This window comes from Candidatus Avelusimicrobium sp., from assembly GCF_050873505.1.
GTDB lineage: Bacteria > Elusimicrobiota > Elusimicrobia > Elusimicrobiales > Elusimicrobiaceae > Avelusimicrobium.
In genome coordinates, this window is sequence record NZ_JBNMIY010000004.1 from 1 (window position 1) to 176667 (window position 176667).

Below are 176667 nucleotides of genomic sequence, written 5' to 3' on the forward strand. Positions count from 1 at the left end.
ACGACAGATCCCGGATAAAAACCTTCCGGGATGACGGCGAAAAACACAACAAAATAAGGGCGTCGTCCTGAACTCGTTTCAGGACCTACCGCTGGGGTAATTAGTCATTGTCGTCATCCTGGAAAGTCGTAGTCCAGGATCTGTCGTGAATAAAAAAGAGGAAAACAACAAATACTGGAACGCTCCGCGCCGGCAAACCTTCCAGTATGACCTTTATTGTTAAAAACAACAAAACAACCCCATCGGTAGATTCTGAAAGCCCTGCGGGCCGCCAGTTCAAGATGACCTCTTGTTTAATAAGTGGTCGTTTTCCCTTGTCATCCCCGAGGAATTTAGTCGGGGATCCGTTGTTATCAAAAAAAGGAACACGACAGATTCCCGACTACAACGCTCGGGAATGACATCAATAACATCAGATCCCGTATAAAGACACTACGGGCTGACGGCACACTGCGGGCCGCACCCGGGCAGGCCGCCAATTCAGAATCCCCCTCTTTAAAAAAATTAAACGGGGCAAGGAAATACAAATCCTTGCCCCGTTATTATTCTTTCAAAAATGTCTTATAAGTAAATTTCTAACGTGTCCAGCAGTTTGCCGTTTTCGTTATAGGCCTTTAAGGTCAGTTTGCGGTCCACCACTTTTACGGAAGCGTAATGCCGCGCCGCCACAAAGCGCGCCGTGGAAGAATCCCCGTGTTCGCGTTTGGTGGGAGCCGGTGCGGCCGTACCCAAGATTACATACGTTACCCCGCGCGCAGACGGTTCTCCGCGGAACATCGGGAAAGTGCGTTCGTAATCCGCATCGCCGCCTTGGATAACCAAATCCACGCGGTAATTTTCAAAAATTTTGCCCCAAGCGGCAAAGACCTCGTTGCGGCTGCCGCGCGCGCCCGTGGAATACGCAGGCGCGTTCATTACCACAATCTTCCACTTTTCCCCCGCCGAAGCCAAGGTGGTTTTCAGCCAATCGGTCTGCGCCGATTTTTCGCCGATTTCCGGCGCCCACACGGCCCCCTCGGCCACATTGGTATCCAAAAATACAAAGCGCACATTGGCCGTATCAAACGAATAATATTTCGGCGTAGCCTTGCTCCAAGTCATATCGTGGAAGCGCGTATAGTTGGTGCGCAGAAAGGCCTTGCTGTCGCGGCTATCGCGGTTGGGGCCGTATTCATTGGGCCCAAGCGCCACAAAAAGCGGATTTTTGGCGAGCACCTCTTTAAACGGAGTGAAAAACTCGCGGTCCGCATCCGCATTTAAGCCGGACGCGGTAATATTGCCCGTGTGAATTAAAAAGTCGCTCTTTTCCTTTACCATTAAATTAGCCAACGCTTCGCGCGCACGGGCGGCTTCGTCCACCGGGTCCGGGTTTTCCTCGGTCGGCTGGGGTTCCGCCGCGCCCGTTTGGCCCAGCACTAAAAAGTTTACCACCTTTCTTTCGGCTGAAAACAACGTGCGGAAAGAACCCTCTATGGGTTCCTGTACGCCGTCGCCCGCCGTGTTGTTTACATACAGGCGGTAGCAAAAATCTTGGTTGGGCACGAGGCCGTACAGCACGGCTTTATGTGCGGTACCCTCGGGGGTAACCGTCATAATTTGGTTACAGCGCGGCGCGGGGCCGTACTCCAACCACGACGGGGTGGCCGTATCCGTCTGCCATTTTAAAATCATTGTGGTTTGGGTGGGGTCCTCAATGTACGGGCCGCGGACCACTTGGGCCGCCTGCACAAAAACGGCGGCAAAAAGAATCAAAAATAAGGGAAAAATTTTCTTCATATTTTTTATTCTACCAAATAAAGCGGCCCCGTATAGTGAAAAAACATACCGCAACTGCTTTAAATTTGGTTAAATGGGAGTATATGAAAAAACTCACTTTATTTATTACCTTGCTGTTGCTTTCTTCCGCCGCTTTACAGGCCCGCACTGTGGATGTGTCGGCCGCGTATATCGGCGCATCACATTTTGACCAAGCCCGCGTAAGCGCGGTGGCCGCGTGGAGTTTAAATGTACTGGCCGGGGTGGAAGCCAAATATGTAAAAGAGGACGGCTTTAAAGACCCGATTTATTCCGTCAGCCTGCCCGTAGGGTTGGATTTTGACTATTTGAAATTAGACTTAAAACCCTTCTACTATTTTAAGAACAAAAGCAAAGACGAAAACTATCAGGATGCTTCCGCCTACGGCGTTTCGGCCCGCCTGATTATGACGTTAGAGGACGACACCGTAAACGACTTATACACACACGCTTATTTGGGCGCTTCGTTTGCCCGCCAAAAAGGCACCTTGGCCTATTCGGACGGCTCTTTGTCTAACGAGGATTACACGCAATTTGCCTATACCTTGGGCCTTACTAAAAATTTCTTCCGCCGTTTTGGCTTTGAAGCCGCCGGAACGGTTTTCCAATATCCAAACGGCATTGACGGCGTAAAAGCCTTCCGCGGCATTATGGACCAGCAGGAATTAGCCTCCACGCAAACCTATGATGTGGTGCACGACTTGGGCAAATATGCCTTGGGTACGCGCCTGACGTGGATGTGGCCGGACCAGCAGTCCTCGCTTTATTTAGGTTACCGCTATGGGGAATTTTACACGGCGGACCCGGAGCACTCTTTTATCGCGGGAAACACCTTTGCCATTACGCGGGATGTACACGCCGATTTGGCCTATAACCACGTCCGCACCGTACATAACGACAACAAACGCGATATTTTATACGTCCGCTTGGTGGCCTCGTTCTAGGGGAAAGATATGAACGAAGAAGAAAATGTATCCATTAACGCGCGTGCGCTGACGTTAATTTCCCATAAATTAAAAACGCCGCTTTCCATTATCAACGGCTATTCGGAGGCTATATTGTCCCAAGCCGGAAAGGAAAAATTTTCCCCCTTTACCTCCAAGGCGTTGGAGGAAATCAATAAGCAGGGCGGGAAAATGTCCCAACTGGTGGATAAATTGCTATCGTTTAACAAAGTAATTACCGCCCAGCACGAGGGGATGGAAAAGCAATCCGTTTTATTAAAGCCGCTTATTAAGGAGTGCGCCGCCAAGGCCATTACGCTGGAAGAGGAACTGGCGTTACCCGTCAGCCCGCAAGAGGACGGCTCCGTCAAGCGCGGCACATTTGTAGAAATTGACTGCCCGGAGCGGTTGAGCGTTACCGCCAACGAAGAAATGCTGCGCCTGTGCGTGCAGGAACTTTTGGCAAACGCCATTAAATTTAACAACAAAATGGAAAAAATTATTAAGGTGCAATGCGCCAACCACGGCGACAGCATTTCCCTTTCCGTGCGCGATTACGGCGCCGGTATCCGCCCGCAGGACGTAAACCGCATTTTTGAACCGTTTTACCAAGTAGATGATTTTTTCACGGGGCAAATCAGCGGTTGGGGGCTGGGGCTGGCTATGGTCAAACGCATTTTGGACCTGCACAACGGGTCTATTAGCGTAGTGTCCGACAGGGGACTAGGCTCTATTTTTACCATTAATTTCCCGGTATTATGACTTGTGAAGAATTATTAACCAACATTTCGCACCAATGCGACCTCTTACGCGACGAAATCGCCGCCGCGGCGCAGGCCTTGCGCGAGTTTAACCGCCGCTTGGAACAAATCTTACAGCAACTGCGCAAAAATATAGACGTACGCGACGGGGACTTTGCCGCCCAGTTTAACGCTTATTGCTTGGATTTCCGCAAGCAATTAGACGACCGGGAACCCTTTTGGACGCAGGCCCGCGCCGCCGCCCGCCAATGCAAGGACAGCGATTGGACCGCCGACTTGGCCTTGGCTGCCAAGGGCTTAAACAGCCGCGCCAAAACGCTTTCCCGCGCGTGCGACGAACTGACAACCGCCTACGATTTATTCGCCAAAAACTACAAAAATTTCACAGCCGCCAAATTAAATGTTTGGCTGCTGACCGCCTGCCAAAGCGATGTAGAAGTTTTGACGGGAAAAATTTTATTTTTGGCGCGGGAAATAGCCAAAAAAACGGAAAAAAACCGGGGGCAAAATGCGTTCTGATAAACCGATTTATTACTATTTAAAAGCCAGCGCCATCTGCCTGACGATTATCGCCGCAGGCGTGGTAACGGCGTTTTTAGTCTATACCAAGGCGCTGTTAATTCCGCTGGTTATTTCGGTTTTTCTCTACACTATTTTGACCCAAATCACGCTTTTTTTAAAGCACAAATTTTCCTTTCCCTCGTGGCTTGCGCTGACGGTTTCCATTGTACTGTGCGCGGCCTTTTTTGCAGGCGTTATTTTGTTTACCGTCAATTCCGTGGGCGGATTTTTAAAGGGGGCGGAAGTCTATCGCCAAAACCTGATTGACACCATTACGGACATTACGTCCCGCCTGCATCAGCACGGCATTACGCTGGACCAAAAATTTATTGAAACCTACCTGCGCGATTTGCCCGTGTTTAACTGGCTGAGAAATTTCGGCAGTAAGGTTTTTAGTTTGGTGTCCAACACCACGCTGATTATTTTGTTTATGACGTTTTTTCTGCTTGGGAGCAAAAAGGCTCCGCCCATTACCAACCCGGCCATTAAAGAAATGCTGTCCAATGTGTCCGTGTATTTGTCGGTTAAGTTGGTGGCTTCTTTGGCTACGGGATTTATTGCGGCGGCCATTTTGTTTGGCTTTCAGGTAAAACTGGCCGCGCTGTTTGCGCTGTTTGTCTTTTTGCTTAACTTTATCCCCAGCGTGGGTTCCATTGTGGCTGTTTTACTGCCTACCCCGGTGCTGTTTTTGCAATACGGGCTGGGGCCGCAGTTCTTTCTGGTGGTGGGATTATTATCGGCCACCGAGTTTGTTATTGGCAACTTGTTAGAGCCGCGCTTTTTGGGCGAGGGGATGGACCTGCATCCGGCGGCTATTGTGGCTTCCCTTATCTTTTGGTCCTTGGTATGGGGCGTGCCCGGGGCGTTTTTGTCCGTACCGATTACGGCCTCCATTAAAATTGTATTAAGCAAAATCAAGCATACGCGCCCCGTAGCCGAGTTTTTAGCAGGCAGGCTGCCCCACTAATCTAAATTGAAAAAACGCTTTAAATAGCCCCGGTTTTATGCCCAGCATAGGCCCGGGGATATTTTATGGGCAAGACCTTTTAAGAGTACACCAAAAAACCGCCCCCAAGTTATAGAGGCGGCTTTTTACAAGATAAGAGGTTACTTATTTAGCGGGGGTGGCCAAATCGCGGCGGACCTTATCAAACAAGTTGCTCTTGGTTGCGCGCTGCAAGAAGGCTTCCCACTCTTCGGGCGTCAGTTCAAAATCGTCCATTACCTGATAGGAGATTTCCTTTGCCGTGTCCTTGGTCGCTTTTTTGGACTGGGCGTATTCGTTTTCCAGTTCCACATAACGGCTGGCAACTGCGTAGTCAATATCCTCTTGGGAATATTCCTCGCCCGCGTTATCCTTTACCAAAGAATTGGTATCGGTAATGCCTTCCACCTTTTGCTCTTTGTTAGCGGACTTATCAAGCGGCTGGTCGCCGGACGGAGTGAACATTTCGCTATGGTCGGCGGTAGCGGCCGGCAAGTCAATGCGCGGCTCGGTATCGGGCGAATTGGTTACGCGGCCCATCATCAGGTTGGAACACGCGCTGGGGTTTACAATAAAGTAAATACTTAAAATAATAAAAACCAAAATGGCTGCTTTGAGAAAAATTTTAATCACAAAGACCTCCTATTCCTTTATAGAATACTAAATTTTCCCCTGTTTTTTCACGTTTTTTTGTAAATCGGCCCCTTGCAACTGCTTTACGCTTTCAATAAATTGCGGGTTAGTAAAGATTTGCTGTACCGTTTTGGCAAATTCGGGGTTCTTCATACTCTCCGCCACCACCTGCCCCACTTGCGGATTTTCCTGCAAAATTTGGGCAAGCCCGTCCCCGCTAAGCACGCCCAAATTGTCCACTTTTCCCTGCGTGGCTTGGGATAAAGCACGGTTAAATTGTTGTAAATTCGGGTCGTCCTTGTAATCGTCCAAAATAGACACAATGGTATCCTGCGCCTGTTGGACTTTTTGCTCCTCGGTTAAAGGCGCGTCCTCCAAATACACATCTTCCGGCGCGGGCTCAAAGGCCACCGGGTAACTGACAGGCTCGGCCTGCGGAGCTGCCAGCGACACGGGCACATTTTGGAAGGAAAACGACGACACCGCCGCCGCTTCCCGCTCGGCTACCTTGCGTTCATACACTTGGTAAACGCGGGCCGCGCCCATATACAGGAGCGCGGCCGCCATTATCGCTATTAAAGCGTAACTGGTTTTGGACATTATTCCATATCCAGTAGTTCAATATCAAATACCAACGCCGAGTTGGCCGGGATTTGACCCACCGGGCGGTTGCCGTAAGCCGTATCTGCGGGGCAGACAACCTTGGCGCGCGCACCGGGCTTCATTTGTTGGACGGATTTCGTCCAGCACGGAATCACATCGGTAAGGCGCGTTTGGAAGGCTTCGCCGCGGTCGCGGGAACTGTCAAATTTCGTACCGTCAATCAAGGTTCCCGTATAGTGGACCTTTACGGTGCTGTCGGCCTTGGGCGTTTTGCCCTTGCCCGCACGGGTGAGTTTAATCATCGCGCCGTTATCCAAGGTCTTAACGCCCTTTTCCTTTTGGAAATTTTCCATATATTCCTGCTGGGCGGCTTGGCGCTTGGCGGAAATGGTTTTGGCGTCGTCTTGGTATTTTTGGATGATTTGCGGTTTGTACTTTTCCAAGTCCGTTTGCGCTTGTTTGTTTAAAAGGCTGTCGCGCATACCTTGGGAAAGGGCTTTATAATCGTCCTCGTTATCCAAGATTAACTGGCGTTTTAAATTATCCCCCAACAAAAACCCGAGCGAGTAAAGCATTTTGTTGCGTTCGGCCGGGTCCTCTACCTTGGCGGTATCGGCCGGTTTATCGGTCTCCGCCTGTTGCGCCAAAGCCAACAACGGCGCACATAATAAAACGAATACTAACAGTTTTTTCATTGTTATCTCCTATTTGGTTTTTAAGTAGGATTCCAGCCTGGCCGTAATCTGTTTGGCCGCCTGTTCCCCTACGCTTTGCATACTTTTGCGTTGGGAATCCGCCGCACGGGAAGTACCCGCCCGTTCGTGTACGTTAAAGCGGGAAAACGTCGCCCCCCGCGCCACATCCACCAAACTGACCGAAGCCCCGCTGGAACACCACACAAGCCCTTGGACTTTTTGGGAGTCGTAACCGTCCACATCCGTGATAATTTTAACGAGCACCGCTTCGCTCCCGTTGGCGGTATCCGCCACGCCCAACCCCATTTGGTTCAGCGCGTCTATCACATAGGTTACCATTACTTCGCTTTCCACTCCTTCCACTTCTACCGCCACCGACACGGCGGCCATTTTTTCTTTGAGTACGTCTTTATAAGCGGAAAATCTTTCAGCCTCGTAGGCTTGTTGTCCGGCGTCTAAAAACTGGTACATATCGTCCAGCGCACTGCGGCGGGAAACAAGCGGTTGCATTTTAAAGGCCACCTTTAAATCGGCAAGCGGCTGGGCTGGCGAAGCAAACTGCGCGGATAACCCCGCCAGTTTGGCATCGGTTTGGTCCAACAGCGGAGCCAGCACCTTGCGCGCCCGTTCACGCGGCAAGACTGCAAGCGCGTAGTAATGCTTGGCAGATACGTCCGCATCGCGCCAGACCTTTTCCACCTCGGCATTGGCCAGTAAATCCGGGACCACACCTTGGTCCGCGGCCGCCGGAGCATTTTGCACCATTTCGCGCTGCATATTGGTAAGCGCGTTTTGGGCGGCCTCGTTTTTGCTCATCCCTTCCCCGGCCACTACATAGTATTTGGCCGAATCGTACTTGGACATTTGATAATTGACCGTATTTTTATTCATACCCGCGCACGCACTTAATAAGAACGCCGCGGCACACATCATAAGCAGTTTCTTCATAATCCCTCTAATAAGCCGTGCGGTAGTGCAAAAACACTCGCCCCCCGCGCGGCACGTTTACATTTTCAAAGGTATGTTCTCCTATTATATTACCATTTCCGTCCCGAAACAACACCCGGATATTTTGATTACCCGGCGCCACAAAAATCCGCGTCATACGCACCTCGGCAGGGAGCGTAAACCATTGGCGTGTGTCGGCCTTTTCCAAGGCGGCCCCCAAGGCGCTGACAAACATCCCGGCCAAGTCGCCCGTTGTGTCGCTGTCCGAAGCCGAAGCGGCCAGTTGGCGCGCCTGTACGGCGGCCACTTCCTTTACCACCGCGCGCGTAGCCGTGCGGAACAAGATACCGGGCATTTTTTCCTCTAAATCCAGTTTGGCAAGCGCGGCAAAATCAGCCGCCTTTTGCGTAGTATATACCTGTCCGCCCGCCAGCACCCACGAGGAAGCCACGCGGTAGGGCTGGTTTTCCAGCACCGGGAACGAAAGCGTAACCGCCGAGCCATACAGCCCGGCCATTAGGGCGTTTTGTACTTCGGGCGATACTTGGTCCGTGGACTCCGTGGGCGAGGAAGCCAGCACCAAGGCCTTGTCCCAAGCCACCTGTAAGGTTTGCGTTTTTTTAAGGGGCAAAAGGCCGTTATAATGCAGGAAAATCACTTCGCCGTAATTATTTGCATTGGCAGGGACGGAAAATTCAGGCATAGAAATTTTTAATTTGCCGCCCAACCGCTCATAGGCGTTTTGGGCATTTTGGCGGCAAATGCGCGCATCGGACCGCTGGCCCACGGACTCAAAAACCAAACTCGCAAAATATTGCACAAAGGGGTCGTCGTTATACCCCGTGCGTTTGGCTCCGCGCAGTTCGTCCAAAAAGAAGACGGCCCGGCGCATTTCCACCGCGGCAGAGGAAATATTCCCCCGCTCCAAAAAATTCATCGCGCGGTAATAATAAGTTAGGGCGCGCTCGTAATTGGCGGCGTAATAAGGGGCGGTTAAATCGTTAATTACAAAACGCCCGACGGAGCCCGTTACGCTTTTGGCGTATAAGGCATCTATAAAATCCTGGGCGGAGGAAAAAAGTTGGTCGCTTTCGGCGGGGTTTCCACCGTCGTGCAACAGGGAGGCGCGGTCCAAATAAAAGAGTGTGGCGTCCTTCTTTTTGTAATATTTATTTTGTTTGGAAAGAATTTGCTCCTCGGCTTGTTTAAACTGGCCCGCGGAAACCAATTTGTTTACGTCGGTTTTAAAACGCAAGGAAGGCGCCGCACAAGCGGAGCAAAACAACACCAGCCCCAAACATAATGCGCGCGCCTTCTTCATAAAAACTACCAAGTTACTTTACTGCGTTTGACGTACTTTTTAATCTGTTTTTGGCCGTTCCAGACAATTTGGTTCGTTTCAATGTTAATCAGTTTCATATTGACCTGATAAAACACCAACGCCTTACTGCCGGATTTGTCCACCACGGAGTTCAAAACGCCGCTTAACATAAAGTCGGCGCCGACTTCCTTGCCAAACGCCTTGCGCGTCTCTTCGGAAGCGAACTCGTCCTGCTCCAAGCGTTCGGTGCGGATTTCGCCCCGTTCCGCGGAAGAGGCCACAAAGTCCACCTTGGCCGAATTGATAAGCGCGCGCTGGATTTCTTCCACAAACACGCCCGTGTTGATGTGTTCCATCGTGTTATTGGTTACCGTACCCACAATTACCACGGGTTCCTTGCCCTTGCGGGTTAAATAGCGGTTATACCAGCCGCCCTGCAAGCAATCGGTAATCATTTCCTGCGCGACCATTTGCGCATCGGTATCGTTCCAGCCACCGCTGACATCCTTTACCAAGTTGGTCTCCACGCGTTTGACGCTGGGAGAGCAGGCAAATACCAGCGGCAAAGCCAAAAATACGAGTAAGAGTTTCTTCATATATTCTCCTTAATTATTAGAACCAGCCAAATCCACCCGGGCGCAAATGTGTTGCCCCACCAAAGAGCCCTCTTCGTGCGAACAGTCAATAGAGCCTTCGTCTATATTAATATCAAACCATTTGGGGTAACTTTTATGCGCCACACGCACCAAATTCCCCTCCGCCAGCGAAAAGGCATAATCACTGCACACCATTTCTATTTTGCCTTCCGTGCGTTCCACCGGGCAAGGCAACGCTTCGCCCAACAATTCAAAATCGGGCGTGTAGGCTTTATAGCGCGCCTTATAGGAAGACTCGGCAAACGCCAAGGATTTGCCAATGTCTAAGGCCTTTTGCGCCGCCACAAGGGTGCGGTGCTTTTCGTACTGCGGCCAGCCAAGCGCCGCGCCGAAGCCAATCAGCATTACCAGCACTAAAACGATTGTATGAATAGAGCCGTTGCGTCCCATAGTTTCTCCTTTTATTTTTTTATATTGTAGCAAAAACCTACTAATGATACGGCACAATATTGGGGTGAATCCCCTTTACTTTGGTAATATACAAAAATTTCCCCGTGCGGTATCCCTTTTCAAGCGCGGGCGACAAGATAACCAGCATTACCGCAAAGATAATCATCACCACGCCCAAGGCCGTCGTATGCGTAAACGGCTCGCCAAACACCAATACGCCTACCGTCATAGCGGTTACCGGCTCCATCGCCCCCAATACAGAAGCAAAGGTGGAGCCAATCGCTTTAATAGCGGCCACCAAGGTAATGTTGGAAACCACCGTCGGGATAACGGCAAGCAGTAATAAATTCATCCAATCCTTTGGCGTGGCTACGCCCTGCAATTTGCCGAGCAGGCCCGTGCCCGCCAACAGAAAAAGTGCCGTAAAAATAAAAACGTAAAAGGTTAATTTGGTGGAACTCATATCCTTTACGCAAGATTTATTAACGGAAATAATGTATATCCCGTAAGAAAAACCGGACAACACCGCCAGCAAAATCCCCGTCCAACTCACGCCGCCGCCCTTGCCGTTCCAAGAAAGCAGGGCCACCCCGCAAACGGCCAGTAAAATAGCCAACATTGTCCAAACGGAATTGCGCTCCTTAAAAACCGTAATCATAATAAGGGCCACAAACACGGGGTACAAAAACATCATCGTGGTGGCAATGCCGCTCGCCAAATAGTGGTAGGACCAAAACAAAAATACCGCAGAGCCGATATACAAAAGGCTGAGCCCGGCCAAAACCAAAAACTCCTTCCGGCTGACCTTAAAGGAGCGGCCCGTAACCGCCATAAACGCCCCCATCAGCAAGGTGGCGATTAAAAAGCGGTAAAACAAAATAGACGGGACGTTCATCCCGCCGGACAGAAGCGGCAGGGTAAACAACGGGATAAGCCCGAAGGTGGCCGAAGTAACCACGCCGCAAATAAATCCTTTCCAGTTGAACATATATATATTGTATCTTTTACAAGGGCAGATAAAAAAGCACCCGGGGCAGGCTAATGCTCCGGGCGCTTTTACAAAAAATTCTTTTTACCGGTTCCAGTTGTGTAAATCCCGGTAGTAAAAATAATTGTTTAAGCGGGTCATTACGTCCAGCGGCCACTCCTTTTGGAGTTCAAAGTTTTCCGGCAAGGAAATCATCCCGTCAAACCCCTTGTTAAACAGGCCGATACTCAGGCGTTCATCAGGCTGGAAAGCCGTGGCCGCGATAATCGTCCCCTTAAAAACTTGGTGGCGTAATTTGGCCGTTAAATAATATCCCCCGCCGCCGGGCACAATTAAATCGGTAATGATGATATCATACTGGGCCCGCCCGTATTGTATATCGTGCAATAACACCTCTGTATCATTATAAGTGGTAATTTCCCAGTTGGGGCAAAAGACGGATTTATGCTTTTCCATAATCGCCGATAGCGCGCTGGTGCGGTCGTTCAGCACCGCCATTTTAATACCGGCAGGCAGTTTGCCCGCGGCTTGGCGCACGCGCAAGGCATAGGGCAAATAATTCTTCAATGAAGTTAGACGCCCCGCTTTCGGCATTTCCATAATAAATTCATCTTGGTTAAATTTGCGGTCCGTTCTTTTTTCCCGCAAGCCTGAATCCAACATACCTACCAAGTTAGGCTCCACCTGTTCCATTGCGTAACGCACATACGCATTGGCCTGCGCGAGCGGCTGGTCCTGCGGAACAACCAAAATATTAAGTGCACGCAACTGACGGTGCATTTTCATAATTTTCGCTACCAGTTGCGCTTTTTCCAAAGTGGGCAAGGTGCGCCGCTCGGACGGTTTGGACTGGTAGTATAAGATGGGATTGATATCGCTTTTAAACTGCTTGAAATTTTCCAAGGTGGCTTGATATTGTTTAATTACCGCCAAACGCTGTTCGTAGGAAGGGTCCACCAGTAAAAGTTGCAGGCGGAACGGGTCCGTCGGCGGCAAGGTTTGCGCCATTAAGCGCTCAGCCAGCAGTGCGTTTTGCGGCATATGCGGCGTGGGGGCGGACGGCAAAACTTTGCCCTGCACCTTACGCACATTAGTTAAAGCAAGCGTGGAAATCGGAATTTGCGTAAGCACATTGGCTTGGCGCACAATACGGGCCTGTTGCTTTATTATCTTGGCAAGTCCTTTTCCTTTGGGGGCTTTCGGCAATTTTTGCGCAAAAGACGGCAGAGCCGTTAAGCAGGCTAAAACAAAAATCAGATATTTTTTCATATTTTTCCCTTTTATATAGGGTACTAATTAGGTAAGCAGTCCACAAGGGCCAAAAGGCCCTGTTTGATTTAGGCCCGGGCCTATAAAACAATCCACAAAATGATAAAGTAACCGCCCATTAACACGAGCCCGGTCGGCACGGCGATAGAGGCCCACTCGCGGCTTTTAATGCCCAACTTTTCAGCCGCCACAATGTTAGGCAGGTTCCCCTGCACCAGCATACTGCCAAACGCCGCCAACCCAATCACCATATAGATAAGGTCGTTCATTGAAATTGTGGGCACAATTTCAATGGCGGCCAAAGTAGCGTTATCAATAATCACGGACACGGCATTGGCTAAAAAGAGGACCTTTCCGCCCAAGTGCGTAATGGTACTTTGGGCCAAGGGACGCAAACCCGCACTAATCAAATTAAGCGCGGCCACGAACATATAGATATGCCACGTCCGGCGCAACATAGAGCCGTATGTTTCTTTGTCCTCGCGGATGTGCATTTGCATCGTAGTACCCGCGTGGCGGGCCGAATACCCCGCCGCCGCCGCCAAAAGCAAAATGGCAGGGGCAATCCACACAAAGAAATGACGCATTAAAAAGAAGAAATCCGCAAAGTGCGGTGCACCGGTAAGGGCGTTATTAATAATCAGCCCCAACGGTTCGGCCAGCGGCGTAAGCACCGCGCCCAAACCAATGGCGTAACAGGCAAAAACAGTAATCCGCACGGTGGAGGAACGCTCCAAATTAACAACCTTTAATACTTCGGCCAATACTAGGGCCGCTACCGTTACGCTAACCAGCGAGGACGTAATCCCCAATAAAAATACCAGCAGGGCAAAACTGTATTGCGGCTCCAATTTGCGGAAGAACGCAAAAAGCACGCGGAAGATATAGCGGGAATAATTGTTAAAAATCACGCTGACAACCAGCACAATAAACGCCACATTAACGGGATATTGCAGGGTTTCGTAAATAAAATCCACACTCCACCCGCCGCTAATGGTTACCGCCGCCGCGCCCACCATTAAAAGGAAGATTTCCAAGTGGCTTTCCACCCAGCGCGACGTAAGCGGCCACACCAGCAAATTGGCCACCACAATACCTAAAAGCGCATTTATCCACCACGGGGTAGAAGCAACTATCGTTTCCATATATATTATTTTATCAAAATTGCGTCCGTTACCAAGGGGAAAAATTAATTAAAAATCGGGCGTTGAGCGGGAAAAACGAATTTTTGTAAAATAAACAAGTAAGATATTTAAATTCCAAAAGGAGAAGCACAATGAAGAAAACCATCTTGTTCGCCCTCGCGCTGACCTTGTCCGCCGCGTGGCCGACTGCCGCCTCCGCCGCCACCGACAACTGCGGTTGCGCCGCTGCGGATGTAACCTGCATTAACGAATGCACGATGTCCAAGGTAACCACGTTGAGAAAGAACCTGGAAACGCAAAAAGCCAACGCCAAATCCAAATTGGAAGCGGCCAAGGCCTCCAACAACTCCGCTGACAGCAAAGCCAAAGCCGCCGAAGCCAAGGCCCAAGCCAAAGCGAAAGCCAAACAGGCCAAGGCCGATGCCAAAGCCAATGCTAAAAAAGCCGAAAAAGATTTAAAGGCCAAAGCCAACACCGCCAAGTCTGACGCTAAGACCAAAGCGGCCAAGGCTAAATCCGACGCCAAGACTAAGGCCGAAACCGCCAAAGCCAACGCTAAAAAAGCCGAAACCGACGCCAAAGCGAAAGCCAAGGCTCAAAAAGATGCTTTGAAACAAGCCAAAGCCGACGCCAAGGCCAAATCCAAAGCGCAAAAAGAAGCCAACGAAGCCAAGAAAGCCGAAGCCAAAAAGGCCGTCAAAGACGCTAAAAAAGCGCTCAAAGACGAAGCCAACTCTTGGAAACAACTGGCCAAATAAGCCTTTTGAGTTCACAAAAAACCGCGCTCTTTACGGGCGCGGTTTTTTTATAGGTAAATGGACATCTTTACAAAGTATAGCGGGTAAAACCACTAAATAAGGGGCTGTTTGTGGGATTCGTTCCGCCCATACTTTTACATACGGTGTTGGCGGTTTGGTCCGAGGTTTGCGCGTGGCAAAAAGTTTTGTGTGCGTCGTTGGCCTGCGGTCCGACGGACATTATGCGTTCGTAGCGCAAGGTACCTTGGCTCCAATGGGAGGAATTGGAACCGTGCACATTGCTAACAGAACCGCCGTGTTTGTAATTGACCGAAAATTTACCGCAATTTACCCAAGTATGGTCGCCTGCGCCACCGTCAAAGGTACACCCCTTGGGGTAGGAAATATCCAAATCGTCCAAGTCGCCCGCAAAGGTTCCGTTTGCCATATAATACACCTCTTGCGCGCGGACAATGGCGTCCACCATTGTAATCTGCTGGACGAGGCGGCTCTTTTCCACCGCCACATTGTATTGCGGCAATGCCACCGCCGCCAAAATACCAATGATGAGAACGACGACGAGAAGTTCTATCAAGGTAAAACCTGCGGTTGTAACGCAAAAAATATTCGCCGTGCGGCCACCCCAAGCAATGTTGTTGTCGTCATCCCCGAGGAATTTAGTCGGGGATCCGTTGTTGCCGTTGCCTTTTTTAAACAACGACAGATTCCCGACTACGACACTCGGGAATGACAAAATAGAAGTATTTACCGTGTGGCCACCCCAGACAGACGTCATTCCATAAGGTTTCTGTACGGAATCTCGCCGTTTCGCAACAACAGATTCTGGACTACAACTTTCCAGAATGACGCCACTAGCACAAGTGGCCGCACGGCAAGTATTCATAAATCCTTTCATTTTTTCTCCTTGTTAAGGCCTTTATATTTGAGCAAAACGGCCTTTTATACGCGTTTTTATACAGCGGATACATCCGGGTACGTCCACCGCGATTTATCAAAATTTTAACAAAAAAAAAAACGAAACAACCCCTTTACAATAAACAGACAAAAAGACAACGACAGATCCCCGACAGAAACACTCGGGGATGACAACAACACACAACAGAAACTATCATATAAAGACAACAAAAGAGAAAAAGCCGTCATTCCCGAGTGTAGTAGTCGGGAATCTGTTTTTGCCGTTGTTGTCCCCCTTACGAGACAACAGATCCCGTATAAAAACACTACGGGATGACGGCACCCTGCGGGCCACTCCCTGACGGGCCGCCAAGCCAAGCGCTCGGCAAACACAATGCCCATAAACAACCGGACCCCGGCTAAAAATAAGCCGGGGCCCGAACACAACTAACTAAAAATTGCTTTACAGAATAATCAGCCGTACCGCCATTACAATTAATACAATCCCGGCGGCCAGTTCCACTTTTTTGCTGGCAATCGTTTTAGAGGACTGGTTGCCCAAGTGGAAGCCGATAAGCGTCATTAAGAAAGTCAGCACAAACAAGATAAGCACTTGCGGGAAGAACGCTTTTTCCATCGTTTCCACGGCGTAGCCCACCAAAAAGGAATTGAGCGCCAGCACGGTGGAAACCTTCATCATTTTGCGGTTATCGTCCGCATCCAAATTGCTGAAACTGGGCGATTTTTCAATGGATTCCAACATAAACTTAATACCCAGCAAGAGCACAAAGGCAAACGCCACCCAATTATGCGCAAAATACGCCCAATTATGAAAGAAAATGGCGCTTATCCCATACCCCAACGCAAAAAACAGCGCGTTAAAGCACGAAAAGAACAACGTCATTTTAATAGAAAACACGCTCTTTTTATCGGGCGACATCTTCATAGCGGACATATTGGCAGACACCATATTATCCACACAAATACACAAAAAAATGATACTCACGGCAATTATGCCCATAGGGAACCTCCCGGTTGAGATACCAGCATTTTACCAAATGCCCAGCCCTTCTAGCAATAATTTAAGGCCAATTAAAATAAGCGCCAGCCCGCCCAAGGCTTCCATCACCTTGCCAAACTTGCGCCCTAAAAACGCTCCCAGATAAAACCCCGCCCAACTGGTAACAAACACGCAAGCCGTCAGCGTGAGCACCGTTACCCAAAAGGGCGCCTCGGTAAACGCGAGCCCAATCCCCACCAAAAGGGCGTCCAAACTCGTCGCCACCGACAAGGCCAGCAAGGTTTTAAAGGAGTGTAATACGCACACATCTTCTTCGTCCTGCGGGTTGCGTGCTTCCTTCACCATACGCACGCCGATAAAGGCCAAAATCGCAAAGGCAATCCAATGGTCCACCGCGCCGATATAACGCCCTACTCCGGCGCCGCCCAGCCAGCCCACGGAAAACATAATAAAATGCGCCACCGCAAACAGTGCGCTCACTTTACCTATATAAGAAAGGGGAATTTTATTTTGGTGGGAACAGCCGGAAGCAATCGTAACGGCCAGGTTATCCATAGATAACCCCAAAGCAACTAACAAAGCGGATAGAATATTCATATAAATTATGATAACATTTTTTATATATTCCCCGTTTAAGGAAGCATTATGCAATCGCTTAAAGAGTTATACAAAATTGGTATGGGGCCTTCCAGCAGCCATACAATGGGGCCGCGCAAGGCGGCCGACGCGTTCAACCGCGCTTATCCGTCCGCCGAGTCTTTTCGGGCGGTACTTTACGGCTCCTTGGCCGCTACCGGCAAGGGGCACTTGACCGATTTCGCCATTAAAGAAGCCTTTTATCCCAAGCCCGTCGCTATTGAGTGGGAGTACAATACCTTTTTACCCAAACACCCCAACGCTATGCGCTTTGAAGCCCTGGATAAAGCCGGGCATATAATGGGGGCGCAAGTGGCGTACAGCATTGGCGGGGGCGACGTCCGCACCGACGAAAACTTTGGGCAGGAAATCAACAACATTTACCCCCATAAATCAATGGCGGAAATTTTGCAGTACACTTCGGACAAGCGTATGCTGTTATGGGAATATGTGGAAGAATTTGAAGGCGCTGACATTTGGCAATATTTAGGCACCATTTGGAAGACGATGCAAACCACAATGAACCGCGGCTTGGAAAAGCGCGGCGTATTGCCCGGCTCCTTAAATTTGGAGCGCAAGGCGCGCCGCTACCTTTACAAGGCGGAAAATTCCCCCCAATACCTGCGCCGTATGAATAACCTGTTTTCTTATGCATTGGCGTGCTCGGAAGAGAACGCCGCCGGCGGTGTGGTGGTTACCGCGCCCACTTGCGGCTCCTGCGGGGTCGTGCCTGCGGTGTGCCGCTTAATCCAAGAAATTTGCGAATTTGAAGACACCACCATTTTGCACGCCTTGGCGACGGCCAGTTTGTTTGGCAATATGGCCAAGGCCAATGCCTCTATTTCCGGCGCCGAAGTCGGCTGTCAGGGCGAGGTCGGCGTGGCGTGCGCAATGGCGGCCGCGGCCACCTGCCAATTAGAAGGCGGCGATAACCGCCGTATCGCCTATGCGGCCGAAATGGGGCTTGAACACCACTTGGGGCTAACGTGCGACCCGGTGGACGGCCTCGTGCAAATCCCGTGCATAGAGCGCAACGCGCTGGCCGCGTCCCGCGCGTTAGACTGCGCCACCTATGCCTTAATGTCCGACGGGGACAACCGCGTTTCGTACGACGACGTTTTAGCCACGATGATGCAAACGGGCCTGGATATGAACAAGGATTACCGCGAAACCGCACGCGGGGGCTTGGCCCGTTTCTTTAAAGAAAAAGTATTGCGGCTTAAAAAAGGGGGTAACAAATGAACGTAATGGAAGGTATTTTCAAGCGGCGCAGTATCCGCCGCTTTACAGATAAACCGATTGAAAAGGGCGACATTACCGCGCTTTTGCGCGCGGCTATGATGGCGCCTACGGCGCGCAACTGCCAAGAGTGGGAGTTTATCGTCGTGCAAGACAAAAACACCTTGCACAAAATTACCACGGTTCACCCGTACGCACAAATGTTAAAGGAAGCCGCCTGCGCCATTTTGGTATGCGGCAATACGCACAAAGAACACGCGCCGGGCTACTGGATTGCCGACTGCGGTGCGGCCACGCAAAATATTTTATTAGCCGCCACCGAACTGGGTTTAGGAAGCGTATGGTTGGGCGTTTATCCCAACGAGGACCGTATGAACGCATTAGCCAAGATGTTCGGCTTGCCGGAGTATGTAAAACCGCTTAACGTAATTGCGCTTGGCTATCCAAACGAACAAAAGCCGGATATTGACCGCTTTGACCCGGATAAAATCCACCTTGAAAAATGGTAAAGTAAAAGAGCCGCATCTTTTGCGGCTCTTTTTTGTGTATAGGGGACAGAAATGACAGAGTCACTTTCTTTTAAAAAAATTTCCGCAATTATTTTGCTTTGTACCGCGGTGTTATCCACAGGTATTTTTTTGTATGTAAACCAAATTGAGCGCACCTTGGAGCGCAACCGTACGATGTACTTGGAGGAAGTCGCACGCCAAACCACAGACGAAGTGGAAACCCAAGTTTTTAACGATTTAGCCCTGCTGCGCTCTATCGCTACGGCGATTGAGTCGCTATCCAAGCCGACGGCCAGCCACATTAACCGCCTGATGCAAAACGAAACCGCTATCAATAATTTCAAGCGTATGGGCTTTGTACGCCCCGACGGTATGGCAATGTTAAGTGATAATTTGTTGTTGGACTTATCCAGCGAGGAACACTTTCAAAAAGCATTGGCTGGCGAAGCAAATGTGTCCGAACGTATTACGGATGCGGCCGACGGGAAAGATATTTTGGTAGAAGCCGTACCCGCCCGTAAAAACGGAAAAATTATCGGCGTTTTGTTTGCCACGCGCTCGGTGGAGGAATTTGCCAAAGAACTAGATACGCAAAGTTTCCGCGGGGAAGGTTACTCCGCCATTGTCCGCGCCAATGGGGACAGCGTGGCCCGCGCCCTGCACAAAAATGCTATCAGCCAAGTGGAAAATATTTTTAATCTGCCCGATGACCCGCAAGGCCAACTGCCGCGCGCGCTTAAAGAGCCGATGCAAAACCGCCAAAGCGGCACCGTAAAATACACATCTGCCGAAAAAGGCGAACTGCACATTAGTTACCAACCTTTAAACATTAACGACTGGTACCTGCTGTCCGTCGTACCCACCGTACAAATGACGCGCCAAATCAATGCGCTGGTGTGGCGGCTTTTGGGCCTGTGTTTGGCCGTGGTGGCCGCGGGTCTCTGCGCGTGGGGATACTTTTATATTCAGCAAAAAAAGGCACGGCAAAAGTTATTTACGACCGCCTTTATGGACCCCGTTACCCAACGCAAAAATTTGGCCGCTATCCGCCCGGAAATGGAACAAATCTTTCGCACGCATACGAACCAATCCTATGCTATCGTGGCAATGGACGTGGGCAAGTTCCAATCGTTTAACGAACGCTACGGCTTTAAAACGGGCGATATACTCTTGAAGCATTTATCCCGTGTAATACAAGAAAGTTTAAAGCAAGATGAACTGTTTACCCGCGTGTATGCGGACCGCTTTGCAATGTTGCTGGAATACGTCTCCGAGGGCGAACTGAAAAACCGCTTGGAACTGCTGGCTGAGCAGATTTCCAACTTTCAAACCGAGGACAAAAAGACCTTTGCCCTAATGTTGGCTTTCGGCGTTTATCCTATTGAGGACCGCCGCGAATCCGCCCAAGAGATGTACAACCGCGCGTGCGTAGCCAAAAAGCGCGTAAAGGGCCGCTACGACGAGATTGTGGCCTTTTATCAAAAACGGTGGCACCAAGAACTCACCGAAGAGGCGCTGATTGAAAGCCGTATGCGCCAAGGCATTGAAAAAAAGGAATTTCGCTTTTTTGTGGAGCCTATCCGCTCCTTAAAGGACGATTCCCTTTTTGCGGCCGAAGCGGTGGCGGACTGGCCAGTACCCGAGCGCCAAGACCCGCTGGAACAGGCAGTTTTCCGCCCGGTGTTTGAAAGGAACGGCTTTATCTATCAGTATGACCGTTATCTGTTGGACGCCGCCTTGGAAACGCTTGCAGGCTGGAAAGCCCAAGGCAAAAAGTTACTGCCAATAGTAGTAAAAGTAGCGGACGAACATCTGACCGCGCCGGGCTTTGCGGAGCGTTTGGCCGCCAAAGCCAAGGAAATGGATGTAGAACCCAAATGGCTGTACTTGGAACTAACGGAAACCAAGCGGCACATTTTAAATGCACGCTTAAAAGCCGCTGGGGAAGAACTAAAACAAAAGGGATTTAATCTCACCGTGCGCTATACGGGGCTGGTGTCGCCCGCCTTTAAAGAAATGCCGATAGACGGCGTGAAAATCGGGCGGCAAATGTGGACGCAAGCCCCCGACCGCAAAAGCAATATGCTGGCGCAATCCTTGGGCCAAGTATGCCAAGAATTAGGCATTTTTCTGGCAGCAGACGATGTGGCCACCCAAGCGGATGCAGACCGTATTAAATCGCTGGGCTTTTCGTACGCGCAAGGGCCGCTCGTAGGGCCCAAGGTCAAGCCCGGGGAATTGCTGTAAGCGGCCAAGGCGTGTGAGTTGGGGACGCGGCTTTTGAGGGTAGATTATAGCGGTTTGCCCGGTAAAAGCCCTAGGCAAAACAAAGTGCAAAAGAATAATTTTGGCACACGCGCCGGAAAATTGGTATAATATAGTACCGATTTATGGTGGATGTAGCTCAGCTGGTTAGAGCGCCGGTCTGTGGAACCGGAGGTCGCGGGTTCAAATCTCGTCATCCACCCCATCTTATATCCCGCTGAACATTTGGCGGGATTTTTTAATGCCTGATTTAGGGTTTTTTCCTCTTTCGTCGTCGGTAAAAAAAGCCTAATTCCCCTGAGATATCAAATAGATAGATTTTCCTTATCCCGTCTTTTCGCCCTTTCAACTACTTTTATGTTATCTTTCTATCTATTTCCCAAAATTTAACACTAAAAACTTAATTTTCCTTTAAGAGTTGGCTAACCCGAGCCGCCGTAAGCCCCAAAGCCCGCGCACACGCGGCTTGGCTAAGGCCGTTTAGGCGCATATATTCGCGAATTTACAGGGCCAAGGGCTGCTTGTACAAGGTTTTATCTACCTTGGGCTGTTTGGTCGCTTTTCGGGCCGCCAATTCGGACCGTTTCCAAGGGCCAGAGTGTGGCTTCACATTGGCACAGAACGAAAATTCGGTTCCACTGCGCAAAACAACCGTAATTTTGCTTTCTTGATATTCATAACCTATACGGCAGATAACAGATTTAAGGGTTTCTTCTTGCTCGTATTCTGATAATTTCTCAAATAGGGTCCTGTTGATAACTCCATTTTTATCCATTTCTGCTACTAACGCTAAGTGAAATTCGCGTTGTCGTACCGTCCGTGTGGGACAAGACTTATAGCCCTCTTCTCGGCACTTCCGGCAAATGTAATAAAAATGTTTCGTATTTTTCTTTTTCCCATAAATAGGAACCATTGGGCTGCCACAGGCTTCGCAAAACAATAAACCACGCAAAATGCCAGGCGTTGCTTTCCTTACCGTTTCATACATTTTTCGTCCATTATTTAACAGTTTTTGCACCGCCTCAAAAGTTTCTATGGACACAATGCCGTCGTGCTCGCCCTCGTAAATTTTCTTTTTGTAAAGCACCTTCCCAATATACAGCGGATTATGAATAATATGATAAAGTTGCGCACGCGAAATAGGGCGTGCCGGTAAAACCCGCCCATTTTTGCATTTCCGCTCCCGAAGAACAATTCCCCGCTTTTCTAGTTGCGCAAGTACCGGGACAACACTTTTTTCTTCCAGTACGCTATTAAAAATGAATCGTACTTCTTCGGCGGTTTCTGGGTGTGGTACCAACTTATGGGCTTTTTCATCTAACTGGTACCCAAATGGAATTCCTCCGCCTAAAAACTTTCCTTTCATACGAGAGGCCGCCATTTTATCCCGCGTGCGTTCGCTAATAATTTCGCGCTCAAATTGAGCAAACGATAACAAGATATTAAGCGTTAGCCGACCCATAGAGGTTTTGGTATTAAAATTCTGCGTGACAGATACAAACGACACTTCGCGCTTATCAAAAAATTCTAGTAACTGGGAGAAATCCAGTAAAGAGCGTGATAATCTATCCACCTTGTACACGACCACGCAATTTACCTTGCCCAGTTTGATGTCCTCTATCAAGCGCTGCAAACCGGGGCGATCGGTATTCGCCCCGGTATAACCACCGTCATCATAAGAGTTTTCTAGCGCCTGCTAGCCTTCCCCACGCTGGCTTTTGATAAAAGCCATACAGGCCTCACGCTGTGCATCTAGCGAGTTGAAGTCCTGTTCCAAACCTTCGCTGGTGGATTTGCGGGTATAAACCGCACAATTCATTGGTTTTATAATGTCACTCATAAGCCAAAGAAATAATACCCGCTTAAATGCTGCCCCGTGATGGCACACGCCACGGCGGACAGGGTTTTGAAATATTTATTATTGTATTCAAAACCGTGTTCCAACACTTTGACCACAACAAGATGCCCTTTGTACTTTTTCTCCAATATAGAGCCGGGCAGCGGGATACGGATATCCCGCAGTTTTTGATTCTTATTGTTGTGTTTTTCGGCCCGTTGCTTATTTTTAGAAATTAATTGGGCCAGCGGATTAATCTGGGTGGCCACTTCTCGCAGTTTGGCTAATTCTGCGAGGGCAGATATGGGTTTGGAGGATTGTAGGTTATTCTCAGTCGGTTTAGCAGTAATCTCGACTTGAGCCTTTTTGTCTCCTTTTCCCACCTGTTGAGTCTTTGCGTCTGATTTATTTACAGCATTTAATGTCGCAGTTTTTTTCTTCATAAAAACTCCCGATAGTTAAGTTTAATGGGCTATCTTTTGCCCATCTCTATTACCGCTTACTATCGGGAGTGAAGTCAAGCAAAAACCCCACCGAAGTGGGGTTTAATAAAGTATTTTTTTCAAAGGAACGATATTGCCTTTTTTGTCTTTGGCTTTCCAAAACTGCAGGCCATTATTTGATGTTTTCCCTGTAATAAATCGGCCCGCCGCTGACGGAGATGAAAAAACATGCTTATTAAGAACCACATTTCCATTAGACAATAACTTAGCCGTGTATTTTTTGTTTTTATAAATTACCTGTAAAGGAATTGTTTTGCGAGAATGAGCCACTTGTTTGCGACCAAACAACAAGGCATCTTGTTCTTGACGATATGTATCAATACGTTTCTTAAAATCATTTTCTAAATTTACGGCTTTTCCACGCGGATGCTGACGATTTCCCTTCGGCTCACAAACTGTAACTAATAAAGATTCTAGGTCGTCAATATGCTTTTCGTTATTTACAATAAATAACGAAAATTTATCCCACTTTTTGTAGTGGCGGTCTTTCAAATGCTGACTAAGGCGACGCTTTAAATTCACGGCCTTACCGAGGTAATATAACTCATCCCCCTTGTATAAGGCATAAATACCAGGCTGTCCGGCAATTAGTTCAGTAAGAAGGAAGGAATAGTTCTCTAATGCCGAAATACCGATATTTTGCAGTTTTTTAGTTATAATGCCCATAGTTTATTGTATCATTTTCACTATACATAGGACCGATTACTTGCGGGAACAAAGTCAGCTGATATATTGTGGATTTGGATTCAAGTCAGCCGCGATTTTTAATTTTATACCTCACAGTATTTGGGATATCCCGACAATGCTATAATGAAATTATTATTAACCACTATGCCAAAGAAATATATTAGCGAAAACGCAGAATTAATGAAAGAATGGAATTGGGAACGGAATAAAGATTTGGACCCCAACCGGCTATCTATGGCTTGCGCTATTAAAGTTTGGTGGAAATGTTCTAAATGTGGTTATGAATGGCAAACAGCTATTAATAAAAGAACTTACAGAAAACATGGGTGTCTGAATTGTAGTGGCCAAGTTGCCTTTCCTGGGGTTAATGACCTCGCAACTTTATATCCAGAAGTAGCAAAAGAATGGCATCCAACTAAGAATGCCCCATTAACGCCTAGAGAAGTCAGACCGAAAAGCAATAAAAAATACTGGTGGAAATGTACCAAATGCGGACACGATTGGCAGGCAAGTGGGAGTAGCCGCATTGGGCATCAGTCAGGATGCCCTGCTTGTGCTGGACGCGTACCTAAAACAGGAATAAATGATTTATTTACCATTTGCCCCCACCTAAAACGTGAATGGGATTTTGAGAAAAATAAGCATTTAAATCCTTCGCTGCTGAGTAAAGGAAGTCATACCAAAGCCTGGTGGAAGTGCACTAAAGGTCATAACTATGAAATGACGATCCAACGAAAATCTGCTGGAGCAGGTTGTCCTTATTGCTCTTCGCACAGAGTCTTAATAGGGTTTAATGATTTTAAAACCGCGTTTCCAAATCTAGCAAAAGAATGGGATATAGAAGGGAATAACGGGAAATCGCCAGATATGTACACGGTACATAGTAATCAGAAAGTATGGTGGCTATGCCCCAAAGGGCACAAATATGAAATGGCCATTACGGCTAGGGCATCTGGTGGAAATTGCCCCTATTGTTCCAACCATAAACTTTTAGTAGGCTATAATGACTTAAAGACTCTATATCCTGAACTTGCTCTGGAATGGAATTACGAAAAAAACGGAATTCTAAAACCTACGGACATTATTCCAAAAACAAAAAAGAAAGTCTGGTGGAAGTGCTCCAAATGTAAGCACATTTGGCAAACCAGTGTTATAGAAAGAGTATATGGCTCAGGATGCCCCCAATGTTTGCCCGAAAGAAAAGAAAAAAATCGTAGGCAAAAAATACAACAACAAGGAATGGGAATAAAGGATCCAACCCTGCTACAAGAATGGGATTATGAGAAAAATAAAAATCTTAGGCCCAAAGAGTGTTCTACCCACAGCAATAAAAAGGTTTGGTGGATATGTCCGGCAGGCCATAATTATCAGGCCACTATAGATAAAAAATCTTCTGGCCAAGGTTGCCCTATTTGCTCCAATCATCAACTTTTAATTGGGTTTAATGATTTACAGACCCGTTTCCCAAACATAGCCAAGGAATGGAATTTTGAGAAAAATGAGAATTTAACGCCATCTCAAGTTATTGCAACAAGTACAAAAAAAGTATGGTGGATCTGTTCTGTTTGTCATAGTGAATGGCAAACTAAAATTTTATTTAGGACAAAGAAAGGAACAGGCTGCCCTGTATGCGGTGCAAAAAAGCGCGCAGAAAGCCACAGAGTTTCCTTTATCCAAAAAAATGGCTGCATTACCGAACCATTGTTGTTAAAAGAATGGAATTTTGAAAAAAATTATCCACTTCAACCCCAGGATTTTCCACCATCTAGTAACAAATTTGCTTGGTGGACTTGCTCCAAATGCGGATATGAGTGGAAGGCAAAAATTGCTAATAGACGTTTTTTGAAAAGAGGTTGTCCTTGTTGTGCTAATCACATAGCAGTTAAGGGGAAAAATGATTTGGCAACCACCCATCCTCAACTTGCCAAAGAGTGGCATCCTACTAAAAACACCTTACGGCCCGATATGGTAGTTTATGGAACAGCTAAAAAGGTTTGGTGGATTTGCCCTAAAGGACATGAATACCAGGCTACTATCTCACACCGTGCACACGGGACAAATTGTCCAGTTTGTAATAGCGGAAGGCAAACCTCTTTTGCGGAACAGGCTGTTTTCTATTATGTTCGGAAAATATTTCCCGATGCAATTAACCGCTACAAAGATATTTTTTCAAACGGAATGGAATTAGATATTTATATTCCATCTATTAAAATCGCTATAGAATACGATGGCATATTTTATCATAAACGGGAAAAATTACAACGTGAAATGAAAAAATATGAAATTTGTAAAAAACATCACATTAAGCTCCTGCGCCTTAAAGAAGCGGATATTACACAAGATAAGGAACAATGCCAAACAGCTGATCGCGTTTTTCATGTTCCTGGTTTAGGAGATACAAAAAAAGCCTTGGATAAAGCCATCCGCCTTTTATTGGCTAATATCACAGCAGAAACGGCCCTATTTCCCTCTTACGTCTATGCACCAATGGACATAAATACCGAACGAGACAAATATGACATTAGGTCATATTTGACAGAACACTTAAAAAATTCCCTAACTTATTTGCGCCCAGATTTGTCCAAGGAGTGGCACCCTACTAAAAACGGCCATTTTAAACCAAGTATGGTTTCTTTACATTCAAACAGAAAAGCCTGGTGGGTCTGTCCCACCTGCGGTAATGAATACGAGACAAGTGTTAGCCACCGGGTAAATGGTACTGGCTGCCCTAAATGTGGAATAGAAAAATCTACACAGGCCAAGCGCAAAGCCGTTGAAATGCTAGATATTAACACAAATGAGGTAATTAGAGGATTTATTTCAATTTCCGATGCGGGAAGGAAGATGCACATCAATTCGTCCAATATAAGTATGGTTTGCAAGGGTCTACGCCCTAATGCGGGTGGATATAAGTGGCGTTATAAAGCCTAATTCGTAATACTCTTTCTCATCAAAAGCCCCGCGCGTAAGCCCGAGGCTGATATGTTTCTTTAATTTTTAAATCTCTCAAAATAGGCAAAATCCTTGTTTAAGGCGACCTCCGTATGAGGGATTAACAAATAAGTCCATAATTTTTCATTGTTTTTAGCCAAAACTGCATTAACGGCCTGCACCCATTTTCGGGCAGCTTTGGCTTTTTCCTGCACTTCGGTTGTTGCTAGTTGGTCTGCCCGTTTTAATTCAACTAAAAAAAGTCCCTGGGCAGTTTCCACTACAAAATCTGGGACATACTTATCTGCTCCATTATTCCAGTAAATATCAAATTGTCTATCTGCCGGGCGCAACCATTTGTTCACAGTTATGTCCTGCTCCAAAATTGCCGCAAAAGTTTTCTCCGTATCGGAATCAAATTTATAGATATCATGCAAAGCCTTTTTAAAACCAGTAAAAACCTTACTGGGTATAGAATTTTTAGGCTCAATCGTATCCATATAGTTGTATATTTTATCCTGTTTCACTTTTTCAAAGTTATGAGGATAAATTCTTTCAAAAGGATGAACTTCGGCTGCGGCAAAATCTGGCTGTACGTAATGAGAGTGTTGCTTCATTTGGGCAAAAATAAACTCTGCTATTTGTTTTCTGTAAGCAATTACCGTATTACGGACTTTTTGTTCATCCATATAGGTGCGCATTTTTTCTACTGCCGTATGTGCCCATTTATAAAGCAAGTCAGCGTAATCATCGTAAGCAATTTCCGGCACATCGCACAAGGCTCCCAGTAAAACATTTTCCGGCTTTTCCTCCGTAATCTGCCCTGATACTTGCCCTTGAACTAAACTTATCCCGCCATCCGCTAATGATTTTAATAAGATATCTTGGTCAGGTTCGGTATAAGTTAAATTAGTGGTATCCAACTCAAAATCTTCAAATTGCAAGTGTCCGTCTCTTCCCGGTTGCACAACTAAACGGGGTATAGGAATAATTCCTTTGGCATATTGATCTACAATTTCGGAAAAATGGGAATCAATTTCAGCAATTTGGTCCGCAGCATACAAACTTGTTGCTTCCAAATGCTTTTTTAATTTCTCTTTGGCCATTTCTTGCACTTCACGGAAATTTAATTCGCCCAAAGTTTTCACTTCTTTTCCCATTTCAGGTAACACCGTATTTTGTAGGAGGCGAACGGTACTTTTGGCTGTTTCAGTTGGCGGTTCCCACATCGGGGAAGAATTTTGCTCCGCTAGTTTCGTAGGGGCCAAAACCAATACCGTTTTCCCTTCTATAATCTCTTTTTGAGGAGCATTTAAATCTTCATCCGACAATTCAATAATATGCTCTTTCTTAATAATACTTCCGGGACGATTCGCCTCTTCAATTAACGCATTAAATTTGTCGTGCGCCACAATAGCCAGCCTATCCACCGCTTCATCGTGCATTATTCGGCCATATGGCAAACGTAAACCGCGTCCAATAGTTTGTTCTGTCAAAGTTTCGGAAGCCGAGGCACGCAAGGGAACAATAGTATAAAGATTCGTTACGTCCCACCCCTCTTTAAGCATATTTACGTGAATAACAATTTCTATCTTGTTTAACGGATTCTCCAAAGAAAGTAACTGGGCAATATTTTCTTCTCTTTCTGTTCCTTTTTGGGCAGAGTGGATTTCTAACACTTTATCCTTATAATGCCCACCATAAAAATCCTCTTGCTGAATCATTGCTTTTATTTTTCCGGCGTGTTCGGTATCTTTGGTAATGATAAGCACAAAAGGCTTTACAATAGGCAAATTATGGTTTCGGGCAAATTTTTCCAGTTCCAAGTGTGTATTTTGGTGGACCCGAATTCCATCCATTACCTTCATTCGGTCTATTTCTTCCGGCGTATAATCTTTGGGGTTAAAATTCTTACGCGTAGCCACATAAGGCTTTTTTACAAAGCCGTCTTGTATAGCGCGAGCCAAGGAATACTCATACACTACATTTTTGAAAGGCACCGCTTTGCTACCCTTTTGCACCTGCGGGGTGGCCGTAACTTCTAACCCCAACACTGGGTTAAGTTCGGTAATCACCTGCATCGCACGTTTGGCACGGTAATGGTGGCTCTCATCCATGAGTAGCACCAGCCGCTCACGAGAAGCCAAATAATCAAAATAACTCTGCCCCAGATATTCCGATAACCGTTTAATAAGAGGCTTATCGCCGTTCCGTTCATCTGCATTAATTTTGGAAATATTAAAAATGTTAATCCGTACGCTGGCTTGTGCTAACTGATACTCCGTCATTTCACGGTAAGTATCCCCGGTAATAACGAGGGGATAATTGGTAGCAAAGTCAGAAATACCCTTAAATACATATTTAGGGTTTGAAAGATTGGAAAAGTCATCAATTAATTTATTATAAATGGTCAGATTGGGAGCTAAAATAAAAAAATCATTTAGCCGGTAGGTTTTGTATAAATAAACAATAAAGGCCCCCATAAGGCGCGTTTTGCCCACCCCTGTGGCCAATGCAAAGCAGATATTTGGAAAATTGCGCTCAAAATCCTTAAAAGTGGGGTATTTGCCCTTAATTTTGGCAATTTCCTCTTGCAAATCATTTTGTTTGGTTAAAGGCAATAGCGTGCAAATATCCGCCAAGATATTTAATGCTTCTTCCTGCGGTTTACGCAAGGAAAGTCTATTTTTAATATACAAAGCCGTTTGGTTCATAAAATTACTCATCAAAAACTTCTAAAGAATTTTTTAATCTCATTTGAAATATTTTAACTTTTTGTTTTTGTTGTTCATTTAATTGACACAATGCAAAAATATCATTAAATCTATCCTTGTTTTCTTTCAAAAAATCAATAAACGGCTTTTGTCCGTTATTAGATACCATTTCTCTTAACAAATAAGTTCTTTTCATTAATTCATTCTTATTGGCATCAGTTTCTATCGTATTTAAATTGTCCAACAACCAATTTACGATATCTAAATAAATAGTTTTTTGCGGTAATTGCAATTTGGAATAATCACACTTCAAATAATTCAAATCGCCTTCCATACAATCTCCTTTTACTCTTCCTCGTCTTCCACCGCGGGCGGATTGATAATGTTTAGGTTGTAATTATCTTTGCCAAACTCACAGCGGCCTAAAATAGCAGCAGGGATTTTTTTAATGGATATATTGGGGAAAACTCCTTCCAATCCTTTGTCAAAACTCTTGCAACAAATAAGCAAACTTTCGCCGTCTTTCATATCGGCTGAAATGGCTGACAAAGCCTGCTCTCCCACATGGCTGGTGGTAGTGTAGATATAATCATTTTCGCTACTTTTGCCTTGTTTCCAAAATTGGTCTTGGTCTGGGGCGTATAAAAACCCTTCGTGCTTGGCCATGGCGGCGGCAAGCATATCAGCATTGTATTCTTTGGATATTACATATTGGCCGTATTTGTCTTTGTTGAGCAAGCTAGGAGCTAAATAGTAGTATTTGAAACCGCCACCGCCTTTCCAACCGACGGCCTTAGAAATACCACCTTGGTCCGTACCGTCAATAACTTTTTGCAAGCGTGGGATACAATGGGTATGGCAATGCTCACCGAGTTCAATGCCGATGTATTTACGACCCATTTTATGCGCCACAGCCGCCGTTGTACCCGAACCTAAGAAGGAATCTAAAACGAGGTCTTCTTTGTTAGAACCGAGCGTTAACACCCGTTCAATTAAGCGTTCCGGCTTAGGAGTATCAAAGGGATTTTTACTTTGAGGAAATAATGCTTTAACCTCTCTTTTGGCTTCTTGGTTATCTCCAATTTCATCTCTAAACCAAAGCGTCATTGCCACAACACCTTGTCTGACTTCCGACAAGAAGCGTTTTAAACGAGGGGTATTATTACCATCAGCGCCAAACCATATGCGATTATCCTTTCTCATCTCTTCAAATCGTTCTTTTGTAAATACCCAACAACGCCCTGCAGGTGGTCGAACAATTCGGCCTGTGGGTGTCATTATGTCATATATCTTTTCCTGAATAACGGGCCCAACAGTTAAGTTGTCTGATTGCCAAGGGCCTCTAATGTCATTATCAGGGTTTTTATAAAGAGAATCTTGTGAAGAAGTTCTTGGCAATTTATTTAATTCATATTTATCTGTTTTATTTTTTGCGTACACCAAAATAATATCATGACTACGAGATAAGGTCTTTTTGAGGTTAATGGGAGCATAAGATCTTTGCCATACCACTTCATCAATGAAATTCTTACGTCCAAAAATCTCATCACACAACACTTTAAGATAGTGACTTTCATCTGCATCAATAGAAATCCAAATACTGCCATCATCCGTCAGTAAATTTTTAAGGATTTCCAAACGCGGTTTCATGAGAGAAAGCCAAGTGGAATGTTCCAAATTGTCGTCATAGTGTTCAAAAGCGGAGCCAGTGTTGTATGGTGGGTCAATATAAATACACTTCACTTTGCCAGCATATTCTTGCTCCAATGCTTTTAAGGCAAGCAAATTATCCCCATAAATAAGCATATTACCCGTGTTTTTATCGCCATAATCTTTTGTTTCATCATGTATCAAAATCCTTGGCTCCACCTTAATAGGAGTATCCTTCCCAATCCACGTCAGTTCCAACTTCTGTTTACTTGTCATCGCTCTTGTCCTTTATAGCTTCTTTAAAATTATATTTGGGGAATAGTTCATCATCCCCTGCGACAAAGGAATCTTCCTTTGGCAGATATTGTTTTAAATTATCAGGAATTGGTTTAATTTGATGGTTCTGATATTGGAACACATTAATTACGCTCTTCCTTGTTACTTTTATTTTACCATCTTTATCCTGCTTTCTTTTAAATTCAAACAAACCAATTAATAAATCATCCTTTTTGCTAGTCTTCGCAGGATAGAATCCAGCTAAAAATTGGCTTCTAAAATTATGATCTTTGAGGTAAAAATTAAGATTTTCATCTGTTTCCCAATCGCTAGCACGCCAAACCTTATCTTCATTTACTATCACGGGGGCTTCTACCCTAACTTTACGTATTTCATGGATAGAAGGGATATTGGTATCATTCAAATCTTCTATATAATTCACAAAATCTTTTCTTTCCACAGAATACAACAAAGGTTTCCCTTGTGTTTTTTTGATTTCAATTTCATGTTTCTGAATGTTTGAATCCGTCAAAAGTCCTTTGTAAAATTTGTTTTTGCGCTTTTTTATGATATCTCCGCAGGCTTTTTTCAGTTGGCTTCCATCTACAATTATTGGATCTTCTGGATTCTTAGCATTGTGCTCTTGGATTTGCTTTTGCATTCCAGTGTAAATATCAATGCAGGTAGCGATTCGATCCGCCGTTGTTGCCTTCCGCGCATCGGCATAACTCATTTGCATAAATAGTGCTGCAATAGATACAATGGCGGTAAGCATAGAACTGGTTACAGCAATAGGAGTTTTGTTAAATTCTTTTTTTACATTTCTAAAAGAAATCCTATCTAGAAAACTCCCTTTTTGTGAAGGTAAATATTCAATTGCAAATTCTAAACCGGGATATAAGGCCGTGGCAATATCGGATAAAAGTTGCGCATAACTGCTAGAGCACTCATCCCGTGTAGCCGCTAATATCGCGTATCCTTGACCATAATAATGTAAGTCTGTTTCAATATCCATATATTACCCTCCTATAACACTTTCCATCCAATAGTAAAAAGAACTTCTTCTGTTACCTTACAATGCAACCGTTGCTCTAAATTATTCAATAAATCATCCTTTTTAGCAGAAATAGCATCTTGTTCATCAAAAAGGCGGGCGCGTTTTTTACGCCGCAAATCCTCTTTTTCCTTTTGCAATTTACCAAGTTCCAGTTTTTTAGCCAAAATAGATTCCTCACGCGATTGCTTTTTGATGGTTTTTATTTCCCTATCCAAGTCTTTTATTTCGCGTTCCAAATCGTTTTTTAAATCCTCTGCCCATTGGTCTAATTTGTCCATTTCTGCATCAAAGTATTGGGCGTTTTCTTCGGAAATTTGATTTAATAATTTTGCCTTTTGTTCCGCATACAACGAAAGCAAGGCCTTATGCGTGGCATTATCTATCTGTATGGGCTCCGCTACTGTTGCTGGCACCGAAAGTAATTTTTGGGCATATTCAGCCGTTAATGGGGTTCCATCAGCCTTTTCCATAGAAAAAAGTAAAAATTCACTTTCTTCTAATGCAGAAACCTTAATTTTGCTTACTTGCAAATAACCTATCTGCCCTTGCAGGCCCCTCACCATAGCAATATTTTTTCCACTATGAGAGTAATCAAAGGTTAATAAATGCTCTTGGCTGGGCAATTCTTCTGCATATTTAAGTAATGCCTGCACCATTGGTAAATTGAAGTGTAATGGACGAGTAGCAACGAGAGATTTCTTCAAACTATATGTTCCGTTCCAATTCTCTTGCCAAAACGGTAGATTGGGCTGCCTAATAGATAAAGTTTGGGTATTAGTATCATACTTACAGTTTTGCCCCAACACTAATTGCATAAAGGTAATCAAATATTGCTCATACTGGTCCAACTCATCCATTGCTTTACCCAACCCTTTAATGCGTCGTTGGACATCTTCATCAAAATTATCAAAAATTTTGCTTTTTGCTTGATTATTGACCTTAGCAATAGTATCGCTTAGTTTATTTTGTAATTCGTCAAAAGCCGCTTGAATTGCAGTTTCTGTACGGCAATTTTGAAAAATTTGGCTAATGGACTTTTCTATATCCACTCCACTTTCCAATGCCCCCAAAACAGGATCGGACGAGCCAAATACGCCATCAAATAAGTTGAGTTTCTCTCCCAGTAACTCCAATACCCGTTGATCGGCCGCGTTTGCGGTATTTAAGAAATTGATTACCACCACATCATATTTTTGTCCGTAGCGGTGGCAGCGCCCAATGCGCTGTTCTACCCGTTGTGGGTTCCAAGGCAAATCATAATTTACCACCACATTGCAAAATTGCATATTCAGGCCTTCCGCCCCGGATTCCGTAGCGAGCAAAATTTCTGCGCGGTCTCTAAATTCTTCCAAAATTGCCGCGCGCACATCTGCCGCGACTATGCCCGAAACTTTACCATCTGATTTATGCCGTTCCTTCCAGGCGGCTAAAATAGACTTACTATCCGCGTCAGTATTGGTCCCATTTAACGTAATTGTTTTAGCCCCATAGGGGGTTTTATCTAGTAAATTTTTTAAATATTGTTGTGTGCGACGGCTTTCTGTAAAAACCAATACTTTGCGTGGAGAATGTAAGTGCGAGGCTTCTTTAAAAGCAGTTTCTATTCCTTGTAAAAGGGCATTTCCTTTGGCGTTTTCGGTAATACTCTGTGCCAAATTGCGATAATCTTCCAACTGATTAATTTCAGCTGAAATTTTCTTATTAAAATATTCCTTCTCCTTAAAAGTGAGGACTTTATCTTTGGGAGGGAAAGGGTAAATACAAGTCGTTTGGTTATTATCCGGCTCGTTCCAATCGTCCTCTAATTCCTCTAATTCTTCAAAATCATCGCTCAAATTAACATCCGGTTCGGGGTATTGCGTTTGCCTGACTTTTTTCAGACGTTCTATTAATTTTTCTAAGGTATCAGCAATAGCAAACGAAGATGATGCTAAAATTTTGCGAATAACCAATACTAAAAGCGCGTTATTTGACGAGGAAACCCCGAAAGAAGGGGTGCGTAAATACTCGGATACTTTTTCGTATAAATCTAATTCGTCTTTAGACGGAGTAAAATTAATAGTATGAGAAGTGCGATTGGTATATTTTACATACTGCTGCACCTGCCTACGAAGAGTGCGATGCGCAACGGGAGCAATCCTTTTGCGAATTTCAGTAAACAAATGCTCCGCCCGAATCTCCGCTGCTGTTTTATTAGAATCTGTATTTGCAAATATACTTTCCGAATCAAAAGAATCTGAGTGTTGGATAAACTGAGCCTTGAAGGATTCCAAATTGCCAAAAATTCGGTTATCCACAAAACTCACAAGTCCGTAAAGTTCCAATAACGAATTTTGCAACGGAGTTGCCGTTAGAAGCAATTTCTTAGATTGTGCCGTGGACCTCTGAATAGAACGGGCAATTTTATTATCACTACGATACACATTACGCAAACGGTGGGCTTCATCGATAACAACTAGGTCCCAATTTACAGCCGCAATTTCGTCTTCCATACGACGAGCATATTGATAAGAACAAATTATCACGCGTTCTTTCTGATCAAAAGGAAAAATATTTCCTTCCTTTTTTGCTGTTTTATAGGTTTTACTATCTAATAAAACGGAATCTATAAAAAATTTTTCAGCCAGTTCCCCTTGCCATTGTTTGCGAATAGAAGCGGGCGTAATGCAAAGGATTTTCCGTTTATTTTCAGCCCATAATTGGCTTATTACCAACCCCGCTTCAATTGTTTTTCCTAAACCTACTTCATCTGCCAGGATTGCCCCTTGGGAAAGTGGGTTTTGAAAAGCAAACAGAGCGGCATCAATTTGGTGCGGAGTTAAATCTATCGTTGAATTGAGGACAGACCGCCCCAATTTGCTAGCGGAATTAGCAGGATTTTTTAATGTTAGCAGATTGGCTAAATACTTAATTTGAGCAAAAGATTTCACGTCTAAAACTTCCTCATTAAAATAGGTTATGGTATTTTTGTATTTTACTATACAAAAGCGCTTTTTACAATAAAATTTTCCGCACCCTTTTTTATTTTACTTCCTATGCACTAGAACCATTGTTTCGTATATGTTTTTTATGTGTTCGGCGGTGGTGGATATACCGTAAAGACTACCCATTATTTGGTTCAAAGATTTTTCTTTTGCGCCGTCTTGGGCGGAGGCTATTTGCTCCTGCAAATCCGCGGCCAATTCCGCTAATAATTGTAAATGATTTGTTAGTATTGTTAATTTATCCATAATTTTTTGCTCCTTTTCTAGGCGGAGCGCCTGTCTGGCTCCGCACTTAGAGTACGCCTTACTAAGGGGGCCAAGTCAAGTGCCCCGGGCTTTTGCCCGGGGAATACTGTACGGTGTCAACTAAATAAAATCAAAGCGTTTTTTAGCCTTAAAATTAAGAAGTTGTGTCAAAGCATCTACTTGGTCATCGTGCTTTGTATTGGGGAAGCCTAAAACTTCGTGCCTAAAATCATCAAACCACTGTTCCTCGGTATCCGGCAATAGGCAATCTCCCTGCTCTAATAAAGGTGTAATATTTAGGCAACGCGTCTTTTTGTCCTCCGTGGGGTGTATAAAATCCACCTTATATCCTAATGGTTTAAGGGCCTGCTGAAAGCCTACTCCACACCCGACATCTTCTACTAGCACCCTAGTTTCCAGCATTTTACCAGGGTACATTATTAACTTGCCCAAGCGTTCCTTCTGCTGGGACATATACTCTTTGGCTGCTTTTACCAAATCCGGCAGTTCCAGTTTCCAACGCTTGATATCTAGTATGTAATACTTATTATGGGAACGCATCGCACAAACACATACACTATAATCATTTGCCACTCCTGTTTTGGTGGCAATATCCCAACTAAACACCAACTGCCAAAGTTCTATTTGCCCCAAACAATGCTTATGGGTTATTTCCTTTAAGTTATAACGGGCAAACCACTCCCAATGAATGATATTTCCTCCTTGGGCCAAAGGGTCCTGTTGGCATTGGCACGCAAAGGCCATTGTGCCCAAAGATTGTTTGGTTTCTTCAATCCTATCCATCCCTTCTCGCACCGGATGTAGCGGTTCGCCCACTTTACGGGTATAATGATGCGTAATGACCTTCTCCCCAAGATATTTGTTCCATTGCCAATGTTCTTCGCGTACCGCAACCAGAGGCATTACTATCTGCTTAAACCCGGCTTTGCTCTCCAATAAATAGCCGGTTAAGTCCTGTTCGTGCGTGCGCTGCATAATAAGCAGGATTTTGCCCTTATTTTTATCATTTAGGCGACTATACAGCGTATTGCCGTACCACTCGTTTACTTTATTACGTAGTAAATCCGAATTGGCATCTGCTGGTTTAATCGGGTCATCAATAATCAGCCAATTACCACCCCGCCCCGTTAGCGTTCCACCCACCGTTGTAGAATAGCGCCCACCACCTTGAGTGGTTTCAAAATCCATCAGTTCGCGGCGATTGGAGGCTAAACGAGTTCCCGGAAACGCCCGCTTATACCAAGGCGTTTCCAAAACACGCCGGCAGTCGGCCGCCAGTTTTTTGGCTAGTTCATCGGCATAACTTACGCATACAACCGTTTCTTTGGGGAATTTCCCCAATATATAGGCAGGAAGCGCTACAGAGCAAATAATGGACTTCATATACCGGGGCGGAATATTAATAATTAGGCGGGTGTTTTCCCCATACAGCATTTTTCCTAATTCCGCACAAATCACATCTATATGCCAATTATCTAGGTATTTCGTCTGCGGACTAACTTCGGCAAATACTTTCCTAACAAACATCTTAAAGTCGTGCCGCAAGAAAGCATCAAAGCGTTGGGTTTCTTTATTTTGTTGTATCATTGGCCTGCCCTTCCGTGTACTCCTTAATGGTTTCTTCTAATAAGGTTCTATCATCTTGTCGCAATACCTCTACTCGCTGCGCGATTTCTTCCTTCAGCCTCTCATTTTTTTCAAAATAGTCCAGCATTGTTTTTTGTGCTTTTGCATTGCCATTGAGCGCATCCATTCCTGTTTTACGAAGGATGGCTTCCGGCACCGGAATACTTTTCTGTTTCCCATTGTGTACGATGCGCACACGCTCATTTTGCAGTTTTTCAACTGCTGTAAATAGGTTTGTGCTTCCCTTAGGGCGGCCCTTTTTATTACCGCTATATCCCGGCTTAAATTGTGTATGTTTGGGCGGTTTTCCGTACCCTACTTCATAATTGCTATTTACTGTATTATTATTTTCCATATTCAATTCCTCCTCTTTTCTTCTCTAAAAGTAATTCTTGATAAGTCTTCCCTGTGGATAGGTGTACGGCATTATGTCCCTTTCCTAGGCTTTCATAGCGCCTAATGGCCGTATCTATATACCGTGGCTCTAACTCTGCCCCATAACAAATACGCCCGGATTTTTCTGCGGCAATTAAGGTACTGCCAGAACCCAAAAAGGTATCTAGTATTATTCCTCCCCGGTTAGAGGCGTCCAATATGGCATCTTTTATCATTTCAACCGGTTTTACAGTAGGGTGCATAGCCCGCTTTTCGGCATTTTCTTCACTAGGTGTATTTACACTGGGATAGCACCACACATTGGTGCGATATCTGCCGTGTACCCCTAGTTCCACATTGTTAATATGTGGCTCCTTGCCGTGTTTGAACATAAAGATAAGTTCGTGCTGGGAACGATAAAAACTACCCATACCGGCGTTATCTTTCCGCCATACGCATAGATTTTTGAATTGGTCATATACTTCAGCAGCCATTATAATTTCTTTAATATGGCGCCAGTCCATACAAATATAGTGCAAAGAACCGTCTTTACTACACTCACAGAGTCGCTCAAAAGCAGTTTGCAAAAACTGAGTAAACTCATCAGAAGTCATTTCCCCTGAGGCAAATTTAAATTCTTGATGTTGTACATTTCCTGCCCCGCAAACGTGTCCGTTTATTTTCACGTTATATGGTGGGTCTGTAAATACCATATCGGCTTTTTTATCTTCCATTAAGACAGATAATGTTTCCTTTTTAAGGGAATTTCCGCAAATTAGCCGGTGTTTGCCTAGTTGCCAAATATCGCCCTCTTGGCTGACAATTTCATTATCCGGTATGAAAGGGATATTATTTGCCTTCGGGTCTATTTTTGTTTCTCTCCCCTCTAAAATAAGGTCAATATCTCCCATATCATATCCCGTAATGGTAAGGGGCATATCTAACTTTAATTCGTCTAAAGCCTTAAACTCCATTTGCAATAGTTCTATGCTCCAAGTGCCCAATTCGGCCAGTTTGTTATCTGCAATACGATAGGCACGCTTTTGCGCCTCGGACAAATGGCCCAAGCGTATAACGGGTACTTCTTCCATATGGGCCAGTTGTGCCGCCTTTAATCGGGCGTGCCCAGCGATTATTTGCCCCTTTTCGTCCACTAAAATAGGATTAATGAACCCAAACGATTCAATAGAGCGTTGGATTTTGATAATTTGCTTGGAATCGTGTTGGCGGGGATTATTGGGATACTCTGCCAAAGTATCCAAGGGTATATAGACGACCGAGAGGTCGCTTGGTTTGTTTTGCTTCATACTACCTCATTAATTTGAATTTGAAGCGGTTTGCTTCAGGTTTTTATACCAGTTGTCCTTGGTTTGTACGGCAGATCGGAGTCCCCGTTCAGGCTGGGGTTAGCCTAGCAGAGTATTCTACCCCTATGCTGGGGGTGCTAGTAGGGTCCAAGAAATTGGCTCCTCCTGTTTCGCCATTAACAGACCCTGGGGAGCAGTTCTACGTGCTCAATTAGGTAGTTATGTTAGCACAAAATTAGCAGATAAGTCAAATGAGTGCTATTTATTTATTATAATAAATAGTATTGAAAAAATAAGGATTTTTACACTTTTACGACTAAAAACTATTAAAAAAATCGCGCTCTAAGGCCTTTTATGCAAGCACTTAAAAATTAGGCTTCAAAAAACACATTTTTTAACAAAATTTCTGGTCTTATGACAAAAAAGGAACAGCAGCAAGAACCCGGAAATACTAACGCTTGGAAAATAGTAATTTTACCTGCGCCCTGGGTTGCTATATTCAAATCCATGTCAATGACGTGCCCAATTATGGTAACATAAATAAAAGGATTTTTCGAGATTTAACTATGCCCAAAGATACTGACATTATCATTTATCAAACCGAAGATGGAAAAACCAAGATAGAAGTTACCTTGGCCGATGAAACTGTATGGCTGACCCAAGCTCAACTGGTAGAGTTATTTCAGTCAAGCAAAGCTAATATTAGTGAGCATATTAAGCATATTTTTGAAGAAGGAGAGTTGGATGAAACGGCAACTGTTCGGAAATTCCGAACAGTTCAAAAAGAGGGCGCTAGACAAATCGAGCGCGAAGTTACTTATTACAATTTGGATGTAATCTTAGCCGTAGGTTATAGGGTGCGGACCGGGCGAGGCACACAATTTCGTATATGGGCTACCCAAGTATTGCGGGAATATCTTGTTAAAGGGTTCGCATTAAACGATGATTTCCTAAAAAATATGGGCGGTGGAAAATATTGGCAAGAGCTTTTGGCCCGTATCCGTGATATCCGCACATCAGAAAAGGTTTTTTACCGCCAAATCTTAGATATTTATGCTACTAGCGTAGATTATGACCCACACTCTACGTTGACTCAAGAATTTTTCCGCGTAGTTCAAAATAAAATGCATTTTGCAGCTCACGGGCATACTGCTGCCGAGATTGAATATTTGCGGGCAGATTCTGAAAAAGATTTTATGGGGCTGACATCCTTTCAGGGTGGGAAACCGCGCAAAGATGAAGTATTGGTGGCTAAAAATTATTTAACAGCTGACGAGTTAAATATTTTAAATCGTATAACAACTGCTTATTTAGAGTTTGCTGAGTTGCAAGCCTTACGACATCACCACATGTATATGAAGGACTGGATAGCGAAACTGGATGATTTTATCAAAATGTCTGGTAGTGAATTATTGCAGCATCCTGGCAAAATAAGTAAGTTGGAAGCAGATAATAAAGCATTAGCGGAGTATGCCAAGTATAAAGAACGCACGAAAACACAATTATCTGCTGTAGAAAAAGATTTCTTGGAAAACTTGGGTAAAATCCAAAAAAAACTGACCCAAAAGAAAAAGAAATAGTTTTTTAGTATGGCTGTATCCCTTAATCCGAAACGGCTCTGGATGGAGTAAACACAACTTTTGGAACCTCTATAAAGATTTAACCGATCAACTGGGTACTGTATTATAACGGGAGATATGATATTGTGCTGGTTGGCAAGCAAGATAAAGGGCAGCAAGTTGAAATCTTAGTAGAAAACCTTTATACTGCATTTGAGAGAAATTTATGACATATTTAACAGCTAAATTAACCCGTATCGCGAGCCGTGCCGTACGCAAGGCACAAGAAGAAAACCGCAAGAATGGGATCCCAAATATGTATGTAATCAACGGCAAACAAGTATGGCGAAGGCCGGATGGATCTTTCTCGGATAAAAATCCCTTCTAACTATTTTTCTATCCCCATAAAAGACCCCGCAAACACGCGGGGCTTTTATGTACATATATAAAATTTCTTGCAGTATTTCTGCAAAGGATTCAACACCAAAATCAATATTAAGATGTTTTTGTAACATAGCACACACAGACAGCCTGCATAACCACACATTTACCAGCTGGGCAATTTTATTTGATATGAATAAACTGTTTGAGGAGTTTGTGCCCCTAGTTTTATCTAAAACATTTCCCGGCCAAGTAAAAATCCAAAATACGCGCCAAATTATCAAAGATATTGGGGCCTTCCCGGTACTAGTTATACCATATGTCTCGATATTTTGTTCCGAGAAGATACAATCATTGATACCAAGTATAAACGTCTTCTTTGCCCCAAGACACACTTTCCGAAGCCGGCATTTACCAAATGCCGGCCTATAACCGTTTCTCCCACAGAAGAAACATCATTTTGTGTCATCCTATGGCAGGAGAATATTGCCCTAGAACCACTATTTTGGAAACGGGAAATTGACACATCAGCCTTGCTACTGTAAACTTACATCAAAAACTAACGGAACAAAATATCAAGAATATATTTTCCATATTATTTTAATCATTTATAAATTCTTCCATGGTAATTATCTAAAATCGTAGTTAAAAAACACTTTAAATTCAAGGGGATTGATTACTGGTGATACTTCGTTTTTCTTATCCAAAAGAAGCCAAGAATTTTTAGAAAGGGAATCTACATATTTTTCTTTGACCCAACTATTATTCCACAGTATTCCTCCTTTTCCCTGAATTAATTGGCATATCTTATGCTTGTATTTGTAAATATGATCTAACCCTAAAGGAATGGCAATACGTTGGAACCATAATTCCAAATACGCATTATTAATCACATATTGAAATTTATTGTATATTTTAGACACAATACATTCTTTGGCATTATCAGGAATGTATTGAAAAATAATTTTGCTAATCACCGCACTACAAATAGGATAAATCCGGGGATTAGATATCATCATATCTACCAATATCGCTAAAACCACTATTGGATCTTGCATATATTTTTTTGTTTCTTGTTGCATATCTAAATCATTATATATATGTTCAAGCGCAGAAATTAAGCGGCCTGAGTTAGGATATCGTTTAGAGAAAACATATAAATTTAACAGTTCTCCCTGATACGATTGAAAATCTTTATTGTAAGATAACCAAGCCAACTTATCCTCTTTTATTGACGAGGAAATAATGCAGTCTGAACAAATTGTTTTCTTGGCATTTAATTTAAATCCAAACTCAGTTAATAATTCATTAAGCAGAACTAAGATTTTTTCACCAGACAAAGGATCGTTCGTAAAAATTTTATAATCATCTCTATATCGTAAAATATGATATTTTCCAACCTCAGTACAATTGAGAATATTACTTAATCGATTGTCAATATAGCCAAGTAATAACTCGGCCATAAAATCCATTAACGCACTACCTTGCGGAATGCCATTTGTTTGCCCATATTGCATCCAACGCAACAATTTATCTATATCATTGCCTAATTGATACCTAGAAGTTTTTTCTATAAATTTTTTTACAAATTCCTTTCCGTGCAAGGCCCAAGCAAATGAATGTGTGTAAATAGAGGGATAACAATTTGTAATATCCGTTTGTAACACATAGGCATATTGTAAGGATAATTTTATGGATTCTTGCTCTATATGTTCCCACCAATTTTTAATTTGTCCTCCTTTATCTTTTCCAGCCGAATTTTCCACTGGCAATCCAATAGCTTTGATAGCAGGATTCCTTTGATATAAGGCAAACCGATGCTTAATAAACTGCCAATTTTCTTCTTTTGTAATTAAATCAACCAAAGCTAGATAGAAAACAGGGTGGATAAATTGAAATTTTCTCCATTCATAGTGTCCATCTTTATTCGTAAACAGTGCATAATTGATATCACTTAAAGTTTCCGGTAGGCATCCTGGGGATTTAATAGCATCTAAAGAAATTTGCCCATGCAAAATGTCGTGAAACAAGTTGCGAACCATTTTTCCAACATCAATATATTCAGGAAGTTCTAAATTACAATAACTTTCTGATTTTAAAAAGAAAGCCCGTGCCTCTTTCCCACTAAAAGACAAAATATTCTTTATTTCTTCCTTTTCCATAACTATTCTAATAATAGAGTTGAATTAGGTTCTAACATTTGATTACAAAAGAGACTCTACTGGCTCACATCCGTGGGCTCAAGTAAAACTCTACTAAACAATAATTATTTTATAATATTAATATAAATATTCACAAAAAGTACTAATGAGACAAAGGAAATACTATGAGTACCATATCATCTGCCGATAAACAGTATTTAAATAACGCACTACGGTTGCAAAACAATGGTTGGATTATCCGCTTTACGGAAGAAGATTTTATTCAACTGTTTGAAGAAGAAGGAATTGATATTAATAACAAAAAATATCTAATCTCGGGCACAAGCAAACAAAATAGATTTGATAAATTTCTAGAAATTGAGGACAACAAAACAGTAGCTATCCTCATTTTAAGGTTAGCATCCCGTTTTAGAAATAGGGAGTTAGCAGGCGTATCCTCTATCAAATTTAGTGAAAGTTTAGAAAAAATTGCGAAAACCCTTCTTATACAGCCTCATAAAATATCTTTCTCAACAGATAATACCGCTGTGTCTGTTGATATTCATCCAGACTTATATAGCCATATAAGTTCATACATTGATGCAGAAGACTACTTTAGCGCTATACAAGAGGCCTATAAATTTGTAAGAGAAAAATTAAAATCAATTACAAGAAAAGAGCGGGCAACAGAGGTTTTTGGGGATAATGGTTTAAGGGATGATTTCCACAAAAGCCTATTTGGGACTGAACCCCTAAAAGGAACACCCCTCTATGATTCTTATCGCGGATATGCACATATTTACTTAGCAATTCAATTTTTGAGAAATGAACAAGCACATTCTCTATCTAAAAAAATTGATAGGCATCTTGCTCTCCATTTTATAACATTGGCAAGTTTGGCCTATACGCTCATTTCAACTAAAAATCCTTAAAATTTATACTTGTAATATATTTTCTATTATTAATTTCCCTGTTATAAACTTAGGGAATTTGAGCAGTATTTAATAGGTCTGGCACTATAACAATGTCGCCCCCTTTCCTTAGTTAATAGCCCCAAAACTGCTAAATTCCCTGTATTTTGCCTGTAAATAGGGAAAATTGAGAGAATGAAACTGTTCTGCCTCCCAAACAAAACGGTCAGCGTGCAAAAGGATACTCAATACCTAAGGGAAACCGCGGTCAAACCGCAGAATATCTACGTGTCTATCCTTATATGCGTCAAAATATACAAATAGGCAAAAAAATTGATGAAATTCGCTATCTTTTTCTCGGAAAAAGGCCACATTAAGAAAATAACATGAAAGTTCGACGAGCAAAGATATGAAAGAGAGAAAATTGGTAGATAGATGGCTTTTTCAAAAATGTATTTTATCATCGGGCAATAGATATCATATAAGGGACTCCCCAGCGCCTTCACCCCATATTAAATGCTTAGAATTTTTGGGGATGTTTCCCTTAATTTCTAAGCATTTTTTCCTTTCGCAAAAAAATCTCCAATCTTTGACCCGGCCCAACTTTCAGCGGGATTGTTATTTAGTTATTGAATAAATAGAAGAAATTAATAAATCATTTTAAGCAATCTGGAGGTCTAACCGGATCTACAGGCATAAATCCCTTAGTTTTTGAAAATTTCATATTACACATAAAATTCTGCATACAATCGGAAGGGTCTATGCAATTTAGATTCAAGGAATCGAATGTCTGTCGGGGTATCCAAGCAGATAAAAAGGTTTGTGGTTCTATGTGCCCGGTAATAGAGTTTAAAGACTTTACAACAAGATTAGCCAATATATAACCAACAGGAATTTTGGCAAAAACGGAACCTACCACACATAATGCACAACTGCATAGATAGTCCTGATAAATCTCAAAACGTCGAGAAATAGACATATTTTTTCGAGATAATTTTCCTGTTGAAGTTAAAGACAAAGAATAAGCAGGAACTGTTGTTATATCTCCCACCGTAATGTTTAGTTGAATATACTTTTGATAATATTCTCCCATAACAAACGAATTCCCTAGATTGTCTTTAAACTTAGGTTTACAAAATTTCTCAAATACTTGTTGATATGCTGAAATATCACCTTTTAATAACCGATCTGATAATGTACTCATTTTGAACCAATCGGCGTACGCTTGCTGGTACAACGCCATCTGCTCATCAAACAAGGCCTTATCCTTAGCCGGAGCCTCTTGGATATTTTGTTTCATCCTTGATACTTTTTTATCTTGCAACCTAAACAACCGCTTCCACCAAGAAGGAGTGTAATTTGCTAATCTGTGTTTAGCTTCTTTCTGATATTTATCAGAAAGAATAGGCTTTTTAGGCAATGGCCTATTATGAATAGCAGTCCAATTTATAGGCTCTAAAATACGCTTATGAAACGAGGTAATATATTCTAAATGATTCGTATATTGTTCAAACTGCTGTCTAGCACTATCCAACTCTTGCTCTTTTAGAGATTGTTTATAATCTCGAAGACGTTGTCTTTCAGCTTGTTTTTGCACACGATCTAACTCTCTAATAAATCCTTTAAATGTAACCATACTTAGCCCCAAAACATATTATTTTTATATGTAAATTATATTATAAATAGAGGTGTTGAAAAATGCAAAAATATCTTAATATATTTCTTTGTACAGTATTTAGGAATTATCTATTAAGAAAGCGGAAAAAGAACTTTTAATCAAAGAAATTTTGAGAAAGCACTTTCAAACGGAAATTTTTTGCCAAGAACTAAACTGCTCAAAATTCAATTTCATTTTTTAAAAAGCAAAAATTAATATAATGAAATTTATAAACTGGTCGTAATATTAGGAAATTGAGGAATAAGACGATGGAAAATACGGATCATTCATTCTATGTCTATGCACTAAAAGATGGAAGGAAAAACCCAGCACAAATTTTTTATATAGGAAAAGGAACAGGAACTAGAAAAGATGATCATCTGCTGAATGTAGATGATACGAATAAAGGAATTTTTATCCGAGAGATTATTCAAACAGGGGGAGAGGTTATTGTTAGCATTCTTGTTGACAACTTAACAGAAGTGCAAGCTTTAACTTTAGAGGCTGAACTTATCTCTGCTTTTGGAACAGAAAAAAATGGTGGAATTCTAAAAAATTCAGTGACACCAAAATCTTTTATTATTCCATCTAAACAGCCTCTCAATTTACCAGTTGGTATGTACGAATTGGCAACTATTGGGCTGAAATTTATCAAAAAAGCGATGTTAGAGTTTTTGGCAGCTAATCCGGATGGCATTAAAAATGCTGATTTCGCAAGATATCTTAATTTGCACTCGGACAATGCGGGCAAACAAAAAGATTATCTAACTTATTCTGTTTTAGGCATATTGATGAGAGAAAACAAAATCAAAAAAGAAGTTAATGGAAAATACAAAATAAGAAAACTTAACTAAGGTTCCACATGGGTGTAAAGTTCCCGAAGAGATTTGATTTTTAAACTTCTTATAACATTTAATTGCATTTTAAAGGGTTTCTATATGATTTTTGATTCCCTTCCTTGGAAAAAGGAATTGCACAAATTAAGCGAGCGCCTACACAAGGTGAGCCTACATTCAAAGATGTCTGAGACTAAAGCGGTTTCTTGCGAAAAAGCTATTTTTATTTCGGCATATATTATTAGAAAATTGTTTGAGGCATCCAAATTATCTTATGAATTAAAGAGTATCTCTTGTCAGATAACAAAATATTCCAATGTTAAATATGTAGATTTATTAAACTGGCATAATATTAACCAAACTTTTGATCTCAACCATCCTATACCAAGCACTCTAAATATCAAGAGGTTGTGTAATTATTTAATTCATAGTTTTGTATTTGTGTTTTCTTACGATGAGAATGATTCCTTATGTGGTTTTTATTTCACTTCGGATCGGGAAAAAAATAAAGAACTTTATTTTATGCAAATAAAAGATTTCATAAAAATGGCACAAATTGTAGCTAATGATGAAAAGATGCAGGCTAGATACAAAAGAGATACAAACGGCGATTTTAAAGAAGTGGATCACAATATATTTGAAGAACCAGCCATTATTCTATAGGTCTAACTTTCTTTATATTCCGCTCAATTTTCAGTAAAATTTTTATTGTCTAATTTACGAGTTTTCCCTATTATGATTATATTCCGAGTAACCAACAATGCATTCTAAGCGCCAGCTCAGGGAGAGTCTTTCTCACCCAACATCAGTTTAATTTGGATTTGAAGTTTTTATAGGCAAGGGTGGCTAGTGTAATAGCCATCAGGAGCAATATACCAAAATACTTTCCAAAAAGCAGGTAGTCCCCGCCCTTCAAAATGATATTGCGGAAATTGGTACACGCATACATCATTGGGTTTAAATAGCATATCCAACGGAACCCAACCGGGATATTATCCACGGGAAAGAAAACCCCGGAGAGTAAAACGGCAGGCAGCAATACCAGCACACCGCCCATCATCGCCTGCTGTTGGCTATTAGCAATCGTACTAATTAAAGTAGCCACAGATAAGGCACACGCCGCCAGCGCAATGCCGTTAAGCGCAAATTGCCAAAAAGTGCCTCTAAACGGGATTCCGAACCCGAAAACACCCACACACAGCATAAGGGTTACGACCCCAATCCCAATAAAGAAATACGGCAAGACCTTGCCTAATAAAATATCGGCGGTGGATGCCGGGGACGAAATCAGTTTTTCCATAGTACCCATTTCTTTTTCTTTGGTGATTGCCATACTGCCCACAATCATCAGAATAATAAAACTGGTCATTACCAACAGCGCGGGAATCATAAAATCAGTAGTGCTTAGTTGCGGATTAAACAAAATGCGCGTGTCCAATGCCAGTTGCGCAGGGCCGCCCAATTGATATCCGTGGTGAGCGGCCACCTTGGCTAATATCTGGGTTATATAAGCGTTTACCTGTTGGGCCCGCTGGGCATTGGTGGCATTAATGAGTATTTGTATAGGGCTGTTTTGGCGTTCCAAGGCGTATTCAAGCCCTTTATTGGGGGCTACCAGCACAGCCTCTGCCTGATAGGTGGTCAATAATTCGGTCGGATCTGCCACATTTGTTTCTTCTACATTTTGCACCCGCTTAAACCAGCCGGAGGCAATGGCACGCGTCTTCACTTCCCGCACCAAGGCAGAAGGCTTGCTGACTACCACCATTTCAATATTTTTCACTTCGCTCGTTAGCGCAAGCCCGAACATCGTTAATTGCACGATAGGGATAAAGAAGATCGCCGCAATCATTTTAGGGTCGCGGAAGATTTGAATAAATTCCTTTCGGATAAGGCCTTTTATAATGCGTTTGTGTATCACGGTTCCACATCCGTTTTAAATTTTTGTATGGCCAAGGTAATCATCACTATCATAAATAAAAATAGTGCCATAAAGGGAACAAATAAATCCCTTATCCCCGCCCCACTTAGAAACAGCGCGCGGCTGATTTGCAAAAACCATCTCTGCGGGAAAAGCATCGTTACATACCGGAAGAAAACCGGCATATTTTCTATGGGAAAAATAAAACCCGAAAAAATAAAGGACGGCAACAACCCTATTGCAAAGCCAAATTGTATGGCAGATTGCTGTTGGCGGGTAATTACCGAGATAAGCAGCCCCAAGGCGAGCGCCCCCATAATATAGAATATACAAGCCATTGAATAGAGAACAAAACTTCCGCGGAAGGGAAGGTGAAACACCAACAGGGCCAGTACAAAAACAAGCAACACATCAAAGCAAGAAAGCACAAAATAAGGCAGCAATTTGCCAACAACAATTTCCAATGGGCGTAACGGCGTGGAAAGAAGCAGTTCCATAGAGCCGTCTTCCCATTCCTTGGCCACCGTTAAAGCCGTCAAAATAATGGCTAAAAAGCCGATAATAACCGTGCTCAATGCCGGCACAATAAACCAACGGCTGTTTAATTCCGGGTTAAACAAATACCGCGTGCGGATAGGGGAGTTTGTAAAAGTATGCGGCAATAAGGCGCGGGTGGTATTTTGCAAAATACCTTGCATATAAGTAGTGGATAAGGCGGCCATTGTGTTATCCGTCCCGTCAATTAACAACTGTGCGCGGGCGGTATTTCCCTTTACAAAATTTTTATGAAACCCCGGCGGAATAACCAGCATCCCTCGCATACGGTTCTTTTGGAGTTGCACTTCCACTTCGGCCGGCGAGTGGACGGCAATTACATCAAAATACCCGGCCGCGCTGGCCTGCATCAGCAATTCGCGGGAGGTATGGCTTTGGTCGTTATCCCGCACCATTAGCGGGATATGATGATAATCCAAGTTAATAATAAACCCGAAAAACATCACAAATATTAACGGAAGCACCAAGGCCACCGATAAAGTAAAGATGTCGCGCCTAATGTGTTTCGTTTCCTTGCTGGCAATAGCCATAATGTGTTTGTACAGGCGTTTCATTTGGCCCCCGTTATGGCTTTTAAGAAGACGTCATCCAGCGTCGGCTCTACGGAGCGAACCGTAAAATCTGTCTGGTGTTGTTGGGCGAACGCTTCAAAGGCATTTTTATCCGTTATATTTACCCGTAACTTGTTTCCAAAAACCCCTACATTTCCTAAGGACAAACGGTGCAATTCTTGTAAGATTATTTGTTGCCTGTCCGAAGTAAAAGCCAGTTCCACGGGCTTTTGCGGGAAATAAGTTTGCTTTAAGTTGTGCGGGGTGTCCATTGCCAAAATGCGGCCACGCTCCATAAGCACAATACGGTGGCAATACTCTGCCTCGTCCATATAGTGGGTGGTTACAAAGATAGTTTTCCCCTGTGCGGAAAGTTGGCGAATTAAATTCCAAAAGGCTTGGCGTGTCTTTGGGGAAGTCCCGGCCGTGGGTTCATCCAAAAAAATAAGTTCCGGGTTATGCAGAATAGAAGCCGCCAAGGCAATCATTTGTTTCGTGCCGCCCGAGAGTTGCCGGACGGTTCCGCCGGGTATATTTGTAAGTCCGATAAACGAGAATAATTCTTCCGTGCGTTTGCGGATTTTCGGGCGCGAAAGTTCGTATAAACTGCCCGCAATATCCATATTTTCCCATACCGTTAAATCCGGATAGAGCGTAAATTTTTGCGACATATATCCGATATGGGGTTTGAGCACCGCCGTAGAAGCAGTTACATCTACCCCGTTTACAAGCACTTTGCCCGAGGTGGGATTCAAAATACCGCATAGCGTGCGGATAGTAGTGGTTTTGCCTGCGCCGTTTGCCCCCAAAAAGCCAAAAATCTCCCCGCGGGAAACCTCAAAGGATATATCATTTACCGCTTTGAAATCCCCAAACATAATGACCAGGTTTTGCACTTGTATAATCGTGTTATTCATATTTCAAAAATATGTCCGCAAAATTGGTAACGTGCAATTTCTGCATTACATCCTGTGGCTGTCCGCCGGCAAGCAAACGGCCCGCCTGCAAGATATGCACCTTGGCACAGCGCTCCGCTTCGTCCATATAGGAAGTGCTTAAAATCACCGTCATTTCCGGGCCGGCCACATTATAGACAATGTCCCATAATTCCTGCCGGGATACCGGGTCCACCCCGATAGTCGGCTCATCCAATAAAAGCAGTGCCGGATGATTTAAAAGCACGCACATAAGCCCTAATTTCTTGTACATCCCGCCGGACAATTTTCCGGCCGGACGGTCTTTAAAGGGGGCCATCCCCGTGGCGCTTAATAATTCCTCGGTCCGTCTGAGGAAGGTGGACAGTTCCAAATTGTACAAATCGCGGAAAAATTCCAAATGTTCCCACACGCTTAAATCGGGGTACAAACTGGGCTCCTGCGGGAAATATCCCATACGGGTTATGGCATCTGGCGCAGGACACGGCTGCCCCTTGTATGAAAATTCAAATTTTCCCTGCGTGGGTTTTAATAGTCCTTTCAGCAAGCGCAGCAGCGTGGTTTTCCCGGCCCCGTTCGGGCCGACAATGCCGTGTACGGCTCCGGCTTCAAAAACGGTACTTACATCCGTTAAAGCCGCAGTTGTATGGAGCATTTTAGAGATATGTTCCGCCCGGACCGAAATAGACATTTTATTTTACAAACTCCGTTTCCAAGGTCATACCCGGTTTAATGGTTAAGTTTTCATCGTTTTCAAAGCGCGTTTTTACGCCATACACCAGCCGGGTGCGTTCTTCGCGCGTTTGCACATTTTTAGGTGTAAATTCCGATTGGTTATTAATGGCCAAAATCCGCCCCTTAAATACTTTGTCTGCTTCCGGCAAATAGCCCTTTACCGCTTGGCCGATAGACAAATTGGCCAGTTCCGCATAAGGAACATACACCCATACGTCCAATTCCTTTAAGTTGGCTACCGTCAGCATTTTTTTACCCGCGCCGATAAATTCGTTCGGCTCGTAATATTTATAAAGTACCTGCCCGGTCAGCGGGCTGGTTAAGGTGCACCAACTTTGTTGCAGGGCGGCTTGGTCGTATTGGTGCTTTTTAAGGTCATAATTTTCTTGGGAACCGGCCGTCGTTTTTAAAAGTTGCGCCGCACGCCTAAATTCGGTTTGGGTAATTTCCTTTTGCAAATTGGCGGTATCACACGTTAAGCGCGCCACCACTTCCCCCGCTTGAACCGGGTCGCCCTCTTCTACCAAAATTTCGGCAATCGTATCGTTTAAGCGGGAAGAGATATCCACGGCCACGGCTTCGGCCACGCCGCTGTAAGAAAAGGCCCCCGTGCGGAAAAACACCAAAGCGACGGTTACTAAAAACAAAAGTACGGCTGCTGCTATAATAATTCTTTTTTTCATAAGGTTTCCTTGCTTAAACTATGTAAAATAGCCAATTGGTTTAACTCTTCTACCTGCACATCCGCGAGTGAGAGTTGGCTGTCCAACAAATCCAAATTGGCTCTATCTACTTCAAAAAAAGTAACCGCACCGGCTTTATAAGCCTGATAGGTCAAGCGGGCGGCTTCGCTGGTTTGCTTAATCATATCTTGGAGCAACTCTTCCTGAATTTGCAAGCCGTACAAACGGTCTTTGGCTGATAAAAACAAGGCAGTTAGTGTTTCCTTGGCATCCTGTTTTTCATACCTTTTAGCGTGCGCCATTTCCTGTTGCGCCCGGGCCTGTTGGCGGTTTTTCCCGCCCTCAAACAACGGGATAGAAACAGCCGCACCCGCACGCCCCAAAAACACGTGTTCGCGTATGGCTCCGTTGGGGTATTCAAAATAAGCACCGCCCTGCAAAGAAAGGCGCGGATAAAGCGAGGCTTTATAACTCTCTGCCAAATAGGCGTAATATTGGGACATTTCGTCTAAGGCGGCTAATTTGGGGGAATTTTCGTCAAACTCGCTTTGGCTATATGGTAAAAATTGTCCCAGCGTGCTATCCAAGGAATCGGTTGCCAGTACCGCGGAGGTATTACCGGGATAGTTGGCTTTTATTAAACGTTTATCTGTTGGATAAGTGGGGTTAATGCCATAGTCCGTGCCCGTCAATTCAAATAGAGTGCGCAAATCGCCCGCCAAATTACTGCGGGCCGCACTCATCGCCGCTTGTGTTTTTAGCACTTGCTTTTGGGCTATGGTAATATCCAATTTGCTTTTGGCTCCCGCCTGGTACGCGGATTGCACATCAGCCAGTTGTTTTTGCACCACTTCCAACTGCCCGTTTAATAGCACCAAATGCTGTAATTGTTGTTGCACGGCAAAATACGCTTGGCGTACCTGCAAGAGAATTTGTTTCCGCGCAAATTCGTATGCTTGCTCTTGTGCGGAGGCCATTTTTGATGCGCTCTTGCTAAGCGAACTGCGTCCCCCGTTATCAAACAGCACATAACTAGCCGTCGGACCGACAGAATAACCCCAATTATCGCCAAATTGCAGGTTGCTGTTTCCCAAGGTAAGGGATGGAACATCCGAAACCCAAGACCCTTTGGCATCCAGCGATACGGACGAATAAAGCGAAGCCGATGCGCCTTTCTGTTGGGCGCGTGCCGCACGGACCTGCGCTTGTAAATTCTGCAAATGGGCCGAAGATGTTAAGGCGTCCTGTTCGCAATCCGCCAAGGAAAGAGACGAAACATCCAACCCGTACAAATAGGGGCTAACCAACACCAACAATAAACCTATTAATCTTTTCATCTATTCTCCAAAAATACTATCTAATAGTAAATTAATGCGCACGCAAAATTGTTGCTTATTATCTACGGTTTGAGTGAGCAGAGAAACATCAAACGGTAAATTTGTTGTTCCTACCCGCTCTAAAAGGCCCATCAATATCTGGGGCATAACAACAGGCAAAACAATCATAGACAAAAGAGCAGGCAGGGACTGGTTATGTATTTTTTCCGGCAATTTGGCCCGTTTTAATTCGCGGGAAATAAGGGCAATATGCTGGGTGAAATTTAAAGAGAGAAAATGAAACAACTTACCATTCCCGGATAAAACATTGCCCATAATAGAAGACAAAAACATCCTATTTTTCCCAACAAAATTATGCAGGCCAAGCAGAATCTGCGCTATGTTTTCCCGCGGGGAGGCTTCGCCTGAAAGTTTTAGGGTAAGATGCTCTATCATTTGGTTATACAGAGCGCGCAACATCTCTTTATCAAAATTATCTTTATTCTTAAAATAATAGTGGAAAAGGCCCAAATTTACCTTGCTTTTGGCACACAACTGCCGCACGGTAAAATTGAGCCCGTGTTTTTTAGCAAGAGTAATTCCCGCCTGAATTAAGCGTGTTTCTGTATTTGTAGTAGAGACCATAGGCTTTTCCTGGTTATACATCCGTATAAATTATACAAGCGTATAAATACTTTGTCAACAAACCTCTTATGTTAGGGAATAATAGCCTGAAATGGGAGATAGTTTATGTAAAATGCCCCGGGCACTAAAACCCAGGGCATTTAATGATATCTTGCACAATTCAGCAGGAAAAATTTTATTGGCAATTTATTTTTTCGTCTATTATATACAGCGGGCGTTGCTTTACTTCCATAAATGTACGGCCTAAATATTCGCCGATGACCCCCAGGGAAATAAGTTGCACACCGCTGAAAAACAAAATCGCCACCATTAAAGAGGAATACCCGCTAACGGGGTTGCCAAAGAAGATCTTTTTGGCGGCCACCCACAGCGCGTATAAAAACGCGAAGAGCGAAACCGAAAAGCCGAAATACGTCCACAGCCGCAAAGGGAGCGTGGTGGAAGCCGTTAAGCCTTCCAAGGCAAAATTCCACAGCCGCCAATAGTTCCACTTGGTTTGCCCGGCCTGGCGCGCTTGGCGCACGAAAGGAACAGAAGCCGCCTTAAAGCCCACCCAGTTAAAGAGCCCCTTCATAAAGCGCTCCCGCTCAGGCAAGGTGAGCAACGCCTGCAAAACGCGCTGGCTGATGAGACGGCAGTCCCCGGCGTTTTCGGGCATTGGGCGGGTGGAAATAAAATTGTAGAACTTATAAAAAACCTTCGCGCTCATACGCTTTAACCAAGAGTCCGTTTGACGGTTCTGGCGTGTGCCATAGACTACTTCATATCCCTCCTTAAATTTTTCTAAAAACGCGGGGATAAGTTCCGGCGGATCCTGCAAGTCCGCATCCATTACAATAGCCGCATCCGCTTGGGCGGCTTCGGCCAGCCCGGCGGTCAGCGCGGCCTCTTTGCCAAAATTGCGCGAAAGGGATATTACCTTTACGCGCTTGTTGCGGTCGGCCAAATTTTTTAAATAGGCAAGGGTGCCGTCTTTACTGCCGTCATTTACAAAAATATATTCAAATTGAAAGCCGTTTTCCTTTTGCAAAACGGGTTCTACGGCCTGCCAAAAAACGGGCAGGGCTTCTTGTTCGTTATAGGCGGGAACGATTAACGCTATTTTCATACAGAGATTATAGTATTTTTTAGCCTAAAAAACGCGCAGATTTATCCCGGTAAAATTCCGTAGAATTGATATAATAAATTATGCGGGTTTTGGCCCGCGGGAGGACATATTAAAAAGATTTCGTTTCGGTTTTTTATTTTGCTGTTTTTGGCCGCCGCCGGAGTGATAGCGGCGGGCGTGGTGTTTTATTGGCAGCAAGTAAGCGAAATTTTGGCCTCGGACGTGAAACTAAATGTAGCCGCCGCCGGTAAAGAAGCCGCGAGCGACTTTGACCGCGTAATCCAAACGGATGAGCAGGTGTTAGAGTCCTTGGCCCTGACGGTACAGGATGCTTACCCGTGGGCAGATTCTTCTCACTTGACCGATTTTTTAAAACGCCAAACCAACCATAACTATTTTAAACTCCTGGGCGTGATTACCCCGGATAAAAAACTTTATTTGTCCTCTCCGCGCAACTTTACTGCCGCCTTTGTGGCGGATATTTCCGCGCGCACCTTGGAGCAGGGCAAATATCTCTCCGTCCGCCAGGCGGATCCGCTGGACGGCGCGGATGTATTGGTGCAGTCCGTTGCCCTTTATAAAAACGGCCGTCCGCTGGGAACCTTGTTTGCCTTGCAAAATCCCAGCCGCTATCAGCCCCTTCTTACTTTATCTGCTATGGGGGACAAGGGTTCGTCTATGATTGTGGAGCGCGACGGCAACTTGGTGCTCTCTCCGCGTAAAGTAGGGTTCAGCAATATTTTTACCCAATTAGATAAAACCGCCGCGGCGGATAATTCCGCCCTGCCTGCGGATTTGCGCCGAGCGGTGCAAAACGGGAAAAGCGCGCTGGTGAGCGCTCCGTTGGACGGCAGTACGCGGTTTTTGTATTTCATCCCCTTGGAGCGTAACGGGTGGTATATGGTATCCTCCTTGCCTACGCAGTTTGTAGAGGAACGCGCCCAGCATTTGGCGGTGTTGTCGCTTCTTTTGTTTGCGTCCGTATTTGCGATTTTCTTTTCCCTTATCTTTTATATTTTGCATATGCGCGCGTACAGCAACCGCCAGTTGTTTGCCACGGCGTTTGTAGATAATTTGACGGGTGCTGACAACTTTAACCGTATGTGCGAAGTGTTCCCGCAAAAACTGGCTGAATTGCACGGGCAAGCGGCGTTAGTCATTTTTGACATTAATAAATTTAAGGTCATTAACGATTTGCACGGTTATGAACGCGGCAACCAAGTGTTGCAGCGTATTGCACAGGTCCTGCGCGAAAATGTATCGCCCGAAGAGTGCTTCTGCCGTCTGTCAGCCGACAATTTTATCCTGCTGTTAAAATACACGGACCGCCGTTCCTTTTTGGCGCGGCTAAATACGCTCAATACGCAGTTGCGCCGCGATTGCACGGTGGAAGATTCTTGCCTGATGATTGATATTGCGTTTGGCGTGTATGAAATCAAGGAGGACATCCCCTTTTATATTATGTTGGACCGCGCTCATTTGGCGTTGGAAAAGGCCAAAAAAATGTCCTTTGACAAGTGCGAATTTTACGACGAAGCCGACCGCAACCGCATTGTGGCGGAAAAGCAGATTGAAAACACGATGGAAGCGGCCCTTAACCACGGGGATTTTGCCGTTTATTTACAGCCCAAGTGCGATTTTGCCACCGGGGAAATACGCGGGGCGGAAGCCTTGGTCCGCTGGACGGGCGCGGGCGGAAAAATTGTCCGTCCGGATGATTTTATCCCGATTTTTGAGAAAAACGGTTTTATATTGCGCCTGGATATGTTTATCTTGGAAGAAGTGGCCCGCTTGCTGGCGGCGTGGAAGATTAAGGGCCTTAAACAGGTGCCGATAGCCGTCAATTTTTCCCGTTTGCACCTAAACGACTCCCGCTATATTCCCCAAATGCTGCGCTTGGTGAACAAGTACGGCGTGCCGCACGAACTGATAGAGGTGGAACTGACGGAGAGCGTGATTTTTAACAATTTGGACCACGCGCAAAACATCATCCGCCAACTGCACGGTAACGGCTTTTCCGTGGCAATGGATGACTTCGGTTCCGGGTATTCATCCTTAAACGTGCTGAAAGAGTTGCAGTTTGACAGTATCAAACTGGATAAGGAATTTTTGCGCGGTTTTGAACACAACCCGCACGCCCAAAAAGTGATTGAAGGGGCGGTGGCAATGATTAAAACCTTGGATATTAAAATTGTGGCCGAAGGTGTGGAAACCCGCGAACAGGCGGACTTTTTGCAAGCCATCGGCTGTAACCTGGCGCAAGGCTATTTATTCGCCAAACCCCTGACAGTTGCCGACTTTGAAAAACGGCTCAATAAATAGCGGCTAACCTGCCGGCATTTTTTCCGTTAAAAAAGTCGGAAAAAATAGACAAAATTTCCACTTATAAAGGTTGGGCCTTTTAAACGTAAAAAGCCGCCCTGTAACAGGGCGGCTTTTTTGCGGAAGAAATTCGTTTACGAGTGGGCCTCTTTGGCCGAAGCGGCCGTTTCCTGTTGGCGGAAGAACCCCAAGGTTTGCTGGGAATAAGCAAAGAACGGATAAAAATCATTTTCCGGCTTGCGCAGTTCCGCTTCCGCAATTTCAATATGAAAAAGTTTCTTTTTAGACACCGCAAATAACCGCACCATAGCGGGCGAAGACGGCGCGGGCATTTCGCTCCCTACGGGCAAGGCCGTCATTTTACCCGTTAATTTGCTGGCGTGGGCCAACATCCGCGCAGCGGCTTCTTGCAGGGCTTCGTGCCCGTGCCCGCCGATTACGCCGCCCAAACCGCTTTTGCTGTTGTTTTCAAAATACAAACTGCTGTCGCCCAGCGAATTGGTCGCCAAGAACAAATGTTTGGTTTCCGCTCCGTCCAAAAACGCCATTTCAATCCCGGCGACGGAAATTTCATCCGGGCCGATTTCAATCACGCCCTTACGGTTTTCCAAATTTTTTACGTCCAACCAAAAATTCCGCATATTGATATAGGCTTGTTTCATATACTCCCCCTTTCTTTCCTATATACTATATCATTTTGCGCCGTCTTCTGCGCCCAAAAGAGGGTTAGACGGCTCGGCCTTTTTTGGGTATAATAAAAGAAAAGTCTTGGAGGTATATTTTATGGCTCAAAAAGGACGTGCAATTATTTTGATGATGGACTCTTTTGGCATCGGCGGAGCGGAAGACGCCGCCAAATTCGGCGACAGCGGCGCCGATACATTAGGCCACATTGCCGCCGCGCAAGGCGGGTTAAAAGTACCCAATTTGGCAAAACTCGGCTTGTTAAAAGCGGCCGAAGCCTCCACGGGCCACGCACCGCAAGCAGGCGCGCAGGACGGGGCAAAAGTTGATTTACCCTCCAAGTACGGTTTTATGCGGGAAATCAGCCACGGCAAGGACACCTCGTCCGGCCATTGGGAAATGGCAGGTTCGCCCGTGCAGTTTGAGTGGGGCTATTTCAAGCCGGATTATCCGTCTTTCCCGGCTGAACTTATCAAAAAGATTTGCGACGAAGCGGGCTTGCCCGGTATTTTGGGCGATAAGGCCGCCAGCGGTACGGTGATTATTGACGAACTGGGCGAAGAACATATCAAAACGGGCAAACCCATTTGCTATACATCCGCAGACAGCGTGTTCCAAATCGCCGCGCACGAAAAGCACTTCGGCTTGGACCGCTTATACAAACTGTGCGAAATTGCCTTTAAACACGTGGCGCCGTACAACATTGCGCGCGTGATTGCCCGCCCGTTTGAGGGCGAAAAGAAGGGCGAATTTAAACGCACCAAAAACCGCCACGACTATTCCGTCAAACCGCCGATGACGACGGTATTGGACGAAATCAAAAACGCGGGCGGCGCGGTGATTTCCGTAGGCAAAATTTCGGATATTTTCGCCAAGCAAGGCATTACCCGCGCGGTAAAGGCCGCGGGCTTGGAGGAACTTTGGAACGTAACCTTGGAAGAAGCCAAAAACGCGCCCGATTTCAGCCTGACGTTTACCAACTTTGTGGATTTTGATATGACTTGGGGCCACCGCCGCGATGTAGCCGGATACGCGGGCGGCTTGGAATATTTTGATAAACGCCTGCCCGAACTGGCCGCGCAAATGAAGGAAGGCGACATCGCCTTTATCACCGCCGACCACGGGTGCGACCCCACCTACAAGGGCACCGACCACACGCGCGAACACGTCCCGGTGATTATGTTCGGGCCCAATGTAAAACCGGCATTCCTCGGCGGGCGCGACACTTACGCCGACATCGGCCAAACGATAGCGGACTACTTTAAATTGCCGTCCCTTAAATTTGGTAAGAGTTTCTTAAACGATTAGCAAAAAGCCCCGGGGTAAAAATCCCGGGGCTTTTTTGTGTATATCAAAAGGCATTAGCGCAGGTTTTCCACTTCGGCTAGCCACACATCCGCGCTCGCGTCGCTAGGCATACGCCAATCTCCGCGCGGGGATAAGGCTACCGACCCCACTTTGGGGCCGTCGGGCAGGCAGGAGCGTTTAAACTGCTGGGCAAAGAAGCGGCGGAAGAAGATTTTCAGCCATTTCTTTATGATTGCCGAATCAAACTTTTTGGCAAAGGCTTGGCGGGCCAAAAAGTAAATTTTGGCGGGCGAAAACCCATAGCGCAGGAAATAGAACAAAAAGAAATCGTGCAACTCGTACGGGCCCACCAAATCTTCCGTTTTCTGCGCAATTTTCCCCTGCTCGTCGGCAGGTAACAGTTCGGGGCTAATCGGTGTTGCCGCAATATCCTGCAAAACGGCCTGCGTCTGTTTGTCCGTTTCGTGCTGGGCGGCCCATACCACCAGCGAGCGCACCAAGGTTTTGGGCACGCCCGCATTGACCCCATACATAGACATATGGTCGCCGTTATACGTGGCCCACCCGAGCGCCAGTTCGGACAAATCCCCCGTACCGATTACCATACCGCCCGTTTGGTTCGCAATATCCATTAAAATTTGGGTACGTTCGCGCGCCTGGGTATTTTCGTACGTAACGTCCTTTACCTTAGCGTCGTGGCCGATATCGGCAAAGTGCTGTTCGCACGCTTTTTTAATGCTTACCTCTCTTTGGGTAATGCCTAAACTCTTCATCAGTGTAAGCGCGTTCTGGTACGTTCTGTCCGTTGTGCCGAAGCCCGGCATTGTTACGCCGATAATTCCCGTGCGGGGCAGGCCGAGTTTATCAAAGGTTTTGGCACATACCAGCAAGGCCAAGGTGGAATCCAACCCGCCGGAAATGCCGAGTACCGCCGTTTGGGCGTGTGCGTTTTTAATGCGCGTTGCTAACCCCATTACTTGGATATTAAAAATTTCCTGGCAGTTTTCGTCCAAGCGACTGCCGCGCGGTACAAAGGGCGTAGGCGACACAAACCGCTCCAAATGCGTAATAGGCAACACGGGTTGGCCCGATTCAATAAGTTCATAAGGGTCTGCCGTTTCGTAGGCGCTGTCCGTGCGGAAGGTGGTGTTTAGCAACCGCTCGGCACGTAAACGCTCCACGTCAATTTCGGCGGATACCAGTTGCGCCTCGGTGGAAAAGCGTTCCGAAAACGCAAGCGGGGTGCCGTTTTCGTAAATAAGGGCATTAGAGCCAAACACAACATCGGTAGTGGACTCTCCAAACCCGCACGAAGCATACACATACCCGCACAAACAACGGGCCGATTGCTGGCCGACCAGTTCGCGTGCGTAGGCGTGTTTGCCCGTTAAAGCGTTGCTGGCGGATAAGTTAAAAATCACGTCCGCACCCTGCAAGGCCAAGCGGGAAGAGGGCGGAATTACGGACCATAAATCTTCGCAAATTTCTACGCCGAATTTCATCCCGCCCGATTCAAACAATAAATCGGTTCCCGCCGGCACAGGCATCCCGCACAGGGTTACTTCGTTTCCGCCCCACTCCAAGGCAGAAGTGAACCAGCGTTGCTCGTAAAACTCTTTATAATTGGGCAAATAAGTTTTCGGCACTACGCCCAAAATTTCGCCGCGGTAGCACACCACCGCCGCATTTAATAAAAGGTTATCCGCTTGGACGGGCATCCCCACCATAAAAATAATATCAAGCCCTTCCGTGCGGCGCAAAAGCGCCCCCAGCACCCGCTCGGCGGCCTGCGCCAAGAGCGGCTTTAAAAACAAATCCCCACAAGTATATCCCGTTACGCATAATTCGGGCAACGCCAGCACGCGCACGCCCTGCTGGGCGGCTTCGTTAATTAAATGTTCCAGTTGCGCGGCGTTATAGGCTGTATCGGCTACTTTTACAAGCGGCACACCCGCCGCTACTTTTACAAAACCAAAATGGCTCATAGAGTAAGTCTCCTTGTGGGGTATCTAGTTTTATTTTATCAATTATAAAGGCCGGGTGCTTACAGCCACCCGGCCCTTAATGTTATTAGCAAGCGTTTATTGGATAGAAACCACTTCGTACCCGGCATCTTGCACTACTTTTTTGAGGGCTTCTTCGTCCAGCGCGGTAGCCGATTCCACCACCGCCATTTTTTTGCCCAAGTTTACGCGTGCTTCCACACCCGGAAGCGCGTTTAAGGCGCGTTCTACGCGCGCGGCACAATGGCCGCAAACCATCCCTTCAATAATTAATGTTTTACGCATACGGTTGTCCCCTTTCGTTTGTTTAGTTTTCACACCTGTCGGTTTAAAAAAGCGCAGTCTCAGCGCGTTTGACACCACACACACCGAACTGAAACTCATCGCCGCCGCGGCTACCATCGGGTTCAATTTCCACCCCAGTGGCCCATATAACACACCCGCCGCCAGCGGAATCCCCAACACGTTATAAAAGAACGCCCAAAACAGGTTTCCCTTTATGTTTTTGATGACCGCCCGGCTTAATTCCAAGGCAGTAGCCACGCCCGTGAGGTTACCCTTTAATAGTACCATATCGGCTGACTCCACCGCCACATCCGTCCCCGTGCCAAACGAAATACCCACATCCGCCCGCACCAAGGCCGGGGCGTCATTTACGCCGTCGCCAACCATTGCGACGACTTCGCCCGCTTCCTGCAAATGGCGGATGACGGACTCCTTGTCCTGCGGCATTACGCCCGCAATAACGGTTTCAATGCCTGTTTGGCGGGCCACTTCGCGCGCGGTTAGTTCGTTATCGCCCGTTAAAAGCACAACTTTAAGCCCCTTTTGCTTTAACTGCGCCACCGTTTCCGCCGCCGTGGGTTTTAGAGTGTCCGCATACAACACCGCCCCCAAATACTGCTGCCCGCGCGCAAAAAAGATTGGCGTTTTTCCCCCCTGTGCAACCGCGGCGGAAAGTTCATCCCCGTTAGGTACTTGTATGCCGCAAGCGTTGAGCCACTTTAAATTTCCCCCGCGCAGAATTTCGCCGGACACCCGGGCCGATACGCCACACCCCGGCTCCAAGGTAAACTCCTCGCCTTGCGAAAGCGAATTTTTTTTCTGTTGGGCATATTCCACCAACGCCCGCGCAAACGGGTGCTGGGAATATTGTTCCAGCGTGGCGGCTTGGCCGATTAAATCCACCTCGCTAACGCCCGCGCCGGGCTCTACCCCGGCCACCTGCATTTGCCCCGTGGTAACCGTACCCGTTTTATCCAACACCACCGTAGTAACTTTATGCGCGCGCTCCAACACAGCCGCGCTTTTGACTAAAATTCCGTTGCGCGCCGCCGTGCCCGTACCCACCATAATAGCCGTAGGCGTAGCAAGCCCCAGCGCACACGGGCAGGAAATAACCAGTACCGAAATCGCCGCAGACAACGCAAATGACACGCCCGCCCCCGTAAACAGCCACACGCCAAAGGTAAGCAAGGCTATCCCCAATACGGCAGGAACAAACACCGCGCTCACGCGGTCGGCCAAGCGCGAAATAGGGGCCTTACTGCCCGAAGCCGCTTCCACCAAGGTAATAATTTGCGAAAGCGTGGTATCCTTGCCCGTGCGGAGTACGCGCACCTGCAAATAGCCACTTGTTAAAAGCGTTCCGGCGGAAACGGTTTGCCCCGTAATTTTATCTTGCGGCACGCTCTCGCCCGTCAGGGCGGATTCATCTACTGCACCACCGCCTTGGGTAATTTCGCCGTCTGCGCCAATGCGCTCGCCCGTGCGAACCACCAATATATCCCCCGGGATAATGCCCTCTACGGGGATTTGTACCTCTTTCCCGCGGCGAAGCACCGTTGCTTGGCCGGGTAACAGCCGCACCAAGGCGGAAATAGCATCGGACGTTTTGACCTTGGCCCGTGCTTCTAACCATTTGCCCAAAGTAACCAAGGTTAAAATCATTGCGGCGGATTCAAAATACAAATTACCTGATGCATCAAAGGCGGCGGTCCAATCACCGGGTTGCATTAAATACAACACCTTAAAAAGCGTCCACACCCCGCTGATAACTGCCGCGCCGGAACCGAGCGCCACTAAACTATCCATATTGGGCGCGCCTAAAAAGAGTTGTTTTAGCCCGCGCGTAAAAAACTTGCGGTTTAAAAACAGCACCGGCAGCACCAGTAAAAATTGCACCAAAACAAAAATACCCGGATTATGCGTAATAACATCCGGCAGGAGACCGCCCGCCATATGCCCCATAGAAACATACATTAGAGGCGCTAAAAACAAGAGCGAAAGCCAAAAGCGCGCCTTTAAAGCGGAGGCCTGTTCCTGCGCCAAGGCCTGCGGCGTGGAATCCGCCTTTTTTTCGCTAGGAACATCATACCCCGCTTGGCGGACGGCGGATACAATTTCCGCCGGGCCTAATTTATTTTCGTCGTAATCCACATACAAGGTATTTTGCAATAAATTCACAACCGCCGAGTGAACCCCGGGCACGCGAGAGACGGCCTTTTCCACGTGCGCTTGGCAAGCGGAGCAGGTCATCCCCGAAACTAAAAATGTCTTCTTCATCTAGAACCCCCTGTTAATAAGAATAAACCCTGCGGGGCAAATTGTCAAGGCGGCAAGAGGGGTAGTTGCCTTTGCGGTCTCGCTTTTTTGCTACACTATATATGAAATATGACGATACTTATTATTATTTTAATGCTTATTTTAAACGCCTTGCTGGCCGCTTACGAAATGGCCTTGGCGTCCGTTTCGCGCACGAAACTTTCCATTTTAGCGCAGGAAAAGCGCTCCGGCGCGGAACAAGCCCTGTTTATGAAGGACCATATGGAGGGCAGTTTGGCCGTGGTGCAAATCGGCATTACGCTGGTAGGCGCGGTGGCCGCCGCTACGGGCGGGGCCGGGGCGGATGAAATGTTTTCCCCCTTTTTGCAAGATTGGTTTGACCTGCCCAAACGGCTGGCCGATGCACTGGCGGTAGCGTTTGTGGTAGTGCCGCTTAGTTTCATTACCATTATTTTCGGTGAACTGACCCCCAAAACCTTTGCTATTAAAAACAAAGAATTTGTAGTGTTAAAATGCTCCCCGGTAATGCGCGTGCTTTACACGCTGCTTTCCCCCATTGTGCATATTATGGAAGCCATCGTGCGCTTTTTTACTAAAAAAACCTTTACCAAAGCGCTTGACCCCAAGGAAGCCCAAAAGGCCGCAATGGCGGACTTGCGCACGGCGGCGGCGATTGCCTCTTCTTCGCGCTTGTTTGGCAAGACGGAAGAAAAAATCGTGCTGTCCAGCGCGATGTTTTGCATCCGCAAAATTCGCGAAATTCAGGTCCCTTTAAACCAAGTGTATATGCTAGACGCCAACGACTCTATCGCCGACACCTTTGTTAAAGCGCATTTGGATATGCACACGCGCTTCCCGGTAAAGGAACGCCCCGACGACCCGCAAAGCATTATCGGCTACTTAAACTTTAAAGATATTTTCTTATCAACCAAAATGTCCGGTGGCGCACCGACGAGTGCGCGCTCCATTGTCCGCCCCGTACTGCGTTTGGAAGCCGACACCATTATTTCCGCCGCGCTGGAAAAAATGATGAAGAGCAAACAGCACTTGTGCTTGGTAACCGAGGGCGAAAAAATCACGGGGATTTTGACCTTGGAAGACATTTTTGAAGAAATGGTGGGCGAAATTGAAGACGAATACGATTTCTTCCCCGCCTATATAAAACCGTTTGGCAACGCGTGGGTGGTAAGCGCCAGCGCAAAAATGGCAGACGTATTTGAGCGGCTTGATTTATCTATCCCCGCCGACGTGCCGGACAATATGACAATGGAAAAATGGATTGGCGTAAAACTCGGCCGCCAGCCCACCAAAAACGAAAAAATAAAGGCGAACGGAATTATCTTGGAAACGCGCAAATTCCGCCGCCACAAACTAATGGAAGCCATTGTAAATAAGGCCGAATAAAATATACCGCCCCGGAGTTACCCGGGGCGTTTTTTATAAAATAGCGCGCTTTATTAATTCCAGCCGCAGTTGCTCCGGGCTAGTAAAAAGAATTGAATCAATTCCCAAATCCTTGGCGGCGGACACATTGTCCTTATTATCATCCGTAAATACGCAGTTATCCGCCCGCAACTGGTAGCGCGACAAAAGCCGCCTGTAAATTTCGGGCTCCGGCTTATTCATTTTTTCCTCACCGGATAAAACCACTCCGTCCAAGAGAGATAAAAAATCAAACTTTTTGCGCGCAATGGGGAACGTCTCCGCCGACCAGTTTGAAAGCGCAAATACGCGGTAATTTTTCCCCTTTAATTCGCGCAAAATTTGCACCGTGCCTTTAATGGGACCGCCCAGCATTTCTTCCCAGCGCAAAAAATACGCATCAATTTGCGGCGCATATTTAGGGTATTTGGCCTTGGCCTCGGCTAATCCCTCGGCAAACGGCCGGCCGGCATCCTGCTTGGCGTTCCAATCAGGCGGGCAAACGGTGGTTAAAAACCACTCCATTTCTTCCGCGGAAGCAAAAATCTTTTTATACAAGTGGCGCGGGTTCCAGTCAATCAGCACTCCGCCCAAATCAAAAATGATGTCTTTCATTTTTCCCCCTTGCTTTATTATAACTTGCCCGCAACGCCCTGTAAATACTTATAATTAAAAACCCCGCCCGGCAAACATCCCAGGCGGGGCAAAAGTATTTTTTATACGCTTATAAAACCAAGGTATCTTCCATATCCGGCCCGGTGGAAATAAGCGCAATTTCCGGGTGCGGATACACCTCGGCGGACAGTTGCTTTAAACTATCCAAAAAAGCCTTGGCTTCGGGCGTGAAATCCTCGTATTTTTTCACGCGGTCGTTGCCGGGGAACATATCAATATGCGTAATGGCGATTTTGGTGCAGTTGTTAATCATAATCGCACGGGAAGCAGAGCGTTTTTCAAACGCACCGATACGGCGCAGGCGTTTGCTGACGCTACCGATTTCGTGCCCCTTGGTGTGATAAACTTCCAACTCTTTTTCGTCGGTCATTTCGTGGTCCAGCGGGCCCGGGCCGACGCGGGTAATGTAGGGTTTAAATACTACATACACGTCCTTTACGCTCTTGGGGCCGAGGCCGGCTTCGCCCAAAAAGGTGCTGGCCGTGGTATCGCGCGACGTAACAAACGGATATTCCCCGTGCAGTAAGGAAAGTTTAATGCCCTGCGTGCCTTCCAGTAAGATTTCACCGCCCTTATCCAAGCACCCGTTTAACAGTTCGGGGACGTCTTGGATAAATTCCTTTAACAACGGTTCGTCCTTGGCAAATTTAATATTGCGGCGCTCAATGCGGTCGCGCACCGCTTGTCCAAGCCCCGTTCCCACACTGCCGATGTGCTTCATAAAGTGGGCCGCGCTTTTTTCAGCCGCGGTTTGCTCGTCCGTAATCAGCACGGCGTACGGGTCAATAATCAGGCGGTCCTTGGTACCGGTAAAGTTTACCTCGTCCAAAAGCCACTCGGTTTTGGTGTACGCCCCTGCGCCCAAGACGAGTTTGGTCTTGGGGTTTAAAAACCCGGACGGAATATTTTTAAGCGTGTAGGATTTGCCGTCCTTTACCACAGTATGCCCCGCGTTGGGGCCGCCCACGCGCACACAATAATCGTAATTGCCCTTATAAGACAAATACGCCGAAATCTTGCCTTTTCCTTCGTCGCCGGCTTGGCCGCCGCAAACAATATCAATCATATTTTCCCTCCGCCAGTTGCACGGCGCGCCCCAGATAAGTATCCGGAGAAAGCGCCAGCAACCGCTGTTTGGTCGGCCCGTCAACGGCCAACCCTTCTATAAATTCTTGCCATAACGCGGGCGTCATTTTGCGCCCGCGCGTAAAATCGCGCAATGTTTCGTACGGGTTTGGATAGCCCGCCGCGCGTAAAATCGTCTGTACGCCCTCCGCCAATACTTCGGGGTGGGCGGAAAGTTCCGCCTGTGCCGCCTGGCGGTCAAACGAAATTTTGGAAAGCCCCTTTGTGAGGGACAAATACGCCGTCAGCGCGTAGCCAAACGCTACCGCCATATTGCGCAAGACGGTGGAATCGGAAAGGTCCCTTTGCAAGCGGGACACGGGCAACTTGCGCGAAAAAAGTTCCAACAGTGCATCCGCCACCTGCAAGTTTCCCTCGGCGTTTTCAAAATCAATCGGGTTTACCTTTTGCGGCATTGTGGACGAGCCCACCTCGCCCGCCGCCGTTTTTTGGCGCACAAGCCCGGCGGAAATATACCGCCACATATCTTGGCTTAATCCAAGCAAAACCGTATTAATGCGACGGACGTTATCAAACAGTTCCGCGTATGTATCGCGGTTGTCCACCTGTGTAGAAATGGGACTTAATACCAGTTTTATTTTGCGCCCTGTGTTTAAAGCCGTTACAAAGCGGCGCGCGGCGGCCGTCCAATTTACCTTGGGGAACGCGGCCAAATGCGCATTGTAATTGCCCACGGCACCGCCGAATTTTAATGAAATTTCGCGCTTTTTAAGTTCCTGTAATTGACGGCTTAAACGCGCCTCAAACACGCGGATTTCCTTACCAAAGGTGGTGGGGACGGCGGCCTGCCCGTGCGTACGGGCGAGCAACACGGAGCGGGCTTCCTTGCGGGCCAACCGGGCTAAATCCTTTTGCAAATTTTCCAAGGCAGGCAAAAGTGCCTTTTCCACTCCGTCCGAAAGCAACATTGCATACGCCGCGCTGTTGATATCCTCGCTGGTGAGCGCAAAATGGAACCACTCCAAGCGGTCCTTTAACGGAGTATTTTTTAAGCGCAATTTTAAAAAGTATTCCACCGCTTTCACGTCGTGTTTGGTGGCGGGAATTTTTCCGTAGCCTTCAAACTCCAAGGCGCGGATAACATCCAAATCCTGCTCCGAAAGGGGCAACAAATTATTTAACAAATCCGTTTCTTGGGCGGACAAGGCCGCAAAACGCGGCAATTTTAAATGGGATAAAACGGTAAACCAGTTGAGTTCCGCGCGTACGCGGGATGCAGTGAAGGCGGCTTCGCTCATTACACTTCTGAGCGCGCCCAATCTGCCGCCATAGCGGCCGTCTAACGGGCACAACGCCGGGGTCTTCATACATATAGTTTATCAAATTTGCGCCGCCTTTTTGGTAAGTTTACGGGTGGTTTTTAAGGTTAATTGGGGCAAAAAACTCCCCGGCGGGAATACCGACGGGGAGTTTTTTAAATCAAACGGCGCAAATTTTATTTTTCGGTTTGCGCTTGGTTGGCCAGTTCAGCCTGTTGTTTTTTGACTAAATTTTCATACGGGCCGAAACCGTCCTTTACGTTCCAACCGCCGCCCAAGGCCTTGGACAAATTGACCACCGCAGACAATTCGTCGTTGCGGGCGGAGGCCAAATTCATTTCAGCCGACAACAGGTTTTCCTCTACGTTAAGCAAATCGGTTACGCCGATAAGCCCCGCATCTTCCTGTTTCTTCGTCAGGTCGTAACTGCGGCGCATTGCTTCGGTTTGCTGTTTGTACGAGTCAAAGATATCGCGGTTAATGCGGTTGGCGGATAAGGCGTCCAACGCTTCTTTAAACGCGCCCTGCACCGTTTTTTCGTAGGTGGCCAGCATTTCGCGGTAAGCGGCTTCGGCCTGTTTGTTTTGGGCGCGGATTTTGCCACCCTCAAAAATAGGCGCAAGCACCTGCCCGCCGATAGCCCACACGCCGGCGGAACCCGTGAACAAGTTGTTAAGCGCACCGCTTGCATATCCGGCGGAGGCCGTCAGCGGGATGCTGGGGAAATAAGACGCGCGCGCCGCGCCGATATTGGCGTTGGCGGCGATCAAATTTCCTTCGGCAGAGCGTACATCCGGGCGGCGGGCCAACAAGTCGGAGGGCAAGCCTTCCGGCACATTGGGGATTAACGTAATATCCGCTAAATTCTTGCCGCGGGGCGTATTGTTTTCCACCATTTCGCGCGGGGATTTACCCAACAGCACGGACAGCGCCGTTTCCGTCTGCGCAATTTTCAAGCGCAACTGCTGTTCCTGCGCCTGGACGTTAGCCATATTGGCTTCCACGCGCTTCAAATCCACTTCGGTGCTATAACCGTTTTTATAACGGCTGGTGTAAATGCGGACGTTTTCTTGGCGCGCCTTTAAGGTGCGCTGGGCAATCAATAATTGCTCGTCCAAGGTGCGCAAGGCAAAGTAGTTTTTGGCTACATCGGCGGTTAAGGTCAAGCGGACCGTATCGCGGGAAGCTTCGCTCGCCAACAGTTTGGCGCGGGCCGCTTCGCTCAAACGGCGGTATTTGCCCCACAAATCCAATTCAAAGGATACCGACACATTAGCCGTGCTTTGGGATTCGCCGGAGCCCAACTTGTTCCCGGCGCGGCCGGATTGCCCGGCGGCCGACAAACTGGGCAACTGGTCCGCGGTAGCGATACCCACTGCCGCGCGGGCTTCGTCCACGCGGGCTACTGCCGCTTGTAAGTCCTTGTTATAGGCCAAGGCGGTATCTTCCAGTTCGTTTAATGTGGCGTCCTCAAACACTTCCCACCATTTGGCATTGGTGAAGATGCTGAAATTATCCGCCGCTTCGCCCGTGGGCAAATCCAAGTCCGGCTGTTTATAGTTGGGGCCCATTAAGCACCCGGCCAAAAGCAAGGCCGAGGCCAACGCCGCCCCTATGCGTTTATAGTTCATAAATTCTCCTTTTTCGTTTCTTCCACGTGGTCCACCACCACACCGATTTGTTCCGGCTCTTTCTTCCAACCCGAGAACAGGCAGAAGAACAACGGGATGAACATCGGCGCGATAGCCGTAGCGGCTAACATACCAAAGACCACAGCCGTACCGATAGAGTGGCGGCTGGCCGCACCCGCACCGGTGCTGATAGCGAGCGGCACGCACCCTAAAATGAACGCCAAGGACGTCATTACAATCGGGCGGAAGCGCAGTTCGGCCGCTTGCACGGCGGCTTTGGCCGTTTCCATACCTTGGTCCTTTAACATTACGGCAAACTCTACAATCAAAATAGCGTTTTTAGCCGCCAAACCGACCAAGGCCACCAACGCAATTTGGAAGTAAATATCGTTGGAAAGACCGCGCGCCCAAGTACCCGCCAAGGCGCCGAAGATAGCAAACGGCACCGCCATCAATACGGCCACCGGCAGGCTCCATTTTTCGTACTGGGCCGCCAAAATCAGGAACACCACCAACATCCCCAGCATAAGGGCCGTGGCAGAGGAACTGCCCGAAATGGTTTCCTGGTAGGTGGTACCCGTCCAAGCGAGCGTAAAGTTGGAATCCAACACCTCTTTGGCGGTTTCTTCCATTGCGCGGATAGCGTCGCCGGAACTATAACCCGAAGCCGGGTTCGCCATTACCTTGGCCGCCGGGAACACGTTAAAGCGTTCCACCATATCCGCACCCAAGGAGGGCGTAAGCGTAATAAGCGCCGAGAGCGGCACCATTGCGCCCGAGTTGGAGCGCACATACACACCCGCAATTTGTTCGGGGCGGGCACGGTACGAGCCTTCGGCCTGCATCATTACTTTAAAACTGCGGCCCGAATAGGTAAAGTCGTTTACATACGTCGTACCGAAAGTTCCCTGCAAGGTAGCATACAAGGACGAAAGCGGTACGCCCATTGCCTGCGCCTTGATTTCATCCACCGTCATAGAATACTGCGGCACGGCGGCGGAGAAGGTGGTGCTGACGCTGGAAAGTTCAGGCCGTTTTTGCGCGGCGGCGATGAACTTTTGGGTTTGGGCTTCCAGGTCCCGGCTGTCGCCGGAGCCGCGGTTTTGGATATACCCTTCCAAACCGCCCGTGGTGCTCATACCCATAATGGGCGGCGGGTTAAAGGGCATTACTACCGCGCCCGGAATCGTGTTCTTGGCCTGCATATAAAGCGCACCCACCAGGCCCGCAGAGGACAGAGCCTTGGTCTTACGTTCTTCCCACGGTTTTAATTTGATAAACGAAGCAATACCGCTGCTCTTCATTGTACTGCTTAACATATCAAAGCCCGCAAACGTCAGTTCATCGGATACGCTGGGCTGGGCCAAAATTAATTTTTCCAGTTCCTTGGCTACTTTATCGCTGCTGGCCAAAGAGGACGCCGGGTCCAACTGCGTGGACACCATAATCATACCTTGGTCTTCATCGGGCAGTAAACTGCTGGGTACAATTTTAAACATCGCCCACGCGCCCAAGAAGAAGAGTGCAACCACCACCGCGGAAACCGACAGACGGCGGATAAAGTAAGATACCCAAGTACCGTATTTTTTGGTCAATTTGCCAAAGAATTGGTCAAATTTATAGAAAAATCCGCTGGTCGGCTTTTCCTGCTTTTTCAGCAACAGCGCGCACAACGCAGGCGTTAAGGTCAACGCCACCAAGCCGGAAATAACCACGGACACGGCAATCGTAATAGCAAACTGCTGGTACATCACACCCGTCAGCCCGCCCATAAACGCCACGGGCACGAACACGGAGCACAGCACCAGCACAATCGCCACCACCGGGCCGGACACTTCGTCCATAGCCTTAATGGTGGCTTCTTTTACGGGGAGGTCTTCCTCGTCCATAATACGTTCCACGTTTTCAATTACCACGATAGCGTCGTCCACTACCATACCGATAGCGAGTACGAGGCCGAAGAGCGTAAGCGTATTAATAGAGAAGCCAAAAAGTTTCATCCCGGCAAACGCACCGATAATAGACACCGGCACAGCCAAGCACGGAATTAATGTGGCGCGCCAGTCCTTTAAGAACAGATAAACGACCAAGAACACCAAAATCATCGCTTCAATTAAGGTATGGATTACTTCTTTAATAGACGCTTTTACGAACAAGGTGGTATCGTAAGCGATTTTGTACTCCATATCCAAATCGGGCGGGAAGTTGGCGGCCAATTCCTGCATACGTTTTTCAACCGCCTGCGCGGTAGATACGGCGTTGGCGCCCGGAGAGAGATACACCCCGATCGGCACAGCGGGTTTACCGTTATAGTTACCGTTAAACTCATACGTCTGGCTGCCGAGTTCCACGGTGGCAACATCTTTTAAGCGCAAGGAAGTGCCGTCTTTATTTGCGCGTAAAATAATGTCTTCAAACTGTTTGGGATCGGTCAAGCGGCCGGGCGCAATAATGGAATACGCGCGGTCCACCGCCACCGGAAGCGGCGGCTGGCCGATTTTGCCCGCCGCGCGCTGGACGTTCTGCGCCTGTATGGCCGAGGCCACATCACTCACAGACAACCCGCGCTGGGAGAGCACATCCGGCTTAATCCAAATGCGGATAGAATAGTCGTTGGCGGACATTACCTGCGCATCGCCCACACCTTCAATACGTTTTAAATCATCTACAATGTTTAAAAGTGCGTAGTTCCCTACCGTCGTAGTATCGGAACGACCGTTAGGGGAATAAAGCGCGATTAACTGCAAAATAGCGGAGGATTTTTTATTGACCTGAATACCGTAGCGGCGCACGTCTTCGGGCAAGGTGGCCGTAGCCCCCTGCACGCGGTTGTTGACGTTAATCATCGCCTGGTCCGGGTCGGTGCCGACTTTAAAGGACACCGTCAGTTTCATATCCCCGTTGGAGGAGGAAGTGGAGTTCATATACAGCATATCCTCCACCCCGTTTACCTGCTGTTCCAGCGGAGCGGCCACCGTATTGGCAATTACCTCCGGGCTGGCACCCGGGTAACTGGCCGACACCTGCACGGTGGGTGGCGTTAAGTCCGGGTATTGCTCAATAGGCAACATCGTGATAGACACGATACCCGCCAAGGAAATTAACAGCGAAATAACCGTAGAAAAAATAGGACGGTTAATAAAGAATTTAGAGAACATAATTATTTCCCCGTCTGCGCGTTATCCGCGGCCGCTACTTCTTTGGCTTGGGCCGCATCTTGCGGCAAGGCCTGTTCGTCCGGCGATTCGGCAGATTCAATGGCTTCTTCCAACTTGGCTACATCGCCTTCGTTCGCCGCCGGAGCCGCGGTCTCTTCGGCTTTGGGCATAAAGGTTTGCATTTTGGCGGTAACTTCCATCCCCGGGCGCAAGCGGATAAGCCCGTCCGACACCACCTTTTCGCCCGCCTTTAAACCGTCGCTGACGATATACATATCGTCCTGCATTTCCGCCTGAATCGGGCGCGCCACAATCATATTGTTTCCGTCAATTACATAGGCAATTTTGCCTTGCGCGCTGTTAAGCACCGCGGAGGACGGAATCAAAATAGCATTTTTATAGATAGCGCCCACCAAGCGCACACGCACAAACTGGCCGGGCATTAAGGCACGGCTCTTTTTGGGGTTGGCAAATTCGGCCTTAATCGCCAAACTGGACGTTTGGGTGTTTTCAGAACTGTCAAAGAAAACGATTTTACCCTTTTCGGAATACAATGTACCGTTGGGCAAAACGGCTTCCACATACACAGGAGCCTGAGAAGCGGTCAACTTGCGGTATTCCTCGGGTTTTAACAGTTGTTTATCGTCGCTGCCCAACACGATTTGGCCCGACATAAAGCCGGCAGCCAATTTTTCAAACTGGCGGCTGGGCATAGAAAAGTTTACATACAAGGGGTCAATTTGCACCATCGTCGTCAAAAGGCCCGATTCGCCCGCGGCGGAAATCAAACTGCCGACGGATTGCGCTTCTTTACCCGCAATGCCGGAAATCGGCGCGGTAACCTTGGTGTAACCTAAATTGATTTGCGCATCGTTCACGCCCGCCTGCGCCACCTGTACATTGGCCTTGGCGGTATCATAGGCGGAAATGGCGTTATCGTAATCCTGTTGGCTGACGGCGTTATCGGCGCGGAGTTTCTTCATACGCGCATAAGTGCGCTGGGTGCGGCGTTCTTCGGCTTGGGCTTGGGCCAAGGCGCCCTGGGCTTTTTCCAACGCTACCTTATATTGTTTGTCGTCAATTTGAAAAAGTTGTTTGCCCTCGTTTACATATTCCCCTTCATTATACAAGCGGGCCTCTAAAATACCCCCCACCTGCGCGCGGATTTGAATTTCCAACGAGCCCGCTACTTGGGCCGGGTATTCAATATCCCAAGGCAAATCCTGCTGTACCACCTCTACCGCATTGACTACGGTCGGGGCGGCGGCCCCGCTGGCGGCGGATTTTTTGCAGCCGGAAACAAACACGGTTGCCAAGCCCAAAGCCATTACGGCAACGGGCAAAAAGTATGTTTTCTTCACAAGTTTCTCCCAATATAATAAGGTTAATGTCTTTCCCAAGATTATATAAAAATTTTTCCTATGGCAACACTTTTATATAATTAGTTAAAAATAAGGTACTGACAAGCGGCCCGCAAACACTTATAATAAAGTGTACCTGTTGGGGGAAAATATGAACGAAAAAAAATTTACTCTTTTGGAACAAACCATTGGGCACACGCCCTTATTAGAACTGACGCGCATTAACACCACGCCTGCGCATATTTGGGCCAAACTGGAAATGTTTAACCCGTATAGCGTAAAGGACCGCGCGGCCCTGTATATGTTAAACGCCGCAAAAGCCGAGGGCAAACTGGCCCCCGGCGGTACAGTAGTAGAGCCCACCAGCGGCAACACGGGGATTGCACTTGCGTTTTTGGCCGCGGCCCGCGGGTACAAAATGATTTTAACTATGCCCGAAAGTATGAGCGCAGAGCGCGTGAAACTGGTAAAAGCATTAGGGGCGCAAATTGTTCTTACCCCCAAGGCGGATGGGATGAAAGGCGCCGTAGAAGCCGCCTTAAAAATTGTGAAGGAAACACCCGGAGCCTTTATGCCTGGCCAATTTGATAACCCCAACAATCCGCGCGCGCACGAGGAAACCACCGGGCCCGAAATTTGGAACGCCTTAAACGGGCAAGTGGATATTTTTGTAGCCGGGGTAGGCACGGGCGGCACAATTAGCGGGGTGGGCCATTATTTAAAAAAGCAAAACCCGCACATTAAAATCGTGGCCGTAGAACCCGCCGAGTCCCCCCTCTTATCCGCAGGTAAGGCGGGTCCGCACGGCATACAAGGCATCGGTGCCAACTTTGTGCCGGGAAATTTAGACAGAAGCGTTATTGACGAGATTATCCCCGTAAAAACCGCAGACGCCCAACAAACCGCCCGCGAACTGGGGAAAAAGGAAGGCCTTTTGCCCGGCGTATCCGGCGGGGCCGCGCTGTGGGCCGCGTTGGAACTGGCTAAACGCACCGAAAACAAGGGCAAAAATATCGTTGCGTTATTGCCCGACAGCGGCGAACGCTATTTAAGCACAGGCCTTTTTGATTAGGAGCACGCTATGAACAAGTGGTTGCTTGCAGGTTTTTTAAGTTGTGTGGTGTTTGGCGCGTTTGCCCAAACCGCGCCAGAGCCGGATGAGATTGTAATTGAAATGCACGGGGAAAGCACTTCCCCCCAAGCAGGTGTTTCCGTTTGGAGTAAAAACGCCCGCCAATTAACGCGACTCTTCCGCGGTAAAGACAAAACCTATGTACTCTACCAAGTGGAAAATGTTTCGTCCGCCGATAAAATCATCCGCGCCCAAAACGGCAAGCGCTATACTTATGTCCGCTACGGGAGCGACGACGGCGACTACCGCAAATTTCTGTTTAATGCCCAAGACCCGCAAACCTTTGTGGTGTGCGCGGCCAACGTGGCGGATGTATTAGCCGTCAATACAAAATACGGCGTTAATTTAGGGGTCAGCCAGCGGGATTTTTTGCGCACTTATGAAAACAAGGCCACGCTCACTAATTTACTAGACAAGGCGGCAAATAAAACCTATCCCGTTTACCGCTTGGAATACACGGACGTAAACCATAAAACGCCTGTGCCTACTTATTTTGTGTTTGACGAAGGCTATTTAAAAGATACGCTATCCGGCGAAGAGGCCTTTACCGCTTACGCAAATAACCTTTCAAAAGTTAATAAGGGCCTAACCAAACAAGAGAAGGACGCCCAAGCCCAGCGGGAACAGGCCGAAAAGCAGGCCCGCCAAAAGCAAAACCGCCCTGTGCGCAAGGCGCTTGTTTCCGGCGGAACGGCAACCGACCAAGCCTATATGCCCCGCGCGGTAAACGCTACCCCTTTGCCCGCGCTAACGCCGAGCAAAATTCCGGCAGGAACGCCGCTTAACTAACCCTTTTAAAGCCCGCCAAACGGCGGGCTTTTTGTTTCGTTTCTCCCCAGATTTCCTATAATAGAGGTATGAATATGGATACGGTTTCGCTTTCCTCATTTAGTATTGCCGGGTTTTTATATGTACTGTTGCAAATTTTTGTAACGGCGCATATTTTGCGCTATAAGGACGATGTAAAAAGTTCTATCGGCTGGATTGGCCTTGTGTGGCTGACCCCGCTGCTGGGCAGTATTATTTACGTTCTCTTTGGCATTAACCGCATCCGCCGCAAGGCGTTGTCCTTGCGTAACAAAGGGCCGAACTTAATGGCGCTGACAGGCAAAACGGAACAGGAAATCCGCCAAGAAATTCCGCGGTCGTTTCTGCAACTTTTGCGCCTTGGCTACAAAGTTCACCCGCAACTTTTTTCCTTTGGCAACTACGCCGAACCCTTATTAAATGGGGACGAAGCCTATCCGGAAATGTGCCGCTTAATTGCAAGTGCAAAAAAAGAAGTCCTCCTGCAAAGTTACATTTTTGATAACGACCGCGCGGGGCAACTTTTTATCCCCGCCTTAAAACAAGCCGTTAAAAACGGAGCCAAGGTAAAAGTATTGGTGGACGGCGTAGGCCTTAATTATTCAAAACCCACGATTGCCGCCGCCCTGCGCAAAATAAAAGGCATAGACTTTGCCGTCTTTTTACCGTCCAAAAGTCCTATTAACTTGCCCTTTGTCAATTTGCGCAACCACCGCAAAATTTTAATTGTGGACGGAGAAACCGCCGTTTTTGGCGGGATGAATATTGCCGCTGGTAACCTCGTTCAAACAAACCCCAAAGAGCCTATACAGGACATTACCTTTAAGGTTTCCGGCCCGGTGGTGGACCAAATGTCGCGCGTGTTTGAAGAGGACTGGCTCTTTGCGGGCAAACGCCACTTTATCCCCGTTTCCTTTAAAGAGTCCAAGGCACTCCCGGGCCATATGCCTGCGCGTATCATCCCCGACGGACCCGACAGCGACTACGGCAAACTGGAACAACTGATTTTGGGCGCGCTTTCCTGCGCCCAGCACGAGGTGAGCATTGTTACGCCGTATTTCCTGCCGGAGAGCGACATTTTGTCCGCCTTGGAAGTAACCGCTATGCGGGGCGTAAATGTGGAAATTATTTTACCCTCCAAAAGCAATATCTTGGGGATGGACTACGCAATGCACGCCAATTTCGCCAAACTCCTCAAAAAGGGCGTAAAAATCTACCGCACCCAACCGCCCTTTGACCACAGCAAAATCGTATTGGTAGATAAGGCTTGGATTTTTGTCGGTTCGGCCAACTGGGACGTGCGCAGTTTTAAACTCAATTTTGAGTGCAATATGGAGTGCACCGATAAACACTTGGCCGAAAAGTTGGCGCAAATCATCGCGCGCAAAAAAGCAGGCGCGTTCCAAGAAAAATTATCTAAGGACAAACCGCCCTTTTGGCGCACCTTGCGCGACAACGCGTTTAAATTATTAACGCCCTATTATTAATATGTTTTACAAACAACCCCAAGCAGATAAAATTCTCGTCCAGCACGGCCGCCCCACCGCCCCCACGCTCCCCAACTGCTTTACCGTGTGCGTGTGGAACTGGCAAAAGAGCAAGCAAAAACCGTGGAAGGACGAATTTAAACAAGTGGCCGCGGCCGCGGATTTGTTTTTGGCGCAAGAGGTGCGCCGCTCGCCCGAAGTGTTTGAAATAATGGAACAAACGCCCTATCATTGGAGCGGGGCCGTCAGTTTCTTTTCCCGTCAAAACAGTCCCACTGGTGTGGCGACGGGGTGCATTGCAAAACCGCTTCAAATTGCCTTTAAAGCAGGCGAAAGAGAACCGCTCTTGCGCGTGCCCAAAATGACGCTCTCTACGCTTATCCCGCTTGCGGACGGGCGTTCTTTACTCGTTATCAACGTCCACGCTATTAATTTTAGGGGGCTGAAACCCTTTGACACCAATTTAAAGCGCGCCGCCGAACTGTTACTCAATTACAGCGGCCCCGTGCTTTTGGGTGGTGATTTTAATGCTTGGAGCCTAAAACGCCGCCGTTTGTTATCCTGTATGGCCCGCGCGGCGGGGCTCGCCGAAGTGCCCTTTGAGCCCGACAACCGCACCCGCTGTTTGGGCCGTCCGGTGGATTATCTGTTCGTGCGCGGCCTGCGCGTAAAAGCCGCGGGCGTACGCATTACGCGCGGCTCCGACCACAATCCGCTTTTGGTGCGTTTGGAAGCCTAAAACAGCAATACAAATATGCTAAAATATATGAATTATGAATACATCTGACAATAAAGCCGTGTATTTTAAACGCGAAGCCCTCAAACGGGTGGTTGCCGCGTTTGATAAAGGTACGCTTGAAACCCAAGCGGAAACCATTCCCTTTGAAGTGCTGCCGAAAGATTCCAAATCTACGGTACGCTGCTGCATTTACAAAGAACGGGCCGTCTTCCGTGCCCGCACGTTGGCCGCGCTGGGCGGAAGCGTAGAAAAAGACGACGAAGCCACGTCTCTTAACAAATACGCCAAAGACGCCCTCCTGCGCAAGGCCGTGCCGGAAACCCCGCTGACCGTAATGGATATCGCCTGCAAGGGTTGTGTAAAGGCCCGCCATTTGGTAACCGAGGCCTGCCAAGGCTGCTTGGCGCGTCCGTGCCAACAGGCCTGCAAATTCGGTGCGATTTCGTTTAGCGAAGGGCGCTCCCGCATTGATGCCGACAAGTGCAAAAACTGCGGCCAGTGCAAGGCTGTCTGCCCCTACAACGCCATTACCTATGTGCCCGTACCGTGCGAGCAATCCTGCCCGGTAAACGCTATCCACAAGGGCGAAAACGGTTTTGCCAAAATTGATTTTGACAAGTGTATTTCCTGCGGGCATTGTATGGATGCGTGCCCCTTTGGCGCCATTATGGAACGCAGCCAATTAATTGATATTTTGACCCAATTAAAAAGTTCCCACAAGGTCTGTGCGATGATTGCGCCGTCTATCGTCGGCCAGTTTGACTGCACCTTGCCGCAACTGATGACCGCTATCCAAAAGGCGGGTTTTGATAAAGTAACCGAAGTCGCCTTGGGCGCGGACATCACCACCGCCAACGAAGCGCGCGAACTGGTGGAACGCTTGGAAAACGGCGCCCGCTTTATGACAACTTCTTGCTGTGCGGCGTGGATTCAAGCTGTCAAAAAGCATTTGCCGGCGTTGAGGGATTTTGTTTCCCACACCAAAACCCCGGCCTCTTACACCGCCGATATTGAAAAGAAAAACGGTTTTGTTACCGTATTCGTCGGGCCGTGCGTGTCTAAACGCGTGGAAGGGATGGAAGACCCCAATATTGACTATGTAATGACCTACGAAGAATTGGGCGCTATGCTGGACGCCAAGGGCATCAATCCCGCCGAGTGCGAGGAAATGCCGCTTGACCCGGCGATTTCCGGCGAAGCCCGCTACTACGGTGTAACCGGTGGCGTGGCCCAAGCGGTGGAAAACGCGATTGCGGGCAAACGTCCCTTTAAGAAAATGGCGATTAACGGCCTGGACAAAAAGGCTATGTTAATGCTTAATGCGTTTGCCAAGGGCGTGGGCGACTTCCAACTGTTGGAAGTAATGAGTTGCAAGGGTGGCTGTATCGGCGGCCCGTGCACAATGAAAAAACAAGCCCAAGTGATTAAGCCGATTAAAGACTTAGTCGCCGCCAGCCCCAAAGTGCCCTGCGCTTTGGACGATAAAAAAGAAGCGAAATAACCAACGCTTTAAAAGGAACACCCCGGGTTAATTAGCCCGGGGTGCTTTTCATTTATACCAAAAGCAGATTCTGAAACAAGTTCAGAATGACCGCTTTTTTATAAAAAGCCCTTTTCCCTTGTCATCCCCGAATGTTTCTGTCGGGGATCTGTCGTTTCGGAAGAGAACAACTACGGCAAAAACAGATTCCCGACTACAACACTCGGGAATGACAGCAATAAGAGCGAGATCCCGGATAAAAACCTTCCGGGATGACGGCACGCTGCGCGCCGCCCTCTGCTGGCCACTAAATTCAGGATGACCTTGTAAATATGAGCACATATAAGTTTGCCCGTTATGACGGGCGGCAAAACAGGTATAATAAAAAGAGATATAAAAAGCATCCGGGGAATCATATGAAGAATTTTCTAAAAATTGCGGTTGCCCTGCTCGTGGCGGCCGGGATATATGCGTTTGCCTTTTACAAAACGCCACAACAGCGCACCTTTGCTAAAACCTTAACCCAAGCGCAGGCCGGGGATGTGCCGTCTGCGGTAAAAACCGGGGATTTTTATGCGCAGGGCCTTGGGGTAGAGCCTAACGGCGCACAAGCCGCCGAGTGGTACCGCAAGGCCGCCGCGCAAGGCGATACGGGCGCCGCGTGGAAACTCGCGCAGTTATACATCCAAGGCACGCTGGTAAAGCAAGATTACGAGGAAGCCCTGCCTTTTCTCCAACTGGCCGCGCAGGCGGGCAATGTAGCCGCGCAAACGGAACTCGCGCGCTTTTACAGCGAGGGCCTTGGTGGCCTTTCCGCGAGCAAGGGCGATAGTATTTTGTGGAATTTAAAGGCGTCCGCTATGGGTAGCCCGGAAGCGCAGGAAACCTTGCGCGCCCAGCGGGAGGCGGACCCCGATTTTTACGATGTGGTCAATCGTTTTTCAGCCACCTTATTACTAGCCGCACAGGGCGACAGCCAAGCCAAACTTTCCGCCGGAGAGGGCTACCGTATGGGCTATCCCGTTACCAAAAACGACGAGGAAGCCTTGCGCTATTTTACGCTTGCTTGGCAGGAGGGGCAGTTATCTGCGGCGGCGTTTGAACTGTCCGAAATGTACCAAAAAGGCGAAGGGACAGAAAAAGACGAAAACAAAGCGTTAGAACTGTTGGGCGCGGCGGCGCAAGCCAAAAATCCGTCTGCCCAATATGCTTTGGGGGAGCGGGCGTATAAGGCTGAACCTGCCAATTATCAAGACGCCTTTGCGTGGTTTTCCAACGCGGCCGAGGGGGGACTTGCCCAAGCGCAATATATGACGGGCTTTATGCTGATGCAAGGCCAAGGCACGGAGCGTTCTGTGCCGCTCGCGATTGAATTTTTCAAAAAAGCCGCAACCCAAAACGATACCGCGGCGCAATATGTGCTCGGGCAGATTTATTGGAAGGGCCTCGGCGTACCCAAGGATAAAAAAGAGGGCCGGGCTTGGCTGGAAAAGGCCGCGGCGGGCGGAAATTTAGCCGCACGTGAACTTTTAAACCAGTAGAAAGGAATTAGCCTCGGCAACCCCGAGGCTGTTTTTTGTGGTCCGCAGGAGCCGTTTTTAAGAGTGCGACTTTACAGAAACAGTGTCGCGCAATTAATCAGCCGTTAGCGCATTGAGTTGCCGTCCGCAGGACCTGCTAGGGTACCGGTGGTAATGTCTAAATCATACCGAAGTTCAGCGGGGCGGGTGCCGGGTTGTCCGTTCTTTTGAATAACCACGCGGATTTTATCGTTGGCTTCAATATCAAAAAACCGCTCCAAATGCAGATAATCCATAAACGGATACGCAGGGATTTGCTTCAACACGCGCCCTTTTCTAAACTGCTCAATTTGCACCACGGCCTCATCGGGTGTTAAGTGCGTAATGGGCCGGCCCAACACGCGGACCAAGGAGCCAACGGGCTGCCCGGGCATTTCCACCTGTTCGGCCAAGCGGCGCACCCATTGGATTGGTACAATTTGGTTAAAATCGTTAATCGGTTTATGGTCCAAAAGTGCCCGCCACGCGGCACGCTGCGTGTTGGTATTGCCTACAATGCCGACAAATACGCCCGCCGCCTTGCCATTTACAAGCAAGGGCGAGCCGCAATAGCCGTTTAACACGGGGAAATCCTGATAGCGCGCCAAAATGCGGTGCGTGCTGGAAAACAAAACATCAATTTTGGTAAACCACGCAAAATTGCCGTGGGAAAATCCGGCCGATTGCGCCGGGTGGCGCGGCGAGGGCAACTTTTCGTCGGGTTCCAAGGGAACAATATATTTCCCCAACTCTTCCGGAATTTTAAAAATAGCAATATCCGCCCCGCGCAAATGGCCCTCTTTTAGCGTAGTAATCTGCGTATAAAACGGCTTACCGTTTTCATCAAACAGTTCAATATAGGGCTCCCGTCCGATATCGTTTAAAACGTGCTTGGCCGTAACGCCCCACATTTTGCCATTAATAGTAACGGCAAAAGCCGAGCCCTTTCCGTGCGTTTGCGGAGAGTGCTGTAAGGTAAAAACGGCTTGGCGGATATTTTTAGGCGCGGGCAATAACGGGCGCGGTTCAGCGGGTGCTAAAACGCTTGTACGCAACAAGGGCGTTATCAGGCGCCGGGCCAAGGTATTGGCCGCCTGCGAGCGCGTGGGCACGGTTAATAAGCGGTTGTTTACTTGAAACCGTACTTTATTAAACCAGCGGGCACGCAGTGCGTGTGTAATTTTAAAATCTTTAAAAACGCCCGGTAATTTGCCTTGCGCAAAAGCAGGCCCCGTCAAAAAGCAAGCGCAGGCAAGCACCAAGGCTAAACCCCTGTATTGCATTGTTCCCCCATTTAAAACCCTTATTTAATGGCTTCTTCCAAGGTTATGTTGCGGGTCTGCATATCCACCCAATACGCATAGGTGGAGCCGTCCGCCCGGCTGATGATAATCTTGGCTTTTTGCAAACCTTTAAATTCAAACCCCGTATCCAAAGAGGTAACTTCTAAAAGCGGGTTTTGGTTTAATGTCTGTTCAAACCCGTCCTCGTAATACGCGGTTACGCTTTTGACCGTTTCGGTAATGGGCAATTTCCCTACGCGAAGCCCGCCAAACAGCAACACACGCCGCGCAGAACCGGGATTGCGGTATTCGCGCAATAAATCCTGCAAGCGGGAAAACGGTACAATTTCGCTAATATTGGATAAATCTTGCTTTTTTGGATAGTTCCGGTTGGAGTAGCGGTTCCAGTACCACTCCGCCCGGTCCGCCAGCGGGTGCGAAGTACCGAGCGATAAGCCCACGGCTTCGCCCTTATCTGTTACTACAAGTCCGCCTGCATCGGTTAAGGTTTCTTCCGCTTCCGGGTTTAACCCCTCTATAATACGCTCCGTGTTGGCAGTCAGCACGCGGCGTTGCGCTTTTTGGTATTGGCCTTTGTTATATCCATAAGTAAAAAGGTTAGTGCCCTTTTTGGGGTAATCCTTGGCCCACATTACAGGGCGGGCTACTTGCAGGGCTTCTTGGGGCAGGCGGATGAGGGCGGCATTAATGCCTTCCGCGCGTCCGGCTAAAACCACTTCCGCCGGATAGGTAAATTTTTTGTCTTTTATATAGAAGGAAATTTCCACATCCTTGCCCATATATTGCACATATTCCTGTGGGGCAATCCCCCACAAAACGGTTTCGCCGTTGTATTCTTCGGCAATCACAAAACCGCTTGCTTTAAAACCGCCGTCTTTGCCCGCAGCGGACACGGTAAACAAAAAATGCGGCGTATTTTGTTCAAAGGGTTGCAAGGCTGTACCCTTTAAAAGGGAGGATTGCACGCGGCTGGCGGCGGCAATTTGTTGGGATACTTGTACGGCTACGGACGGGGCCATCGGCGTTATGGGAACATTTACCGCAACAGAGGGTACTTGGGGCACCCGGACACGCGGGTAAATGCGGGTAACGACTTTTTTAATAAAGTTTTTACCTGTGGCCTTTGCGCCACCCTTCACCAGGGCTGATTGCGCAAAAGACGGTTGCGCGAGTAAAACGGCCAAACAGGAAAGAAATAAAATTCGTTTTTGCATAGACACTCCTTACGATAACGCCTGATACTATTAATTTACCTGTTTGCTGCCTAAATAAACAGGGCCGTTGGACCTATAAAAATCCGGCTTTAAGACCTATCTTTTTTGTAGGCCCGTAAATATAAAAAGCCCCGGGCGGAAAATACTCCGGCCGGGACTGTAATAAAATTACGCAAGCGTTGGGTACAGCGGGAATTTTTCCAAGAATTTTTTAACTTGTTGGGCCACTCCTGCCAAGTACGCTTCGTCTTCGTGGTGAGAAATCGCCTCGTCAATAAACGCGGCCACCTGCGCCATATCCGCTTCCTTCATCCCGCGCGTGGTAATGGCGGGCGTTCCCAAGCGAAGGCCGCTGGTAACAAACGGCTTTTCGGGGTCAAAGGGAATTGTGTTTTTGTTAGCGGTAATGCCCGCTTTATCCAGGGCGGCTTCGGCCGCTTTACCCGTCAAACCTTTGGAACGCAAATCAATGCACATTACGTGGCTGTCCGTTCCCCCTGCCACCAAGCGGTACCCGCGCGCCATTAACTGTTTGGCCAGTTCCGCGGCGTTCAATTTTACTTGGTGTTGGTAGGCTTTAAATTCGGGCTTTAAGGCTTCGCCCAAGCACACGGCCTTGCCCGCAATCACGTGCATCAGCGGCCCGCCTTGCACGCCCGGGAAGACCGCGGAGTTAATGGCCTTGGCCAGTGCGGCCTTGCATAAAATCAGCCCGCCGCGCGGCCCGCGCAGGGTTTTGTGCGTGGTCGTGGTTACCACATCGGCATACGGCACCGGGCTCGGATATTCCCCGGCAGCAATCAAGCCCGCATAGTGGGCCACATCACACGCTAAATACGCCCCGCAGGAATCGGCAATTTCGCGCAAGCGTTTCCAATCAAACACGCGGGAATAGTTGGAAGCCCCCGCCATAATAAGTTTCGGTTTGTGCTCCAAGGCCAAGCGAGCGGCTTCGTCGTAATCAATTTCTTCGGTATCCTTGCGTACGTTCATTGCCACAATGTTGTACAACTTGCCCGAAAAGTTAAGCGGGTGTCCGTGCGTTAGGTGTCCGCCGTGCGATAAGTTAAGCCCCAATACGGTATCGCCGGGTTTTAACAAGGCAAAGTATACCGCCATATTGGCCTGCGCGCCGGAGTGCGGCTGCACATTGGCGTGTTCGGCGCCGAAAAGTTGCTTGGCGCGGTCAATCGCCAGTTGCTCCACCACATCTACAAATTCACAGCCGCCATAGTAGCGTTTGGCGGGATAGCCTTCGGCGTATTTGTTGGTTAAAATAGACCCCTGCGCCTGCATTACGGCCAACGAGGTAAAATTCTCGGAAGCAATCAGTTCCAACTTTTCGCGCTGGCGGTTTAATTCGTGGCTTACGGCCTCAAAAACGGCCGGGTCGGTTTGTTTTAAATCGGGATACATTTTTACGCTCCTCGGGCCCTTTTTAAGGCCCCGTATTTTTTATACGATTTTCCTATGAAAAATTAAATATATTTACTATAATTTACTAAATAGAAGTAAATAAATCCAGCAGAGGTGTAAAAAGAAATGGCAAAATTAACCAAGAAAGACTTTCTCAAAGACACCATCAAACACATTGACCTCAAAAAATACAATGTGGTTCCCTTGGTGGAAGCCTTTGGAAATATGGCCTACGCTTCTCGCGAAGTGGCCAGAGCGAGCAAAATCTACAATATGATGCTCTCCGACAAAAAGTGCTCCGTCATTTTGTGTATTGCGGGCTCTCTCGTTTCCGCGGGTATGAAGAAAGTCGTGGTGGATATGATTCAAAACAATATGGTTGACGCGATTGTTTCCAACGGCGCCAACATCGTGGACCAGGACTTCTTTGAAGCCCTTGGCTACAAACACTACATTGGTACTCCTTACAATCAAGATGACAACTTGCTGCGCGATTTGCACATTGACCGCATCTACGACACCTATATTGACGAAGACCAGTTGAAGGAATGCGACGAAACCATCCACAAAATCTGCAACGCCTTGGAACCCCGCCCCTACTCTTCCCGCGAATTTATCTGGGAAATGGGCAAATGGCTTGAAAGCAAAGGCAAAGGCAAAGATTCTATCGTTTACAACGCTTACAAACACGGCGTGCCGGTGTTTGTTCCTGCGTTCTCGGACTGCTCTGCCGGTTTCGGCTTTGTAGCGCACCAGACCCAACACCCCGAAGCCCACGTTTCTATTGACAGCGCCAAGGACTTCTTGGAACTGACCAAAATCAAAATTAAAGCCAAAGAAACGGGCCTTATGATGTGGTCCGGCGGCGTACCGAAAAACTTCGCGCAGGATACCGTTGTGGCTGCTGAAATTTTGGGTGCGGATGCTCCTATGCACAAATATGCCGTACAAATCACGGTGGCTGATGTGCGCGACGGGGCTCTTTCCGGCTCTACCTTGAAAGAGGCTTCCTCTTGGGGTAAAGTTTCCACCGCCTTGGAACAGATGGTGTACGGCGAATGCACGACCTTGATTCCGCTCATCATCGGTTACGGTTACCACAAAGGCGCCTGGAAGAAACGCAAAGCCTCCAACTACGTCAAGTTCTTGCAGGACGAAGACGCCAAGGTTGCCAAGGCCAAAGCGAAAAAATCCAAATAAGCCGATGCGCGTAAAAACCGCGTTTATTTGTTTATGTTTATTTATCTGCCCGTGTGCGTTATGCTACGGGCAGATAAATTTTTCCAGCGTAAACGGGGAACGCGGCTACGCCGCTATGCGCGGCACGTATGATTGGAACTTGGACAACGGTTTTATCCTTTCGCCCGAATACGGCTACTACCGTATGTCCGACAAAGAAATTGACGAAGCAGGCTCCACTTCCCGCTACGCGTTGGGGGTGTCCTACGAACTAAACGATACTTGGCGGCTAAATGCAGACGGATTTTGGCAGCCGCAGGCGGTGGGTTATCAGGCCGTGGGGTATAGCCTGGGCGGAACGTGGTTTCCGTTCTACCGCTGGGAACACATTACTAACCCGCGCCTTTCGGCGCGTTTTTATCAGGCGCGTTACCGCTCGTATGTGGATAAAATGGGTAACGATTTAACAGGCGGGGCGTTCTCGCAGACCGAAACAGGGGCTCACGCCCAAGCGGCGGCCGACGTAGGAAACTGGAAACTTCAAGCCGCCTGGCATAAAGTGATAAAATATAGTAGTTCCCAACCCGCAAATGTTACGTTTAGTTGGGCGGATATCCCGTTTATGACGGCTGTGGTACAAGGGTTTGTAAAAGAGGCCGCAGGCGTGTCCGTGCGTTACCAAACCGATTTTATTACGCCTTACGCGGCCTTGGTGCGCTACCGGTACGCCGAACTTAGCGACAGCGCGGCCGCCGTCAGTGCGGGACTGCACATTGTGCTGTGGGGGATGTCGGTTTCCGGCGGTGTGGAAGTGTTTGAACCGCGGCGGGAAGCCAACCGCAAGACGTATTTTTCAATGTCTGCCGAAATAGAATTCTAGCCGGAGGAACCCGTGCCTAAACTTGATTTACATTGTAATATAGACGAAAAAATGTTTTCGCTGACGCTCTTTTTAACCCGGCTTTTGACCGGACTGACGCTCCTATATATTACCGTAGGGTGTTTATTATTCTGCCGCGAATTTCTGTATAACGCCACGGCTATGGGCCTGCCGCTCCCCGTTCCGGCGGGGCTGACGGTGGTGATAGCGGAACTGTTTTTAAGTTTACTTTTAATGCTGGGCTGGTTTACGCGCCCGGCGGCGGTGCTCTCCCTGCTTACAACGGCGGGGTTGGCGGCCGTGTTTTTTGCGTCCGATTTTAATAAACTGTATGTAGCGCTGCTGGTGCTGCTGGCGGCCGCTTTACTGCCGTGCGCGCTCTTGGGCCCCGGAAAAATCAGTTTGGATTATTCCCACGCGGTGCGCCGCGCCAATAAAAAATTTAGAGGTTAATTATGGAAATGTTTGACGAAAATCATCAATATGTAAGTTTGGCCAATAAATACCGCCCCCAAAAGTTTGAAGATATGGTGGGGCAGGAAAGCATTTCCAAAACGCTTCAAAACGCTTTAAAACTGGGCCGTATCGGCCACGCGTATTTGTTTTACGGACCGCGCGGCTGCGGCAAAACCACCACAGCGCGTATTTTGGCAAAGGCCTTAAACTGTACGGGGCACGGCAACGATAAACCGACTGCCGAGCCGTGCGGAGAGTGCCCCCAATGCCGCGAAATCGCCCAAAGCGCCGACCTGGACGTACTGGAATTGGACGCCGCGAGCAATACGCAGGTGGAAAAGGTGCGTGAAGCCATTATTGACACGGTGGCCCTGGCCTCGTCGCGCGACCGCTATAAAGTTTTTATCTTGGACGAAGTGCATATGCTTTCGGCCAGTTCCTTTAACGCCCTTTTAAAAACGATTGAAGAACCCCCGGCCCACGTGGTCTTTATCTTGGCCACTACCGAAAAGCACAAGGTGCCCGCCACCATTGTCAGCCGCTGCCAAACCTTCCGCTTCCGCCCGATAACGGTGGACGAAATCAGCGCGCACTTGCTGGATTTAGCCGAAGCGGAAAGCATAGATTTAACGCCCGGTGCGGCCAAAATTATCGCCAAAAACGCGGGCGGCGCAATGCGCGACGCTTTGACCTTAATGGACCGCGCAATCGCCTACTCCGGCAACCGTATTGACGAAAAGTTAGTAGGCGAAATGCTGGGCCTTACGCCGGATGAATTAATTAAAGACACGGTTACAGCGCTCGTGCAAAAGGACAATGCGGCCCTGCACCAAGCCTTTGAAACCTTAAAAAACGAGGGCTTTGACGCAAATTCCTTTCTCAAAGATTTAAAAAACGCCTTGGGCGATTTGTTTTATTTTGCCTTGGGCCAAGGAGGAGAACCTTTTGAAGGGGCCAAACAAATCACCGAAAAAGTTTCCCCCGGATTTTTAGCGCAACTTTCGCGCAAGGTAAATAAAATTACCGAAGAAGTAAAATTTTCCGATAACGCCTTAATCAGCGCCGAAGTCGGGCTGTTTACGGTAATGGACAGTTGCTTGGATTTGGATAACTTTGTGCGCCGCTTGGAAGCCCTGGAAAAGGGTCTCCCGGCGGTTGCTTCTGCGCCTATGGCCGCGCCTGTGCGCCGCGCCCCGGCGCCAACGCCCCGGCCTACGCCTAAACCCGCGCCGCGCGTAACGCCTGCCGCTGTCCGTCCGGCTCCTGCGGTTAAACCTGCGCCGGTTGTAAAGCCCACTCCGCGCCCAACGGTGGACGATATCATCGCCGATGATGAGGTGATAGAAGAAGCCGCCCCGGTATCCTCCGGCACGCTGACGGACCGCCAAATTTGGGATAAAATGCTTTTGCAATTTAAAAAGAGCCCGTTTGTTTATGACGTAATGTTAAACAGCACGGTGCAATTCGCCGCAGACGAGTGGACCCTTTGTTTCCCGCCCGGCAAGGAGTTTTACCAAATCCCGGCCCAAAACAAGTTGGGCGATTTGGAAGCCGCCGCTAAAAAAATAAGCGGCCGCACCATTAAATTTAAAATTTCTTCCGGCACGCCCAAGGACGATAAACCCGCTCCTGCCGCGGCGCCTAAACAGGCCCCTGCGGCTAACGGCAATGTATCGGCGGCCATTTCCAACGAAGAGCCCTTTGTAAAAGGGGATTTTTCGGCGGATGTCGCCACTCCTGCGGGTACGGCTCCGGCTGATGCGCCCGAAGAATTAAAGGATATTTTGGAAATTATCCCCGGGGAGTTGTTAGCCTAGTTTATGAAGAGTTTAGACCGTTTTATCCGTGCGTTGCGCCGTTTGCCGGGGGTTGGTCCGCGGCAAGCGGAGCGTTTTTCGGCTTATTTTTTGCGTGCCTCGCAAGGCGAAACGGAAGAATTTATCAATGCGCTTTTGTCGGTCAAGCAGGATGTTAAACTCTGCCCCGTATGCTTTGCATACAGCGAGGACGGCCTGTGCCCCATTTGCCGCGACCAAGACCGCGACCACGGCCTGATTTGCGTGGTAGAGGACCCGCAGGATATTGAATCCATTGAAAAAACAGGCGCGTTTAAAGGCGTATATCACGTTTTGCACGGGGCCATTTCCCCAATGGAAGGCCGCGGCGCGGACCAAGTAAAGGTGCGCGAACTGTTAGAGCGCGTGCAACACGCCCAACCCCCGGTGCGCGAGGTTATTATTGCCACCGACCCGGACAGCGAAGGCGAAACGACGGCGCTGTATTTGGCGGATTTGCTGCGCGGGCTCGTGGGGCAGGTTACGCGTATCGGCTATGGGGTACCGCTGGGCGGGGATATTGATTACATTGACGAAATGACGCTTGGATACTCTTTAAAAGGCCGCACCAAACTCTAATGCACCCGGATATGTACAAAAGGCCGCTGTTGTGGTGTTTGGCGGCTTTAATTGTCGGTCTTGCGTTCTTTTACCGTCCTGCCCCGTCCGGGCAGGACGTTTTCCACTTTCTGCCGCAAAAAGAAGTTACCCTCACCGGAAGGGTGGAAAGTTTCGCCGTCCGCAAGAAAAAATCCCAAAACGTAATTATCAAGGTTTTCTCCGTAAACGGGCAAAAGGCAACCGGGCAAATCTATGCACGCCTGCCGGATTTTACCCCGCAATGGAAGGATATTTTGGAAATTTCCGGCCGTTTACAGCAACCTTACGGCGTGGATTTACTCGGCAATTTTGATTGGCGCAATTACTTGGCGGACAAAGGCATTTTTACCGAAATCAAAAGTTCATCCGTATCGGTGGTGCGCCCGGCCGCGTGGCCGTGGCGCGTGATACGAGCCTTGCGCACGGATATTCTGCGCGTATTAAACGAAGCCTTTCCGCCCGATTTAGCCTCCATTGCGGGCGGCGTATTATTAGGGGAACGCGGTGAGCAGGATCCGGCGCTTTACAGTGCGTTCCAAGACAGCGGAGCCATCCACTTATTGGTGGCCTCGGGTGGTAACGTGGGGTTTGTTACACTCCTTACGCTGGCGGTTTGCTCGTGGATAGGGTTAAGCCGCAAGAAAATGCTCCTTTTGGCACTAGGCGTGGCGGGAGCCTACACGCTGCTTGCCGGGGCTGACGCGCCGCTTGTGCGCGCTTATTTTATGGCGGTTTGCGCCTGCACCGGGTATTTATTAGGGCGAAACAGCGGCGTTTTCCAAGGGTTGCTGGTTTCGTGCTTTTTGATTTTGCTTTTTCAGCCCGCTTCGGTGTTTGAAACGGGATTTCAAATGTCCTTTTTGGCAACACTTGCCATTATTATCTGCCTTAACAATTATAAAGTACCCGGAAAATGGCCAAAAACCCTGCGCTTTTTTGCGCAAATCTTTTTGGCCACCCTTTCCACCCAACTGGTGCTACTGCCCGAATTTACCAATGTTTTTTACAAAGTATCGGTAACGGGGCTTATTTCCAATATGCTTTTGGTGCCGCTGGCCTCGGTATTAATGGGGCTTTCGTTTGCGTATTATGTGTGCAATTTACTTCATTTGGGGTGGATTTTACACGGGGTAACATACGGGGCGCTATGGCTATTTAAAACCTTGGTGGTTTATTTTGCCTCGTTTAAAATGTCCGCCTTGCAAGTGTACGCTTGGAGCGCGGGCACGATTGCCGCGTACTATGCAGGACTGTTTTTAGTATTTAATTTACCGCTTAAAAATTTTGCGCGCAAAATCGCGCTTCCGTGTTTAGTGGTTCTTTTCGGCGCCCCGCTTGCGGAATATTTTTTCGCGCCGGACATACAAATTTATTTATTAAACGAGTGGAACAAAAGCGGAGCCGTCATCCGCACGAAAAACGGCGGGGCGTTTTTAGCGGGAAGTGAACTGGACCCGGAAAAATTGCAAGCCGCCCTTTTGAAAACCGGGGTTAAACAACCAAACGCTATTTTGCTTTTTACGGACGAACCCGTCCCGCCGGAATTTTTCACACGATTTCCCAATGCGCGGGTTATCCGCCCGTTTGCGGACAACTGGCCCGGGGATAATTTCGCTTTCGGCCCCGTAACCGTGCAACTAAACTGGGGCGAACACGAAACGCGCGAAGGCCGCCGCTGGATAAACGAGGGCTACTCGGGCACAGATAAGGACGACGCGTCTTACTGCTTTATTTACAAGGGCAAAAAGGCCTGTTTGGGCGCGTTTTCGCGCTTTGCTTACAGCGGGGATAAATCCGCCACCGCACAAAGAAATAAAACCATTGCGCTTAAAATTTAGATATAATAAAAAAGCGCTGTGGAGGACACGATTATGGAACAAGCAGAATTAAAACAACACCAACGTTTTTTGAAGGAAGCCGTTAAAATGGCCGAGAAAGGTATGAACTCGGGCAAGGGCGGTCCGTTCGGTGCAGTCATTGTAAAAGACGGGAAAATTATCGCCCGCGGCTGCAACCAGGTAACTTCTACCAACGACCCGACCCGCCACGCCGAAGTTGACGCTATCCGCAAAGCCTGCAAAAAATTAGGCTCTTTTGAACTGACGGATTGCATTATTTATTCCTCTTGCGAGCCGTGCCCGATGTGCTTGGGCGCCATTTACTGGTCCCGCCCCAAGGCCTTGTATTTTGCGGCGGACCGCTTTACTGCGGCCAAATACGGCTTTGACGATGAATTTATTTACAAAGAAGTCGTTTTGCCCACCGACAAACGCGCTATTAAAACCTATTGCATAGACATTTCCAATAAAGCGGAACCGTTTGAACAATGGGGCAACAAAGCAGATAAGATTGAATATTAATTAAAAAGCCCGTCCAGTTGGCGGGCTTTTTTATGGCTTTATAAAGTAACAGGCAGGTGCCCTTGGGGTTCAAACTTGCCGAGCAGGCACTCCGCTGCGGTACGCTGGAAGGACGGCGCAGGGCTAAACGTAAATAAGGTGCTTTGTGCGTTTAATTGCTTGGCGGCCCACGGGTTCGCAAGTGCAATTACCAAATGCGCCGGGTACTGCTTTAAGGCCGTTTGCACGCGGTTTATTTCCGCCGGGTCCAGCGCAATTTTTCCTTTAAAGGCCTGATACCGCCGCCAGCACAACACCACCAATTTATCTGCCCTTTCGCCCGGGTTTACCACGGTTACACCGCCTTGGCGTAAGGCATTTATAAAGGGTTCAGACGATAAGTTTTCATCATTTCCAACTTCTACTACTTGCACCGTTTGCCCCGGTCTAAGCGAAACTTTGGGCCCCAGCCAGGTAAGCGCCTTTTGGGCAGCGCGGGTGGCAAAGTCCGTCGGTTGAAAAGTCTCTTCTTCGGGGTGCGCGGGGATAATATCCGCACGCTCACAAAGGCTGTCTTGCTGGTGTTCGGCTTCGGCCAGCAAGGTTTTATCCAGTGGTACTTGGTGTAAAAATTCCAACAGTTCAAATGGATTTTCCGGCACCAGCAAAATATGTGCCCCCGCCAGGAAGGCCGCCAAGGCGGCTTGTTTTTCGTCGCCTAGCGCCTTCATACACAGCGCGTCCGTTACTACGCAACCTTTATAGCCCAGTTTGGTTTTAAGCAGTCCGCTAACAATTTTAGCGGAAAGCGAAGCCGGGCTTTCTTCGTCTAACGCTGGCACCAATAAATGCCCCACCATTACGCTGTCCGCAAGCGGCAATAGGTTCTTAAACGGGACAAGTTCGTGTGTTTGCAAATGCTCCGCCGGAGACGGCACCGTAGGCATAGCCATATGGGAATCGGTGGACGTGTTTCCGTGCCCCGGGAAATGCTTTATGCTGTTTAGCGCGCCACCCTGGGCAAGCCCCTTTATAAACGCCCTAGCCAAACGCGAAACCAACTGCGGATCTGCCCCGAAAGAGCGCGTATTCACAATCGGGTTTTGCGGGCAATCGGCCAAATCCAATACAGGGGCAAACACCCAATCCACGCCCAAACTTTTGGCTTGGCAGGCGGTTAAAAAGCCCTTTTCAAAGGCTAAATCTTCCTCGTTTGCGGCCCCCAAGGCCAGGTTAGAGGGCAATAACTCCGCATCGGGCAGCCAACGGCCAAGGCCGTCCTCGTAATCGGCTGAAATTAAAATCTTTTTTAAAGGCGAAGCCTCCCGCAAAGCGCGGATTAATTCGGCCACTTGTTTGCGCGTGCCGCCATAAAGGCAAAAACCGCCCACACCCAAACGGGCCAATTTTAAAGCGTCCTCGGGGTTGGTTTTCCCGAACCAAAAGCCGGGGTGAACTAAACGGTTAATCTTCATAAAGTGATTTTTCCTAAAATAGCCGCGCGTTTCGCGCCCGTAGCCGCCGCGCAATGATTAATTTTGCGGTGCAAGGCCAACCAGCCAAACAGTGCAAAGGCCGCGCTTTCTTTGGCCTGCGGGTCAATGCCGTAGGCCAGCGTGGTGGTTACTTTTACCTGCGGCAAAAGTGTGCGCAAATACGACAGTAAGGTTTTGTTGTAACACCCGCCGCCGGAAACAACGAGTTCTTTTTGGTAGGCGGGTGGTACGAAATCGGTAACCGCTTTGGCCACGGCGGACGCTGTAAACCAAGTAAGCGTAGCCAATAAGTCGTGCGGAGTTTTAAGGCTAAAAAAATATTTTTTAAGGTAGGCTTCGCCAAAAGCGTTTTTATCCAAACTCTTGGGCGGCTTTTGCGTAAAATACGGCTGTGCCAGCAAGCGGCGGACCAGTTCTTTGTCCGGCGTGCCCTTGGCGGCAAAGGCGCCGTTTTTATCAAACGGTTTTTTAAAAAATTCTTGGCAGGCTAAATCCATTAACGTATTGCCGGGGCCGACGTCAAACCCAAAGGTTTTCACTTGTTTACCTACTACGGAAAAATTGGAAATACCGCCCACATTTAACAAGATTTTAGGCGTTTTTTGCCCCCAAAGGTATTCGTCAAAAAACGGGATTAAGGGCGCGCCCTCTCCGCCAAGCGCCATATCCATCGGGCGGAAATCGCTCACCACCGGGCAGCCAATCTGTGCGGCCACAAAGGAAGGCTCCCCGATTTGCAGGGTGTTGGGCGTTTTGTCGTGCGGGCCGTGATAAATAGTCTGCCCGTGCGAGCCGATAACTTCTATTTCTTGGGTGGAGAAAGAAAATTCCTTTAAAAATTTTTGCACCGTTCCCGCATATAACCGCCCCAGTTCAAAATGGAGCGCGGAAAGTTCCGCCGCGCGAAGCGAATAGGCCATCAGTAACTTCTGTTGTAAGTCGGAAGGATAAGCGTAATTTTTAAAATGGAGCACCTTAAACGGGCGGATTTGCACCGCGCAAACGGTCAAGCCGTCCGCGCTCGTACCGCTCATTAAGCCCAAGGCTATTTTACGCATCAATCACCCCCGTTAAAAAGCCGCCCTTGGCTTGGAGCAGTTTTTTGGCTTTTTCGGCCGATACTTTTTTGCGGTGCATTACGATAGCGGTTTTTACGCTTTTGCCCGAAGCCGACAGCAACTTGCGCGCCGTTTTTTCGTCCGTCTGCGCCACCGTGCAGATAAGCCGCACCGCGCGGGCGACTAATTTTTCGTTGGTGGGCTGTACATCAATCATCAGGTTGCCGTATGTTTTGCCGCACAACGTCATTGCGCCCGTGGTAATGGCGTTTAGGGCCATTTTGGTAGCCGTGCCCGCCTTCATACGCGTAGAGCCGCACAGGGCTTCCGGCCCGGTGGGCAAAGCAGCGTGGACTTCGGCGTCAGGGCAGACGGCTTTTGGATTGCACGAAATAAGGGCCGTGCGCGCACCCAATTTGTGCGCGGCTTTTAAGGCTCCCATTACATACGGCGTACGTCCGCTGGCCGTCAGGCCGATAACCAAATCGTCCTTTTTGGCCGCCTTTAAAATTTCTTTTGCGCCCTGCTTATCGTCATCCTCCGCCCCCTCTTGCGAGCGGAAAACGGCCTTTTTCCCCCCGGCAATTAAGCCGATAATTTGCGAGGGCTTTGTGCCGAAGGTTGGCACACACTCCACCGCTTCCAAAATTCCCAAACGCCCGCTAGTCCCCGCCCCGATAAAAATAATTTTATGTTTATGCGCGTAGGCCCCGGCGGCCAAAAGCATAATGGCGGCAATTTCTTTATTGGCCGCCTTTACGGCGCGGGCGGCGTTGAAATCTTCATCGTTAATTTTTTTGGCAATCTGGCGCGGGGAAAGTTTATCCAAATCCAAGGTGTTTGGGTTACGCGTTTCGGTTGCGATTTGGTTTAAATTGACAGTCGTCATTGGGCATCCTCCAACGAGTGTTTATGCGCGCGGAAGGCGGCTTCGGTTTCCTCAATAGATTTAATTTTAAACGTCAGCGGCACAACGGCCACCGTAACTAAACTAATAAAACTGGCCACCAAGAAAAAGGTTTCGTACCCAAGCCGCATTTGCAACCAGCCGGAAAGCATAGAGGGAACCATCATTCCAAGGGCCATAATCCCGGTGGAAATAGCGTAATGCGAGGTTTTATACACACCCTGCGACACATACATAATAAACACGCTAAACGCCATCATCGCCAAGCCGTTGCCCAGATGTTCCAGCGTAATCAGCGTAGCCACCGCCGTAAGCCCCGGCTTGGCCCACGCCATATACGCATAAAAGAAGTTAGGCAAAATAAGGATAACCGCAAACGGCCAAATACATTTTTTAAAACCGAATTTGCCCAACAGCCACCCGCCCGCCAGGTTTCCCGCCACCACAGCCCCGAGGCCCAGCGTACCTTTAATGAGCCCATAGTTTTGCACGCTCATCCCAAGTGCGCCGTCCGCCGCGGGTTTAAGCAAAAAGAGCGGCACCATTTTTTCCAGCAGGGCATCGCCCAAGCGGTAAAGCAAAATAAACAGCAAAATATAGACGATATTCTTCTGCGTGAAATATGTTTTGAAGGAATCCGCCCACGCCATAGCACCGTTTTTATGCACGGGCTTGTCCTGCTCCGGCTTGGGGAGCATCCACGCGTGATAAAATACAAAGCCCATAAACAGCACACCCAGAAAGCCGAACATTACCGCCCAGTTATACGGCCACGAAACCAAATTCCACGAGGTTTCCGGCGTTTTGTCCCCGAGAGCAGCCGTAGCGGATATTAACACTCCGCTTCCTAAAATCATCGCCAAGCGGTAAAAAATGGTGCGGATACCCACGAATTTAGATTGCTCCTGCGGGGTTAAAGCCAGCAGATAATAGCCGTCGGTGGCGATATCTAATGTAGCCGACACAAAAGCCCCCGCCAAAAAGCCAAATAAAGAGAGTGTGAAAAAGGTCAAACTGCTGTTGCCTTGGGCAAAGCGGAACGCCTCCAAAGCGGTTAATCCGGCAAGGAGTAAAAAAAGCCCCGCCAGAACCATTTGCGCCCCCAAAAGCCAGCGGCGTTTGGTGCTTTTGGCATCCACCAAGGGGCTCCAAAACATTTTGAGTATCCAAGGCAGATACAGCCAGCCCGTCCAAAAGGCTATTTTGTCGTTGGAAAAGCCTAAATCGGCATACAGCACGGTGGAAACCGTGTTGATAATAATGTACGGCAAGCCCTCGGCCAAATAGAGCGAGGGGATATAGGTCCAAGGAGTTTTCTTCATAATTATTTAAACGAGTATTTTCCGCCTAAAATATTGGCCAGCGGTTTGGTTACGGGGCTTTCTTCAAACACCATTTTAAGCATAGCCGTTATCGGCACGGCGAGCAAGGCGCCCATTACGCCCCACACAAGCGCCCAAAAAATCAAGCAGGCAATTACCACAATGGGGTCCAAATCCATCCCTTTTCCAAGCCACTTGGTTTCCAAAATGTTGCCAATAACAAAGTGTATGGCCGTAAGTAAAATAAGCGCAAGCAAAATATGCCAGTCAAACCCGTATTGCAAAAACAGTACCGGCAAAGGCAATACCGTGGAAACAAACGGCCCAATGTTGGGGATAAAATTAAGCATAAAGGTAAGCACGGCCAACATAGAGGCTAGTTCCGTTTTGATAGACGCGAGCACAATCCAAGTGCACCCTGCCGCCAAGAGCGAAACAAAGATTTTAATCAGCAGATAAAACGAAATTTGCTTTTGGATAGACCCCACCAACGCGGGTTTATTTTCGGAGGCTTTGCCCATAAACAAAAAGATAACAAACAAGATAATCAGCATTAAGTTGGTTAAAATGGACACAACCGTTCCGCCCACGCTTTTAACCATTGTAAAAACGGGCAGTTTGGCTACGTTATCGGCCAAAAACTGTGCGTTTAAATTGATACCGTATTTTTGGGAGCGGACCAGCAGCCAATCCAACGTATCGTTTAAGCGCTCGGTGTAGATATCGGCCCCGTTTACAAAACTTTCAATAGAGCCAGAAATAAAAAGAACCGCCAGCGTGATAACCGCCAGAAAGGCCGTGCCGCTAATGCCCAGACCTAAGCCGTAGGGGACGTTCCACTTTTGTTTGAGCCACCCGGCCAAGGTACTGGCAACCATATAAATAAACACCGCAATAATAAACGGCATTAAAATCGTGCGGGTATAGATAAGTACCCACGTGGCCGCGGACGCGGCGAGAATCATCAAACAAACGGTATTAATAGGCGTAAAACGCTGTAACGAATCTTTAATCATAGAATCCTCTTTGTTTAGTATAGCATACCGTGCGCCCGCCTGTACCGGGGACCTAGGAGCGTTTAGGCCTTTTGGCCCTTGTACGGATTTGGCAATTCTATACAATATAAGAAAGAATCTACTTTACAGGAGCACAAGTATGCAAAAGACAATAAGTTTTTCTCTCTGCCTTTTTCTGTTGCTCTCTTTTTGCGCTCCCGTATGCGCCCAACGCATTAAAATAAGCCCGAAGAAAGTAAAAATACCTACGCCCAAAGTCCAACCCAGAATTAAAGGCGCAGATATCAGCAAATATTCATTGGCTTCCCAAGGGTGGGCGCAAACCTATAAATTAAACCAAAACTTTCTAAACAGTTTAAAAACCGCCCCGGCCGCTGTTTCGTCCATTTCCATTAATTTGCCGCCCCGTATGGCTACACATTTTAGGGGGATAGCGGCCAATGGGAGCGAGGAAATTATAAAAAATACCTTATATGCCAATTTTGCCTGGATAAAACAGCAACCCCATTTTGGCAAAAACCTTTTAAAGCAAATTGACGGTTTGGAAATGGAGTTCAACTTTTATAAAAAATTATCCGAAACCGATTTGGTTTTTGTGGGAGAAATTCACGGCAATCTGCCGCCGCGGATTGAGTTTGCCAACTTAATAAAAAAGTTTAAAACAATGCACCCAGACCGCAAAATAGTGCTGTTTACCGAATCCGCTTATTTAAAGCCCGCTCCCAAAGAGGATGTATTCCCTTACCAGTATTATCGGCGTGGGGCAGAAGGCGTAGAACCACCCATCAACTTTGCGGAACAAGGAAACCCCAATGCCCGGCTGGTGGACGATGAATCCTTACAATTTAAAGAAATGATTTCCATTTTATCGGAAGGCGGCGTGGAAATTTACCCTATTGAGGATGCGGTAGTCGTACAAAAAGAATCCGCACAAGGGATTATTTCCACCGTCAACGGACTGGCTAAAAGGAACAAGGGCTTTGCCCGGACAATGCAAGCCCAAATGGAAAAAATCCGCCAAGAAAACCCTGATGCCCTGTTTATTTATTACGGCGGTATGGCGCATACTTCTTGGGCAATGCCCGTTTCGCTGCCTAAATTCTTTGCCAAGGAAAAACCTTTGGTCGTGGAACTGATAGCGGAAAAAGATATAGACAAAACTTTTTCCTTATTGCCCGCCGTTTGGGAAAAAGGCCACCCCGCCTTTACAAAAACAGGGACCAAAAGGATGTTCCTTTGGGATAGCCCGGCCGGACAACAGGCTACTTGGGGCAAGAAAACGGGGTTTGATTGCCGGATAATTATCCCGTAAATTTCTATTATTTAAAACGAACACCAGGCGCCCGCCACTCAGACGCCTGTTCATTTTGCCACAACGGCAAAAAAATACCCCCGTGCACCGGGGGTATTCTAAATGGTGGGCAGTACAGCGTTTGCCTTCCAGTAAAATCCCTGACGGGATTTTCTTGCAGGCCGGGCTCGCGGTTTTGGCCTTTCGGGCTCGCCCTCAAACCAAAACATCGCTCCGCCTTTCAAATCCTGCCGCAACACCAAGCAGTTGGTGTTGCTACTGCCCACAACGGTAAAAAAATACCCCCGTGTACCGGGGGTATTCTAAATGGTGGGCAGTACAGGATTTGAACCTGTGACCTTTCGCGTGTGAGGCGAACGCGCTACCGCTGCGCCAACTGCCCGAAATCTTGTACATTTATTATAACAATTTCCCGCCCTGTTTGGAAAGTTTTTCTTTTTCTCCCCGTAAAATTAAGTTTCTGCTGTGGGTTTACGCTTTATTTTATATACTATTAGTAAGGATAAAATGTCTGCTTTTAGGCAGGCAATTTTCGTTTAAAAGGAGTGTTTACAACACACTATGGATTGGAGTTTGCTGGTAAACGCGTTTATCGCTACGCTGGCTATTTTGAACCCCATCGGCAATATGCCGATTTTTCTGGAACACGTGGAAAATGACGAACCCAAAGTACAGCGCGCTGTTGCGCTGTTAATGGCGTTGTCCATTTTCATTATGCTGACGATTTTCTTCATCTTCGGCAGCAAGATTTTGAGCGTGTTCGGTATTACGATTCCCGCCTTCCGCCTGGCCGGTTCTATTATTCTGTTGGGCGTGGGGCTGCGTATGTTACAGGGTAAATCTAAATTTGAACGCAACGGCTTAGAGGCCGCCCCCGCGCAAGGAAGCACCTTTGACCGCGCGCGCGACCGGTTAAGCCACATCGTTGTTCCCGTCGGGATGCCGCTTTTTATCGGCCCCGGCTCTATCGCTACGGTAATGCTGTACGCTGAAAAAATCAACTCGTTCCCGATGGCCGTTATGATGATTGTCGTGCTGTTTCTCTGCGCGGCTTCCGTGGGCGCGGTGTTAGTGGCTTCACGTTATTTGTTTACCAAAATCGGCCCCAACGGTACGCAGATTGTCATCCGCTTTATGGGTATGATTTTGTGCTCTATCGCTATGCAATTTATGATTGACGGCGTAGGCCAACTGCTCCCGGGCGTGCTGGACGCGCACTTTTTGGGCAGCATTTCCTCCGCTTCGTAATCAAAACCTGGCTTTCTTTCGGGCGGCTTAACGGCCGCCCTTTTTTATGTCCGCCAGAATAGGTACAATACTTGTATGGACCAGTTTAAACTCGTTTCTAAATTTAAGCCGGCGGGCGACCAGCCCAAGGCCATTGACGCCCTGACAAACGGCATTTTGGCGGGCAAAACGCGCCAAACGCTGCTGGGCGTAACGGGCTCCGGCAAAACCTTTACTATGGCCAACGTCATTACGCGGCTAAACCGCCCGACGCTTATTTTGTCGCCCAATAAGGTGTTGGCCGCGCAGTTGTATGGCGAGTTTAAACAGTTCTTCCCCGAAAACGCCGTAGAATATTTTATTTCCTATTACGATTATTACCAGCCCGAAGCGTATATTCCTCAGACGGATACTTATATTGAAAAGGACTCCGCCGTCAACGAGCATATTGATAAACTGCGCTTAAAGGCCACCACCTCGCTTTTGACCCGCAAGGACGTGATTGTGGTAGCGTCCGTTTCGTGCATTTACAACATTGGCTCGCCGGATAGTTTTAGGGAAATGCGCATTTATGTAAAAAAGGGCGCGGAAATGACGCGCTCCCAACTATCAGGCCGCCTGATTAAAATCCAGTACCACCGCGACGAAATGGAATTTACCTCGGGCAATTTCCGTATGCGCGGACCGTTTACGGACATTATGACCCCGTACAGCCAAAACGCCCTGCGCGTGGAAATAGCGGGCAAAACGATTGCGCACATTTACGAAATTCACCCCGTTACGGGCAATGTGCTGGCGGAACTGGATGAGGCTTGGATTTATCCGGCCAAGCACTTTGTGGCCACGGACGAGGACACGCAAAGCGCGATTGACCACATCCGCCGCGACTTGGATTTGCGCCACGCGGAACTGTTAAAAATGGGCAAGGAGTTGGAAGCCTATCGCTTGAAACAGCGCACCGAATACGATTTGGAAATGCTCCAACAGGCGGGTTTCTGCCCGGGCATTGAAAACTATTCCCGCTACATTGACGGCCGAAAACCCGGCGAACGCCCGGCTTGTTTATTGGACTACTTTAAAAAGTATGACGACTTTTTAATGATGGTGGACGAATCGCACGTTTCTCTGCCGCAGGTGCGCGGGATGTTCAACGGGGACCGCGCCCGCAAGCAAATGCTGGTGGACTTCGGTTTCCGCCTGCCGTCGGCCTTGGATAACCGCCCGCTGAAATTTGACGAATTTGAAAAATTACTTCCCTCTACCATTTTTGTATCCGCCACGCCGGGCCCATATGAACTGACCGTTTGCGGCAACAACATTGTAGAGCAGGTCATCCGCCCGACGGGCTTACTGGACCCCAAGGTGTATATGCACCCCACGGCGGGGCAAATTGACCATTTGGTGGAAAAGATTAACGAGCACAAGGCGCGCGGGGAGCGCACCTTGGTACTCGCGCTTACCAAAAAAACCGCCGAAGATTTAAGCGCGTATTTTACCGAAAAGAACATCAAAACGCGCTATTTGCACTCCGATATTGAGGCCTTGGACCGTGTGGAAATTTTAAAGGATTTCCGCCAAGGCAAGTTTGATGTTCTTGTGGGCATTAACCTGTTGCGCGAGGGAATTGATATCCCGCAAGTGGGCTTCGTGGCGATTTTGGGCGCGGACAACGAAGGGTTCCTGCGCAACACGACTACGCTTATCCAAATTTCGGGCCGCGCCGCGCGTAACGCGGACGGTGAGGTGGTTTTGTATGCGGACCGCAAGACAGATTCCATTAAGTACGCAATGAACGAAATGAACCGCCGCCGCGCCCTGCAAGAAGCGTACAACAAAGAGCACCACATTACGCCTAAAACAATTCAAAAAACAGAAGTGGAATTAAAGGAATTTGAACAACAAACCAAATCCAGCGCGTTCGGCATTTTGAGCGACACCTTGCCAACACCCACGCTTAAAAACTTAAAATCGGTGGAAAAGGATATTGAACAGCAAATGTTGCAAGCCGCCGAAGCGCTTAATTTTGAACTGGCCGCTGAACTGCGCGACCGCCTGTTTGAGTTACGCCAAATGAGCGTAAAATCCCCCGCCAAGAAAAAAGGAAACAAATGAATAAAATATTTTCCGCGTTGGGGATTTTGTTGGGATTGACCTGTGCGTTATGCGCACAGGTCCAAGAAGAAACAGGCCCATTTGTAATGAGTCAAATGGCGGTTTATTTTCCTCCACTTCCACAAAAAGACGGCAGTTTACTAATCGCGGAAGACTTTACCTATGCCTCGGAGGGAATTGATTTTTACAACACGCCGGACGGCAGTTTATACTTAGAAAATGGGGGCAACTTAATTAGATTTTCACCTGATAAACCCGGTCTGCCCATAGTGCAAGGGGTTTGGAACGGATATACAGACCAATACGCCCGTATGAAACTGAAAGAATATGCCTTTCCGTCTTTTGAGCAAGAATCCTTGACGTTGTATTGTACCCTAGATAAAACACAATTTGTTACCTTACAGATGCCCGAGAAAGACGCAAATTCCGTTTACAAAATTACTTGGCACGATACGGCAAAAAAAATCTCCAAGCCTTTAAACATAAAAGAAAAACTCTATTCCACCATTACAGCACTTTCCTCGTATGCTTACTGCAAAGGCGATGTGTTTTATTATCCCGCCACAGCAAGAATAGTCAAAAATGGAACCGATATCGCAACTTCGGACCTTTTGCGTGCACTCCACATTTCTACGGGAAAAGACGAGGTCTTTTTCTCTGCATACCCTAATTATCCAAAAGCACGCCTACAAGGCCCAATCTCTGTACCGGGCACGGATTATTTGCTTTACCAAGCCTCTTTGTACAATGAACACAAAACCCTGTTTTGGATAAAAAAAGCCCTCAAATAACTGGGCTTTTTTTGCAAAATGAAAAGGCGAGGTACACTCACAGCAAAAATTTAATCAAAGTATTTTAATACTCCGGCAAAATCACTTGGGCATTAAAGCCCGCCAAGTGGGCGGCCTCGTCCGTTTGGGCCGTTAAAATACCGGGCTGGTAGTAGCGCCCGTTTGTCGTTTGGTGGAAGAACTCCATTCTATCCAAAGTTCCCTTATAAAAATCCGCCGGAAGAAACTGCATTACAAAGGTTTCCTGTTGCGGCGTGGAGCGCGCCACGGAAGACGGCTCGTGATAGCCGATATGCGCGTTGCCCGTATGGATAAAAAAGACCGCATCGGGATATTTCTTGCGCCACGCGCGGATACGCGCCGCCCAATGGTTATTGCGCGCCTGCATCCCAGGCAAGGTGCGTTCTACGGGCATTTCCAGTTCACGCGCCACGCGTTTTAGTCCGCTTACGGGCTCCTTTTCAAGCCCCGCCACGGGTAGACCTGCATCCACCAAAAAATCCGTATAAAGCGGGTGTCCGAAGTAGAGTTTCCAAAAATGCGGGTAAGAATCCGCCGCAAATTCGCTTAACACAATTACTTGTTTTTCGGGGTACAGCCGCTTATACGCCACAATCGTTTGCTGTAATTTGCGCGTTAGTTGGTAATGGTTGTGGTATTCGCCCATAAACACATAGCGGGCCTGTTGCGGGATAAAGCGGGCAATTTGGTCCGGCAACGTGGCCGAAGCGCGGGTAAAAGATTGCGGCTCTTTTATTAAAAATTGTTTCAGCCTGTTTTGCAAAGCCTGCAAAAAAACCGTCTGCGTAAAAAGTTGCTTATTTGTATTAATCACCACGCCCAGCGTGCGCGGGGAAGCGTTACCCGGCAAGGGAACGGTAGGATAATGCGCACTGGCCACAAAGGAATTAGGGCGCACCTTGGCAAAGGCCTTATCCAACACTTCCACATTTTTAATACTCTTTGCGGCGCGCGCCGCGGAGGACGCGGATTGCCCGGCGGCACGGTCTGCGCTTTTTAGCATTTTAAGCCATTGCTGGGCCTCTGCCGGCCCGCAAAGAGCCGCCAGAAGCACCGGAAGTAAAAAAATAATGGAGAGCAGTCTCATATTCACATCTTACGGTTTTTTGCAAAAAATTTCCAGGGTCCTTGGACCTAGATACAAGGCGGGTCTTTTTCTTTCGCGCGGGGAAATTGGTAAAATATAATTATGGCAGAAACAACCTTCCCTTTACAATCCGTTACCAAAGTAATCGGCCTGGAACGCGTGGACAGCACGCAGGCCTTGGCCGCCGAACTCGCGTTAAAAGGCGAGCCCGAAGGAACCCTCGTCTTGGCGTGCGAACAGACCGAAGCGTTCGGCCGCGACGGACAACCCTTCTACTCCGCCGAAGGCGGCGTATATTTTACGCTCCTGCTTCGCCCGAATAAATCCGAAGAAGCCTTGCACGGTTTAGGCGAAAAAATGGCCGAAGTTATCGCTCAAACCTTAACTTCTATTTTTGAAATTAAAGCCAAAGCCACCGCTGGCGGCGACACCTTGGCGTGGGACAAAGCCGCGCACAAATGGAAAAAAATCGCGGGTGTACTGGTGCAAACCGTACAGACAGATAAGAACGAACCCGTGTTGCTTGGCGTAGGGATTCATTTAAATAATCCGCTTCCCGCTTCGCGCAAAAAAACCGAGGTAAGTTTAAAGCAACTTATCCGCACGGAAACAAGTAAGGAATTATTTTTGGATGAACTCTTGGAAAACTTTTGGAAGGAGTATTCCTATTGGCTGGCTTCCGCCCGCTAGAATTTAACACCGCACAAAAAAGCCGCCCGTTTAAAAACGGACGGCTTTTTTAGTTTTCAAATTTCTAATCGCCCAACGCTTGTTTTACCTTGGCGATAAACTCCGTCAGCACGAAGGGCTTGGAGCAGAACCCTTTTACCTGCGGATAAGGCAAGAACATTTTTTCCGACTCCACAAGCGCCGACGTTACAATTACGGGCGTGGAGGACAAGGCTTCGTCTTCCCCCATAATTTTAACAATGCTCGCGCCGTCCAACCCCGGCAGCATTACGTCCAAAATTACCAGGTGCGGGTGGACTTTCTTCATCGTGGCGATAGCGTCGCGCCCGGTTTGGCAGGAGTGAATCTCGTAGCCTTCGCGCGCGAGGATTAAAGTCAGCAAATCAACAATGCTTGCTTCGTCTTCTACAATCAAAATTCTTTTTTTCATACAGGCATTATCCCCTTGGTCTTATTATTTATTATACTTTTTATATGCCCAAAAAAAATTTTAATGCTTCCGTTCTGCCGCGTATGCGCGCTTTTTCCAACCGTTTAATCAGCCGCGGGGACAGCGTTTTAGTCGGTCTTTCCGGCGGGGCGGACTCCGTTTGCCTGCTTCATTTTTTGCAATATTTAGCCAAAGAAAAACATTTTGCCTTGGCGGCCGTTCACATTAACCACGGTCTGCGTGGCAAAGCGGCGGATGCGGACGAAGATTTTTGCCGGGACTTGTGCGGGCAATTGGATATTGAATTTTTTTCTGCCAAAGTAAACGCACATCAAACGGCGGAGGAATTTAATTTAAGCCCGGAACACGGCGCGCGCAAGGCCCGCTACACGGCACTGCTGAAAGTGGCGCGCAAATGGGGCGCCAACAAATTGGCCCTCGGCCACCAGTTGGACGACCAAGCCGAAACAATTTTGCTTAATTTATTGCGCGGCACCAAGGCCAAGGGGCTGACGGGCATTCCCGTACAGCGTCCGCTTGCCAAAGGGGTGGATATTATCCGCCCGCTGATGTGCATTACCCGGCAGGAAACCGAGGAATACCTAAAAAATAACGGGCTTACCCACATTACCGACCAGACGAATTTTGACGACGTTTACACGCGCAACTGGGTACGCGGGACGCTGCTGCCACTATTGGAAGGCAAACAGCCGCAAATCAAAAGCCACCTTGCCTTAATGGCGGCGGAACTGGAAAAATTATTTGAAAAGTCCGCTCACAAATCGTCGTAACTCATATCGTCGCGGATACCGAAGCGCGTCAAACAAAAATCGTATTTAATGGGGTCTTGCGGACAATGCTTTTTTAGCGCGGCGGAAATTTCCAGCGCGGCTGTAATATCGGCCGCATTGCGCTTGGTAAGCCCCAGTTTTTGGGCAATGCGGTGCATATGCACGTCTAGCGGCACAATCAGTTGTGCAGGGCTAATTTGGCCCCACCCGCCGGGGTCCACTTCATCTTGGCGTACCATCCAACGCAAAAATAAATTTAACCGTTTCAGCGCACTTTTTTTATCCGGGTCCGGCACCAACGAGTGCAAGTCGCACCCGCGGCGCAATTCCCGCGCAAAGCCTTTTACAGCGGGCAAGACGGTTTCGTCCGCCGGGTTATAATACGCTAAAAAGCAATCTTCCAGCGAGCCGTATTTTTTAAGGATATTTTTTATAGCCAGCCAAAAGGAAACGAGTTCTTTTTCAGTCGTAAAGCGGTATTTAAACCCTTTGAAAATTTTGGTCAGTTTGGCGGAAGTCGCAGACAGAACAAAGTCCCTAGGGGACGGACCTGCCGCGGCCAAAATAAAATTTACCGTTTTGATAATTTGCTTTACGTTCCCGTAAGCAAAACAGGCGGCTATTAACGCCACGATTTCCCGCTCTCGGACATCGGGATAATCGTACAGAAATTGGAGCGGGTCCGGGTTGCACAGGCCACGCTTGTTATAGCGCGCGTATAAGGCTTCAAAATAGCGGGTCGTTTTTTTCATTTTCTATATTCTAGCAATTTGATACCATATCTTATATGTCCAGCATTGTATTAAACAAAGCCCGCCGCTTGGGCCTGCACATTACCGGGTTGACGTTCCACTCGCAAGAGGTCCGCCCGGGGAGCATTTTTTTTGCCTTAAAGGGCGCAAACGCCGACGGTAATTTGTATATTGGCGATGCCGTCCAACGCGGGGCCGTACTGGTCGTTTCCGCCCAGCCCCGGCCAAGTGTTTGTGCGGTGCCTTATTTGCAATCTACGGATATTGACCGCGATATGGCCGACGCCGCCTATGAATTTTACGGCCGCCCGTCCGACGCAATGCAAATGATTGGCATTACGGGCACCAAGGGCAAAACTTCTATTGCTTATTTGCTGGAATCTATTTTAACCTGTGCGGGGCGCAAGGTGGGCGTGTTGGGCACGGTAAACTACCGTATGGGCGGGAAGGTTCTTTGTGCGGCTCCTAACACTACCCCGGCGGCTATCCCGCTTTTTAATCTGCTGGCGCAAATGAAAAAAGCCCAATGCCAAAATGTGGTAATGGAAGTTTCCTCCCACGCGCTGGACCAACAGCGCGTCAAACACATTTGGTATAATACAGCCGTTTTTACTAATTTACAGCGCGACCATTTGGATTATCACCATACCTTTGAAAATTACTTTTTAGCCAAGCAAAAACTGTTTGAAAACTTGGCCGACCCCGCCAATAGTAAATCAAACCGCACCGCCGTAATTAACGCAGACGACCCGTACGGCGTACGTCTGGCGGACCGTTTAAAGGGACGCGTAAAGGTGGTTACATTTGGGTTGGAAAAAGAAGCCGATTTTAAGGCCACGAACATTTGCGAAAGTTTAACGGGTACCTCGTTTTGCGTAAACGGTATGCCGATGCAAATTAGCCTTTTGGGTCGGCACAATGTGTATAACGCCCTTGCGGCATATGCGGCGGCAAAGGCCAATGGAGTGGACGAAGCCCATATCAAACAAGGTCTTTTGGCCTTGCCCGGTGTGCCGGGGCGTATGGAGCGCATAGATGAGGGGCAAGACTTTTTTGTATTTGTGGATTTTGCTTACACGGACGAATCCCTAAACCGCGCGCTGGATACGGTTGCCCCCTTTAAAAAAGGCCGCACGATTGTCGTCTTCGGCTGTGGGGGCCAGCGGGACCGCACCAAACGCCCGTTAATGGGGCATACGGCTTGCACGCGTGCGGACTATGTTTTTTTGACGAACGACAACCCTCGCTGTGAGGACCCGAAACAGATTTTTAATGATATTTTGCAAGGGATGAACGGGCAGACCAATTACGAATTAGTGCCCGACCGCGCGGAGGCCATCCGCAGCGCTTTATCGTCCGCACGGAAAAATGATATTGTAATTATTGCAGGAAAAGGACACGAGGATTATCAAATTATCGGCACGGAAAAGAAGCACTTTTCCGACCAGGAAACCGTCCGCGCCTTTTTGCACGGGAGAAAAACAAATGTTTAAAAGAGAAAAATTATCCGGCAACCGGGCGGGTGTTTTGGGCCTAGGAAAAAGCGGCCGGGCGGTGGCTGCTTTGCTCGCGCAAAACGGCTTTGACGTGCTCATCAGCGAGGAAGCCCCCGTAGCGCACGCAGAATCTTTTCTGTTCCCTAAGGGTGTGCGCGTGGAAACGGGCGGGCACTCGGCAGACCTTTTTAAATGTGATTTTTGGATAAAAAGCCCCGGCATTTTGCCCCACTCTCATCCCCTTGTGGAAGCCAAAAAACAAGGCATCCCCGTATATAGCGAACTGGAAACCGCACTCGCCTTTATGCCAAAGGGCATACGCGTTTTTGCGGTAACAGGCACGAACGGCAAGACCACGACTACGGCTTTGCTGGGCGAAATTTTAAAGTTGCACGCCACGCGCGAGGGCAAAAACCGCCAAGTATTTGTTTGCGGCAACATCGGAAGCCCGGTTTCGCTTTGTGCAAACCAAGTAAAAAAAGGCGACGACGTAGTGATTGAGGTATCCAGTTACCAGTTGGAGGACAGCACCTATTTCCGCCCGAATTTTGCCTGCATTTTAAACGTAACGCCCGACCATTTGGATCACCACGGCGGGATGAAGAATTACATTAAGGCCAAAGCCAAGGTGTTTAAAAACCAGCGTGCGGGTGATGTGCTGGTTGTAAACGGCGCGGACACCGTTTGCGCAGAACTGGTGGGAAAAGTGAAATCCAAGGTACTGGCGTTTTCCACACACCCTAAGCATTTGCTTAAAACAGATGTATTTTTTGACGGGGACGAATTGATTTTCAGCGAAGGGCACCAAATCCGCCCGCCGCATTTGAAAGGTATTCACAACGTGGAAAATGCAATGTCCGCCGCGCTAATGACCTTGGCCGCCGGAGTGCCCGCGGATACAATTCAAACGGTGTTTGATAAGTTTGAAGCAATGGAGCACCGCATTGAGCAATTTGCCTACCACCGCGGGGTGGTGTATGTGAACGATTCCAAGGCAACGAATTTGGATTCCACCATTACGGCCCTTAAAAGTTTTGAAAAGGCCAAAAATCTGTGGCTGATTTTGGGCGGACGCGACAAGGGAGCCTCTTACGAGGTGTTAATCCCATATTTAAAGGATTACTGCAAGCGCGTGCTGACGATTGGCGAAGCGATGGATAAGATTGAGCGGGAGTTGCACGGCGCTTTCCCGCTGACGCGCTGCGGCACGCTGGAAAAGGCGGTAGAAGCCGCAATGTCCGGCGCGGCAAAGGGCGATGTGGTGTTGCTGTCGCCCGCGTGTTCCAGTTTTGACCAATTCAAAGATTTTGAACAGCGCGGCAAAATTTTCAAACGCCTGGTAGATGCGCACATCTTCCACGACCGCACAACTAACAAAAAGTAAAGAAGCCCTAATGGGCAAAGTCCCAGACGGGGGAACAAGGATTTTCTTTATTTAAGGCAGGTTATTTTGTATAATAATTAAGTAGTCAAACAGATTTTTGCCCAGTTGGCGCAACGCTAGTTGCATAAGTTCGTTCCCGCTGTGAGGGAACGCGCCCGCTAGGCAAGGCAATAAAGCCATAACAATTTTAAGCCCAGTTGGCGCAGCGGTAGCGCGTTCCCTTGACATGGGAAAGGTCATAGGTTCAATCCCTATACTGGGCACCATTTTTCTTTCTAAAAACCGTTTATTCGTTGTTGCCCGCTCAGTCGGATACCTCCGCGCTTCCGCGCGTGTGCCCACAGTATTCCTTCCTCGCTGGCGCCTAGAATAAACGGTTTTTTGTTTGAAAAATTCCCCCCTTTTCTTATATATATTTACACAAACCACCCGAAAGGGTGGTTTTTTGTGCCAGTAAGCAGGCAAACTGCTTTGCCTGCGTTAGGAATTGAAAGCCGGAGCCTTACGAGTTTGAGGCCATAGGCCGAAAGGCGAGCAGGACGGGCGGGGCCGCGCAAGATTTAAGCGCAGTAAAAGGCGCACCGGGCCGCAAACCGCACACAAGAACGATATTTTCCCCCACTCAGCCAACGCGCCAACCATAATAAACGCCATAAAAACCCCGCATATACGCATTTTTAGGCACATACTGATAAACTTCTCTTGCACCTCTACAACTAACGAAATAAACGCATTTTAGCAAGGTTTAACGGAACTACGCGAAATAATAAAAAATAGAATTACTTTTCCCGGCACACAGCCAAGGCACAACAACTTAAAACAAAATCCAACTTCCGTAAAACCCCACGGGTACGGGCCCGTGGGAAAATTTCTCCCAAAACGCCCCTGGTTTTCCGTTAAAGATAGAGAACAAGATTTTGCCCGGCAAATAATTAAGTTTCCGCCTAAAAAAGCAGTGATTTACTTACGCGGCGCATATTTTTAGGCAACTATATAAAACAAAAAACCCGCCGAGAGGCGGGTTCTATTAAGGGTAAATGGTGGACCTGACAAGGATCGAACTTGCGACCTCCTGCATGCCATGCAGGCGCTCTCCCAGCTGAGCTACAGGCCCTTAATGACTACATATTTATTATAACAGTTTTTATTTTTTTGTGCAACTTTTTTTTAAAATAGTAAAGGCCCCGAAGGGCCTTTACCAAAATTTGCATTTGAATTTATGTTAGAACTCAAACGAAATATTCACTTCGCCGCCGAAGCCTTCGCGCTTGCCCAACTGGCCGTAAACGGTCAGCACGGTGTGCAAGGGCAGGAACGTATCTTGGTTGTGGTAAGCCAAAGACACTTGGCCGCGGCCGCTCATCCCTTTCATAGAGGCTTCGCTGTTTTTGACGTCTTCCACCGTAACGGTAGATTTTCCGTCCATTTCGTAGATAGCGCTCGCGCCGACGGAAGGAATTACACCCTTCCAGTCCACGGAGTTAAAGGCATAATCGCCGCCGAAGCGCAGGGCCATACTCTGCAAGGTATCAAACTTGATTTTCTGGTCCAAGTCGTCGGTGATATCGTCGGAGGCTTTGCGCTTCCAGTTGAAGTTAGCGTACAGGCTCAAATCTTCCAGCGGGTTTTCCACAAAGCCCGCGCTGGCGCCGTAGTACATTCCTTTGCTCTTAAAGGTAGATAAGAGTTCGGAGGATTCAAACTTGGCGTCCACATAGCCGGCTTCCACGGTGGCTTCCAAGCGGCCCGTATCGCTGTAACGGTAAGAGGTCATCAAACCGCCGCCGAACACATTGGCATCGCCGGTAACTTTAATGGGGAAGGTTTTATAAGAACCGCCCGCATATTTGGCGTAGATACCCAGGGCCCAATCGTTCGTAAATTTCTTCCAAGCGCCTGCTTGCGCAAGGCCGGAATCCAAGTCAAAGCCGCTGCCCGTTTTGTAGCGGGTGTGGTGGTAACCGCCATTGATAAAGGTGTTCTGTTCGGTGTCGCTCTTCCACAAATCGTTTAAGGTTTGGGTGAGCATTTCGGGCCCTTCGCTGATTAAGGCCAAACCGACAAGCGGCAACTGGCCGTACACTTCGGCGTTGGCTTTATCTTTCGTCGCGGTAAGGGTCCAGTTAATTTCGTTGCCGGAACCTCTGGTAGCGGACAAATCATAAGAGTAAACACCCACTTTGCGCTGGGTCAATACCACGCCGCTGTCCACCAAGTCATACACGGTATCGCCTTCGCGAACGCCCGTTAAGTCCGTATTGGTAACGGTGGTTACGACGGTTTTGGAACCTTCCTGCATCGTAGATTTATCAAGCGTCATATTGGCGTAAACGCCGAAATCAAAGTGCAGGTCGGTATTAAAGTCCGCATTGATGGTCCACCAGTCGTTAAAGTTTTGGAACTGGTCTTTGTTGGTAAACGTGCCAATCGTGCGGTCAAAAACCAAATTGTTGGTGGAAGCCCCGTAAAATTCGTTATTACCGCCATAGATTACAGCGGTCGGGTCCAATTCCACTTTGTTGCGCAAAATAACGGTGTTATTTTGGGTAAGCATATTCTGGTCTTTCAGTTCGGCACCATATACATAACCGCCATATACTTTACCGCTGAATTTTACGTTATCCAAAATTACCGTGTTGTTGGAGGCGGAATACACATCATCAATTTTATCCGCCGTTTCCGGTTCTACCTGGTCAGCATCCGGGTCGTCAGAGGTGGTGGTAGTAGTCAAACCCACTTTTTTAACCGTGGTGATAACACCGGCCTCGTCTTTGGTTTGATAATTTACTTCGTCAATGTAAGCGGAGAAACCGCCAAACACATTGGCTTTTACGTCCTTTACAGAATCGCCGCCCGCAATGGAAACGGTGTTGTTATCGCTGTTGGTACCGCCGATAGAAACTTCTTCCGCTTCCGGCGCGTCCGTGCTGGGCGTAGTGTTTACGGTGCGGGTATAGGTCATACTCGCGCCACCGAAAATAGCGCCCTGGTCCGCCGGCATAGCCGCAGGCAGCAGTTCGTTAGCGGACAAGGTGGTTAAGTCCAATGTATCGCCAAAGAATTTACCGGAGTTGCTTAACGTTAAGGCGGAATTGGTTACGTTTACTACGTTGCCGTTGGAGGTGCCGGCCAAGTTGACGGAGCCGCCCAATTCGTTAAAGGTTCCGCTCATATTGTTCAGGTTCAAGGTGTTCTCGCCAACAGTCGCGCCTACGGAATTGCCTTCCGCGTCCTTGTTTAAACCCATTTTTACCGCATAAATGGAAGCCATATTAACGTTGGAACTATCCAACGTCAAGGAGTTACCCTTGGCGTTTACGGACGTGCCGTTTACAGCCGCCGCCAAATCCGTTACGGTACTGTTGTTTCTGATAATAACGGTGTTATTGTCCACATTTACGACGGAAGCGGAACTGTCCGCCACGCCGCGGCCTTTGGCGGCACCCACTACGGTAGCCACGGTGGAATTATCAATAATAACCGTATTGTTTTCGGCCGTAGCCGCGCCCTTGGCGCCCGCCACCGTGCCTTCCACGGTAGAATCTTTTACGAGCACATAGTTACCATTGGCCTTGGTGTCAATTACACCCGTAGTTTCCACATCTTCTTCGGTCAAGCGTTCGTCGGTATAACCGCCGATGACGTCGCCCTTTACGGTTGCGCCGTCCGTGATAGAAACGGTGTTGTTATTGGCCGAACCCTTGGAAAATTTGGTATAACCGCCGTACACATTGCCGCCCAACTTTTCAGTAGAAGAAGCCCCGGTAGGGGTAAATTGGTAAAAATCTACCGTACCGCCGCTAATGGAAACAGCGTTGTTATTGGCAGACGCGTCGCCAAAGCGGTCGCCCGCTTCGCGCATTAAGGCCGCACCGCCCATTACGTTTCTGCCCGTCAGGTTCGTACCCGTCATACTAACGGAACTGTTCGTAACATTGTTGTTATAGGCTGCACCGCCGGCGACATACGCGCCGTTGGTAGCATTGCCCGAAGTCGGGGTTTCAAATTTGTTGTCGGAACTGTGCGTAACCGATTTATAAACCGTATTGGCAACCGCATCATCATTGATATTGATGTTTTTGCCGTTTACGGTAAGGGAAGCCCCATCAATAGCCCCTGCATTTAAAGAGCCGGCCCCGACGATAGCCAACGATTTGTTATCGTTCGTATTATCGGTAATTTCACGGTAGTGATTTTGGCCGTCCCAGTTTATTTGGACATTTTGGGCCGCCTGCGTAAGTAAGGGAGCAGACAGCACAAAGAAAACTGCAACGAGAAACTTTCTCATTTATCCTCCGGTTTGTATATAAAAAACAATATATTCCTATTATACAGAATTTAGGCCAAAAGGAAAGGTTTTTTTGCGCAAAAGCCCCTTATATAATAGGTAAAAGGTATAATAAAGGTATGTCCCGCTATACAGACGGTAACTATCTTTTGCAAAATCCCGGCTGGCACGCACAAGACGCGCGCTGGAAACTGGCGCACGTTTTGCGCGCCGTAAAGGCGGCCCGTTTGTCCCCCCACTCGGTATTGGACGCCGGGTGCGGAGCGGGGGCTCTCATTAACCATTGGGCCCGCCACAACCCGGAAATACGCTTTACCGGGTGCGATATTTCCCCGCAGGCGATTAGTCTGGCCAAACAGCACGCGCCCGAAAACGTAAATTTTTTGTGTGAAGCGTGGGCGGACGGAACCTTTGACTTAGCCCTAGCCATAGATGTAGTGGAGCATGTTCCGGATATGGAACGGTTTTTAAGCGAACTCGCCCAAAAGGCCCCTGTACTTATTTTGCACGTTCCGCTGGATTTATCGTTCCGCACGCTTATAAAACCTGAAATTTTAGAGGAAGAATACCAAACGGTGGGGCATATCCACTTTTTTACAGCAAGGTATTTAAAAAGGCTCTTAAAAAAGCGCGGCTGGCAGATTTTGCACGCGCATTACACCAATAAATATGTAGAACGCCCGCCGCAACTGACGGGGCTCAAAAGCCGTATCGGTATGTGCATACGCTTGCTGGCGCACTATTTACTGCCCAAGAGTTGGGCCGCGTTTTGGGTGGGCGGATACAGCCTGATGTTGGCGGTAAAGCCCAAGCGGTAGTTATTCCTTATATAATCCGCGCAGGAGTTTGATTTCTTTTTCGTAACCCGCCAAATCGTTGGGGGTTTCCAAACAAAACGGCAAATGCTTTAAGGCCGGGTGATTAATCACGCCTACCAAGGTATTTAGGCCAATGGTGCCCTGGCCGATACAGGCGTGGCGGTCCTTATGCGCCCCCTGCGGGTTCAAACTGTCGTTTAGGTGGACGGCCTTTAAAAGGGGCAGGCCGATTTGCTTATCAAATTCCGCCAAGGTATCGTCCAAATGCACGAGCGAATAACCCGCATCGCTGATGTGGCAGGTATCCATACACACGCCCAGTAGGTTATTTAGTTTCACGCCGTCCATAATCCGTTTTAACTCGTCAAAGGTCCGCCCGATTTCGCTTCCCTTGCCGGCCATTGTTTCCAAGAGTACCGTGGTATGCAGGTTAGGCGTTAAAATCTCGTTTAGCGTTTCCACAATCAGTTCAATGCCTTTTTCCACTCCTTGGCCGACGTGGCTGCCCGGGTGAAAGTTGTACAGGTTCCCCGGCACATATTCCATACGCTGTAAATCGTCCGCAAAGGTCTGGCGGGCAAATTCGCGCGTTTTGGGGTCGGCGGAAGCGGGATTAAGCGTATAGGGTGCGTGCGCAATAATGGGTGCAAAATGCTTTTGGGCAAGCAGTTCGCGCAAGGCTTCGGCGTCCTGCGGGTCAATGGGTTTGGCTTGGCTGCCGCGCGGGTTGCGCGTAAAGAACTGGAACGTATCCGCCCCGATAGAAAGAGCGGTTTCGCCCATTGCCTTAAAACCCTTGGAAGATGATAAATGGCACCCGATGTGTAGCATATTATTTCCCCGCGTATTTGTGGATATCAGCCACCAGTTGCTCCACATCCTCCGGGCGGGTAGCCCAACTGGTGCAAATGCGGATGGCGCTTCGGTGGTGGTCCAAGCGTTTGGTGTGCGAAAAAGCGTATAATTCTTCCAACTGTTTTACCAACTCATCCGGCATAATGGGGAATTGCTGGTTGGTGGGAGAATCATACAAAAATTCAAAGCCGCTGTCCTTGCACGCTTGGCGGACGATTTGCGCCATATCGTCGGCGTGTTTGGAAAGTTTAAAATAGAGGCCGTCTTCAAACAAGGCCAAAAATTGAAGCCCTAAAATGCGTCCCTTGGCCAGCATTGCGCCGCGTTGCTTCATAAAATAGCGGAAATCCTTTTGGAGTTTGGGGTTTACGATTACCACCGCTTCGCCCAAGAGGGCACCAATCTTCGTACCGCCAATGTAAAAAACATCACAGCAGGCGGCCAAATCCGCCAGCGTAACGTCGTTGCCGGGGGCCTCTAAACCGTAGCCCAAGCGCGCGCCGTCCGCAAATAAAAAGAGGTTATTCTCGTCGCACACGCGGCGGATGGCGGAAAGTTCCTCCTTGGAATACAGCGTGCCGTATTCCGTGGGGAAAGAAATATACACCAGTTTGGGCTGGGGGGCAAATTCCGGGTTGTCGTCCAGCCAATGCTCCTTGCAGCAGCGGGAAATTTGCTCCGCCGTCAATTTGCCGTTTTGCTCCGGCACCGTTAAAATGCGGTGGCCCGTGGCTTCAATCGCACCCGCTTCGTGCACGTTAATATGCCCGGAATCGGCGGAAATGACCGTTTGGTACGGGCGCAGGCAGGCCGCAATCACCGTTAGATTGGTTTGCGTACCGCCCGCCAAAAAGTGTACCTCGGCATCCGGCGTTTGGCACAGGGATTTAATCAAATCGGCCGCTTGGCGGCAATAGGTGTCTTGCCCGTAGCCGGGTGTTTGTTCCAAATTGGTTTGCGCCAACTTTTCCAAAATACGCGGGTGGGCGCCTTCGCTGTAATCGCAATTAAATCTAATCATAAGAACCTCGCTCTGCTGCGTAGAGGGTTGAATTTCTTTTATTATATCTTTTTAGGCAATTTTTCGCCCAATAAAAAGCCCGCGGAAAAGGGTTAATAAGGCCGCCCGCCAACAAGGAAGATATGAAAAAGCCCCGCTGGTTGCGGGGCTTTAAATTAGTTTTGTTTGGCTTTTTGCATCCGTTCGCGGTGGCGTTTGGCCTTCAAGTCCGCGTGGCGTTTGCGGAAGACGTCCAACTTGGTATAGCGCACCATTAAGAGGCAATCCACCAATACCATTACAAAGTTAAGCACATAGAGCCAAAAGACCCAGTCAAAGTTGTGCAAAATTTTATGAATCATCCCGCACACATAAGCAAATTCAATCGTTCCCATAAACAGGAAACTTTTGCCGGCGGCGGTTTTTGTGCGCAAGGAGCGCGAAATATTAAACGGCCAGGCAAGACCGAAACCTAACATCATTAACGCTTCAAAAATACTCATATTACCTCCCACAGCGCGGAGCGGGCTATATTTTTGCGGGGCGTGCTGTATTGCTATTTATATTTTACCATTTTGGGAGAAGCCTGGCGGCGCTTGCGGGCTTGGGCGCGCAGGGCGCGGAATTTATCCAGCCGCTGGTTGCGGAACATTAAAATAATATCAATCAGCACCAAGACCGCATCCAGCAAATACAGCCAAAAGACGATATCAAACGAGTATAAAATTTTATGGATTACCCCACAAATATAGGCAAATTCCAGCGTAAAAGCAAAGGCAAAACTTTTGCCCGCCGCGGTTTTACTGCGTACGGAACGCAAAATATTAAACGGCCACGCCACGCCGAAACCCAACATCATAAGCGCTTCAAAAATACTGGTATGCATATTTATATTTTATCTTTTTTGCGGGAGAAGCCTCTTTTTCATACAATAAACATATGCGTTTTTATAAAGATAAAGTGTTTTGGTATATTTTTGCCGCGCTGGCCCTGGTGAAAGGGGCGGCGCTCCTCGGGCTGTTTTATTGGCACCCGATGGGAGAAAAGATTTTGGCGTTCCCTGATTCGCTTACCTATGTTTACCCGGCGCAAACGTGGCTGGAATACGGCCAAATGTGGGAAGCCGTAACCGCCGCGCCAATGCTGTTGCGCACGCCGGGCTATCCGTTCTTTTTGGCCCTGGTGCAAACGGTTTTCGGCAATATGACGTGGGCCGTAGCGCTCGTGCAAAATTTGCTTTCGCTTGCCTTGCTTATCCCCGTGTATATGACGGCTGAAAAAATAAGCGGCCAAAATACCGCGCGTTGGGCGACGCTCTTCTGTGCGGCGAGCGTACTCTATTTTTCGCTTTCGTTTGCCGTGCTGACGGAAGTTTTGTGCGCGTTTTTGCTTGCTTGGTTTGTTTATTTTACAGTGGATTTTTTATTAAAACCCGCCGGGTGGAAAATTCTGTTGTCCGCGCTTTTTTTGGCGGGGGCCGTTTATGTGCGCCCGGCCGCGTATTATTTTATGTTCGCAAGCGCGATTATCCTGGTGTGTTTTTCCGCCGCCAAACTGGTGCTCTTTTCGGCTTGGAAGCTTGCCGCCCTTTTCTTTATCCCCTTATTGGTATTCGTCGGCGCGTGGCAAGCGAGAAATTACGTTCAAACAGGCTTCGGTGGGTTTACGTCTGTGGGCGCGTACAACCTGTATATGTGGAACGAGGATTATTTGGCCTACAAATATAATTTGTCCGTTCCGCAGGCACACACCGCGCTGGAAAATTCACTCCCGCCCGGCTTTAACGCGCTCCCCCCTGCGGACCAAGCGCGCCTGTATAAAGCAATGGCAAAACCTCTTATCAAAGAAGCCTTTTTATATAAACTCTCCCGCGCCCCCTTATGGGCGATGAAGACGCTCCTTGGGGCTAATTTCGTCCACCTTTCGCGCTTGCTAACGGGCGGGGCCGTACCCGAGGAAGAATTAGACGGACAAATGTTAAACCACACCACCGCCCTGCACGAAAATTGGCTCAAAACAGCCTCCAATAAACTGCTTTTTGTTGCCGCCGGCGGGGAAGTGTTTTTACTGGTACTTTTTAGCATTGGCGGATTTGTACTGCTGTGGAAAACGCGCCGAACGGAAACCTTTTTTCTGCTACTGTATTGCTTGTATTTTTGGGGGATTGGCTCGGTGTTTTTCGGCGCGTATGCACGTTTTCGCGCGCCGTTTGAATTTGTGCTATGCATCCCGGCGGGAGCGGCGGCAAATGCGCTTTTGCACTATGCCAAGCAAAAAATAAAGCGGTAATTACAGGCCGTGCGCCAAACTGTTTATTAAAAATGCGGGGAACTTTCTTTCCTGCATTTTTTTCTGCGTAGGAGCAAAATCGTACGGCTGGCGGATAAAGCGGAAGGTGCTTTTGTCGGTATCCCAAATGCCAAAGGAAGCGTGCGGGTTTAAGTCGCGCGGCTTTCCCACGGAGCCCGGGTTCAGCACATAGCGCATTTTATCGGACAGGTGGACGGTGGCGTCCTCTCGCTTGCACAAATAAATCACGCACGAGTTTTGCGTACCGCGGATATAAAAGGGCAAATGGGAGTGCCCCACAAAGCAAATTTTTCCCTGCCACTTGTCATATGTGGTGCGGAACTGGGCGCAACTGGAAAAATATTCCTTTATCGGGTCGTTGGGAGTGCCGTGCACCACGGTAAAATTTTCGCCGCGTGCTACGGTGGGCAAAGAGGTTAAATAACGGATAGATTTTTCGCTTAAATGCTTTTTGTTTTCATCCAACGCAATTTTAGCGTCATAATTAAACAAGGTTTCCAACTCGGGCTGGACAAACACGGCATCGTGATTGCCCAACACGCAGGCCAGCAAATTTAAAGAGGAAATTTTCTTTACGCACGCTTCGGGGTCCGGCCCGTAACCGATAATGTCCCCGCAGTAAATAAAGTGTTTCACGCCCTCTTGCTCATAACGGGTCAAGCAGGCGTTTAACGCTTCTAAATTACTGTGTACGTCCGAAAACACCCCTATCTTCATTACGCCTCCGCCAACGCCTCAATGGCTTCCTTTTTTTGCGTGGCTTCGGGGTTGCGCTCGGCCAGGTTGACAGACATTACCTTGGAAACGCCGCTTTCTTCCATTGTAATACCATAGAGCATACGGGCCGATTCCATTGTGCGCTTGTTGTGCGTTACCACGATAAACTGCGTGGTTTTGGAGAACTCTTTAATCAGGTTCACGTAGCGCTCCACGTTGGCTTCGTCCAAGGCCGCGTCGGCTTCGTCCATAATGCAGAACGGGGACGGATTATGCGTAAAGAACGCAAACAGCAAGGACATTGCGGTAAGCGTTTTTTCGCCGCCGGACATAGAAGTAATGTTCAACAATTTTTTGCCCGGGGGCTGGGCGTAAATTTCAATGCCCGTTTCCAGCAGGTTATCCGGCTGGGTGAGAACGAGGTCGCACTCGCCGCCGCGGAAGAGCGTTTGATAAATGTTTTTAAAGTGCATACGCACTTGCTCAAACGTATATTTAAAGTTTTCGCGCGTGGTTTGGTTGATTTTGTTAATGGCGGACTTTAAATCTTTTTTAGCGCTTTCCAAGTCCGCAATTTGCGTGCGCAAGAAGGTGTTTCTTTCCGTCAGCGCGTCGTACTCTTCCGGCGCGGTCATATTGACGGCGCCCATATTTTCAATGCGCTTTCTCATCATTTTTACGCGCTCGTAATCCACCGTTTTGTCGCCGTAATTCATTTGCGCTTCCTCGGGCGTAATGTTCCAACTTTCAAACAAGTTGTTTACTACCGTGGTGCGTTGGCGGCGCGCGTTGGAAAGGGCATTTTCCAAATCGTTCTTTTTAATCGTCAGGTCGGACGATTCCTTTTTGCACGCGTTTAAGGCGGCCAGTTTATCGCTGTAATCTTTTTTGAGCGTTTCCAAATCGGAGCGCATTTTGTGCTCGTCAATTTCCAACTTGGCTAATGTATCGCGCTCGGTGGAAAGTTTGGCTTGGGTGGAAAGTTTCTCCTCGGCTAAACTTTTTAGGCGCAAATTGGCCGATGCGATTTTTTGATTCCGCTGGCCCTCGCTGGCGGTTAAACTGTTAAATTCGTATTCCGTGGATTTCAAATCCAATTCCACGTTATTTTTTTTGATTTTTACTTCGTAGAGTTTTGCGCTTAACGCGTTAATTTCGCCCTTTAATTTTTCGGCGTTTTCGCGCAGCGTTACTTGGGATTTTTTTAACTCTTCCCCGCGCACTACGGCTTCCTGGTGGCGGCGTTTTAAATCCTGCAAGTTTTGTTTGAGCGTTTCCACATTGCGTTTGCGGTTATCTACGCGCAAAGTAATTTCCTGTTTGCGTTGGGCGGCGCGGTTTAGTGCGTCTTGCGTGGAGCGCAGTTCGCGCTCTTTGTTGGCGCGCTCGTTTTGCACGGAGTTTAACGATAAAACGGCTTCCTGCGACTTGGCGCGCAGATTTTTCAAATTTTCTTCCGCCTTGGACAAGGCTTCGTAATTGGCGATAATGTCCTTGGACACAGCGTCTTCTTCCGCCGCCTTGGCCGCCATTTCCCCGCGGACGGTTTCTTCCTCGCCCCAATAGGCTTCCGGCGCGCGGACACCTTCCGCCCCGCCGCCAATAAAGAACTCGCCCTTTACGGCTCCATCTTGGTACGAGTAGCCGCCGATGATAAAGTTAATTAAATTTTCCAGTTCCGGCTGATACTTTAACTGGTTTTTAAGCGCATTTTTAGCCGGTTTTTCGGGCGTTGCGGGCACTTGGTTTAAAACAATAAACTTGGCGCGGGCCTTGCCGTGCTGTTTTAAAAGGGATAAGGCTTGTTCCACCGTTTGTGCATCCGCGCACAAAACAGCGTCCAAATATTTGCCGAAGGCTTCCTCCACCGCTACACCTAACGCAACGGGATATTTGAGGGCCTTTCTTAATGTGCCCTTTACGCCGGGAAGACCGCTTTCGGCCACCGTTTTGGCACCCACCCAATACGGGTCGTTTTTACCTTGGGTTTGAATAATCTCCAACTTGGCGGAAAGCGCGGCGCGGGCCGATTTTACAGAGGAAAGTTTTTCGTTTAAAGAAGAACGAACCCCTTGCAATTTGCGCACATTTTCTTCACCGCTCACAATGGCTTCGCGCGCTTGGTTAGCCTCAGTTTGCTTGGCCTGCACACGGGCGGAAATTTCCTGCAAACTTTTTTGGATGCCGGCCAGCCCTGCTTGTTGGGCTTGGCTCGTTTTTTCAGCCGCAATCAAATCCTCGTTTTCGCGCTGCATAGAGGACTCTTCCAGCGAAATGCGGTTCTCGGCTTCCATTTGCTTTTGCACGAGCGACATCAATTCGCCCGATGAGCGTTGCAACTGCGATTCTGCCGCGCGCAAATCGTTTTCCAACTTTTGCGCCTGGGCGGTTTGCTCGTTGTAATTAGCCTGCAACGGCGTGAGTTCCGCCGACACAGCCGCCAACTGTTCTTTTAGTTGCGCAAGCGCCGGAGCCAATTCCTGCAAGCGGCTTTGCCCGCGTTGCGCTTCCGCGCCCGACGTGGCTACCTGTGTGGTCAGTTCGCTCGTTAGGTTGTCGCAGTTTTTAATAGCGCCTTCCAACAACCCCACTTGGTATTTGCTGGCGGAAATTTTTTCGTTAAATTCGGCGGCTTCTTTTTGTTTATGCGTTAAATTTAAATCCAATGCGGCGGCGGCCCCTTCCTGCGCGGAAATGCGGGCCTCTAAATCTTCTAATTTTTTTACCACAGGGGCCAATTCGCCGGAGTGCTTGGCAATCAGACCGTCCGATTCTTTAATGGAACAAACGGAAATGGCGATTTCGCTTTCTTTTAATTCCTCGCGGTACTTTTGATACAGGCGGGCTTTTTTGGCTTCGCTATCCAATTTTTTAATTTGCTCGGCAATTAACGCCACAGTATCGGCCAGACGGGCCAAATCCAAATCTACACGCTCCAAACGCTTAATGCACTCCTCGCGCTTGGCCTTATATTTAGATACGCCCGCCACTTCTTCAAACATTTCGCGGCGTTGCTCGGCCGAGGCGGACAAAACGCTTTCTACGCCTCCCTGGTCAATAATGGCGTACCCCTCGCCGCCGATACCCGTATCCAAAAACAAATCGCGGATATCGCGCAAGCGGCATTGGACTTTATTTAAATAGTATTCGCTTTCGCCGGAGCGGAAGATTTTGCGCGTAACGGTAATTTCGTTAAAATCAAGCGGCAACTGGCGCGAAGCGTTGTCAAACACCATACTGACCTGCGCCATATTTAAAGGCGCGCGCTTGGCCGTACCGTTAAAGATAATATCCACCATAGAAGCGGAGCGGAGGGACTTCCAACTCATCTCGCCGATGGCCCAGCGCACGGAGTCAATCACGTTGGATTTTCCGCACCCGTTCGGGCCTACTACGCAAGTAATGCCGGGCTCAAAGTCCAGGCGGGATTTGTCGGCAAAAGATTTAAAACCTTGGATTTCAATCGCTTTTAAATACATAACGTCCCCTATTGGCAGATATAATTTGATTATACCATTTCCCTATACAATATAGGCGTTTTTGGCAAAATTTCACTCCTACGCGTACGGCCCTTTTGTCCCACCGAGAGAGTGCCGACGAAAAAAATCTCTTGCAAAGTGTATATTTTTTTATTAGACTTTTCTCGTAAGACTGTTTTTCCTTAAAAGGAGGATTATCCACTATGGCAGAAAAAGTACTCAAAGTTGGTATGGACCGCGAAGACGGCTTCCTCTACTACATTGACAAAGACGGCGATATTGCCCGCGTGCAAATGGCCAGAGGCGGCAAAAAAGGCGGTAAACCGAAAAAAGTTGAAAAATGCGGTATCAAAAAAGAAAAAGGATATCTCTATTTCTTGGATAAGAAAGGCGATATTTCCAGAGCCAAAATGGTAAACGCAAAATAAACTAATTTAAAACACCCCGCACTCTTGCGGGGTGTTTTACAGACACAGGCACTCGCGCACATCACTCTCTTTTTCGCGCGAGGCTTTGCCAGACGCGAAGGGGCGCAACTCGCATTGTACGACATCACGCATTGCTCCAGCGTTTTGTGCCCCTTTATGTTTTTTCAAAACGGCTTGCCAAAGGAAATACCTTTTGCAAATACGCCGTCAATTTAGCCCGGTCCTGCGGACCGCAGTTCTCCGAATCGTTCAAACACACCAACCGCGGGCGGTACTTGTTTATTTCCCGATCAAAGTTTTGGTACAACTCCCATACACACGCATCTGAACCGAACAAACGCGATATACGCCGCTTTTTCCACTGCGCGCAGCCTTGCACTGCGGCCATACACGCAAACAAATAAAAGTTCATATTGTTTTCTGTACGAAAACGGCTTTGCACAGTAGCAGATAACTCATCTGCAAATAAGTTCCAAGCCGGAGCCACGGAACTTTTTAAGTAAGCCGAAATATTATGCGTGGGCTCCAACGGAAAATCTAACCCAGGGAAAACCGCTTTAAGCCGCTTGCGGATAAACAACAGTTGCCGGCCGTAGGAAGTCTCTCCGTAATTTTTACGCGGGTAAAAGGCGTAATAATTATTCACACGGTTTGGCGCGGGAAAGAAATATTCCCGTTCAACCGGCCGGAACACAAAGGTATCATCATTGGCCAACAAAAAGTGTTCGGCTAGATCCGGCCACTTGGTTACACCCATTCCTATTGCACACGAGTTAAAGGTAGGCAAAGCGGAAACGGGCATAAATTCCGCGTGCGTTAAAATTTTTAAATGCGGATATTTTAGGTTTAACCAAGGCGGTAATTGGCCGTTGGTTACCAGCACTACGCGCGTTACCCACGGCATAAATTTTTCCACGCTGCGCAGCGCGTAGCGCAGTTCCCCAGATTGCACAAACCGCGCGGCGGGCACAGGAGCAACCGCATACCTATTGCGCTCGCGCACAAAAGCAGGATCGTTCCCGTCCACCCACGGCAAAATTAAATCAACTGGAAAATCTGCCGTCATCTAAAAAGTTTGCTCCAAAAGTAAACGCTCCGCTTGCCACTCAATTTTACAAGCAAAAAGAATAAACGCCAGCGCAGGTAAGAAAGTCCGCCGCAAAGGCTCACGCTTTCGCGCGCGGCGGTAAAAGCGCGAGAGAGCAATTCTTGCTGCTCTTGGCGTTTTCCCGCCGAGAATTTACGAAAGCGGCAAATGCCCCACACCGTAGCACGCATCCACTCCTGCGCCGTTTGGCGGTTCCATTTTTGGCGGCGGATTAAATCTGTTTTTAAATCCACTAAATTAAGCAGTGCGCCGACGGCCATATTATAAGAATTAGCCGTAATGGCCGAAGCATTTCCCTTGCGGTAGCAATATAATTTTTCCGGCACGACCGCAATTTTTTTAGCATACATATAAGCCAAAATAACCACGCAAAAATCCTCGGCTACGCGCCCCGTCCAAAATTCAAAGTGATGTTTTACAAACCACTCGCGCAAAAATAATTTTCCCCACAGTACGGAATCCTCGTACCCGCCGCGAAAGCGCGCGCCGTCCCCTTCCGCGCACAAGCGGTAAAAACTGCTGTGGCAATGTTCCTGTACGCGCGGAAAACCGTTTTCTTCCACCTCGTGAAAGAAACACTTGGTGATTTCGGCCTGCTCCGCTTCGGCGGCCTGATATAGTTTTTCCAAATACGCGGGGAAAACAAAATCGTCCGCGTCTATAAACGCCAAATACTTTCCCTGCGCCTGTTGCACGAGCGCATTGCGCGTGGCGGCAATCCCTTTGTTTTCCTGCGTCGTAAAGCGCAGGCGCGGGTCCTCTTTGGCGGCTTGGGCCAAAATGGAGAGAGTGTTATCGGTAGAAGCGGAATCTATACAGATAATTTCAAAGTCCGTAAAGGTCTGCTTGGCTAAACAAGATAAGCACAGGGGTAAATATTTTTCCGCGTTGCGCACGGGAATTAACACCGAGATTTGAGGTTTCATAATTGCTCCTTTTAAAATACCCCGCGCGCAAAAAACGCGCGGGGATGCGCGCGGGAGACTCTTGGCGGAGGTTTTCCCACGCGTTAAAAATAAACGCCTTATAATATGGAGAAAGAAGCAATCAAAGTGAGTGAAATAAGGAAGCGGGCTTCTTTTTAAGCCCGTGAGGAAACAAAAACGGCCGGTTGCCAGAGCCAAGTCACTAACCCGAAGCAAACAGCCGTAGCCCTTGCCATATATAAAAATATGGCAAAGAGCGTTCAACGCAATACAAGCGGGTAATTAGGCCGCTCATATTGCGTTTAAAATACGGCCGTTTTTGGAGTGACTTGTGCCGACTTAACGGCTCAACCTGTTCCACACAGGCTTCCAAAAACAGCATCAAATTGTGCCGAAGCGTCCGGCGGGCAAGGGTACTTGCTTATTTATATCTTAAACAAATTTATCCCCAAACGCAAGGCAGGGCTTGAAATTCCGTTCAAAACGCCTACACTACTAATATTAACTGACGTTCCCGGAGGCGCATCAAATAATTCTTCCGTTCACGGGCGCCAACGCCCTATTCAACTAATAGTTTTCTCCGGCCGCATACGGTTGCGGCCCAACCGCCCCACAGGTTTTAGTGCAGTTGCGTCCGTTCCCCGTACGCGTAATTGACAGCGGGGCTGATTAATGGTTTAATAACTCTACGGGGATACACTCGTAAAACAATAACGGAGGGAATATGGATATTAAAATTACGGCCAAAAACATTAAATTGACTCCGGCCATCAAAGAATTTATCAACACGCGCGTAAGCAAGATTGAAAACTTTTTTGACAACATTGTTTCCGCCCAAGTGCTGATTTCGGTGGAAAAGAAAATCAACCAGCGCGCCGACATTGTGCTGCACACGGGGGCTAAAACCACCATCAGCGCCAGCGCCGTGGAAGACAACCTCTACAAAGCCATTGACGCCGCGGCTGTAAAAGCCGAAGCGCAGGCCAAGAAAATCAAAAACAAAGCCAAGGCCCGCAAGGTAACCAAAAAGGCTGTAAAGGAAGCGGATGTAAATCCGTTCGCCGAACACCTTATTTTGCCGCAGACGGATGTGAAATTCTCCGTCATCAAGCAGGTGGAAGTTTCTCCGATGAACCCGGAAGACGCCGCCTACGAAATGGAACGCCTGGGATATTCCTTCTGGATGTTCTTGGACGAAGATTCCAAACAAATCAACTTAATCTTTAAACGCCTGGACGGTACCTACGGGCTGATTAAACCGATTAAGAAGAAATAACCCACACGGGGGCGGCTTTGGAATTTACCAAATCTATCACCGTAGCAGAACTGCTCCAAGTGGAAAGACTCCACTTGGAGTTGGTCTGCGGGAAACGGTATATCCACCGCGAAATCACGCTCGGGCACGTCAACCGCCCGGGCTTGGCGCTTTGCGGCCATTTGGAAAGTTTCCGCCCCAATTCCGTGCAAGTGTTCGGCCGTGGGGAACACGCGTTCTGCCAAAAGGAAAACAAAACGCGCCTGCGTGCCAACATTTCCAAAATGTTAAGCGAGGGCCAAGTGCCCTGCGTGATTACCACCGCCGGATTAGACCCGTTACCTGCCGTACGGAAGGCCTGTTTGGGCTCGGACGTGCCGGTGCTTAAAACAGATATGGAGTCCACCGCGTTTATTGCGGAGTTCTCCCGCTTTTTGGACGAAAAATTATCGCCCGTTACGCATATGCACGGCGTACTGGTGGATGTGAGCGGCATCGGCGTACTGATTCGCGGCGATGCGGGCATTGGCAAAAGCGAGTGCGCGCTGGAACTGATTAAGCGCGGACATATTTTAGTCGCCGATGACGTCGTAGAAGTGCAAAAACGGTTTGGCCGTTTTCTGGTCGGCTCCTGCCCGACAATGTTAAAGCATTATATGGAAGTTAGGGGGCTGGGAATTTTGGACGTACCGCTTTTGTTTGGCGTAGGCTCTACGTTAGACGAAACCAATATTGATATGGAAGTGGTGCTTACGTCCCCCAGCAAGCAACCCATTGACCGCCTGGGAGTGGAGCAGAAAACGACTAATATTTTGGGGGTAGAGGTGCCTTCGCTGGGATTGCCCGTTACACCGGGGCGCAACTTGGCCGTACTGATTGAAGTGGCCGCGCTAAACCAGCAACTCAAAAGCCAAGGCATTTTTTCCGCCAAGGAATTTAGCCAAAAAATCTTGGACAAAATGAAGAAGGGGACCAATGGCAAGCAATAAAAGACGGATTTTTATCATTACGGGTATGAGCGGGGCCGGCAAATCCCAGGCGCTGAAAATCTTTGGCGACTTTGGGTTCTATTGCGTGGACAACCTGCCGCTTGCCCTGTTTAAAAACTTTACCGATTATTTAAAACAAAGCGGCGAACGCCGCGATGTGGCCCTTGGTATTGACGTGCGCGAGGGCGACCGCCTGCGCGATATGCCCAAGATTTTGAACTCAATGGTGCAGGACGATTTCGTTGTAAAGGTCATCTTTTTGGACGCGTCGGAGGAGTGTTTGATTCGCCGATTCTCGGAGACCAAGCACCGCCATCCGATTCACAAAAAACTGGCCACCGCCCTTGCCCACGAACGCAAGGTGATGAGCCCTATCCGCACAATGGCCGACAAGGTGATAGACACCTCGGATTTGAAACTGGGCGAACTTAAAGAAAAACTCTCCGCGCTCCTCGGCCTTACGCGCGAGGGCGATATGCAAATTACCGTGGCGTCGTTTGGCTTTAAAAACGGCATTTTAAAGGATTGCGATATTGTAATGGACGTACGCTTTTTGCCCAACCCGTTTTATATTCCCGAACTGCGCGAAAAAACGGGCTTGGACAAAGAGGTCCAGCAATACATAATGTCCTTTAAAGAAACCAAGGAGTTTGCCGAAAAATTTGCAGATTTAATTAAATATTTGATACCTAAGTATATTAAGGAAGGAAAAAGTTATTTAACTATTGCAATGGGTTGCACGGGCGGACGCCACAGAAGCGTTTTTATGGCGCACGAACTGGCCCAACGCCTGACCAAAGCAGGGTTAAACGCTTCGGAATTTCATAGGGACATAGGACTTTAATTATGGTAAAAATTGTTTTAGTAACGCACGGGCACTTGGCCCAACAAATGTTGGAAACTGCCGGACAAATCATCGGCAAACCGTCGGACGACGGCTTTGCTACCTTTGCCGTTACCACGGCCGCCTCGGTGGAAAAGGAAGCCGCCAAACTGCACGAACTGTTAAAATCGTGCGAAGACGGCGCGCTTATTTTGACCGATATCTTTGGTGGCAGCGCAACCAATATTTCCCTTACCGCCAGCAAGGATTTGCCCAAATGCTACGTGATTACGGGGCTTAATTTAAGTATGCTCCTAACCGCAATGAACAACCGCAAAAAATTATCCTCCAAGGAACTGGCGGAAAAAATTGAAGCCGACGGCAAACGCGCGGTTATCAACGCAACGGAACTTTTGATTAAGGGGCTCTAATGCCGATTATATTCGCACGGGTGGACGACCGCCTGATTCACGGCCAAATTGTACAGGCCTGGCTGCCGGAGTTAAATGTGGATGAGATTTTGATTCCTTGTTACAAGGAGTCCTGCCTCAACCGCGGGCTTCTGCGTTTGAGTCTGCCCTACGAATATGAACTAACAATTCTGGACCCGCACGCCTGCGCGCGGTATGCGGCCGAATCCAAGCGGAGAATCTTTCTGTTAATGGGTTCCTTAAAAGAATTTACGGACCTGATTAAAGACGGCCTGCAAATTAAATCCTTAAACATCGGTGGGATGCACTTTAAAGACGGCGCCCAAAAGTTGGACGATAACGTATTTTTGGACGCAGATGATAAACAATTTTTAAAACTGATACGAGACCTGGGCATCCAAATTGAAACACGCGCTGTCCCCTCTTCCGCTTCCGTATCGGTAAGCGAGGCCTTACAATGACCCCGGAAATTTTTGCCCTGTGCGTAAGCGCGGCTTTGCTGGAACTGGACACAACGTATGCGTTCCAGTTGACGCTTTCGCGCGGAATTATCGCGGGGCCACTATTATCCCTTTGGACAGGCGATTTAATGGCGGGGATACAGGTGGGGGTATTTACGGAACTGCTCTTTTCGGACGTAAACCCCTTGGGCGGCATTTTACCCCCCAGCGCGGTGGTTTGTTCCGCGGTTACGCTTGCGTTGCACGCAATGTGCATTGAACTTTATTTTGCGTTCTTCTTCGGCGTGGTGGGAGCGATTTTATTTGCGCTCGCCGAAAAGTTTATGCGCAAGAACCGCTTTAAATGGCTGATTTTTTGGGAGCGGCAAGTAATGCAAAAGCCCGGGCAAATTAATCACGCCATTTTATCAGCCCTCGCCAATGCGTTTTTAAGCACGTTCCTGCTGATTTTTTTGTTTACTTGGCTGTGCGGCAAGGGCCTAGTGTGGCTCGTGCCGTTTATCCCGGCGCAAGCGCATTTTGCGTGCCGGTTTGCCTATATGGCTGTTCCGTGGATCGGGCTTGCCACATTGGTACCCGCGTTCCGCTTAAAGACGAGGTAGCGTATGAAATTCTCTCTGCAACTTAGTTTGTTTCTGCGTTCCTTCTTTCTGCAAGCGGGCTGGAACTATATGAAATACCAAAACTTGGGGCTTACCTTTACAATGTTGCCGTTTTTGAAAAACGAATACAAGGACGACAAAGACGCCCTGCCCTCTGTTTTGCAACGCTATTTGGAAAGTTTTAACACACACCCCGTAATGGCGTCTTTTTGTTTGGGTGCGCTTGCCAAGCAAGAGGAAGAAATTGCGCACGCGCAGTCGCTTTCCGACTTTAAGAACAAAATAAACGAGTGGAACAGTATCCGCCGCAGTTTATCCATTACTACGGCCTCTATTGGCGACCGCTTGTTTTGGGGCGCGTTAAAGCCGCTTACGCTGTTACTGGCTATTTTTATTTGGCTGGCCTTGGGCGTGAACTTTTTTGAATTGGACGAAAGTGTAAAAATTCCGCTTTTTTATGTCTTTGGCGCAGGCGCGGCCGCTTTTTTTGCCTTTAACGCCGTAGCGCTGTTTGTAAAATGGCAAGGTTTAAAAATCAGTTACACCGCCAAGGAAAATTCCTGCTTTGGCCTTACGCGGTTTGACTGGAACAAAACCATCTACAACGCCAAACGCATTGGTATTGTGTTGGCGGTGGGGATGATTTTGTTCGGCGTATATTATTATTTAAAAGACTTTGCCGAAATAGATGTGCATTTTGTTACGCGGGCCGTAATTGTGCTGTTTTTTATTATGGTCAGTTTCATTACGCGCAAACTGCGCATACCGAATATGTATTTGTATTTGGCGGCGGTAGCCGTGTTTAACCTTGTTTGTTATTTGTAATATGGGGGATTTGTGATACAACAAGACATAAAAATCATTAACCAGTTGGGCTTGCACACGCGCCCGGCCGCGCTACTGGCGCAGACGGCGGCTAATTTTGCGTGCGATATCCAACTGTCTAAGGACGGGGTAAACGTCAACGCCAAGAGCATTATGGGGTTAATGATGTTGGCGGCGGAGTGCGGCTCCTTTGTAACGCTTACGACAAACGGCTCGGATGAAAAAGAAGCCTTTGATACAATCAAAAATTTGTTTGACAATAAATTTAACGAAGAATTTTAAGGAGAAAACAGTATGTTGGTGCTAAAAGGCATTGCCGCCAGCCCGGGTGTGGCCATTGGTCCGGCGGTGTTGTTGCCCGGAGATAATTTTGCGGTGTCGCGGCAGTATATTGAACCTGCCGAAGTAAAGGCGGAACTGCAAAAAATGCACCACGCTATGCAAAAAACGCTGGACGAGTTGGACGCGTGCGAAAAGAAGGTTCTCTCCACCTTGGGGGCGGAATATGCCAATTTAATGTCCACCCACAAACTGATTTTGCAGGACCCGGCCTTAAAGGATTCCGTCGCTAAAAAAATCCGCACGGAACACCTTTCCGCGCAGGCCGCGCTGTTTCTCACCTTGCAGGAATTAGCCTCCGCCTTTGACAAGATAGAGGACCCGTTTTTTAAGGAACGCCGCAACGATATTTTTGACGTAGGCAAGCGTTTGGTCAACAATTTGGAGGGCGGCAAGCGCGAGTTTTTGGCTTCTATCAATAAGCCCTCCCTGCTTGTGGCGCACAATTTGTACCCGTCCGACACCATTAACTTGCAGGAAAACCAAGTAATCGGCTTCTGCACCGATGTCGGCGGTAAAACGAGCCACACCGCACTTTTGGCGCAGAGTTTAAACCTGCCCGCCGTCGTTGGGTTATCCACCGCGTCCAAGGACGTTAAAAGCGGCGACACGCTGATTATTGACGGTGAAAACGGCCTGTTGGTCATCAACCCGGACCGCTATACCTTGGCCAATTACCGCAAAATCCAACGCGAAATTAAAAAGACGGACGCCCTTTTAAAAACCATTAACCACCTGCCCGTTATCACGCAGGACGGCCGCGGCGTAAAACTGTATGTAAATTATGACCCGCGCACCGACAACAAAGATAACAAACGCTTAATTACCGACGGACTAGGCCTGCTCCGCACCGAATTTTTGTATATGGATACACCCACGCCGCCTACCGAGGATGACCAATACCGTATGTATTTGGCCGTTTTAAAGCGCTTTGATATGCGCCCCACGGCTATCCGCTTGGCGGACTTGGGGGCGGACAAAATGCCCGATTTCCCGCTGGACGAATTTGACAAGGACGCCAACCCCTTTATGGGCTGCCGCGGTATCCGCTTATTTTTGAAAAACCCGGATCTGCTCTATACGCAACTCCGCGCCATTGTGCGCACGGCGTGCGAGGTTCCAGCACAAGTAAAAATAATGATTCCTATGGTGTCCGCGGTAGAGGAAGTCCGCCACGTCCGCACCGCCTTTAATGAGGTATTAAAGGAGTTTGAAGCCAAGGGCAAAAAACCCTTAAACCGCGTGGCGTTGGGCGCAATGATTGAGGTGCCAGCCGCCGCCATTGCCCTGGACGGGATGATTGGCGAATTGGATTTTATTTCCATTGGCACTAATGACTTGATACAATATCTAATAGCGGTGGACCGCGTAAACCAGGAAGTCGCCCATATGTACGACCCCTGCCACCCCGCCGTGGCGCGTACGATAAACCAAATTATCCAAACCGCCCATAAACGCAACAAACGGGTATGTATCTGCGGGGAAATCGCCGCCGATTCCCGTATGTTGCCGTTACTTTTGGGGCTTGGCGTGGATGCGCTTTCCGTAACGCCGCGTATGTATCTGCGCGTAAAAAACAACATACGCAATTTGAATTTTGAAAACTGTTCCGATTTGGCCCAAGCCGCCCTGTTAATGGGTAGTTCGGCCGAAATCCGGCAATTAATTGATAACAATAAAAATGAAGATTCGTAACTTTTCTATCGTGGCCCATATTGACCACGGCAAGACAACCCTATCCGACCGCATTTTGGAAGATACCGGCACCGTGCCCAAGCGCAAAATGCAAGCCCAACTGCTAGACGGTATGGACTTGGAACGCGAGCGCGGCATTACCATTAAAGCCAAAGCGGTACGCATTTTATACAAAGATTACATTTTAAATCTTATTGATACCCCCGGCCACGTGGACTTCTCCTACGAGGTGGCCCGCTCCCTGCGCGCCTGCGAGGGTGTACTGCTCCTGGTAGATGCTTCGCAAGGGGTGGAAGCACAAACCGTGGCGCACGCACATTTGGCGCAGAGTTTGGGCTTAAAAATCATCCCCGTAATGAACAAGGTGGACCTTTCCCAGGCGGATGCCGATACGTCCGAAGAGCAACTGTGGGACATTTTAAAGGAGCCCATTGAGGCCGAACGCGTCAGCGCCAAGACGGGTATGGGCATTGAGCATTTGCTGGACCGTATCATTACCGATATTCCCGCCCCGCAAGGCGACCCGAACGCCCCCTTGCGCGCGCTTATTTTTGACTCGTACTACGACCCGTTCCGCGGCGTCATTATGTATGTGCGCATTGTGGACGGAACCGTCAAACCGGGGCAAATCATTAAATTTATGTCCTCCGGCACCACCTATAAGATTGAAGAACTGGGCTATATGACGCCCAAGCAACTCCACAAGGATACCGAACTTTCCGCAGGCGAAGTAGGCTATTTGGTTGCCGGTATCAAAGACATCCACCAAGTAAAGGTGGGCGATACCGTTACCTTGGCCGAACGCCCCGCCGAAAAAGCGCTCCCCGGCTATGCCGACGCAAAGCCCGTGGTGTTTGCCAGTATCTTCCCAGTGGAAACGACGGATTTTCCGCTTCTGCGCAAGGCACTTGAAAAATTAAACCTCTCCGACTCGTCCTTTCACTACCAGAGCGAAACTTCCAAGGCGTTGGGCTTTGGGTTCCGCTTGGGGTTTATGGGTATTTTACACATTGAAATTGTAAAGGAACGCTTGGAGCGCGAATTTAATTTATCGCTGATTGCCACCAGCCCCAACGTGGTTTATCACGTTAAATTTACGCCGCGCAAATCGCACCCGCAGGAACTTTCCGCCCTGCCGGATGCGCCAGACGATCCGGGCTATAAAATCATTGATAACCCGGCCAACTTCCCCCCGTACGGCGATATCATTGACATCAAGGAGCCCGTCATCCACATTACCATTGTTACCCCTGTGGAATTTATGGACGGCGTGATGACGCTGCTTAAAGAAAAACGCGGGACCTTTATGAGTATGGACCATTTGTCCAACCAGCGCGTGATTATCAAGTACGAAATGCCGATGGGCGAAATGGTAATAGACTTTTACAACAAGTTAAAATCCGTTTCAAAGGGCTACGCCTCGTTTGACTACGAGGTTGCCGGCTTCCGCAGTTCCGACGTGGTATTAATGGAAATTCTGCTCCACGGTACGGCGGTAGATGCGCTTTCCGTAGTGGTACACAAGGACAAAGCCCAAACAATGGGCCGCGCCTTATGCGCCAAGTTAAAGGAACTTATCGGACGCCAACAGTTTGAGGTGGCCGTGCAGGCCGCTATCAACGGCAAAGTGATTGCCCGCGAGACGATTCCCGCCTTCCGCAAGGACGTTATCGCCAAGTGCTACGGCGGCGATATCACCCGCAAACGCAAATTGCTGGAAAAACAGAAGGAAGGTAAAAAGCGTATGAAATCTATCGGCAGTTTGAACATCCCGCAAGAAGCCTTTGTGGCGATGCTCAAAATTGACGAAGAATAGGCCTTCCAGGCCAAGCAGATTATCTGCTCTCATTTGATTGGTTGGGCGATACTGTTTTTGCCCTAGCGGGCGGCGGATTAGCCGCGCTCATTTGATTAATGGAGCAACATTGCTTTTGCGGTGTCGCCTTATTTTGGGCACTCCTTATTAGGGCTTCACACGAATAACACCGCCTAATTTGCTAAAATAATAAATATGATTTTAGAAGGACGCACCCTAGCCGCTCAAATCCGCCAGCCCTTACCACAAAGGGCCGAAGCCGTGCGCCAAAAATTAGGCCGCCCGATATGCTTGCGGGCCATCGGCTCCACCGAGGATTACGGGGCGTATGTGTACCTCAAAAAAGAGGTCGCCGCCGCCCAGCAGTTGGGTGTGGATACAAAAGTTTTTGAGGTGGATAACCAAACCCCGGCGGCGGAATTTTTAGACTTGGTCAAAAATTTATCCGCTGATCAAAATGTGGATGCTATTTTAATTCCGCGCCCCCTGCCCGAACATTTGGCCGCCACTCCGTATGCCGATTTGCTCGCCCCGCAAAAAGATACTGACGGGATGTCCAACATCAACGCGGGTAATTTGTTTCTGTGCAAAACGTGGCCGGAAATTTTAGCCTTAAAGGGTTTTGCCCCGTGTACGGCTATGGCCGTTATCCGCTTGTTGGAATATCATCAAATTCCTTTGTCTGGTGCCGAAGCCGCCGTCATCGGGCGGTCCAGCACCGTGGGCAGGCCACTGGCGCATTTGCTCACCTGCAAAAATGCGACCGTTAAAATTTGCCACACCAAAACAGATTTACCGCGCGCGTTAAAGGACGCTGATTTAATATGCTCCGCCGCGGGCAAGCCCGGCTTGTTGCAGGCGGACTGGTTAAAGCCCGGCTCATCGGTGATTGACATTTCAACCAACTGGGCGGACGGCCGCTTGTGCGGAGATGCCACTCCCGCGCAGTTGGAAGTGCGCGGCGTGTCCTACTCGCCCGTTCCCGGCGGGGTAGGCCCGGTAACGCTTGCAGTGCTGCTGGAAAACATTGTACTATCTGGGGAAAGGAAACTTTAAGGAGACCGTATGAAAAAACTTTCTATTTGTCTGATTTTCGTCTTGTGCGCGGGCCTTATGGCGGCGTGCAACACCAACCAAAAGAAAAAAGAAAAATATAACCGCAAAATTTATTTGACGGAAGAAGATTATATGGAAGATTTATCCAAAGAAGCCGCCAAAGAACGCCGCGAAACGGCCCCCAATATTGAATCCGAATACATCTTTAACGTTGGGCCGGAACAGGATAAAACCATTTATTTCTTTGACGACCGCCAACAACCCAAGGTCCCCGGTCAGCCCAGCGATGCGGACTACAAAAAGGAAAAACGCTTGTGGAGCAAACCCAAACGCTACACACCCGAAGAGTATTACGGTATGCAGGGCTCGGCGGAGTCGTCCTCCGAAGAATCCTCTAACTCGTACGGTTACGATTATTAAAAAGTAGATTAAATGTTACCGCCCCGCGAAAAAAGCGGGGCGGTTTTTTTATTGACAGAAAAGGCAACCTCTGATTTTTACTTTACAAACAGCCCGATGCAATCGGTAAAAATGCCGTCCGCGCCCTCGTCCGCAAAACGGGCGGCAAGCGCGGGGTCGTTTACCGTGTATAAGTAAATTTTAAGACCGTTTTCGTGGCAAACTTGCGCAATCTGCGGGGTAAAGCGCGTATAATTCATATGTACGCTCTCCGCGCCCAGCGCAAGAGCCTTGGAAACGTCAAAAGACCGTGTTAATAGGCCGATACGCGCGTTTTTATCCAATTTGCGTAACCGAATAAGGGTATCGTAATCAAAACCGGAAAACAGCGTTTTTGGCAAAATATCCGGGGCCATTTGGCGCAGGCAAGCAAGCACCGCCGCTTCCAGGCCGGGGTAGCGGTTATCATCATTTTTAAGTTCAATATTTAAACACGCCAGTTGCGGCCGCACCACAGGCAAAACATCCTGCAACCGCGGCACAAAAACGGGCGTTTGGGTAAATTTGTTTATCAGCGGATATTTTTTTAGGTCCGCTACCGTCAGCGAGCCCAACTGTACGCCCACGCCCGCCGTGGATAACAAAGAATAATCGTGGTGGACAAGTAGAGCGCCGTCTTTTGACAAATGGACGTCCAACTCGTAGCGGGTGGCGCCGAGTTCCCGCGCGCAGGCAAAGGCCGGCAACGTATTTTGGACGCGCTCTTGGGACGCGCCGCGATGAGCAAAATAAATCATACTTGTAGTGTAAAAAATACGGGGGTTTTGTGCAAGAGAGGAAAAATCCCCTCCGTTTTTGGCGGAGGGGAATATCTAATTACAAACACACTCTAACACATCAGCCAAGCAATAGCCTGTACCACTTGTTGTATGCTCCGTGCAATGGTCCTCTATCACGTCCCAACCGGTTTGCCCAGGCGAGCACCTATTATCCTTAGGACGAACCCACCCGCAGGCAACACAAGTTCCCGGATTATTTATGGTACCGCTTGCCACGAAATAACAATCAGAACCTCCTGCATAGCACTCACCCTCTTCATTTAAAGTCGTTCCTTCCGGGCACTCGCAGGCACAAGTTGAATAGTTCCAAGTTCCCTTTTCGCTATTTCTGTCTTGTGGATTTGTGCATTTTTGTTGTACCTCAGAAGAGATATTTTTACACGCATCAATACATTGTTCGTCTATTAACACAGTGCCCGCCGGGCAAGTGCAAGTACAAGAGATATCGTTCCACGTTCCGGGGACACCATCTGGGTCTAATGGTTGTTCACAAAATTGATCTGCGCCAGCCGGACAAGAACGCCCGTTTTTGCTTTTGAGTAAAAAGGACGTATATGTTTTGCCGTTTGTCTTTTTGTTCCCGGAAGAATCGTAATCGCTTGCGTATTGATTGTCCCACCAAAGTTCTTCCCCAAGGTTCGCAGAATTCTGCGCGCTTTTGTTAATTTTGGCGGTGCCGGAAATTTCCATATTGTCCGTCTTTCCGCCCATTACCCCTATGTCGCTACCGTAAATAGTGTTGGTTACGTTGCTTTTGTGGTAGTTCGTATCTTTAAAGGTTACGTTATTTGCCATTATGCGCCCGGCGTTTACCGTTCCGCCATTTTCAATAGTGAGTTTTTCGCTCAAACGATATTCAGGCGTATTCGTGGTACCTAACGCGGTTCCGTTTTGGATGTTGACTTGTTTTAAGTAAGCATTGGCACCTTTGATTACAATATTCCCCACATTGGAGCGGGTATTACAAAAGTTAAGTATCGGCGCACTGGTTACGTGCGTGGAGTCTGCCGCATCCAAATGGGCAAAGTTACCCACCGGGGCGGATAAGGTGGTTACAAACTGCATTTGTTCCGCACTGACGGCTGTAAACAACAGCATACAGGCGGAGAGAAGTGTGATTTTTTTCATTTTTTTGTCCTCGTTTAAACGGCCAAAACGGCCTTTTATACGCATTTTTATACAGCGGATACATCCGGGTATATCCACTGCGAATTATCAAAATTTTAACAAAAAAAAACGAAACAACCCCTTTAAAATAAACAGCGAAACAACAACGACAAAAACAATATTTTTTGCTGTCATCCCCGAGGAATTTAGTCGGGGATCCGTCGTTATAAAAAAGGGAACGACAAACAACAGATTCCCGACTACGACACTCGGGAATGACGGCAAAGGCAAACGACAGATACTGGACTAAAACCTTCCAGTATGACCTGATTAAATAATGACACAGCAAAAAGGCCGCTACAAAAGCGGCCTTTTATCAAACAGTTACACCAACCGTGCAAACTTACCAGCGCAGGTTGGGTTCGCGCGCGGCGGACACCTCGTCAATGCGTTTGACGCACTGGGTATGCGGGGCCTCCTTTACTACTTGCGGATTTGTCTTAATCTCTTCGTAGATTTTATCCATTGCCGCCACAAACGCATCCAGCATTTGCTTGCTTTCGGTTTCCGTCGGTTCCACCATCATCGCTTCCGGCACAATCAGCGGAAAGTAAATGGTTGGCGCGTAAAAACCGTAATCCAGCAAGCGTTTGGCGATGTCGGACGTGTGTACGCCGTTCATTTCCGCCGGATTCTGCGTCAGCACGCACTCGTGCATACACGGGCAGTCAAAGAACGCATTGAACTTGCCCTTTAACGCGGCGCGGACATAATTCGCGTTCAGCACGGCGTTTTCGGCAATGTCTTTAAGCGTTTTGCCGTCAAACTGGCGCAAATAGCAATACCCGCGCAGGCACACGGCAATATTGCCGTAAAACGCCTTCATCTTGCCCAAACTCTTGGGCATCTTGCCGGATAAAGTGTATTTTCCGTTTTTAAGTTCCACCATCGGTTTAGGCAAGAACGGCGCCACGTGCGCCGCCGCACCCACCGGGCCGGAACCCGGGCCGCCGCCGCCGTGCGGAGCGGCAAAGGTTTTATGCAAATTTAAGTGCATAATATCCACACCGAAGTCCGCCGGTTTGGCGAGGCCAATTAACGCGTTAAAATTCGCCCCGTCCATATAGAACAGCGCGCCCGCCTTGTGCACCATATCGGCAATTTCGCGCACGTCCTTTTCAAAGAGCCCCACCGTATTGGGCACGGTCAGCATAAACGCGGCGGTTTTGTCGGAAAGGGCGGCCTTTAAGGCCTCTTTATCCACGCAACCGTCGGGACCGGATTTGATGTTAATCACCGTATATCCCGCCATATGCGCCGTAGCCGGGTTAGTGCCGTGGGCGGTATCGGGCACGATTACTTCGGTGCGTTTAAAATCTTTGCGGGCATCGTGATACGCGCGGGCCGTCATAATACCGGTCAGTTCCCCGTGCGCGCCTGCGGCAGGCTGTAAGGTAAAGGCAGAAAGCCCCGTAATTTCCTTTAACAGTTCCTGCAAGTTGTACAGCATTTCCAAGGTGCCCTGCACCGCGCTTTCCGGCGCGAACGGGTGGGCGGACGTAAATTCCGGCAACGCGGAAAGGACGTCATAGGCCTTGGGGTTATATTTCATCGTGCAGGAGCCCAACGGATAAAATTCCCCGTCCAAGCAATAGTTCAGTTCCGAAAGCCGCGTAAAATGGCGCACGGTTTCAAACTCGCTGATTTCGGGCAACTTGGGCTCATTTTTGCGCAAATAATCCGCGGGCAAGTAATCCGCCGCTTGCTTTTTAACACCCTCAAAGCGCACACCACGGCGGCCGGGCTGGGATTTTTCAATAGATAATTGGCTGTGTTGTAAAATTTCTTCCATATTAAATCCCCTTTAAGGCCGTTTGATAGGCTTTCAAATCATCTTCGGTTTTGGTTTCCGTCGCGCACACGAGCAGGCAATTTTTCATACCTTTGATTTCAGTAAGTGCGTAGCCCGCGCCAAGGCCTTTTCTTTCCAACTTTTTAATAACGCTCTTGGCCGGAACCGGGCACTCCACCACAAACTCGTTAAAGAACGGGGCAGAATATTTCAGTTTAAAGCCGGGCACTTCGCCAATAAGCGCGGCGAGTTCGTGCGCTCTCTCCAAGTTCAGTTCGGCTACTTCCTTTAAGCCCTTGGGGCCGAGAAGCGTCAAATAAATCACCGCGTTTAACGCGCACAGGGCTTCGTTGGAGCAAATGTTGGACGAGGCCTTTTCGCGGCGGATGTGCTGTTCGCGCGCCTGCAACGTCAGCACAAAGGAGCGTTTGCCGTCCTTGTCCTTGGCAATGCCCACAATGCGCCCCGGCAGTTGGCGCATATACATTTTTTTAGCCGTCATAATACCCAAGCCCGGGCCGCCGAAATTCACTGCGTTGCCCAAGGGCTGGCCCTCGGCTACGGCAAAATCGGCATTATAGGAGCCGGGCGTTTGCACTACACCGAGCGAAATCGGGTTCACAAGCGCAACTAACAGCGCGCCCACGTTATGCACCAAGGCGGAAATTTCGTTAGCGCGTTCCAAGCACCCGAAAAAGTTGGGCGTAGGCAACAAAAATACGGATGTTTTGTCCGACAATTTGGCCTTTAACGCGTCCAAATCCAGCGTGCCGTCCGCCGCCAGAGGGGCTTCCGATACTTTTACGCCCGGCAAGTGGCACACATAGGTAGTAAGCACTTGTTTATAATGCGGGTGCAACGCGGAAGAAATAACAATTTCCGTCCGCCCCGTAATGCGCAAACACGCCAGCACGGCTTCCGCCGCGGCGGTGGCGCCGTCGTAGTGGGAGGCGGTGGCAACGTCCATATCCATTAATGCGCAAATGCAACTTTGAAATTCGTAAATGGTCTGCAAGGTGCCTTGGCTGGCCTCGGCCTGATAGGGCGTATAGGCGGTTAAAAATTCCCCGCGCGAGGAAAGCGCCGGCACAGCGGCGGGAATAAAATGTTCGTACATCCCCGCGCCGATAAAATTTTTGAGCGGTTTATTTTTGGCCGCCAGCGCGTGAATATGCGCGGTAAGTTCTTGCTCCGTAAGGGCTTTGGGCAAATTCAAAACGGGGTAAAGCAATTCCTGCGGAATTTGCGCCAATAACTCTTTTACGGACGAAACGCCGATTTTAGCCAGCATTTCTTTTTGGTCCAATGGGGTATTCGGGATAAACATTAATAGGTCCTCTTGGTAAAATCCCCCGCTTTTGGCGCGGGGGATAACAAAATATAGGCAACCTTTATTTGGCGAGGGTGGCTTTGTAAGCGTTTACGTCAAGCAAGTTGTCGTATTCGGCGGCGTTCGTCATTTTGATTTTGAACAGCCAGCCGTTGCCGTGCGGTTCGCGGTTTACAAGGGCCGGATCGCCTTCCAGCGCGGAGTTTACTTCCACAATTTCCCCGCTGACAGGGGCATAAATTTCGCTGGCGGATTTAACGGATTCAATCACACAGCAGTTTTGGCCCGCCGTAACTTGTTGGCCCACCTTGGGCAAATCCACAAATACGATATCGCTGATTTCTTCCTGCGCGTGGTTGCTGATACCCACGGTGGCTACGCCGTTTTCGGCATAGGCCCACTCGTGCGTTTTGGCAAAGCGGCAATTTTCTTCGGTATGCATAACTAATTTCTCCTTAATTTAAACCCGGTTTTTATAAAAGGGTGTTTTGACGGTATCGGCTTTTACGCGTTTACCGTGAATTTCAATCTCTACTTCCGTTCCGGCGGTTACGTCCGCGGATGTGTAGCCGACGGCAATCCCTTTAAACAAGGGCGAATACGTCCCGCTGGTGAGCGTACCTTTTTCCTCCGCGCCTACAAACACCTTGCATCCCGCGCGGGGAACGCCTGCGGACTTTAACACAAAGGCCGTCAGTTTTTCTTTGAGCCCCTGCGCCTTTTGCGCGGCGAGGGCTTCCTTTCCTACAAAATTTTCCTTGGCTAATTTTACCACCCAACCGCAGTTGGCTTCGTACGGCGTGCGGGTTTGGTCGGCATCGACGCCGTTAAGCAAATACCCGGCTTCCAAGCGCAGTACGTCGCGCGCACCCAAGCCACACGGGGTAACCCCAAGCGCAAGCAAGGCGGCCCACAGTTCTACAATTTTACCGTTAGGCAGCATAATTTCTACGCCGTCTTCCCCGGTGTAGCCCGTGCGGGTCATATACCCGTGCGCGCCAAAGAGTTCAATCTCTTTAATATGAAAGCGCGGCAAATCGGCGGCTCCGGCCACCACTTTATCCGCAATTTCCACGGCCTTGGGGCCCTGCAACGCAATCATCGCCCAGTCGGCGCTTTCGTTGCGCACCGTAACATTAAAGTTTTTAGCCTGTTTGGTAAACCAAGCAAAATCGCCCTCAATACAGGCGGCGTTTACCACCACCAAAAATTTTTCGGGCGTCAAGCAAAAGGAAATCGCATCGTCAATAATCGTGCCCTTTTCCGTTAAAATGTGGGAATAAGTGCCCGCACCGGGGGTATTTTTAATGTTGTTGCAGTTAATGTATTGCAAAAAGGCCCAAGCGTCTTTGCCCTCTACAAAAAACTGCCCCATATGGGACACGTCAAACATCCCGGCGGATTCGCGCACGGCTTTATGTTCGGCTAAAATGCCTTTAAACTGCACCGGCAGCAGCCAACCGTGGAAGTCCACCATTTTCCCGCCGGCGGCTTCGCAAGCGGCACAGAGCGGAGTAGTCTTTAAATCGGTATGAGTCATTACGCCTCCAAAAGTATATGACCATTGTATAAAATAATTGGCAAACAGAACGTAAAATATTAAAATAAATTTAGTTAATTTTTCGTGGAGGTTTTGACCCGGGTTCCCAACCCGCACCCATACAATTTTTACTGTTTTTGGTGTCCGCCGGACGGCGGATGAGCGTTTTAACGTAAAACGCATAAGAAGAGACCAAAAACGGTCGTTTTAGGCGCAAGAAAAACGGACTAATTACCCGGTTTTCCTGCGCCGAATGTTCCCTGTCCAACCGGGCAGGGAACTACGGCTGTTTTATTTGGGTTACTCTTCTTAGCCCGGATAATACGGCCGTTTTTTATGGGCTGCCGGGCTCAATAAAAAGGAGCACTTAATGAAGGGTTTTACCTTAATAGAATTGTTAGTTGTTGTACTCATTATCGGCATTTTGGCCGCTGTGGCAATGCCGCAATACCAAGTGGCCGTAGCCAAGAGCCGCCTAGGGGCCGTCATCCCCACCGTCCGCGCCTTTAAAAACGCGGAGGAAGAATATTATCTGGCCAACGGAAAATATTTAAATGACGGATTAGAGGAACTATCCTTTGATTTAACCGGATTTAGCAAAGTAGGAAAAGGCAATATGTCTAACGGGAAAATAGGCTACGACGCCCTCAGTAGGGGCGACAGCGGACGGCAGGATGTTATCGGATACGTCCGCAACGGGAACGAAGTCATCAACAGTTACGGGCTATACCTGGATGTTTCCGACCGCCCCGGCCAAAGTTACTGCGGGGCCAAGGCGGATGACGAAGTAGCCAACAAGGTTTGCAAAAGTATGGGCGGAACCACCTTTACCACAAGCAAATGTACCGATACTTTCAGCACCGACTGCAACCTATACCCCTTGCCGTAAGCCCGGGCGTGAATTGCTATAATATAATTATGGCAGATACGCAGAGCGTCGTGAGCGACGTAAAACTATTTATTGAACGGCTGAAAAAAGAATTGCCCGAAGTGTTCGGCAAGCAGGACTCGTCCGCCGCCGAGCAAAACGCCCCCGCGGGCGAAAACAAGGTGCTCTACAACGGCAATTTTTACGAAGCCCGTATGTATATAACACCCGACCAAGAAGAGGGCGTAGCGTTTGACGGGGAAATCTTCCACATTTATTTGCACGCCAAGGATTCCGACCCGTCCGCCTTGGTTACCGTCTGGCTGCGCGAAAAGGCCAACGAAACCTTGAAAGCCAAAACAAAAGAGTGGGCGGAAAAAATCGGCGTGGAGTATAACAACATCGTCATTAAAGACCAGCGCACCTGCTGGGCCAGTTGCTCGGGCAAAAAGAACATCAACTATTCCTACCGCATTGTAAAAATGCCCTTGGCCGTACAGGATTACCTGATGGTGCACGAACTGTGCCACCTCGTACATATGAACCACGGGCAGGAATACTGGCAACTGGTGGCGCAATTCTGCCCCGATTATAAAAGCCACCGCCGCTGGTTAAACGACAACAAGGGTTCTATCTTTGCCGAGGTGGAACTAACCTACCGCGAGCCGCCCACAGACGAGCCGCAAGAAAACAATCCGCAAAATTAGACAGTAAAAAACCGCCGGTGCGAATTTCCGGCGGTTTTTTATAGGAGACCTCCCGACCCTGGCTTGTGGGCGGGGAAGCGAGATTATTTCAGTAAGGCAGAACCGTTATCGGGGCGGACGACCGTCAAAGAATCTTCACTCACGCCGCCAAAGAGCGACACGGGGAAGCGGTTCGGAACCGAGTTCGCAAGCGCTACCAGTTTACCGTGGAAGAACACGGGAGAACCGATTTTAAGCGACGGTTTAATGCCCATAGCGCGGCGGGCGCGCGGAGAAATTACCCCCCGGTTGTTAAAGAACTGCGCCAGCAAAGCAGAACCGTCTTTATAGGTTTGCTGTAAGGATTTACCCGCACCAATGTTGGCAATTTCCGCACCCTTCAAACCTTCTACCACGGCACGCTTTACAAACAAGCGGGCAAATTCGCCCTGGGTTCTAATGGCGTTGGCTTCGCCGGTGGCTTGTTTGCCGTTAGCGAATTTGAGCGTAACCTTGCTCACCGTAAAACCGTCATCCCCTTTCACGCAAGCGGCCAAGGTAGCCACGCGCGGGGTTCCGGCCAAAAGCACGCCTTGGCAGGTTTTGGTTTGCTTTTCCACCTTTACCAGCACATCCTGAAAGCCGGGGCGGTGGCGGGAAACCATATCGCTAAGTCTAACGGGTTTTAAAAATTCGGTAATGACCGTAACTTCGGCCAATTTGTTATCCAACGCACGGGAAACGGTAGCATTTTTGCCCGTGTTAGTGGCGGCAGAAGACAAACTCCATACGCCCACGCAGGCCGCCGCGAATAAAATTTTTGCAAAATTCTTATAGTTCATTTTTCTTTTTCCTCTTTATGCACAACTTTGATATATTTATTATACAAAAAGTTAGCCAAAACTAACAAATATTTTTTAAAATTCTTTTTCTCCGTCGTAAAAATGCGGAAAAATATTTTTTTATTTTTTGATAAAAAGTTAGGTTATGCTAAATTTCAGTACAAAAAGTACCCTAAAATTCCGCACGCGGACATGGCGGCAATGGGCCCTACTTTAAATTTTCCCACCGCTATAAAGGCGGCCAAAAACAAAAGCACGCTCTTGTAGTCCACAAAGTTTTCGCCGTTGCACAGCACCAAGGCCGCCGCGGCAATCAGCCCGATTACCGCCGGGCGCAAGCCCTTAAACACATTTTCCACCGCCGGAGCGTGGCGGTATTTTAAAAAGTAGCGGCTAACGAGAAGCATCAAAATAAAGGAAGGCAAACACACTGCAAAGGTGGCAATCACGCTGCCCCACACGCTGTGCGCCGCCGTGTAACCTGTGTAAGTGGCCAGGTTAATACCCACCGGGCCGGGCGTAACTTGGCTGATAGCCACTACGTCGGTAAATTCGGAAGTCGTCAGCCAAGCCTGCTTATAGACTACTTCGTTTTGGATAAACGAAATCATCGCGTAGCCGCCGCCGAAGTTAAAAAGCCCGATTTTAAAAAACGTAACAAAAAGTTTCCAAAAAATCATTTAGCGCCCCCTTTCACGCGGCCATATAAAAACCCGCCCAGCCCCGCCGCCAGCACAATGTACACCGGGGACACACCCATCAGCCACACAAGCAGAGCCGACACCGCCGGAAGCCAGACCGTTTTGTAGGTAATCCCCGCCGTTTTAGCCAAGCGGAACACGGGCACCGCAATCAGTGCCACCACCGCCGGGCGAATACCCAAAAACACGCGCTTTACAATAGGATTATCTTTAAAATTATGAAAGAAAAGCGCGATAAGCAAAATGATGACAAAAGACGGCAACGCCGCCCCCAACGCACAGCACACGCTGCCCCAAAAGCCCTTTACCTTGTACCCGGCCAAAATGGCGATGTTAATAGCCAAAATGCCCGGCGCGGCTTGGGCCACGGCGGTAGCGTCCAAAAATTCCTTTTCATCCAAATAGTGGCCTTTATCCACCAGTTCCCGCTCAATAAGCGGGAGCATTGCATAGCCGCCGCCCAAAGTAAACGTGCCGATTTTGGCAAAAATCCAAAACAAAATCAAATAAGTTTTCATTACTTATATTTTACTATTTAGAGGGAAAGGCCAACAGTTGGCTGACGGATATTTTTAAACCCTTGGCAATTTTGCGCAAATTGAGCAAGGCCAAGTTCCGCTCCCCGCGTTCCACACCACCCATATAGGTTCTGTCTAACCCGATTTCCAAGGCAAAATCCTCTTGCGAAAATCCCGCCGCCTTGCGCAGGGCCCGCACGTGCGCGCCGAACGCCTTTAAATATTTTTTGTCTGCCGCAGAGTATGTATTTTTCATACTTTACAGGATAGCAGCTTGATACTTTTAAGTACACGGACTATAAGTATCATTTTATGTTATAATAAAGGTACTTTTAGGAGGGAAAAATGAAAGGATTTATATCGCTATTTCCGTTGTTGTCATCCTGGAAAGTTGTAGTCCAGGATCCGTTGTTATCAAAAAAGAAAAACGACAGATACTGGAACGCTCCGCTCCGGCAAACCTTCCAGTATGACCCTTAATTTTATAAACGACAGATCCCGTATAAAAACACTACGGGATGACGGCTTGACGAAAAAAGAAAGTCATCCTGAACTTGTTTCAGGATCTACTGCTTGGGTTGTTAGCCGTGGTTTTACCTTGATAGAATTATTAGTAGTCGTGCTCATTATCGGCATTTTGGCAAGCGTGGCCCTGCCGCAATACGAAAAGGCGGTAGCCAAAAGCCGCTATTCACAACTGATTACGGCGGGCAAATCGTTAAAAGACGCTATGGAAGTGTATTATATGGCAAACGGCGACTATCCACAGTATTGGGGAGACCTAGACATAGAATTTAAAGGCTGTACCGCCGATACGATGTTCCGCTATATGTTGTGGTGTGATAAATTTGCGGTAGATATGTTTAACAGTAATGAAGTAAATTTAAATTTATTTGATACTCACGGCCTGCCCAACAATGGGAAAGGTATGGCCTCAACAGACCTATACAACCAAAGCCCCGCATATTATGTGGTTTGGCTGGATAATTCCCCTTATCCGGGCAAAACCGAGTGCAAAAGCAAAATGGACGGGCTTTGCAAAACAATGGGATTTTGAAAAACAGCCCCCGGCTTAAAGCGCGGGGGCTGTTTATTTTATCTTACAAAACGCTAATTTATCCAACCTTCTTTTTTGGCGTAGTTATAAATGCCGTTGTAAATGCCAAGGGCCATTTTGTTGCGCACCGCGCTGTTGCCCAGGCGGGCACGGTCCTTGTTACTGCTGATATACCCCATTTCCACCAGCACCGCCGGGCTGTTCACACCCTTTAACACATAAAAGTTGGCTTGGCGCACGCTGCTGTTTTGGTTGACGGCAATGCCGATTCCCGGCTGTTTATACACCGCGTTGCGCACGTATCCGGCCAGTTTGGAACTTTCGTTAATATATTCGTTTTTGGCCAAGGATTGCAGAAGTGCGTCCACAAAGTTATAATGGACCTCTTCGTATTGCATTGCTTCGTTTTCAAAGGCGGCCGTTTCGGCGGCTTCCTTGTCGGTGGCTTTTTCCGAACGGAAATACACCTGAAAGCCGTTTGCGTTGCGGTTTTTGGAAGCGTTGGTATGCACGGAAACAAACAAATCAGCCTTAAAATTATTGGCAATGCGGGAACGCTCGGACAAGGCAATAAAGGTATCATTATCGCGCGTGAGTTTGACCTCAAAGCCGCCCTTTTGCAACAGCCGGGCCAGTTCCTTGCCTACGGCCAAGTTCCAATCCTTTTCCCGCATACGGTTGCGCATCGCGCCGGGGTCCTTACCGCCGTGGCCCGGGTCCACCACAATACGCATTTTTTTGTGCGCTTCCCGAATACTGACAGGGTTCGGCTCGTTCTTTAAAACCGGGGCCGCTTTGGGCGCGGTTTTAGCGGAAATGGCCGGAGTCGGTTTGGCTTCGGGCTTGGCGGGGGCAATCACCGCCGCCTTGGGGGCCGCCGCTGTCATCACGGGTTCGTGCGAAAGGGCTTCCTCCTCCGCCAAAACCGAGGGTTCTTCCCCCTCCACAAGCGATTTGTGCTCCGCCGTTTGAGCAGGCTTCGCGGCTGTTTTTACGGCAGACGTTTCGGCCTTGGCAGGTTCTTCCTCGGGTGCGGGCAAGGCGTTTTTCAGCCCCGCACGGAACACCAACTTGTCGCCAGTCCGGTCAAAACTCCATACCTTGGCATCCTTGCCTAAAATCACCTTTAACACCGCATCCCCGCGGGTTTGGCGGATATCCGCCGAGGCGATATAACTCGTGCGCAAACGCTCGTGCAAATCGCGCTTTACCACCGCGTTAGGGAACGTAATAATGACGGTATGTTTGTTGGGCTGTTCGGTGGTAAAGGTTACATTTTTCTGCGCCGTAAAGAGGAGTAAATTGTCCTTACCGCCGAATTTTTTATCCTCGTAGGCCAGGTTATAGCGGCGCTCTATTTGGAAAGCCCCGTTCTTAAATTCCACCTGCTTATCCACCGCTTGCGTAAACGCAGGCAGGGTGAAAAACTCCGCCGGAGTCATTACCTTCCCGCCCCGCACCAGTACGGGCGCGGATAAGGTTTTGGGCTGGGCATTTACCACAATTTCCTGCAACGGGGCCGTTAAAATAGCATAAAAGCCCTTGGTAGAAACCTTGGCTTGTTTGGATTTGGCAAACAGTTCCACGCTCGCGCCGAACTTGCGGGCGGTTTTTTGCACGTCCACATACGGCACGTCGCCGATTTGTTCAAACGGAACCGTTCCGTCCTTTTTACCCGAAACGATAAAATCGGCCTCGTCCTGCGCCGCAAACGCGGGGCAAGATACAAATAAGGCCAACAAGCCCGATAAGAGAATTTGCCAAAGCCGTTTCATATGCAAAAAGCGCCCGGACACACTCCGGGCGCACTTATTTTACTCCAAGACGATTTTGTAATCTTCCCACGCCAACTGCGGGTCCGCCTGGATTTTGAGCGTGCGGTGAATATTCTGCTCAATGTCCTCTTGGCGGTTTTTAATGGCTTCGGCCAAAACCGGGTGCAACACCACGCGCAGGTTTCCGCCGGGGCGGCCATTGGTAAGGTCGTAAATTTCGCGCTGGATTTTAATGCGCATACTCTCCGCCGACAACACGCGGCCCGAACCGTGGCACTGGGGGCACTCTTCGCTGATAAAACTGCCCGTGCTGGCGCGCTTTCTCTCGCGCGTCATTTCCACCAGGCCCAAGCGCGTAATCGGCAAAATGCGGATTTTGGCGCGGTCCCCGTGCACGGCGGCGGCCAAGGCTTCCACCACGCGGTGGCGGCTGGACGCTTTGCGCATATCAATAAAGTCAATGACGATAATCCCGCCGATGTTGCGCAAACGCAACTGGTGAGCGATTTCGCCCGCGGCCTCAATATTGGTCTGGGTTACGGTTTCTTCCTGCGATTTGTTGCCGGTAAATTTACCGGTGTTTACGTCAATGGCACAGAGGGATTCCGCTTCCTGGATGATAATACTGCCGCCGTTGGGGAGCGGGAGTTTGGTTTTGCGCAGGTTATCAATTTCCGGCTCCACATTATAGGCTTCAAAAATCGGCGTTTTGCCCTTGTAGAGTTTCACGCGGTCGGCCAAATCCGGGGAGTTCTTTTCCACAAAGTCCAATACGCGTTCGTAATCTTTTTTGCTGTCCAGCAAATAGACTTTTGCGTTTTCGGACAGTACATCACGCGCCACCTGCAACACCGCATCCATATCCTCGTGCAAAAGTTTAGGAGAGCGGGACGTTTCAAATTTCTTAACGATAGACTGCCATTGGCGGTAGAGGTATTTTACCTCGCGTTCCAGTTCGTCCTTGGTGGCCTCTTCGGCTTCCGTGCGGACGATACAGCCCATCCCGTTTAAGTGCTTGGCGGCCAAGTCCTGCATAATATCGTTTAATTTGTGGCGGGCTTCGGAATCTTCAATATTTTTAGATACGCCCACAAAACTTTGGTGCGGCGTTAAAACCAAATAGCGCCCGGGCAAGGTTACGTCCATCGTTACCTTCATCCCTTTGGTGCTGATAGCGTCCTTTACCACCTGAACCATTACTTCCTGGCCTTTATGGAGCACTTTATCAATGTTCTTTTTGTCGCCGCCTAACACGTCGGAAATATACAAATAGGCGTTCTTTTCGTAGCCGATGTTCAAAAACGCGCTGGAAATACCGGGCAGTACGTTTTCCACCGTACCCTTGTAAATGTTACCCACAATATTGAGCGCGCCGCGGCGTTCCCAAATCAGTTCGTTTACCCGTCCGTCTTCCAAAATGGCGATACGCGTTTCTTCAAACGACGTATTGACCAAGACTTCCACGGAGGGCTGTCCTTCTAAATTCTTACTCATACTAAAATCCTCTCTTGGCTCTTTCACAAGCCTTTAAATGGGGTGAAATTCCCCTTCGCTGTCCTGCCAAAGGAAACTTTCCCTAATAAATGTAAAACCTTCCACCGTAAACGCTTCGTCCTGCGCCGGGATATCAACCCCCAGCCACGCGGCGATAAGCGTTTGCGGACGTTCCCACTTGCCTTGTACGTTTAAAAGCGTTAAACGCACGGCGCGGTTGGAAACGGTTTGCGCTTTCCAAATGTACGGTTTGGCATTTTGCACGAGTGCCAGCCCGTTATCAGCCCGGCGGGTAATATCCACCCGGGCCGCATTAAAGAAATCTTCCGCCGTCATATCCGGGGCAAACAAATCAAAATTTCCTTCCACCCGGTAAACGGCTGCGGCGGCCAAATTCTGCACCGAAGGCAGCGCATAGGGCACGCGTTGTACGTCCAAAAGCGTGAGCCCCTGCGGTTTGGCCTGTTCCAGCGAACTGCGCACCTGCTCTGCGGGCACGGCGGAAAGCAAATAAATATCCAAATACTCCCTTTCCGCCCGCACACCCATAGACGGCGCCGGACCGTACGCAAGCCGGGGCCAATTTTTATTAACCTTGGCCGGTTCGTAGGGTAACCCGCTGGCGAGCACCATACTGCGCACGGCATTAAAGGTGTTCAGCCGCGCCGGCGATTTTTCGGCACAGGTGAACACTATACGCATTTTATAAATTTTTGGCGTGTTTATCATCTTTTTATGCCCGTATGCGGCGCGCGTAAACCGACTGCACCACCCCTAATGCCCATAAACTGGATACCAAGTTGGACCCGCCGTACGAAATAAACGGCAGCGGAATCCCGGCTACCGGCACAATACCGATAAGCATCCCAAAGTTTACCAGCATATAGGTAAAAAACATCCCGAATATGCCGGAACATACCAAATAACCGTAGCGGTCGCTTGAACTGTACGCCACTACGATTATTCTCCATAAAATGAGTAAATAGAGCCCCAACACAAGAAGCGTCCCCCACAGGCCGAGTTCTTCCCCCACCACAGCCAAAATAAAGTCTGTGTGTTTTTCGGGCACGAACCCCAGGCGCGACTGGGTTCCCGAAAAGAGCCCCGAGCCGAAAACGCCGCCCGCGCCCATAGCAATTTGCGCTTGCAAGACGTTATACCCCGCACCGCGCGGGTCGGACTTGGGGGCCAAAAAGGTTTCTACGCGCTTTCTCTGGTGTGGCTTCATTTGGTGGTCCACAAATATCCCGCCAAACAGCCCCGCCAGCACCACCAAGGTAGCCAGTACAAAGTAAAAAGACGGCAGTAACATACGCAACTGTTTAAAAAACCACCAAGTTGCATACCCCAGCACAATCACCAATACAGAAAACCCCGCCATATACCAGCCGTTATGCGCCAAATCATAAAACGCGCGCACCAGCCAATATTCCTGCAAATCCGGGTGGAGATAGATATATGTCCAGGCAATCGTAAAAAACCCCGCCACGCCCGCAAAAAGGCCGATTAAACCCAAATAGAACACATTTACACCCGTGCAATAAAGCAGTACCAAAATGGCCGGGAACGTAACCACCACTGACGAAAAGTCCGGCTGCATCATAATCAGGCCAAAAACAGGCACCAATAATGCCCCCAAGCCAAAGAGCGTGGAAACATCGCGGATACGCTGGCCTCGTCTGTCCAAAAATGCGGCGGCGGCCAAAATGGTGGCCACGCGGCAGATTTCCGAGGGTTGCATAGAGAAAAAAGGAAGCACAAACCACGAGCGCGACCCGCGCTGATAGGAACCAAACAACAGCACCCCCACCAATAGGGCCAAAATAAAGCCGTAGAGGTACTTCCATTGTTCATCAAAGATTTGGTAGTTAAAACTCCACCCCACAAAAAAGGCAAACGCCCCCACCGGCAGGGCCACCAAGTGCGTGCGGACAATGGGGTTAGCAAAAGACAAACTGTTGACAGCAGACATAATGCACAGCGCACCCAGTATCACCAGTAAAATCATTGCGCCAAACAGCACATAATCCAAACGGCTGCGGCTGGAATTTTTAGTAAAATTGCGAAATGCGGCCATATTAATCGCCACTCCTTAACAACTCGTCATAATCTTCGGCAGAGCGGGCCTGCGCGTGGGGCTTTTCCGCGGGTTTATTTAAGCGGAAATAGGCTTCCAGCATAGAGCGTGCAATCGGCCCGGCGGCGGAACTGCCCCCTTCGCCAAACTCCACAAATACCGCCAAAGCAATCGTCGGCTCTTCGCCTTCTCGGCCCGCAAAGGCCATAAACCAACCGTGGTCTTTGCCGTGCGGGTTCTGCGCGGTACCCGTTTTGCCATATACGTCCAGCCCTTTGATTTTCACGCGCCGCGCGGTGCCGTCGTCCACCGTATGTTTCAAGGCTTTAAACAACAAATCGTATGTTTTGGGCTTTAAATCGGCCTTTTGCAAAATATCCGTTTTGCCCACGACTTCGGTTTTGCCCGTTTGGTTGCTGACGATTTTTTCCACATAATACGGGCGATAGACATTTCCGCGGCTGGCTACGGCGGCCGCAAACTGCGCCATTTTTAAAGGCGTTACCAGAAGTTCCCCCTGCCCGATAGACAGGTTTAACGTATCGCCGATAAACCAATAGGTTTTGTTGCGCGCGCGGCGGGTCGGGCCGTACAAATTGCCCGCCTTTTCGCCGGGCAAATCAATACCCGTTTGGCGGCCAAACATAAACTTGCGCTCTACCCGCTCAATAGCGGCGGCCCCGGTTTCGGAAGCCACAACATAAAAATATACGTCGCAGGAATTGCTGACCCCGTCAAAAAAGTCCACCGGGCCGTGCCTGCCCCAACATTTAAACATGCGCGGGCCGGAATCGTAATGCCCGGGGCAGTTAATTTTGCGGTTTACGTCCAAATGTCCGTCTTCCAAGGCGGCGGCAGACGTAATAATTTTAAAGGTGGAAGCGGGCGGATAAATCCCCTGCACGGCGAGGTTATATTCGTTGATTTTTTTAGATTGTTTGGGGTTTTCCTCGTCGCTGTATTGCACAAAAATATTCGGGTCGTAAGCAGGCGCGCTCGCCAAGGCCAGCACCGCACCCGTGCGCGGGTCCAACGCCACCGCGGCCCCGCGGCCTGTTTTGGAATTTTTCAGGCCTTCCTCCGCCGCGCGCTGTAAATCAAAATCCAAGGTTAAATAAACGTCGCTCCCGGCGGACCATTTTTTGTCCTGAATAATGCTCTTTACGCGGCCGCGGTAATCCACTTCCAAATATACCCCGCCGTCGTGGCCTTTTAATTCTTTTTCAAATTTTTTTTCAATCCCGTTTTTGCCGATTTTGGAGTTCAAACGGTACCCCATACTTTGGTCGCGCTTTTGCCACTCGCGTTCGTCCATACTGCCGATGTAGCCGATGAGGTGGCTGGCAAACCCGCCAAAAGGATAACTGCGCTTGGTTTCCTCAATCAAATACACGCCGGGGTAGTACAGTTGGAGTTCCTGCAAGGCCATTGTACTTTTGGTGGAAAGGTTTTCGGCCAACAAGGTGGCTTTGCCCGTTTTAACCCCTTGTTCCACCTTTTTGAGCACTTCTTCTTCGCTCATCTTTAAATGCGGGGCCAAATCGTGCGCTAATTGGTTTAAATATTCAGGGTCCTTGCGTCCTGCGGAAAGGTAATAAAAACTAAATGCCGGGGCATTTGAGGCCACTGCTACGCCGTCTGCGGTGAACACGCGCCCGCGCGGAGCCGTCTGGTACAAAATCTGCGTGCGGTTGCGCTCGGCCATTTTTAAATAATCGTTGTGGCGCAAGACCTGGATATCCACCAAACGCAGCGCAATGACCGTTCCGGCCACAGCGGCCAAAATCATCATTGTCTTTAAACGCGCGTTAAAAAATATCCGGGTAACGGCCATATAAAAATCCTATCTTTGGCGGCAAACCGCCCCTCCGTTTAAGGTCCGGCGCACCAGCCAAAACACCGCCGGAGCCAAGAGCGCCCCAATCACCGCGCCGCCCAGCACACTCCAAAAGCCGGGCCACATCGTGGCGGAGGCAAACCACCACACGAGGAGCGCATTAATCACGCTGACTAAAACAGACAAACCAAACACGCTGACCACCTGCGGGAAAATCCCGTCAAAATCAAACCGTTCCGCCAGCGCATAAATGATACAAGCCGCCACGGTAAAGGAAAAGGCGTTATTGCCAAACAGTTTGGTGCCGAAAAAGTCCAAAAACAGCCCGCACACGAAGGCCGCAGAATAGCCAAACTCCGGCTTCAATACCGCGCAAAAGGCCGCCGTAAAGGCCAGCATAATATTCACGCTGAGCCCCCAAAACGAAAACAACGAGGCAAACGCCCAATGGCATACCGTAGCCGCCACAAACAGCAAAAGCAGTTTTACAAAACTCCACATACGTTATTTGCCTCCGTTCCCCGTAATTACAAACAGTTCCCGCACCGCCGCCGAACGCACCAGCGGGGTTACCTCTACCGTAAGGGCCGTTTGGAAACTTTCGTCCTCACGCACGCCGCTTACCTGCCCGACCAAAATACCCGCCGGGAAGATACTGCTGGTTGCCGCGGTATAGACTTTATCGCCCTTTTCCACTTGGGTTAAAAGGGGAATATATTTAATGCGCACAGCGCGCGGGCCGTTACCCGTTAAAAGGCCTTCCTCTTTGCCGCGCTCCAAATAAACGGCGGCGGAAAAATCCTCGTCGCGCACTAAAAGCACTTTGGCGGTGCTTTCCGCGGCTTCCACCACCACGCCCGCCAGCCCTTCGTGCCCGTCTTCCATAGAAATCACCGCGCTACGCTCCGTTATACCGTCCTTTAAACCCTTGTCAATAATCACGGCGTTCCATTGGGAAGGCTCGCGGTAGGCCACCTTCGCCCATACGCCCTTCCAACGGTGCGTGCGGGAAAGTTTTAACAAATCGGTTAAGCGGCCGTTTTCGTCCAAAATAGCCTCGGCCTGGGACGATAGCAATTTGGTCATTTCAATTTCTTGTTTGAGTTCCCGGTTTTCCCGGTGGGCGTCCAACAGTTCGCGGACGGTTTGGTTTACGTTTTCCGCATATTTGGCCGTAGCGTGCGCCGCGCGCACCTGCGGCAGGAAAACATACGCCAGCACAGCCTTAACGGAAGATACAAAACCTTCCAGCGGCAAAATCATCAGCAGGAAGGACGCCAATAAAAAAATTAAAGGGAGCAAAAAACGCCGGCGGGAACCGGGCGCTTGCTTTTTAGATGACTTTTTTTTATGTGCTAACATAATTCAAATCTGTATAGGGGTTTATCCCCCTGTTAAAACGAAAAAGCGGACACGGTCCCTTAAAGAACTGTGTCCGCTAAAAGGTTTTCTGCAACCGTCTGCTAGAAAGATTTACCGCGGGAGCCGAAGAAGCGGGAGCCTTTTTCGTTCAGTTGTTCCAAAAACTTGCCCGTACCCAAGGCCACGCAACTAAGCGGGTCTGCGGCGCGGTGAACGGGGATATCCGTTTCCTTGCGGATCAGTTCGGTAATGCCTCTTAACAGGCTGCCGCCACCGGCCACCACAAGCCCTCTATCCACGAGGTCCGCGGCCAATTCCGGCGGGGTTTCTTCCAAGGTGCTTTTAATCACGTCAATAATCAGGCGCACCGGCTCCATCAACGCTTGGCGGATTTCTTCCGAAGTTACCGTCAAGGTGCGGGGCAGGCCTTGTGTCTGGTCGCGCCCTTTTACTTCCATTGATTTTTCTTCCTTCAAGGGATAGACGGAACCCAGGTTGATTTTCACTTCCTCGGCCGTCGTTTCGCCAATAATCAGATTGTATTTTTTGCGGAAATACTGCACGATGCACTCGGTCAGTTCATCGCCGGCCACATCAATAGACTTGGCGACCACCATCCCGCCCAGCGAGATAACGGCCACTTCCGTCGTGCCGCCGCCGATATCAACAATCATACTTGCGTGCGGTTCCGCGATAGGCAAATCGGCGCCCATAGCCGAAGCCATGGGCTCCTCTATCAAATAGACCTCGCGCGCACCCGCTTGGCGGGCGGCGTCATCTACCGCGCGTCTTTCCACGCCGGTAATGTCCGAGGGAATGCCAATCACAATTCTGGGACGTAACAGACTGCTTCTGCTGTGGACCTTGCGGATGAAATAGCGGATCATTTCTTGCGTAACTTCAAAGTCCGCAATCACGCCGTTCTTCATCGGGCGCACGGCCACAATATTAGCCGGGGTTCTGCCGAGCATTTGCTTGGCCTTCGCGCCAACAGCCTTCACTTCGCCGGTTTCTCTTTCCACGGCGACGACGGACGGCTCACGCAGCACGATGCCTTTATCTTTGACATAGATCAGACAGTTGGCTGTGCCAAGGTCCATACCTAAGTCAGAAGAGAAAAGCCCCCCAAGATAGTCTATTACCATAAGCGTTCACCTATTCAACCAGTTTAACGATGGCCACTTCGGCGTTGTCGCCTTGGCGCAGCCCCGCGCGGTAAATGCGGCAGAAGCCGCCGGCGCGGTTGGCATAGCGGGAAGCCAACACTTCAAACAGTTTCTTTACGGCCGCGGCATCCTTCAAGGTGTCTTTGGCGGCGCGTTCGTTGTTGGCTTTGGCCAGCGTGATGAGCCCTTCCACCACGCGTCTGACTTCTTTGGCTTTGGGCAGCGTGGTCTTCACTTGTTCGTGAAGAATAATGCTGGTGGCCATATTGTTAAGCATAGCCTTGCGGTGGGACGCAGTCTTGCCCAATTTTCTGTATCCGGTATTTTTAATCATACGCTAAAAACTACTCCTTAAATTTTCATACCGAGCGAAAGTTTCATCTCGGCCAGTCTTTCTTTGATTTCGTCCATAGATTTGGCGCCGAAGTTCTTGATCATTTTCAAGTCGTCTTCGGTCATTTTAACCAAGTCGCGGACCGTGTTAATATTTTCGGATTTAAGACAATTAATGGAGCGGGACGACAATTCAATAAATTCAATGGACTGGTTTAACAGTTCATCCAATTTGGAATTGACGTTCGCGCCGGCGACGGCCCCGGTCGTGGACACGGGTTCTTCCACCGCTTCGTCGCTGGTGGTGGCCACGCAATCGTCTTCGCCTTCAATCGTGAAAATATGCAAAGAACTGGACAGCAATACCGCTGCACGGTGCAACGCCCGGGCCGGAGCCAAGGTGCCGTCGGTGGTAATTTCCAAAATCAAGCGGTCATAGTCCGTTTTCTGGCCGACGCGGGCAGGTTCCACATCGTAGTGAACCTTCACAATCGGGGAGAACAGGGCATCCACCGGGATAAACCCGGCAGGGCGCTGAATTTTGGCTAAATCTTCGGCAGGCACATAACCCTTGCCGCGGGAAATTTCAATTTCCATTTCCAGGCTGCCGCCCACTTCCAAGGTGGCCAGGGCCAGGTCTTTATTGACAATTTCCACGCCGGACGCTTCTTCAATATCCGCAGCCGTTACCACGCCGGGTTTGGCGACGTGCAACTGCAAATATTCACGGTTTTTGCCTTCCATTTTCACGCGCAGACGTTTCATATTGAGCAAAATATTGATAACGTCTTCCCGCACATTGGGGATCGTGCTGAATTCGTGCACGGCTCCCGCGATTCTGACGGCGGTTACAGCGGCGCCTTCCATACCGGAAAGTAAAATCCGGCGCAGGGAGTTGCCCACCGTATGACCGTAACCGCTTTCGTACGGTTCGGCAATAAATTTGCCGTAAAAGTCGGACGCGGTTTTTTCTTCCAGTTGAATCTTTTGCGGAAGGACTATTTCGTTAAAAGCCATTATTGCCTCCAAACTATTTAGAATAGTATTCTACGATGAGCTGCTCGTTGACAGGGTAGGACATTTCCGCTCTGTCGGGCCATCTTAAAAGTTTGCCGGTCATCTTCTCCGCATCGTATTCCAAGAAGCTCGGGCGCTGGTTGCGCTTTTCGGCATCCGTCAAGGCTTTCTTTACTTCCACGTTTTCGGCCAAGGCGGCGTTCAAGGTTACTTTGTCGCCCAAGCGCAACTGGTAAGAAGGCACGTTTACGGCTTTACCGTTTACGGTTACATATCCGTGCAATACCAACTGGCGCGCGGCTTTAAGCGAAATGGCAAAACCCAAGCGGCGGACGGTGTTGTCCAAGCGGGTTTCCAATTTGCGCAAGAAATTTTCACCGGTCTGGCCTTCGGCCTTGGCAGCGGCGTCAAACAAGTTGCGGAACGGAATTTCAGACATACCAGATTGAAGTCTGGCTTTCTGTTTTTCCTGCAAGCGAATACCGTATTCGGACACTTTGGCTTTTCTAACTTTGCCGCCGCGTTTGGTTACGGCAGCCAACTTGTCAATGACGCAGTTGGTGTAGCATTTGCTCCCTTTCAAGAAAAGTTTGCAATCTAATTTTCTGCACTTTTTGCAGCTGGGTCCTGTATATCTAGACATAAATCTTATACTCTCCTGGCTTTGGGCGGTCTGCATCCGTTGTGGGGGATGGGGGTGATGTCTTTAATGGAAGACACGGTTAAACCGGCTTGCTGTACGGCGCGCACGGCAGTTTCTCTGCCCTGGCCCGGGCCGCAAACTTTTACGGCTACTTCGCGCATACCCATAGCAACGGCTTTTTCAGCAGCCTTGTTGCTGGTGATTTGCGCGGCAAACGGAGTGCTCTTCTTGGTGCCTTTAAAGCCGTGAGAACCGGCGGTGGACCAAGCAATCGTGTTGCCCTTGTCGTCCGAAACAGTTACAATCGTGTTGTTGAACGAGCAGTAAATATGCACCACGCCGAATACCGGCGCTTTGGCGTTTTTCTTCTTTCCTTTCGCCGCCGGCGCTTGCGCGGCCGGGGCCGTTGTTACTTTTTCTTCTGCCATATGTTTAAATTCCTAATATTAAAAGTTATTTGGTTTTAGCACCCACGGTTTTTCTTCTGCCGCGGCGGGTTCTGCTGTTGGTTTTGGTGCGCTGACCGCGGACCGGCAGGTTGCGGCGGTGGCGCTGGCCACGATAGGAACCAATTTCAATGGCGCGGTGAATATTTTGCGCCACTTCGCGGCGGAGTTCGCCTTCCACTTTGTATTCTTTCTGCAAAATGGTGTTGAGCAAACCGGCCTGCTGTTCGGTCAAGTCTTTCACGCGGGTAGCGGGATCAATCTGGCCGTTCAATTTGGCAAGCACGTCTTTGGCGTTTTTCTTGCCGATGCCGTAAATGTATTCCAGGGCGACGTCAATTCTTTTATTTTTAGGTAAATCAATACCTGCGACTCTAGCCATATTCTTCTAAAACTCCTTAAATTAACCTTGGCGTTGTTTGTGCTTCGCGACTTCGCAAACCACACGGACTACGCCGTTGCGCTTAATGATTTTGCATTTCTGACATATCTTTTTTACACTGGCTCTGACTTTCATTTATTTCTCCCTATAAGTTATTCTGCCGCGGGTCAAATCGTAAGGAGACAATTCCAGTCTGACCTTGTCGCCCGGTAGAATTCTTATATGATGAACTCTCATTTTGCCGGATATATGTCCCAGAATAATTTTGCCGCCCGGTATTTCTATTTTAAACATCGCATTGGGCAGCGATTCCAAGACTTTACCTTCAATTTCTATCTTATCGCTCATACGACTCCGAGTTCGGATAAATTTAGAACAAACATCCGCCGCGCCCTTTTGAACCATCCAAAAAGCGCCGGCGTGAGATTATTCAAAGGCCGTGAAAATTTCACTGCCGTTAGCCGTAACGGCTACCGTGTGTTCAAAGTGGGCAGCATACTTGCCGTCCGCCGTAACCACAGTCCAACCGTCATCCAACTCCCTGACTCTATAAGTTCCCGCAGTAAGCATAGGCTCTATTGCCAGGACCATGCCCTTTTCCAAGAGCGGCCCCGTGCCCGGTCTGCCGAAGTTCGGGATACTGGGCTCTTCGTGCATATTGCGGCCAATACCGTGCCCGCAGTAATCACGCACGACGCCTACGCCGTTTTGCTTGGCAAAAGTTTCCACCGCGTGCTCCACGTCGCCAAGACGCTTGCCGGGTTTGACTTGCCCGATTGCCTTATATAAAGACTTTTTGGTAACGTCCATCAGTCTTTGGGCTTCGTCAGAAACTTCTCCCACGCCGAGGGTGATTGCGGCATCAGAACAGAAGCCGTCAAGGCGGGCCCCTGTATCTATACTGATAATATCACCACTCTTTAATATTCTATCTTTTTTTGGGATTCCGTGCACAACTTCTTCATTTACGGAAGCGCAAATGGTGCCCGGAAAGCCATAATAACCGAGAAAGAGCGGCGTCGCCCCGAAGGAGCGGATCGTCTTTTCGGCCGCGGCGTCCAATTCCAGCGTGGAGATACCCGGTTTAACGAGTTCGGTCATCAGTTTGAGGACCGCCGCCGTTACTTTGCCGGCTTCACGCATCTTTTGGAGTTCGCTATCGTTTTTTACTTCAATCATTTTGCCTTCTTGATGACATTTACAATGTCTTCAAAAACTTTTTCGGGGGTTTGGTTACCCTTGATTTCTACGTATTTACCGCTGTTCAAATAATAGTTCTTCACCGGCAAGGTATCGTTGTGATACACTTCCAAGCGGCGTTTGACGTGTTCGGCGGTATCGTCTGCACGGGTGTATAATTCACCGCCGCAAGCCGGGCATTTGGTAAGCGGGGCTTCCGGATTGACGTGCAAAATGGCACCGCATTTTTTGCATTGACGGCGGGAGGTAATGCGGCTGACGACTTCGCTTTCCGGCAAGTCAATCATAATTACCTTCGTAATTTCGCGCCCGAGGCGTTTCATCATCGCATCCAACGCTTCGGCCTGCGCCACCGTGCGGGGAAACCCATCAAAAATAATACCTTTATCGGTAGATTTGACGATGTTTTCCAACATAGAAATCATCAGTTCGTCCGGCACCAGGTTTCCGTTTTCAATAATGCCGGAAATCTTTTTGCCGAGTTCGGAACCGGAAGCAATTTCCGCGCGGAGAACGTCCCCGGTGGAAATGTGCTTCAACTGAAATTCATCTTGCAATTTGGCCGACTGCGTGCCTTTACCGGCACCCGGGCAGCCCATTAAAACAATATTCACGTTAAAATCCTTCCTGTCTTTCAAACTACTTTGCGTTTCGCCCCAGTGGAGCCAAACACAAAATAATTTGCCACGAAACAACTACTAATTTTTTTAGATTTTGAGGAGATTTCTAGGCGCCTTTTTCCGAAGCATACTAATTGCTATGCGAGGAAAAAGGGAACAAAGAAATCTCCCAAAATCTGTAAAAATTACTGGACGTTAAACCAGCGGCCTTTGATTCTCTTGCTTCCCTTCATCAACGGCTCGTAATTGCGGGCCAAGAGATGGGCTTGGATTTGACCGACGGTATCCAACGCGACGCCGACGACGATGAGCAGAGCCGTACCGCCGAAGTAAAAGTCCACGTTAAATTCCGCACGGAAGAAATCCGGCAAGACGGCCACCAAACATACAAAGATGGCACCGCAGAACGTCAAGCGGTTCATTACCCACTCAATGTAGTTTTTGGTCGGTTCCCCGGGGCGAATACCCGGGATAAAACCACCCCATTTCTTCATATTATCTGCCAAGTCGGACGGGTTAATCGTCATAGAATTGTAGAAATAGCAGAAGAAAATAATGAGCGCGGAGAAAATCAACATATACCAACCGTTGCTGCGGTTCATCGCTTCCAACAGTTTCTGCGCCCACGGGGCTTCTTGGTTAAAACTGGCAATCGTCAGCGGCAAGGAAATAACAGAGGACGCAAAGATTACAGCAATCACGCCGCTCTGGTCAATTTTAAGCGGCAGATAACTGGTCTGCCCGCCATATGTTTTATTCCCTACCTGGCGTTTGGCGTACTGAACCGGGATTTGGCGTTGTGCCGTTTCCAGCCATACCACTAACGCGGTAATGACAATCGCCGCACCAAAGATTACCAAGGCCATAAAGAAGTCCATTTCGTCCGTTTTCACGCGGTTGACGACTTCCATAATGGCACTGGGCAAGCGGTCCACGATGCCGGCAAAAATGATGAGCGAAATACCGTTGCCCACCCCTTTTTCCGTAATCTGTTCGCCTAACCACATAACAAACATCGTACCGGCCGCGAGGGTCAGCACGGTGGTTACAAAAAACATAAACGACGGATTGACTACCGCCGATACGCCGCCTGCGCCTTCCACTTTCGTGATGGCGAAGGTCATCATAGCGCCTTGCAAAACGGCCAGGAACAGTGCAAAAATACGGGTAATCTGGTTTTCTTTTCTTCTGCCGGATTCGCCCTCTTTATGCATTCTGTCCAACGCGGGGAAAATATGCGCCCCGCGAACAAGCCCCATAATAATGGACGCGTTGATGTACGGCATAATACCCAAGGCCAAAATGGAGAATTTACCCAACGCACCGCCCGAGAAGATATTCATAAAACCTAAAATACCGTTCTGGTGGGCAGCAAAGAGTTGTTTCAAAACATCCGCATTGATACCGGGTATTGGGATTGCAGCCGCAATCCGGAAAACAGCCAACGCCCCGATCAAGAAGAGAAGTCTCTTCTTGAGTTCGGGGGCGTTAAAGATATTTGCAACTGTGTTGTTAGCCATTATTTGGTCTTCTGTTCAAGCACGGTTACGGTGCCGCCGGCTTTTTCAATCGCCGCTTTGGCGGTGGCAGAAAAACCGTGAGCAGACACTTTCAAGGCCTTGGTCAAAGCGCCGTTAGCCAACACTTTGACACGGGTAACATCGTGGATGATGCCCGCTTTCTTCAAGGCTTCGGGGGTTACTTCCGCACCGGCCGCAAACACTTTTTCCAAAGAGCCCAGATTTACATAATCGTAACGTCTGGCAAAATCTCTGTTGGAAAAACCGCTTTTCGGCGTGTGGCGGATAAGAGGCATCTGACCGCCTTCTTTGCTTTCCTTGCGGCTGTTACCGGAGCGGGAAGTCTGCCCTTTCATACCTTTGGTGCAGTAGTTGCCCAAACCAGAGCCCGGGCCAATGCCCAAGCGTCTTTTGGCTTTTCTAGACCCATGTTTAGGGAAAAGTTTATTTAAAGTTACCATTTTATTCTCTCCACAAAACTATTCGGCCTTGGCTGCTTCAACGGGCGCTTCGGCTTTCGGGGCTTCGGCGGCGGCTTTTTCAGCCTTGCCGCGGATAACGTTCACAGCTTCTTTGCTTTTGAGTTGTTTAAACGCTTCCATAGTGGCATACACGAGGTTGCAAGGATTGCAACTGCCCAAACTCTTGGCGAGCACGTCTTTGATACCGGCGGCTTCAAACAAGAGGCGCACACCGCTACCGGCGATTACACCGGTACCGGGGGCCGCGGGTTTCATCCACACGGAAGAAGCACCGAACTTGCCGATGGTTTCGTGCGGAATCGTTTCGCCCACGATCGGGAACGTAATCATATGTTTTCTCGCGTGAGATTCAGCCTTGGCGATAGCCAACTGAACCTGGTTTGCCTTGCCAATAGCAACGCCCACTTTGCCCATACCGTTACCGACCACGACCAACGCGCGGAAACCAAAGCGTTTACCGCCCTTTACTACCTTGGCCGTTCTGGCTACGTGGATGACCGTCGTTTTGCCTTCGGCGAGCGGTCTTGCTTTTTGAAACTCGGCTCTTTTGCCTTTCGCTTCTTTTCTGTTATCGCTTTTAACTAGCGTTTCATTGGACATTAAATTCACCTGTCTTAGAATTTCAATCCTGCTTCTCTGGCGGAATCAGCAAGCGCTTTAATTCTGCCGTGGTACACGCGTCCGCCGCGGTCAAACATTACTTCGCTGATACCTTTTTCAAGCGCTTTCTTGGCAATAGCAGCGCCCAAGGCCTTGGCGGCTTCAATACTCTTGGCGGAGGTGTCAAACTTGCCTTCAAATTCTTTGGACAACGTCGTGGCAGACACTAACGTGCTGTGGGTGTTGTCGTCAATAATTTGGGCATAGATGTATTTCAAGCTTCTGTACACCGAAAGGCGCGGGCGGTGCGCACCGTTTTTCAACAGGTGGCCGCGGCTGCGGTCCTTTCTGAATTGATATCTTTCTTGCTTAGTAGCCATAATTATTTACCTCCCGCCGCAGTCTTACCGGCTTTGCGGGCAATGTGTTCGCCCTGGTATTTAATACCGCTGCCTTTGTAGGGTTCCGGAGGTCTGATTCTTCTGATTTTGGCCGCGAAATCGCCCACTTTGAACTTATCGCTGCCTTTAATCGTTACCGCGCCGGATTTCGGATCCACCACGACCGTAAGGCCAGCGGGGATATCCAAATTGACGGGGTGAGAGAAACCCAATTCCAAATTGAGTTTTTGTCCGGCCACGTTCGCGCGGTAACCCAAACCGTTGATTTCCAAGGTTTTGGAGAAACCGTTCGTAACACCTTCAATAATATTGAAGACGTTCGCGCGGGTGGTGCCGTGGATAGCGTTAAGTTCTTTCACACGGTTTTCCGGGATGGAGAAGGTCAACACGGCCCCATCCAATTTCGGGGTTACGCCTTCCGGCACGGTGTAGGACAAGGTGCCCAAAGCGCCGGTAGCGGTGATGATGTTCTCTTTAATTTCCACTTTGGTTTTAGCGGGAATATTGATAATTTTTTTACCGATTCTGCTCATATTCCCCCCTTACCAGACCTGGCACAAAAGTTCACCGCCGATTTTGGCGGCTTTGGCTTGCGCGTCGGTCATTAAGCCTTTGGAAGTGGAAAGAATAGAAATACCAAAAGCGCCGCGAACTTTCGGAATATTGTTGTAAGCGCTATATACGCGGGAACCCGGTTTGGACACTCTTTTGAGGCCCTGGATTACGCATTCGTTTTCCGGCGTGTATTTCAAAAATACTCTTACCACGCCGCCCTTGGTTTCGTTGTGGACGGCTTTGAAATTGGCGATGTATCCTTCTTCTTTGAGGATGCGCGCAATTTCGGTTTTGATTTTAGAAAAAGGGATATCCACTTTTTCTTTTTTCTTCATATTGGCGTTTCTTATTCTGGTTAAGAAATCTGCGATTGGATCCATATTCTAGGTTATCGTCCCAAGCCACTTTCCTGTTGCGGAGTTGGCCCGAAAGCGATACCTCCTCCTGTAAATTACCAGCTCGATTTTCTAAGACCCGGGATTAAACCCTGGTGTGCCATCTTTCTCAGGCAGATACGGCAGAGACCGAAGTCGCGGTAGTAACCTCTTGCGCGGCCACAGATTTGGCATCTGTTGTGATAGCGCACGGCGAACTTTTGGTCCTTAGCCATTTTTGCAACCCATGCTTTAGTAGCCATAAAGTTTTAGTCCTCTTATTTAGTAGCCGATTTGCGGAAGGGCATACCCATATAATCCATGAGCAGGCGACCGCCTTTATCGTTGCCGGCCGTGGTAACGAACGTAATGTTCATACCGTGGGCTTTGGGTGATTTTTCCACATCAATTTCCGGGAAAATATAATGTTCTTTAATACCCAGGTTCAAGTTGCCTTTACCGTCAAAACTCGGGTTGAAACCCTGGAAGTCGCGGATACGGGGGCAGGCGATCATAATGAAGCGTTCCATAAATTCATACATTCTCGCACCGCGCAGCGTTACGCGCACGCCGATAGGCATACCTTCTCTAAGTTTGAAGTTAGAGATGGATTTTTTGGCGCGTCTTACTTGGGCAGCCTGACCAGCGATGGCGGTCAAATCTTCTTTGGCCACTTCCAACGCTTTAATGTCTTCACGGGCATCTTTTACACCGATGTTGATCACGATTTTCGTGAGTTTCGGCGCAGCCATCGGGCTCTTTACACCCATATCTTTGAGCAAGGCCGGAAGCACTTTTTCTTTATAAAGGGCCTGCAAGCGGGGAGTATATCCCTCGGGCGCCTTCGTTACGTTTTTCGTTTCTTTCTTAGTCATTTTCTCTTACCTGGATTAAATGATCGGCTCGTTGCATTTGCGGCAAACGCGTACTTTTTTACCGTCGGCCGAAACTTGCACTTTGGGCGTCATCGCTTTTTTGCATTTACCGCAGATGACCGCTACGTTAGAAGCATCCAACGCCGATTCCATCTGGATGATGCCGCCTTGCTTATTTTGAGTAGGCTTCGTGTGTTTGGAAATCATATTCACGCCGGCAACTACTACTTTGTTTTTGCCCGGGTTGACGGATTTCACTTCGCCTTTCTTGCCTTTGTCCTTGCCGGCCAAAACCAGCACGGTATCTTTCTTCTTGATAATCATACTCTATACCACCTCAGGAGCCAGGGAAATGATTTTCAAAAAGTTCTTTTCTCTGAGTTCTCTGGCAATGGGCCCGAACACACGGGTGCCTTTGGGTTCGCCGTTATCGTTGATGATGCAAACAGCGTTGTCATCAAAACGAATATAGGAACCGTCTTTTCTTCTTTTTTCGCGGGCCACGCGAACGACTACCGCGCGGACTACGTCGCCTTTTTTAATGGCGGAGGTAGGGATCGCATCTCTGACGGAGCACATCACGACATCTCCCAAAGTTGCGATATCCCGGTGGTGGCCGCCGCGCACTTTAAAGCACTGCACTTTACGCGCGCCGGAATTGTCGGCCACATTGACTATGCTTCTTAATTGAATCATACTTTAATAACTCCGTAGTTTTTAAAAACTAAGCTCTGGCTTTTTCCACAATCTTGGAAACACGCCATTTCGTCGTTTTGGAAACGGGACGGGTGCTCATAATTTCCACTTTGTCGCCGATTTTGCTTTCGTTGGCCTCATCGTGCGCGTGGAATTTGGCCGCTCTTTTGAGCGTTTTGCCATAGCGGTCGTCGTGAACCAGGCGTTCTACCGCAACGGTGCGGGTTTTGTCCATTTTGTCGGACACAACCACGCCGGTGAGGACCTTTCTTTTAGCACGGGTTTCTTGATTTTCCATTTTTAAAACCTCTATTTTTGCTCTTTCTTCTGGTTGATCAGCGTTTGCAAAAGAGCAATTTCGCGTCTGACCGCTCTGATTTCCATCGGGTTAGCGATGGGAGTGGTGCTGTGTTTGAAAAGAAGGTTGAACTTCTTTTCTTGGGCTTTGCCGAGCGCTTCATTCAGTTCGGCCAACGTTTTCTTTTTCAAAGCTTCTTTTTCGTTCGTTTTCATAAACTACCTTCTGCTTACCAATTTCGTCTTAATCGGCAGTTTGTCGGAAGCCAAACGCATCGCTTTTTTGGTGTCTTCCACGGAAGCGCCTTCCAATTCAAACAAAATTCTGCCGGGCTTCACCACAGCGGCCCAGTATTCGGGCGCGCCTTTACCTTTACCCATACGGGTTTCGGCGGGGTGTTTCGTAATGGCTTTGTCCGGGAAAATGCGAATCCACAATTTGCCTTTTTTCTTGATGAAGCGGGACAAGGTAATACGGGCAGCTTCAATCTGCCGGGCGGTAATCCATTTGGGTTCCAACGCTTTCAACCCAAATTCGCCGAACACCACTTCCGTACCGCGCTTGGCATTACCTTTAATGCGCGGCGCGCTGAAGGGCTTGCGATATTTAACTCTTTTAGGCATTAACATAAGTCAAAGTCCTCTATTTGGTTTCCACGGCCGGGGCGGCAACTTCCGTCGCGCCTTCGGTGGAACCGCTTTCCATGTCGCGATGTTTCTTGAGTTCGTTCATAATCTCTTTCGGAGATTTGGCGAAGTGGGTTCTCTTGAAAATCCAGACTTTAATGCCGATTTTACCGCTGATGGTGTTGGCTTCGGTGAAACCGTAGTCAATATCGGCGCACAAGGTGTGCAGCGGAACGCGGCCTTCGCGTTTCCATTCGGTGCGGGCGATTTCCGCGCCGCCGAGTCTGCCGGACACCATAATTTTAATACCGAGCGCTTTGCCGGACAAGGCCTTTTCAATCGCTTTCTTCATAGCGGCACCGTAGTGAGCGCGCTTTTCAAGTTGCATAGCGATGTTCTGGGCTACCAGTTGGGCGTCCGTTTCCGGATTTTTGATTTCAATCACGTTGACGAAAGTTTTGCTGCCGGTAAGGGCTTCCAATTCTTTTCTCAACGCTTCAATATCGGCGCCTTTTTTGCCGATTACCACACCCGGGCGGGCGGTGTGAACATTCACACGCAAGAACGCACCGGCTCTTTCAATGCCGACGTAACTGACAGCCGCCATTTTGAATTTGTCGTCAATGATTTTGCGGATATCAAAGTCTTCTTTAATAAGCGCCGGCATATTCTTGGGGGCGAACCATCTGGAACGCCAATCCTGAATATAACCTAATCTAATTGACCGGGGATGAATCTTGTGTCCCATAAATTAGCGACCTCCCTTTTTTTCGTCGGTAACAATGACAGTCAAATGACACATACTTTTCTTATAGGGCATAGCGCGACCTTGCGGGCCGGGCTGTACTCTTTTCAAGTGGCCGCTGGGGCCGAGGTTAGCAAACGCTTCTTTAATGAAGACTTTGCTGAAATCCAGTTTTTTGCCGGCTTTCACTTCCAGGTTAGCGGCGGCGCTGTGTAAAGTTTTGGCCACCAAATCCGAGGTGCGTTTGGCTACGAAAGGAAGAACTTCCTCCGCCGCCTTGACGTTTTTACCGCGGATTTGATCCAGCACCAAGTTTACCTTGCGGCTGCCGAAACGTTGAAATTTAGCTTTTGCACAAGCTTCCATATCAAATCCTCAACTCTTATTTCAGGGCGGTGGAATCTTTCGTCATACCACCGTGACCTTTGAACAAACGAGTGAAAGAAAATTCACCGAGTTTGTATCCTACCATTCTTTCGGAAACGTAAATGGGAAGAAATTTTCTGCCATTGTGCACCAGAAACGTGTGTCCCACGAATTCCGGCACGATGGTGCAGGCTCTTGCCCACGTCTTGATAGGTTTCTTTTCGTTGGAGGCGTTCATCGCCTGAACTTTTTCCAACAGGTTTAAATCCACGAACGGACCTTTTTTAGTTGATCTTCCCATAATTACTTAACCTTGTTTTTTCTTCTGTCGCTGACAATCATCCAGCCGAACGCTTTTTTGGTGGAGCGAGTCTTCAGACCGCGAGTCTGCTGGTTCCACGGAGAGCGCGGAATATTTCCGCCTTTACCGTGCCCACGGCCGCCGCCCATCGGGTGGTCAACCGCGTTCATAGCGCTACCGCGTACGGTAGGTCTTTCGCCGCGATGTCTGTTTCTGCCGGCGTTGCCGATTACGACGTTGCCGTGGTCAATGTTGCCCACTTGGCCGATCGTCGCGCAGCAAGCGCTGGGAACCAAGCGAATTTCACCGGACGGCATTTTGATATGGGCGTAGTCCGCTTCTTTGGCCATAAGTTGGGCCTGGCTGCCCGCGCTGCGAGCCAACTGGGCGCCTTTGCCAACTTTCAATTCAATCGCGTGGATAAAAGTACCTTCGGGAATATTTTTAAGAGCAAGGCAGTTACCCACTTTAATATCAGCGGCCGGGCCGGACATTAACACATCGCCCACCTGTACGCCGAGCGGATGGAGAATATATCTCTTTTCGCCGTCAGCGTAATTTAAAAGACAAATACGGGCGCTTCTGTTCGGATCGTATTCAATGGATACGACTTTGGCCGGAATACCGTATTTTTCTCTTCTAAAATCAATTTGTCTGTAAGCACGTCTGTGGCCACCACCAATGTGGCGAACCATAATCATACCGGTGTTGTTTCTGCCGCCGGTTTTGCGCAGACCTTTGGTTAAACTCTTCTCCGGAGTGGTCTTGGTGATATCGGAATAATCCGAAACCGTAATCGTTCTGCGGGAAGGGGTGTAAGGTCTAAATGACTTAATAGGCATAGTTAGTAGTTTCTCCTTTCGCTACTTTGAAGCGGCTTCCACCACTTCAATTTTATCGCCTTCTTTCAAGGTAACAAAGGCCTTTTTGTAATCAGGTCTTTTACCTTCAAAGCGACCCATACGGTGGGTTTTGCCCGTTACGTTAATGGTGTTGATTTTGGTAACGGTTACATTAAAGATTTTTTCCACCGCGGTTTTGATTTCGCCCTTGGACGCGGTTTTGGCCACTACGAAACCGTAGCGGTTATGCGTGTCTCTTTCAATAAGACTTTTTTCAGTCAAAAGGGGCTTTTTTAACGTTTCATACGTGCGGGACATTATTTCGTCTCCTTGGCGAAGGTATCGCACAGTTTTTCAACAGCGTCTTTGGTCAAAATGACTTTGGAACTGTTGAGCACCACGTAGGCGTTGATGTCCTGCGTCGGAATATGGGTTAAACCTTCCATATTGCGGCAGGCCAAAGCGGCATTTTCGTCGGCAAAGTTATCAAGCACCAACGGTTTGCGGCCGGCGGCTAACGTTTCCATTACAGCGGCAAAGGCTTTGGTTTTGGGTTCTTTGAAGGTCAAAGAGTCCAAGACCACCAAGTTGCCTTCGGCGAGTTTGGTGGAAAGAGCCATAGCCAAAGCGGTTCTGCGTTTGGCGGCCGGCAAATCCTGACGATAGGAGTGCGGGGTCGGACCAAAAGCGATACCACCGTGGCGGAACTGCACGGCGCGCAAGCTGCCCTGACGGGCGCGGCCGGTGCCTTTCTGTTTCCACGGTTTCTTGCCGGTGCCGGACACTTCGCTGCGGGTTTTCACATCAGCGGTGCCGCGTCTTTGGTTGGCCAAAAAGGCGGTGATGACTTCGTGCAGGAACGTAGGGTTGGCTTTGACGGCGAACAAACTGTCCGGCAGAGCGCAGGTCCCTTTTTCTTTTCCTTTAATATCTAAAACTTTAGTTTCCATGGGTCAAAGTCCTTACTTCTTGTTGGCGGCTTTGGAGGCAGACACTTTATGCTGCACAGGCGCCACATAGTGTTTTTTGTATTTGGAAGTTTCCAAGACGGAGACGATAGAACCTCTCGCACCCGGCACAGAGCCTTTAAGGAACAAGAGACCGTTTTCGTTATCCACTTTCACAACTTCAATCTTGGCGACGGTATGGGTGGTGGTACCATAGTGGCCAGCCATACGCTGACCGGAAAGCACTTTACCCAAAGAGCGGCGGGAGCCCAAGGAACCCGGAGCGCGGCATCTGTCAGACGCACCGTGGGAATCAGCCTGACCGGCGAAGCCGTGGCGTTTCATCGCACCGGCAAAACCGTGGCCTTTAATTTTCCCCTGGACGTCCACATAGTCGCCGGGTTTAAAAATCTTTTCAAGTGAAATGACTTGACCAATTTCAAAACCATTTACGTCGGCCACACGGCATTCCTTCATATGTTTGACCGGCGCCACATTGGCTTTTTTGAAATAACCGAGTTCAGGTTTGTTAAGTTTGTTTTCTTTCACTTCGCCAAAACCCACGCAAACGGCGTTGTAGCCGTCTTTATCCTGGGTTCTGACACGTACAACTTTGCACGGACCCGCTTTTACAACGGACACACCGTGAAGGTTGCCTTTTTCATCAAAGAGTTGGGTCATACCCACTTTCTCGCCGATTACGAAACGAAACGTAGCCGGGGCTTCTTTGACAGTTTCTGCTTTGGCCGCTTCAGCAACGGGGGTTGCCTCTTGGGCACCAGCAGCGTTTTTGATTTCTTCAGTCATATTCTATCAGGTTTCCTGTTAGTTGCTTTTGATTGCCACGTCCACGCCGGCCGGCAAGTCTAATTTCATCAACTCGTCAACGGTCTTGGAGGTGGGACTTTTCAGATCAATGAGTCTTTTGTGAATACGCATTTCAAACTGTTCTCTGCTCTTTTTATCGGTATGGGGAGAGCGAAGCACGGTGTACTTCTTAATCCGAACCGGGAGAAGAACAGGACCCGCCACGATGGCGCCCGTTTTTTGTGCGGTTTCCACAATGCGAGAAACCGAGGCGTCCAACATACGGTGATCGTAAGAACGCAATTTAATGCGGATTCTTTCTTGGCTCAATACTTTCGCCTTTTTTTCTGTTTTTTCTACCATTTTTGGTTTTCCTTAAATGTTTTTTACAAAAAAATTATTCGGCAGAAACTCCTCCCCCGGGTCGCTTTCTCCGACGAGCCGGTGTGGAATTTCCTGCCTTTCGTCCAATTCAGTACATTTTATTATACCAAATTAGTGGGCTTTTGCGCTATACAAATACTCACGTTTTTCACCATTTCGTTTCTTTGTATAACGCCTAAAATTCGCTTATATATATTGTATAATATCCGTCTTGTATTGTAAAGGCTTTCTTCGTCGGGCCCCGCAATACAGCGCCCGGCCCCGTTTTGGGACCGGGCCAAAAACCGTTCTGCCTTAAAAAGCCACCGCTTTGGGCGCAATCAGTTTGCCCGTGCAAACATTGTTTACGCAAGAGGTGGTAATGCGGGTATAGCAGGCTTCGCGCGTGCAACCGGCATTGGCGCAGGTGTTTTCAAACACTTTTTGAACTTTGTCGGCCGCCGTTTTATTTACGGCTTCAAAACCCGCGCAGGGGCAGCAGCCCTTTTGGACGGCTACGCAATCCGCATCCGTTTGGCAGGTTCTGTCCGCCGCGGCTACGGCTTTGGTCAGCTTGGCCGGAGTGGCGTTAATCCCCGCCCCGGTAGAGGTGCAAGCGCCCAACGTAGCGGCGCAGGCTAATACGATTAGAATCTTCTTCATTTCTATCTCCTTATTTGGCAAAATAATCTTTCATTGGCTTGGGTGTACCCACGCAAGTCCCGTTTTGGCAGGACGTATTAATTTCAACATAGCACATTTGCAAGGTGCAAACGGCCTGGGCGCACTCTTTATTTAAACGCTGATTGAGCAATTTGGCCGCATCTTTATTGACGGCTTCGTTGCCGGCACACGGACAGCAGCCCTTGCCCACAGAAGTACAATCTTCGTCCACGCGGCAAGACTTATCCGCCGATTGCAAGGCCGCGGCATAGGTTTTGGCTTTCAAGTTAACAGGCGAAGCGCCCTGCTCCGTAGCCGCACAGCCCGCTACGAAAAAGACCACCCCCAACAGTCCCAATACTTTAATGTTCATTGGTTTAACTCCTTTTACAGTGATTACTTATATTATACCAAACTGGGAGAATACGTCTAAATTTGTTATACTTAAAGTGTTGTAAAACAAAATTTCATCTGTTTTTGGAACCGTGTGAACGGTGTTGCCGAAAGGTACAGTTATACTCCAAAAACAGTCGTTTGAGGCACAAGATAAAGGGAAGTCATGAGCCCTTTGTTTTGTGCCAAGTGTTTGTCGCCTTTGTGGCGACAAACCACGGCTGTTTATTGGGCTTCGTATAACTGGGCCTGGATAAATGGCCGTTTTTGTTTGGGTTCCAAAAGCGCCAAGGAGCCTTTATGAACAACAGTTATACCTTATCCCCCAGCCGGGGGTTTACCCTGATAGAACTATTGGTAGTGGTGCTGATAATTGGCATTTTATCGGCCGTCGCCCTGCCGCAATACACCAAAGCCGTAGAAAAAGCCCGTATAGCGAAAGCCCTCAACAATATCAAAACAATGCAGGATAACATTGATTTGTATTTATTAGAAAACGGCGGATTTCCCGCAAAACAAATATCCTATAAAGATATTCCGCACTCCATAGAATTGCACGGGGTAACAGATGTTAACGACGGCGACGCTTATGAGAGCAAAGACTTTTTGTATAGCTCTTCTTGCTGGAGTTTTGCTTGCGATATCCAAGTAGATAAAAATACGGATTCCGATGATTGGTACACTCTGTATCTTACTAGGAATAATCAAGGTTGGAACCGTGAGTGTTTTATACAAATAAATGATTTCGGACGCCGAATTTGCAAATCTTTACAGGGGGAAGGATGGATATACATAGATGGAGAGATTTAATTTTATCGCACTAAAAACAAACTAATAGGCCATTAAACGAAACAATTTACCTTTTTGCTGTTTGGCCGCTCTTTGCTCCGTTTATAAAAAGCGTTCGCGGCGGACAAGAAATTTTATTGTTTGAGCGCAGCGAGTTATAAAATTTCCCGCTGCGAACTGCTTTTTATGGAGCCCGAGCGGCGAGTTTTTTGTTACTTTTTGACGGCGCAAAAAGTAAGAAGTATCTACAAATGGGTGCTCCTTAAACAAAAAAGGAGGGCCGAAAATTCGGTCCCCCTGTTTGTACATCAAGCAGTAAAACTACTCAATAATTTTGGTTACAACGCCAGCGCCTACCGTATGGCCGCCTTCGCGGATTGCGAAGCGCAAGCCTTCTTCCATCGCCACAGGCGTAATCAATTTTACTTCAATTTCGGCGTTATCACCGGGCATAATCATATCTTGTTTGAAGGACAATTCACCCGTTACGTCCGTCGTTCTCAAATAGAACTGCGGTTTATAACCAGGAGTCAACGGAGTGTGGCGTCCGCCTTCTTCCTTCTTCAAAATATACACTTGCCCCATAAAGTGTTTGTGCGGATGTACCGTCTTAGGAGCAGCCAATACTTGACCTCTTTCCACTTGGTTCTTGTCAATACCGCGCAACAAAATACCTACGTTGTCGCCAGCGATACC

173 protein-coding genes, 4 tRNA genes and 2 pseudogenes are annotated in these 176667 nt (G+C 48.5%); 59 read left to right on the forward strand and 120 right to left on the reverse strand.

What is annotated here, in order from left to right; genetic code table 11:
* Nucleotides 1-561: 561 nt before the first annotated feature.
* A complete protein-coding gene (locus ACR0QV_RS02965; protein ID WP_432634486.1) occupies nt 562-1776 on the reverse strand; it encodes a metallophosphoesterase family protein in 1215 nt (404 codons plus the stop codon).
* A gap of 83 nt (nt 1777-1859) precedes the next feature.
* Here ACR0QV_RS02965 and ACR0QV_RS02970 point away from each other — a divergent pair, with 83 nt between their 5' ends.
* The 4 genes from ACR0QV_RS02970 to ACR0QV_RS02985 are packed head-to-tail and all read left to right on the forward strand — an operon-like array spanning nt 1860 to nt 5027.
* Nucleotides 1860-2738, forward strand: coding sequence for a hypothetical protein (locus tag ACR0QV_RS02970; RefSeq protein ID WP_432634487.1), 879 nt, complete (start codon nt 1860-1862; stop codon nt 2736-2738).
* 9 nt (nt 2739-2747) lie between these two features.
* Entirely contained in the window at nt 2748-3500 is a 753-nt protein-coding gene (locus ACR0QV_RS02975; protein WP_432634488.1) for a sensor histidine kinase, read from the forward strand.
* Entirely contained in the window at nt 3497-4018 is a 522-nt protein-coding gene (locus ACR0QV_RS02980) for a hypothetical protein (protein WP_432634489.1), read from the forward strand. The genes ACR0QV_RS02975 and ACR0QV_RS02980 overlap by 4 nt, the downstream gene beginning before the upstream one ends.
* Nucleotides 4008-5027 (forward strand): AI-2E family transporter, encoded by a 1020-nt coding sequence (locus ACR0QV_RS02985; RefSeq protein WP_432634490.1) that lies wholly within the window; start codon nt 4008-4010, stop codon nt 5025-5027. Before ACR0QV_RS02980 ends, ACR0QV_RS02985 begins: the two co-directional genes overlap by 11 nt.
* A gap of 144 nt (nt 5028-5171) precedes the next feature.
* Here the strand turns inward: ACR0QV_RS02985 and ACR0QV_RS02990 are convergent, their stop codons facing one another.
* The 10 genes from ACR0QV_RS02990 to ACR0QV_RS03035 form a co-directional block, all read right to left on the reverse strand.
* Nucleotides 5172-5678 carry a hypothetical protein gene (locus ACR0QV_RS02990; RefSeq protein WP_432634491.1) on the reverse strand — a complete coding sequence of 169 codons (507 nt, stop codon included), beginning with the start codon at nt 5676-5678 and terminating at the stop codon, nt 5172-5174.
* Nucleotides 5679-5705: 27 nt separating this feature from the next.
* Nucleotides 5706-6278, reverse strand: coding sequence for a hypothetical protein (locus tag ACR0QV_RS02995; RefSeq protein WP_432634492.1), 573 nt, complete (start codon nt 6276-6278; stop codon nt 5706-5708).
* Nucleotides 6278-6976, reverse strand: a complete 699-nt coding sequence (locus tag ACR0QV_RS03000; RefSeq protein WP_432634493.1) for an FKBP-type peptidyl-prolyl cis-trans isomerase — start codon at nt 6974-6976, stop codon at nt 6278-6280. Before ACR0QV_RS03000 ends, ACR0QV_RS02995 begins: the two co-directional genes overlap by 1 nt.
* A 9-nt stretch (nt 6977-6985) precedes the next feature.
* Complete coding sequence (locus ACR0QV_RS03005; protein ID WP_432634494.1) at nt 6986-7924, reverse strand: hypothetical protein; 939 nt, start codon at nt 7922-7924, stop codon at nt 6986-6988.
* A 7-nt stretch (nt 7925-7931) separates the two neighbouring features.
* Entirely contained in the window at nt 7932-9245 is a 1314-nt protein-coding gene (locus ACR0QV_RS03010) for a hypothetical protein (RefSeq protein ID WP_432634495.1), read from the reverse strand.
* 5 nt (nt 9246-9250) lie between these two features.
* Nucleotides 9251-9841 carry a penicillin-binding protein activator LpoB gene (gene lpoB / locus ACR0QV_RS03015; protein WP_432634496.1) on the reverse strand — a complete coding sequence of 197 codons (591 nt, stop codon included), beginning with the start codon at nt 9839-9841 and terminating at the stop codon, nt 9251-9253.
* 9 nt (nt 9842-9850) lie between these two features.
* Nucleotides 9851-10291 carry a hypothetical protein gene (locus ACR0QV_RS03020; protein WP_432634497.1) on the reverse strand — a complete coding sequence of 147 codons (441 nt, stop codon included), beginning with the start codon at nt 10289-10291 and terminating at the stop codon, nt 9851-9853.
* 40 nt (nt 10292-10331) lie between these two features.
* Nucleotides 10332-11279 carry a DMT family transporter gene (locus tag ACR0QV_RS03025; protein ID WP_432634498.1) on the reverse strand — a complete coding sequence of 316 codons (948 nt, stop codon included), beginning with the start codon at nt 11277-11279 and terminating at the stop codon, nt 10332-10334.
* Nucleotides 11280-11363: 84 nt separating this feature from the next.
* Nucleotides 11364-12548, reverse strand: coding sequence for a hypothetical protein (locus ACR0QV_RS03030; protein ID WP_432634499.1), 1185 nt, complete (start codon nt 12546-12548; stop codon nt 11364-11366).
* Between the two features lie 80 nt (nt 12549-12628).
* The gene (locus ACR0QV_RS03035; protein ID WP_432634500.1) at nt 12629-13693 is read right to left on the reverse strand and encodes a DUF1646 family protein; all 1065 of its coding nucleotides are present in this window, start codon (nt 13691-13693) and stop codon (nt 12629-12631) included.
* Between the two features lie 131 nt (nt 13694-13824).
* Here ACR0QV_RS03035 and ACR0QV_RS03040 point away from each other — a divergent pair, with 131 nt between their 5' ends.
* Nucleotides 13825-14451, forward strand: coding sequence for a hypothetical protein (locus ACR0QV_RS03040; protein ID WP_432634501.1), 627 nt, complete (start codon nt 13825-13827; stop codon nt 14449-14451).
* Nucleotides 14452-14518: 67 nt separating this feature from the next.
* Here ACR0QV_RS03040 and ACR0QV_RS03045 read toward each other — a convergent pair whose 3' ends face one another.
* From ACR0QV_RS03045 to ACR0QV_RS03055, 3 genes are all read right to left on the reverse strand, one after another.
* Nucleotides 14519-15346 carry a type IV pilin protein gene (locus ACR0QV_RS03045; RefSeq protein WP_432634502.1) on the reverse strand — a complete coding sequence of 276 codons (828 nt, stop codon included), beginning with the start codon at nt 15344-15346 and terminating at the stop codon, nt 14519-14521.
* A gap of 462 nt (nt 15347-15808) precedes the next feature.
* The gene (locus ACR0QV_RS03050) at nt 15809-16366 is read right to left on the reverse strand and encodes a manganese efflux pump MntP (RefSeq protein ID WP_432634503.1); all 558 of its coding nucleotides are present in this window, start codon (nt 16364-16366) and stop codon (nt 15809-15811) included.
* 30 nt (nt 16367-16396) lie between these two features.
* The gene (locus ACR0QV_RS03055; RefSeq protein ID WP_432634504.1) at nt 16397-16963 is read right to left on the reverse strand and encodes a manganese efflux pump MntP; all 567 of its coding nucleotides are present in this window, start codon (nt 16961-16963) and stop codon (nt 16397-16399) included.
* 48 nt (nt 16964-17011) lie between these two features.
* Between ACR0QV_RS03055 and ACR0QV_RS03060 the strand changes: the two genes are divergently transcribed.
* The 4 genes from ACR0QV_RS03060 (at nt 17012) to ACR0QV_RS03075 (ending at nt 21220) form a co-directional block, all read left to right on the forward strand.
* Nucleotides 17012-18244 (forward strand): L-serine ammonia-lyase, encoded by a 1233-nt coding sequence (locus ACR0QV_RS03060; protein WP_432634505.1) that lies wholly within the window; start codon nt 17012-17014, stop codon nt 18242-18244.
* Complete coding sequence (locus ACR0QV_RS03065) at nt 18241-18750, forward strand: nitroreductase family protein (RefSeq protein ID WP_432634506.1); 510 nt, start codon at nt 18241-18243, stop codon at nt 18748-18750. The genes ACR0QV_RS03060 and ACR0QV_RS03065 overlap by 4 nt, the downstream gene beginning before the upstream one ends.
* A 51-nt stretch (nt 18751-18801) precedes the next feature.
* Nucleotides 18802-20997: an EAL domain-containing protein gene (locus ACR0QV_RS03070; RefSeq protein ID WP_432634507.1), complete on the forward strand. Its 2196-nt coding sequence runs from the start codon at nt 18802-18804 to the stop codon at nt 20995-20997.
* Nucleotides 20998-21143: 146 nt separating this feature from the next.
* Nucleotides 21144-21220, forward strand: a tRNA-His gene (locus ACR0QV_RS03075).
* A gap of 297 nt (nt 21221-21517) precedes the next feature.
* Here ACR0QV_RS03075 and ACR0QV_RS03080 read toward each other — a convergent pair.
* From ACR0QV_RS03080 to ACR0QV_RS03100, 5 genes and pseudogenes are all read right to left on the reverse strand, one after another.
* Entirely contained in the window at nt 21518-22396 is an 879-nt protein-coding gene (locus ACR0QV_RS03080; RefSeq protein WP_432634716.1) for a recombinase family protein, read from the reverse strand.
* Nucleotides 22382-22687: pseudogene (locus tag ACR0QV_RS03085) on the reverse strand (recombinase family protein); the annotation flags it as partial. The gene ACR0QV_RS03080 and the pseudogene ACR0QV_RS03085, both read right to left, overlap by 15 nt.
* Nucleotides 22688-22711: 24 nt before the next feature.
* Complete coding sequence (locus ACR0QV_RS03090; RefSeq protein WP_432634508.1) at nt 22712-22855, reverse strand: hypothetical protein; 144 nt, start codon at nt 22853-22855, stop codon at nt 22712-22714.
* Nucleotides 22852-23295, reverse strand: a complete 444-nt coding sequence (locus ACR0QV_RS03095) for a DUF2924 domain-containing protein (RefSeq protein WP_432634509.1) — start codon at nt 23293-23295, stop codon at nt 22852-22854. Before ACR0QV_RS03095 ends, ACR0QV_RS03090 begins: the two co-directional genes overlap by 4 nt.
* Nucleotides 23296-23397: 102 nt before the next feature.
* Nucleotides 23398-24021: a GIY-YIG nuclease family protein gene (locus tag ACR0QV_RS03100; RefSeq protein ID WP_432634510.1), complete on the reverse strand. Its 624-nt coding sequence runs from the start codon at nt 24019-24021 to the stop codon at nt 23398-23400.
* A gap of 144 nt (nt 24022-24165) precedes the next feature.
* Here ACR0QV_RS03100 and ACR0QV_RS03105 point away from each other — a divergent pair, with 144 nt between their 5' ends.
* Nucleotides 24166-26973 carry a zinc-ribbon domain-containing protein gene (locus tag ACR0QV_RS03105; protein WP_432634511.1) on the forward strand — a complete coding sequence of 936 codons (2808 nt, stop codon included), beginning with the start codon at nt 24166-24168 and terminating at the stop codon, nt 26971-26973.
* Nucleotides 26974-27032: 59 nt separating this feature from the next.
* Here ACR0QV_RS03105 and ACR0QV_RS03110 read toward each other — a convergent pair whose 3' ends face one another.
* The 9 genes from ACR0QV_RS03110 to ACR0QV_RS03150 all read right to left on the reverse strand — a co-directional run bounded on the left by ACR0QV_RS03110 (nt 27033) and on the right by ACR0QV_RS03150 (nt 39229).
* A complete protein-coding gene (locus ACR0QV_RS03110; RefSeq protein ID WP_432634512.1) occupies nt 27033-29699 on the reverse strand; it encodes a DEAD/DEAH box helicase in 2667 nt (888 codons plus the stop codon).
* Nucleotides 29692-30021: a hypothetical protein gene (locus tag ACR0QV_RS03115; RefSeq protein ID WP_432634513.1), complete on the reverse strand. Its 330-nt coding sequence runs from the start codon at nt 30019-30021 to the stop codon at nt 29692-29694. Before ACR0QV_RS03115 ends, ACR0QV_RS03110 begins: the two co-directional genes overlap by 8 nt.
* Before the next feature lie 11 nt (nt 30022-30032).
* Complete coding sequence (locus tag ACR0QV_RS03120; RefSeq protein WP_432634514.1) at nt 30033-31613, reverse strand: site-specific DNA-methyltransferase; 1581 nt, start codon at nt 31611-31613, stop codon at nt 30033-30035.
* The gene (locus ACR0QV_RS03125) at nt 31603-32628 is read right to left on the reverse strand and encodes a hypothetical protein (protein WP_428051908.1); all 1026 of its coding nucleotides are present in this window, start codon (nt 32626-32628) and stop codon (nt 31603-31605) included. The genes ACR0QV_RS03120 and ACR0QV_RS03125 overlap by 11 nt, the downstream gene beginning before the upstream one ends.
* Before the next feature lie 11 nt (nt 32629-32639).
* Nucleotides 32640-35600 (reverse strand): SNF2-related protein, encoded by a 2961-nt coding sequence (locus tag ACR0QV_RS03130; protein WP_432634515.1) that lies wholly within the window; start codon nt 35598-35600, stop codon nt 32640-32642.
* Nucleotides 35601-35696: 96 nt separating this feature from the next.
* On the reverse strand, nt 35697-35900 hold the full coding sequence (locus tag ACR0QV_RS03135) for a hypothetical protein (RefSeq protein ID WP_432634516.1): 204 nt from the start codon (nt 35898-35900) through the stop codon (nt 35697-35699).
* 120 nt (nt 35901-36020) lie between these two features.
* On the reverse strand, nt 36021-37508 hold the full coding sequence (gene terL, locus ACR0QV_RS03140) for a phage terminase large subunit (RefSeq protein WP_432634517.1): 1488 nt from the start codon (nt 37506-37508) through the stop codon (nt 36021-36023).
* The gene (locus tag ACR0QV_RS03145; protein ID WP_432634518.1) at nt 37492-37902 is read right to left on the reverse strand and encodes a DUF5681 domain-containing protein; all 411 of its coding nucleotides are present in this window, start codon (nt 37900-37902) and stop codon (nt 37492-37494) included. The genes terL and ACR0QV_RS03145 overlap by 17 nt, the downstream gene beginning before the upstream one ends.
* Complete coding sequence (locus ACR0QV_RS03150) at nt 37892-39229, reverse strand: site-specific DNA-methyltransferase (protein WP_432634519.1); 1338 nt, start codon at nt 39227-39229, stop codon at nt 37892-37894. The genes ACR0QV_RS03145 and ACR0QV_RS03150 overlap by 11 nt, the downstream gene beginning before the upstream one ends.
* Nucleotides 39230-39795: 566 nt before the next feature.
* On the opposite strand from ACR0QV_RS03150, the gene ACR0QV_RS03155 reads away from it, so the two are divergent.
* Complete coding sequence (locus tag ACR0QV_RS03155) at nt 39796-40809, forward strand: virulence RhuM family protein (RefSeq protein ID WP_432634520.1); 1014 nt, start codon at nt 39796-39798, stop codon at nt 40807-40809.
* Nucleotides 40810-41798: 989 nt separating this feature from the next.
* Here the strand turns inward: ACR0QV_RS03155 and ACR0QV_RS03160 are convergent.
* Nucleotides 41799-43331 carry an RNA-directed DNA polymerase gene (locus ACR0QV_RS03160; RefSeq protein ID WP_432634521.1) on the reverse strand — a complete coding sequence of 511 codons (1533 nt, stop codon included), beginning with the start codon at nt 43329-43331 and terminating at the stop codon, nt 41799-41801.
* Nucleotides 43332-43495: 164 nt separating this feature from the next.
* Here ACR0QV_RS03160 and ACR0QV_RS03165 point away from each other — a divergent pair, with 164 nt between their 5' ends.
* Nucleotides 43496-44242 carry a TIGR02391 family protein gene (locus tag ACR0QV_RS03165; RefSeq protein WP_432634522.1) on the forward strand — a complete coding sequence of 249 codons (747 nt, stop codon included), beginning with the start codon at nt 43496-43498 and terminating at the stop codon, nt 44240-44242.
* A gap of 634 nt (nt 44243-44876) precedes the next feature.
* On the opposite strand, the gene ACR0QV_RS03170 is transcribed toward ACR0QV_RS03165, so the two are convergent.
* Nucleotides 44877-45857 carry a hypothetical protein gene (locus tag ACR0QV_RS03170; protein WP_432634523.1) on the reverse strand — a complete coding sequence of 327 codons (981 nt, stop codon included), beginning with the start codon at nt 45855-45857 and terminating at the stop codon, nt 44877-44879.
* A gap of 290 nt (nt 45858-46147) precedes the next feature.
* On the opposite strand from ACR0QV_RS03170, the gene ACR0QV_RS03175 reads away from it, so the two are divergent.
* The gene (locus ACR0QV_RS03175) at nt 46148-46732 is read left to right on the forward strand and encodes a GIY-YIG nuclease family protein (protein WP_432634524.1); all 585 of its coding nucleotides are present in this window, start codon (nt 46148-46150) and stop codon (nt 46730-46732) included.
* Between the two features lie 84 nt (nt 46733-46816).
* Entirely contained in the window at nt 46817-47377 is a 561-nt protein-coding gene (locus ACR0QV_RS03180) for a hypothetical protein (protein ID WP_432634525.1), read from the forward strand.
* Between the two features lie 142 nt (nt 47378-47519).
* Here the strand turns inward: ACR0QV_RS03180 and ACR0QV_RS03185 are convergent, their stop codons facing one another.
* The 8 genes from ACR0QV_RS03185 to ACR0QV_RS03220 all read right to left on the reverse strand — a co-directional run bounded on the left by ACR0QV_RS03185 (nt 47520) and on the right by ACR0QV_RS03220 (nt 55163).
* Entirely contained in the window at nt 47520-48635 is a 1116-nt protein-coding gene (locus ACR0QV_RS03185; protein ID WP_432634526.1) for an ABC transporter permease, read from the reverse strand.
* A complete protein-coding gene (locus tag ACR0QV_RS03190) occupies nt 48632-49744 on the reverse strand; it encodes an ABC transporter permease (protein ID WP_432634527.1) in 1113 nt (370 codons plus the stop codon). Before ACR0QV_RS03190 ends, ACR0QV_RS03185 begins: the two co-directional genes overlap by 4 nt.
* Complete coding sequence (locus tag ACR0QV_RS03195; RefSeq protein ID WP_432634528.1) at nt 49741-50658, reverse strand: ABC transporter ATP-binding protein; 918 nt, start codon at nt 50656-50658, stop codon at nt 49741-49743. Before ACR0QV_RS03195 ends, ACR0QV_RS03190 begins: the two co-directional genes overlap by 4 nt.
* The gene (locus ACR0QV_RS03200) at nt 50651-51331 is read right to left on the reverse strand and encodes an ABC transporter ATP-binding protein (protein WP_432634529.1); all 681 of its coding nucleotides are present in this window, start codon (nt 51329-51331) and stop codon (nt 50651-50653) included. The genes ACR0QV_RS03195 and ACR0QV_RS03200 overlap by 8 nt, the downstream gene beginning before the upstream one ends.
* Nucleotides 51332-51368: 37 nt before the next feature.
* Nucleotides 51369-52094, reverse strand: coding sequence for an HlyD family secretion protein (locus tag ACR0QV_RS03205; RefSeq protein WP_432634531.1), 726 nt, complete (start codon nt 52092-52094; stop codon nt 51369-51371).
* Nucleotides 52091-53431 (reverse strand): TolC family protein, encoded by a 1341-nt coding sequence (locus ACR0QV_RS03210; RefSeq protein WP_432634533.1) that lies wholly within the window; start codon nt 53429-53431, stop codon nt 52091-52093. The genes ACR0QV_RS03205 and ACR0QV_RS03210 overlap by 4 nt, the downstream gene beginning before the upstream one ends.
* A complete protein-coding gene (locus ACR0QV_RS03215; protein WP_432634535.1) occupies nt 53432-54076 on the reverse strand; it encodes a TetR/AcrR family transcriptional regulator in 645 nt (214 codons plus the stop codon).
* A 154-nt stretch (nt 54077-54230) separates the two neighbouring features.
* Nucleotides 54231-55163 carry a glycosyltransferase family 2 protein gene (locus tag ACR0QV_RS03220; RefSeq protein WP_432634537.1) on the reverse strand — a complete coding sequence of 311 codons (933 nt, stop codon included), beginning with the start codon at nt 55161-55163 and terminating at the stop codon, nt 54231-54233.
* A 147-nt stretch (nt 55164-55310) separates the two neighbouring features.
* On the opposite strand from ACR0QV_RS03220, the gene ACR0QV_RS03225 reads away from it, so the two are divergent.
* Nucleotides 55311-57485: a putative bifunctional diguanylate cyclase/phosphodiesterase gene (locus tag ACR0QV_RS03225; protein ID WP_432634539.1), complete on the forward strand. Its 2175-nt coding sequence runs from the start codon at nt 55311-55313 to the stop codon at nt 57483-57485.
* A gap of 134 nt (nt 57486-57619) precedes the next feature.
* Here ACR0QV_RS03225 and ACR0QV_RS03230 read toward each other — a convergent pair whose 3' ends face one another.
* Nucleotides 57620-58147 (reverse strand): hypothetical protein, encoded by a 528-nt coding sequence (locus tag ACR0QV_RS03230; RefSeq protein ID WP_428053142.1) that lies wholly within the window; start codon nt 58145-58147, stop codon nt 57620-57622.
* A gap of 121 nt (nt 58148-58268) precedes the next feature.
* Here ACR0QV_RS03230 and ACR0QV_RS03235 point away from each other — a divergent pair, with 121 nt between their 5' ends.
* The gene (locus tag ACR0QV_RS03235; protein WP_432634541.1) at nt 58269-59477 is read left to right on the forward strand and encodes a phosphopentomutase; all 1209 of its coding nucleotides are present in this window, start codon (nt 58269-58271) and stop codon (nt 59475-59477) included.
* A 53-nt stretch (nt 59478-59530) separates the two neighbouring features.
* Here ACR0QV_RS03235 and ACR0QV_RS03240 read toward each other — a convergent pair whose 3' ends face one another.
* Both ACR0QV_RS03240 and ACR0QV_RS03245 read right to left on the reverse strand, forming a co-directional pair.
* Nucleotides 59531-61462 carry an NAD(+) synthase gene (locus ACR0QV_RS03240; RefSeq protein WP_432634543.1) on the reverse strand — a complete coding sequence of 644 codons (1932 nt, stop codon included), beginning with the start codon at nt 61460-61462 and terminating at the stop codon, nt 59531-59533.
* Between the two features lie 96 nt (nt 61463-61558).
* Nucleotides 61559-64045 (reverse strand): heavy metal translocating P-type ATPase, encoded by a 2487-nt coding sequence (locus tag ACR0QV_RS03245; RefSeq protein ID WP_432634545.1) that lies wholly within the window; start codon nt 64043-64045, stop codon nt 61559-61561.
* Nucleotides 64046-64153: 108 nt separating this feature from the next.
* Here ACR0QV_RS03245 and ACR0QV_RS03250 point away from each other — a divergent pair, with 108 nt between their 5' ends.
* Nucleotides 64154-65449 (forward strand): hemolysin family protein, encoded by a 1296-nt coding sequence (locus ACR0QV_RS03250; RefSeq protein WP_432634547.1) that lies wholly within the window; start codon nt 64154-64156, stop codon nt 65447-65449.
* A 33-nt stretch (nt 65450-65482) separates the two neighbouring features.
* Here ACR0QV_RS03250 and ACR0QV_RS03255 read toward each other — a convergent pair whose 3' ends face one another.
* The 6 genes from ACR0QV_RS03255 to ACR0QV_RS03280 form a co-directional block, all read right to left on the reverse strand.
* Entirely contained in the window at nt 65483-66082 is a 600-nt protein-coding gene (locus ACR0QV_RS03255; RefSeq protein WP_432634549.1) for an HAD family hydrolase, read from the reverse strand.
* A gap of 109 nt (nt 66083-66191) precedes the next feature.
* Nucleotides 66192-67208, reverse strand: coding sequence for an adenylosuccinate synthetase (locus ACR0QV_RS03260; protein ID WP_432634551.1), 1017 nt, complete (start codon nt 67206-67208; stop codon nt 66192-66194).
* A complete protein-coding gene (gene purB / locus ACR0QV_RS03265) occupies nt 67201-68595 on the reverse strand; it encodes an adenylosuccinate lyase (protein WP_432634553.1) in 1395 nt (464 codons plus the stop codon). The genes ACR0QV_RS03260 and purB overlap by 8 nt, the downstream gene beginning before the upstream one ends.
* A 128-nt stretch (nt 68596-68723) precedes the next feature.
* Nucleotides 68724-70178: an efflux transporter outer membrane subunit gene (locus tag ACR0QV_RS03270; RefSeq protein WP_432634555.1), complete on the reverse strand. Its 1455-nt coding sequence runs from the start codon at nt 70176-70178 to the stop codon at nt 68724-68726.
* Complete coding sequence (locus ACR0QV_RS03275; protein WP_432634557.1) at nt 70175-73336, reverse strand: efflux RND transporter permease subunit; 3162 nt, start codon at nt 73334-73336, stop codon at nt 70175-70177. Before ACR0QV_RS03275 ends, ACR0QV_RS03270 begins: the two co-directional genes overlap by 4 nt.
* A gap of 2 nt (nt 73337-73338) precedes the next feature.
* The gene (locus tag ACR0QV_RS03280) at nt 73339-74697 is read right to left on the reverse strand and encodes an efflux RND transporter periplasmic adaptor subunit (RefSeq protein ID WP_432634559.1); all 1359 of its coding nucleotides are present in this window, start codon (nt 74695-74697) and stop codon (nt 73339-73341) included.
* Nucleotides 74698-74848: 151 nt separating this feature from the next.
* Between ACR0QV_RS03280 and cysK the strand changes: the two genes are divergently transcribed.
* The 6 genes from cysK (at nt 74849) to ACR0QV_RS03310 (ending at nt 81883) form a co-directional block, all read left to right on the forward strand.
* Complete coding sequence (gene cysK / locus ACR0QV_RS03285) at nt 74849-75769, forward strand: cysteine synthase A (RefSeq protein WP_432634561.1); 921 nt, start codon at nt 74849-74851, stop codon at nt 75767-75769.
* A 9-nt stretch (nt 75770-75778) separates the two neighbouring features.
* Nucleotides 75779-76618, forward strand: coding sequence for a hypothetical protein (locus tag ACR0QV_RS03290; RefSeq protein ID WP_432634563.1), 840 nt, complete (start codon nt 75779-75781; stop codon nt 76616-76618).
* A 68-nt stretch (nt 76619-76686) separates the two neighbouring features.
* Complete coding sequence (locus tag ACR0QV_RS03295; protein ID WP_432634565.1) at nt 76687-78123, forward strand: phospholipase D-like domain-containing protein; 1437 nt, start codon at nt 76687-76689, stop codon at nt 78121-78123.
* Between the two features lies 1 nt (nt 78124).
* Nucleotides 78125-78862: an endonuclease/exonuclease/phosphatase family protein gene (locus ACR0QV_RS03300; protein ID WP_432634567.1), complete on the forward strand. Its 738-nt coding sequence runs from the start codon at nt 78125-78127 to the stop codon at nt 78860-78862.
* Between the two features lie 34 nt (nt 78863-78896).
* The gene (locus tag ACR0QV_RS03305) at nt 78897-80363 is read left to right on the forward strand and encodes a monomeric [FeFe] hydrogenase (protein WP_432634569.1); all 1467 of its coding nucleotides are present in this window, start codon (nt 78897-78899) and stop codon (nt 80361-80363) included.
* Nucleotides 80364-80758: 395 nt separating this feature from the next.
* Nucleotides 80759-81883, forward strand: a complete 1125-nt coding sequence (locus tag ACR0QV_RS03310) for a tetratricopeptide repeat protein (RefSeq protein WP_432634571.1) — start codon at nt 80759-80761, stop codon at nt 81881-81883.
* A 104-nt stretch (nt 81884-81987) separates the two neighbouring features.
* On the opposite strand, the gene ACR0QV_RS03315 is transcribed toward ACR0QV_RS03310, so the two are convergent.
* The 3 genes from ACR0QV_RS03315 to glyA form a co-directional block, all read right to left on the reverse strand.
* Nucleotides 81988-83184, reverse strand: a complete 1197-nt coding sequence (locus ACR0QV_RS03315) for a hypothetical protein (RefSeq protein ID WP_432634573.1) — start codon at nt 83182-83184, stop codon at nt 81988-81990.
* A 20-nt stretch (nt 83185-83204) separates the two neighbouring features.
* A complete protein-coding gene (locus ACR0QV_RS03320; RefSeq protein WP_432634575.1) occupies nt 83205-84419 on the reverse strand; it encodes a hypothetical protein in 1215 nt (404 codons plus the stop codon).
* 168 nt (nt 84420-84587) lie between these two features.
* On the reverse strand, nt 84588-85835 hold the full coding sequence (glyA, locus tag ACR0QV_RS03325; protein ID WP_432634577.1) for a serine hydroxymethyltransferase: 1248 nt from the start codon (nt 85833-85835) through the stop codon (nt 84588-84590).
* Nucleotides 85836-85961: 126 nt separating this feature from the next.
* On the opposite strand from glyA, the gene ACR0QV_RS03330 reads away from it, so the two are divergent.
* The 7 genes from ACR0QV_RS03330 to ACR0QV_RS03360 are packed head-to-tail and all read left to right on the forward strand — an operon-like array spanning nt 85962 to nt 93145.
* Nucleotides 85962-87035 carry a 1,9-bis(guanidino)-5-aza-nonane synthase gene (locus ACR0QV_RS03330; protein WP_428054481.1) on the forward strand — a complete coding sequence of 358 codons (1074 nt, stop codon included), beginning with the start codon at nt 85962-85964 and terminating at the stop codon, nt 87033-87035.
* Between the two features lie 4 nt (nt 87036-87039).
* The gene (locus ACR0QV_RS03335; protein ID WP_432634579.1) at nt 87040-87894 is read left to right on the forward strand and encodes a hypothetical protein; all 855 of its coding nucleotides are present in this window, start codon (nt 87040-87042) and stop codon (nt 87892-87894) included.
* A gap of 12 nt (nt 87895-87906) precedes the next feature.
* On the forward strand, nt 87907-88347 hold the full coding sequence (locus ACR0QV_RS03340; protein WP_432634581.1) for a DoxX family membrane protein: 441 nt from the start codon (nt 87907-87909) through the stop codon (nt 88345-88347).
* 2 nt (nt 88348-88349) lie between these two features.
* Nucleotides 88350-90167, forward strand: a complete 1818-nt coding sequence (gene dnaX / locus ACR0QV_RS03345) for a DNA polymerase III subunit gamma/tau (protein ID WP_432634583.1) — start codon at nt 88350-88352, stop codon at nt 90165-90167.
* Nucleotides 90168-90170: 3 nt separating this feature from the next.
* A complete protein-coding gene (gene recR / locus ACR0QV_RS03350; RefSeq protein ID WP_432634585.1) occupies nt 90171-90764 on the forward strand; it encodes a recombination mediator RecR in 594 nt (197 codons plus the stop codon).
* Entirely contained in the window at nt 90764-92623 is a 1860-nt protein-coding gene (locus tag ACR0QV_RS03355) for a ComEC/Rec2 family competence protein (protein WP_432634587.1), read from the forward strand. Before recR ends, ACR0QV_RS03355 begins: the two co-directional genes overlap by 1 nt.
* 33 nt (nt 92624-92656) lie before the next feature.
* Nucleotides 92657-93145, forward strand: coding sequence for a nucleoside deaminase (locus tag ACR0QV_RS03360; RefSeq protein ID WP_432634589.1), 489 nt, complete (start codon nt 92657-92659; stop codon nt 93143-93145).
* A 38-nt stretch (nt 93146-93183) separates the two neighbouring features.
* Here the strand turns inward: ACR0QV_RS03360 and ACR0QV_RS03365 are convergent, their stop codons facing one another.
* From ACR0QV_RS03365 to ACR0QV_RS03385, 5 genes are read right to left on the reverse strand one after another with little or no spacing between them, the layout of a single operon-like run.
* On the reverse strand, nt 93184-94599 hold the full coding sequence (locus ACR0QV_RS03365; RefSeq protein WP_432634591.1) for a glycoside hydrolase family 3 N-terminal domain-containing protein: 1416 nt from the start codon (nt 94597-94599) through the stop codon (nt 93184-93186).
* Nucleotides 94596-95678, reverse strand: coding sequence for an anhydro-N-acetylmuramic acid kinase (locus ACR0QV_RS03370; RefSeq protein WP_432634593.1), 1083 nt, complete (start codon nt 95676-95678; stop codon nt 94596-94598). Before ACR0QV_RS03370 ends, ACR0QV_RS03365 begins: the two co-directional genes overlap by 4 nt.
* Nucleotides 95671-96567, reverse strand: a complete 897-nt coding sequence (gene murQ, locus ACR0QV_RS03375) for an N-acetylmuramic acid 6-phosphate etherase (RefSeq protein WP_432634595.1) — start codon at nt 96565-96567, stop codon at nt 95671-95673. The genes ACR0QV_RS03370 and murQ overlap by 8 nt, the downstream gene beginning before the upstream one ends.
* Nucleotides 96564-97907 carry an MFS transporter gene (locus ACR0QV_RS03380; protein WP_432634597.1) on the reverse strand — a complete coding sequence of 448 codons (1344 nt, stop codon included), beginning with the start codon at nt 97905-97907 and terminating at the stop codon, nt 96564-96566. Before ACR0QV_RS03380 ends, murQ begins: the two co-directional genes overlap by 4 nt.
* A gap of 2 nt (nt 97908-97909) precedes the next feature.
* Nucleotides 97910-98923 (reverse strand): AI-2E family transporter, encoded by a 1014-nt coding sequence (locus tag ACR0QV_RS03385; RefSeq protein ID WP_432634599.1) that lies wholly within the window; start codon nt 98921-98923, stop codon nt 97910-97912.
* Between the two features lie 139 nt (nt 98924-99062).
* Between ACR0QV_RS03385 and ACR0QV_RS03390 the strand changes: the two genes are divergently transcribed.
* On the forward strand, nt 99063-100235 hold the full coding sequence (locus ACR0QV_RS03390) for a hypothetical protein (RefSeq protein ID WP_432634601.1): 1173 nt from the start codon (nt 99063-99065) through the stop codon (nt 100233-100235).
* A 307-nt stretch (nt 100236-100542) separates the two neighbouring features.
* Here ACR0QV_RS03390 and ACR0QV_RS03395 read toward each other — a convergent pair.
* A tRNA-Val gene (locus tag ACR0QV_RS03395) sits at nt 100543-100617 on the reverse strand.
* A gap of 179 nt (nt 100618-100796) precedes the next feature.
* On the opposite strand from ACR0QV_RS03395, the gene ACR0QV_RS03400 reads away from it, so the two are divergent.
* From ACR0QV_RS03400 to ACR0QV_RS03410, 3 genes are all read left to right on the forward strand, one after another.
* On the forward strand, nt 100797-101483 hold the full coding sequence (locus tag ACR0QV_RS03400) for a MarC family protein (RefSeq protein WP_432634603.1): 687 nt from the start codon (nt 100797-100799) through the stop codon (nt 101481-101483).
* Nucleotides 101484-101558: 75 nt separating this feature from the next.
* Nucleotides 101559-103574 carry an excinuclease ABC subunit UvrB gene (uvrB, locus tag ACR0QV_RS03405; RefSeq protein ID WP_432634605.1) on the forward strand — a complete coding sequence of 672 codons (2016 nt, stop codon included), beginning with the start codon at nt 101559-101561 and terminating at the stop codon, nt 103572-103574.
* Nucleotides 103571-104365 (forward strand): hypothetical protein, encoded by a 795-nt coding sequence (locus ACR0QV_RS03410; protein ID WP_432634607.1) that lies wholly within the window; start codon nt 103571-103573, stop codon nt 104363-104365. The genes uvrB and ACR0QV_RS03410 overlap by 4 nt, the downstream gene beginning before the upstream one ends.
* Before the next feature lie 64 nt (nt 104366-104429).
* Here the strand turns inward: ACR0QV_RS03410 and ACR0QV_RS03415 are convergent, their stop codons facing one another.
* Nucleotides 104430-105473, reverse strand: a complete 1044-nt coding sequence (locus ACR0QV_RS03415; RefSeq protein WP_432634609.1) for a hypothetical protein — start codon at nt 105471-105473, stop codon at nt 104430-104432.
* 102 nt (nt 105474-105575) lie between these two features.
* Between ACR0QV_RS03415 and ACR0QV_RS03420 the strand changes: the two genes are divergently transcribed.
* Nucleotides 105576-106163, forward strand: coding sequence for a biotin--[acetyl-CoA-carboxylase] ligase (locus tag ACR0QV_RS03420; RefSeq protein WP_432634611.1), 588 nt, complete (start codon nt 105576-105578; stop codon nt 106161-106163).
* Nucleotides 106164-106227: 64 nt separating this feature from the next.
* On the opposite strand, the gene ACR0QV_RS03425 is transcribed toward ACR0QV_RS03420, so the two are convergent.
* Complete coding sequence (locus ACR0QV_RS03425; protein WP_432634613.1) at nt 106228-106593, reverse strand: response regulator transcription factor; 366 nt, start codon at nt 106591-106593, stop codon at nt 106228-106230.
* Nucleotides 106594-106637: 44 nt separating this feature from the next.
* On the opposite strand from ACR0QV_RS03425, the gene tilS reads away from it, so the two are divergent.
* Nucleotides 106638-107384 (forward strand): tRNA lysidine(34) synthetase TilS, encoded by a 747-nt coding sequence (gene tilS / locus ACR0QV_RS03430; RefSeq protein WP_432634615.1) that lies wholly within the window; start codon nt 106638-106640, stop codon nt 107382-107384.
* Here tilS and ACR0QV_RS03435 read toward each other — a convergent pair.
* Nucleotides 107369-108136, reverse strand: coding sequence for a TIGR02757 family protein (locus tag ACR0QV_RS03435; RefSeq protein WP_432634617.1), 768 nt, complete (start codon nt 108134-108136; stop codon nt 107369-107371). The two genes, tilS and ACR0QV_RS03435, sit on opposite strands and share 16 nt — an antisense overlap.
* A 35-nt stretch (nt 108137-108171) precedes the next feature.
* On the opposite strand from ACR0QV_RS03435, the gene ACR0QV_RS03440 reads away from it, so the two are divergent.
* From ACR0QV_RS03440 to ACR0QV_RS03450, 3 genes are all read left to right on the forward strand, one after another.
* The gene (locus ACR0QV_RS03440) at nt 108172-109629 is read left to right on the forward strand and encodes a UDP-N-acetylmuramoyl-L-alanyl-D-glutamate--2,6-diaminopimelate ligase (protein ID WP_432634619.1); all 1458 of its coding nucleotides are present in this window, start codon (nt 108172-108174) and stop codon (nt 109627-109629) included.
* The gene (gene murD, locus ACR0QV_RS03445) at nt 109622-111016 is read left to right on the forward strand and encodes a UDP-N-acetylmuramoyl-L-alanine--D-glutamate ligase (protein WP_432634621.1); all 1395 of its coding nucleotides are present in this window, start codon (nt 109622-109624) and stop codon (nt 111014-111016) included. The genes ACR0QV_RS03440 and murD overlap by 8 nt, the downstream gene beginning before the upstream one ends.
* A 191-nt stretch (nt 111017-111207) precedes the next feature.
* Nucleotides 111208-111282 (forward strand) — tRNA-Val (locus tag ACR0QV_RS03450).
* A 772-nt stretch (nt 111283-112054) separates the two neighbouring features.
* On the opposite strand, the gene ACR0QV_RS03455 is transcribed toward ACR0QV_RS03450, so the two are convergent.
* Together ACR0QV_RS03455 and ACR0QV_RS03460 are read right to left on the reverse strand one after the other, a co-directional pair.
* Nucleotides 112055-112130, reverse strand: a tRNA-Ala gene (locus ACR0QV_RS03455).
* Nucleotides 112131-112238: 108 nt separating this feature from the next.
* Nucleotides 112239-115304, reverse strand: coding sequence for a hypothetical protein (locus ACR0QV_RS03460; protein WP_432634623.1), 3066 nt, complete (start codon nt 115302-115304; stop codon nt 112239-112241).
* Nucleotides 115305-115423: 119 nt separating this feature from the next.
* On the opposite strand from ACR0QV_RS03460, the gene ACR0QV_RS03465 reads away from it, so the two are divergent.
* On the forward strand, nt 115424-116122 hold the full coding sequence (locus ACR0QV_RS03465; protein ID WP_432634625.1) for a class I SAM-dependent methyltransferase: 699 nt from the start codon (nt 115424-115426) through the stop codon (nt 116120-116122).
* On the opposite strand, the gene ACR0QV_RS03470 is transcribed toward ACR0QV_RS03465, so the two are convergent.
* The 4 genes from ACR0QV_RS03470 to ACR0QV_RS03485 all read right to left on the reverse strand — a co-directional run bounded on the left by ACR0QV_RS03470 (nt 116123) and on the right by ACR0QV_RS03485 (nt 118863).
* Nucleotides 116123-116953: a deoxyribonuclease IV gene (locus tag ACR0QV_RS03470; RefSeq protein WP_432634627.1), complete on the reverse strand. Its 831-nt coding sequence runs from the start codon at nt 116951-116953 to the stop codon at nt 116123-116125. It lies immediately after the preceding gene.
* A gap of 1 nt (nt 116954) precedes the next feature.
* Nucleotides 116955-117998 carry a threonine aldolase family protein gene (locus ACR0QV_RS03475; RefSeq protein ID WP_432634629.1) on the reverse strand — a complete coding sequence of 348 codons (1044 nt, stop codon included), beginning with the start codon at nt 117996-117998 and terminating at the stop codon, nt 116955-116957.
* 155 nt (nt 117999-118153) lie between these two features.
* Nucleotides 118154-118480 carry a hypothetical protein gene (locus tag ACR0QV_RS03480; RefSeq protein ID WP_432634631.1) on the reverse strand — a complete coding sequence of 109 codons (327 nt, stop codon included), beginning with the start codon at nt 118478-118480 and terminating at the stop codon, nt 118154-118156.
* A 53-nt stretch (nt 118481-118533) separates the two neighbouring features.
* Nucleotides 118534-118863, reverse strand: coding sequence for a hypothetical protein (locus ACR0QV_RS03485; protein ID WP_432634633.1), 330 nt, complete (start codon nt 118861-118863; stop codon nt 118534-118536).
* A 53-nt stretch (nt 118864-118916) separates the two neighbouring features.
* Here ACR0QV_RS03485 and ACR0QV_RS03490 point away from each other — a divergent pair, with 53 nt between their 5' ends.
* A complete protein-coding gene (locus ACR0QV_RS03490; RefSeq protein ID WP_432634635.1) occupies nt 118917-120266 on the forward strand; it encodes an ArnT family glycosyltransferase in 1350 nt (449 codons plus the stop codon).
* On the opposite strand, the gene ACR0QV_RS03495 is transcribed toward ACR0QV_RS03490, so the two are convergent.
* Both ACR0QV_RS03495 and smc read right to left on the reverse strand, forming a co-directional pair.
* Complete coding sequence (locus ACR0QV_RS03495) at nt 120267-121004, reverse strand: metallophosphoesterase family protein (protein WP_432634637.1); 738 nt, start codon at nt 121002-121004, stop codon at nt 120267-120269.
* Entirely contained in the window at nt 121004-124483 is a 3480-nt protein-coding gene (smc, locus tag ACR0QV_RS03500; RefSeq protein WP_432634639.1) for a chromosome segregation protein SMC, read from the reverse strand. The genes ACR0QV_RS03495 and smc overlap by 1 nt, the downstream gene beginning before the upstream one ends.
* Before the next feature lie 203 nt (nt 124484-124686).
* Here smc and ACR0QV_RS03505 point away from each other — a divergent pair, with 203 nt between their 5' ends.
* Nucleotides 124687-124911: a hypothetical protein gene (locus ACR0QV_RS03505; RefSeq protein WP_087287124.1), complete on the forward strand. Its 225-nt coding sequence runs from the start codon at nt 124687-124689 to the stop codon at nt 124909-124911.
* 154 nt (nt 124912-125065) lie between these two features.
* Here the strand turns inward: ACR0QV_RS03505 and ACR0QV_RS03510 are convergent, their stop codons facing one another.
* Both ACR0QV_RS03510 and ACR0QV_RS03515 read right to left on the reverse strand, forming a co-directional pair.
* Nucleotides 125066-125977 carry a stealth family protein gene (locus ACR0QV_RS03510; protein ID WP_432634641.1) on the reverse strand — a complete coding sequence of 304 codons (912 nt, stop codon included), beginning with the start codon at nt 125975-125977 and terminating at the stop codon, nt 125066-125068.
* Nucleotides 125974-126945 carry a glycosyltransferase family 2 protein gene (locus ACR0QV_RS03515; protein WP_432634643.1) on the reverse strand — a complete coding sequence of 324 codons (972 nt, stop codon included), beginning with the start codon at nt 126943-126945 and terminating at the stop codon, nt 125974-125976. Before ACR0QV_RS03515 ends, ACR0QV_RS03510 begins: the two co-directional genes overlap by 4 nt.
* A gap of 724 nt (nt 126946-127669) precedes the next feature.
* Between ACR0QV_RS03515 and hpf the strand changes: the two genes are divergently transcribed.
* The 12 genes from hpf to ACR0QV_RS03575 all read left to right on the forward strand — a co-directional run bounded on the left by hpf (nt 127670) and on the right by ACR0QV_RS03575 (nt 137657).
* A complete protein-coding gene (gene hpf, locus ACR0QV_RS03520; RefSeq protein WP_428060920.1) occupies nt 127670-128221 on the forward strand; it encodes a ribosome hibernation-promoting factor, HPF/YfiA family in 552 nt (183 codons plus the stop codon).
* Between the two features lie 17 nt (nt 128222-128238).
* Nucleotides 128239-129189 carry an HPr(Ser) kinase/phosphatase gene (gene hprK / locus ACR0QV_RS03525; RefSeq protein WP_428054362.1) on the forward strand — a complete coding sequence of 317 codons (951 nt, stop codon included), beginning with the start codon at nt 128239-128241 and terminating at the stop codon, nt 129187-129189.
* Nucleotides 129176-130033, forward strand: coding sequence for an RNase adapter RapZ (rapZ, locus tag ACR0QV_RS03530; RefSeq protein WP_432634646.1), 858 nt, complete (start codon nt 129176-129178; stop codon nt 130031-130033). Before hprK ends, rapZ begins: the two co-directional genes overlap by 14 nt.
* Nucleotides 130034-130035: 2 nt before the next feature.
* Nucleotides 130036-130443 (forward strand): PTS sugar transporter subunit IIA, encoded by a 408-nt coding sequence (locus ACR0QV_RS03535; protein ID WP_428054358.1) that lies wholly within the window; start codon nt 130036-130038, stop codon nt 130441-130443.
* Complete coding sequence (locus ACR0QV_RS03540; protein ID WP_432634648.1) at nt 130443-130904, forward strand: PTS system mannose/fructose/N-acetylgalactosamine-transporter subunit IIB; 462 nt, start codon at nt 130443-130445, stop codon at nt 130902-130904. The genes ACR0QV_RS03535 and ACR0QV_RS03540 overlap by 1 nt, the downstream gene beginning before the upstream one ends.
* Nucleotides 130901-131506, forward strand: a complete 606-nt coding sequence (locus ACR0QV_RS03545) for a PTS sugar transporter subunit IIC (protein WP_432634650.1) — start codon at nt 130901-130903, stop codon at nt 131504-131506. The genes ACR0QV_RS03540 and ACR0QV_RS03545 overlap by 4 nt, the downstream gene beginning before the upstream one ends.
* A gap of 3 nt (nt 131507-131509) precedes the next feature.
* On the forward strand, nt 131510-132331 hold the full coding sequence (locus ACR0QV_RS03550) for a PTS system mannose/fructose/sorbose family transporter subunit IID (protein WP_432634652.1): 822 nt from the start codon (nt 131510-131512) through the stop codon (nt 132329-132331).
* A gap of 12 nt (nt 132332-132343) precedes the next feature.
* Nucleotides 132344-132613, forward strand: a complete 270-nt coding sequence (locus ACR0QV_RS03555) for an HPr family phosphocarrier protein (RefSeq protein ID WP_428054350.1) — start codon at nt 132344-132346, stop codon at nt 132611-132613.
* A gap of 12 nt (nt 132614-132625) precedes the next feature.
* Nucleotides 132626-134365 carry a phosphoenolpyruvate--protein phosphotransferase gene (ptsP, locus tag ACR0QV_RS03560; protein ID WP_432634654.1) on the forward strand — a complete coding sequence of 580 codons (1740 nt, stop codon included), beginning with the start codon at nt 132626-132628 and terminating at the stop codon, nt 134363-134365.
* The gene (gene lepA / locus ACR0QV_RS03565; protein WP_432634656.1) at nt 134352-136181 is read left to right on the forward strand and encodes a translation elongation factor 4; all 1830 of its coding nucleotides are present in this window, start codon (nt 134352-134354) and stop codon (nt 136179-136181) included. Before ptsP ends, lepA begins: the two co-directional genes overlap by 14 nt.
* A 195-nt stretch (nt 136182-136376) precedes the next feature.
* Nucleotides 136377-137237, forward strand: a complete 861-nt coding sequence (locus tag ACR0QV_RS03570) for a bifunctional 5,10-methylenetetrahydrofolate dehydrogenase/5,10-methenyltetrahydrofolate cyclohydrolase (protein ID WP_432634658.1) — start codon at nt 136377-136379, stop codon at nt 137235-137237.
* 9 nt (nt 137238-137246) lie between these two features.
* Nucleotides 137247-137657, forward strand: a complete 411-nt coding sequence (locus ACR0QV_RS03575) for a hypothetical protein (protein WP_428060932.1) — start codon at nt 137247-137249, stop codon at nt 137655-137657.
* A 77-nt stretch (nt 137658-137734) separates the two neighbouring features.
* Here ACR0QV_RS03575 and ACR0QV_RS03580 read toward each other — a convergent pair whose 3' ends face one another.
* From ACR0QV_RS03580 to gcvT, 6 genes are all read right to left on the reverse strand, one after another.
* Nucleotides 137735-138433: a glycerophosphodiester phosphodiesterase gene (locus ACR0QV_RS03580; RefSeq protein ID WP_432634660.1), complete on the reverse strand. Its 699-nt coding sequence runs from the start codon at nt 138431-138433 to the stop codon at nt 137735-137737.
* A gap of 75 nt (nt 138434-138508) precedes the next feature.
* Nucleotides 138509-139603 (reverse strand): hypothetical protein, encoded by a 1095-nt coding sequence (locus ACR0QV_RS03585; RefSeq protein ID WP_432634662.1) that lies wholly within the window; start codon nt 139601-139603, stop codon nt 138509-138511.
* 382 nt (nt 139604-139985) lie between these two features.
* Nucleotides 139986-141434: an aminomethyl-transferring glycine dehydrogenase subunit GcvPB gene (gene gcvPB, locus ACR0QV_RS03590; RefSeq protein WP_432634664.1), complete on the reverse strand. Its 1449-nt coding sequence runs from the start codon at nt 141432-141434 to the stop codon at nt 139986-139988.
* A 1-nt stretch (nt 141435) separates the two neighbouring features.
* Nucleotides 141436-142761: an aminomethyl-transferring glycine dehydrogenase subunit GcvPA gene (gene gcvPA, locus ACR0QV_RS03595; protein WP_432634666.1), complete on the reverse strand. Its 1326-nt coding sequence runs from the start codon at nt 142759-142761 to the stop codon at nt 141436-141438.
* Nucleotides 142762-142825: 64 nt separating this feature from the next.
* Entirely contained in the window at nt 142826-143206 is a 381-nt protein-coding gene (gene gcvH / locus ACR0QV_RS03600; protein WP_428052938.1) for a glycine cleavage system protein GcvH, read from the reverse strand.
* 18 nt (nt 143207-143224) lie between these two features.
* Nucleotides 143225-144304: a glycine cleavage system aminomethyltransferase GcvT gene (gcvT, locus tag ACR0QV_RS03605; RefSeq protein WP_432634668.1), complete on the reverse strand. Its 1080-nt coding sequence runs from the start codon at nt 144302-144304 to the stop codon at nt 143225-143227.
* A gap of 370 nt (nt 144305-144674) precedes the next feature.
* On the opposite strand from gcvT, the gene ACR0QV_RS03610 reads away from it, so the two are divergent.
* Together ACR0QV_RS03610 and ACR0QV_RS03615 are read left to right on the forward strand one after the other, a co-directional pair.
* Nucleotides 144675-145193 (forward strand): type IV pilin protein, encoded by a 519-nt coding sequence (locus ACR0QV_RS03610; protein WP_432634670.1) that lies wholly within the window; start codon nt 144675-144677, stop codon nt 145191-145193.
* Nucleotides 145194-145222: 29 nt separating this feature from the next.
* Nucleotides 145223-145879: a M48 family metallopeptidase gene (locus tag ACR0QV_RS03615; RefSeq protein ID WP_432634672.1), complete on the forward strand. Its 657-nt coding sequence runs from the start codon at nt 145223-145225 to the stop codon at nt 145877-145879.
* Between the two features lie 83 nt (nt 145880-145962).
* Here ACR0QV_RS03615 and ACR0QV_RS03620 read toward each other — a convergent pair whose 3' ends face one another.
* The 4 genes from ACR0QV_RS03620 to ACR0QV_RS03635 form a co-directional block, all read right to left on the reverse strand.
* A complete protein-coding gene (locus ACR0QV_RS03620; protein WP_432634674.1) occupies nt 145963-146700 on the reverse strand; it encodes a hypothetical protein in 738 nt (245 codons plus the stop codon).
* A 155-nt stretch (nt 146701-146855) separates the two neighbouring features.
* On the reverse strand, nt 146856-147380 hold the full coding sequence (locus tag ACR0QV_RS03625; RefSeq protein WP_432634676.1) for a chromate transporter: 525 nt from the start codon (nt 147378-147380) through the stop codon (nt 146856-146858).
* Nucleotides 147377-147919, reverse strand: coding sequence for a chromate transporter (locus ACR0QV_RS03630; protein ID WP_432634678.1), 543 nt, complete (start codon nt 147917-147919; stop codon nt 147377-147379). The genes ACR0QV_RS03625 and ACR0QV_RS03630 overlap by 4 nt, the downstream gene beginning before the upstream one ends.
* 13 nt (nt 147920-147932) lie before the next feature.
* Nucleotides 147933-148175 carry a helix-turn-helix domain-containing protein gene (locus ACR0QV_RS03635; RefSeq protein WP_432634680.1) on the reverse strand — a complete coding sequence of 81 codons (243 nt, stop codon included), beginning with the start codon at nt 148173-148175 and terminating at the stop codon, nt 147933-147935.
* Nucleotides 148176-148264: 89 nt separating this feature from the next.
* Between ACR0QV_RS03635 and ACR0QV_RS03640 the strand changes: the two genes are divergently transcribed.
* A complete protein-coding gene (locus ACR0QV_RS03640) occupies nt 148265-148399 on the forward strand; it encodes a hypothetical protein (protein WP_432634682.1) in 135 nt (44 codons plus the stop codon).
* Complete coding sequence (locus tag ACR0QV_RS03645; protein WP_432634684.1) at nt 148389-148976, forward strand: type IV pilin protein; 588 nt, start codon at nt 148389-148391, stop codon at nt 148974-148976. The genes ACR0QV_RS03640 and ACR0QV_RS03645 overlap by 11 nt, the downstream gene beginning before the upstream one ends.
* A gap of 53 nt (nt 148977-149029) precedes the next feature.
* On the opposite strand, the gene ACR0QV_RS03650 is transcribed toward ACR0QV_RS03645, so the two are convergent.
* The 40 genes from ACR0QV_RS03650 to ACR0QV_RS03845 all read right to left on the reverse strand — a co-directional run bounded on the left by ACR0QV_RS03650 (nt 149030) and on the right by ACR0QV_RS03845 (nt 175162).
* On the reverse strand, nt 149030-150751 hold the full coding sequence (locus ACR0QV_RS03650; protein WP_432634686.1) for an N-acetylmuramoyl-L-alanine amidase: 1722 nt from the start codon (nt 150749-150751) through the stop codon (nt 149030-149032).
* Nucleotides 150752-150790: 39 nt separating this feature from the next.
* Nucleotides 150791-152245, reverse strand: a complete 1455-nt coding sequence (locus ACR0QV_RS03655; RefSeq protein WP_428052920.1) for an Rne/Rng family ribonuclease — start codon at nt 152243-152245, stop codon at nt 150791-150793.
* A gap of 33 nt (nt 152246-152278) precedes the next feature.
* Nucleotides 152279-152947, reverse strand: coding sequence for a DUF2344 domain-containing protein (locus ACR0QV_RS03660; protein WP_432634688.1), 669 nt, complete (start codon nt 152945-152947; stop codon nt 152279-152281).
* A gap of 31 nt (nt 152948-152978) precedes the next feature.
* Nucleotides 152979-154322, reverse strand: a complete 1344-nt coding sequence (locus ACR0QV_RS03665; RefSeq protein ID WP_432634690.1) for an FtsW/RodA/SpoVE family cell cycle protein — start codon at nt 154320-154322, stop codon at nt 152979-152981.
* Between the two features lies 1 nt (nt 154323).
* On the reverse strand, nt 154324-156156 hold the full coding sequence (gene mrdA, locus ACR0QV_RS03670) for a penicillin-binding protein 2 (RefSeq protein WP_432634692.1): 1833 nt from the start codon (nt 156154-156156) through the stop codon (nt 154324-154326).
* A gap of 9 nt (nt 156157-156165) precedes the next feature.
* The gene (gene mreD, locus ACR0QV_RS03675) at nt 156166-156660 is read right to left on the reverse strand and encodes a rod shape-determining protein MreD (RefSeq protein WP_432634694.1); all 495 of its coding nucleotides are present in this window, start codon (nt 156658-156660) and stop codon (nt 156166-156168) included.
* A 3-nt stretch (nt 156661-156663) separates the two neighbouring features.
* Entirely contained in the window at nt 156664-157461 is a 798-nt protein-coding gene (gene mreC, locus ACR0QV_RS03680) for a rod shape-determining protein MreC (protein WP_432634696.1), read from the reverse strand.
* Nucleotides 157462-157622: 161 nt separating this feature from the next.
* Entirely contained in the window at nt 157623-158666 is a 1044-nt protein-coding gene (locus ACR0QV_RS03685) for a rod shape-determining protein MreB (RefSeq protein ID WP_177746080.1), read from the reverse strand.
* A 10-nt stretch (nt 158667-158676) separates the two neighbouring features.
* Nucleotides 158677-159021, reverse strand: a complete 345-nt coding sequence (rplQ, locus tag ACR0QV_RS03690) for a 50S ribosomal protein L17 (protein ID WP_428052909.1) — start codon at nt 159019-159021, stop codon at nt 158677-158679.
* Between the two features lie 17 nt (nt 159022-159038).
* Nucleotides 159039-160037: a DNA-directed RNA polymerase subunit alpha gene (locus tag ACR0QV_RS03695; protein WP_428052907.1), complete on the reverse strand. Its 999-nt coding sequence runs from the start codon at nt 160035-160037 to the stop codon at nt 159039-159041.
* Between the two features lie 13 nt (nt 160038-160050).
* A complete protein-coding gene (gene rpsD / locus ACR0QV_RS03700) occupies nt 160051-160680 on the reverse strand; it encodes a 30S ribosomal protein S4 (protein WP_428052905.1) in 630 nt (209 codons plus the stop codon).
* Between the two features lie 5 nt (nt 160681-160685).
* Nucleotides 160686-161108 carry a 30S ribosomal protein S11 gene (gene rpsK, locus ACR0QV_RS03705; RefSeq protein WP_177746071.1) on the reverse strand — a complete coding sequence of 141 codons (423 nt, stop codon included), beginning with the start codon at nt 161106-161108 and terminating at the stop codon, nt 160686-160688.
* Nucleotides 161109-161133: 25 nt separating this feature from the next.
* Nucleotides 161134-161508: a 30S ribosomal protein S13 gene (gene rpsM, locus ACR0QV_RS03710; protein ID WP_177746068.1), complete on the reverse strand. Its 375-nt coding sequence runs from the start codon at nt 161506-161508 to the stop codon at nt 161134-161136.
* A gap of 21 nt (nt 161509-161529) precedes the next feature.
* Entirely contained in the window at nt 161530-161643 is a 114-nt protein-coding gene (rpmJ, locus tag ACR0QV_RS03715) for a 50S ribosomal protein L36 (protein WP_177746066.1), read from the reverse strand.
* Nucleotides 161644-161856 (reverse strand): translation initiation factor IF-1, encoded by a 213-nt coding sequence (gene infA / locus ACR0QV_RS03720; RefSeq protein ID WP_177746064.1) that lies wholly within the window; start codon nt 161854-161856, stop codon nt 161644-161646. It abuts the gene before it with no gap.
* 78 nt (nt 161857-161934) lie between these two features.
* Nucleotides 161935-162687, reverse strand: a complete 753-nt coding sequence (gene map, locus ACR0QV_RS03725) for a type I methionyl aminopeptidase (protein WP_428061141.1) — start codon at nt 162685-162687, stop codon at nt 161935-161937.
* Nucleotides 162684-163346, reverse strand: coding sequence for an adenylate kinase (locus ACR0QV_RS03730; protein ID WP_432634699.1), 663 nt, complete (start codon nt 163344-163346; stop codon nt 162684-162686). Before ACR0QV_RS03730 ends, map begins: the two co-directional genes overlap by 4 nt.
* Nucleotides 163347-163513: 167 nt before the next feature.
* Complete coding sequence (gene secY, locus ACR0QV_RS03735) at nt 163514-164848, reverse strand: preprotein translocase subunit SecY (protein ID WP_428052899.1); 1335 nt, start codon at nt 164846-164848, stop codon at nt 163514-163516.
* The gene (gene rplO / locus ACR0QV_RS03740) at nt 164848-165309 is read right to left on the reverse strand and encodes a 50S ribosomal protein L15 (RefSeq protein WP_432634701.1); all 462 of its coding nucleotides are present in this window, start codon (nt 165307-165309) and stop codon (nt 164848-164850) included. The genes secY and rplO overlap by 1 nt, the downstream gene beginning before the upstream one ends.
* A gap of 18 nt (nt 165310-165327) precedes the next feature.
* Nucleotides 165328-165930, reverse strand: coding sequence for a 30S ribosomal protein S5 (gene rpsE, locus ACR0QV_RS03745; RefSeq protein ID WP_428052895.1), 603 nt, complete (start codon nt 165928-165930; stop codon nt 165328-165330).
* A 14-nt stretch (nt 165931-165944) separates the two neighbouring features.
* Complete coding sequence (gene rplR, locus ACR0QV_RS03750; RefSeq protein WP_177746050.1) at nt 165945-166310, reverse strand: 50S ribosomal protein L18; 366 nt, start codon at nt 166308-166310, stop codon at nt 165945-165947.
* A 2-nt stretch (nt 166311-166312) separates the two neighbouring features.
* A complete protein-coding gene (gene rplF, locus ACR0QV_RS03755; RefSeq protein ID WP_428052893.1) occupies nt 166313-166864 on the reverse strand; it encodes a 50S ribosomal protein L6 in 552 nt (183 codons plus the stop codon).
* Nucleotides 166865-166873: 9 nt separating this feature from the next.
* A complete protein-coding gene (rpsH, locus tag ACR0QV_RS03760) occupies nt 166874-167266 on the reverse strand; it encodes a 30S ribosomal protein S8 (RefSeq protein ID WP_177746046.1) in 393 nt (130 codons plus the stop codon).
* A gap of 71 nt (nt 167267-167337) precedes the next feature.
* The gene (locus tag ACR0QV_RS03765; protein WP_087289315.1) at nt 167338-167523 is read right to left on the reverse strand and encodes a type Z 30S ribosomal protein S14; all 186 of its coding nucleotides are present in this window, start codon (nt 167521-167523) and stop codon (nt 167338-167340) included.
* A gap of 15 nt (nt 167524-167538) precedes the next feature.
* Nucleotides 167539-168135 (reverse strand): 50S ribosomal protein L5, encoded by a 597-nt coding sequence (gene rplE / locus ACR0QV_RS03770; protein ID WP_428052891.1) that lies wholly within the window; start codon nt 168133-168135, stop codon nt 167539-167541.
* A gap of 15 nt (nt 168136-168150) precedes the next feature.
* Complete coding sequence (gene rplX, locus ACR0QV_RS03775; RefSeq protein WP_432634705.1) at nt 168151-168459, reverse strand: 50S ribosomal protein L24; 309 nt, start codon at nt 168457-168459, stop codon at nt 168151-168153.
* Between the two features lie 3 nt (nt 168460-168462).
* Nucleotides 168463-168831 carry a 50S ribosomal protein L14 gene (gene rplN / locus ACR0QV_RS03780; protein ID WP_087289320.1) on the reverse strand — a complete coding sequence of 123 codons (369 nt, stop codon included), beginning with the start codon at nt 168829-168831 and terminating at the stop codon, nt 168463-168465.
* 28 nt (nt 168832-168859) lie between these two features.
* Entirely contained in the window at nt 168860-169129 is a 270-nt protein-coding gene (rpsQ, locus tag ACR0QV_RS03785; RefSeq protein WP_428052889.1) for a 30S ribosomal protein S17, read from the reverse strand.
* An 11-nt stretch (nt 169130-169140) separates the two neighbouring features.
* The gene (gene rpmC, locus ACR0QV_RS03790) at nt 169141-169344 is read right to left on the reverse strand and encodes a 50S ribosomal protein L29 (protein ID WP_428052888.1); all 204 of its coding nucleotides are present in this window, start codon (nt 169342-169344) and stop codon (nt 169141-169143) included.
* Nucleotides 169345-169347: 3 nt separating this feature from the next.
* Nucleotides 169348-169758, reverse strand: a complete 411-nt coding sequence (gene rplP / locus ACR0QV_RS03795) for a 50S ribosomal protein L16 (protein ID WP_428052886.1) — start codon at nt 169756-169758, stop codon at nt 169348-169350.
* Between the two features lie 13 nt (nt 169759-169771).
* Complete coding sequence (rpsC, locus tag ACR0QV_RS03800; RefSeq protein WP_177746035.1) at nt 169772-170503, reverse strand: 30S ribosomal protein S3; 732 nt, start codon at nt 170501-170503, stop codon at nt 169772-169774.
* 3 nt (nt 170504-170506) lie between these two features.
* Entirely contained in the window at nt 170507-170866 is a 360-nt protein-coding gene (rplV, locus tag ACR0QV_RS03805) for a 50S ribosomal protein L22 (protein ID WP_087289330.1), read from the reverse strand.
* 16 nt (nt 170867-170882) lie between these two features.
* Nucleotides 170883-171167 (reverse strand): 30S ribosomal protein S19, encoded by a 285-nt coding sequence (rpsS, locus tag ACR0QV_RS03810; RefSeq protein ID WP_177746033.1) that lies wholly within the window; start codon nt 171165-171167, stop codon nt 170883-170885.
* 2 nt (nt 171168-171169) lie between these two features.
* Nucleotides 171170-172009, reverse strand: coding sequence for a 50S ribosomal protein L2 (rplB, locus tag ACR0QV_RS03815; RefSeq protein ID WP_428052884.1), 840 nt, complete (start codon nt 172007-172009; stop codon nt 171170-171172).
* A 21-nt stretch (nt 172010-172030) separates the two neighbouring features.
* Complete coding sequence (locus ACR0QV_RS03820; RefSeq protein ID WP_177746029.1) at nt 172031-172327, reverse strand: 50S ribosomal protein L23; 297 nt, start codon at nt 172325-172327, stop codon at nt 172031-172033.
* Nucleotides 172327-172959, reverse strand: coding sequence for a 50S ribosomal protein L4 (gene rplD / locus ACR0QV_RS03825; RefSeq protein ID WP_177746027.1), 633 nt, complete (start codon nt 172957-172959; stop codon nt 172327-172329). The genes ACR0QV_RS03820 and rplD overlap by 1 nt, the downstream gene beginning before the upstream one ends.
* Before the next feature lie 12 nt (nt 172960-172971).
* Entirely contained in the window at nt 172972-173763 is a 792-nt protein-coding gene (gene rplC / locus ACR0QV_RS03830) for a 50S ribosomal protein L3 (protein ID WP_428052882.1), read from the reverse strand.
* An 18-nt stretch (nt 173764-173781) separates the two neighbouring features.
* Entirely contained in the window at nt 173782-174126 is a 345-nt protein-coding gene (gene rpsJ, locus ACR0QV_RS03835) for a 30S ribosomal protein S10 (protein ID WP_428037898.1), read from the reverse strand.
* A 315-nt stretch (nt 174127-174441) separates the two neighbouring features.
* Entirely contained in the window at nt 174442-174789 is a 348-nt protein-coding gene (locus ACR0QV_RS03840; RefSeq protein ID WP_432634710.1) for a hypothetical protein, read from the reverse strand.
* A 10-nt stretch (nt 174790-174799) separates the two neighbouring features.
* A complete protein-coding gene (locus ACR0QV_RS03845; RefSeq protein WP_432634712.1) occupies nt 174800-175162 on the reverse strand; it encodes a hypothetical protein in 363 nt (120 codons plus the stop codon).
* Between the two features lie 320 nt (nt 175163-175482).
* Between ACR0QV_RS03845 and ACR0QV_RS03850 the strand changes: the two genes are divergently transcribed.
* On the forward strand, nt 175483-175992 hold the full coding sequence (locus ACR0QV_RS03850; RefSeq protein WP_432634714.1) for a type II secretion system protein: 510 nt from the start codon (nt 175483-175485) through the stop codon (nt 175990-175992).
* A 300-nt stretch (nt 175993-176292) separates the two neighbouring features.
* On the opposite strand, the pseudogene ACR0QV_RS03855 reads toward ACR0QV_RS03850, so the two are convergent.
* Nucleotides 176293-176667 (reverse strand): annotated as a pseudogene (locus ACR0QV_RS03855) (elongation factor Tu); the annotation flags it as partial.

Coding starts and splice junctions, on each gene's coding strand:
- ACR0QV_RS03615 (WP_432634672.1), top strand. CDS start 145,223: ATGGCAGATACGCAGAGCGTCGTGAGCGACGTAAAACTATTTATTGAA.
- ACR0QV_RS03230 (WP_428053142.1), bottom strand. CDS start 58,147: ATGAAACAAGCCTATATCAATATGCGGAATTTTTGGTTGGACGTAAAA.
- ACR0QV_RS03850 (WP_432634714.1), top strand. CDS start 175,483: ATGAACAACAGTTATACCTTATCCCCCAGCCGGGGGTTTACCCTGATA.
- ACR0QV_RS03040 (WP_432634501.1), top strand. CDS start 13,825: ATGAAGAAAACCATCTTGTTCGCCCTCGCGCTGACCTTGTCCGCCGCG.
- ptsP (WP_432634654.1), top strand. CDS start 132,626: ATGTTGGTGCTAAAAGGCATTGCCGCCAGCCCGGGTGTGGCCATTGGT.
- rpmJ (WP_177746066.1), bottom strand. CDS start 161,643: ATGAAAGTCAGAGCCAGTGTAAAAAAGATATGTCAGAAATGCAAAATC.
- ACR0QV_RS03535 (WP_428054358.1), top strand. CDS start 130,036: ATGGTAAAAATTGTTTTAGTAACGCACGGGCACTTGGCCCAACAAATG.
- ACR0QV_RS03465 (WP_432634625.1), top strand. CDS start 115,424: ATGTCCCGCTATACAGACGGTAACTATCTTTTGCAAAATCCCGGCTGG.
- ACR0QV_RS03610 (WP_432634670.1), top strand. CDS start 144,675: ATGAAGGGTTTTACCTTAATAGAATTGTTAGTTGTTGTACTCATTATC.
- ACR0QV_RS03310 (WP_432634571.1), top strand. CDS start 80,759: ATGAAGAATTTTCTAAAAATTGCGGTTGCCCTGCTCGTGGCGGCCGGG.
- ACR0QV_RS03065 (WP_432634506.1), top strand. CDS start 18,241: ATGAACGTAATGGAAGGTATTTTCAAGCGGCGCAGTATCCGCCGCTTT.
- rplO (WP_432634701.1), bottom strand. CDS start 165,309: ATGGTAACTTTAAATAAACTTTTCCCTAAACATGGGTCTAGAAAAGCC.
- ACR0QV_RS03415 (WP_432634609.1), bottom strand. CDS start 105,473: ATGAGACTGCTCTCCATTATTTTTTTACTTCCGGTGCTTCTGGCGGCT.
- glyA (WP_432634577.1), bottom strand. CDS start 85,835: ATGTATCCCGATTTAAAACAAACCGACCCGGCCGTTTTTGAGGCCGTA.
- ACR0QV_RS03840 (WP_432634710.1), bottom strand. CDS start 174,789: ATGAAGAAGATTCTAATCGTATTAGCCTGCGCCGCTACGTTGGGCGCT.
- ACR0QV_RS03660 (WP_432634688.1), bottom strand. CDS start 152,947: ATGCGTATAGTGTTCACCTGTGCCGAAAAATCGCCGGCGCGGCTGAAC.
- ACR0QV_RS03400 (WP_432634603.1), top strand. CDS start 100,797: ATGGATTGGAGTTTGCTGGTAAACGCGTTTATCGCTACGCTGGCTATT.
- rplQ (WP_428052909.1), bottom strand. CDS start 159,021: ATGATTAAAAATACCGGATACAGAAAATTGGGCAAGACTGCGTCCCAC.
- rplC (WP_428052882.1), bottom strand. CDS start 173,763: ATGACTGAAGAAATCAAAAACGCTGCTGGTGCCCAAGAGGCAACCCCC.
- map (WP_428061141.1), bottom strand. CDS start 162,687: ATGATTGAAGTAAAAAACGATAGCGAACTCCAAAAGATGCGTGAAGCC.
- ACR0QV_RS03640 (WP_432634682.1), top strand. CDS start 148,265: ATGAAAGGATTTATATCGCTATTTCCGTTGTTGTCATCCTGGAAAGTT.
- hpf (WP_428060920.1), top strand. CDS start 127,670: ATGGATATTAAAATTACGGCCAAAAACATTAAATTGACTCCGGCCATC.
- ACR0QV_RS03335 (WP_432634579.1), top strand. CDS start 87,040: ATGCGCGTAAAAACCGCGTTTATTTGTTTATGTTTATTTATCTGCCCG.
- lepA (WP_432634656.1), top strand. CDS start 134,352: ATGAAGATTCGTAACTTTTCTATCGTGGCCCATATTGACCACGGCAAG.
- uvrB (WP_432634605.1), top strand. CDS start 101,559: ATGGACCAGTTTAAACTCGTTTCTAAATTTAAGCCGGCGGGCGACCAG.
- ACR0QV_RS03025 (WP_432634498.1), bottom strand. CDS start 11,279: ATGTTCAACTGGAAAGGATTTATTTGCGGCGTGGTTACTTCGGCCACC.
- ACR0QV_RS03270 (WP_432634555.1), bottom strand. CDS start 70,178: ATGAACTATAAACGCATAGGGGCGGCGTTGGCCTCGGCCTTGCTTTTG.
- ACR0QV_RS02975 (WP_432634488.1), top strand. CDS start 2,748: ATGAACGAAGAAGAAAATGTATCCATTAACGCGCGTGCGCTGACGTTA.
- terL (WP_432634517.1), bottom strand. CDS start 37,508: ATGATACAACAAAATAAAGAAACCCAACGCTTTGATGCTTTCTTGCGG.
- ACR0QV_RS03620 (WP_432634674.1), bottom strand. CDS start 146,700: ATGAACTATAAGAATTTTGCAAAAATTTTATTCGCGGCGGCCTGCGTG.
- ACR0QV_RS03050 (WP_432634503.1), bottom strand. CDS start 16,366: ATGGGCATAATTGCCGTGAGTATCATTTTTTTGTGTATTTGTGTGGAT.
- ACR0QV_RS03105 (WP_432634511.1), top strand. CDS start 24,166: ATGAAATTATTATTAACCACTATGCCAAAGAAATATATTAGCGAAAAC.
- ACR0QV_RS03420 (WP_432634611.1), top strand. CDS start 105,576: ATGGCAGAAACAACCTTCCCTTTACAATCCGTTACCAAAGTAATCGGC.
- rplV (WP_087289330.1), bottom strand. CDS start 170,866: ATGGAAGCTTGTGCAAAAGCTAAATTTCAACGTTTCGGCAGCCGCAAG.
- ACR0QV_RS03240 (WP_432634543.1), bottom strand. CDS start 61,462: ATGAGCCATTTTGGTTTTGTAAAAGTAGCGGCGGGTGTGCCGCTTGTA.
- murD (WP_432634621.1), top strand. CDS start 109,622: ATGTTTAAAAGAGAAAAATTATCCGGCAACCGGGCGGGTGTTTTGGGC.
- ACR0QV_RS03845 (WP_432634712.1), bottom strand. CDS start 175,162: ATGAACATTAAAGTATTGGGACTGTTGGGGGTGGTCTTTTTCGTAGCG.
- ACR0QV_RS02970 (WP_432634487.1), top strand. CDS start 1,860: ATGAAAAAACTCACTTTATTTATTACCTTGCTGTTGCTTTCTTCCGCC.
- rplB (WP_428052884.1), bottom strand. CDS start 172,009: ATGCCTATTAAGTCATTTAGACCTTACACCCCTTCCCGCAGAACGATT.
- ACR0QV_RS03425 (WP_432634613.1), bottom strand. CDS start 106,593: ATGAAAAAAAGAATTTTGATTGTAGAAGACGAAGCAAGCATTGTTGAT.
- ACR0QV_RS03355 (WP_432634587.1), top strand. CDS start 90,764: ATGCACCCGGATATGTACAAAAGGCCGCTGTTGTGGTGTTTGGCGGCT.
- ACR0QV_RS03120 (WP_432634514.1), bottom strand. CDS start 31,613: ATGACAAGTAAACAGAAGTTGGAACTGACGTGGATTGGGAAGGATACT.
- ACR0QV_RS03180 (WP_432634525.1), top strand. CDS start 46,817: ATGATTTTTGATTCCCTTCCTTGGAAAAAGGAATTGCACAAATTAAGC.
- ACR0QV_RS03305 (WP_432634569.1), top strand. CDS start 78,897: ATGAATACATCTGACAATAAAGCCGTGTATTTTAAACGCGAAGCCCTC.
- rpsK (WP_177746071.1), bottom strand. CDS start 161,108: ATGGCAGAAGAAAAAGTAACAACGGCCCCGGCCGCGCAAGCGCCGGCG.
- ACR0QV_RS03635 (WP_432634680.1), bottom strand. CDS start 148,175: ATGAAAAATACATACTCTGCGGCAGACAAAAAATATTTAAAGGCGTTC.
- purB (WP_432634553.1), bottom strand. CDS start 68,595: ATGAAGACCCCGGCGTTGTGCCCGTTAGACGGCCGCTATGGCGGCAGA.
- rplE (WP_428052891.1), bottom strand. CDS start 168,135: ATGACTAAGAAAGAAACGAAAAACGTAACGAAGGCGCCCGAGGGATAT.
- ACR0QV_RS03170 (WP_432634523.1), bottom strand. CDS start 45,857: ATGGTTACATTTAAAGGATTTATTAGAGAGTTAGATCGTGTGCAAAAA.
- ACR0QV_RS03295 (WP_432634565.1), top strand. CDS start 76,687: ATGAATATGGATACGGTTTCGCTTTCCTCATTTAGTATTGCCGGGTTT.
- ACR0QV_RS03315 (WP_432634573.1), bottom strand. CDS start 83,184: ATGCAATACAGGGGTTTAGCCTTGGTGCTTGCCTGCGCTTGCTTTTTG.
- rpmC (WP_428052888.1), bottom strand. CDS start 169,344: ATGAAAACGAACGAAAAAGAAGCTTTGAAAAAGAAAACGTTGGCCGAA.
- cysK (WP_432634561.1), top strand. CDS start 74,849: ATGAACGAAAAAAAATTTACTCTTTTGGAACAAACCATTGGGCACACG.
- ACR0QV_RS03580 (WP_432634660.1), bottom strand. CDS start 138,433: ATGATTTATTTTGCTCATCGCGGCGCGTCCCAAGAGCGCGTCCAAAAT.
- ACR0QV_RS03100 (WP_432634510.1), bottom strand. CDS start 24,021: ATGGGCATTATAACTAAAAAACTGCAAAATATCGGTATTTCGGCATTA.
- ACR0QV_RS03820 (WP_177746029.1), bottom strand. CDS start 172,327: ATGTCCCGCACGTATGAAACGTTAAAAAAGCCCCTTTTGACTGAAAAA.
- ACR0QV_RS03410 (WP_432634607.1), top strand. CDS start 103,571: ATGAATAAAATATTTTCCGCGTTGGGGATTTTGTTGGGATTGACCTGT.
- ACR0QV_RS03510 (WP_432634641.1), bottom strand. CDS start 125,977: ATGACGGCAGATTTTCCAGTTGATTTAATTTTGCCGTGGGTGGACGGG.
- rplP (WP_428052886.1), bottom strand. CDS start 169,758: ATGTTAATGCCTAAAAGAGTTAAATATCGCAAGCCCTTCAGCGCGCCG.
- ACR0QV_RS03010 (WP_432634495.1), bottom strand. CDS start 9,245: ATGAAGAAGGCGCGCGCATTATGTTTGGGGCTGGTGTTGTTTTGCTCC.
- rpsQ (WP_428052889.1), bottom strand. CDS start 169,129: ATGGAAAATCAAGAAACCCGTGCTAAAAGAAAGGTCCTCACCGGCGTG.
- ACR0QV_RS03370 (WP_432634593.1), bottom strand. CDS start 95,678: ATGCGTAAAATAGCCTTGGGCTTAATGAGCGGTACGAGCGCGGACGGC.
- recR (WP_432634585.1), top strand. CDS start 90,171: ATGAAGAGTTTAGACCGTTTTATCCGTGCGTTGCGCCGTTTGCCGGGG.
- ACR0QV_RS03060 (WP_432634505.1), top strand. CDS start 17,012: ATGCAATCGCTTAAAGAGTTATACAAAATTGGTATGGGGCCTTCCAGC.
- ACR0QV_RS03550 (WP_432634652.1), top strand. CDS start 131,510: ATGAAATTCTCTCTGCAACTTAGTTTGTTTCTGCGTTCCTTCTTTCTG.
- ACR0QV_RS03390 (WP_432634601.1), top strand. CDS start 99,063: ATGCAAAAGACAATAAGTTTTTCTCTCTGCCTTTTTCTGTTGCTCTCT.
- ACR0QV_RS03485 (WP_432634633.1), bottom strand. CDS start 118,863: ATGCATACCAGTATTTTTGAAGCGCTTATGATGTTGGGTTTCGGCGTG.
- ACR0QV_RS03020 (WP_432634497.1), bottom strand. CDS start 10,291: ATGGGACGCAACGGCTCTATTCATACAATCGTTTTAGTGCTGGTAATG.
- ACR0QV_RS03650 (WP_432634686.1), bottom strand. CDS start 150,751: ATGAAACGGCTTTGGCAAATTCTCTTATCGGGCTTGTTGGCCTTATTT.
- gcvH (WP_428052938.1), bottom strand. CDS start 143,206: ATGCATACCGAAGAAAATTGCCGCTTTGCCAAAACGCACGAGTGGGCC.
- ACR0QV_RS03385 (WP_432634599.1), bottom strand. CDS start 98,923: ATGATTAAAGATTCGTTACAGCGTTTTACGCCTATTAATACCGTTTGT.
- ACR0QV_RS03490 (WP_432634635.1), top strand. CDS start 118,917: ATGCGTTTTTATAAAGATAAAGTGTTTTGGTATATTTTTGCCGCGCTG.
- ACR0QV_RS03200 (WP_432634529.1), bottom strand. CDS start 51,331: ATGCTCCATACAACTGCGGCTTTAACGGATGTAAGTACCGTTTTTGAA.
- ACR0QV_RS03215 (WP_432634535.1), bottom strand. CDS start 54,076: ATGTATAACCAGGAAAAGCCTATGGTCTCTACTACAAATACAGAAACA.
- ACR0QV_RS03460 (WP_432634623.1), bottom strand. CDS start 115,304: ATGAGAAAGTTTCTCGTTGCAGTTTTCTTTGTGCTGTCTGCTCCCTTA.
- ACR0QV_RS03195 (WP_432634528.1), bottom strand. CDS start 50,658: ATGAATAACACGATTATACAAGTGCAAAACCTGGTCATTATGTTTGGG.
- ACR0QV_RS03250 (WP_432634547.1), top strand. CDS start 64,154: ATGACGATACTTATTATTATTTTAATGCTTATTTTAAACGCCTTGCTG.
- ACR0QV_RS02965 (WP_432634486.1), bottom strand. CDS start 1,776: ATGAAGAAAATTTTTCCCTTATTTTTGATTCTTTTTGCCGCCGTTTTT.
- ACR0QV_RS03575 (WP_428060932.1), top strand. CDS start 137,247: ATGAAAAAACTTTCTATTTGTCTGATTTTCGTCTTGTGCGCGGGCCTT.
- ACR0QV_RS03435 (WP_432634617.1), bottom strand. CDS start 108,136: ATGAAAAAAACGACCCGCTATTTTGAAGCCTTATACGCGCGCTATAAC.
- tilS (WP_432634615.1), top strand. CDS start 106,638: ATGCCCAAAAAAAATTTTAATGCTTCCGTTCTGCCGCGTATGCGCGCT.
- rpsS (WP_177746033.1), bottom strand. CDS start 171,167: ATGGGAAGATCAACTAAAAAAGGTCCGTTCGTGGATTTAAACCTGTTG.
- ACR0QV_RS03190 (WP_432634527.1), bottom strand. CDS start 49,744: ATGAAACGCCTGTACAAACACATTATGGCTATTGCCAGCAAGGAAACG.
- ACR0QV_RS03005 (WP_432634494.1), bottom strand. CDS start 7,924: ATGAAGAAACTGCTTATGATGTGTGCCGCGGCGTTCTTATTAAGTGCG.
- ACR0QV_RS03570 (WP_432634658.1), top strand. CDS start 136,377: ATGATTTTAGAAGGACGCACCCTAGCCGCTCAAATCCGCCAGCCCTTA.
- ACR0QV_RS03540 (WP_432634648.1), top strand. CDS start 130,443: ATGCCGATTATATTCGCACGGGTGGACGACCGCCTGATTCACGGCCAA.
- ACR0QV_RS03055 (WP_432634504.1), bottom strand. CDS start 16,963: ATGAATATTCTATCCGCTTTGTTAGTTGCTTTGGGGTTATCTATGGAT.
- ACR0QV_RS03220 (WP_432634537.1), bottom strand. CDS start 55,163: ATGAAAATAGCGTTAATCGTTCCCGCCTATAACGAACAAGAAGCCCTG.
- ACR0QV_RS03210 (WP_432634533.1), bottom strand. CDS start 53,431: ATGAAAAGATTAATAGGTTTATTGTTGGTGTTGGTTAGCCCCTATTTG.
- ACR0QV_RS03150 (WP_432634519.1), bottom strand. CDS start 39,229: ATGAAGCAAAACAAACCAAGCGACCTCTCGGTCGTCTATATACCCTTG.
- ACR0QV_RS03645 (WP_432634684.1), top strand. CDS start 148,389: ATGACCCTTAATTTTATAAACGACAGATCCCGTATAAAAACACTACGG.
- ACR0QV_RS03125 (WP_428051908.1), bottom strand. CDS start 32,628: ATGGATATTGAAACAGACTTACATTATTATGGTCAAGGATACGCGATA.
- ACR0QV_RS03155 (WP_432634520.1), top strand. CDS start 39,796: ATGCCCAAAGATACTGACATTATCATTTATCAAACCGAAGATGGAAAA.
- rpsC (WP_177746035.1), bottom strand. CDS start 170,503: ATGGGACACAAGATTCATCCCCGGTCAATTAGATTAGGTTATATTCAG.
- ACR0QV_RS02980 (WP_432634489.1), top strand. CDS start 3,497: ATGACTTGTGAAGAATTATTAACCAACATTTCGCACCAATGCGACCTC.
- ACR0QV_RS03330 (WP_428054481.1), top strand. CDS start 85,962: ATGGCAAAATTAACCAAGAAAGACTTTCTCAAAGACACCATCAAACAC.
- ACR0QV_RS03275 (WP_432634557.1), bottom strand. CDS start 73,336: ATGTTCTCTAAATTCTTTATTAACCGTCCTATTTTTTCTACGGTTATT.
- ACR0QV_RS03480 (WP_432634631.1), bottom strand. CDS start 118,480: ATGAGTATTTTTGAAGCGTTAATGATGTTAGGTTTCGGTCTTGCCTGG.
- gcvPB (WP_432634664.1), bottom strand. CDS start 141,434: ATGGAAGAAATTTTACAACACAGCCAATTATCTATTGAAAAATCCCAG.
- ACR0QV_RS03320 (WP_432634575.1), bottom strand. CDS start 84,419: ATGCAAAAACGAATTTTATTTCTTTCCTGTTTGGCCGTTTTACTCGCG.
- ACR0QV_RS03365 (WP_432634591.1), bottom strand. CDS start 94,599: ATGAAGATTAACCGTTTAGTTCACCCCGGCTTTTGGTTCGGGAAAACC.
- smc (WP_432634639.1), bottom strand. CDS start 124,483: ATGTATTTAAAAGCGATTGAAATCCAAGGTTTTAAATCTTTTGCCGAC.
- ACR0QV_RS03070 (WP_432634507.1), top strand. CDS start 18,802: ATGACAGAGTCACTTTCTTTTAAAAAAATTTCCGCAATTATTTTGCTT.
- ACR0QV_RS03080 (WP_432634716.1), bottom strand. CDS start 22,396: ATGGCGGCCTCTCGTATGAAAGGAAAGTTTTTAGGCGGAGGAATTCCA.
- ACR0QV_RS03165 (WP_432634522.1), top strand. CDS start 43,496: ATGAGTACCATATCATCTGCCGATAAACAGTATTTAAATAACGCACTA.
- ACR0QV_RS03380 (WP_432634597.1), bottom strand. CDS start 97,907: ATGAAGAAAACTCCTTGGACCTATATCCCCTCGCTCTATTTGGCCGAG.
- ACR0QV_RS03035 (WP_432634500.1), bottom strand. CDS start 13,693: ATGGAAACGATAGTTGCTTCTACCCCGTGGTGGATAAATGCGCTTTTA.
- ACR0QV_RS03030 (WP_432634499.1), bottom strand. CDS start 12,548: ATGAAAAAATATCTGATTTTTGTTTTAGCCTGCTTAACGGCTCTGCCG.
- ACR0QV_RS03545 (WP_432634650.1), top strand. CDS start 130,901: ATGACCCCGGAAATTTTTGCCCTGTGCGTAAGCGCGGCTTTGCTGGAA.
- rpsM (WP_177746068.1), bottom strand. CDS start 161,508: ATGGCTAGAGTCGCAGGTATTGATTTACCTAAAAATAAAAGAATTGAC.
- ACR0QV_RS03630 (WP_432634678.1), bottom strand. CDS start 147,919: ATGAAAACTTATTTGATTTTGTTTTGGATTTTTGCCAAAATCGGCACG.
- secY (WP_428052899.1), bottom strand. CDS start 164,848: ATGGCTAACAACACAGTTGCAAATATCTTTAACGCCCCCGAACTCAAG.
- ACR0QV_RS02985 (WP_432634490.1), top strand. CDS start 4,008: ATGCGTTCTGATAAACCGATTTATTACTATTTAAAAGCCAGCGCCATC.
- mrdA (WP_432634692.1), bottom strand. CDS start 156,156: ATGGCCGTTACCCGGATATTTTTTAACGCGCGTTTAAAGACAATGATG.
- ACR0QV_RS03045 (WP_432634502.1), bottom strand. CDS start 15,346: ATGAAAGGATTTATGAATACTTGCCGTGCGGCCACTTGTGCTAGTGGC.
- rplX (WP_432634705.1), bottom strand. CDS start 168,459: ATGATTATCAAGAAGAAAGATACCGTGCTGGTTTTGGCCGGCAAGGAC.
- ACR0QV_RS03135 (WP_432634516.1), bottom strand. CDS start 35,900: ATGGATAAATTAACAATACTAACAAATCATTTACAATTATTAGCGGAA.
- ACR0QV_RS03245 (WP_432634545.1), bottom strand. CDS start 64,045: ATGAAGAAGACATTTTTAGTTTCGGGGATGACCTGCTCCGCTTGCCAA.
- ACR0QV_RS03115 (WP_432634513.1), bottom strand. CDS start 30,021: ATGGAAGGCGATTTGAATTATTTGAAGTGTGATTATTCCAAATTGCAA.
- rplR (WP_177746050.1), bottom strand. CDS start 166,310: ATGGCTACTAAGCAAGAAAGATATCAATTCAGAAAGGACCGCAGCCGC.
- ACR0QV_RS03655 (WP_428052920.1), bottom strand. CDS start 152,245: ATGAGTAAGAATTTAGAAGGACAGCCCTCCGTGGAAGTCTTGGTCAAT.
- ACR0QV_RS03470 (WP_432634627.1), bottom strand. CDS start 116,953: ATGCTACACATCGGGTGCCATTTATCATCTTCCAAGGGTTTTAAGGCA.
- ACR0QV_RS02995 (WP_432634492.1), bottom strand. CDS start 6,278: ATGTCCAAAACCAGTTACGCTTTAATAGCGATAATGGCGGCCGCGCTC.
- ACR0QV_RS03665 (WP_432634690.1), bottom strand. CDS start 154,322: ATGGCCGCATTTCGCAATTTTACTAAAAATTCCAGCCGCAGCCGTTTG.
- gcvPA (WP_432634666.1), bottom strand. CDS start 142,761: ATGTTTATCCCGAATACCCCATTGGACCAAAAAGAAATGCTGGCTAAA.
- ACR0QV_RS03585 (WP_432634662.1), bottom strand. CDS start 139,603: ATGAAAAAAATCACACTTCTCTCCGCCTGTATGCTGTTGTTTACAGCC.
- rpsJ (WP_428037898.1), bottom strand. CDS start 174,126: ATGGTAGAAAAAACAGAAAAAAAGGCGAAAGTATTGAGCCAAGAAAGA.
- ACR0QV_RS03625 (WP_432634676.1), bottom strand. CDS start 147,380: ATGATTTTTTGGAAACTTTTTGTTACGTTTTTTAAAATCGGGCTTTTT.
- ACR0QV_RS03235 (WP_432634541.1), top strand. CDS start 58,269: ATGGCTCAAAAAGGACGTGCAATTATTTTGATGATGGACTCTTTTGGC.
- rpsE (WP_428052895.1), bottom strand. CDS start 165,930: ATGTCCAATGAAACGCTAGTTAAAAGCGATAACAGAAAAGAAGCGAAA.
- ACR0QV_RS03255 (WP_432634549.1), bottom strand. CDS start 66,082: ATGAAAGACATCATTTTTGATTTGGGCGGAGTGCTGATTGACTGGAAC.
- ACR0QV_RS03685 (WP_177746080.1), bottom strand. CDS start 158,666: ATGGTAATAGACTATCTTGGGGGGCTTTTCTCTTCTGACTTAGGTATG.
- ACR0QV_RS03110 (WP_432634512.1), bottom strand. CDS start 29,699: ATGAGTAATTTTATGAACCAAACGGCTTTGTATATTAAAAATAGACTT.
- ACR0QV_RS03300 (WP_432634567.1), top strand. CDS start 78,125: ATGTTTTACAAACAACCCCAAGCAGATAAAATTCTCGTCCAGCACGGC.
- ACR0QV_RS03475 (WP_432634629.1), bottom strand. CDS start 117,998: ATGATTAGATTTAATTGCGATTACAGCGAAGGCGCCCACCCGCGTATT.
- ACR0QV_RS03090 (WP_432634508.1), bottom strand. CDS start 22,855: ATGAGTGACATTATAAAACCAATGAATTGTGCGGTTTATACCCGCAAA.
- ACR0QV_RS03205 (WP_432634531.1), bottom strand. CDS start 52,094: ATGAAAAAAAGAATTATTATAGCAGCAGCCGTACTTTTGTTTTTAGTA.
- gcvT (WP_432634668.1), bottom strand. CDS start 144,304: ATGACTCATACCGATTTAAAGACTACTCCGCTCTGTGCCGCTTGCGAA.
- ACR0QV_RS03695 (WP_428052907.1), bottom strand. CDS start 160,037: ATGGCTTTTAACGAAATAGTCCTTCCGCAAAAGATTCAACTGGAAGAA.
- infA (WP_177746064.1), bottom strand. CDS start 161,856: ATGAGCGATAAGATAGAAATTGAAGGTAAAGTCTTGGAATCGCTGCCC.
- ACR0QV_RS03505 (WP_087287124.1), top strand. CDS start 124,687: ATGGCAGAAAAAGTACTCAAAGTTGGTATGGACCGCGAAGACGGCTTC.
- rplF (WP_428052893.1), bottom strand. CDS start 166,864: ATGAGCAGAATCGGTAAAAAAATTATCAATATTCCCGCTAAAACCAAA.
- ACR0QV_RS03260 (WP_432634551.1), bottom strand. CDS start 67,208: ATGATTGATATTGTTTGCGGCGGCCAAGCCGGCGACGAAGGAAAAGGC.
- dnaX (WP_432634583.1), top strand. CDS start 88,350: ATGGAAATGTTTGACGAAAATCATCAATATGTAAGTTTGGCCAATAAA.
- ACR0QV_RS03765 (WP_087289315.1), bottom strand. CDS start 167,523: ATGGCTACTAAAGCATGGGTTGCAAAAATGGCTAAGGACCAAAAGTTC.
- ACR0QV_RS03175 (WP_432634524.1), top strand. CDS start 46,148: ATGGAAAATACGGATCATTCATTCTATGTCTATGCACTAAAAGATGGA.
- lpoB (WP_432634496.1), bottom strand. CDS start 9,841: ATGAAGAAACTCTTACTCGTATTTTTGGCTTTGCCGCTGGTATTTGCC.
- ACR0QV_RS03145 (WP_432634518.1), bottom strand. CDS start 37,902: ATGGAAAATAATAATACAGTAAATAGCAATTATGAAGTAGGGTACGGA.
- ACR0QV_RS03515 (WP_432634643.1), bottom strand. CDS start 126,945: ATGAAACCTCAAATCTCGGTGTTAATTCCCGTGCGCAACGCGGAAAAA.
- mreD (WP_432634694.1), bottom strand. CDS start 156,660: ATGTGGAGTTTTGTAAAACTGCTTTTGCTGTTTGTGGCGGCTACGGTA.
- rapZ (WP_432634646.1), top strand. CDS start 129,176: ATGGCAAGCAATAAAAGACGGATTTTTATCATTACGGGTATGAGCGGG.
- ACR0QV_RS03290 (WP_432634563.1), top strand. CDS start 75,779: ATGAACAAGTGGTTGCTTGCAGGTTTTTTAAGTTGTGTGGTGTTTGGC.
- rplN (WP_087289320.1), bottom strand. CDS start 168,831: ATGATTCAATTAAGAAGCATAGTCAATGTGGCCGACAATTCCGGCGCG.
- ACR0QV_RS03160 (WP_432634521.1), bottom strand. CDS start 43,331: ATGGAAAAGGAAGAAATAAAGAATATTTTGTCTTTTAGTGGGAAAGAG.
- rplD (WP_177746027.1), bottom strand. CDS start 172,959: ATGGAAACTAAAGTTTTAGATATTAAAGGAAAAGAAAAAGGGACCTGC.
- ACR0QV_RS03440 (WP_432634619.1), top strand. CDS start 108,172: ATGTCCAGCATTGTATTAAACAAAGCCCGCCGCTTGGGCCTGCACATT.
- ACR0QV_RS03000 (WP_432634493.1), bottom strand. CDS start 6,976: ATGAAAAAACTGTTAGTATTCGTTTTATTATGTGCGCCGTTGTTGGCT.
- murQ (WP_432634595.1), bottom strand. CDS start 96,567: ATGACGACTGTCAATTTAAACCAAATCGCAACCGAAACGCGTAACCCA.
- rpsH (WP_177746046.1), bottom strand. CDS start 167,266: ATGGATCCAATCGCAGATTTCTTAACCAGAATAAGAAACGCCAATATG.
- rpsD (WP_428052905.1), bottom strand. CDS start 160,680: ATGTCTAGATATACAGGACCCAGCTGCAAAAAGTGCAGAAAATTAGAT.
- ACR0QV_RS03495 (WP_432634637.1), bottom strand. CDS start 121,004: ATGAAGATAGGGGTGTTTTCGGACGTACACAGTAATTTAGAAGCGTTA.
- ACR0QV_RS03095 (WP_432634509.1), bottom strand. CDS start 23,295: ATGAAGAAAAAAACTGCGACATTAAATGCTGTAAATAAATCAGACGCA.
- ACR0QV_RS03360 (WP_432634589.1), top strand. CDS start 92,657: ATGGAACAAGCAGAATTAAAACAACACCAACGTTTTTTGAAGGAAGCC.